The organism is Natronosalvus halobius (assembly GCF_024138145.1).
Lineage (GTDB): Archaea > Halobacteriota > Halobacteria > Halobacteriales > Natrialbaceae > Natronosalvus > Natronosalvus halobius.
The window spans coordinates 3,275,890-3,502,877 of the sequence record NZ_CP099997.1 but is presented as its reverse complement, the minus strand read 5'-3'; the positions used below and the strand labels follow the sequence as shown (position 1 = coordinate 3,502,877).

At 64.5% G+C, this 226,988-nt stretch carries 211 protein-coding genes, 1 tRNA gene and 1 pseudogene (2 of these 213 only partly in view); 97 read left to right on the top strand and 116 right to left on the bottom strand.

Annotated elements, in window-relative coordinates; genetic code table 11:
- A protein-coding gene (locus tag NGM15_RS16920) for a transcription initiation factor IIB (RefSeq protein WP_253433578.1) crosses the window boundary here: on the top strand, positions 1–747 show its 3' portion. Its footprint begins 207 nt before the window's first position; the window shows 747 of its 954 coding nt (coding positions 208–954); its start codon lies off the left edge, out of view; the stop codon is at positions 745–747.
- A gap of 103 nt (positions 748–850) precedes the next feature.
- Here NGM15_RS16920 and NGM15_RS16915 read toward each other — a convergent pair whose 3' ends face one another.
- On the bottom strand, positions 851–1,027 hold the full coding sequence (locus NGM15_RS16915; protein WP_253433575.1) for a hypothetical protein: 177 nt from the start codon (positions 1,025–1,027) through the stop codon (positions 851–853).
- A 198-nt stretch (positions 1,028–1,225) separates the two neighbouring features.
- On the opposite strand from NGM15_RS16915, the gene NGM15_RS16910 reads away from it, so the two are divergent.
- On the top strand, positions 1,226–3,172 hold the full coding sequence (locus NGM15_RS16910; RefSeq protein WP_425494487.1) for a DEAD/DEAH box helicase: 1,947 nt from the start codon (positions 1,226–1,228) through the stop codon (positions 3,170–3,172).
- Between the two features lie 44 nt (positions 3,173–3,216).
- Here NGM15_RS16910 and NGM15_RS16905 read toward each other — a convergent pair whose 3' ends face one another.
- Both NGM15_RS16905 and NGM15_RS16900 read right to left on the bottom strand, forming a co-directional pair.
- Positions 3,217–3,585, bottom strand: coding sequence for a hypothetical protein (locus tag NGM15_RS16905; RefSeq protein WP_253433573.1), 369 nt, complete (start codon positions 3,583–3,585; stop codon positions 3,217–3,219).
- A 211-nt stretch (positions 3,586–3,796) separates the two neighbouring features.
- Positions 3,797–4,054 (bottom strand): hypothetical protein, encoded by a 258-nt coding sequence (locus tag NGM15_RS16900; protein WP_253433570.1) that lies wholly within the window; start codon positions 4,052–4,054, stop codon positions 3,797–3,799.
- A 189-nt stretch (positions 4,055–4,243) separates the two neighbouring features.
- Here NGM15_RS16900 and NGM15_RS16895 point away from each other — a divergent pair, with 189 nt between their 5' ends.
- Positions 4,244–6,085 (top strand): ATP-binding protein, encoded by a 1,842-nt coding sequence (locus NGM15_RS16895; protein ID WP_253433567.1) that lies wholly within the window; start codon positions 4,244–4,246, stop codon positions 6,083–6,085.
- A 126-nt stretch (positions 6,086–6,211) separates the two neighbouring features.
- Positions 6,212–7,366 carry a phosphotransferase family protein gene (locus NGM15_RS16890; RefSeq protein WP_253433565.1) on the top strand — a complete coding sequence of 385 codons (1,155 nt, stop codon included), beginning with the start codon at positions 6,212–6,214 and terminating at the stop codon, positions 7,364–7,366.
- 120 nt (positions 7,367–7,486) lie between these two features.
- On the opposite strand, the gene NGM15_RS16885 is transcribed toward NGM15_RS16890, so the two are convergent.
- The 7 genes from NGM15_RS16885 to metG all read right to left on the bottom strand — a co-directional run bounded on the left by NGM15_RS16885 (position 7,487) and on the right by metG (position 16,079).
- Positions 7,487–9,220: a spermidine synthase gene (locus NGM15_RS16885; protein WP_253433562.1), complete on the bottom strand. Its 1,734-nt coding sequence runs from the start codon at positions 9,218–9,220 to the stop codon at positions 7,487–7,489.
- 53 nt (positions 9,221–9,273) lie between these two features.
- Entirely contained in the window at positions 9,274–10,494 is a 1,221-nt protein-coding gene (locus tag NGM15_RS16880; protein ID WP_253433559.1) for a hypothetical protein, read from the bottom strand.
- A gap of 21 nt (positions 10,495–10,515) precedes the next feature.
- The gene (locus NGM15_RS16875; protein ID WP_253433556.1) at positions 10,516–11,268 is read right to left on the bottom strand and encodes a hypothetical protein; all 753 of its coding nucleotides are present in this window, start codon (positions 11,266–11,268) and stop codon (positions 10,516–10,518) included.
- A gap of 105 nt (positions 11,269–11,373) precedes the next feature.
- A complete protein-coding gene (locus tag NGM15_RS16870) occupies positions 11,374–11,880 on the bottom strand; it encodes a hypothetical protein (protein ID WP_253433553.1) in 507 nt (168 codons plus the stop codon).
- A complete protein-coding gene (locus NGM15_RS16865) occupies positions 11,877–13,007 on the bottom strand; it encodes a DNA primase (protein WP_253433550.1) in 1,131 nt (376 codons plus the stop codon). Before NGM15_RS16865 ends, NGM15_RS16870 begins: the two co-directional genes overlap by 4 nt.
- A gap of 263 nt (positions 13,008–13,270) precedes the next feature.
- On the bottom strand, positions 13,271–13,723 hold the full coding sequence (locus tag NGM15_RS16860) for a response regulator (protein ID WP_253433547.1): 453 nt from the start codon (positions 13,721–13,723) through the stop codon (positions 13,271–13,273).
- 184 nt (positions 13,724–13,907) lie between these two features.
- Entirely contained in the window at positions 13,908–16,079 is a 2,172-nt protein-coding gene (gene metG / locus NGM15_RS16855) for a methionine--tRNA ligase (RefSeq protein WP_253433545.1), read from the bottom strand.
- A 371-nt stretch (positions 16,080–16,450) separates the two neighbouring features.
- On the opposite strand from metG, the gene NGM15_RS16850 reads away from it, so the two are divergent.
- Entirely contained in the window at positions 16,451–17,782 is a 1,332-nt protein-coding gene (locus tag NGM15_RS16850; RefSeq protein ID WP_253433543.1) for a sodium-dependent transporter, read from the top strand.
- Positions 17,783–17,872: 90 nt separating this feature from the next.
- Here the strand turns inward: NGM15_RS16850 and NGM15_RS16845 are convergent, their stop codons facing one another.
- A complete protein-coding gene (locus NGM15_RS16845; RefSeq protein ID WP_253433540.1) occupies positions 17,873–19,258 on the bottom strand; it encodes an MATE family efflux transporter in 1,386 nt (461 codons plus the stop codon).
- A gap of 207 nt (positions 19,259–19,465) precedes the next feature.
- Positions 19,466–20,551, bottom strand: a complete 1,086-nt coding sequence (gene mfnA / locus NGM15_RS16840) for a tyrosine decarboxylase MfnA (RefSeq protein WP_253433537.1) — start codon at positions 20,549–20,551, stop codon at positions 19,466–19,468.
- A gap of 450 nt (positions 20,552–21,001) precedes the next feature.
- Between mfnA and NGM15_RS16835 the strand changes: the two genes are divergently transcribed.
- From NGM15_RS16835 to NGM15_RS16805, 7 genes are all read left to right on the top strand, one after another.
- Positions 21,002–21,952, top strand: a complete 951-nt coding sequence (locus NGM15_RS16835; protein WP_253433534.1) for a hypothetical protein — start codon at positions 21,002–21,004, stop codon at positions 21,950–21,952.
- A gap of 541 nt (positions 21,953–22,493) precedes the next feature.
- Entirely contained in the window at positions 22,494–24,566 is a 2,073-nt protein-coding gene (locus NGM15_RS16830) for a right-handed parallel beta-helix repeat-containing protein (protein ID WP_253433532.1), read from the top strand.
- Positions 24,567–24,686: 120 nt separating this feature from the next.
- On the top strand, positions 24,687–25,442 hold the full coding sequence (locus tag NGM15_RS16825) for an ABC transporter ATP-binding protein (RefSeq protein WP_253433529.1): 756 nt from the start codon (positions 24,687–24,689) through the stop codon (positions 25,440–25,442).
- On the top strand, positions 25,439–26,674 hold the full coding sequence (locus NGM15_RS16820; RefSeq protein WP_253433526.1) for an ABC transporter permease: 1,236 nt from the start codon (positions 25,439–25,441) through the stop codon (positions 26,672–26,674). Before NGM15_RS16825 ends, NGM15_RS16820 begins: the two co-directional genes overlap by 4 nt.
- Before the next feature lie 29 nt (positions 26,675–26,703).
- Entirely contained in the window at positions 26,704–27,336 is a 633-nt protein-coding gene (locus NGM15_RS16815) for a phosphoribosyltransferase (RefSeq protein ID WP_253433523.1), read from the top strand.
- A 183-nt stretch (positions 27,337–27,519) separates the two neighbouring features.
- The gene (locus tag NGM15_RS16810; protein WP_253433521.1) at positions 27,520–28,491 is read left to right on the top strand and encodes a phosphotransferase family protein; all 972 of its coding nucleotides are present in this window, start codon (positions 27,520–27,522) and stop codon (positions 28,489–28,491) included.
- A gap of 112 nt (positions 28,492–28,603) precedes the next feature.
- Positions 28,604–29,350, top strand: a complete 747-nt coding sequence (locus tag NGM15_RS16805) for a hypothetical protein (protein ID WP_253433518.1) — start codon at positions 28,604–28,606, stop codon at positions 29,348–29,350.
- A gap of 127 nt (positions 29,351–29,477) precedes the next feature.
- Here the strand turns inward: NGM15_RS16805 and NGM15_RS16800 are convergent, their stop codons facing one another.
- Both NGM15_RS16800 and NGM15_RS16795 read right to left on the bottom strand, forming a co-directional pair.
- Positions 29,478–29,942, bottom strand: a complete 465-nt coding sequence (locus NGM15_RS16800; RefSeq protein ID WP_253433515.1) for a methyltransferase family protein — start codon at positions 29,940–29,942, stop codon at positions 29,478–29,480.
- Positions 29,943–30,134: 192 nt separating this feature from the next.
- Positions 30,135–30,269 (bottom strand): hypothetical protein, encoded by a 135-nt coding sequence (locus NGM15_RS16795; RefSeq protein ID WP_311136453.1) that lies wholly within the window; start codon positions 30,267–30,269, stop codon positions 30,135–30,137.
- A 197-nt stretch (positions 30,270–30,466) separates the two neighbouring features.
- Between NGM15_RS16795 and NGM15_RS16790 the strand changes: the two genes are divergently transcribed.
- Positions 30,467–31,852 (top strand): phosphohexomutase domain-containing protein, encoded by a 1,386-nt coding sequence (locus NGM15_RS16790; RefSeq protein WP_253433512.1) that lies wholly within the window; start codon positions 30,467–30,469, stop codon positions 31,850–31,852.
- Positions 31,853–31,995: 143 nt separating this feature from the next.
- Here NGM15_RS16790 and NGM15_RS16785 read toward each other — a convergent pair whose 3' ends face one another.
- A complete protein-coding gene (locus NGM15_RS16785; protein WP_253433509.1) occupies positions 31,996–32,343 on the bottom strand; it encodes a winged helix-turn-helix domain-containing protein in 348 nt (115 codons plus the stop codon).
- 126 nt (positions 32,344–32,469) lie between these two features.
- On the opposite strand from NGM15_RS16785, the gene cdd reads away from it, so the two are divergent.
- The gene (cdd, locus tag NGM15_RS16780) at positions 32,470–32,862 is read left to right on the top strand and encodes a cytidine deaminase (RefSeq protein WP_253433506.1); all 393 of its coding nucleotides are present in this window, start codon (positions 32,470–32,472) and stop codon (positions 32,860–32,862) included.
- A 152-nt stretch (positions 32,863–33,014) separates the two neighbouring features.
- Here cdd and NGM15_RS16775 read toward each other — a convergent pair whose 3' ends face one another.
- Positions 33,015–33,725: a phosphoribosyltransferase family protein gene (locus NGM15_RS16775; protein WP_253433503.1), complete on the bottom strand. Its 711-nt coding sequence runs from the start codon at positions 33,723–33,725 to the stop codon at positions 33,015–33,017.
- 228 nt (positions 33,726–33,953) lie between these two features.
- Positions 33,954–35,912, bottom strand: a complete 1,959-nt coding sequence (thrS, locus tag NGM15_RS16770) for a threonine--tRNA ligase (protein WP_253433500.1) — start codon at positions 35,910–35,912, stop codon at positions 33,954–33,956.
- 379 nt (positions 35,913–36,291) lie between these two features.
- Between thrS and mutS the strand changes: the two genes are divergently transcribed.
- The gene (gene mutS / locus NGM15_RS16765; protein WP_253433499.1) at positions 36,292–38,988 is read left to right on the top strand and encodes a DNA mismatch repair protein MutS; all 2,697 of its coding nucleotides are present in this window, start codon (positions 36,292–36,294) and stop codon (positions 38,986–38,988) included.
- Between the two features lie 72 nt (positions 38,989–39,060).
- Here mutS and NGM15_RS16760 read toward each other — a convergent pair whose 3' ends face one another.
- From NGM15_RS16760 to NGM15_RS16745, 4 genes are all read right to left on the bottom strand, one after another.
- The gene (locus tag NGM15_RS16760; RefSeq protein WP_253433496.1) at positions 39,061–40,842 is read right to left on the bottom strand and encodes a PAS domain S-box protein; all 1,782 of its coding nucleotides are present in this window, start codon (positions 40,840–40,842) and stop codon (positions 39,061–39,063) included.
- 103 nt (positions 40,843–40,945) lie between these two features.
- Positions 40,946–41,797, bottom strand: coding sequence for an ABC transporter permease subunit (locus NGM15_RS16755; RefSeq protein ID WP_253433493.1), 852 nt, complete (start codon positions 41,795–41,797; stop codon positions 40,946–40,948).
- Positions 41,794–42,714, bottom strand: coding sequence for an ABC transporter ATP-binding protein (locus NGM15_RS16750; protein WP_253438171.1), 921 nt, complete (start codon positions 42,712–42,714; stop codon positions 41,794–41,796). The genes NGM15_RS16755 and NGM15_RS16750 overlap by 4 nt, the downstream gene beginning before the upstream one ends.
- Before the next feature lie 210 nt (positions 42,715–42,924).
- The gene (locus NGM15_RS16745) at positions 42,925–43,848 is read right to left on the bottom strand and encodes an ArsR/SmtB family transcription factor (RefSeq protein WP_253433491.1); all 924 of its coding nucleotides are present in this window, start codon (positions 43,846–43,848) and stop codon (positions 42,925–42,927) included.
- Between the two features lie 96 nt (positions 43,849–43,944).
- Here NGM15_RS16745 and NGM15_RS16740 point away from each other — a divergent pair, with 96 nt between their 5' ends.
- From NGM15_RS16740 to msrB, 4 genes are all read left to right on the top strand, one after another.
- On the top strand, positions 43,945–44,832 hold the full coding sequence (locus tag NGM15_RS16740) for a dihydrodipicolinate synthase family protein (protein ID WP_253433488.1): 888 nt from the start codon (positions 43,945–43,947) through the stop codon (positions 44,830–44,832).
- A gap of 3 nt (positions 44,833–44,835) precedes the next feature.
- Positions 44,836–47,115, top strand: coding sequence for a DNA mismatch repair endonuclease MutL (mutL, locus tag NGM15_RS16735; RefSeq protein WP_253433486.1), 2,280 nt, complete (start codon positions 44,836–44,838; stop codon positions 47,113–47,115).
- A 141-nt stretch (positions 47,116–47,256) separates the two neighbouring features.
- Positions 47,257–47,418 carry a hypothetical protein gene (locus tag NGM15_RS16730; RefSeq protein ID WP_253433483.1) on the top strand — a complete coding sequence of 54 codons (162 nt, stop codon included), beginning with the start codon at positions 47,257–47,259 and terminating at the stop codon, positions 47,416–47,418.
- 61 nt (positions 47,419–47,479) lie between these two features.
- A complete protein-coding gene (msrB, locus tag NGM15_RS16725; RefSeq protein ID WP_253433482.1) occupies positions 47,480–47,881 on the top strand; it encodes a peptide-methionine (R)-S-oxide reductase MsrB in 402 nt (133 codons plus the stop codon).
- Between the two features lie 135 nt (positions 47,882–48,016).
- Here the strand turns inward: msrB and NGM15_RS16720 are convergent, their stop codons facing one another.
- Complete coding sequence (locus NGM15_RS16720; protein WP_253433479.1) at positions 48,017–49,021, bottom strand: glutathione S-transferase family protein; 1,005 nt, start codon at positions 49,019–49,021, stop codon at positions 48,017–48,019.
- Positions 49,022–49,134: 113 nt separating this feature from the next.
- A complete protein-coding gene (locus NGM15_RS16715) occupies positions 49,135–50,073 on the bottom strand; it encodes a calcium/sodium antiporter (RefSeq protein ID WP_253433477.1) in 939 nt (312 codons plus the stop codon).
- A gap of 103 nt (positions 50,074–50,176) precedes the next feature.
- On the opposite strand from NGM15_RS16715, the gene NGM15_RS16710 reads away from it, so the two are divergent.
- Positions 50,177–51,355: a DNA methyltransferase gene (locus NGM15_RS16710; protein ID WP_253433474.1), complete on the top strand. Its 1,179-nt coding sequence runs from the start codon at positions 50,177–50,179 to the stop codon at positions 51,353–51,355.
- 156 nt (positions 51,356–51,511) lie between these two features.
- Here NGM15_RS16710 and NGM15_RS16705 read toward each other — a convergent pair whose 3' ends face one another.
- A complete protein-coding gene (locus tag NGM15_RS16705; protein WP_253433472.1) occupies positions 51,512–52,171 on the bottom strand; it encodes a potassium channel family protein in 660 nt (219 codons plus the stop codon).
- A gap of 233 nt (positions 52,172–52,404) precedes the next feature.
- Here NGM15_RS16705 and NGM15_RS16700 point away from each other — a divergent pair, with 233 nt between their 5' ends.
- The 5 genes from NGM15_RS16700 to NGM15_RS16680 all read left to right on the top strand — a co-directional run bounded on the left by NGM15_RS16700 (position 52,405) and on the right by NGM15_RS16680 (position 57,730).
- Entirely contained in the window at positions 52,405–53,817 is a 1,413-nt protein-coding gene (locus NGM15_RS16700) for an NCS2 family permease (RefSeq protein WP_253433469.1), read from the top strand.
- A gap of 76 nt (positions 53,818–53,893) precedes the next feature.
- Positions 53,894–54,148, top strand: coding sequence for a glutathione S-transferase N-terminal domain-containing protein (locus tag NGM15_RS16695; RefSeq protein WP_253433466.1), 255 nt, complete (start codon positions 53,894–53,896; stop codon positions 54,146–54,148).
- Between the two features lie 156 nt (positions 54,149–54,304).
- Entirely contained in the window at positions 54,305–56,401 is a 2,097-nt protein-coding gene (locus NGM15_RS16690; protein ID WP_253433463.1) for a PAS domain-containing protein, read from the top strand.
- 31 nt (positions 56,402–56,432) lie between these two features.
- Entirely contained in the window at positions 56,433–57,074 is a 642-nt protein-coding gene (locus NGM15_RS16685; protein ID WP_253433460.1) for a response regulator, read from the top strand.
- Entirely contained in the window at positions 57,071–57,730 is a 660-nt protein-coding gene (locus tag NGM15_RS16680) for a DUF7504 family protein (protein WP_253433458.1), read from the top strand. Before NGM15_RS16685 ends, NGM15_RS16680 begins: the two co-directional genes overlap by 4 nt.
- A gap of 55 nt (positions 57,731–57,785) precedes the next feature.
- Here NGM15_RS16680 and NGM15_RS16675 read toward each other — a convergent pair whose 3' ends face one another.
- Positions 57,786–58,754, bottom strand: coding sequence for a transcriptional regulator (locus NGM15_RS16675; RefSeq protein WP_253433454.1), 969 nt, complete (start codon positions 58,752–58,754; stop codon positions 57,786–57,788).
- A gap of 215 nt (positions 58,755–58,969) precedes the next feature.
- Between NGM15_RS16675 and NGM15_RS16670 the strand changes: the two genes are divergently transcribed.
- Positions 58,970–60,310 carry a tRNA(Ile)(2)-agmatinylcytidine synthase gene (locus NGM15_RS16670; RefSeq protein ID WP_253433451.1) on the top strand — a complete coding sequence of 447 codons (1,341 nt, stop codon included), beginning with the start codon at positions 58,970–58,972 and terminating at the stop codon, positions 60,308–60,310.
- A gap of 74 nt (positions 60,311–60,384) precedes the next feature.
- On the opposite strand, the gene NGM15_RS16665 is transcribed toward NGM15_RS16670, so the two are convergent.
- A complete protein-coding gene (locus tag NGM15_RS16665; RefSeq protein WP_253433448.1) occupies positions 60,385–60,588 on the bottom strand; it encodes a VNG_1110C family protein in 204 nt (67 codons plus the stop codon).
- Between the two features lie 176 nt (positions 60,589–60,764).
- On the opposite strand from NGM15_RS16665, the gene NGM15_RS16660 reads away from it, so the two are divergent.
- Complete coding sequence (locus tag NGM15_RS16660) at positions 60,765–61,874, top strand: OBG GTPase family GTP-binding protein (protein WP_253433445.1); 1,110 nt, start codon at positions 60,765–60,767, stop codon at positions 61,872–61,874.
- Positions 61,875–61,971: 97 nt separating this feature from the next.
- Here the strand turns inward: NGM15_RS16660 and NGM15_RS16655 are convergent, their stop codons facing one another.
- Positions 61,972–62,202, bottom strand: a complete 231-nt coding sequence (locus NGM15_RS16655) for a DUF8151 family protein (RefSeq protein WP_253433443.1) — start codon at positions 62,200–62,202, stop codon at positions 61,972–61,974.
- A 26-nt stretch (positions 62,203–62,228) separates the two neighbouring features.
- Positions 62,229–63,125 (bottom strand): DUF8155 domain-containing protein, encoded by an 897-nt coding sequence (locus tag NGM15_RS16650; protein ID WP_253433441.1) that lies wholly within the window; start codon positions 63,123–63,125, stop codon positions 62,229–62,231.
- Between the two features lie 54 nt (positions 63,126–63,179).
- Between NGM15_RS16650 and NGM15_RS16645 the strand changes: the two genes are divergently transcribed.
- On the top strand, positions 63,180–63,890 hold the full coding sequence (locus NGM15_RS16645; protein WP_253433438.1) for a lipoate--protein ligase family protein: 711 nt from the start codon (positions 63,180–63,182) through the stop codon (positions 63,888–63,890).
- Here NGM15_RS16645 and NGM15_RS16640 read toward each other — a convergent pair.
- From NGM15_RS16640 to NGM15_RS16625, 4 genes are all read right to left on the bottom strand, one after another.
- Positions 63,887–64,591 carry an energy-coupling factor transporter transmembrane component T family protein gene (locus tag NGM15_RS16640; protein ID WP_253433435.1) on the bottom strand — a complete coding sequence of 235 codons (705 nt, stop codon included), beginning with the start codon at positions 64,589–64,591 and terminating at the stop codon, positions 63,887–63,889. The two genes, NGM15_RS16645 and NGM15_RS16640, sit on opposite strands and share 4 nt — an antisense overlap.
- Before the next feature lie 6 nt (positions 64,592–64,597).
- Positions 64,598–65,326: an energy-coupling factor ABC transporter ATP-binding protein gene (locus tag NGM15_RS16635; RefSeq protein ID WP_253433432.1), complete on the bottom strand. Its 729-nt coding sequence runs from the start codon at positions 65,324–65,326 to the stop codon at positions 64,598–64,600.
- A 3-nt stretch (positions 65,327–65,329) separates the two neighbouring features.
- Positions 65,330–65,911 carry a biotin transporter BioY gene (locus tag NGM15_RS16630; protein ID WP_253433429.1) on the bottom strand — a complete coding sequence of 194 codons (582 nt, stop codon included), beginning with the start codon at positions 65,909–65,911 and terminating at the stop codon, positions 65,330–65,332.
- A gap of 272 nt (positions 65,912–66,183) precedes the next feature.
- Positions 66,184–66,480 carry a DUF7545 family protein gene (locus NGM15_RS16625; RefSeq protein ID WP_253433426.1) on the bottom strand — a complete coding sequence of 99 codons (297 nt, stop codon included), beginning with the start codon at positions 66,478–66,480 and terminating at the stop codon, positions 66,184–66,186.
- 69 nt (positions 66,481–66,549) lie between these two features.
- On the opposite strand from NGM15_RS16625, the gene NGM15_RS16620 reads away from it, so the two are divergent.
- Positions 66,550–66,693, top strand: a complete 144-nt coding sequence (locus NGM15_RS16620; RefSeq protein ID WP_253433423.1) for a DUF7557 family protein — start codon at positions 66,550–66,552, stop codon at positions 66,691–66,693.
- A gap of 45 nt (positions 66,694–66,738) precedes the next feature.
- Here the strand turns inward: NGM15_RS16620 and NGM15_RS16615 are convergent, their stop codons facing one another.
- From NGM15_RS16615 to NGM15_RS16585, 7 genes and pseudogenes are all read right to left on the bottom strand, one after another.
- Entirely contained in the window at positions 66,739–67,182 is a 444-nt protein-coding gene (locus NGM15_RS16615; RefSeq protein ID WP_253433421.1) for a DUF5799 family protein, read from the bottom strand.
- A gap of 52 nt (positions 67,183–67,234) precedes the next feature.
- Positions 67,235–67,606, bottom strand: a complete 372-nt coding sequence (locus tag NGM15_RS16610; RefSeq protein ID WP_253433418.1) for a tRNA-binding protein — start codon at positions 67,604–67,606, stop codon at positions 67,235–67,237.
- 176 nt (positions 67,607–67,782) lie between these two features.
- On the bottom strand, positions 67,783–69,042 hold the full coding sequence (locus NGM15_RS16605; protein ID WP_253433416.1) for an outer membrane protein assembly factor BamB family protein: 1,260 nt from the start codon (positions 69,040–69,042) through the stop codon (positions 67,783–67,785).
- A gap of 305 nt (positions 69,043–69,347) precedes the next feature.
- A pseudogene (thiD, locus tag NGM15_RS16600) lies at positions 69,348–70,130 on the bottom strand (bifunctional hydroxymethylpyrimidine kinase/phosphomethylpyrimidine kinase); the annotation flags it as partial.
- A complete protein-coding gene (locus NGM15_RS16595) occupies positions 70,127–71,224 on the bottom strand; it encodes an AIR synthase family protein (protein ID WP_253433413.1) in 1,098 nt (365 codons plus the stop codon). The pseudogene thiD and the gene NGM15_RS16595, both read right to left, overlap by 4 nt.
- Before the next feature lie 248 nt (positions 71,225–71,472).
- Positions 71,473–71,652 (bottom strand): hypothetical protein, encoded by a 180-nt coding sequence (locus tag NGM15_RS16590; RefSeq protein ID WP_253433410.1) that lies wholly within the window; start codon positions 71,650–71,652, stop codon positions 71,473–71,475.
- A 485-nt stretch (positions 71,653–72,137) separates the two neighbouring features.
- The gene (locus NGM15_RS16585; RefSeq protein WP_253433407.1) at positions 72,138–73,238 is read right to left on the bottom strand and encodes an AIR synthase family protein; all 1,101 of its coding nucleotides are present in this window, start codon (positions 73,236–73,238) and stop codon (positions 72,138–72,140) included.
- A gap of 177 nt (positions 73,239–73,415) precedes the next feature.
- Here NGM15_RS16585 and NGM15_RS16580 point away from each other — a divergent pair, with 177 nt between their 5' ends.
- The 3 genes from NGM15_RS16580 (at position 73,416) to ddfA (ending at position 78,055) form a co-directional block, all read left to right on the top strand.
- Positions 73,416–74,282, top strand: coding sequence for a dihydrodipicolinate synthase family protein (locus tag NGM15_RS16580; RefSeq protein ID WP_253433404.1), 867 nt, complete (start codon positions 73,416–73,418; stop codon positions 74,280–74,282).
- 108 nt (positions 74,283–74,390) lie between these two features.
- A complete protein-coding gene (locus NGM15_RS16575; RefSeq protein WP_253433402.1) occupies positions 74,391–77,615 on the top strand; it encodes a PAS domain-containing sensor histidine kinase in 3,225 nt (1,074 codons plus the stop codon).
- A 119-nt stretch (positions 77,616–77,734) separates the two neighbouring features.
- A complete protein-coding gene (gene ddfA, locus NGM15_RS16570; protein WP_253433399.1) occupies positions 77,735–78,055 on the top strand; it encodes a DdfA family disk-determining factor in 321 nt (106 codons plus the stop codon).
- Between the two features lie 56 nt (positions 78,056–78,111).
- Here ddfA and NGM15_RS16565 read toward each other — a convergent pair whose 3' ends face one another.
- Complete coding sequence (locus tag NGM15_RS16565; protein ID WP_253433396.1) at positions 78,112–78,807, bottom strand: helix-turn-helix domain-containing protein; 696 nt, start codon at positions 78,805–78,807, stop codon at positions 78,112–78,114.
- Positions 78,808–79,048: 241 nt separating this feature from the next.
- Between NGM15_RS16565 and NGM15_RS16560 the strand changes: the two genes are divergently transcribed.
- Together NGM15_RS16560 and NGM15_RS16555 are read left to right on the top strand one after the other, a co-directional pair.
- Positions 79,049–79,249 (top strand): hypothetical protein, encoded by a 201-nt coding sequence (locus tag NGM15_RS16560; protein WP_253433394.1) that lies wholly within the window; start codon positions 79,049–79,051, stop codon positions 79,247–79,249.
- Positions 79,242–79,715 carry a DUF7384 family protein gene (locus NGM15_RS16555; RefSeq protein WP_253433391.1) on the top strand — a complete coding sequence of 158 codons (474 nt, stop codon included), beginning with the start codon at positions 79,242–79,244 and terminating at the stop codon, positions 79,713–79,715. The genes NGM15_RS16560 and NGM15_RS16555 overlap by 8 nt, the downstream gene beginning before the upstream one ends.
- Before the next feature lie 70 nt (positions 79,716–79,785).
- On the opposite strand, the gene NGM15_RS16550 is transcribed toward NGM15_RS16555, so the two are convergent.
- Positions 79,786–80,799 carry a DUF3179 domain-containing protein gene (locus NGM15_RS16550; RefSeq protein WP_253433388.1) on the bottom strand — a complete coding sequence of 338 codons (1,014 nt, stop codon included), beginning with the start codon at positions 80,797–80,799 and terminating at the stop codon, positions 79,786–79,788.
- An 85-nt stretch (positions 80,800–80,884) separates the two neighbouring features.
- Between NGM15_RS16550 and NGM15_RS16545 the strand changes: the two genes are divergently transcribed.
- On the top strand, positions 80,885–81,334 hold the full coding sequence (locus NGM15_RS16545; RefSeq protein WP_253433385.1) for a universal stress protein: 450 nt from the start codon (positions 80,885–80,887) through the stop codon (positions 81,332–81,334).
- 6 nt (positions 81,335–81,340) lie between these two features.
- Here the strand turns inward: NGM15_RS16545 and NGM15_RS16540 are convergent, their stop codons facing one another.
- The 3 genes from NGM15_RS16540 to rocF form a co-directional block, all read right to left on the bottom strand.
- Complete coding sequence (locus tag NGM15_RS16540; protein ID WP_253433383.1) at positions 81,341–81,958, bottom strand: small multi-drug export protein; 618 nt, start codon at positions 81,956–81,958, stop codon at positions 81,341–81,343.
- 18 nt (positions 81,959–81,976) lie between these two features.
- The gene (locus NGM15_RS16535) at positions 81,977–83,131 is read right to left on the bottom strand and encodes an NAD(P)/FAD-dependent oxidoreductase (RefSeq protein WP_253433380.1); all 1,155 of its coding nucleotides are present in this window, start codon (positions 83,129–83,131) and stop codon (positions 81,977–81,979) included.
- 110 nt (positions 83,132–83,241) lie between these two features.
- Positions 83,242–84,162: an arginase gene (rocF, locus tag NGM15_RS16530; RefSeq protein WP_253433377.1), complete on the bottom strand. Its 921-nt coding sequence runs from the start codon at positions 84,160–84,162 to the stop codon at positions 83,242–83,244.
- A gap of 143 nt (positions 84,163–84,305) precedes the next feature.
- Between rocF and NGM15_RS16525 the strand changes: the two genes are divergently transcribed.
- Positions 84,306–84,995, top strand: a complete 690-nt coding sequence (locus tag NGM15_RS16525; RefSeq protein WP_253433374.1) for a metal-dependent transcriptional regulator — start codon at positions 84,306–84,308, stop codon at positions 84,993–84,995.
- Between the two features lie 124 nt (positions 84,996–85,119).
- The gene (locus NGM15_RS16520; RefSeq protein WP_253433371.1) at positions 85,120–85,653 is read left to right on the top strand and encodes an Rrf2 family transcriptional regulator; all 534 of its coding nucleotides are present in this window, start codon (positions 85,120–85,122) and stop codon (positions 85,651–85,653) included.
- A 211-nt stretch (positions 85,654–85,864) separates the two neighbouring features.
- Here NGM15_RS16520 and NGM15_RS16515 read toward each other — a convergent pair whose 3' ends face one another.
- On the bottom strand, positions 85,865–86,776 hold the full coding sequence (locus NGM15_RS16515; RefSeq protein ID WP_253433369.1) for a DNA-3-methyladenine glycosylase family protein: 912 nt from the start codon (positions 86,774–86,776) through the stop codon (positions 85,865–85,867).
- A 159-nt stretch (positions 86,777–86,935) separates the two neighbouring features.
- On the opposite strand from NGM15_RS16515, the gene NGM15_RS16510 reads away from it, so the two are divergent.
- The gene (locus NGM15_RS16510) at positions 86,936–87,523 is read left to right on the top strand and encodes a DUF555 domain-containing protein (protein WP_253433367.1); all 588 of its coding nucleotides are present in this window, start codon (positions 86,936–86,938) and stop codon (positions 87,521–87,523) included.
- 292 nt (positions 87,524–87,815) lie between these two features.
- Here the strand turns inward: NGM15_RS16510 and NGM15_RS16505 are convergent, their stop codons facing one another.
- The 4 genes from NGM15_RS16505 to NGM15_RS16490 form a co-directional block, all read right to left on the bottom strand.
- The gene (locus NGM15_RS16505) at positions 87,816–88,052 is read right to left on the bottom strand and encodes a UPF0058 family protein (RefSeq protein ID WP_253438168.1); all 237 of its coding nucleotides are present in this window, start codon (positions 88,050–88,052) and stop codon (positions 87,816–87,818) included.
- Between the two features lie 288 nt (positions 88,053–88,340).
- Positions 88,341–88,520, bottom strand: a complete 180-nt coding sequence (locus tag NGM15_RS16500) for a DUF7836 family putative zinc-binding protein (protein WP_253433364.1) — start codon at positions 88,518–88,520, stop codon at positions 88,341–88,343.
- A 96-nt stretch (positions 88,521–88,616) separates the two neighbouring features.
- Positions 88,617–89,582 (bottom strand): transcription initiation factor IIB, encoded by a 966-nt coding sequence (locus tag NGM15_RS16495; protein WP_253433362.1) that lies wholly within the window; start codon positions 89,580–89,582, stop codon positions 88,617–88,619.
- Between the two features lie 207 nt (positions 89,583–89,789).
- Positions 89,790–90,074: a DUF357 domain-containing protein gene (locus NGM15_RS16490; RefSeq protein ID WP_253433359.1), complete on the bottom strand. Its 285-nt coding sequence runs from the start codon at positions 90,072–90,074 to the stop codon at positions 89,790–89,792.
- 115 nt (positions 90,075–90,189) lie between these two features.
- Here NGM15_RS16490 and NGM15_RS16485 point away from each other — a divergent pair, with 115 nt between their 5' ends.
- Together NGM15_RS16485 and NGM15_RS16480 are read left to right on the top strand one after the other, a co-directional pair.
- Positions 90,190–91,599, top strand: a complete 1,410-nt coding sequence (locus NGM15_RS16485; protein ID WP_253433358.1) for a DUF389 domain-containing protein — start codon at positions 90,190–90,192, stop codon at positions 91,597–91,599.
- A 24-nt stretch (positions 91,600–91,623) separates the two neighbouring features.
- The gene (locus NGM15_RS16480; RefSeq protein WP_253433355.1) at positions 91,624–92,997 is read left to right on the top strand and encodes an FAD-dependent oxidoreductase; all 1,374 of its coding nucleotides are present in this window, start codon (positions 91,624–91,626) and stop codon (positions 92,995–92,997) included.
- A gap of 144 nt (positions 92,998–93,141) precedes the next feature.
- Here the strand turns inward: NGM15_RS16480 and NGM15_RS16475 are convergent, their stop codons facing one another.
- Positions 93,142–93,564 (bottom strand): thiol-disulfide oxidoreductase DCC family protein, encoded by a 423-nt coding sequence (locus NGM15_RS16475; protein WP_253433352.1) that lies wholly within the window; start codon positions 93,562–93,564, stop codon positions 93,142–93,144.
- 291 nt (positions 93,565–93,855) lie between these two features.
- Here NGM15_RS16475 and NGM15_RS16470 point away from each other — a divergent pair, with 291 nt between their 5' ends.
- A complete protein-coding gene (locus NGM15_RS16470) occupies positions 93,856–95,352 on the top strand; it encodes an HTTM domain-containing protein (protein ID WP_253433349.1) in 1,497 nt (498 codons plus the stop codon).
- Positions 95,353–96,463: 1,111 nt separating this feature from the next.
- On the opposite strand, the gene NGM15_RS16465 is transcribed toward NGM15_RS16470, so the two are convergent.
- Together NGM15_RS16465 and NGM15_RS16460 are read right to left on the bottom strand one after the other, a co-directional pair.
- The gene (locus NGM15_RS16465; RefSeq protein WP_253433347.1) at positions 96,464–98,986 is read right to left on the bottom strand and encodes a DUF7827 domain-containing protein; all 2,523 of its coding nucleotides are present in this window, start codon (positions 98,984–98,986) and stop codon (positions 96,464–96,466) included.
- A gap of 662 nt (positions 98,987–99,648) precedes the next feature.
- Positions 99,649–100,413, bottom strand: a complete 765-nt coding sequence (locus NGM15_RS16460; protein ID WP_253433344.1) for a VOC family protein — start codon at positions 100,411–100,413, stop codon at positions 99,649–99,651.
- A gap of 110 nt (positions 100,414–100,523) precedes the next feature.
- On the opposite strand from NGM15_RS16460, the gene rdgB reads away from it, so the two are divergent.
- The 8 genes from rdgB to NGM15_RS16420 all read left to right on the top strand — a co-directional run bounded on the left by rdgB (position 100,524) and on the right by NGM15_RS16420 (position 109,567).
- Complete coding sequence (gene rdgB / locus NGM15_RS16455) at positions 100,524–101,120, top strand: RdgB/HAM1 family non-canonical purine NTP pyrophosphatase (RefSeq protein ID WP_253433341.1); 597 nt, start codon at positions 100,524–100,526, stop codon at positions 101,118–101,120.
- A 343-nt stretch (positions 101,121–101,463) separates the two neighbouring features.
- Positions 101,464–102,474, top strand: a complete 1,011-nt coding sequence (locus tag NGM15_RS16450; protein WP_253433338.1) for an NAD-dependent epimerase/dehydratase family protein — start codon at positions 101,464–101,466, stop codon at positions 102,472–102,474.
- Positions 102,475–102,698: 224 nt separating this feature from the next.
- Positions 102,699–103,058: a hypothetical protein gene (locus NGM15_RS16445; RefSeq protein WP_253433336.1), complete on the top strand. Its 360-nt coding sequence runs from the start codon at positions 102,699–102,701 to the stop codon at positions 103,056–103,058.
- Between the two features lie 314 nt (positions 103,059–103,372).
- Complete coding sequence (locus tag NGM15_RS16440; protein ID WP_253433334.1) at positions 103,373–103,888, top strand: helix-turn-helix transcriptional regulator; 516 nt, start codon at positions 103,373–103,375, stop codon at positions 103,886–103,888.
- Between the two features lie 199 nt (positions 103,889–104,087).
- Positions 104,088–105,941: a DUF7282 domain-containing protein gene (locus NGM15_RS16435; RefSeq protein ID WP_253433331.1), complete on the top strand. Its 1,854-nt coding sequence runs from the start codon at positions 104,088–104,090 to the stop codon at positions 105,939–105,941.
- A 176-nt stretch (positions 105,942–106,117) separates the two neighbouring features.
- Positions 106,118–106,423: a MazG nucleotide pyrophosphohydrolase domain-containing protein gene (locus tag NGM15_RS16430; RefSeq protein ID WP_253433329.1), complete on the top strand. Its 306-nt coding sequence runs from the start codon at positions 106,118–106,120 to the stop codon at positions 106,421–106,423.
- Positions 106,424–106,604: 181 nt separating this feature from the next.
- On the top strand, positions 106,605–108,128 hold the full coding sequence (locus tag NGM15_RS16425; protein ID WP_253433326.1) for an MATE family efflux transporter: 1,524 nt from the start codon (positions 106,605–106,607) through the stop codon (positions 108,126–108,128).
- A 296-nt stretch (positions 108,129–108,424) separates the two neighbouring features.
- A complete protein-coding gene (locus NGM15_RS16420; protein ID WP_253433323.1) occupies positions 108,425–109,567 on the top strand; it encodes a tyrosine-type recombinase/integrase in 1,143 nt (380 codons plus the stop codon).
- A gap of 113 nt (positions 109,568–109,680) precedes the next feature.
- Here the strand turns inward: NGM15_RS16420 and NGM15_RS16415 are convergent, their stop codons facing one another.
- The 11 genes from NGM15_RS16415 to NGM15_RS16365 all read right to left on the bottom strand — a co-directional run bounded on the left by NGM15_RS16415 (position 109,681) and on the right by NGM15_RS16365 (position 120,768).
- Positions 109,681–110,760, bottom strand: coding sequence for a DUF354 domain-containing protein (locus tag NGM15_RS16415; protein ID WP_253433320.1), 1,080 nt, complete (start codon positions 110,758–110,760; stop codon positions 109,681–109,683).
- A complete protein-coding gene (locus NGM15_RS16410; RefSeq protein ID WP_253433317.1) occupies positions 110,757–112,043 on the bottom strand; it encodes a glycosyltransferase family 2 protein in 1,287 nt (428 codons plus the stop codon). The genes NGM15_RS16415 and NGM15_RS16410 overlap by 4 nt, the downstream gene beginning before the upstream one ends.
- 227 nt (positions 112,044–112,270) lie before the next feature.
- Positions 112,271–114,094, bottom strand: a complete 1,824-nt coding sequence (locus NGM15_RS16405) for a Na(+)/H(+) antiporter subunit D (RefSeq protein ID WP_253433314.1) — start codon at positions 114,092–114,094, stop codon at positions 112,271–112,273.
- Positions 114,091–116,022 carry a proton-conducting transporter transmembrane domain-containing protein gene (locus NGM15_RS16400; RefSeq protein ID WP_253433311.1) on the bottom strand — a complete coding sequence of 644 codons (1,932 nt, stop codon included), beginning with the start codon at positions 116,020–116,022 and terminating at the stop codon, positions 114,091–114,093. Before NGM15_RS16400 ends, NGM15_RS16405 begins: the two co-directional genes overlap by 4 nt.
- Complete coding sequence (locus tag NGM15_RS16395) at positions 116,022–117,638, bottom strand: monovalent cation/H+ antiporter subunit D family protein (RefSeq protein WP_253433308.1); 1,617 nt, start codon at positions 117,636–117,638, stop codon at positions 116,022–116,024. Before NGM15_RS16395 ends, NGM15_RS16400 begins: the two co-directional genes overlap by 1 nt.
- Positions 117,631–117,993: a cation:proton antiporter subunit C gene (locus NGM15_RS16390; RefSeq protein WP_253433305.1), complete on the bottom strand. Its 363-nt coding sequence runs from the start codon at positions 117,991–117,993 to the stop codon at positions 117,631–117,633. Before NGM15_RS16390 ends, NGM15_RS16395 begins: the two co-directional genes overlap by 8 nt.
- Entirely contained in the window at positions 117,986–118,486 is a 501-nt protein-coding gene (locus NGM15_RS16385) for an MnhB domain-containing protein (protein WP_253433303.1), read from the bottom strand. The genes NGM15_RS16390 and NGM15_RS16385 overlap by 8 nt, the downstream gene beginning before the upstream one ends.
- Entirely contained in the window at positions 118,486–119,025 is a 540-nt protein-coding gene (locus tag NGM15_RS16380; protein ID WP_253433301.1) for a DUF4040 domain-containing protein, read from the bottom strand. The genes NGM15_RS16385 and NGM15_RS16380 overlap by 1 nt, the downstream gene beginning before the upstream one ends.
- Positions 119,022–119,375, bottom strand: a complete 354-nt coding sequence (mnhG, locus tag NGM15_RS16375) for a monovalent cation/H(+) antiporter subunit G (RefSeq protein WP_253433298.1) — start codon at positions 119,373–119,375, stop codon at positions 119,022–119,024. Before mnhG ends, NGM15_RS16380 begins: the two co-directional genes overlap by 4 nt.
- The gene (locus tag NGM15_RS16370; RefSeq protein WP_253433295.1) at positions 119,372–119,653 is read right to left on the bottom strand and encodes a cation:proton antiporter; all 282 of its coding nucleotides are present in this window, start codon (positions 119,651–119,653) and stop codon (positions 119,372–119,374) included. The genes mnhG and NGM15_RS16370 overlap by 4 nt, the downstream gene beginning before the upstream one ends.
- Positions 119,650–120,768: a monovalent cation/H+ antiporter subunit E gene (locus tag NGM15_RS16365; RefSeq protein WP_253433292.1), complete on the bottom strand. Its 1,119-nt coding sequence runs from the start codon at positions 120,766–120,768 to the stop codon at positions 119,650–119,652. Before NGM15_RS16365 ends, NGM15_RS16370 begins: the two co-directional genes overlap by 4 nt.
- 276 nt (positions 120,769–121,044) lie before the next feature.
- Between NGM15_RS16365 and NGM15_RS16360 the strand changes: the two genes are divergently transcribed.
- Positions 121,045–122,109: a quinone-dependent dihydroorotate dehydrogenase gene (locus tag NGM15_RS16360; protein ID WP_253433290.1), complete on the top strand. Its 1,065-nt coding sequence runs from the start codon at positions 121,045–121,047 to the stop codon at positions 122,107–122,109.
- 36 nt (positions 122,110–122,145) lie between these two features.
- On the opposite strand, the gene NGM15_RS16355 is transcribed toward NGM15_RS16360, so the two are convergent.
- From NGM15_RS16355 to NGM15_RS16345, 3 genes are all read right to left on the bottom strand, one after another.
- On the bottom strand, positions 122,146–124,596 hold the full coding sequence (locus tag NGM15_RS16355; RefSeq protein ID WP_253433287.1) for a thermonuclease family protein: 2,451 nt from the start codon (positions 124,594–124,596) through the stop codon (positions 122,146–122,148).
- A gap of 239 nt (positions 124,597–124,835) precedes the next feature.
- Positions 124,836–125,249: a DoxX family protein gene (locus NGM15_RS16350; RefSeq protein ID WP_253433284.1), complete on the bottom strand. Its 414-nt coding sequence runs from the start codon at positions 125,247–125,249 to the stop codon at positions 124,836–124,838.
- Positions 125,250–125,428: 179 nt separating this feature from the next.
- Complete coding sequence (locus NGM15_RS16345) at positions 125,429–127,024, bottom strand: alkaline phosphatase family protein (RefSeq protein WP_253438165.1); 1,596 nt, start codon at positions 127,022–127,024, stop codon at positions 125,429–125,431.
- 317 nt (positions 127,025–127,341) lie between these two features.
- On the opposite strand from NGM15_RS16345, the gene NGM15_RS16340 reads away from it, so the two are divergent.
- Complete coding sequence (locus NGM15_RS16340; protein WP_253433281.1) at positions 127,342–128,319, top strand: polysaccharide deacetylase family protein; 978 nt, start codon at positions 127,342–127,344, stop codon at positions 128,317–128,319.
- Between the two features lie 184 nt (positions 128,320–128,503).
- On the opposite strand, the gene NGM15_RS16335 is transcribed toward NGM15_RS16340, so the two are convergent.
- Entirely contained in the window at positions 128,504–129,466 is a 963-nt protein-coding gene (locus NGM15_RS16335) for a glycosyltransferase (protein ID WP_253433279.1), read from the bottom strand.
- Positions 129,467–129,759: 293 nt separating this feature from the next.
- On the opposite strand from NGM15_RS16335, the gene NGM15_RS16330 reads away from it, so the two are divergent.
- Positions 129,760–129,963 (top strand): zinc ribbon domain-containing protein, encoded by a 204-nt coding sequence (locus NGM15_RS16330; RefSeq protein WP_253433276.1) that lies wholly within the window; start codon positions 129,760–129,762, stop codon positions 129,961–129,963.
- Positions 129,964–130,016: 53 nt separating this feature from the next.
- Positions 130,017–130,763, top strand: coding sequence for an Lrp/AsnC family transcriptional regulator (locus NGM15_RS16325; protein ID WP_253433274.1), 747 nt, complete (start codon positions 130,017–130,019; stop codon positions 130,761–130,763).
- 118 nt (positions 130,764–130,881) lie between these two features.
- Here the strand turns inward: NGM15_RS16325 and NGM15_RS16320 are convergent, their stop codons facing one another.
- The 5 genes from NGM15_RS16320 to NGM15_RS16300 all read right to left on the bottom strand — a co-directional run bounded on the left by NGM15_RS16320 (position 130,882) and on the right by NGM15_RS16300 (position 136,776).
- Positions 130,882–132,381 (bottom strand): alkaline phosphatase family protein, encoded by a 1,500-nt coding sequence (locus tag NGM15_RS16320; protein WP_253433271.1) that lies wholly within the window; start codon positions 132,379–132,381, stop codon positions 130,882–130,884.
- Positions 132,382–132,582: 201 nt separating this feature from the next.
- Positions 132,583–134,091: a nucleotide sugar dehydrogenase gene (locus tag NGM15_RS16315; protein WP_253433269.1), complete on the bottom strand. Its 1,509-nt coding sequence runs from the start codon at positions 134,089–134,091 to the stop codon at positions 132,583–132,585.
- Positions 134,088–135,074: a Gfo/Idh/MocA family protein gene (locus NGM15_RS16310; RefSeq protein WP_253433267.1), complete on the bottom strand. Its 987-nt coding sequence runs from the start codon at positions 135,072–135,074 to the stop codon at positions 134,088–134,090. The genes NGM15_RS16315 and NGM15_RS16310 overlap by 4 nt, the downstream gene beginning before the upstream one ends.
- Positions 135,071–136,183, bottom strand: a complete 1,113-nt coding sequence (locus tag NGM15_RS16305) for a DegT/DnrJ/EryC1/StrS family aminotransferase (protein ID WP_253433264.1) — start codon at positions 136,181–136,183, stop codon at positions 135,071–135,073. Before NGM15_RS16305 ends, NGM15_RS16310 begins: the two co-directional genes overlap by 4 nt.
- Positions 136,180–136,776 carry an acyltransferase gene (locus NGM15_RS16300; protein ID WP_253433261.1) on the bottom strand — a complete coding sequence of 199 codons (597 nt, stop codon included), beginning with the start codon at positions 136,774–136,776 and terminating at the stop codon, positions 136,180–136,182. Before NGM15_RS16300 ends, NGM15_RS16305 begins: the two co-directional genes overlap by 4 nt.
- A gap of 395 nt (positions 136,777–137,171) precedes the next feature.
- Between NGM15_RS16300 and NGM15_RS16295 the strand changes: the two genes are divergently transcribed.
- Positions 137,172–137,708: a DUF7344 domain-containing protein gene (locus NGM15_RS16295; RefSeq protein WP_253438162.1), complete on the top strand. Its 537-nt coding sequence runs from the start codon at positions 137,172–137,174 to the stop codon at positions 137,706–137,708.
- Between the two features lie 185 nt (positions 137,709–137,893).
- Here the strand turns inward: NGM15_RS16295 and NGM15_RS16290 are convergent, their stop codons facing one another.
- Positions 137,894–138,397: a DUF7344 domain-containing protein gene (locus tag NGM15_RS16290; protein WP_253433258.1), complete on the bottom strand. Its 504-nt coding sequence runs from the start codon at positions 138,395–138,397 to the stop codon at positions 137,894–137,896.
- A 200-nt stretch (positions 138,398–138,597) separates the two neighbouring features.
- Positions 138,598–138,789: a DUF7563 family protein gene (locus NGM15_RS16285; protein WP_253433255.1), complete on the bottom strand. Its 192-nt coding sequence runs from the start codon at positions 138,787–138,789 to the stop codon at positions 138,598–138,600.
- A 474-nt stretch (positions 138,790–139,263) separates the two neighbouring features.
- Here NGM15_RS16285 and NGM15_RS16280 point away from each other — a divergent pair, with 474 nt between their 5' ends.
- The 3 genes from NGM15_RS16280 (at position 139,264) to NGM15_RS16270 (ending at position 142,073) form a co-directional block, all read left to right on the top strand.
- The gene (locus NGM15_RS16280; RefSeq protein ID WP_253433252.1) at positions 139,264–139,641 is read left to right on the top strand and encodes a winged helix-turn-helix domain-containing protein; all 378 of its coding nucleotides are present in this window, start codon (positions 139,264–139,266) and stop codon (positions 139,639–139,641) included.
- A gap of 199 nt (positions 139,642–139,840) precedes the next feature.
- Positions 139,841–140,116, top strand: a complete 276-nt coding sequence (locus NGM15_RS16275; RefSeq protein ID WP_253433249.1) for a PadR family transcriptional regulator — start codon at positions 139,841–139,843, stop codon at positions 140,114–140,116.
- A 607-nt stretch (positions 140,117–140,723) separates the two neighbouring features.
- Positions 140,724–142,073: a DUF1616 domain-containing protein gene (locus NGM15_RS16270; protein WP_311136452.1), complete on the top strand. Its 1,350-nt coding sequence runs from the start codon at positions 140,724–140,726 to the stop codon at positions 142,071–142,073.
- A gap of 1,125 nt (positions 142,074–143,198) precedes the next feature.
- On the opposite strand, the gene allB is transcribed toward NGM15_RS16270, so the two are convergent.
- Positions 143,199–144,563 carry an allantoinase AllB gene (gene allB / locus NGM15_RS16265; protein ID WP_253433247.1) on the bottom strand — a complete coding sequence of 455 codons (1,365 nt, stop codon included), beginning with the start codon at positions 144,561–144,563 and terminating at the stop codon, positions 143,199–143,201.
- 357 nt (positions 144,564–144,920) lie between these two features.
- On the opposite strand from allB, the gene NGM15_RS16260 reads away from it, so the two are divergent.
- Together NGM15_RS16260 and NGM15_RS16255 are read left to right on the top strand one after the other, a co-directional pair.
- Positions 144,921–145,208: an amphi-Trp domain-containing protein gene (locus NGM15_RS16260; RefSeq protein ID WP_253432771.1), complete on the top strand. Its 288-nt coding sequence runs from the start codon at positions 144,921–144,923 to the stop codon at positions 145,206–145,208.
- Between the two features lie 248 nt (positions 145,209–145,456).
- Entirely contained in the window at positions 145,457–145,924 is a 468-nt protein-coding gene (locus NGM15_RS16255; protein ID WP_253433244.1) for a mechanosensitive ion channel domain-containing protein, read from the top strand.
- Here the strand turns inward: NGM15_RS16255 and NGM15_RS16250 are convergent.
- Positions 145,895–147,229, bottom strand: a complete 1,335-nt coding sequence (locus NGM15_RS16250; RefSeq protein ID WP_253433242.1) for a transposase — start codon at positions 147,227–147,229, stop codon at positions 145,895–145,897. The two genes, NGM15_RS16255 and NGM15_RS16250, sit on opposite strands and share 30 nt — an antisense overlap.
- 359 nt (positions 147,230–147,588) lie before the next feature.
- Positions 147,589–148,788, bottom strand: coding sequence for a redox-regulated ATPase YchF (locus tag NGM15_RS16245; RefSeq protein WP_253433240.1), 1,200 nt, complete (start codon positions 148,786–148,788; stop codon positions 147,589–147,591).
- Between the two features lie 140 nt (positions 148,789–148,928).
- On the opposite strand from NGM15_RS16245, the gene NGM15_RS16240 reads away from it, so the two are divergent.
- Positions 148,929–149,315 carry a DUF7987 family protein gene (locus NGM15_RS16240; protein ID WP_253433237.1) on the top strand — a complete coding sequence of 129 codons (387 nt, stop codon included), beginning with the start codon at positions 148,929–148,931 and terminating at the stop codon, positions 149,313–149,315.
- A 48-nt stretch (positions 149,316–149,363) separates the two neighbouring features.
- Here the strand turns inward: NGM15_RS16240 and NGM15_RS16235 are convergent, their stop codons facing one another.
- Positions 149,364–150,338 carry an ArsA family ATPase gene (locus NGM15_RS16235; protein WP_253433234.1) on the bottom strand — a complete coding sequence of 325 codons (975 nt, stop codon included), beginning with the start codon at positions 150,336–150,338 and terminating at the stop codon, positions 149,364–149,366.
- Positions 150,339–150,345: 7 nt separating this feature from the next.
- Entirely contained in the window at positions 150,346–150,642 is a 297-nt protein-coding gene (locus NGM15_RS16230; RefSeq protein WP_253433231.1) for a DUF7990 family protein, read from the bottom strand.
- Positions 150,643–150,740: 98 nt separating this feature from the next.
- Here NGM15_RS16230 and NGM15_RS16225 point away from each other — a divergent pair, with 98 nt between their 5' ends.
- On the top strand, positions 150,741–152,000 hold the full coding sequence (locus tag NGM15_RS16225) for a CobW family GTP-binding protein (protein WP_253433228.1): 1,260 nt from the start codon (positions 150,741–150,743) through the stop codon (positions 151,998–152,000).
- An 87-nt stretch (positions 152,001–152,087) separates the two neighbouring features.
- Here the strand turns inward: NGM15_RS16225 and NGM15_RS16220 are convergent, their stop codons facing one another.
- Entirely contained in the window at positions 152,088–152,411 is a 324-nt protein-coding gene (locus tag NGM15_RS16220) for a hypothetical protein (RefSeq protein ID WP_253433226.1), read from the bottom strand.
- 57 nt (positions 152,412–152,468) lie between these two features.
- Between NGM15_RS16220 and NGM15_RS16215 the strand changes: the two genes are divergently transcribed.
- Positions 152,469–152,714 carry a DUF8107 family protein gene (locus tag NGM15_RS16215; protein ID WP_253433223.1) on the top strand — a complete coding sequence of 82 codons (246 nt, stop codon included), beginning with the start codon at positions 152,469–152,471 and terminating at the stop codon, positions 152,712–152,714.
- Between the two features lie 51 nt (positions 152,715–152,765).
- Here NGM15_RS16215 and NGM15_RS16210 read toward each other — a convergent pair whose 3' ends face one another.
- Positions 152,766–152,993, bottom strand: a complete 228-nt coding sequence (locus tag NGM15_RS16210) for a DUF8007 family protein (protein ID WP_253433221.1) — start codon at positions 152,991–152,993, stop codon at positions 152,766–152,768.
- Positions 152,994–153,143: 150 nt separating this feature from the next.
- On the opposite strand from NGM15_RS16210, the gene NGM15_RS16205 reads away from it, so the two are divergent.
- Entirely contained in the window at positions 153,144–153,548 is a 405-nt protein-coding gene (locus NGM15_RS16205; RefSeq protein WP_253433219.1) for a cupin domain-containing protein, read from the top strand.
- Complete coding sequence (locus NGM15_RS16200) at positions 153,545–154,162, top strand: DUF8052 family protein (protein ID WP_253433216.1); 618 nt, start codon at positions 153,545–153,547, stop codon at positions 154,160–154,162. Before NGM15_RS16205 ends, NGM15_RS16200 begins: the two co-directional genes overlap by 4 nt.
- A 124-nt stretch (positions 154,163–154,286) precedes the next feature.
- Here the strand turns inward: NGM15_RS16200 and NGM15_RS16195 are convergent, their stop codons facing one another.
- The 3 genes from NGM15_RS16195 to NGM15_RS16185 all read right to left on the bottom strand — a co-directional run bounded on the left by NGM15_RS16195 (position 154,287) and on the right by NGM15_RS16185 (position 160,722).
- Complete coding sequence (locus tag NGM15_RS16195) at positions 154,287–156,143, bottom strand: carbon starvation CstA family protein (RefSeq protein WP_253433213.1); 1,857 nt, start codon at positions 156,141–156,143, stop codon at positions 154,287–154,289.
- A gap of 283 nt (positions 156,144–156,426) precedes the next feature.
- Positions 156,427–157,497 (bottom strand): pyridoxal-phosphate-dependent aminotransferase family protein, encoded by a 1,071-nt coding sequence (locus NGM15_RS16190; RefSeq protein WP_253433210.1) that lies wholly within the window; start codon positions 157,495–157,497, stop codon positions 156,427–156,429.
- A 135-nt stretch (positions 157,498–157,632) separates the two neighbouring features.
- Positions 157,633–160,722, bottom strand: a complete 3,090-nt coding sequence (locus tag NGM15_RS16185) for an oligosaccharyl transferase, archaeosortase A system-associated (RefSeq protein WP_253433207.1) — start codon at positions 160,720–160,722, stop codon at positions 157,633–157,635.
- Positions 160,723–160,880: 158 nt separating this feature from the next.
- Between NGM15_RS16185 and aglG the strand changes: the two genes are divergently transcribed.
- Positions 160,881–161,846 carry a glucosyl-dolichyl phosphate glucuronosyltransferase gene (gene aglG, locus NGM15_RS16180; protein WP_253433204.1) on the top strand — a complete coding sequence of 322 codons (966 nt, stop codon included), beginning with the start codon at positions 160,881–160,883 and terminating at the stop codon, positions 161,844–161,846.
- A gap of 42 nt (positions 161,847–161,888) precedes the next feature.
- Here aglG and NGM15_RS16175 read toward each other — a convergent pair whose 3' ends face one another.
- A complete protein-coding gene (locus NGM15_RS16175; protein WP_305882010.1) occupies positions 161,889–162,773 on the bottom strand; it encodes a glycosyltransferase family 2 protein in 885 nt (294 codons plus the stop codon).
- 174 nt (positions 162,774–162,947) lie between these two features.
- On the opposite strand from NGM15_RS16175, the gene aglF reads away from it, so the two are divergent.
- On the top strand, positions 162,948–163,691 hold the full coding sequence (gene aglF / locus NGM15_RS16170; protein WP_253433200.1) for a UTP--glucose-1-phosphate uridylyltransferase AglF: 744 nt from the start codon (positions 162,948–162,950) through the stop codon (positions 163,689–163,691).
- 96 nt (positions 163,692–163,787) lie between these two features.
- On the opposite strand, the gene NGM15_RS16165 is transcribed toward aglF, so the two are convergent.
- Positions 163,788–164,144 carry a cell division protein SepF gene (locus NGM15_RS16165; RefSeq protein WP_253433197.1) on the bottom strand — a complete coding sequence of 119 codons (357 nt, stop codon included), beginning with the start codon at positions 164,142–164,144 and terminating at the stop codon, positions 163,788–163,790.
- Between the two features lie 193 nt (positions 164,145–164,337).
- Here NGM15_RS16165 and NGM15_RS16160 point away from each other — a divergent pair, with 193 nt between their 5' ends.
- Both NGM15_RS16160 and NGM15_RS16155 read left to right on the top strand, forming a co-directional pair.
- Positions 164,338–165,864, top strand: a complete 1,527-nt coding sequence (locus NGM15_RS16160) for a S8 family peptidase (RefSeq protein ID WP_253433194.1) — start codon at positions 164,338–164,340, stop codon at positions 165,862–165,864.
- 95 nt (positions 165,865–165,959) lie between these two features.
- On the top strand, positions 165,960–166,673 hold the full coding sequence (locus NGM15_RS16155; RefSeq protein ID WP_253433192.1) for a DUF1028 domain-containing protein: 714 nt from the start codon (positions 165,960–165,962) through the stop codon (positions 166,671–166,673).
- Between the two features lie 124 nt (positions 166,674–166,797).
- Here the strand turns inward: NGM15_RS16155 and NGM15_RS16150 are convergent, their stop codons facing one another.
- Positions 166,798–167,277, bottom strand: coding sequence for an RNA-binding protein (locus NGM15_RS16150; RefSeq protein WP_253433189.1), 480 nt, complete (start codon positions 167,275–167,277; stop codon positions 166,798–166,800).
- Positions 167,278–167,418: 141 nt separating this feature from the next.
- Between NGM15_RS16150 and NGM15_RS16145 the strand changes: the two genes are divergently transcribed.
- Entirely contained in the window at positions 167,419–167,706 is a 288-nt protein-coding gene (locus tag NGM15_RS16145; RefSeq protein ID WP_253433186.1) for a DUF7562 family protein, read from the top strand.
- A 43-nt stretch (positions 167,707–167,749) separates the two neighbouring features.
- Here NGM15_RS16145 and NGM15_RS16140 read toward each other — a convergent pair whose 3' ends face one another.
- From NGM15_RS16140 to NGM15_RS16125, 4 genes are all read right to left on the bottom strand, one after another.
- The gene (locus NGM15_RS16140; RefSeq protein ID WP_253433183.1) at positions 167,750–168,565 is read right to left on the bottom strand and encodes an ABC transporter permease subunit; all 816 of its coding nucleotides are present in this window, start codon (positions 168,563–168,565) and stop codon (positions 167,750–167,752) included.
- On the bottom strand, positions 168,562–169,536 hold the full coding sequence (locus tag NGM15_RS16135; protein ID WP_253433181.1) for an ABC transporter ATP-binding protein: 975 nt from the start codon (positions 169,534–169,536) through the stop codon (positions 168,562–168,564). The genes NGM15_RS16140 and NGM15_RS16135 overlap by 4 nt, the downstream gene beginning before the upstream one ends.
- A 203-nt stretch (positions 169,537–169,739) precedes the next feature.
- Positions 169,740–170,201 (bottom strand): response regulator, encoded by a 462-nt coding sequence (locus NGM15_RS16130; RefSeq protein ID WP_253433178.1) that lies wholly within the window; start codon positions 170,199–170,201, stop codon positions 169,740–169,742.
- Between the two features lie 61 nt (positions 170,202–170,262).
- A complete protein-coding gene (locus tag NGM15_RS16125) occupies positions 170,263–171,750 on the bottom strand; it encodes a sensor histidine kinase (protein ID WP_253433176.1) in 1,488 nt (495 codons plus the stop codon).
- Positions 171,751–172,014: 264 nt separating this feature from the next.
- Between NGM15_RS16125 and NGM15_RS16120 the strand changes: the two genes are divergently transcribed.
- Entirely contained in the window at positions 172,015–173,313 is a 1,299-nt protein-coding gene (locus NGM15_RS16120) for an RNB domain-containing ribonuclease (RefSeq protein ID WP_253433173.1), read from the top strand.
- Positions 173,314–173,337: 24 nt separating this feature from the next.
- Here the strand turns inward: NGM15_RS16120 and NGM15_RS16115 are convergent, their stop codons facing one another.
- Both NGM15_RS16115 and NGM15_RS16110 read right to left on the bottom strand, forming a co-directional pair.
- Entirely contained in the window at positions 173,338–173,886 is a 549-nt protein-coding gene (locus tag NGM15_RS16115) for a GNAT family N-acetyltransferase (protein ID WP_253433170.1), read from the bottom strand.
- Positions 173,887–174,029: 143 nt separating this feature from the next.
- A complete protein-coding gene (locus tag NGM15_RS16110) occupies positions 174,030–175,316 on the bottom strand; it encodes an MFS transporter (protein WP_253433168.1) in 1,287 nt (428 codons plus the stop codon).
- Between the two features lie 254 nt (positions 175,317–175,570).
- Between NGM15_RS16110 and rtcA the strand changes: the two genes are divergently transcribed.
- From rtcA to NGM15_RS16090, 4 genes are all read left to right on the top strand, one after another.
- On the top strand, positions 175,571–176,701 hold the full coding sequence (gene rtcA / locus NGM15_RS16105; protein WP_253433165.1) for an RNA 3'-terminal phosphate cyclase: 1,131 nt from the start codon (positions 175,571–175,573) through the stop codon (positions 176,699–176,701).
- A 95-nt stretch (positions 176,702–176,796) separates the two neighbouring features.
- Complete coding sequence (gene kdgK1, locus NGM15_RS16100; RefSeq protein WP_253433162.1) at positions 176,797–177,750, top strand: bifunctional 2-dehydro-3-deoxygluconokinase/2-dehydro-3-deoxygalactonokinase; 954 nt, start codon at positions 176,797–176,799, stop codon at positions 177,748–177,750.
- 157 nt (positions 177,751–177,907) lie between these two features.
- Positions 177,908–179,077 (top strand): PGF-CTERM sorting domain-containing protein, encoded by a 1,170-nt coding sequence (locus NGM15_RS16095; protein WP_253433159.1) that lies wholly within the window; start codon positions 177,908–177,910, stop codon positions 179,075–179,077.
- A gap of 104 nt (positions 179,078–179,181) precedes the next feature.
- Complete coding sequence (locus NGM15_RS16090) at positions 179,182–180,600, top strand: dihydrolipoyl dehydrogenase family protein (protein WP_253433156.1); 1,419 nt, start codon at positions 179,182–179,184, stop codon at positions 180,598–180,600.
- Between the two features lie 108 nt (positions 180,601–180,708).
- Here NGM15_RS16090 and NGM15_RS16085 read toward each other — a convergent pair whose 3' ends face one another.
- The 5 genes from NGM15_RS16085 to NGM15_RS16065 form a co-directional block, all read right to left on the bottom strand.
- Positions 180,709–181,611, bottom strand: coding sequence for a serine/threonine-protein kinase RIO2 (locus NGM15_RS16085; RefSeq protein ID WP_253433154.1), 903 nt, complete (start codon positions 181,609–181,611; stop codon positions 180,709–180,711).
- 337 nt (positions 181,612–181,948) lie between these two features.
- The gene (locus NGM15_RS16080; RefSeq protein WP_253433151.1) at positions 181,949–184,795 is read right to left on the bottom strand and encodes a PAS domain-containing protein; all 2,847 of its coding nucleotides are present in this window, start codon (positions 184,793–184,795) and stop codon (positions 181,949–181,951) included.
- Between the two features lie 108 nt (positions 184,796–184,903).
- On the bottom strand, positions 184,904–185,941 hold the full coding sequence (locus tag NGM15_RS16075) for a metal ABC transporter permease (protein ID WP_253433148.1): 1,038 nt from the start codon (positions 185,939–185,941) through the stop codon (positions 184,904–184,906).
- The gene (locus NGM15_RS16070) at positions 185,938–186,723 is read right to left on the bottom strand and encodes a metal ABC transporter ATP-binding protein (RefSeq protein WP_253433145.1); all 786 of its coding nucleotides are present in this window, start codon (positions 186,721–186,723) and stop codon (positions 185,938–185,940) included. Before NGM15_RS16070 ends, NGM15_RS16075 begins: the two co-directional genes overlap by 4 nt.
- A gap of 5 nt (positions 186,724–186,728) precedes the next feature.
- A complete protein-coding gene (locus NGM15_RS16065; RefSeq protein ID WP_253433142.1) occupies positions 186,729–187,793 on the bottom strand; it encodes a metal ABC transporter substrate-binding protein in 1,065 nt (354 codons plus the stop codon).
- A gap of 167 nt (positions 187,794–187,960) precedes the next feature.
- On the opposite strand from NGM15_RS16065, the gene NGM15_RS16060 reads away from it, so the two are divergent.
- Positions 187,961–188,782, top strand: a complete 822-nt coding sequence (locus NGM15_RS16060; protein ID WP_253433139.1) for a lipoate--protein ligase family protein — start codon at positions 187,961–187,963, stop codon at positions 188,780–188,782.
- 114 nt (positions 188,783–188,896) lie between these two features.
- Here NGM15_RS16060 and NGM15_RS16055 read toward each other — a convergent pair whose 3' ends face one another.
- From NGM15_RS16055 to pcp, 3 genes are all read right to left on the bottom strand, one after another.
- Positions 188,897–189,190, bottom strand: a complete 294-nt coding sequence (locus NGM15_RS16055; protein WP_253433136.1) for a DUF5808 domain-containing protein — start codon at positions 189,188–189,190, stop codon at positions 188,897–188,899.
- A gap of 104 nt (positions 189,191–189,294) precedes the next feature.
- Entirely contained in the window at positions 189,295–190,467 is a 1,173-nt protein-coding gene (gene thrC / locus NGM15_RS16050) for a threonine synthase (RefSeq protein WP_425494486.1), read from the bottom strand.
- Positions 190,468–190,672: 205 nt separating this feature from the next.
- Complete coding sequence (gene pcp / locus NGM15_RS16045) at positions 190,673–191,314, bottom strand: pyroglutamyl-peptidase I (RefSeq protein WP_253433130.1); 642 nt, start codon at positions 191,312–191,314, stop codon at positions 190,673–190,675.
- Positions 191,315–191,493: 179 nt separating this feature from the next.
- Here pcp and NGM15_RS16040 point away from each other — a divergent pair, with 179 nt between their 5' ends.
- Positions 191,494–192,012 (top strand): DUF8050 family protein, encoded by a 519-nt coding sequence (locus NGM15_RS16040; RefSeq protein ID WP_253433128.1) that lies wholly within the window; start codon positions 191,494–191,496, stop codon positions 192,010–192,012.
- 170 nt (positions 192,013–192,182) lie between these two features.
- On the opposite strand, the gene NGM15_RS16035 is transcribed toward NGM15_RS16040, so the two are convergent.
- Positions 192,183–192,632, bottom strand: a complete 450-nt coding sequence (locus NGM15_RS16035) for a DUF5789 family protein (RefSeq protein ID WP_253433125.1) — start codon at positions 192,630–192,632, stop codon at positions 192,183–192,185.
- A gap of 126 nt (positions 192,633–192,758) precedes the next feature.
- Here NGM15_RS16035 and NGM15_RS16030 point away from each other — a divergent pair, with 126 nt between their 5' ends.
- Together NGM15_RS16030 and NGM15_RS16025 are read left to right on the top strand one after the other, a co-directional pair.
- Positions 192,759–193,424, top strand: coding sequence for an HAD family hydrolase (locus NGM15_RS16030; protein WP_253433122.1), 666 nt, complete (start codon positions 192,759–192,761; stop codon positions 193,422–193,424).
- Positions 193,425–193,555: 131 nt separating this feature from the next.
- Entirely contained in the window at positions 193,556–194,899 is a 1,344-nt protein-coding gene (locus NGM15_RS16025) for a PQQ-dependent sugar dehydrogenase (RefSeq protein ID WP_253433120.1), read from the top strand.
- 138 nt (positions 194,900–195,037) lie between these two features.
- Here NGM15_RS16025 and NGM15_RS16020 read toward each other — a convergent pair.
- Positions 195,038–195,111: transfer RNA gene (locus NGM15_RS16020), tRNA-Tyr, on the bottom strand.
- A gap of 124 nt (positions 195,112–195,235) precedes the next feature.
- On the opposite strand from NGM15_RS16020, the gene NGM15_RS16015 reads away from it, so the two are divergent.
- The 3 genes from NGM15_RS16015 to ftsZ all read left to right on the top strand — a co-directional run bounded on the left by NGM15_RS16015 (position 195,236) and on the right by ftsZ (position 197,495).
- Positions 195,236–195,856 carry a double zinc ribbon domain-containing protein gene (locus NGM15_RS16015; RefSeq protein ID WP_253433118.1) on the top strand — a complete coding sequence of 207 codons (621 nt, stop codon included), beginning with the start codon at positions 195,236–195,238 and terminating at the stop codon, positions 195,854–195,856.
- 215 nt (positions 195,857–196,071) lie between these two features.
- On the top strand, positions 196,072–196,251 hold the full coding sequence (locus tag NGM15_RS16010; protein ID WP_253433115.1) for a ribbon-helix-helix domain-containing protein: 180 nt from the start codon (positions 196,072–196,074) through the stop codon (positions 196,249–196,251).
- Between the two features lie 2 nt (positions 196,252–196,253).
- Positions 196,254–197,495: a cell division protein FtsZ gene (gene ftsZ, locus NGM15_RS16005; RefSeq protein WP_253433113.1), complete on the top strand. Its 1,242-nt coding sequence runs from the start codon at positions 196,254–196,256 to the stop codon at positions 197,493–197,495.
- A gap of 329 nt (positions 197,496–197,824) precedes the next feature.
- Here the strand turns inward: ftsZ and ncsA are convergent, their stop codons facing one another.
- On the bottom strand, positions 197,825–198,793 hold the full coding sequence (ncsA, locus tag NGM15_RS16000) for a tRNA 2-thiolation protein NcsA (RefSeq protein WP_253433110.1): 969 nt from the start codon (positions 198,791–198,793) through the stop codon (positions 197,825–197,827).
- Between the two features lie 106 nt (positions 198,794–198,899).
- Positions 198,900–199,721 (bottom strand): lysophospholipase, encoded by an 822-nt coding sequence (locus NGM15_RS15995; RefSeq protein WP_253433107.1) that lies wholly within the window; start codon positions 199,719–199,721, stop codon positions 198,900–198,902.
- 122 nt (positions 199,722–199,843) lie between these two features.
- On the opposite strand from NGM15_RS15995, the gene NGM15_RS15990 reads away from it, so the two are divergent.
- Positions 199,844–200,311 carry a DUF4442 domain-containing protein gene (locus tag NGM15_RS15990; RefSeq protein WP_253433104.1) on the top strand — a complete coding sequence of 156 codons (468 nt, stop codon included), beginning with the start codon at positions 199,844–199,846 and terminating at the stop codon, positions 200,309–200,311.
- Positions 200,312–200,406: 95 nt separating this feature from the next.
- Positions 200,407–201,060, top strand: a complete 654-nt coding sequence (locus tag NGM15_RS15985; RefSeq protein WP_253433101.1) for a DUF7095 family protein — start codon at positions 200,407–200,409, stop codon at positions 201,058–201,060.
- A gap of 141 nt (positions 201,061–201,201) precedes the next feature.
- On the opposite strand, the gene NGM15_RS15980 is transcribed toward NGM15_RS15985, so the two are convergent.
- A complete protein-coding gene (locus tag NGM15_RS15980; RefSeq protein WP_253433098.1) occupies positions 201,202–202,359 on the bottom strand; it encodes a Fic family protein in 1,158 nt (385 codons plus the stop codon).
- 238 nt (positions 202,360–202,597) lie between these two features.
- Between NGM15_RS15980 and larE the strand changes: the two genes are divergently transcribed.
- On the top strand, positions 202,598–203,509 hold the full coding sequence (larE, locus tag NGM15_RS15975; protein WP_253433095.1) for an ATP-dependent sacrificial sulfur transferase LarE: 912 nt from the start codon (positions 202,598–202,600) through the stop codon (positions 203,507–203,509).
- A 150-nt stretch (positions 203,510–203,659) separates the two neighbouring features.
- Positions 203,660–204,103: a hypothetical protein gene (locus tag NGM15_RS15970; protein WP_253433092.1), complete on the top strand. Its 444-nt coding sequence runs from the start codon at positions 203,660–203,662 to the stop codon at positions 204,101–204,103.
- Positions 204,104–204,172: 69 nt separating this feature from the next.
- On the opposite strand, the gene NGM15_RS15965 is transcribed toward NGM15_RS15970, so the two are convergent.
- A complete protein-coding gene (locus NGM15_RS15965) occupies positions 204,173–204,682 on the bottom strand; it encodes a TspO/MBR family protein (RefSeq protein WP_253438159.1) in 510 nt (169 codons plus the stop codon).
- 143 nt (positions 204,683–204,825) lie between these two features.
- Between NGM15_RS15965 and NGM15_RS15960 the strand changes: the two genes are divergently transcribed.
- The 4 genes from NGM15_RS15960 to map all read left to right on the top strand — a co-directional run bounded on the left by NGM15_RS15960 (position 204,826) and on the right by map (position 209,837).
- Positions 204,826–207,366 carry a DEAD/DEAH box helicase gene (locus tag NGM15_RS15960; RefSeq protein ID WP_253433089.1) on the top strand — a complete coding sequence of 847 codons (2,541 nt, stop codon included), beginning with the start codon at positions 204,826–204,828 and terminating at the stop codon, positions 207,364–207,366.
- A 175-nt stretch (positions 207,367–207,541) separates the two neighbouring features.
- Positions 207,542–208,501 carry a DUF368 domain-containing protein gene (locus tag NGM15_RS15955; RefSeq protein WP_253433087.1) on the top strand — a complete coding sequence of 320 codons (960 nt, stop codon included), beginning with the start codon at positions 207,542–207,544 and terminating at the stop codon, positions 208,499–208,501.
- A gap of 61 nt (positions 208,502–208,562) precedes the next feature.
- Entirely contained in the window at positions 208,563–208,775 is a 213-nt protein-coding gene (locus NGM15_RS15950; protein ID WP_253433085.1) for a hypothetical protein, read from the top strand.
- A 159-nt stretch (positions 208,776–208,934) separates the two neighbouring features.
- Positions 208,935–209,837 carry a type II methionyl aminopeptidase gene (map, locus tag NGM15_RS15945; RefSeq protein WP_253433082.1) on the top strand — a complete coding sequence of 301 codons (903 nt, stop codon included), beginning with the start codon at positions 208,935–208,937 and terminating at the stop codon, positions 209,835–209,837.
- Between the two features lie 129 nt (positions 209,838–209,966).
- On the opposite strand, the gene NGM15_RS15940 is transcribed toward map, so the two are convergent.
- Positions 209,967–210,167 (bottom strand): DUF7835 family putative zinc beta-ribbon protein, encoded by a 201-nt coding sequence (locus tag NGM15_RS15940; RefSeq protein WP_253433079.1) that lies wholly within the window; start codon positions 210,165–210,167, stop codon positions 209,967–209,969.
- A gap of 313 nt (positions 210,168–210,480) precedes the next feature.
- On the opposite strand from NGM15_RS15940, the gene NGM15_RS15935 reads away from it, so the two are divergent.
- Positions 210,481–211,026 (top strand): HIT family protein, encoded by a 546-nt coding sequence (locus NGM15_RS15935; protein ID WP_253433076.1) that lies wholly within the window; start codon positions 210,481–210,483, stop codon positions 211,024–211,026.
- Between the two features lie 28 nt (positions 211,027–211,054).
- Here NGM15_RS15935 and NGM15_RS15930 read toward each other — a convergent pair whose 3' ends face one another.
- The 3 genes from NGM15_RS15930 to NGM15_RS15920 all read right to left on the bottom strand — a co-directional run bounded on the left by NGM15_RS15930 (position 211,055) and on the right by NGM15_RS15920 (position 215,529).
- A complete protein-coding gene (locus tag NGM15_RS15930) occupies positions 211,055–212,659 on the bottom strand; it encodes an acetolactate synthase large subunit (RefSeq protein ID WP_253433074.1) in 1,605 nt (534 codons plus the stop codon).
- A 5-nt stretch (positions 212,660–212,664) separates the two neighbouring features.
- The gene (locus NGM15_RS15925; protein ID WP_253433071.1) at positions 212,665–214,062 is read right to left on the bottom strand and encodes an NAD-dependent succinate-semialdehyde dehydrogenase; all 1,398 of its coding nucleotides are present in this window, start codon (positions 214,060–214,062) and stop codon (positions 212,665–212,667) included.
- A 219-nt stretch (positions 214,063–214,281) separates the two neighbouring features.
- Complete coding sequence (locus NGM15_RS15920; RefSeq protein WP_253433069.1) at positions 214,282–215,529, bottom strand: tRNA (N(6)-L-threonylcarbamoyladenosine(37)-C(2))-methylthiotransferase; 1,248 nt, start codon at positions 215,527–215,529, stop codon at positions 214,282–214,284.
- Between the two features lie 139 nt (positions 215,530–215,668).
- Here NGM15_RS15920 and NGM15_RS15915 point away from each other — a divergent pair, with 139 nt between their 5' ends.
- On the top strand, positions 215,669–217,606 hold the full coding sequence (locus tag NGM15_RS15915; protein ID WP_253433066.1) for a YdgA family protein: 1,938 nt from the start codon (positions 215,669–215,671) through the stop codon (positions 217,604–217,606).
- A gap of 290 nt (positions 217,607–217,896) precedes the next feature.
- Here NGM15_RS15915 and NGM15_RS15910 read toward each other — a convergent pair whose 3' ends face one another.
- Both NGM15_RS15910 and NGM15_RS15905 read right to left on the bottom strand, forming a co-directional pair.
- The gene (locus NGM15_RS15910) at positions 217,897–218,508 is read right to left on the bottom strand and encodes a translation initiation factor IF-2 subunit beta (RefSeq protein ID WP_253433063.1); all 612 of its coding nucleotides are present in this window, start codon (positions 218,506–218,508) and stop codon (positions 217,897–217,899) included.
- 46 nt (positions 218,509–218,554) lie between these two features.
- Positions 218,555–219,301 (bottom strand): minichromosome maintenance protein MCM, encoded by a 747-nt coding sequence (locus tag NGM15_RS15905; protein WP_253433060.1) that lies wholly within the window; start codon positions 219,299–219,301, stop codon positions 218,555–218,557.
- A 180-nt stretch (positions 219,302–219,481) separates the two neighbouring features.
- On the opposite strand from NGM15_RS15905, the gene NGM15_RS15900 reads away from it, so the two are divergent.
- On the top strand, positions 219,482–220,726 hold the full coding sequence (locus tag NGM15_RS15900; protein WP_253433058.1) for an ornithine cyclodeaminase, nickel-pincer nucleotide-dependent: 1,245 nt from the start codon (positions 219,482–219,484) through the stop codon (positions 220,724–220,726).
- A 54-nt stretch (positions 220,727–220,780) separates the two neighbouring features.
- Here the strand turns inward: NGM15_RS15900 and NGM15_RS15895 are convergent, their stop codons facing one another.
- Positions 220,781–221,779 (bottom strand): hypothetical protein, encoded by a 999-nt coding sequence (locus NGM15_RS15895; protein ID WP_253433055.1) that lies wholly within the window; start codon positions 221,777–221,779, stop codon positions 220,781–220,783.
- 137 nt (positions 221,780–221,916) lie between these two features.
- On the opposite strand from NGM15_RS15895, the gene NGM15_RS15890 reads away from it, so the two are divergent.
- The gene (locus NGM15_RS15890; protein ID WP_253433052.1) at positions 221,917–222,876 is read left to right on the top strand and encodes a phytoene/squalene synthase family protein; all 960 of its coding nucleotides are present in this window, start codon (positions 221,917–221,919) and stop codon (positions 222,874–222,876) included.
- Positions 222,877–222,983: 107 nt separating this feature from the next.
- Here NGM15_RS15890 and NGM15_RS15885 read toward each other — a convergent pair whose 3' ends face one another.
- A complete protein-coding gene (locus tag NGM15_RS15885; protein ID WP_253433049.1) occupies positions 222,984–223,241 on the bottom strand; it encodes a hypothetical protein in 258 nt (85 codons plus the stop codon).
- A gap of 329 nt (positions 223,242–223,570) precedes the next feature.
- Between NGM15_RS15885 and NGM15_RS15880 the strand changes: the two genes are divergently transcribed.
- Complete coding sequence (locus NGM15_RS15880; protein ID WP_253433046.1) at positions 223,571–223,864, top strand: acylphosphatase; 294 nt, start codon at positions 223,571–223,573, stop codon at positions 223,862–223,864.
- Positions 223,865–223,867: 3 nt separating this feature from the next.
- On the opposite strand, the gene NGM15_RS15875 is transcribed toward NGM15_RS15880, so the two are convergent.
- On the bottom strand, positions 223,868–224,377 hold the full coding sequence (locus NGM15_RS15875) for a hypothetical protein (RefSeq protein WP_253433043.1): 510 nt from the start codon (positions 224,375–224,377) through the stop codon (positions 223,868–223,870).
- A gap of 200 nt (positions 224,378–224,577) precedes the next feature.
- Here NGM15_RS15875 and NGM15_RS15870 point away from each other — a divergent pair, with 200 nt between their 5' ends.
- The 3 genes from NGM15_RS15870 to NGM15_RS15860 form a co-directional block, all read left to right on the top strand.
- Entirely contained in the window at positions 224,578–226,005 is a 1,428-nt protein-coding gene (locus NGM15_RS15870) for an NAD(P)H-hydrate dehydratase (RefSeq protein ID WP_253433040.1), read from the top strand.
- Complete coding sequence (locus tag NGM15_RS15865; RefSeq protein WP_253433037.1) at positions 225,998–226,615, top strand: cyclic pyranopterin monophosphate synthase MoaC; 618 nt, start codon at positions 225,998–226,000, stop codon at positions 226,613–226,615. The genes NGM15_RS15870 and NGM15_RS15865 overlap by 8 nt, the downstream gene beginning before the upstream one ends.
- Before the next feature lie 184 nt (positions 226,616–226,799).
- Positions 226,800–226,988: the 5' end (the start) of a polysaccharide deacetylase family protein gene (locus NGM15_RS15860; RefSeq protein ID WP_253433034.1), read on the top strand. The gene runs 1,098 nt beyond the window's last position; 189 of the gene's 1,287 nt are visible here — the first part of the coding sequence; its start codon is at positions 226,800–226,802; the stop codon falls past the right edge of the window.

The following is a 226,988-nucleotide window of genomic DNA, read 5'->3' as shown; positions in this document are numbered from 1 at the left end:
TCTCGAGTGGGCGCGCCGCTCACCCAGTCGATGCACGACCGGGGACTCACGACCACCATCGACTGGCGCAATCGGGACGCGAACGGCCACACGATGTCGGCCGACAAGCACGGACAGCTCCACCGGCTTCGCGTCTGGCAAGAACGCATCCGCACGAAGAACGCCGGCGAGCGCAACCTCAAGTACGCCCTCTCGGAGATCGACCGCATGGTGAGCGCCCTCGGCCTCCCCAACTCGGTCAAAGAGACCGCGAGCGTCATCTACCGGCGGGCACTCGACCGGGACCTCATCCGCGGACGATCCATCGAGGGGGTCGCCACCTCGGCGCTGTACACCGCCTGCCGAGAGGAGGGAATTCCACGGAGTCTCGAGGAGGTAACGGCCGTCTCGCGGGTCGATCAGCGCGAGATCGGACGGACCTATCGCTACATCGCCGACGAACTGAACATCAACCTCGAGCCGACGAATCCGCGCCAGTTCGTCCCCAGGTTCTGCTCGGAACTCGGCGTTGGCAAGGACGTCGAGTCGAAGGCGGTCGAGATCATCGACGCGACAACCGAGCAGGGGCTGCACTCGGGGAAGTCACCGACCGGGTTCGCTGCCGCCGCCATCTACGCTGCCGGACTCCTGTGTAACGAAACGATCCCCCAGCGAGCGGTCGCGGAGACGGCCCAGACGACCGTCGTCACCGTCAGGAACCGCTACCGGGAGCAACTCGACGCGATCGATCAGAGCGTCGAAGCGTAGTCGTCGCGGCCGCGACGGTACATCGAACCTGCATTGTTCCAGTTCTGAATTAACTGCGAGACAGAACGATCACGAGTTTTCGTCGGCGCGACCACGTTCCATTTCACATGATCGAGCGTTCCTCCCCGCTGTAGACATCCTCGTCGAGCAGCGCGTGGAGGGACTCGTACGGGACGAACGCGACGAACGCGTCGTCCTCGTCGAACAACTCGAGGCCCGTGTCTGTGTGTTCGTAGCGCGCACAGATGATCTGGCCTTCGGGCAGGATAGCGCGATACATGATTTGAATACGCCAGCATGCGGTAAAGCCGTTTGGCTCGAGCGCTGAAACACCACAATCATTATGTCGCCATGTGCCAAAATTTGCGCTGGCGCATACCACCAACACCACCACCTACCGCTGTGCGCCCGGCTGCCACTGCAGCCGTTTTGTGCGGATACGGACCACCCTGGCCTCGAGCGACGGCGCTCGAGCGAAATCGGTTTATCGCCGAGTCCGGTAGCCTACCCAGTGACCGACGACGCCGACGACGCCGACGACTCCGCCAGCGGGGATGGAGTGACGGAATCCGACGACTCCCGCCCACCTCTCTCGCTCTCGGCGTTCCACGACGCCTGCCAGCGGGCCGGCCGCCCGCTGCTCACCGCGTCCGAACTCGCCAGATACCTCGAGCGACCCCACAGCGAGGTGACCGACGACCTCGAGGCCCTCGCTGAGCGGGGCAACCTGGAGCGCCTCGCAGTATCGCGCGACCCCGTGGTCTGGTTCCCGGCCGAACTCGAGGACCTGACCGAACGCGAGCGGGTGGTCGTCTTCCCGAAGCGCCGTGAGATTATCGTCGACCGCCCCGATCAGTTCACCCGCGCACAGCTCTCCCAGTTCGCTCACCTCGCGGACGCCAATGGAGAAAGTGGCTACCGGTACGTCGTCCGCTCGGAGGACGTCTGGCAGGCCCCGCACGACTCGTTTTCCGGCCTACAGCGAACGATGCGCCAGGCTCTCGGCCAACGGTCAGACGCGCTCGAGTCCTGGGTCGAGAGCCAGTGGGATCGCGCTCGCCAGTTTCGGCTCGTTACCCACCCCGATGGCTACACCGTGCTCGAGGCCCAGAGTGCGGAGATCATGGGCAACGTCGCTCGTCAGAAACTCGACGAGGAACACGTCCACGCACCGATTTCGGACACCGAGGACTGGGTCCGCGAGGGTTCGGAGGCGGCCATCAAACGGATCCTCTACGAGGCGGGCTACCCCGTCCAGGACGACCGTGACCTCGAGTCAGGGGACGCCCTCGATGTCGGCCTCGAGGTCTCCTTGCGGGAGTACCAGCGAACCTGGGTGGACCGTTTTCTCGAGGCCGGATCGGGGGTCTACGTCGGCCCGCCGGGCAGCGGCAAGACGATCGCCGCGATCGCCACGATGGAGGAAGTCGGCGGCGAGACCCTCGTGCTGGTCCCGAGTCGCGACCTCGCTCGTCAGTGGGCCGAAACGGTGCTCGACGTCACGAGTCTGGAACCCGAGCAAGTTGGCCAGTACCACGGCGGCCGCAAAGAGATTCGTCCCATTACGATCGCGACCTACCAGATCGCCGGCATGGACCGCCACCGATCGCTCTTCGACGACCGCGAGTGGGGGCTGGTGGTGTTCGACGAGTGCCAGCACGTCCCCTCGGACGTCTACCGCCGGAGCACGCATCTCCAGTCGCGCCACCGTCTTGGCCTCTCGGCCTCGCCGCTCCGGGAGGACGACCGCGCCGCGGACATCTTTACCCTGATCGGGCCGCCGATCGGTACCGACTGGGAGGCGCTGTTCGAGGCAGGCTTCGTCGCCGAGCCCGAACTCGAGATCCGGTACGTGCCCTGGGGCGACGACGAGCATCGAAATGCGTACGGGTCGGCGGAGGGGCGAGAGCGCTACCAGCTGGCGGCGACGAATCCCGGCAAGGTTGCGGAGGTTCGCTACCTTTTAGCATCACACCCCGACGCCCGTGCGCTCGTCTTCGTCGATTACCTCGATCAGGGCCGAGACCTCGCGGCGGCGCTCGACGCGCCCTTCCTCAGCGGCGAGACGGCCCACATCGAGCGCCAGCGACTCCTGGACTCGTTCCGTCACGACGAGATCGACACGCTCGTGCTCTCGCGGGTCGGCGACGAGGGGATCGACCTGCCGAGCGCGGATCTGGCCATCGTCGCGTCGGGACTCGGTGGCTCGCGGCGACAGGGGACCCAGCGGGCGGGGCGAACGATGCGTCCCGCTGGGGGTGCGCTGATGTACGTTCTGGCGACCCGCGGAACGCGAGAGGAGGAGTTCGCCCGTCGCCAGCTACAGCACCTCGGCCGGCAGGGGCTGACGGTTCGCGAGGAGACGGTCGAGCGGGACCTCGAGACTCACGAGAGACCCTCGAGCGACCCCGATGAGGATTCGTAAAATCGTAGAACCGTAGAACCGTAACCGCCGAACCCGAGTTCGAACTAGGCTCGAGGTACCACCTGCATGTCGACCTCTTCCTCAGCGTCCGCCTCGAGGTCGGCTTCCGCCTCGAGTTCGACGTCGACCTCGACGGTCGCCACCTCCTGGACGGTCACGCCGACGCCCTCGTTCAACTCGCGTCTCACGACGGCCAGGTCCTCGCCGCGGTCGCCCACGAGGACGAGTCGGGTTTCGAGGGTGACGGTCGTGTCGTTCAGGCCGGGCTCGAGACCGCGGACGGTCGCGTCGTCGACGCGCTCGACGGTCGCGACTCGTTCGACGATTCGTGCGCCTGCGGTGACGAGGTCGCCGGTCGCGTTCACGGGAACGCGCACGGCGAGTGTCGCCACGATGGTCTGGTATCGTGCCATAGTCCCCCGCCGAGAGTCGAACTCGGGGGCGGTCGCACGTGCCCGGGAATCGGGAACGCTGACGACCGCGCGGTGTCCACAACCGGGGGAAACCACGCGGTCCAGGCTCGCCGGCAGAACGGATGGGATCGACGGACCGACCCCCGACCTCGAGCGAGAGGGAACGAGAGAGTCGGTAACGCGTACAAACCGTCCGGCCGGGAGAATGGACCTACGCGGCGCGGACGGAGATTCCGTCGAGATTCGACGAAATCGGGGTCGGGTGACCGAGTGCCCGTCCACGACCCTTCAGTCCGGCAACGCCGGAATCCATGGAGACGCCATAGCGTCCGGAGACGCCGGTGACGCCCCAGCCAGCGACGTCGACACACCGACCGGCAGTGCCGGCGATGTCGTCGACGTCGGTGGCGATCCCCGCGTTGCCACTCGTTGGGGCGAACGCGGGAATCGGGTGGGTCGTGGTGGTCATAGTCGGTCGCGATCTGTGTCGATCGGCTATCCGACACATCCGGGGGGAGTGACATAATCGTTTCCCAGGGTTGTGAATCGTTCACACCCATCGAGCACGGTGAGTGTCACCCGAGGCGAACCTTCAAGGGAACCCGAGGGCAGTGTGAACTATGCAGCGTTCGCGCAGGCGAGACGGGGTGAGTAGACGGTGAGCGAGACGCGGGAGGTGACGGTCGGCGAGGCGGCCGACGGTACCAACGTGACGCTCCCCGTCGTCGAGTTGCTGACCGGTCGCGGGTTCGTCACCGGAAAGTCCGGATCGGGGAAGTCGAACACGGCGTCGGTGATCGCCGAGGAACTCCTCGAGGCCGGCTTCCCGCTCCTGATCGTCGACACCGACGGCGAGTACTACGGCCTGAAAGAGGAGTACGAGATGCTCCACGCGGGCGCCGACGAGGAGTGCGACATCCAGATCGGCCCCGAACACGCCGAGCAGATGGCCTCGCTGGCGCTCGAGGAGAACGTCCCCGTCATCCTGGACGTCTCTGGCTACCTGGACGAGGAGGAGGCCGACGAACTCCTGCGAGAGACCGCCCGACAGCTGTTCGTCAAGGAGAAGAAACTGAAAAAGCCGTTCCTGCTGGTAGTCGAGGAGGTCCACGAGTACATCCCCGAGGGCGGTGGCATGGGCGAAACCGGTCGGTTGCTCATCAAGATCGGCAAACGCGGACGCAAACACGGCCTCGGCATTCTGGGGATCAGCCAGCGCCCCGCCGACGTCAAGAAGGACTTCATCACGCAGGCGAACTGGCTCGTCTGGCACCGACTCACCTGGGAGAACGACACCAACGTCGTCGGGAGGATCATCGACTCGAAGTACGCCGAACTGGTCTCGGAACTCGAGGACGGCCAGGCGTTCGTCCAGACCGACTGGATGGATGCGGGCGTCCGCAAGATCCAGTTCCGGCGCAAGCGAACCTTCGACGCTGGGGCGACCCCCGGCCTGGACGACTTCGAGCGTCCCGAACTCAAGTCCGTCTCCGACGCGCTCGTCGACGACCTCCAGACCATCTCCGAGCGCAAGGATCGCGAGGAAGACCGCATCGACGAACTCGAGAAGCGCCTCGACAGGAAGGAGACCAGGATCGAGACCCTCGAGGACGAACTCTCCTCGGCGCGGGACGTCTCCGAAGCCGCTCGACAGATGGCCGACGCGCTCTCCCAGGCCGAACCCGTCCAGACGACGTTTCCGGAGACGGGCGGCGACATGCGCCGACTGCACGACGAACTGGTCGACCTGGAGGATCGCATCGAGGAACTCGAGACCGAGCGGAACGAACTCGAGGAGGAGAACGACGACCTCCGCGAGCGACTCGCGGCACGCGAGCGGGAACTCGAGAACAGAGCCGGCGACCTCGAGGGCCTCGAGGCCGAGAACGAGGAACTTCGCGAACGCTGTCGCGAACTCGAGTTGTGGCTCGAGCCCACGGATTCGGGTGACGAGCAAGTGGCGAACGGCGACGACGGAACGGCGGTCGACGTCGATGGGAACGCAGACGAGAAGGGGCAGGCGAAGGCGGAGGAGAGCGAAGAGACGCCAATTCTCCACGCCGACGGCGACGACCTCACGTTCGGCTACACGCCCGTCGACGACGCGAGCGAGGACGACATCCTGGAGACCGGCGCGGCGGACGACCCCGCGACGGGACCGATCGACCTCGACATGATGATCCCCGACGAGCGCGACACCATCGAGGACCTGCTGGACCTCGAGGAGATTTCGACCCGCGTCACGGCGGCCTGCGACGACTCCCGGTGTGACGAGCCGACCGCCCGACGCGTTATCGAGACGGTCGCCATCGACGGGCCGCTCTCGACGACCGCGACGGCGGAGTCGGTCGGCCGCTCGCCCGTCGCCGTCCAGAGCCTCCTCTCGGAGCTCCGAACCCGCGACGTCGTCGACCGCCGGGCGGACGGCACCTACGTCCTGGAGCCGGGATTGCTCGATGCGCTCGATAGAGAGGCCAAGCTCGAAGCGGACACCGAGTGAGCAGCGCCGTCTACAGGTCCAGCGGTTGCGGAGCCCATAGAGCTATAGAAAGTATAGTTTTGAGGTGCTTGAGAATCACAATCATACAACCGGGCGTATTTTTAAAACACGAAGTGTGATCCTCGTATGAACGACAGCGACGGGGACGTTAGCGGCGACGGCGACGGGGACTTCGGTGTCAACGTGGATCTCGACGGGCACGTGGACCCCGACCGTCTCGAGTCCTCGCTCGCCGCCGAACTGGGGACGAGGGTGATCGAACTCGAGGTCGTCGACGACGGACTCAATCTGATTCTCGAGGTTTCGACCGACGACGCCAGCGGCCCGTACATGCTGCGTAAGCCGAACAAGTTGCGAGACGCGAGCTACATGAACGACCTTCGGCGGGAGTACGCGATCATGGAGCGCCTTCACGAAACCGCGGTACCGGCGCCGACCCCCGTTCTGTACGGCGACGACGAATCGATCTTCGGCGACCCGTACTACCTGATGACCGCACTCGAAGGCGAACCAATACCCCTCGGTGAGAACCTTCCCGAGCGCTTTCGGACGCCCCGGTCGCGAGAGCGGGTGGCTGCGAGACTCGTCGAGGCGCTCGCTGACATCCACGCGGCCGACCCAGAACCGTTCGCGGACAGCTGCCACCGTCTGACGCCGCGAGCCCGCGTCGACCGCGCCACGGTACGACTCCAGGAGACGACCCAGGTGACGGGGCACGAGGTTCCGGCGCTCCAGTCGGTCGCCGAGTGGCTCCGAGAAAACGCGCCGACGGAGACGAGGACGACGCTCGTCCACGGCGACTTTAGACCGGGGAACGTGCTCTTCTCCGGCACGGATCGAGCCGAAATCACCGGCGTCCTGGACTGGGAAACAGCCGCGCTTGGCGACCCGCTGACCGACCTCGGTTACCTGCTGCTCCGGTGGCGAGATGCGAACGACTGGCGACCGTCGCTCGAGGCGCTCGAGACGCGACACGGGGACGAACACGAGGACGCCCTCCGGCAGTTGCGGGAGCAAAACGAGCGTGGCCTCAGTCCGTTCACGGCGAAACCCGGGAGCCCCACTCGACGGGACCTGGTCGCTCGCTACGAGGCGGCGACGGGGTTCGCGTTCGAACACGAGCGATTTTACCGCGCACTGGCGGCGTTTTCGCTCGCGGTCGTGTGGGAGGACCTCCATCGCGACCGACTCGAGGCCGGGGACCCGTCCGACTGGAAGCCATACGTCGAGTACGTGTCGCTGATCGCGGACGGCATCGTCGGCGGCGAGTTCCCGCTGTAGCGGGTCGGCGCTCTCGCATACTCGAGAACGCGCCGGTGTCACCGGCTTTCGGGTTGTGGTTACTGGTTCGGCTGTGATCACAGTGGTGATCTCGACCGCGAATTTGGCCGTAACGATCGATCACGACGCTCGTACGAGCGGCGCCAGACTCGAGGAATTCCCGTCAGCATCGGCTTCGTTCGAGTTCGTGCCGCCAGTGTCGTTCGTTTCGTCGGTGTCGTCACTCGAGTCCGAACTCGCACTCGAACCCGATTCCGATTCCGATCCCGATCCCGATCCCGATCCCGAACTCGCCCCAGACGTCCCCTCGTCGGACGTCTCCTCGATCACGTACTGCTGACCGAGCATTGGATCGAGCAACTCGTTGACCGCCGCCCGGTCGTCAGTGAGCACCGGCACGTCGTCGGTGTCCGGTTCGGCCATGTAGTTCTCGATCTCCCTCGAGAGGTCGATCGGGAGGTCGGCGTTCCGGTTTCGCGTCTGGAGGTCGGCTTCCGAGTAACGCGTGTCGTTCTTGGTCGCGATCACCTGGATGTTCTGGACCGCTCCGGTATCGGACGTGCGGAAGCTGTACACTTGCGGGAAGACCTCGTTCATGGTCGCGTACTCCGCCCGGTAGAACTCCGAGGCCGGCCCGCTGGGCGCGGAGATGACGTTCGAGATGAGAACGCCGTCCTCGCTCAAATGCTCGTCGACCACTTGCATGAACTCGACGGTCGTCAACTCGAAGGGCACCTGGTCGCGCTTGAACGCGTCCAGGACGATCACGTCGTAGGTCTCGTCGCTGTTCTGGAGGAACGATCGCCCGTCGACGGTGTGGGCCTGGAGGTCCGCTGACTGCTCGAGGCCGAAGTAGGTCTCGGCAGTAGCGGTCACCTCCTCGTCGATTTCGACGACATCGACGTCGACGTCGTACTGTCGTTCGAAGTCCTGCGGTCCGGTGTAGCCACCGCCCCCGATGAATAGCACCCGGTCGACCGACTCTGGATCGTCGGCCATGAGCATCGGCAGGTGGAAGTATCGCGTGTACTCGAAGACGTGACGGTCGGGGTCGTTCAGGTCCCGTGCGCTGTGGCGCGTTCCGTCGAGGTACAGCGTCCGGACGTCGCCATTGTCGACCACCTCGAGTTGCTGATGGGCCGTCTGGGTCTGGTAGACGACGTCGCCGCGGGGATCGAGGCCGATGGAGCTACTGGTCGCGGCGCCGACCAGCAGGAGCGAGACGACGGCGACGACGGCGAGCGTTCGCCTCGACGGCCGCGGGAGCGATACGGCGACCGCAGTGGCGACGAGGACGAACCCGAACACGAGGCTGATCTGCGTGATCGAGAGCGACGGAATGAGTACGTACGTCGTCATCCCGGACCCGATGATGCTCCCGATGGTGCCGAGCGCGTAGACGTGCCCAGAGGCCTCGCCGATACCCTCCTTGGCTGAGAGCTCCGCCGCGTAGGGGCTAATGAACCCGAGGAGGTACGTCGGCGGCCCGAAGAGGATGATGATCGACGGGAGCGAGGCGTACCGGGGCGAGAGCGGAATGGCCGCCGTCGAGTACAGCAACATATCGCTCGTGTAGATGATGATCGCGATGTAGATTGCCGTGGCGAACAGCAACCACTGCATCTGGCTGTTCGAGGCTCGTTCCGCCGCTCGCCCGCCCTGCCAGTAACCCAGGCTCAAACCAGCCAAAAAGACCGTCAGCAGGCCGCCGACCGTGTAGATATGACTCCCAAACTGCGGTGCGACGATGCGCAGCGCGAGGATCTCGAGACCCATACTGACGACGCCGGAGACGAAGACAGCGAGTTCGGGTTTCGAGAATTTCGTCGACTCGAGCGCCCGTGAAACGTCCATTAGCCGCCCAAAGTGGACCCACCGACGTGTACCTGTTGGATCGATCGACGGGCTCAGTTTCGTTTCGGCATCGTCGAGTGACGGGTTGTCGCCTTCATGTCCGAACGTTTCGACGGCGAGCGGGCGACGGTCGAGTACATCGTTCCGCGCCTGCGGCCGCCGCTCGAGTCGCCGAGGCGAGTGTCGTCTCCGGTGTCCAGGAGGCCGTCGTCTTCGTCTTCGTCTTCAACTTCTTCGGCCGTCTCGTCGGCCTCCTCTTCTTCAACGCCGTCCCCCTCGTCGGTATCGTCTCCATTCGCCTCCTCGTCCTCGGGATCTGCTTCGTCCTTGGCATCCGCCTCCTCGTCGTCACCGAGACCCGCCGCCTCGAGCCCTGCCTTCAGGGATTCGACCTCGTCACCGAACCCGCCGACTGCATCCTTGAGCGCGGACGAAATGGAGTCCTCGAGGTCGCCGTCGCCGCCAGTCTCGTCGTCCTCGTCAATCTCGTCGGCCTCGTCAATCTCGTCGGTAGCTCCCGCTGGTTCGCTCTCGGACTCCTCGCTCTCGGACTCCTCACTTTCGTCCATCTCGTCTTCGTCCATCTCGTCTTCGTCCATCTCGTCTTCGTCCATCTCGTCTTCGTCCATCTCGTCTTCGTCCATCTCGTCTTCGTCCATCTCGTCTTCGTCTACAGCCGCTTCACCCTCCCCTTCGTCGGATTCCGCGGTATCTTCGCTCGCATCGGTGTCGGCCCCGCTAGCCTCCTCGTCATCCGTCTCGACTGCGACGCTCTTCGTGAGGAGGCCGTACAGATCCAGCACCGTCTCCTCGAGCGAGTCCGCATCGTCCAGGTCGGAATCTGTATCCGAATCCGAATTGGGATCGGGGTCGGCGAGCGAGGCCAATCGTTGGAGGGCTCGCAACGTGGCGACCTGGCCGGGATCGCCGTTCGCAATCGCCTCGGGAAGCGACGACGGGGTGGAGCCGTCGGGGAGTGTATCCAGGCCGACGCGCTCGAGCAGCGACTGGACGTCGCCCTCCTCGACGAGTTCGTGTGCTTCCTCCGCGAGCGACGGTAGGTCGGTAGACGTAATCGGCTCCGGAAGGCCGTCCTGGGCGCCGTCTTCGAGGTCAGCGGTCAGTTCGAGCGGTCGAACCTCGTCATCGCCGTCACCATCGTCCTCCTCGTCCACATCGCTTTCGTCCGCCGTCTCTCGGATGCCGAGGTCGTCGAGCGCCGCTCGAGCATCGGTCAATAGCGTCGTGATACGGTCGTCGGTTTCTGTCGTCATGAGTGGTACGCTCCGTTCCGGTCAGGTCTCCTCCTCGAGCACGGCGTCGACGATTTGCTCGCGCATCTCCGCGCCTTTGAGGTTTGCCTTCACGTCGACGTCCTTCGCGACCGACTGGAGGTCCCGATAGGAGAGCATCTCCAGGACGTCCTCGAGAGTTTCCCGGCGCAGATCTTCGAGGGTGTCGAGGGAGGGTGGACCGTTCTCGACGATCGCTTCGGTGTCCGTTTCGGTTTCGCTATCCTCGTCTGTTTCTGTCTCGCCGCCCTCGTCCGATTCCGTTTCCGTTTCCATTTCCGTTTCTGTTTCTCCTTCTTCGTCCGAATCGGGTTCTCCTTCCCCGGTCGTAGAGTCGTCGGATTCGTCCGCCCCCTCACCCTCGCCGGACTCCTCCAGCTCGTCGCCGGGAACGCTCTCCCCTTCTGCGTCGCCTCCCACTTCACCGGCGGCAACCCGCTCGGCCAGCCCCTCCTGGCCGAACTCCTCGAGCCAGGCGGCGATCGCGTTCCGGAGCGACACGACGAGTTCCTCGAGGAACGAACGGAGGCTCAGGCCCTCCTCCATCGCGTCGGTAGCCGTCTCCTGGATCGCCCTGCCGAAGCGTTCGCCGATCGAGCGACCGAACCGCTCGCCGATTCGGGCGCCGGCGGCGGCGCCGATTTCGCCGGCCTCGACCTCGTCACCGATACCGTCTCCGTTGATGACTGACTCGATGTCGACGTAGTCGAGAGCTTCCTCGACGACGATCTCCTGCAGTGTGGGGTCGTCGCTCATTTAGATCCCTCCGTGGCCGACGCGACGGCTATCGGTCCGCTTCTTTCGTTGTCGCACTTCGAGTGGCAGTTGCCCTCGAGTCGTCCGTCGAGCGCGGAAGGGGCGTCACGACTCGTCATTTTCGTCAGTGTCGTCGGCTTCGTCCTCGTTGTCTTCGCTATCCTCGCTACTCTCGCCGTCTTCGTTGCCCTCGGTTTCTTCGCCGTCATCGCTGTCTTCGCCGCCCTCACTGCTCTCTTCACCCTCTTCCTCACCCGTCGACTCCTCGTCGGATTCGCCATCTTCGCCATCGTCCTCGCCGTTCTCACCGTCGGCCGCCTCGTCCGATTCGCTCTCGTCTTCGGCTGACTCGTCACCGTCATCTGTCTCCTCGGATTCCTCCTCGTCGCTCTCGAGGATCGAATCCACGATGACGTCACCGAGCAGTCGGCCAACCTCCTTGCCGACCGTCCTGCCGACCGTCGCACCGATGAGCCCGCCTAACTCGGGCCCGATCGGTTCCTCCGAGTCGAACTCGTCCTCGAGGGAGGTACCCTCGAGCAGCGATTCGAAGTCGATGCCGTCGATGATCTCGTCCACGTCGACGCGTTGGGTCAGTGTGTCGTCGGTCATGCAGTTGCCTCCGCTTCCTGCTCCTGGTCCTGCTCCTGTTCCTGGTCTTGACTCCCCTCTTCGTCATCCGATTCCTCGGCGCTCTCGTCACCGTCGCCTTCCGATGCGGCTTCCATCCGTTCGATCACCTGCTCGAGAACCGTCTGGACGATCGTCGCGAGCACCTGCTCGATCGGCAGCGAAGAGATGACTCGCTCGAGCGGGTTGCGAAGCGTGTCGACGATCGAACGGCCGAGGCCGCGGAACCAGTCGGCGATCGAGGAGAGGACACCGCCCTCGCTTTCCTCGCTGTCTTCGGCTTCCTCGTCACCGTCGTCCTCACCCTCGCCCTCGCCCGAACCGATTCCGGGCAGAAGTCCGCCGAGTCGGTCCCGAAGCCCGCCCAGGAGACCGGTCGCGGCGCTCTTGAGACCACCAGGGATCTTCCCGAGAGCGTTCGAGATGCTCTCGAGCGGCGACCCCAGGCCATCGAGGAGGCCGGTTACCGACGACAGCAGGTTACCGAGCAAGTTGTTGTCGCCCGGTCGGGCCGAGACGTCGAGGGTCACTTCGTTCAGGTTCACCTCGAGACCGAGGACGTCCAGAAAGAGGCCGTCCAGGTCGAGGTGAGCGACGCCGGTGGCGTCCTCGCTCTCGTAGACCTCCTCGGCGTCGCGGTCGTGTTCTTCGCCGGGTTCCTCGCTCTCGTCGTCCGCTTCTTCCTCGTCCCCGGCTTCCTCTTCTTCGTCTGCTTCTTCGCCGTCCTCGCTCTCCTCGCCGTCTTCGCTCTCGTCGTCACCCTCCTCAGCTTCGTCGCCTCCACCGTCATCGTTCTCGGACGCTTCGTCGTCAGCCGAACCGTCCTGATCCTCGGATTCGTCGGGTTCTCCGTCGTCAGTTGCTTCGTCGGCGCTTTCGGACTCGTCCGTCGCGTCACTCGAGTCCTCGCCGTCTTCGGAATCTGCGGCTCCGTCGTCGGACCCGGAAGAGTCGTCTGCCTCTGCTTCGCCGCCGTCCGGTAGGAGCGTCCTGGGTTCGTCACCCTCCTCGGCGACGGTGACGGCCGACGGATCACGGCCGACATCACCCCTCGAAGTCTCGCGCTCGCCGGACGGCCTGTCATCTCGACTGTGTTTCTGGGCGACCATGATAGTATCCGTGAGGATATACAATGATCTCGCCCGTGTCATTTGGCCTTGCGTGTGCTATCCGCCGACGAGCGACGAACGTTGAAGACGAGCAACGAGGACGTGCGACGAGAACGAGGACGTGCGTCGAGAACGAGGACGTGCGTCGAGAACGAGGACGTGCGTCGAGAACGAGGACGTGCGACGAACGATGAGGACGAGCGGTGGACGGAACCTCGAGTGGTGAAGCATCCAACAGCGACACCAGGAGAGCGACCTCGGCCCTAGCTGGTCGGTTCCTGCACGATCGCGAACCAGAAGTCCTCGATCGAGCGGACGAACTGGAAGAAGTCGTCCGGGGCAACCGGTTTCTGGATGTAGTGGTCCGCGTCGACGTCCTGGGACTTGACGATGTCCTCTTCGGCGTCCGACCCCGTGAGGACGACGACCGGAATTTCGGCGAGCACCGGCTCGTCGTTCAGTTCCGAGAGGATCTCCATTCCACTTTTCCCCGGCAACTGCGGCTCGAGCAAGATGAGGTCCGGGCAGGAGTTCGATTCGTACTCCCCCCGCTGATAGAGGAAATCGAGCGCGTCTTCGCCGTTGGTCACTGTGTACAGACGGTTCGCGAGTTTCGCCTCGTGCAACGATTCTGTGAAGAGTCGCGTATCGCCCGGGTTCGGTTCGACCAGCAGGATCGTAATTGGCTCTTCCGTCCCGGCTTCCTTCGCACTCATTGCGGAGGGTAAACGTCGAGACGGTATAACCGCCTCGTTACTCGAGTACGCCCACCCGATTCTGGTCTCGAGCAGGTGAGCTGGTTCAGCAAGCGCCCGATTCTGTCGTCAGCACTCCGCACTTCCTGTATCCTGCAAAAATACGAACGCTCAGGTCGGGTCGGTTCCCCTCGAGGCAGTGAACCTACCGGATCTTCTCGCCGAGTGTGGCGTCGCCGTGGGTCGTCAGCAGGTCCGCCTCCTCGCCAGCCGCGAGGATCATACCGTTCGACTCGACGCCGAACAGTTCGGCGGGTTCCATGTTCGCCAGCAGGACGCACTTCGTCCCCGGCAGCGACTCGAGGTCGTGGAGTCGCTTGATCCCGGCGACGATCTGGCGGGTCTCGAAGCCGATGTCGACCTCGAGGCGAGCCAGGTCGTCGGCGCCCTCGATACCCTCAGCGGCCTCGATCCGGCCGACGCGGATGTCCAGGTCCTGGAAGTCCTCGAAGCCGATTCGATCCTCGAGCAGGGGTTCGAGGTCGTCGGTGTCAGCGTTTGCGTCCGCTTCCGTGGCGTCTGCGTCGCTCATATCACCGTTGTCACCCTCACTCGCCACGTCACTTTCGGTTGTGGATTCCTCACCTTCGTCCGCATCCGGGTCTTCAGCAGCCGCCGCAATCTTCTCCTCGAGCGTCGTCTCGAGTTCGTCGACGCGCTCGTCCTCGATCTTCTCGAAGAGTTCGCTGGGTTCCCCGAAGGTCCGCGGCGGCGCCTCGAGGGCGTCCTCGAGGTGGGCGTCCGCGACGGCGCCGTCCTCGCCGAGTTGTTCCCAGAGCGCCTGAGCCTTGCCGGGGGCGATCGGTTCGAGCAGGACGCCGACGGCCTTCGCGATCTGGACGCAGTCGCGGATGACCTGAGCCTGCTCGGGGTCGCCGTCCTCGAGCTTCCAGGGCTCGTTGCGCTGGATGTACTCGTTGCCGAACTGGGCGAGTCGGGTCGCCGCGAGGCCGACGTTGCGGAGGGAGTAGTCGTTGACCGCCTCGCGGAGCTCGCCGATGGCGCCCTCGATGCGCTCTTCGACTTCCCCGGATACGTCTGCCTCGGGCGTCCCCTCGAAATTTCGCTGGGCGAATAGCAGCGAGCGGTACCAGAAGTTGCCGATGGTACCCACGAGCTCGCCGTTGACCTTCTCCTGGAAGGCCGTCCAGGTGAAGTCGATGTCCTGCTGGAGCCCGCCGGTCGTCGTCAGGTAGTACCGCAGGAGGTCGGGGTGAAAGCCCTCCTCGAGGTACTCCCTGGCCCAGATCGCACGGTTCCGGCTGGTCGAGAGTCCCTTGCCGTCGATGGTGATGAAGCCCGTCGCGGCCACCGCTCGCGGGGCGTTGTAGCCGGACCCCTCGAGCATCGCCGGCCAGAAGACGGTGTGGTGCTGGATGATGTCTCGACCGATGACGTGGACGATCTCCCCGTCGTCTTTCCACACGCGCTCCCAGTCGTACTCGTCGCTCCCGACGCGTTCCGTGTACTGCTTCGTACTCGAGATGTACTCGATCGGTGCGTCGACCCAGACGTAGAGGACGATGTCCTCGACGTCGCCGTCGCCGTCGCCGTCACCGTTTTCGGTATCCGTCTCCGGATAGTCGATCCCCCACTCCATGTCACGGGTGAGACACCAGTCCTGGAGCCCCTCCTCGATCCACTGGCGAGGCTGGTTGCGGGCGTTGTCGGTGCCCTCGAGGCCGTCCAGGAACTCCGTCAGGTAGTCGGCGAACTCCGAGACACGGAAGAACTTGTGGGTGCGCTCGCGGTACTCCGCCGGGTTCCCCGTGCGGACGCTCGTCGGGTTCTCGATCTCGCCCGGCTCGAGGTGGCGCTGACAGCCCTCGTCGCACTCGTCGCCGCGGGCCTTCGCGCCGCAGTAGGGGCAGGTGCCCTCGACGTAGCGATCGGGCAGGTAGTCGTCGGCTTTCGGGTCGTAGGCGACGAGCACCTCGTCTTCGTAGACGTAGCCTTCCTCGTCTAACGTGCGAACGATCTCCTGGGTGAGTTCGACGTTCGTCTCGTCGTGGGTGTGGCCGTAGTTGTCGAAGTCGACGTCGAACTTCGGGAACGTCTCCAGGTACCGTTCGTGAAATCGCAGGGCGAACTCCTCTGGGTCGACGCCCTCCTTTTCGGCGGTGACGGCGATCGGCGTGCCGTGCATATCCGACCCGCTGACGTAGGCCGTCTCCTGGCCCAGCGTCTCGAGAGCGCGGTTGAACGCGTCGGCGCCGATGTACCCACGGAGGTGGCCGATGTGCAGGTCGCCGTTGGCGTAGGGCAACCCGCAGGTCACCACCGCGGGGCGGTCCGTCGGGAAGTCGTCGTGGCTCATACTCGTCACCACTCGCCCGCGGGCGTAAAACCCGCCGGTTTTCGCCGCGCGAAGTGGGCAATTCCTGCCGACTCGAGCAGTCGTCGAGGCAGTACCCGCGACCCGTGTCGGCCCGGTCTCGAGTCCTCTGAGGATCGGGTCCGCTCGAGGGACGATTCCGCGGCGGCCCCGCAACAACCCCGCGACGACTCCGCGACGACCCCGCGACGACTCCGCGACGACTCCGCGACGACCGGCGGCGTTGTCGTCGGTGATCGGCGCCCGCACCAATCAATATCCGTTCATATCAAAATTCAATAGATAGTATATCAACAGACTGCGCCGATGGCAGTTCAATAGGTATTTAATCAATTACCTGGAAACGCACACCCATGGTACGTGATACCTGGGCAACGCGGGCGGGTTTCATCCTCGCCGCTGTCGGCAGTGCAGTGGGACTTGGAAACATCTGGCGATTCCCCTTCCTGGCCGGAGAATCGGGCGGGGCCGTGTTCGTCGTCGTTTACCTCGCTCTCGTCGCGCTCATCGGCCTCCCCGTGATGCTCGTCGAGTTCGTCATCGGGCGACGATCCGAACGGAACCCGGTCGGTGCGTTCAGACGCCTCGGCCACCCGTCCTGGAAGTTCGCGGGAGCCATCGGCGCGGTAGCGGGGTTCATCATCCTCTCGTACTACAGCGTCGTCGGCGGGTGGGTGCTCCAGTACATCGTAGCTAGCTTTTCGGGCGGGTACACCGGTGACACGCAGGCGTTCTTCTTCGAAACGGCCTCCGGTACGAACGCCATCGTCTACCACGCCATATTCATGGCGCTCGTCGCCGGCATCGTCTCTCTCGGGGTTCGAGACGGCCTCGAGCGGGCGGCCAAGCTAATGGTGCCGAGCGTCATCGTGCTCCTCGTGATCCTCGCGGTCTACGCCGCCACGCTGCCCGACACCGGCGCAGGATACGAGTTCTACCTCTCCCCGGACGTCGACGCATTCGCCACCAACGCCATCGACATCCTGCCCGCCGCGGCCGGGCAGGCGTTCTTCACGCTGTCACTCGGGATGGGCGTGATGATTACCTACGCCTCCTATCTCGGCGAAGATCGAAATCTGCTCAACGACTCGCTCATCATCGTCGCCATCGACACGTCCATCGCGATCCTGGCAGGATTGGTGACATTCCCCTTCCTGGCTTCACAGGGCGTCGACCTCGAGCAGGGGGGCGGCGGGGCTGGCGCCGTCTTCATCAGTCTCGCGGCCGCGTTCGAGACCATGCCAATGGGACATCTCGTGGGCGGCGTCTTCTTCATCATGCTGGCGGTCGCCGCGCTCACCAGCGCGTTCAGCATTCTCGAAATGGTGGTCTCGTTCGTGGTAGATACCTTCGACGTCGCACGCCTCCCGGCGACGCTGGGGCTGGCGGCGATCATCTTCGTCATCGGCCTGCCAACGGCGATGGACCTGAACTACCTCGACGCGTACGACCTGTTCGCGAACAACATCCTGCTGATCGCCGGCGGGCTCGTGCTCTCGCTGTTCATCGGCTGGGTGTACGCCCCCGACGCCCTCGAAGAACTCGGCCAGGGACGGGGCGGCAACGACGGGTTCGACACGTACTGGATCAACGTCGTCCGGTACGTCGTGCCAATCGTCCTCCTCATCACGGTGGCGCTCGCGATCCAGGAGTACGTCGAGTTCCTTCAGGGAACCTTCTTCTGACGATCGGAGCGACGTCGTTTTTTCCGGAGTCCGGTTCGTACGTGAGTCCTGGCTCGAGACGCCGCCGATCAGCCGTTCGGTTTTCTCCACTCAGTCGTCGCTGCCGCCGCACGTCTCGGTCCGTTCGACCATCATCGAGGCGGCGAGTCCGGTCCAGTTGCCCCAGTGGAACCCGGCCAGGGTCACCGCTGCCCAGCAGACGTAGGACAGCACGATGCCGACGTAGATGCCGGGGAGCCCGTACTCGAGGGTGACCCCGAGCAGGTACGACCCGCCGAGCATGAACACGACCGTGCCGCTGAGGCGGGCGTAGAACGGCGTCCGCGTGTCGCCGGCCCCGCGCAGAGAGCCAGCGATGGGGAAGAAGATCCCAAAGAACAGCATCGAGACGGCGAACACGCGCGTGAATTCGACGGCGTAACTCGCGGTCACCGGGTCGCGCGTGAACACCCACACGAGTGGGCGCGCAGCCGCGAACAGCAGAATGCCCGAAATTCCGAGGGTCACGATTCCGAGAGCCAGAATCGATCGGGCGGCGTGGCGCGCCGCTGTCGGCTTGCCCTCGCCGAGCGTCTGCCCGACGATGATGCTCGAGACGGTCGAAATCGAGCGATAGAGTGGACCCGTAAATTGTTGGTAGATGCGACGACCGATGTGGTAGGCCGCGTTTGCCTCGGTGCCAAACAGGAGGATCAGGGCATTGAACGGGAAATTCGCGAGCGAGGTGCTCATCCCCTCGGCGACGTTCGGCAGGCTGACGGCTAGGAGCTGGCGGGTGATGGTGAGGTCCCGCGGTCGAGCGAGCGAAACCGGCGTCCAGGGACTCGCGATGGCTGCGACGACTGCGCCGGCCTCGACGGTTCGACTGGCCGCCGTGGCGACGGCCACGCCGACGATTCCCATGTCGGGGGCGATCCAGACGCCGAGTCCGAGCGCGATCGTCAATACGACGTTGAGGCCGTTCGCCCCGCCGTTGACGACCATCGGCGTCCGCGTGTCGCCCGCGCCCTGTAACGCGTTCGCCCCGACGAGTCCGACGATGCGCATCGGCGCGGCAGCGAAGACAATCGCCAGGTAGAGCCCGCCGAGACGGACGACCGCCGACTCCGCCCCGAGCACGGCGATGAGCCAGTGACTGGCGACCAGTCCGACGACGGCGAGCGGAACGCCACAGAGGACACCGATGAGCAGCGCCTGGGTGATCGCCCGGTCGCGCGTTCGTTCCGCGCCGCGCCCCGTGTCCTGGCTCGAGAGCGCGATGGCGCCGGTTCCGAGGCCGAGTCCTATTCGGAGCGGCAGTTGCCCGTAGAGGTCCGCGAGGCCGACCGCGGCCACCGCCGCGGGCGAAAACAGGCCGGTGACGATGACGTCGACGGTTCGCATCAGGGTCGTCAGCGTCTGCTGAACGGCGACGGGCCAGCCCAGGCGCAGCGCTCGTCGCCAGACTTGCCGAACGCTCTCGTCGACCTGGAGCATTACCTTCACGAACGAGCCGTCGGCGCTTAACTGCCCGCGGTCGCGGCGAAACGGTCGGTCGGTCTGCCATCCGTTCTCTCCGGAGTGCACCACCCCCGAGCCAGCTGACCTGTGGTTTGTCCGGGGAAAAGGAGTTTGAGTCGGCTCGCCACCTGTGCGACCGATTCCGTCACGAGTGTGCCGAGCGCGCAGTCGAACCGATCCGGCTCAGTCGGAACTCGAGACTGGTACCGTCGCCTGCGACGTCAGTTCGGCCAGGTCCGCGAGGAACGCCTCGAGCATCTTGCGCGTGACGTGAGGCATACACACCACACGAAGTTCGCCCGACCCGGTCCGAGAAATTCGCCAGCCTGCCTCGCGAAGCGCGTCGAACGTCGGCGTCGAAACGTCTGCCGCGACGAGCGGGAGCGTCGGTTCGACGACGTCGTAGCCGAGCGCCTCGAGTTCGTCGGCCAGCCACTCGGCGTTCGCCTGCGAACGCTCGTACTGGGCGGCGTACCCGCCAGGCCACAGTTCCTCGAGGGTGGCGACCGTACTGGCGACGCCGGCCCCCGACCGCGTGCCGGTGAGCGTCGCCTGCGAGGTCGTCTCCAGGTAGGGCGTGTCGACGGCGAGTTCGTCGAGCAGAGTCTCGTCCTGGACGAGGAGGCCGCCTGCGGGGACGGCCGCCTGGCCCATTTTGTGCGGGTCGATGGTCATCGTGTCGGCGCTCGCGTGCGCGAAGTTCCACTTGTAGTCCGTGAAGGGAAGGACGAAACCGCCCCACGCGGCGTCGACGTGGAAGAGTGCGTCGACTGTCCGGGCGATCACGCCGAGTTCCGGGATGGGATCGACGCGCCCGTACTCCGTCGACCCGGCGACGCCGACAACCAGGGCAGTCTCTTCGTCGACGGCCTGGCGAACGGCCTCGAGGTCGGCCCGGTGGTCGTCGTCGGTCGGGACGACGCGGAGGTCGACCTCGAGCACGTTTGCGGCTTTCCGGAAACTGAAGTGGGCGGACTCGGACATCACGACGTTCGGACGGTCACCGTCGGCGCGCTCTCGAGCGATTCTAACGGCCTGGAGGTTCGCCTCGGTTCCGCCGCTGGCGATGTATCCCGACGCGTTGGCGAGTCCGGCGACGTCGCCGAGGCGGGAGACGGCCTCGCGCTCGAGTTCCGAAACCTGCGGATAGGTGCCGGGGTCGCCGGGATTGGTCGCGAGAAAGCGGACGGCAGCCTCGCGAGCGACCGGGTGTGGCTCAGTGCACATAGAGGAGAGCACCCGGTCGAACGACTGCGGCTCGGCTCGCATACGTCTACGGAGGAGGGTCGGCGGTTTAGTGATTGTTGTTCTTGTTCGTGTGCGCGAGGCGATGTCGAGGCGAGTGTGAGGTGGTACGAGGCGAGAGTGAGTTGGTCTGAGGCGAGTATGAGATGGTTCGTCGGCTGGTCACCGACGGAGGGAAGCGCCAAAATCGAAAATCCCGAACTGTTTCACCGGGTAATTCTCGAGTACGTACGAACGGTTCGGACGGGAAGCGGCGGTATCGAGACGCTATCGTCGACGCACGTGGTCGAAATCGGCGGTAACGAGCCATTATTCGCGTGCCTGTCCCATGGCCGGTTGCCTATGAAACTCTTCGAACCACGAATAATCGTTCAAAAATACGTGAATGAATGCAACAGTTCGAATTAAACTACGTAAATTTAATGAGTGTGATAAGAAAAAGTTTATGTGCGAAAGGCAGGGTTACGCAAGTGCATGGCGCAGAAGTCCCCCACTACCGACGTTGAATCTTCGACTACCCTTCGAAACTCGCTGGTAAGCCGACGTTCCTACGTTCGATCGGTCGCGACGGCCGCCGTCGCGGCGGGCGTCTTCGGTGGCGTTGCTGACGCCGCGGCGGCGGAGAGCGACTACGAAACGGTGACCCTCGACCCTGGCGAGGACCACCAGGTCAACGTCGGAGATGGCGAGACGCTCGAGAACGTCCTGTTCGACTGTACGGCCGAGGGGGCGCGCGTGACTATCGCGGCCCACGCGACCGACTGGACGATCCGCAACGTCGGTATCGAGGGTGAGTTCGACGTCGGAAGCCCCGACGCAGCCTTCGGGATTTCCGACCAGGGTGGCAATACCTCGACCATCGAAAACGTGTACGTCGCCGACGGCGCGATTCACGGCTCGGAAGCCACCGACGAGACCGCCTTCTGGGTGTCTCCTGAGCACAACGGCCACATCGATTTCAAGAACGTCAACGTCCAGAACTTCCCGGACAACGGCATCTACGCCTCCGCACCGGCCGGCAAGGGTGGCGGCACGATCCACATCGACGAGTGCTACGCCGCGAACAACTACGTGGCGAACTTCCGAATCGGGTCGGCGGGCAGCGCCGTCACAAACTCGAGCGTCCACGTCGAGCGCGACGGCTACGGCGGCCGCGGCATCTGGGTGTGGGCGCCGGGCGAGTGTGAGATCGACAACTGCCAGCTCGAACTCAACGGCCACAACTACGCCATCGATGCGGGAGCGAACGGCAGCGGGACGTCGGTGACGGTGACCGACACCGACTACAGTACGGACTTCCACGGCGGCGTCAACGAGACCGCCGGTTCGAGCGTCGACCTGGGGGGCGACGTGGGGAACGACCCCGAGCCGACGATCCCCGATGGCGTCCCCAAGACGGCCGAGGACGCGGCGAGCGGGAACTGAGTCGCCCTGTTTTGGCGACGTAGCGGCCCTCCACATCGTCGCCGCCACGGCCCTTCTTTTGCGTTTCAACGTCTTCGACGACAACCGCCACTCCAGCGCTTATCCGAGCGCTGCTCGAGCACCTACCTCGAGCATTGCTCCAGCACTTTACCTCGAGCACCGCTTCGACGACTCACTTCCCGCTCCAGTGTCCCCTTCGAGCGACGCGGAACTCGCCCGTACGCGCCAAAAGTATCTCCACGCGCAATAGATCACTGGAACGATCCGTCGTAACCCAGGATTACGCTCGAGGCATCGTTCGCTCGTTCACCGGTGGGCGACGGTCACGATAGCTAGGCAATCGGCTCTTTTGGCCGTCAGTACGGCTTTCGGACGGTAAGACGCAATTACTGCCGTCCGTTGCGTCGATGTTCGTATTAATTATTGTGATGGTTCTATCTTACTTTCGGAGAGGTATGTTCCGATCCCTGTTATTCTCTGTAAATTCAATCGATTCTATCTACGGAAGATTTAAACCAGTATCCTCGCATTACCCGAATGCATGGCACGCGACTCTTCGGTACGGAACGACGATTCGGCTGCGGGACACGACGGGAAGGTCTCGCGAGACGGTAATACCACGTTACTCGATCGACGAAGCTATCTCAAGCTCGCGTCCGCGAGCGCGGTGGCGGGTCCGGCACTCGCCGCCGCAACCGGTAACGCCGCAGCGGCCGACTACGACGTGATCACCGTCCCTGCGGGACAGCGGGAGGTAATTCGCGTCGAGTCGAACGAGACGCTCGAGAATACACTCGTCGACGTCACTGCCGACGGGGCAACGGTGACCATCGCCGCCCACGGCACGAACTGGACGATCCGAAACGTCGGGATCGAGGGTCGTGTCACGAGCGAGAACGCCGTCTTCGGCGTCTCCGATCGCCAGGGTGGCACCTCCAGAATCGAGAACGTCTACCTGGGCGACGGCGCCACGGACGGCCACCGCCACGGTGTCGGCCTGTGGGTCGCCCCCCAGCACAATGGCCACATCGAGATCGACCGCGTGAACATCTCCGAGATGGGCGACAACTCGTTTTACTGCTCCGCGCCAGGGTACAACGGCGCCGGCGGGACGGTCGACATCTCGAACTGTTACTCCCGAGACTCCTGGGTCTCACACTTCCGACTCGGCGAGGGATCGGTCACGAACTGCACGGCCGTGAACACGAGCGCGCACAAGGACGGTCGCGGCATCTGGGCCTGGGCACCTGGCGAAGTCACCGTCCAGGACTGCAACCTCGCGATGAACGGCCGTCACTACTCGGTCGTCGTCGGCGCCAACGGCGGTTCTTCCACCGTTCAGATGGTGAATACCCAGTACGACACCGGCTACAACAGCGGCTTCAGGCGTGCGAGCGGCGCGATCGACCTCGAGTCGGGCAACGGCACCTCGCCCGAGGACGTCGTTCCCGAGGGCTGTCCGACCAGCGCAGAGGAGGCGGCTTCGGGAAACGCAAGCGGCAGTGAGAGCCGTATCGAATCCGCAACCGACCGGCGCGACTCGGCGGAGTCGGCAGACCTCCCCAACGTCATCGTCTTCGACGGGCGCGACGCGTCCACGGCGACGACTGACTACGCGTTCACCGTGACCGGCGACCTGGAATCGTCCACGGACGAAGGGGCGACGATCGACGAGGAATCGACGGTCGACGGGTCGAGCGCCGAGGGCGTCGTCGCGAACTACCTCGACGCCTACCGCTTCGACGGCGAACTCGAAACTCTCCGACTCGACGGCGACGCTGCCGTTCGCGTCAACGGCGTCGAGATCGATCCCAGCGAGTTCGACGACCGTCTCGAGAACGTACTCCTCGTCGAGGGCACGGACGCGGACGTCACCCGCTACGAGTTCGTCGTCGACGGCGAGATCGTCCCTTCGAATTACGAAGGGGCGACGATCGACGATACCGACACAATTGAAGACGGCCACGTCCACGGAACTGTCGCCAACTGGAAGGACGCGTTCCGCTTCGACGGCGACCTCGAGCAACTGACCGTCGACGGTCCCGGTACCGTTTCCCTCAACGGTGAGGACGTCGATCCAGGCGAGTACGGCGAGGACCTGCCGAACGTCCTCGAGATCGAGGGTACCGGCGAACCGGCGAGTTACGAGGTCACGGTCGAGGGAACGATCGCGTACGAGGGCGACGACGACGAGGTAACGGTCCGCTCGGGGACGGCCGTCCAGAGTTCGATCCTGGACGGCAGCCAGCGCTACCAGTTCTCCGGCGCAGTCACCGACGTGACCTTCACCGACGGAGTGGCGGCGGTTCGGCTCAACGACGATGCGGTCGATCCCGACGAGACGGGCGACGACGAACTCCTCCCGCACGTGTTCGTCGTCGACGGGACGAACGCCGACGGGCCGTCGACGTACTCCCTCCAGGTGGACGGTCGCATCCGCAAGGCCGACTATCGAAACGCCTCCATCGACGAGGGCGACCTGCTCGAGGATAGTACTGTTCGCGGCGCTGTCAGTAACTGGCTCGACGCCTACTGGTTCGACGGCGACCTCGAGGACTTCACGCTGCTCGGCGACGCCGAGGTCGACGTCGTGTACAACGCTCGGGATCAGTAATCCGGTTCGGCGATTCGGCGAGCATCCCCGACGCGACGCGGTTCGAACGAGGCGGGGGCCCCTCTGGTTCTGCGGAGACAGATCAATAGTATAATACGTCGTAGATGACAAACCACAGGCATGTCGACACCCGAAACGCCCGTCGACCAGGACTCCGGTCCGGTCGTCGCCGCGACCGACGTACGTCGGACGTACCATCTGGGCGAACCCGTCCACGCCCTCGACGGCGTCTCCCTCACGCTCCCCCGGGGGTCGTTCACGGCCGTCATGGGCCCGAGCGGGTCGGGGAAGAGTACGCTGATGAACCTCCTCGGTTGCCTGGACACGCCGGACGAGGGGACCGTCGAAATCGACGGGACGTCCGTCGCGGACCTCGCCGGAACCGAGCGCGCACGACTTCGAGGCACCGAGATCGGGTTCGTCTTCCAGACGTTCAACCTCATGCCCCGGCTGACCGCCGCCGAGAACGTCACCCTCCCGATGGTGTTTCACGACGCTATCGACGAGACCCGGCGGGACCGTGCGCGCTCGCTGCTCGAGCGGGTCGGCCTCGGTGATCGGCTCGATCACGCGCCGAACGAGTTATCGGGGGGCCAGCGCCAGCGGGTCGCCATCGCCCGCGCGCTCGCGAACGAACCCTCGCTCGTCCTCGCGGACGAACCGACCGGGAACCTCGACACCGAGACGGGGACCGAGATCATGGCCCTCTTTCGCGACCTCCACGAGGCCGGCCGGACAATACTCATGGTGACCCACGAACGATCGGTCGCCGAGCACGCCGACAGGATCGTCCACCTCGTCGACGGCCGAATCGACGAGGTCGAGGACCTCGATGGCCAGCGGTCCGGCACCGATGACGAGGAGGGAGATCGATGAACCTCCGTGAGAGCTTCCGCATCAGTTGGCGGTCGATAGCCGGGCACAAACTTCGCTCGACGCTGACCACTCTCGGCGTCATCATCGGCATCGCCTCGGTCATCACGTTCATGATCCTCGGGGGTGCGTTCACCGACGACATCCTCGGGGACGTCGGCGAGGAGAATGCGCCGGTCATGCAGGTCCAGACCCAGACCTCGCCGGAGGCAGGCACCGGCATCATGATCGTCGACTCACCGATCTACACCGAAACCGACATCGAGACCATCGAGTCCATGGACGACATCGCCTACGTCGCGCCGCTCGGGGACCTTTCGGCCGTCCAGCTAACCCGCGGGGACGACCGCGTCACCGGCGGTTTCACGGCCATCGCGACCAGCGGGGAGCGATTCGAGGACGACGACCTGTACACGCTCACCGAGGGCAAAACCTTCACAGGGGGCGACGAGGCCGTCGTCAACACCGGTGCCGCGCAACTGTTCGAGGAGAACGTGACGACCGGTGACGAACTGACGGTCGCACTCGAGGACGGCTCGCGGACCACCGTCACCGTCGTTGGCGTCGTCGACGAGGATCTCACGGGACAACCCGTTCAGCCGGCAGTCTACCTGCCCCTCGAGTCCCACTACAACGTCACAGTCGAGACGCCCCGCGGAACGACAGAGCGGGCCTATCCGACTCTCGAGGTTCGGGCGAGCGGGCTCGAGACCGTCGACCCGGTCCAGGACGACGTCGTCGAGTACTTCGAGAGCGACTCGGACGCACGAGAACTCAAGAACGACGGCGACCGGATCGAGGTGCAGACGATCCAGGACGCGATCGATCAGGTGACCGGCATCATCGACCAGCTCACGGTCTTCATCGGCGGCATCGCCGCCATCTCGCTGGTCGTCGGCTCGATCGGCATCGCCAACATCATGATCGTCAGCGTAACCGAACGAACCCGTGAGATTGGGATCATGAAGGCGGTCGGTGCCCGAAAGCGCGACATCGTTCAACTGTTCCTCGTCGAGTCGGTGATTCTCGGCGCCGTCGGCGCGGTCTTTGGCGTCGCCCTCGGCGTCGGGGTCGGCTACCTGGCCGTCTCGGCGCTCGGGTGGCCGATGGTGTACCCGCTCGAGTGGATCGCCATCGCGGTCGCGGTCGGCGTCGGCGTCGGCGTGCTGTCCGGGCTCTACCCCGCCTGGCGGGCGGCCAGGGTCGATCCGATCGAGGCGCTCCGCCGCGAATAACAAAGTCCCTCGAGCCCGTACCTGTATCCATGTTCGCGGACAGAGCCGACGCCGGAAACCAGCTCGCCACCGCACTCGAGCGACGGGGTATCGAGGCCGACGTCGTCCTCGGCATTCCGCGTGGAGCCCTTCCCATCGCTCGGCCGGTAGCCGACGCGCTCGAGGCCGACCTCGACGTCGTCGTCGCGCGAAAGATGGGCGCGCCGTCGAACCCCGAACTCGCCATCGGAGCCGTCGCGAGCGACGGCGCAGTCTGGCTCAACGACTCGCTCGTCGAGTACCTCTCGGTCTCCCGCGATTACCTCGAGGACGTGCGCGAGCGGGAAGCCGAAAACGCGGCGAAGAAGGCGGCACGCTATCGCGACGAGGGCGAGGCGGGAACGCTCCCTGACCTCGAGGGATCGCGCGTCGTCGTGGTCGACGACGGGGTAGCGACGGGGGCGACGGCCATCGCCTGCCTGCGCCAGGTACGCGAGGCGGGTGCAGCCCACGTCACCCTCGCCGTTCCCGTCGGCTCGCCGGATTCGATTTCCAGGCTCGAAGACGAAGCCGACGCGGTCGTCGCACTCCAGACACCGGCAAGCTTTCGCGCGGTCGGTCAGTTCTACCGCCGGTTCGATCAGGTGAGCGACGAGGAGGCGGTGGCGTATCTGGATCGGTAGCGACCCGGTCGTCACTCGAGTTGCGGGACGAAAACCGAGACCAAATACGGGAACAAGACGTTACGGGAGCGAGGAGAGCTAATTGCTCGTTCCCGAATACCACGTAAATATCCATAGGTCTTGCGGAAACAGTGAACGGTACCGTCAGCCCTTCTTCCGTACGGAAACGAGGAAGTACCACAGATGGAACTCCCGCAGCACGGACGCGACCTGCTCGAGTCGACTGCGACGGACTACCAGGTGCTCGACGAGATTCACGCCGTCGCACCCCACGTCGTCTACGAAGTCAGCGTCGACGGCCGGCGAGCGGTGGTGAAAGTCGATCGCGGCCCCCGCGCGAACGCTGCGGTCGAGGGTCGCGTGCTCCGGTACGTGAGCCGGGAAACCGACGTCCCCGTTCCGAAGGTTATCGCCGTCGGAGCCGGTGGATTCGTCGCCGCCTACCGGGACGACGCTCCCGAGGATCCCCCAGCGACGCGTCGACTCGAGCGGGAGTGGCTCCGTGTCGCCGGTCGATCCCTCGCGCGACTCCACGAGGAGGCGACGTTCGACCGCCCCGGGCTTCTGACGACCGACGGCGACCCGGCCGACCCGAACGTCGGTCTCGAGGTTGATTCCCCGGCAGACGCCACCTGGAGCGACGCGCTCGACGACCTCCTCGGGGTGTACGAAGACGCACTCTCGAACACCGAGTACGTGGGCGTGGTCGCCGACGCTCGAGCGTTCCTCGCGCGTCACGCGTCGCGGTTCGACGATGCTGACCGCCGACAGTCGTCATTGCTCCACGGCTGGTTCACCCCCGAACACGTCTCCGTTCGCGGCGCCGATCCGTCGTGCGTCATCGACTTCGAACACGCGCTGGTCGGCGACGGGGAGTGGGACTACTGGCGGGCGGCGATTCCGCTATTTCACGGCCCCCAGTGGAAGGGGGCCGAGGACGCGGAAGCCGTCTTCCGGGACGGATACGAGTCGGTGCGCCCCCTCTCGAACGGGTTCGAGGCACGAGCGCCAGCCTACTGTGCGTTCGTGGCGGCGTCCCACCTCGACTCCCTGTCCACCCAGCGCGGCATCGACGAGGGCACCCGCGAGATGGCGACGTTTCTCGAGACGGAGATCACGGAGACGCTCAGCGAACTCGAGCGTCGCTTCGCGTGATTCGGAGGGGGCCCCGCATCCGACCACACGAGCTGAAATCGACTTTCACGCGGTGAAATATTTCACGAGATAGCTACAGGTCTTCGCGGCGCGTAGCACGAAGCGAGGCACCATGAGTGAATCAGATCGAAATACAGGAACGAATGAAGAGATAGCCAGCCGAGGGGTTACAGACACGAGTACGAGAGTGGCAGGAGCGTGGCTTGCGATCGGGTCCCTTCTCTTCGTCGTGAGCCTCGTCCTCCATCCGCCGCCCTCCCCTGACATGGGTGAGTTTATGGCGACCATCGCCGACGGGCCCGCTCTGTGGGTGGCAGCCCACTGGGCGGCTGCAATGGCCCTCACCCTCTTCGTAGTGGCAGGGCTGATCACGCTGACGGCCCGATCGCGCCTCACCCAGAACTGGTGGACGACGACTGCGTGGGCCGTACTGGTCGTAGGCTCACTATGGGTCACGACGACCGCCGTGGCAGAGGCCACCGTGATCACCCAGGCCGCGGTGGCCGGCGACACAGCGACGTTCGAGGCGTGGCAGCTCTTCGCCGAAGGAAAAGCCATCGGATTCGGCTTCCTGGCAGCGGCTATCGCCGTGATCGCCGGCAACGAAGCCCGGAGTGCCCAATCAGTGACGTCCGTTTGGGCATCGTGGATTGGTGCCGTTGCGGGGGTCGCGGCCTTCGTGGGGTTCGTCGTTCTGGGACTGCTGCTCGGAATCGCCCTGGGCGGTCTCGTCTGGGTGGTGTCCACGATCGTCATGAGCCTGTGGACCCTCTGGTTCGGTGTCGCCCTGGTGCGATCTGGCGATTCCCGGGTCCAACTCGCGGACGTTGAGACCGGCAGGCAGGAGGTGGTTCGATGATATCGACTGGATCAGGACGGGGAACACTGCCATCGAGCACGCGTTCAGTTCCTCCGTCCGCTCAGGCGGCTAGAGAAACATTTAGCCAGCCGATAGCGGGTGGTTGTATCGACGACGCGTTCCTCGTCTAGAGATATCGACGAACGTCGCGCCGGTAGGCGCGATACGCGTCTTCGAATTCACGTTCCAGCGAACGTTCCTCGCGTCGGACGACCAGGTGAACGGTAGACAGCACGACTGGGAGTACGACGAGCAGCCACGCGGTGTTCAGAAGCAATGCGATCCCCAGATACAACGCCGTCCACCCGACGTACATCGGGTTGCGACTGAACGCGTACGGTCCGGTCGTCACGAGCACCGCGGGCCTCTCACCGCCCAGTTCCGACCCGCCAACCGTTCGTACCGCCCACCCGATGATCAGCAGGCCAATCCCGGTCAATCCCCAGCCTGCGGACCGCGCGAGTCGCTGGTTCCCGAGCAACCGCAACGGCTTCAGTACGTGGACGACCGTCCCTACGAGTAGCCCGGCAACGTGCGATTCCGGGACAGGGACGTTCGACCATCGCCATCTCCCCCTTTGCCCCCTACTCATGCCTTTAAACAGGGCGCCAGACTACAAGTAGAGAGTCTCGATAAACGCAGACACTCGATACTACGAGGAGATTTTCTACCGGGGCCTGCGTTGTGTCTCGCCAGGAAGCAGTTACGCAGCCGAGGGGATAGTGCGCGGTCGCTAGTTACGCGTCAGGGACGAACTCCAGGACGTGCCAGACGACCACATTTTTCACCTCGACCTCAGCCCGTTCAGGTCGTCGCCGATGACGGTGCCAATCTCGCCGACGATCGGTTCCCGATCAATCGACTGGACGTTCTGGTCGCACTGGACGTTCTGGTCGCACTGGACGATTCGGACGGTCATTCCCTGCCAGCGTTCGGTGGCTGACGAACTTTCGTCGGATTACGTGAGAGTCCATCGGTGACGTCAAAATTCGTGGTGCCTGCAGTCGCGCCGACCGGGAGAGGGTGCTGGCTCCCGGGTTTGTAGCGCTGTCGACGCCGGCCAACGAAACGCCCCGAGACGGTGTCGCTAAGTACCTCCTCGAGCAACACACCCGCATGACCCTCTTTGGAACCGCAGGTATTCGCGGCCCCGTCGCCGACACGGTGACGCCGTCGCTCGCGCTCGCCGTCGGCCAGGCCGCTGGCTCGCCAGGTGACTCCTTCGTCGTCGGTCGGGACGGCCGAGAGACCGGTCCCGCGCTGGCCGCAGCGCTCGAGGCCGGCCTCGAGAGCGCCGGATCGAACGTCGAACGCGTCGGCCAGGTGCCGACGCCCGCGCTCGCGTTCGCCTCGCAGGGGCGTCGCGGCGTCATGGTCACCGCGAGTCACAACCCGCCCGCCGACAACGGGATCAAACTGTTCGTCGACGGCGTCGAGTACGACCGCGAGGCCGAGAAGGCGATCGAATCGGTCGTCGAAACGCCCGACCTCGCCCCGTGGGACGAGTGGGGAAAACCGCGACGCGGCGACGTCCTCGAGCAGTACCGGCAGGCTGTGGTGAACTATGTCCAGGAGCGGTTTCCCGACGAGGACGACCGCCCACTCGCGGGACTGTCGGTCGCCGTCGACTGCGGCAACGGCGTCGGCGCGCTGGCGACTCCGCAGGTACTCGACGTCCTCGGCGCAGACGTGGTAGCGATCAACGCGACGGTCGACGGTCACTTCCCCGCCCGGGAGAGCAAGCCTACCGCGGCGACGCTGACGGACTTTTCGGCGTTCCTGGCCGAGGGCTCGTTCCACCTGGGGCTCGCCCACGACGGAGATGCCGACCGGCTCGTCGTCCTGAACGGCGACGGCGAAGTCGTCCACGAGGACACGGTCCTGGCGGTCGTCGCCGCCCACTACGCCGAAACGAGTGGTGCGGACGACCCAGTCGTCGTCACGACGCCCAACGCCTCCGCCAGAATCGACGAGTGCGTTCGAGAAGCCGGCGGCCGCGTCGAGCGAGTTCGGCTGGGATCGCTCCACGAGGGAATCGCCCGGGTCGAGGCAGCAGCGGCCGGAGATGACACCGCAGCGGACACCGAGGTCGTCTTCGCCGCCGAACCCTGGAAACACATCCACACCGCCTCTGGTGGCTGGATCGACGGCGTCACCAGCGCGGCCGTCGTCGGCGCGCTCACCCTCGAGGCCGGATCGCTCGAGGCCCTGCGCGACCCCGTCACCGAACGACCCTACCGCAAGGTCTCGGTCGACTGCCCGGAGTCTGCGAAAAGCCCCGCGATGGCGACACTCGAGTCGACGCTGCCGGCGGCGTTCGACGAGGTGACGGTCGACACCGACTACGGGGTCCGCCTCGAGTTCCCCGATGCCTCGTGGCTGCTGGTTCGCCCGAGCGGGACCGAGCCCTACGTTCGCCTGTACGCCGAGAGCGACGACGTCGACGCGCTCGTCTCGGACGCACGTGACGTAATCGAGTCGGCGGTGGCCGACCAGAGATGACCCTATCGTGGGGTGGCCGCCAGAGCGGTCCGGAAGAACGGTCAGCCAAAGCGAAAAAAGCTGAGCGAAAAGAGCAGAGTGAAAAGTGGCAGAGTGAAAAGTGGCAGAGCGAAAAGAGCAGAGTGAAAAACGGAGGGTCGAGTCTACAGATCGCAGTGCAGCGGCAATCCGCCGCGTACACACGTGATCCGAATCGGGTCATCGTAGCTCACAGAGACGTGATCGGCCGCGCGAACGTACCTCGCTGGATCGGTCCGACTCACCGAGCGTAACAGCCCGGCGTCCTCGAGTCGGGAGACCGTTCGGTAGGTCGTGCTGAGCGGAAGCTCGAGTGCCTCTGTGAACTCGCTGACGGTCGTCGGGCCGTCCGCGTAGCGATACAGCTCGCGGGCGGTGTCCTCGGAGAGGAGGGAGACGATTTGCTCGGGGTTGCAGCCACCCTCCCCGTCGCTGATACCGCACGGATGTCCGTCGGATGCGATCTGGCCCATACGTAATCGTCACCCCGTGAACACATACCTCCTGCCAGTGGCTCCCACTCGGTGGGAATCGATGGCAGCCGTTCGGGTCTCGACGAAACGCTTTGATACCTCCCCGCCGAATCGTGGGCCACAGCCATGGATTCACTCATCGAGGCCGCCCGCGATGTCCAGTCTCGAGCCCACGTTCCCTATTCCAAGTACCCCGTCGGCGCAGCGATCGAGACCGCCGACGGCGAGGTCTTCGTCGGTTGTAACCTCGAGAACGCGAACTACAGCAACAGCCTCCACGCCGAGGAGGTCGCCATCGCCGAAGCCGTCAAGAACGGCCATCGCGACTTTGCCCGACTCGCCGTCAGTTCGGGTCGGCGCGACGGTGTTACCCCCTGTGGAATGTGCCGCCAGACGCTCGCGGAGTTCGCCGACGACGACCTCGTCGTCTGCTGTGACGAGGGCGACGACGACCCGCCGAGTGAGTACACCCTCGGGGAACTCCTGCCGAATACGATCACCGAAGAGATGCTCGAGTGAGGCGAGTGAGGTGAAAGCGTGGGTCGAGTGAGGGGGAAGCAAGATAGAGAGCGAAAGGAGGGCGAAGGGAGAGGGTGAGAGCGGGGGAGAGCGAGAAGGTGAGAGCGGGAGAGAGCGAGAGTGCGAAGAGAGAACGAGAACGAAAACCAACCTTAAACCGTCGTCAACGACCCGACCGGCGCCTCCGTGCGACCCTCTGCGCGCTCGATGCCGTCGCTTCCAGCAGCGATGAGCGCGAAGACCCCGGCGACCTCCGCCTCTGCCGTTTCGACGATGTCCAGGAGCAGTTCCTGGGTCTCGCCGGATCGGATCAGGTCGTCGACGACCAGGACGGAGTCGTCGCGATCGATCGCGGCCGCCGGCAGGTAGTAGGTGAGCTCGATGCCCGACTCGAGGCGTTCACGGGCCTCGAAGAAGTCCTCGACGGCGGTTTCCTTGCGTTTTTTCGCGTACGCACACCGGGTTCCGTAGTAGCTGGCGAGCGAGGCGGCCAGCGTGATGCCGTCGGTGGCGGCCGTCAACACGACGTCGGGGCGCTCGAAGTCGAACGCGTCGGCCACGACGGGTGCGGCGAGGTCGAGAAACGGCTGGTCGAAGACAGCCCCGGAGTTGTCGACGTACCCTTCCGAGTCGACCTGGATGCGGGCCTCGAGTTCGGCCGCTAGCGCCTCGCGGCCGACCTCCTCGACCACCTCGCTGGCGCGTTCGGTTCCGGGGAGGACGTGCCCGTTGACGTAGCGATTGAGGTCGCCCGCCGGCAGGCCGGTCGCCTCGGCGAGTTCGTCGTACGTCCGGGTTTCCTTGAGCATTCGCAACACGTCGACCGCTCGTAGCTGGAGCGCGGCTTTTTCGGCTCGGTTCATGCGTGTAAGCACGATTCCACAAGTATGTATATTTCGATCGGCGAGCTCCTGCTACACCACCACAAACGTGGACCACAGGCGATCGCCGCACGCAAACGGAGGGCGCTCGAGGTCCGGGACTCGAGGGTCGAGGCTTGACCCAGAGTGAGTCGAGAGCGGAGCGAGAACGAGTACGAGAATACGGGCGAAAGCGAGTCCGAAACGCCGCCGCAAGCGAAAAAACGAGTCCTACTCCGCAAGGAAGTCCGGTTCGGAGCGCTTCTCGTCGCGCTCGGCCTCGAGATGGGCCCGGAACTCGTCGATCTCGACGTCGTACTCCTGGTCCTCGAAGCGGTCACGGACCGAGATGTTCCCGGCTTCTTCCTCGTTGTCGCCGACGATGATCTGGTAGGGGACGCGGTCGTCGTGGGCCGCTCGGATCTTGCGCTCGAGCGTGCTATCCCGGTGGTCGACCTCCGTGCGGAAGTCGCCGAACTCGTTGGCGACACGGTGGGCGTAGCCGAGATTGTCGTCGGAGATGGGCAGCACACGAACCTGCTCGGGGGCGAGCCAGAACGGGAAGTTCCCCTCGTAGTGCTCGATGAGCATCATGAAGAAGCGCTCGTAGCTGCCGTAGAGCGCCCGGTGGATCATGACCGGCTCGTGCGCCTCGTTGTCCTCGCCGACGTAGTCGAGGTCGAAGCGCTCTGGCATGTTGAAGTCCAGCTGAACCGTCGGGCCGTCCCAGTGGCGGCCGATGGCGTCCTCGAAGGCGTAGTCGATCTTCGGGCCGTAGAACGCGCCGTCGCCGGCCTCGAGGTCGTAGTCCACGTTTCGCTTCTCGAGGACCGACTCGAGCTGGGCCTCCGCTTTGTCCCAGATCTCGTCGCCCCCCACGGACTTCTCGGGACGCGTCGCGAGTGCGACCTCGTACTCGAGGTCGAACGTCGAGAGCACCTCGTCGATGACGTCCATGATGGCCTCGACCTCGCGCTCGATCTGGTCGGGGCGGACGAACAGGTGGCCGTCGTCGATCGTGAACGCCCAGACCCGCGAGAGGCCGGAGAGTTCGCCGCGCTGTTCCTTCCGGTAGACCTTCCCGTTCTCGGCGTATCGGATCGGCAGGTCTCGGTAGCTCCAGGAGTGGTCCTGGAAGATGGCGGCGTGGCCAGGACAGTTCATCGGTTTGAGGCCGAACTCGTCGTCGCCCACGTCGAAGATGAACATGTCGTCCTCGTAGTTCTCGTAGTGGCCGGACTTGTGCCAGAGGTCCGTCTTGAACACGTGGGGGGTCTCGACGTAGTCGTAGCCTGCCGACTCGTTCAGGTCCTCGACGAAGCCCTCGAGTTCTCGGAGGATCGTCTTCCCCGGCGGATGGTAGAGGGGGAGTCCGGGCCCCGTGACGTCCTGGATCGAGAACAGGTCCATCTCGTTGCCGATCTTACGGTGGTCGCGCTCTCTGGCCTCCTCGCGGCGTTCGAGGTAGTCCTCCAGGTCGCTCTCGTCCTCGAAGGCCGTGCCGTAGATCCGGGTCTGCATCGGGTTTTTCTCGTCGCCGCGCCAGTAGGCGCCCGCGATCTCGAGCAGTTTGACGACGCCGATCTCGCCCGTCGACTCGAGGTGCGGGCCGGCACAGAGGTCTTCCCACTCGCCCTGGCTGTAGAAGGTGACCTGTTCGCCCTCCTCGGCTAACTCCTCGAGCAACTCGAGTTTGTACGGTTCGTCGGCCAGTCGCTCCTCGGCCTCCGCGACCGGGACTTCCTCGCGCTCGATGTCGTAATCGGCCTCGATGATGTCCTCGATCTCGGCCTCGAGTGCCGAGAAGTCGCTCTCGTCGACCTCGAGGTCGTCGAAGTCGTAGTAAAAGCCCTCCTCCGTCGGCGGGCCGATGGCGAGTTTCACGTCGTCGAAGTGGCGCTCGACGGCCTGGGCCAGGCAGTGGGCCGCGGAGTGACGGAGTACGTCGAGGTACTCGTCGGACTGATCGGTGACGATCTCGAGTCGCGCCTCGTCGTAAACGGGGGCCTCCTTGGCGACGAGTTCGCCGTCGAGTTTGCCGGCGACCGTGTCGCGACCGAGGCCGGGGCCGATCTCGTAGGCGCAGTCCTGGACGGTGGCGTCGGGAGCGACCTCGAGTTCGGAGCCGTCGGGGAGGACGACGTTGATCGATTGCGGTGCGGATTCGGATTCAGGTTCGGGTTCTGACATTGGTGGGTTGTGGGTGTTGGGGTGGGTGTCGATGTTGTGGTAGCTGTGAGTGTCGCTATCGGGTGACTACAGACAGGTGGTGTCCTCGCTCGAGTCGCTCGGACGGGGTGTTGGAACGTTGGTACGCGTGACCGCGTCCAGACTCGTACCACCGGGCGTCGCACCGAGCGTCGTGCGTACCGCTCGCTGAGGCGTTCGTGTCGACACAACGAGCGGCAGGTGGGAATTAGAAACGGGCGGCCGGCCCTGTAAAGTAGACACCTACCATCGTACCTCTGGATATCCCCGAACGGAATAAAAACGTTTTGATGGTGTGCGGATCGCTCGAGTCCTTCCCCAACCCGGAGGACTTTACTCGTCGGAACACGCTCGAGCCAGTATGACCGAGGCGACGGGGATCGTCGGCGAGTTTTTCTCTCTGAAAGCCGACACCGACGCGGACGTGCTGGCGATGCAGTGTGGTGACTTCTACGAATTCTTCGGCGACGACGCCGAACTCGTCGGGGAGGAACTCGAACTCAAGGTGACCTCCAAATCGTCCCAGGGCCAGTCGTACCCGATGGCGGGCGTGCCGCTGGCCGACCTCACGCCCTACCTGAAGGCCCTCGTCGAGCGCGGTTACCGGGTTGCGGTGGCCGACCAGTACGAGACCGACGACGGTCACGCCCGCGAGGTCGTTCGCGTGGTGACGCCCGGGACGTTCGTCGAGAAGAGCGACGCCGACGCGCAGTACCTCGCGGCGGTGGTTGCGGATCAGGGCTCGGGTTCGAACTCAGGTTCGGGATCTGGGTCGCCAGCTGGCTCGAGTTCAAGCGGCGAAACCGCGTACGGGCTCGCCTTCGCAGACGTCACGACGGGCAGATTCCTCGTCGCCGGTGCCGAGGACGTCGACGAGGCGATGACCGAACTCTACCGCTTCGCCCCCGTCGAGGTCCTGCCCGGCCCCGACGTTCGGACCAACGATGAGTTCCTCGCCCAGCTTCGCGACCGACTCGAGGCCCGCCTCACCCTCCACGAGACGGAGGCGTTCGCCCCCAAGCGAGCGACCCACCGCGTGCGCGATCACTTCGGAAGCGAGACCGTCGACCGACTCGACCTCCCCGAATCCGCGCTCGCCGCCGCGGGCGCCGTTCTCGCCTACGTCGAGGAGACCGGCGCGGGCGTGCTCGCGTCGATGACCCGCCTCCAGACCCACCGCGGGGACGACCACGTCACCCTCGACGTAACCACCCAGCGTAACCTCGAGCTGACCGAGACAATGCACGGCGACCGCGACGGCTCCCTGTTCGCGACCATCGACCACACGAAGACCAGCGCTGGGGGGCGGTTACTCAAGGAGTGGCTCCAGCGCCCCCGGCGCTCGCTCGACGTGCTCGAGGAGCGCCAGGCGAGCGTCGGCGCCCTCGCCACCGCCGCGCTCGCCCGCGACGAACTCCAGGACGTGCTCGGCGGGGCCTACGACCTCGAGCGCCTGGCCTCGCGAGCGACCCACGGAAGCGCGGACGCGCGGGACCTGCTGGCGGTGCGAGATACCCTCGCGCTGGTTCCCGAGGTGGTCGAGATTGTCGAGTCGACGCCCAACCTGGTCGACTCGCCGCTGTCGACCATCGTCGACCGTGTCGACCGCGAGCGCGCCGCTGACCTTCGCAAAGCGCTGGCGGACGCACTGGCCGAGGAACCGCCGTCGACGGTCCGTCAGGGCGAGTTGTTGACGAAGGGCTACCACGACGACCTCGACGAGCTCATCGAACGCCACGACGAACTCAATCGATGGCTCGACACGCTCGCCGACCGCGAGAAGCGCCAGCACGGGCTCAGCCACGTCACCGTCGACCGGAACAAGACCGACGGCTATTACATCCAAGTCGGACGGTCGGCGGCCGACGGCGTCCCGGATCACTACGAGGAGATCAAACAGCTCAAGAACTCCAAGCGGTTTACCACTACCGAACTCGAGGACAAAGAACGCGAGATACTCCGGATCGAAGAACAGCGCGGCGACCTCGAGTACGAACTGTTTCAGAAACTACGTCAGGACGTCGCGGAGCGAGCAGCCCTCCTCCAGGACGTCGGTCGCACCCTCGCGACGGTCGACGCGCTCTCGAGTCTGGCGAGCCACGCCGCCGAAAATGGGTGGGTTCGACCCGCTCTCCACCGGGGGCAGGACCTCGAAATTTCTCAGGGCCGCCACCCCGTCGTCGAACAGACGACCGAGTTCGTCCCGAACGATGTCGCGATGGACTCCGACCGCGGCTTTCTGGTGGTGACCGGTCCCAACATGTCCGGCAAGTCGACGTACATGCGCCAGGTCGCCTGCATCGTCCTATTAGCTCAGATCGGCAGTTTCGTCCCCGCACGGGAGGCCAGGATCGGACTGGTCGACGGCATCTTCACCCGCGTCGGCGCTCTCGACGAGCTAGCACAAGGGCGCTCGACGTTCATGGTCGAGATGAGCGAACTCTCGAACATCCTGCACGCGGCGACCGACGAGTCGCTCGTCATCCTGGACGAGGTGGGGCGGGGAACCGCCACCTACGACGGCATCTCCATCGCCTGGGCGGCCACCGAGTACCTCCACAACGAGATCCGGGCGAAGACGCTCTTCGCGACCCACTACCACGAACTCACGGGGCTGGCCGACCACCTGCCCCGCGTGGCGAACGTCCACGTCGCGGCCGACGAGCGCGACGGCGACGTGACCTTCCTGCGGACCGTCCGCGACGGGCCGACCGATCGCTCCTACGGGATCCACGTCGCGGACCTCGCGGGCGTCCCCGTTCCCGTCGTCGACCGCGCCCGCGACGTCCTGGAGCGCCTGCGCGAGGAGAAGGCAATCGAAGCGAAGGGTGGAAACTCGAGCGATCCCGTCCAGACGGTGTTCGACGTCTCGAGTGGGAGTTTTCGAGGACCGGCGAACGCCGACGGGGGCGACCCCGAGCCAACAGGGCCGACGGTCGATCCAGCGGTCGAAGCCGTCCTCGAGGCCCTCGAATCGATCGACGTGAACAGTACGTCCCCTGTCGAGCTGATGGCGACTGTCCAGGAGTGGAAACGGCGACTCGAGAACGAGGGGTGAGGGCGGGCCAGCACGAGGATGGGACGTCTCGTGCGCTCGGCCGGTTCACCACGTCTGGAGCACTCGCTCGATCTAGCCCGTCTCGACGTTCGAAACGTTGAAACGGGCGCCACCGGCCGACGATTCGACAAGTTGTCGCTCCCACCCGTGTAAACCGACGATGCGGTCGACGATCGACAGACCGTACCCGGTCCCCTCCGATGACGTCGAGTACCCCGACTCGAAGACGCTCTCTCGTTCCCCGTCAGGGATCCCCCGGCCGTCGTCCGCGACGTAGAACCCGTTCTCGAGCCCGCCAACCGTCACGGTAACTGGACCACCGCCGTGCTCGACCGCGTTACGAAAGAGGTTCTCGAGGAGCTGGCGAAGCTGCTGTCGGTTCGCTCGTACCGCAGGCGCCGAGTTCGTGGTGAGCGTCGCGGCATCCGTCTGTACCGTAGCCCAGCACGCCTCGGCGAGATCGGTCAGGTCGACCACTTCGAGATCCATGGCCGCATCACCCTCGTGAGCGAGCGTGAGTAAATCGTCGACCAGAGCGTTCATGCGCTCGAGTGCGGCGTCCAGATCGGTCAGGTGGTCGCTCTCGCAATCCGCCGCGAGCAACTCGAGTCGGCCCTGAGCTACCTGTAACGGGTTGCGGAGGTCGTGTGAGACGACGCTGGCGAACCGGTCCAGTCGTTCGTTCTGCCGGAGCAGTTCGTGCTCTCTGGCCTTCTGGTCCGAGATATCCCGATCCATCGCGACGAATCGGTCCTTTCCATCCAGATTTAGTCGGATCAAGTGGACTTCGACCGGAAACGTCGTCCCGTCTCGGCGCTGGAGTTCCGCCTCGAACCGGCGGGGGTCGTTCGTCGGGAGCTCCGTCCAGAAGGCCCGCGCCCGATCGGGTTCGACAGTCGTGTCGATCTCCCAGACCGGCAGGCCGACGAGGTCGGCCGCCGCGTATCCCAGTGCTTCGGCGAATCGCTCGTTCACGTCACAGATCCTGCCCTCGGCGTCGTGGATCGCGATCATGTCCGGTGAGTGCTCGAACAGCGCCTCGAGTCGGGCGCGACTCGAGCGAAGTTGCTGCTCGCGGCGTTTCTGTGCCGTAATGTTTCGGACGAATCCGACGATTCGCTCGGGTTGGCCGTTCGAATCGAGGATGGGTTTGCTGTCGGCTCGAACCCAGCGTCGTTCACCGTCGACCACGACCCGGTACTCGATCGTCTCGGAGCGTCCCTCGGAGACGATCTGCATCACCTCCCGAACGCGGCCCCGGTCGTCGGGGTGAATCCGCTCGAGAAATCGTTTCGGGTCGGCCTCGAGCGCCTCGATCGAATCGCCCCAGAGGTCCTCGTATGCGGAGTTGACGAACAGAAGTTCGGTCCAGTCTGCGGAGAACATATAGAGGACGTCGTCGGCTTTCGCCGCGATTTGTGTGAGTTTCGTCTGCGATTCCCTGGTTGCTCGCTTCGCGCGAGACTGCTCGACGGCGTTTCGAATCCGGTTCGCCAGCACGGTGTACTGGCTCGTTCCGCGCTCCTTTTGCAGGTAGTCTGTGACACCGGCGGAAATGGCGTCGCTGGCGATCTCCTCGCTCCCCTTCCCCGTGTAGAGGATGAAGGGGAGCTCCGGGTGGTCGCGTCGGAGCTGTTCGAGAAAGTCGATTCCGTTCGTGTGGGGCATGTCGTAGTCGGAGACCACGCAATCGATTCGCGTCTCCGCGAGCAACTGGAGTCCGTCCGTTGGGTTCGACGCGGTAACGACGTCGATCTGCGGGTCGGTTCGCTCCAGAAACGTCGACGCTAGATCGGCAAAGTGCGGGTCGTCGTCGACGTGAAGAACCGAAATGGTCTCTGACGAATCGTTCATAGCAGAAGACACAAACTACGAGGATATAGGTGCAAGGGCCGAACGGGGGAGAAATCGGCGAGTCGATCTCTAGACGCGGTCCGGGCCACTCATCCGGGCCCGATCAGAGGTCCGTCCCGTCGAATCGATAGTAACCGATCGCCAACGGAACGACTACCCAGAACGCGAGCACGGCGAACCCGACCGTCGGCGTCGCGTAGGCCGCGTCGAAGCCAGCGGCCTGTGTCTGGGCGTTGGCCTCGTCGGCGACACCCGGCAGCAGCGCGACGAGTGCCGAGAAGTACGCTGAAGACGGCGGTATCTGGGTCGCGAGGAACATCCAGTCGGGCATCTGCTGGGGAAGCGAGAAGCCGTTCGCGACGTAGACGAGCGCCAGCGGCACCACGTCCCAGGCCAGTTCGAACACGACGAAGAAGCCGAGGGCGAGCGTCGTCGCTCGTGACGTCGACGACGTGGTCGCCGAGAGGCCGACGATGATCGCCGCGTAGACGCCGGCGAAGACCACCGCGGCCAGCACGAACGTCACCAGCGGGACGATTTCGATCGTTCCGAGCAGCAGGGAGCCGAATCCGAGTCCGATGAGCAATCCAACGCCGAGCGTGGCCGCGATTACGGCGGCCCGGCCGATCACCTTGCCGAGGAACACGTCTCGCCGGGTGACCGGGAGCGCGAGCAGGAGCTTGATACTGCCCAGTTCGCGCTCCCCAGCGACGGACTTGTAACAGACGACGATCGCTGCCAGTGCGACAAACAGGCTGGTGATCCCCGCCAGGAAGAACACCAGCCCGGAGAACGAGACCTCGCCGGCCGCGCCGAACGCCTCGGGGAGTTCGACGTAGGCGTACGTCGTGAGCAGCGAGAACAGCACGAACGTAGCGAGCAGCGCCCACAGCGCCCGCGACTGCACGGCGTCCTGGAAGTCCTTCCTGGCGACGGCAGCCCACCTCGTGTTCATGCACGCACCTCCTGGTCTTCGGTCGTGTACCGCACGAACAGGTCCTCGAGCGAGGATTCGTCGACGGAGAAGTCTCCGACGTCCGCGCCGGCGTCGTCGAGCGTGTTCAGCACGTCGAACTTCGATCCGCCGGACAGGATCACCCGGAGCCGGCCCTCCTCGAGCGCGACGTCGGTGACGCCCTCGAGCCCGGCGACGGTCTCGAGGAGCGCGTCGTCGACGCTCGAGACCGAAATCGATAGTGTCGTCGCCGTCTCGGTCGCGTCGCGCAACCCCTCGACAGTGTCGACCGCGACCAGTCGGCCGCGATTGATGATGGCGACGCGGTCGCAGATGGCCTCGACCTGCTCCATGATGTGGCTCGAGAAGAAGATGGTCGTCCCGCGCTCGTTCTCCCGGCGGATGATCTCGCGCATCTCCCTGGCGCCGTTGGGGTCGAGGCCGGTGGAGGGTTCGTCGAGGATCAACAGGTCAGGATCGCCGACCAGCGCCATCGCGAGGACGAGTCGCTGGCGCATTCCCTTCGAGTAGCCACCCGCTTTGCGGTCGGCCGCCTCGGCGATCCCCACGCGCTCGAGCAGGGCGTCGACGTCCTCATCGACCGCCTTCAACTCGACGACGAACTCGAGGTGCCGGCGGCCCGTCAGGCGGTCGTAGACGTGATAGCCGTCGGGGAGGACGCCGGTCCGCTGGCGAACGGCGAGGCTCTCTTCTTGCGCGTCGTGGCCGAGCACCGTCGCGGTGCCGCCGGTTGGTCGCGTGAAATCGAGCAAGATGTCGATGGTCGTCGATTTTCCGGCCCCATTCGGGCCCAGGAAGCCGAAGATTTCGCCCTCCTGGACCGTCAGGTCGAAGTCGTCGACGGCCAGGACGTCGCCGAAGCGTTTCGTCAGTCCGTCGAGTTCGATTGCGGCCACGCTAGTCCCCTCCGCCGAACGGCAGTCGTCGGCCACGATCGTGTGTAATAGCGCTCATCACGTACGCCTTCGCTCGAGACGTGAAAAGTATTGTTATAGTTCTTACATATTGACAACGATGCTACTCAAATACGTTTGAGCAAGGATAAGTGCAGGACTCGTCATCGCTGCGGTGTGTTTTCGAGCCTCGCATTCGAATCGTCTTCCCGCTCATTTGTTCGCTTCCATACCAATCTCCGAGGGTTTTGCGACTGGCGTAACCTCGAGGTCGTCATCCATCTCGAGAACGAGCATCTCATCGTCATACGAGAGTTCGAATCGGGCCTCGAGTGGCGACATCGACCGAACGTCGGTCGTCCACTCCCCGGACGTGAAGGAGCCGAACAGTTCCCAGAGTGGCGTCTCGAGAACCGAGATGCCGTGTCGGTGGAGGAACGCTGCGGTTTCGGGATGGAGCGCGACGAACACCTCTATCGGCAGGTGGATCATCGTGCGACACTCGCGACAGGTGTGGGCGACCGTGTGCACGACCAGACCATCGCGCTCGTGGGAGTCGACGGCAGCGTCGACGACGCCGTTACACTCCGGACAGACGCCGCCGTCGACCGCGACGGCCGTACTCCAGATGCCGCATCCGAAACTCTCGGCGATTTCGGACGGCGATCGGTGTGCCGCCTGGCTGCGCGGAAAGGCATCCGCCAGGAGTGTCGAGTCACAGGCCGCACACCGGACGACGAAGCGCTCCTCGAGGGAGTCTGCGACGAGTGCGGCTTCTCGGCAAAACGGGCACACGCCGTCGACGTCGACGGCCTCGAACGTCGGCGGCGCCTCGTACAGGCCCGACAGAATCGCGCGAACGACCTTGTCGCCGGCGTACGTGAGTCGGTATCCACCGTCCGTCTCGGCGACGAATCGTCCGACGAGGGTCGTGAGGTGGTAGGAGAACTGGGACGTGCTGTCGACGTCGACCGCGTCATACAGGTCAGTGAACGACATGACGTGTCCGTTTTCCTGCACCTCCCACTCGCGGTCTGCCAGCGCGATCAGGATTTCGAGGCGGCGGTCGTTCGCGAGTGAGTCGATCGCGTCGCTCGCCGACGGCGAAACGCGGTCCTCGCTGTCCGTGGGAGTCATCGCAGGACCGTTCGTCCCCACCGCCTAACAAGCATTCGCACCGGGAACGGGTCCGGCCGTCGATACCCTTTTGCGTCCGCTCAGAAACAACCATACATGACTTTCCAGCAGGCGCTCGAGGGCGTCACGTGCCCCATCGTGACGCCGTTCGACGAATCAGGATCGGTCGACGAGGAATCGCTGGGCTCGCTCGTCGACGCGCTCCTCGAGGGCGGCATTGATGGGCTCTTTCCCTGCGGGACGACCGGCGAGTTCGCGAGCCTCTCGCCCGACGAACGGCGTCGGGTCGTCGAGGTCACAGTGGAGCGAGCAAACGGCGAGGTACCGGTCCTCGCCGGTGCCGCTGCGACGAGCGTCGCCGAGACGGTCGATTACGCCGAATCGGCCGCCGAGGTCGGCGCCGACATCGCGGTTGTCGTCCCGCCGTACTTCCACACAGCGAACGATCCCGCTGGCGACTGCCGATTCTTCGAGGCGGTGGCCGACCGGTCGCCACTCCCTCTCGTGCTCTACAACATCCCGTCGTGTACGGGTCAGCCCATCGCCCTCGAGACGCTCGAGGCTGTCGCCAGCCACGAGAACGTCGTCGGCCTGAAAGACTCGAGCGGCGACTTCGAGTACTTCCTGGCGGCGATGCGCCGAACGCCCGAGGAATTTCTGTGTCTCCAGGGGTTCGACACGCTGCTCGTCCCCTCTCTCCGAATGGGCGCCGACGGGGGCGTGAACGCGCTCTCGAACGTCGCCCCGGAGGCGTACGCCGAGGTACTCGAGACCGCCGAAACCGAGCGCGGAGAGGCGCTCCAGGCGTCGATCTCGGGACTGTTCGAGGCGTGTGGAACCTATGGATTCGCTCCCGCGACCAAAGCCGCCCTCGGCCACCGCGGGTGGCTCCCGTCCGACGCGGTTCGCCCGCCGCTGGTCACCGTTCCCGAGGCAGGACGAGAGACGATCACCGACCGTGCCGACACGCTGCTCGAGGGCTGAATCATGACCGACGACACAATCGACACCCCATCTGACGACCCAACCGACGACGCGGACGACCGAGCAAACAGTCGAGCAACGGACGAGCGAGCAGCGGACGAGACGACCATCCACCAACTCGACGAGCACACCGTCGCCCGGATCGCCGCCGGAGAGGTCGTCGAACGGCCCGCCAGCGCGGTCAAGGAACTGGTCGAGAACGCCCTCGACGCCGACGCCACGCGCATCGACGTCGAGATTGAGGCGGGCGGCACCGAATTCATCCGGGTCAGCGACGACGGCCGCGGGATGACCGAGACGGACGTCCGCCGGGCGGTTCGCCAGCACACGACGAGCAAGATCACGGGCCTCGAGGACCTCGAGCGTGGCGTCGAAAGCCTGGGCTTCCGCGGCGAGGCGCTCCACACCATCGGTTCGGTGTCGAAGCTGACGATTCGGACCCGGCCTCGAGCCGACGGACTCAGCAGCGAATCCCCGACGGGAACCGAACTCGTCTACGAGGGCGGCGACGTCGTTGCCGTCGAGCCGACCGGCTGTCCGGAGGGAACCACCGTCGTCGTCGAAGACCTCTTCTACAACACCCCCGCCCGACGGAAGTTCCTCAAGACCACCGCGACCGAGTTCGCCCACGTCAACCAGATCGTCACCCGCTACGCCCTCGCCAATCCGGACGTGGCGCTCTCGCTCACCCACGACGGGCGGGAGGTGTTCGCCACGACGGGCCAGGACGATCTGCAGGCCGCCATCCTCTCGGTCTACGGCCGGGAGGTCGCCCGCTCGATGATCGACGTCGAGGCCGACGGCGACGACCTCCCGATCGGCCCGCTCGAGTCGGTCTCGGGAACCGTCTCGCACCCGGAGACGAACCGGGCCAGCCGGGACTACCTCGCGACCTACGTCAACGGCCGAGCGGTCACCTCCGAGGCCATTCGCGAGGGGATCATGAACGCCTACGGCGGCCAACTCGGCGGGGACCGCTACCCCTTCGTCGTGCTCTTCCTCGAGGTCCCCGGCGACGCCGTCGACGTGAACGTCCACCCCAGAAAGCGCGAGGTTCGCTTCGACGACGACGATGCCGTCCGCCGTGCGGTCGAGTCAGCCGTCCAGGACGCGCTGCTCGAGTACGGGTTGCTCCGTTCGCGGGCGCCCCGAGGACGCTCGGCGCCCGACGAGGCGGCGGTCGAACCGGACGCTGGGTACGAAGACGGAACGCTCGCGGGGGCGGCTGACGAACCCGAGGCGGGCGGTTCGAGTGGTTCAGGACCGTCGAATCAGTCGGTCTCGGGCGATGCCGTCGGCTCGCGTTCGCTCGATTCGAATGCCGACTCGAGCGAGGCACCCGCAACGCAGGCAGATGGCTCGAAGACGACCGAGTCACCCGAGGCCGAAGGGTCGTTAGACGCGACACGAACGAACGCCTCGGGTCGGGCAGATACGGCGTCGTCAACTCCTTCGTCCGACCTGGAGGCGAGCCGTTCCGATCCTTCGATCGCATCCGAACCGACGAATCGAACGGCGAGCACGACGGATTCGAGCGATGCGACAGACGTGACGGGCGCGACAGATGCAGGAGACCGATCCCGACACGCCGCCTCGGGCGACCCGTCGCACTCGATCACCCCGTCGACCGACCAGCAGACGCTGGCGGGCGGGACGGCCACCGACGCCCTCGAGTACGACTCTCTGCCCTCACTTCGGGTACTCGGTCAGCTGAAGGACACCTACGTCGTCTGTGAGACCCCCGAGGGCCTCGTCCTGGTCGACCAGCACGCCGCCGACGAGCGGGTCAACTACGAGCGCCTCCAGCGAGCGTTCGCCGACGATCCGACGACCCAGGCGCTCGCCTCGCCCGTCGAACTCGAGCTCACTGCTGTAGAGGCCGAGGCCTTCGAGCACTACCGGGACGCGCTCGCACGCCTGGGTTTTTCCGCCAACCGGATCGACGACCGCACGGTCGCCGTCACCACCGTTCCCGCCGTCCTCGAGAAGACCCTCGAGCCGGCCCAGCTCCGGGACGTCCTCGGCTCGTTCCTCGACGGCGACCGCGAGGCGGGCGCCGAGACGATCGACGCGCTGGCCGACGACTTCCTCGCCGACCTGGCCTGCTATCCGTCGATCACCGGCAACACCTCCCTCTCGGAGGGGTCCGTCCTGGACCTGCTCGAGGCGCTGGACGACTGTGAGAACCCCTACGCCTGTCCCCACGGGCGTCCCGTCCTCGTACAGTTCGAGTACGACGACCTCGAGGACCGATTCGAGCGGGACTATCCAGGTCACGCCTGATTCGGTCGCGATAGAGAGCGTTTTCTGCATCACTATGAGTTTTATAGTATAATCCGACGATAGCCGGCGGACCAATCACGAGCGAAGAGAGTCACTCGAGGTCGTGAAAACGCCTATGCTATCATCTGGCATAGCTCGAGTATGGCGATGCAATCCCCCTCCGGTCGACACTCGCGCTGTCTGAACTGCGGCTTCGAAGCGCCCGGCGGCGACGACGCGTGGGTTCGCCTCGAGGTACCTGGTCTCGGGCGGATGACTCAGTGTCCGGAGTGTGAGAGCACGAACGTGATGACGGGGCGGTAGTCCACTTCGCCTACCGCCTCGCCGCAGACAGACTCTTGAGTCCGACGCCCTTACTAAACCTATGAGCCAGGAATCCGACGAGCGAACGCTGACCGACGAGGAGTGGCGCGAGCGCCTGACCGACGAGGAGTACCGCGTTCTCCGGGAGGCCGGGACCGAGCGCCCGTTCTCCGGCGAGTACGTCGACCACGAGGAGGACGGCTCCTACTCGTGTGCAGGCTGTGAAGCCACGCTCTTCGAGTCGGACACGAAGTACCACTCGGGGTGTGGCTGGCCGAGTTTCTACGACGCCGACGACGACGTGATCGAGACGCGCGTCGACACCAGCCACGGCATGCACCGCACCGAAGTCCTGTGTGCCAACTGCGGTGGCCACCTCGGTCACATCTTCGAGGACGGTCCCGAACCCACGGGGAAGCGCTACTGCATCAACTCGGCGGCGCTCGAGTTCGAGGACGAGTAAGCGACCGATTGATCCACTGTTTTCATCCACCCGAGGCGCTCGCCGCCTCGAGTACGAGTACGAGTCGGTAAAAGAGATAGCAGAGGCACGACCACCGGAACGCCATACAGCGTTGGCGGAGAGGGAGATCGTTCCCTAGCGCTCGAGCGACGACGCCAGCGCCGCGGGTGGCTCTCCAGACAGCGCGTCCCGGTCGTGTGGCGCCTCGAACTCGAGGTCGGGGCCGCGGGCGACGATGCCGTGCGGGTTCACGTCCGGGTGGGTCGTGTAGTAGTGTTCCTTGATGTGGTCCATCTCGACCGTCTCTGCGACACCGGGCGTTTGGTAGAGGTCGCGCAGGTACGGCCAGAGGTTGTCGAACTCGCGGATGAATTTGACGTTGCACATGAAGTGCGTGTGGTAGACCTGGTCGAATCGCACGAGCGTCGTGAACAGGCAGACGTCGGCCTCGGTCAGGCGGTCACCGGCGAGGTAGCGCTGCTCGGCGAGCACGTCGTCCCAGTGTGCGAGCGCCTCGAAGAGGTCGTCGACGGCCGCCTCGTACGGCTCCTGCTTCGTCGCGAACCCGGCCCGGTAGACGCCGTTGTTGATCGGCTCGTAGATCGCCTCGATGATCTCGTCGACGTCCTCGCGGTAGCCCTCGGGATAGAGATCGACGTCCCTGGTCGCCAGGTCGTCGAACTCGGTATCGAGCATACGGATGATCTCTGCGGACTCGTTGTTGACGATGGTGTCTTCCTTCGTGTCCCAGAGCACCGGCACCGTGACCCGACAGGTCGTGTCCGGGTCGGCACGCCCGTAGAGTTCCCGGAGGAAGTCCGCTCCGTGGACGTGATCGACGGTACACCCGTCTTTCTCGGGCGTGAACTGCCAGCCATCCTGGTCGCGGTAGGGGTCGACGACCGAGACGGAGATGGCATCCTCGAGCCCCTTCAGCGACCGCACCAGGAGCGTCCGGTGAGCCCACGGGCACGCGTAGGAGACGTAGAGGTGGTAACGTCCGGCTGCCGGCTGGAAGCGGGCGTCCGGGTCGTCCTGGATCTCGTCGCGGAACGTCGTCGTCTGGCGCTCGAAGGCTCCCTCCTCGGTGGTGGTCTCGGACGCATCGGTTCGCCACTCGCCGTCGACGAGCATGTTCATGGTCGAATAGAGGGGGCGCTCGCACAAAGGCCCTCGCTAACACTAATGTCACCTCGAGCGACGACGACAAACGAGTGGCTCGAGGAGCCATCGAGCCTCGAGTCGAAGCCCCCTCAACCCGCCGCCAGCACCCAGAAGCCCGCCACCGAGAGCACAAGCGCGACACCCTCGAGACGGGTCAGCCGACGGCCGGTCCCCAGGAGGACGGCCGAAACGGCGGTCAACGCGGCGAGCCACCACAACCCCGAGCGAACACTCGCGCCGACGACCAGCGGCGCGGCCACCGCGGAGACGCCGAGCACGCCCAGCAGGTTGAATACGTTCGACCCGATGACGTTCCCGGCCGCGAGGCCGACCTCGGCGCGCCGCGCCGCGACGACGGACGCTGCCGCCTCGGGGAGAGAAGTTCCCCCTGCGACCACCGTCACGCCGATGAGCCACTCCGAGACGCCTCCGGCGCGGGCGAGTTCGACAGCGCCCTGGACGAGCAACCGGCCGCCGAGACCGACCAGGACCAGACCGACGACGAGGACGAGCGCGTCGACTCCAGGGTGGCGGTTCGTTCCCGAGCGTTCAGGTTCGACGGCGCCGGTGTCGGAATCGCGTGCCGAGCGGGCGAGCCAGGCCAGGTAGGCGACCAGACACGCGAGGAGAAAGATCCCTTCCGTGCGCGAGACGTGCAGATTTACCAGAACCGCGATCCCGACCCCGGTCGCCGCCGCCATCGCGACGGCGTCCCGCCGAACGAGGGTGTCGGCGACGCGAAACGGACTAATGATCGCTAGTGCGCCCAGAATCGCGCCCAGATTGAACGCGTTCGATCCGACCACGTTGCCGACCGCGATGGCGCCGCGGCCCTCGAGAGCCGCCTCGACGCCCACAACGATCTCGGGTGCCGACGTCCCGAAGGCGACGACGGTTAGACCGACGATCAGCGGCGGGATGCCCGCGGTTCGAGCGAGTCGGGAAGCCGCGGTGACGAGCCACCGCGCGCCCAGCCAGAGCGCGACCAGACCGACGAGGGTCGACGCCGCAGGTCCGAGCAAAGACACGGGTGACCTTCCACTGCCGACCGGATAAGTGTCGGCGTCGACACTGGTCCGACACCGATCCGCGAGCGAAAGCGCTTATGCCCGACCGGTGAGGACTCGGGGTATGGCTGACGACGGCGACGCAGGCGGCGAGAACGGGCACCGCCAGAGCCGCCTGTTCACCGACGACGACGGCGACTTCGACGCCGAGCGGGCGCGTGAGGAGTCCCTCCCCGTCGAGGACGGCGACGTGGTCAACACCGACGAACTGGCCGACCACCAGACCTACCTCGATGGACGGGGGATCTACGACGAGCGAAACCGACTCAACGACCTCACTGGCCGAGAGTGGAAGTTCGCCACGAAGTCGGTGATTCCCGAAGCCTATCCGCCGGACCTCCAGCACGACCTGCGGAGCGAGCACGGGGGGCAGAAACCCCCGCGGCTCTGTGCGGACCTCGTCGGTCGGTTCAGCAAGGCCGGCGAGACCGTCCTCGATCCGTTCGCGGGCGTCGGGGGCACCCTCCTGGGTGCGAGCCTCTGCGAACACGAGGGAACCGGCCTGCGGGAGGCAATCGGCTTCGAGCGAAACCCCCGGTGGATCGAGGTCTACGAGACGGCCCTCGAGCGGGAAAACGAGGAGCGCCGGGAACGCGGTGAGGCGCCGCTGGCTGCCCAGGACGTCCACGAGGGCGACTGTGCAGACCTGGTCCAGGACCTCTCCGAGAACTCGGTCGATTTGCTCCTGGCCGACGTTCCCTACTGGGATATGGACGAGCGCGAGCAGACGCGAAACCGGCGGGCGACTCGCGAGAGTAAGTTGGGGGCGTTCGACGCTGACGGTGTCGATGATGGCGACGGTGGTAGCGACGGCAATGGCGACGGCTGTAATGACGGCGACGGCAATGGCGACAATGCCGGCCGCCGTGAGAGTGAGCGCGAGAAGGTGAGTGAAAGTGAGAGCGACAGCACGAACGACACCACGACACCACACGCCGACTCGAGCGACCAGTCGAAAGCCGACTGGCTCGCCGAGATGGGCGATCGTTTCGCCCAGTTCGCAAGGGTCGTCAAACCCGGCCGGTACGCCGTCGTCTTCATCGGCGACATGTACCGCGAGCAATCCTACGCGTTCCTGGCCGCCGACCTCGCTCGAGCGATCCAGGACGCGGCGCCGATGACGCTCGCGGCCAACCTGATCTGGTACGATCCGTCGAAGGATCTCCACGTCTACGGCTACCCGTTCTCGTTCGTGCCGTCGATGGTCCACCAGAACGTGCTCGTGTTTCGGGTCGACGAGTGAGTAGCGAACGCGTCTGACCGCCGTCACACGGCCGTCTGACTCAGCTTTATGCCCGGTCAGTGAGTAGGTACGTTCGAGGCACGCACCACCCTGACGGTATCAGTTCCCATCCTTCCCCGGTGTGTGCCTGCACGTACCCCCTCTTTCGGCGTCGACTCAGGTTTCAGCCAGCAACGTCGACCGAACCTGCTCGATGGCGTCCGTCTCGGTGATCACCGCTACCTCGTCACCAGCGGCCAGCGCCGTCCCCGGGAGCGGAATCGTCAGCGACTCCGTCTCCCGTCCGTGGGCGTAGATGCGCGAGCCTTCGGGTAACTCGAGTTCGCTGAGTCGCTTGCCGACCGCCGGTGACCCTTCGGCGATCTCGAGAACGGTCAGGTGCAGGTTCTGGGCCAAGTCCGCGACGACGTTGAAGTCGCCACCGAGGAGCGCGGTCTTCGCGCCGGCGGCACCGAGTCGCTCGGGGTAGATGATCTCGTCGACGTCCGCGGCGTACTTCTCGTAGATGTCCTCCCGGTAGTCCTCGTCGATCCGCAAGACGGTCCGACAGCCGTAGTGTTTGCCGACCATACACGCCGCGAAGTTGACGTTCAGGTCGGGCGTCATCGCGCCGATTGCGTCCGCCGTCTCGATGCCCGCCTCGAGCAGCGCATCCTCGTCGGCACCGTCCCCCTGCACGCCGTCGAACCCCTCACCGTCGGCGCGCTCGAGGCGTTTCTGGTCGTTGTCCAGGATGACGACGTCGTGGCCCTCCTCCGCGAGAATGCGGGCCGTTCGCGCGCCAACGCGACCGTACCCGACGATGATGAACTTCATGCGAGAGAGGTACGCGGGCAGGGGTGAAATATGTTGGTCCGTGACACGGACCACGTCCGGTCGGGCGAGTGTATCGGTCCAGCGATAGAACCGACCCTCGAATTCAAATTCGATGACAGGTAGGGGCCAGGATGGCCTTTGAGCCGGCTCGAGTATGCAAGTATGCGTATAGGTGGTCACATCGAGACGGGAAGGTTTAAGCGACCCCCCTCACCTATGCTCGAACGTCCAACATGGGGGCAACCGACACGCTCGCGGAGTACTTCGACTTCCGGGCACACGACACGGACCTGCGGACCGAATCGATCGCGGGGCTCACGACGTTCCTCGCGATGTCGTACATCATCCTCGTCAACCCGTTCATTCTGGCGCAGGCGATCGACATCCCCGGCTATGGCTTCACCGCCACCGTACAGATGATCGCCATTGGGACGATCATCGCCTCGGCGGTCGCCATCTTCGTGATGGCGTTCTACGCGAACCGGCCGTTCGGCCTCGCGCCCGGGATGGGACTGAACGTCTTCTTCGCGTACACGGTCGTCATCGGGATGGGAATTCACTGGACGACTGCGCTCGCGGCCGTGTTCGTCGAGGGAATACTCTTCATCGCGATCACGGCGATCGGCGCTCGCGAGTACGTCATCCGACTGTTTCCCGAACCGGTGAAGTTCGCCGTCGGTGCCGGGATCGGGATCTTCCTGCTCTTCATCGGCTTGCTCGAGATGTCGATCGTCGTCCCCGACCCCGACACGGCGGTCACGCTCGGCGGGCTCGCGACGAATCCCGCCGCCTTACTCGGCCTGTTCGGCCTGCTGATCACGTTCGTCCTCTGGGCACGCGGCATCACGGGTTCGATCATCGTCGGGATTCTCGGAACGACCGTACTCGGCTGGCTGACGTATTTCTCGGGTCTCGCTGGTAACGAAGTCCTGCCGGGAGCGCTCGTCGCCGAGGACGGAGGACTCTCGTTCGCCGTCGTCACGTCTCCGCAGTACGACATCTCACCTCTGCTCTTTGCGTTCGTCGACGGATTGCGTGACGTCGATCCGCTCACGTTCACGCTGGTCGTCTTCACGTTCTTCTTCGTCGACTTCTTCGACACCGCCGGGACACTCATCGGCGTCTCTCAGTTCGGCGGCTTCCTCGACGAAGACGGCAACCTACCCGATATCGACAAGCCGCTGATGGCCGACGCTGTCGGCACCACCGTCGGGGCGATGGTGGGCACCTCGACGGTAACGACGTACATCGAGTCCTCGACCGGCGTCGAGGAGGGCGGACGCACGGGCATGACCGCGCTCGTCGTCGGGCTCCTCTTCCTCGCTGCGCTAGTTCTCATTCCGCTCATCGCCATGATTCCCGCCTACGCCTCCTTCATCGCCCTGGTGGTCGTCGGCATCATCATGCTCGAGGGCGTCCTGGACGTCGAGTGGCAGGACCCTGCCTGGGCGGTTTCGGCCGGTCTAACGATCACGATCATGCCGCTGACGTACTCCATCGCGAACGGCCTCGCTGCCGGGATCATCGTGTACCCGATCATCAAGGCCGCCACCGGCGAACTCGAGGACGTGCGTCTCGGCCAGTGGCTGATGGCGCTGGCGCTCGTGGGCTACTTCTACGTCTACACGAGTGGAATGCTCGGCTGATCGTTCGCGAACGGCAGAACGTCGGCAGACTGCCGCAACCACGTCTTTCTTCTCGCTCGAGCCCCGTTTTTCAGACATGACAGACATTACCTTCTACGAACTGCCCGGCTGTCCGTTCTGTGCGAAAGTCCGAACCAAACTCGAGGACCTCGACCTGGAGTACGACACCGTCCAGGTTCCGGCTGCTCGCAACGAGCGCACCGAGGTCGAGGCCGTCAGCGGGCAGACCGGCGTCCCGATCATCGTCGACGAGGCTCACGGCGTCGAGGGAATGGCCGAGAGTAGCGACATCGTCGCGTATCTCGAAGAAACCTACGGCGCCGAGGCGTAGGCCGACGACTCGACGACGACAGTCGGCATCGCTCATCTCGTGACGAAAAACCGATCCGGAAGCGAACGGAGAAGCATCACCACGTCACCACGTCATGCATGTCAAATTATTTTTATTCATATATATGGTGAGGCGGTACGAAATGCCGCTACTTCGATGTCCGAATCCTCTCTCTATACGCGAGTGTTCGAGGAACTCACCGAGGGCGTCGCGATAATCGATCCCCGGACCGAACGATTCGAGGACGTCAATCGAGCGTACGCCGACGTGCTCGGGTACGAACCGTCCGAACTCGAGGGTGCGTCCTTCGTCGAGGTGATCAGTGACGGTGGTCCCTCGGACGGGGATACCCTGTCGATGATCCTCGAGACACCCCGAACGGACGAATCTCACCAGTTCGAGTACGTCCTGGAAACCGACGAGGGGACCGAGCGCCGCGTCGAACTGACGCTCACGCTACTCGACGTCGACGGCGGTCGCCGGTGGATGTCGACCATCCGCGAACGTGGGTCCGAAGGAACGCAATCCCGAACGCTCGACACGACTGTTCAGCGGCTCAACATCGCTCTGGCCGGAACGAACACGGGCGTCTGGGAGTGGAATATGGAAACCGACGAGGTGACCTGGACCGAATCGATGGAACGACTGTTCGGACTCGAGCCCGGCACGTTCGAAGGAACCTTCGAGGCGTTCGCCGAGCGCGTCCACCCCGACGACCGCCCTGCTGTCAAGTCGGCTATCGAGACGGCCATCGAGCAGGACGACGTGTTCCAGCTCGAATACCGAATCCTCCGTGACGACGGCGAGCAGCGCTGGGGATACGCACGGGCCGAAACGTACGGATTCGAGGACGGCAACGGTCGAATGGTGGGAATCGTCACCGACATCACGAAGCGCAAGGAACAGGAGCGACGACTCCACCGACGGGACCTGCAGTACAGGAAACTCGTCAACCGTCTTCCGGAGGCCTACTATACGTTCGATAGCGACTGGACACTGACGTACTGCAACGAGGTGCTGGCCGAACGACTCGAAACGACCGTCGACGAACTGATTGGAACGTCTATCTGGGAGACGTTACCCGGCACGCGAGGATCGATCCTCGAGGAGACCTTCCAGGAAGCGAAGGAGCGTCAGGAGGTAACGTCCTGTGAATTCTACGTCGAAGACTACGAGTACTGGATCGAGGCGCAGGCGTATCCTTACGAGGACGGGGTCGCGGTCATCTCGGCCGACATCACCGACCAGAAGGAGAGATTTGGGATGGTGCTGGACTCCATGCCACTCATTTTCTACCGGATCGATAGCGAGGGAGTTTTCCAGGAATCTCGCGGCAAAGGACTGACGATGCTGGGTCTCGAGCCCGGCGCCGTCGCCGGCGAATCCGTGTTCGACGTGTACGCGGCCAACCCGGAAATCACCGAGGCGGTCGAACGGACGCTCGAAGGCGAAGAGGTGTCTCTCACGTTCGAAGTCGAAAACCACTACTTCCAGAGCCAGTTCAGACCGATCGTCGAGAACGGCGACGTAACCGAACTCATCGGCGTCTCGATGGACATCACCGAATTGGAACGCCAGCGCGAGCAAATGGAGTTCTTCAACTCGATCCTCCGTCACGACGTGTTGAACGGAATGACCATCATCAAGACGCGTGGTGAACTCCTGGCCGAGCAACTCGAGGGTGAGCACGGGCAATATGCGCGGACGATCGTCGACTGGTGTGACGCCACGACGGCGGTCACGAAGCGCGTCCAGCGCGTCATCGAGACGCTCACGACGCCGGACGAGGAGAGCCAGGTCGTACCGGTCGATGCGGCCGCGATGCTTCGTCGGAAGCTAGATGAACTGCAAAACGCGCACCCCGAGATCGTCTTCGTCGGCGATTTCGACTCGGACGTGTCCGTTCGTGCCGACGAGTTGCTGTCCGACGTCCTCGGCAACCTCCTGGCGAACAGCATCGAACACAACGACACGGACGACCTCCGGGTCGAGGTGACGGTCGAAACCGACGGCGACGGCGTCACGATACGGATCGACGATAACGGGGTTGGAATCGACGACGAGCGCAAAGAAAGCGTGTTCCGTCGCGGTACGACCTCCCACGTCAAAGAGACGGGGTCAGGCTTCGGGCTGTTCTTCGTCGACGTCATGGTCGACAAGTACGGCGGCGAGGTCAGGGTGACGGACAGCGACTCCGGCGGCGCCTGCTTCGTTCTCGAACTCCCGAAAGCGAACGGAGGGGGAAAAACGTGATACGTTCGCTCTCCGTACCGAGGGCAAGGAAATGACGGACGCAGACGCTCCGGTCGTCCTCATCGTCGAAGACGAACCGGACGTGGCCGAGAGTTACGAACTCTGGCTCGCGGGTCGGTACGAAATCAGGCGCGCACACGACGGCGAGGACGCGCTCGATGTCGTCGACGACACGGTGGACGTGGTTCTCCTGGACCGGATGATGCCGAAGCTATCCGGCGAACAGGTCCTGCGCGAGATCCGCGAACGCGGAATCGATTGTCGCGTCGCGATGGTGACGGCAGTCGAACCCGACTTCGACGTCGTCGAGATGGGGTTCGACGCGTACATCACCAAACCGCCGGAGCGAGCAGACCTGATCGGAACGATCGACCAATTGCTCGAGCGGGCGACCCTCGATGGAGCGTTACAGGAGTATCACTCGCTGCTGGCCCGGAAAGGCGCCCTCGAGTCCGAAAAACCGCTCGCCGAGCTAGAAGCGAGCGACGAGTACCGGAACCTTCTCGACCGCATCGACGCGAAACAGGCCGAGATAGACGGAGGGCTCGGGGACATGAGCTCCGATATCGACTTCGTCAGTGCGATCCGTGAACTGGCCGACGACGCTGAAGGCGGCGACCAGGACGGTTCAGATGCAGTCAACCGGATCACCGACGGCGAAGAGGAACGATGACCGACGGGTACGACATCGCAGGAGTACTCCCCGACGGGTTGCTCGAGGAGGTCGCGCCGGGGACGAACGTCGCGGTCATCGGGCCGTCGATGAGCGGGAAACGCGAGCTAGCGCTTCGTCTGCTCGCGACCGGTTACGAAGCGGGTGACGGCATTCTGTGCATTACAACAGGTAACGCAGAACGACTGTTCAGCAACCTCGATCGACACGTCGCGTCGCTGGATCGAAAGCAGGTCGGCGTCATCAACTGCGGTGGGGGTACCACCCGACCGACGATCGAGGAGATGACGGAGTCAGTCTCCTCACCAGCCGACCTGACCGGGATCAGCATCGGGACGGCCAAACTATTCAACCGATTTCACGAACGAGGCGTTTCGGACATCAGGTACGGCCTCATCTCCGTTTCGTCCATCCTCCAGCACCTCGATAGCAACACCGTGTTCAAGTTCCTGTACGTCTTTGCCAACCGAGTAAACGACACGAACGGCCTCGGGATCTACACGCTCAACGACGACACACACGACACACAGATCATCAACACGGTCCGGGGCCAGTTCGACGGGGTCATCGAACTACAGGAAACAGGTGCCGGCAACTGGGAGTGTCGCGTTCGCGGGTTCGGCCGAAAATCGACCGCCTGGACAGCGTTCGAGTAGCGTCGTCGGCAGAAATACAGGGGCTACAAACCCGAGTTCGGATTTAGATTCGGATTCAGGCCGCTTCTTCTCGCTTCGCCCGCTCACGAATCACCTTCCTGAGTTCCGCGGCGTCGTCCAGGCCTTCGAGTTCCTCACGCTCGACTAACGCCGTCCCGTCGACGTTCTCTTGCTTCGCACGGTCGACGACGTAGACCGACTGAGTGTGGGTAACCTGGCCGATGGAACTCATGATCCGGGCGCGTTTCTCCGCCGCCTTGGTAAACTGAGAGTGGCCGGTGAGGACGACGTCCTCGTCGTCGGCCTCGTCCTGGCTGACGGCCTTGAACGGCGAGCGCAGCGTCGGGTGGACCCGGTAGCCCGCCCGCGTGAGGACCGCGACGACCTCCTCGTCGTCGGGGTCGGCGTCTGGCTCTTCGGGCGTCGCGTCGCGCTCGCGAACGTCCTCCGTGCCCTCCAGGACGTCGACCGGGCTGGTCAGGGGCGCGTCGAAGAGATCCTCGAGCGCCATCGCGACCTCGATGGAGGCGTTCATGCCGTCCTCGTACTTCGAGACCGTCCGGCGGGAGACGCCGAGTTCGTTCGCCAGCTGGCCCAGGCTCCACTCGCGAGATTCGCGCTCGTCGGCCAGCAAGTCGCCGTCGATGTTGACGTAGAGACCGCCTGGGGCGGCGTAGATCAGCGGCGGGACGCCCTCTACGAACAGGCTGTAGGCCGTGTCGGGGCTGAATACCGGGACGCCGTGGCGGAAGTAGACCACGTCGGGTTTGAGGTCCTCGTCGCGACTGCGCAGGCCGATGACCAGCGGCGTCGCCTCGAGGTAGGTGCCGAGTCGGCGCATCTCGTGGCCGGTTGCCTGGTTAAAGGCATCGACGTTGCCGAGGATCTTCACGAGGATCAGGTCCTCGCCGCGGCGGGCCGCGATGTCGAAGCTCTTCGGGCGAATTGCACACCGGTCGCTCACCGTAAAGCCCGCGTCCTCGAGCATCGCGGTGACGTTGCCGACCAGTGCGGATCGGGACATAGGGAAAGGTAAGTCACTCCTGGTATATGAGCGTTTCCCCGATGGCGCCGTGCTGTCCGGTCTTTTTGGGTTTCGGCCGGATCGTCGCCACTCCTCGAGATTCGAGTACCCGGTTTTATAACAGACGAACTGACACGATCGATCGGGATCGGCCTGGTGGACTCGTAGAACCGCGAGGCGAAACCGGTTAACGACTCGCGGTCCAACGAGCACCGATGACCGTCGTCGGCCTCGACGATACGGACTCCCGCGAGCGCGGAATGTGTACGACCTACGTCGCGACCGAAGTGGCGAGCCGCCTGGCTGAACAGACGGACGCGACCGTCGAGCGCCTGCTCCTGGTCCGCCTCAACCCTGCCGTCGAACACAAGACTCGCGGGAACGCCGCCCTCGCGATCCACCTCGGCCACGACCAGGAGTGCGATCCAGAGACGGCCTTCGAGGTCGCCCGGGCGACGCTCGAGGATCTCGCGGAGACCGCGGACGATCGAACGAATCCAGGACTGGTCGTCGCCGGCCACGCTCCCGACGAGGTTCCCGACGGCGTGAGCGCGTTCACGCTGTCGGCGATCCGCGACCACCTGTCGATTGCCGAGGCCACGACGCTGGCCGATGACCACGGCTATCGCCGATGGGGGGCGGGCAACGGCCGCGGACAGATCGGCGCGCTGGCGGCGGTCGGCGCCTGGGTCGCCCTCGAGGAGCGGGACTGGACCCACGAGTATATCTCGTATCGGGAACCGGAACGGTGGGGAACGCCGCGAACGGTCGACGAGGAGAGCGTCTTCGCGGCCGCCGAGGAAGGGTATCCGACCGTATGGGACACCGTCGACCGGGCCGAGGGCGAGACGGTCTGCGTACCGCACACGCCGGGGCCGATCCTGCACGGGATCCGCGGCGACGACCCGGAAGCCGTCCGGACCGTCTCCAGATCCATCGGGAGCGAACCGGTCGCCCGAACCCAGCGGTTCGTGACCAACCAGGGAACCGATGTCCACCTCAAGGACGGGTCGACCCTCGAGTCGCTCGCGGCAGTCCGAGACGGGCGGGCCTACCGCCTCGAAGGCCGGGTCGCCGGCGAGCCCGAAACGCGACAGGGTGGGCACGTCTTCTTCAAGCTAGTCGACCCAGCCAACGGCGATATTTCGCCCGCCTCGAGCGTAGAGGCGACCGAGACGCTCACCTGCGCCGCCTTCGAGCCCACCAAACGCTTTCGCGACCGGGTTCGCGCCCTGCGGGTCGGCGACCGGCTCACCGTCTGTGGCGAGGTTGCCCGTGGTACTCTGAAGCTCGAGAAGTTCGCGGTTCGTGACCTCGTCGAAACCGAGCGCGTGACGCCGACCTGCGAGTCCTGTGGCCGACGGATGAAGAGCGCCGGTCGGGGCCAGGGATACCGGTGTCGCGACTGCGGGACGGCGGCGGAGACGAAGGTCGACCGACCCCTCGAGCGCGACCTCGATGTCGGGTGGTACGAGGTGCCTCCGTGTGCGCGACGCCACGTCGCGAAACCGCTGGTCAGAGGGGGGTTCGACGGGCCGACGCACCCGGAGCGGTGATCGCGACCGTAATCGTGGCCGTCACCGTGGTCGTGATCGTAATCGTAGTCGTAATCGTGACCGCAGTCAGGGAGTCAGGGGAGACTGACGCCCTGGCGTACCAGGAACTGACTCGCTTCCTTGATCTCGACCGGGCTGCCGATGATCCGGCAGTACCGATCGCCTTCGGGGAAAATCGTTATCGTAAACTCCTCGTCGAGTTGTGCCTCGAGGCCAGCGAGGGCTTCCTGCGGGAGGACAATTTGCGTGCTGTCGCGCAAACTCGACGGATCTGGCATTCGTTCGGCTAAACGATGCGTTGCCGGTCGTTTATGTGTGTCGAAGTGTCCGTCGCACCGAATCGAAAATCGGTGGCCCAGGCGTCCCGGTTCGCGTCTCCGCAGTCTCGACCGCAACGCGACGCCTGCACGAGGTCGAAAGGGTTTTTCGCCACGCGCGGGTGAGGCTAGATAGAATGGGGCTCGAGGAGGACATCCAGGCAATCGAGGACGAAATCGCCAACACGCCCTACAACAAGTCGACCGAGGCACACATCGGTCGGCTGAAATCGAAGCTCGCCGAGAAGAAAGAGAAGCTCCAGAACCAGTCTTCGGCGGGCGGCGGCACGGGCTACTCCGTCGAGAAGACCGGCGACGCGACGGTCGGCCTCGTCGGGTTTCCGAGCGTCGGCAAGTCCTCACTGTTGAACTCGCTAACCAACGCCGAGAGCGAGACCGGCGAGTACGAGTTCACCACCCTCGATGTCAATCCCGGAATGTGCAAACACCGCGGTGCGAACATCCAGCTCCTCGACGTGCCCGGTCTGATCGAAGGCGCGGCGACCGGGAAAGGCGACGGCAAGCAAGTGCTCTCGGTCGTCCGAAACGCCGACCTCATCCTCTTCGTCCTCTCGGTGTTCGAAATCGAGCAGTACGAGCGCCTCCAGGAGGAGCTGTACAACATCAACATCCGGGTCGACAAGAAACCGCCCCGGGTGACCGTCCGGCCGAAGATCAAAGACGGCATCAAGATCACCTCCAGCGCCGACCAGGACCTGGACGAGGCCACGATCAAGGAGGTCCTGCGCGACCAGGGCTACGTCAACGCCGACCTCAACCTCGGAGAGAAAGTCGACATCGACCGCCTGATCGACGGCCTGATGGAAAACCGGGAGTACATCCCGTCGATCACCTGCGTCAACAAGGTCGACCTGATCACCCCGGAGTACAAGGAGACCGTCGACGAGCAACTCCGCGAGCGCGGCCTCGACCCCGGTGAGGTCACGTTCATCAGCGCCGAAGAAGAGAGGGGACTCGACGCGCTCAAGGATCGCATGTGGAACAACCTCGACCTGATCCGGGTCTACATGGACAAACCAGGACGAGGGGTCGACTACGAGGAACCGCTCGTCATCCCGGCAGGGTCGACCATCGAGGATGCCGTCGACAAACTCGGCGGCGAGTTCGAGGAGCGATTCCGGTTCGCGCGGGTGTCGGGTCCCAGCGCGACCCACGACAAACAGCAGGTGGGCGACCAGCACGTCCTGGAGGACGAGGACGTGTTGAAGCTGATTTTGCGCCGGTAGCGGCGTTGTCTGATCGGTAGGGTTTTCGGACCAGGGATCGGCGACGAGAACGCCGTCGCTCGTCAGTCGACGATCGATCGGCGAAGCAAGAGGCGACTCAGATCACTCGAACCAGCAGTTTCTGGTAGCCGATGCCGTAGAGACCGGCGTACAGCAGGACGAATCCGAGCACTCCCGCCCAGACGGCCACGGACAGTTCACCGGCGCCGAGATTCTGGACGCTCAGCAGCTCCGCGGCGGCCCCGGCCACCGTCAAGGCGGCCGCGATCAGTGAGTAAAGTAGCAGCGTCGCCATTTCGAGGACGACATCCGTATTCAGTGCAGCCATTACCGGCCATCAGTATCTCGAGCGACCTAACCCTTTCTGTTGGCGCCGAAACTACCATTTCGGATCTCGACTGCGACCTGGGAGCCCACGACGAGGTCCTGGTCCGGACAGATGAGCTTCGCGCCGAAGTCGGCGTCGCGCGCACAGAAGAACGAGAGTCCGGTAATCGGCGTGCCGTCGACGGTTACCGTGAGGCGATCCCAGTCGACGGTTCGACCGCCGTCGTCGAGTGTGCCGAGTCGGATTCCACCGAGTCGAACATCGGACTTGGCAGCGGAGCCGAGGACGCCTCCACCCTCGTAGTGGGGCATCCCACCGTCCAGGACGCCGCCGTCGTCCGCCGCGATGCCGACGAACGCCGCTCCAGGAGACGGATGCGCCGGGGCGTCGAGCACGGCGTACGTCTCGCCGACGTCGACCACCGTTCCGGCGCCGTCCCACGCGAGCGGCCGAACCTCCAGGTCGAGCGCCAGCGGGAGCGATCCCGACGCCCGGTCGAGGTTCTGGTCTGGTCGGCGAAAGCCGACGTGGAGGTGGTTGTCGACCCAGGGGGCGAAGAAGCCGGCCCGGACGAGCCGACCCAGCGACTCGCCCGCCTCGACCGTCTCGCCCGCCTCGACGGACGGGTCGACGTGGAGGATTCTGGCGATCAATCCAGCGAACGGCTCGTCGCACTCGAGGAGGATCAGATGGTCGTGATCGGCCGCGTACGGTTTCGAAGGCGCTCGGACGGTTCGCGTCTCGAGGACGGTCCCCGAGACGGGGCTCGGCGCCGCGGTCGTCCGGCCGTCCTGGAGCGTCCCGGGATAGAGGTCGATCGCACAGCCCCGGTTGTGGGCGGGGTACGGCGAATTGTACAGCGAGAAGCGAGCGTAGCGCTCGAGCACCGACGGGCCCAGCGCGACCGGTCCCGGCGTGTCCATCGACCGCAAATCGGAGTCGCGGGAATTTAGATAGTTCGACTCCACGCTCCGGGTATGCCAGCGACTCCGCCGGTTTGCGTCCTCCGGGGCCGGAAGCCGACCATCGACGCCGACCGTGCGGCGAGCGAACGGCTCCTGGAGATCGCCGCCGCGGGACGACCGGCGGTTCGCGTCTGGACGCCCCACAAACAGGTCGCGTTCGGCCGCCGCGACGCCCGCCGCGAGGGGTACGAACGGGCCCGCGAGGCCGCCGACGAACGCGGGTTCCCACCGGTCGAGCGCAACGTCGGCGGTCGAGCGGTCGCCTACGACGGCGTTCAGGTGATGGCGTTCGCCCGCGCCGAACCCGTCGCGGACTTTCGGCGAGGGACCGACGAGCGCTACGAACGGCTCACGGCCGATGTCGAATCGGCCCTCGCAGCCCTCGGCGTCGAACCGATTCGCGGCGAGCCCGACGACTCCTTCTGTCCGGGGGCCCACTCCCTCTCGCTCGAGGCGGGCGGGACGCGTCGCAAGGTCGTCGGCATCGCCCAGCGAGTGACGAGCGACGCCGCCCTCGTCTCGGGCATTCTGCTCGTCGAGGCAAGCAACGAAATCCGAGACGTCCTCGAGGCCGTCTACGACGCGCTCGAGGTGGCGTTCGATCCGAAATCAGTGGGTGGTGTCACAGACGGCTCGGCCGTCTCTCCCGAACGGGTGCGGCGCGTCCTCGAGTCGGCACTCGTCGGCGAGCGGGAACGCATTCTCGAGGAACTCGACGCCTAGAGGAACGCCGATACCGTTAGCGCGACGGCAAGCCCGAACGCTGGCACGTCGAGTCGTGTGAGCGCGAGTTCCGGGAGCGTCGGGTTCCAGGCGAAACACCGCGCCTGCATTGCGATCGCCAGTCGGTCGGCCCGGAGGAACGCTCGCTCGAGGGCCGTCACCCCGAGGTGGGTTACCCGCTCGAGCAAGCCCCGTTCGGTCCCCAGTCGAGCCGCAGAGGCGTCCCGGATTGACCGCAGATCGGCCCGGAGCACGGGGAGAAACCGAAAGACGAGCGCGACGCCCATTCCCAGCACCTGGCCGGGTTTCCCCGGAATCGTTCGCTGGATAGCCGCCCGAGAGGCGCGAACCGGCGTCGAGCGCACGTAGGCGGCGCTGACGAGGACGATCAACAGGACGCGGTAGCTCGCAAGCATCGGCTCGATCGCGTCGCCAGGCTCGAGCCAGGGCGGGCCGAGAGAGAGCGCAGCGACGACCGGGGCCGCGAGCAGAAACGGCAGCGCGAACCGGTAGGCGACGAGCGCACGAAGCGGCGAAACGTCCGCAGACCACAGGAACCCCACCGCGAGGACGGTGAGTGCCGCGAGCAGTCGCGGCGAGAGGTGAGCCAGCGCCGCGACGGAGAACCCGATCTGGACGGCGAGTTTCGACCGCGGATCGAGGCGGTGGGCGAGCGTGTCGTCGGGTTCGTAACCGAGCATCGATCGTCAGTCCCCGACTCGCGAACCGCTGCCGGGCGCGCGAACGGCAAATGATTCGCCCTCGAGAGAATCGCGAGCGTCGGCCGGTGGTTTATCGATCGCGATCGCGCCGTTTCGCATAACGATCACCCGGTCGGCCAGTTCGAGGACGTCCCGCAGGTCGTGGGTTGCGAGGACGATTCCGGTTCCCTGCCGGGAGAGGGCAGCCAGGCGCTCGAGGACGGCCCGCCGGGCAGGGTCGTCGAGGCCGGTGAACGGTTCATCCAGGACGAGGTGGGTCGGCTCCATCGCGAGCGCGCCCGCGATGGCGACGCGGGACTGTTCGCCCCCAGAGAGAGTGTGGATTCGGCCGGCCTCGCGACCCTCGAGTCGGACGGCTTCGAGCGCGTCCGCTACACGGCGATCGATTTCGGCCCGCTCCAGGCCGAGGTTCTCGGGTCCGAACGCGACGTCCGCGCCGACCGTGGCGGCGACGAACTGGTCTCGTGGGTGCTGGAAGACCATTCCCACGGCCGTGCGGGCGGCCACGAGGTCGTCGGTGACCGGCGTGCCATCGACGAGGACCGTCCCCGTCGTCGGCGTCAGCAGACCGTTGCAGTGACGCAGGAGCGTCGTCTTCCCGCTCCCGTTCGCCCCCGCGAGGACGACAAACTCGTCGCTCCCGATCTCGAGCGAGATGGACTCGAGGACGGTGACGCCCTCGATCTCGTAGCGAACGTCGCGAAATTCGATCATCGACTAGGCGACGGGAATCCGTTCGCTCCGAACGATCGCGATCGCGGCGGCGAGTTTTACGAGGTCGAGGGGAACGTAGTACGCCATGCCGATGATGGCCGCCTCGGCCAACGAGAGGCTCTGGACCCAGGCGAGCCACGGGACGCCGAGGCCGTAGATGATACCGAGGCCAACCAGCAGCGCCGCGGCGAGCGTCGTTTTCTGTATCGTCGCGGGGTCTCGAACCCGCCAGCCCTGGTGGACGAGGAGGCCGATAACGAACGCCGCGATCGGGTACGACCAGAGGTATCCCCCGGTGTAGCCGAACAGGTGACCGACGCCGCCTACGCCCCCTGCGAAGACGGGAACGCCGATCGCACCGGCGGCGAGGTACAGCACCATCGAGACGGCGCCCCAGACGGGCCCGAGCACCAGTCCTGCGAGGAAGACGAACAACACCTGGAGCGTGAACGGGACCGGCGAAACCGGCAGTGGAATCGATACGTAGGCGCTCGCGCCGATCAACACCGCTAACAGGGCAGCTCGAGCGAACGAACGCACGACGTCGCCGCCGACGAGGTCGACGTTTTCGGTTGACGTAGCCATACCTCGAGTCACTCGTAAACCCGATTTAATTCTTCGGTTTACGTCCGTCGTCATACGAGTACCGTCTCCGAATCTCGGTCCCTCGAGACTCGAGCCGTCGGCAGAATCGCCGGTGACGTAGCTCGAGGCGGCAACACGGCTCGAGGCGGCAACACGGCTCGAGGCGGCAACACGGCTCGAGGTGGCAACACGGCTCGAGGTGGCAACACGGCTCGAGAGTAGTGTCGAAAACGCGAAAATCGGCTCGAGGCCGCCCGAGCTCGAGCGCCGCCTCAGTGGTGGTGGCCCGTCGCTTCCGCGAACGAGACGCCGAAGCGCTCCTCGAAGAGGTCCATGACGCGCTCCTCCTGGGCCTCGAGGTCCTCGCCTGGATCCTCGCCGTGGTGGACGAGGTGGTGGGCGCGGCTCGCGAACGAGAGCAGGGTGATGTCCGCGACGGTCTCGGCCTCACCCTGACCCTCCTCCGCGAGGAGGTCGACCAGGCCGGTCGGGAGCGTGACCTCGTCGGTGTCGGCGTCTCCGTCGTCGGCTTCGATCGAAAACGTGGTCGTCTCGATGTCGTCTGTCATCGACTGTCCCTTGGCGGGCAACCTTAAAGGTACTGTGCCTTTATTGCCGTCGGCATCGAACCGTCGACCATGCCCCAGGTCGAACTCGACGAGAAAACCATCGAGCGGCTGGATGCTCTGCGGATCGAAGACGAGTCCTACGACGAACTCGTGATCGAACTGATCAACATCTACGAGTCGAGTGAGCGAACGCTGTTTCACGCGGGCGATTGATTCGACGGAGCGACGCGCGCACCGAGGCGAGCCACTCGAGCGGCGTCACTCCGCCGCAGTCGCACAGATCCCCTCCCAGCGGCCGTTTTCCTCGAGGCGGGCCTGCAGTTTCTCGGCGTACTCCTGGGTGAGCGCCTCGGCAGCCTCGCGTTCGGCGTCGTGAGAGCTTTCACCGCCCATCCCGAGGGCGCCCTTGATCGAATCGAGCACGCCCCCGCCCGAGTCGTTGCTACCCCCTGGGGCACCGCCCATCGCGCCGACCTGAGAGCGGACGTTCTCGAGTTCCGGCAGGATCTGGTCGATCTTGTCGGTATTGGCGACCATGCGCGCGGTTTCGAGGTCTTCTGGGTTCTCGATTTCGAACTCGGTCGCGGTCATAATTAGGCTCCACTCCTGGCTCGAAAAGCGCGAGCTCTGGACCCGCGTCGAGAACTCCCGGTCGACGGTCATGCGCTCGCTGACGATCCGGTCGGTCCACTCGGTTCCCATGCGTGACAATTAGGCGACGACAGTATCAGGGTTTCCCTCCGCCGCTCGAGGGTCAGTAGAGGACGCCGCCAAGTGGCACGTCCGCGTCAACTTCGGAGTCGGGGGTCACGAGCACGGGGTATCCCTCGTCGCTCGGAACGCCTACGGTGAGAACCTCGGATTTGAACCCGGCGATGCGAACGCTCCCGAGGTTCGTCGCACAGAGAACCCGGCGACCGATCAGTTCCTTAGGATCGTAGTGGTAGTCGTGCTGGCCGGCCGATCGAACGAAATCGTCACCGGTGTCTGAATCGGAATCGGAATCGGAACCGGAACCGATGTCGATCCACAGTTTCGTCATGTGCGGCTTTCGCGCCTCGGGAAACGACTCCGCACGGACGATCTCTCCGATACGAATCTCGACGTCGAACGGACTCTCCGGCATCGTCTCGAGATAGGAGCGCCAGACAGAAATACGTCAGCGGTTCGCTCGAGGCAAAGAGTGAAGCCGGAGTCAAAATCGAGGTCAGTACCGAGGGATTCGTTGACAAGTCGGGGGCCAGGATCGAGGAAATCGATGACGAGTCGGGTCTGGAGGTGCAAAACGGGTGTTCGAAGTCGTCAGCAGCCGTCGTCGGGCGCACCCTCCCTGAACGCGACCAGGTCTCCCTCGTGATCGACGTACAGCGTGTCGCCGCTGATCGCCCGAACGTACCCGATAGGGGCATCGTCCTTCGAAATAGCCCACTTCTCGGTTCCGTCGTCCTTGTCCAGGGCGGCGAGTTCCTGGTCGTAGTCGCCCGTATCCCCTTCGGCACGTCCGAAGTAGACGTAGACGGTCTCGCCGCTGATAACGGCCTGTCCGGCGTTGTATTCACAGGGGACCTCCCACTCGTGCTCGCAATCCTCGAGAGAACCGCCGTAGAGGTTGAAGATGTCACCGGTGGTGTACATGTCCTCGCCGATTGAGACCTCGTGGTCCGTCTCCGACGTGATCAGGCCTCTCACTTCGCCCGTCTGCGGATCGTGTACGCCCTGCTCGAGGTCCGACCACCAGTCGACGACGACCGCGCTCTCGTTCGCGTGGATCGGGCTTTCGACGTCCTGATAGACTTCCTCCTTTCGCCAGACTTCGTCCCCAGTTTGGGGCTCCAGTGCGAGGACGGTTCGTTGGGTCGCGGCGTAGACGACGCCGTTCGCCGCGGCGGGGGCCCTGGAGAACTCGAACGACCCGTCCGGGCTGGCGGGTGACTCGAGTGCGACCGACTCCCGTTCCCACCGAATCGAGCCGTCGTCGACCTCGAGGGCGTAGAGGGTTCCATCGACGACGACGAACGCGGCGTCGTAGGCCACTGCGTGCCGGGTAACCGAGTCCGCCGGATCGAAGGATGCCTCCCAGCGGACGGCGCCGTCGGATCGGTCGAGCGCCACGACGCCCTCGTCGGTGGTCAGACAGACCACTCCGCCGGCGACCGCGGGGTCGTGCGCGAGGACATCCGTGTTCTCCCAGACGAGTGTCCCGTCCTCGGCGTCCAGTGCAACGACGCCGTCGGCGGTCGAAGTGTACACCGTGTCGTCGGCGACGGCGACCGAGCCGTCGTGGTCGACCGACCAGACAGGGGCGAGTGCGTCTCCATCGAAGTCGTGTCCGTCGGCGATGCACCTGGTCTGTCCCGCGTCGCCGCGGTAGGATGCCCAGTCTTCGTTCATATCGGAGTTCGGTTGGCGAGTCGAGTCCGGAAGCTTCGCGTCGAGTGATCCGTCGACATTGGAGGGGTCGTCACCGTCGTCGGCGTCTCCCGCCCCGGACGAGGCGAGTCCGACGCCGGTCGACAGTACTGCACCAGTTGCGAGGAAGGAACGGCGTTGCCATTTTCCCATACCGTCGAACGGTCGAATCATCTCATTACTATCGACGTACTATCCTACAGTTGTGTAGTGAGCAACTGTTCAAGCTAATCTAATGACTGGTTAAACAAACGATCGCCGGTGATTTGGTACGACACACGCTGGCGGCAGTCAGCCCGAACACTCGACGTGACTCGACGACGAGAACCGTCTATCGGACGTTGGACGTTGAACGTTGGACGTTGAACGTCGGGCGTCGCCCCCCCCCCCCACCCATTCCCCCAGTTCAATCTCCTCGACCACGTCACCTTCAGGACTCACTCGAGTAACGCAGTCGGATTCACCGCGCCCGCTCCGCGACCCACGTCGGCGTAGCTAGTCAGCGCAGCCTCGACGAATTCGATCCCGTCCTGGACGGCCACCTCGAGGCTCTCGCCCCGAGCCAGGTTCGACGCGATTGCGGCAGAGAGCGTACACCCCGAGCCATGGGTCGCCTCCGTGTCGATTCGCGGGTGGTCGATCGCCGTGATCCCGTCGTCGGTACAGAGGAGGTCCCGAACCGTCTCACCGGGGACGTGGCCACCCTTCACCAGTACGGCGTCGGTGCCAGTCTCGAGGAGCGCCCGTCCGGCTTCACGCGCTGCGTCGTGACTATCGACATCGATCCCCGTCAACACGCTCGCCTCGTCGGCGTTAGGCGTGACGAGCGTCGCCTGGGCGAACAGCTCTCGGTAAGCGGACTCCGCATCCGCGTCGAGCAACCGGTCGCCCGAGGTGGCGACCATCACCGGATCCACGACGAGTGGCGCCTCGAGGTCGCTCGCGTGCTCGGTCACCAGGTCGACGACGTCGGCGGTCGCGAGCATTCCTGTCTTCACCGCGCGAACGTCGAAGTCGTCCAGCACCGCCCAAATCTGGGCGTCGATCTCCTCGAGCGGGAGGACGTAACTCGACTCGACACCGCGGGTATGTTGGGCGGTGACGGCGGTGATCGCGCTCGTGCCGAAGACGCCGTGAGCGGCCATCGTCTTCAGGTCGGCCTGGATGCCGGCGCCGCCGCCAGAGTCGCTGCCCGCGATAGTGAGGGCGACGGGCAACGTCTCGGGCGAAGGGGCGATCATCGGTCGTCGCCTCCGTTCGCGTCCCCGTCTCCCGATCCGTTCTCGCCTCGTTCTCTCGATTCGTCCCCGCTCGAGGCTTCCCCGGCCAATCGTTCGAAGGTTCCCCAGAACGGGTCCGTCCCGGGGTGGTCGATCGTCTCGCCGTCGACGACCACACCCTCGCCGTCCGTGACCTCGCCGACGACCGCCGCCGGGATTCCCTCGACTTCGAGCGCCTCGAGCACGTCGTCGACACCATCCGGAGCGACCGTCGCGAGCAGCGTCCCTTCGCTGATCGAAATCCAGGGGTCGACGCCGACGGCTTCGCAGGTCTCGCGGACGCCGGGCATGATCGGCACGCGGTCGCGGTCGATCCGCATCCCGACGCCCGCCGACCGGGCCATCTCGAACAGGCCGCCGTAGACGCCACCCTCGGTCGCGTCGTGCATTGCTGTGACGGCGTCGCCACCGACCTCTGCCGCGAGCATCGCCTCCTGGATGGGGCTCATGTCGTAGTAGCGGTCTTTCGCGGCCTCGAGCGCGTCGGGGTCCATCCGCTCTGCGAGCAGGGACTCGTACTGAATTGCCAGCAAGCCGGTCGTCTCGATGGCCGGCCCCTTCGTCACCAGGACGTGGTCGCCCGGTCGAGCGCCGTCAGGGCGAATCAGTTCGTCGTGGTCCCCGACGGCGACGACGGTCGCGCCCCCGACCATCGGGTAGTTGCACCCGGCGTAGCGAGCAGTGTGGCCCGTGACGACCGAGACGCCCAGGTCGCGCGCCTCCCGGTCGAACGTCTCCCAGACGGTCTCGAACTGCTCGTCGGTGATCTCCGGCGGGAGATTGAAGTCGACGCTCAGGTACGCGGGCTCGAGCCCCGAGACGGCCACGTCGCTGAAGAGGATGTGGAAGGCGAACCACGCCGCCCGCTCGAAGCCCAGCGAGGGCATGAGGAAGACGGGATCGGTCGCCATCGCCACGGCGGTGCCGCCGACATCGACGACGCCGAAGTCGACGCCGTGTTGCGGTGCGAGTCGCACGTCCTCGCGCTCGGCACCCAGGTTCGGGTAGAGGTACTGATCGAAGAATTCCCGGTCGGCCTTGCCGAGTTCGTCCATACGTGTGGTATTCGTCGGTTGTACAAATGGATGTTGCTCGCTCGAGTTCGCAGCCAGATCACGTCGAAAAATGAGATTCGAGCGCTACCTATCGCGTATGGACTCGCTGATGTCGCATTCAGGCTGGAACGGACCAATACAGCGATGAACGAAACGCCAGAATGTCTATCAAGTACAGATAGTGTTCGATGAGTCGTGCTGAATACACAGCGCAAGGTCCTACGTACCAGTGGTCAGTTCAAACGAAGTTACTCAGCCGGTTCGTTCACGTCGGTCGATTGATCGACGCTAGCTTTCCGGCGCAGCCACTCCAGGACGGCCCCGGCGCCGAGGAGACCGCCACCGCCCGTGAAGCCGGGCATCTCGTCGTCCTCGCTCACTTCGTTCGAGACGTTGTTCGATCCAGTGTCGTCGTCCCCGGCGCTCAAGCTGTTGCCGTTTTCATTGTCTCCGCCGGCTTCGTTGCTCTCGTTACCAGCGTCGCCGCCCTCTTTTGCTTCGCACTCGTAATCGGATTTCTCGTCGTTACCGCCACCTTCGCATGGACCGTCGATTGCGCCTTGGCATACGAACCGGCACGTGCCTCCCGTATTTTATTATCCGAGTGATAGTCCTTGAATCGATAGAATTTCCGTTCGTACAACTGTTTCAGATCGAAAACGTTCAAGTACTCACGGAGTTTCGAGATGAGTCGATACCACTCCTCGTGAGGATCTCCGCCGTTCAGGTCGCTCCTCCACACGATAGCTCATTCAAATGTGGTGAGTGGAAATTAACGAGGGCCGTGTGAGATACACCTTCTGTATTCAGAAACCGGGTTTGGAAATTTGAAGATAGATTGGCAGATTCTCCGATTACACCTTCCCTGTACTGAGCAATCACCACCTATTTTCGAGATTCGGGTTCGAGCAGTCTACTCGCCTGTGAGGCGTTCGAACGCTCCCCACGAGGAGTCGACGCCGGGGTGCTCGAGCACGGCGCCATCGACGCGGGCTTCGGGAGCGACGCCGGCCTCCTGGACGTGCCCGATTTCAGCGACGGTCGTTCCACGACTCTCGAGCGCGTCGACCACCGCCGAAACGTCCCCTGGATCGACCGCGATCACGAGTGAGCCACAGCTGGTCGCCCGCCAGGGGTCCATCTCGAGGGCGTCACAGACAGCGCGGACGGCCGGCCGGATCGGAACCGCCGACCGATCGACCTCGAAACGAGTCCCCGACCCCTCCGACATCTCGACGAGTGCGCCCGCGAGGCCACCCTCGGTCACGTCGTGCATCGCGTGGACCGGAGCGCTCGCCGCCGCAGCCAGCGCGTCGCGAACCGCGAAGCTATCGTCGAGGCAGTCCCGGGCATCCTGGAGGAGGGCTTCGGAGACGTCGATCCGGTCGCCGAAGAGGGTGCTCAGGAGGGCGACTGCCTCGACGGCCGGCCCAGTGGTGAGCAAGAGTGCGTCGCCGGGACGGGCGCCGTCGGGGCGGACGACGTCCTCGCGGTCGCCGACGCCGAGCACCGTCGCACCGCCGACCCACGAGTAGGAGATGCCGGCGTAACGGGCGGTGTGGCCCGCCGTGATTGCGATTCCGAGGTCGACGCACTCCTCGTGGATCGCCTCCCAGACGGTCGCGAACTGCTCGTCGGTCATTTCGGGGGGCAAGGTGAACGATATCGAGAGGTGCGACGGCGAGATTCCGCTGACCGCAACGTCCGTGAGCACGATGTCCAGGGCGAACCTGGCGGCGCGCTCGAGGCCCAGATCCGGAAGAATCGACACCGGATCGGTCGCTACCACGACGGCTCGACCACCGACGTCGAGCACGCCGAAGTCGACGCCGTGGGTGGGTCCGAGCACGACGTCGTCGCGGTCGGCGCCGAGCCGGGGCGCGATCTGTCGCTCGAACACCGTCCGGTCGATCTTGCCGAGCGCGGGTTCGCGCGAGGGGTCGGTCACGGTCGGGCGTTCTCGAGGCGGGCGCTTAGGCCTGCTGATCGCTCGTTCGAGTGGTTCTCGATCCATCGATTACTATATTACCTATATCTATTCGGTATGATTTCAATAGTAAGGAAAAATACGCACTCGAGTCCCAACGACACCGCAGAGACACGCTCGAGGCTCGACGAGGTGGACGACTGCGGCATGGTCGTCGGCGTTCGAACGGCCACAGCTATTAGCCGCCACCACCGAACGACCGCCATGCACGGAACTGGCGTGCCGCTGGTAACGCCGATCGCCGACGACGGACGCGTCGATCACGAGCGCCTCGAGGCCCTCGTGGACTGGTTCGCGAGCGCGGGCATCGACTTCTTCGTCCCCTGTGGGTCGACGGGTGAGGCGCCGCTGTTGACCGCCGACGAACGAACGCAGGTCGTCGAAACGGTGGCCGGCGCGACCGAGAAACCCGTCCTGGCGGGCACCGGCCACGAGGGATACGAACCGACGCTCGAGGCGACCGAGGACGCAGCCACGGCGGGTGCCGACGCTGCTCTCGTCGTGACGCCGTCGTACTACGGCAGCGACGACGCCGCGCTCGGGCGCTACTACCGCGACCTGGCCGAGGAATCGCCGATTCCCATCTACCTCTACAGCGTTCCGAAATTCACCGACTATCCGCTCTCGCCGCGGCTCGTCGAGTCGCTCGCGACCCACGAGAATATCGCCGGAATCAAGGACTCGAGCGGGAGCCTCGAGTCGATCCAGCGCCTCGTCCGGTTCACCGCCGACGCCGACTTCTCGGTCCTCGTCGGCCACGGGAGCGTCTACGCCCACGCGCTCGACGCCGGCGCCGACGGCGGGGTGCTGGCGGTCGCGAACGCCGTTCCCGATCTGGCGAGCGAGATCTTCGAGACCCATCGGAACGACGACGACGCCGCGCGCGACCTGAACGCCGACATCGTGGAACTCAACCGGACACTTACGGCTCGCTACGGCGTTCCCGGCATCAAGGCAGTCCTCGCCTACCGCGGCCTCGAAGTCGGGCCCCCACGCCGACCGCTCGAGCCGGTAAACGAGGACGTCGCGGACGAGATCACAGCGGTGCTCCAGGATGCTCTCGATGCCTGACGGTCGTTCGTCGCGCCCGCTCTCGACGCTCGAATTTCGTTCGCCACAGGCTGCCTTCATGGGGGAGCATGCCAGAGATTTTATCCCATCGAGCGTTCATTACGACGTATGAGCGACCGGTCGATAGGCACACGAACGACCTTCTGGGAGGGAGTAGCCGACGACGTGGCACGGGACCGATACCGGACGCTCGTCGACACGGTCGACGACGGGCTCTACCAGCTCGACGCCGACGGCCGCTTCGAGGCCGTCAACGAAGCGATCGTCGAGACCACGGGATTCGCCCGTGAGGAACTCGTCGGTGAGCACATCTCGGTGCTCCTCGAGGCCGAGGACGTCGCTCGGGGGAAACGAGAAATCAGGAGACAACTCGACGAGGGAACCGACGACGCGTCGACGATGGAATTTTCGATCCGGACTGCCGGCGGCGGCGCGGTTCCCTGCGACGTCCGAATGACGGTGCTAATCGAAGACGGCGCGTTCGCCGGAACGATCGGCGTCGCGCGGGACGTCTCCGAACGCGAACGCCACCGCGAACGCGCCGAATCCGCCCGAGAGACCTACCGGTCGATCACGAGCGTCCTGGACGACGCCGAGATCGGCGTCATCGTCCTGGACGACGAGTTCACCGTCGCGTGGGCCGACGAAACGATCGAGGAGTACTTCGGACTCTCGCGAGCGGAACTCGTCGGTCACGACAAACGGAACATCGTCGGCGACGTCAGCCAGCGGGTCGCCGACTCCGAGACGTTCGCAGAACGCGTCCTCGCGAGCTACGAGGACAACGACACCGTCGAGCGCTTCGAGTGTCGCGTCACCGAAGACGAAGAGCGGACCGGTCGCTGGCTCGAACACTGGAGCAAGCCGATCGAGACGGGCCAGTACGCCGGCGGTCGGGTCGAACTCTACTCCGACATCACCGAACAGAAGCGCTCGGAGGGCGCCCTCCTCGAGAGCGAGGCCGAGTTTGCCTCACTGGTCGACGCCGTTGAGGAGTACGCTATCTTCCGACTCGATCCCGAGGGCCGCGTCGTCTCCTGGAACGAGGGTGCCTCGAAGATCAAGGGCTACGACCGCGAGGAGATCGTCGGCGAGCACTTCTCGAGGTTCTACACGGCCGACGACAGAGCCGAGCGCGTCCCCGAACGAAACCTCGCTACTGCCCTCAAGCGGGGGTCGGTCGAGGACGAGGGATGGCGCGTCAGGTGCGACGGCACGACGTTCTGGGCCAACGTCACCATCACGGCGATCTTCGACGGCGACGGTACCCACCGGGGGTTCCTCAAAGTCACTCGCGACATGACCGATCGGCGCGAGCACGAACAGCAACTCCAACACGAGCGCGATCTGATAAACCGGGTCCTGGAGACGAGTCCGGTCGGGATCATGGTCGCGAATCCAGACGGGACGACCATGCGGGCGAACGACCGGCTGGCGGAGATCTTCGACCGATCGGTGGATACGATGGAAGCCTACAGCGCCGGTCAGCGGGACATGTACGATGCGACCGGCGAGTACATCCCACTCGAGGACCGGCCGATCAGCCGGGCGCTCGAAACCGGCGAGGCGGTGACGGGCACGGAGATCTGGATCGAAGACGCCGAGGGCCAGCCCCGGTGGCTCTCGATCAACGCCGCGCCCGTCACGCGAGACGACGGTACCGTTCGCCACGTCGTCGCCGCGGTAACGGACATCACGCAGCTGAAGGTACAGGCCGAACGCATCGAGCGACAGCGCGACGACTTACGAACCGAACTCGACGACCTGTTCGAGCGGATCGACGACGCCTTCTACGCGGTCGACACCGACTGGCACGTCATCTACGCCAACGAGGCGTTCGCAGACCTGGTTGACGTCTCGGGGCCGGAACTGCTCGGCACGCCGATCTGGGACGCCCTCCCCGAGCTCGAGGCAACCGCGTGTTCCGACGCGGCCCGCGAGGCGAAGCGAACCAGGACCACGGTCGAGTGCGAAGCGTACTACGAGCCAGCCGACGCCTGGCTCCAGGTAACGGTCTATCCCTCCGAGACCGGCCAGTCGGTCTACCTCGCGGACATCACCGAACGCGTCCGATCGCGAAATCGACTGCAACGCCGCGCCGTCCAGCAGGCGGTCATCGCCGACCTGGGGCAGTTCGCCATCGAGACGAACGACATCGACGACCTCATGCACGAGGCGACACGGCAGGTCGCCGACGCGCTCGAGGCCGACTACAGCAAGGTCCTGGATCTCGATTCCGTCGCCGACGAGTTGCGACTCCGACAGGGTGTCGGCTGGCAGGCGGGAATCGTCGGCACGGCAGCAGTCTCCGCGACCGACAACTCCCAGGCCGGGTACACGCTCGTCTCGGAGGAACCCGTCGTGGTCGACGACCTCGAGTCAGAGACCCGATTCCGGGGGCCCGACCTGCTGACCGAACACGACGTCTCCAGTGGCATCAGCACCATCATCGGCTCTGCCGACGATCCGTGGGGCATCCTCGGCGTCCACGACACCGACCACCGATCGTTCACCGACGAGGACGTGAACTTCGTCCAGAGCGTCGCCAACATTCTCGCGGAAACGATCGAGCGCACCGAGTACCGGACGGAACTCGAGAGAACGATCGACCGCCTCGAGGACTCGAACGAACGCCTCGAGCAGTTCGCCTACGCCGCCAGCCACGACCTCCAGGAGCCCCTGCGAATGGTCTCGAGTTACCTGCAACTGATCGAGCGCCGATACGGTGACGACCTCGACGAGGACGGCGAGGAATTCCTGGAATTCGCCGTCGATGGTGCCGAACGAATGCGCGAGATGATCGACGGCTTGCTCCAGTACTCGCGGATCGACACCCAGGGAGCCCCGCTCGAACCGGTCGACGCCGGCGAGGCTCTCGAGGAGGCGCTCGCCAACCTCGAGGTGCGAGTCGCGGAGACCGACGCGGTGATCACCGCCGATCCGATGCCGCGGGTCCGGGCCGATGGTAGTCAACTCAGACAGGTCTTTCAGAACCTGATTGCCAACGCGCTCACCTACGCCGGCGACGCCCCACCGCGCGTGCACATCTCGGCCGAGTGCGACGAATCGGACTGGGTCATCTCGGTGCGAGACGAGGGCATTGGCATCGATCCCCAGGAGACGGACCAAATCTTCGACGTCTTCAACCGCGCTCACTCACGCGAGGAAGACACCGGCACCGGGATCGGCCTGGCGATCTGCCAGCGCGTCCTGGAGCGTCACGGAGGCACAATCTGGGTCGACTCCGAACCGGGCGAGGGTGCGACATTCTCGTTTGCCCTTCCGGCCGCGGCCGACGGCGGTGGCGGCGGCGACGGCGACGACGATGAGTGAGAGAAAACCGGATCCGGTGGCTCGTTTCGGATCCGTTCGGGGCCCTCGAGATGTAGGGGCCGAAACTAAGACGTCGCCCCTCATCGTGCCTGATAGTCGATAATCACTTCTGTCCTCCAATGTCCTCAAACCACTCACCCGACGACAGGATTGGGTACGATCCGGAGACCGACACGTACACCGTCTTCCACGACTGGGCGAGCGAGGAATCACCCTCGGAAGAGGTGGTCGAGGCGGTCGCCGCCGCCACCGGGTCGACACCGGAATCCATCCCCCCGCTCTACGAGGTCGTCGACCCCGAGGCGCTCGATCAACTGTTCGCACCGACCGGCCACGGAGTATCACTGCGAACGGGCGTCATCGAGTTCCGGTTTCACGGGTGTGACGTGACCATCGCTACCAGCGGCCGGACGACCGTCACAGTTTCTGAGAGCGATTGACGTCGTGGTCTGTCGCGTTCAGTCACGTTCCGTCGTGTTCGGTCACGTCCCCAGCCTCACGACCCGCTGAAAAGCATCGTGAGCAGCTTTCGCTCGGCGGTGTGGATGTGCTCTGAGAACGTTGCGGAGGTAATGTCGAGGCGCTCGGCTACCTCCTCGCCGGTACACGTTCGCGGCCAGTCGTAGTAGCCCGCGTCGTAGGCGACCTCGAGCACCTCGTGCTGACGGTCGGTGAGCTGGGCCTCCAGGACCTGCTCGAACGACGATTCCGTAAAGAGCGGCGTAATGGATCCCGTTTCGCGCTTGGAGACGAGCGAGGCGCCGGCGGTCTCCTCGAGAAACGTCTCGATGACGTTACCAGCGTCGTACGGCGACGGTATTTCGGCGACGATCCGTCCTTCGCCGTCGACGCCACGAACCTCTCTGGGGAGCGCTCCGCACGTCGCCAGGGTCACGGCGGGACAGTCGACGGACACCAGAAATTCGAACAACCCACCGCGGTCGTACGATTCGAGAAGCGAAACGCTCATCGAGGCGTGGTTCGCCGCGAGGTCGCGGATTCGACTCGTCTCGGCCCCCGTGACGGTGAAGTACTCCGCGAACCGGCCGTCGTCCCGCGGAAGCAGTTTCGCTAACTCGATTTCACAGCCATCGATGGTCGATGCCGCGACGAACGGATACGAATCGTCAGATACAGAAAACGTAACTTCGACGGCGGAGGCACTCCGTTTCGCGTTAGGGGACCGGCGCATTTTTCTCACGGAAAATCACACATAGGTGAATCAATATTCTACCCCCTATATAATTTGGTTGCTACCTGGACGAAATCGCTGCCTGACTCGACTTGCCTCCCACCACGGGCTCGACTTGCCTCCCACCACGGGCTCGACTTGCCTCCCACCGCGAACTCGACGCCACTCTCGAACAAACGCGACCATCGACTGACCGGCCGCCGCTCGAGTACTTTTGAGGATCGAACCCCAACCTCGAGTGATGACCGAACGCTGGCAAACGCTGTTCGACCGGGGCGAGTCGTTCACGGGTGATCTCGAGACGATTCAAAACGAGCTAGCGAGACGGCGCGAGTCGGCCGACGACGACCCCAATCCAGGTTCAGGATCGAAGCCGGAACCAGCGTCGAAATCGGAACCGAAACCTGCGCCCGAATCGACCCCGGAGGACGAAGATGCCTGACCAGCCGAACCCGGCGCGCGTCGTCGCCGACGCGGACGTACTCGCGGCGGACCTCCTCGTCGGCGGGGCAGCCAGGGACGCCCTCGACCACGTACGTCGCCACTCCTGGATCGACCTGGTCGCGAGCGACGAACTTCTCGCAGCGACCGAATCGCTCGTGACCGCGCTGGCCGACGCCGACCTCGCGCGAGCCCACCGTGACCGACTCGAGCGTGAGCGCGTCCGCGTCGAGCACCCGTCCGAGGATCACCCGGCACTCGCCTCGGCCTACCGGGGGAACGCCGCACACCTCCTCTCGTTCGACGAGCGCCTGGGGTCGGCGAAAGCGGGCATGACCTTACAGCCGCGGGTCGCCGTGAGCGTGCGGTCGCCTGACGCGTTCGCGACGGTGTTCGACGCCGAGAGCCTGTACGAGGCCGTCGAGGGAGGCACCTATCCAGGACCGGATCTGGACCCTCGAGCGTGAGGTAACGCGACGTTCGTCACCGAGCGGCGCGTTCACCGGCACCGGCGCCAGGGGTGCACTCGCTGCCGACTCACCGATCGACGAGCGATTCCTGCCCGTGATCGTCACACCAGGCGAACGCGAACAATCGCTTCGCAGGGACGGCTTCGAGGCGGCGCCCGTCCTCACTCTCGCCGGTGACGGGGTCCCAGGTCGTGCCGTCGCCGACGAGCGGCGAGCTGCCGGTTGCGTCTACGTCTACGTCCACATCCACGTCTACCGCTCGCCCGAACTCGAGGGCGAAATCGGGCGCCTCGAACGCGTGGATGCCGGCCTCGCCAGCCAGGACGACGACCTCGCTCTCGCCGACCGACGCCGTCAGGACGCCACCCGCCTCGCGAACCCACGGGACGGGGATTCCGAGCGCGTCGCCGGCGCGCTCGATGCCGAGGACGACCGCTTTGGGCTCGAGGTCAGTTCGGTTCCAGGTCCGGCCGCCGTCACTGTCGCCGTCACCGTCGCCACGAAGGCCAGCGAGGCCGACTTCGTCGCTCGCGAAGTACCCCGCGTACGGTCGTTCGTCGTAGTCGACCGGCGCCGGATCGTCGTTCTCGCTCGCGGCTTCGCTTTCGGCGTCGGGGACGGGCTGGAGGACTCGGCCGTCGGGGTAGCGCTCGGAAAAACGCTCGACCGTCGTCAGTGAGGACGCCCGCGGAGACAGTCGTGCCTCCTCGAGAGAGCCGTCGATGCAGACGCCCGAGGATTGTTTCCACTCGGAGTCAGTTTCTCGATCGTAGAGGACCAGGTCGTCGTCGGCGAGCTTTCCGCTCACGCCGAACGTAAGGCGACGACCGTCGACGACGGCGTCGTAGACGACGGCACTGGCACAGAGCGGACACCAGGTGACGGCCACCGGGGCGCCCGAAACCTCGTCGTTGACCACCTCGTGGTAGTCGAGAATCCGGAGCGGGTACGCCCGCGCGGAGCCGTCCTCGGTTTCGAGGACGACGGCTTCGTCGGAAGCCGGTCCCCGGTGGTCCGGGCCGAACCGGGGATCGTCGATGCTGGGGATCGCGTCTCGGGGAATAACCTGTCTGACGTTCATACGAGGCCCTCGTCCGGATACGAGAAAAATCCAGGGCTCGATCCAGGAGGTGAATCTTCTTTCCGATCGGCGACCAAGGCCAGGTATGTACGAGTCGATTCTCGTCGCCACCGACGGCAGCGACACGGCCGAGCGAGCGGTCGATCACGCCGTCTTCCTCGCCGAGACGCTCGCGGTCCCGCTGTTCGCCATCTCGGTGCTCGAGGACCGAACGGCCTACGATTCGGGAATCGTCGACCCCGAGGAGGTTCGCGAGCGACAGCGATCCCGTGCTGACGACGCCCTGGAGCGAGTCGAGGCGGCGGCGGGCGAGTCCGGCGTCCACGTCACGACCGCTCGGAAACGAGGGACGCCCCACGAGGAGGTTCTCGACTACGCCGACGAGCAGGGCTGTTCGATGATCGTCGTGGGTGCGCAAGGTCGATCGGCGTTTCGCGAAGCCCTGCTGGGGAGTACGGTCGACGCGCTGGTTCGCCTGTCCTCGAAGCCGGTTCTCGTCGTCGGTGACGACGGGCCAGACCGAGTGAGTCCGTAGAAGCGACTAGAAGGCGCCCTCGATCGCGGACCGTCCGACGACACTGGCGATCGTGATGAGGACCGTCCAGAGGGCGATGCTGGCGGTCATCCACGCGAGCGTGTCCCGGCCACGAGCGCCTAGCGAAAGCGCGAGGACGGCCGCCAGGTGGACCCCGGTCGTGACGGGCGAGAGAAGCGCCAGCCCTGGCAGACCGTAGCGGTTCCAGATGCGGACCGCCCGTTTTCGGCGCTTAGAGGGTTCACTCGAGCGACGGCCCTCGAGCCACGCCATGACCCGGTCGGCCGCCAGAACGATGCCGTAGATCGGGAGGACGTTGCCGGCAAACGCCACGATGGCGACTCCGACCGGATCGAGATCGAGGGCGACACCGAGCGGGATCACCACCAGGATCTCGAGCAGGGGAGTCGCCGCGAGCGCGAAGACGAGGGCGTACTGCCAGGGGCCACTGGCGGCGTCGAGGAGGTTTCGAGCCCACCCCTCGACGCTGGCGAGTTGCGCCTGGGCCAGTCCTGGAACCAGGACCGGGTCAGGAACGGCATCCGAAACCGGAACCGATCCATCGGCAAGGCTACTGAGGGCGCCCTCGAGCGAAGACAAGACGTCGAAAACGATCGGGTCCACGGGACACTCAGGCCTCGATCAGAGCACGGACCAGGCCTTGCGGGCCCGGTTCCAGGAGGTCAGATCGGCGATCCAGCGGGCGGCGATGAGCTTCTTGAGGTTCTTCGCGGGGAAGCCACCGAAGGTGTCGACGGGGAGTCTCTTGACGCCGTGGGCGACGGCCTCGTCGCCGACGGAAACGACCGTCCCCTTGTCGTCGTACTCCCAGGTCTCGAGCGGGCGGTTGTCGATTGCGCGGGCGATGTTCTCGCCGACGACCTCCGCGGCTTGCCAGGCGGCCTGCGCGGTCGGTGGGGCGGGCTGGCTGCCCTGGTCGACGATTGCCGAGTCGCCGATGGCGAACACGCGCTCGTCGGAGGTCCGGAAATTCGCCTTCGCGTTGACGCGGTTGTGCTGGTTCTCGAGGTCGGTCCCGTCGAGGGCTTGGCGCCCCGTGATGCCGCCAGTCCAGACGAACACGTCGTACTCGAGGGGGTCGCCCTCGTCGAAGTGGATGACGCCGTCTTCGGCCTCGGTGATCGGGTCGTCGGTGTGGATCGTGACGCCGGCTTCCTCGAGCAGGTCGCGCAGGGCCTGCTGGATCTCGGGATCGTTCCCGGGGAAGATTTCGTCGAGGGCCTCGACCAGGTGGATATCGAGGGGCGCGCGGTTCTCGTCGCGGAATGCCGCGATCTCACCGGCGGTCTGGATGCCCGAGAGACCGGCGCCGCCAATGACGACCTGGGCCGGTTCCCCGCGGGTCGCGTCGCGACTCGCCTCGGTGATCCGCTCGTTGATCTCGAGGGCGTCGTCGAGGCTCTTGAGCGTCAGCGAGTGCTCCGCGAGGCCGGGAATGCCGTAGTAGGCGGTGCTGCTACCCAGTGCGACCAGCACGTAGTCGTACTCGACGTCCTTTCCGTCCTCGAGTTCGACGATGCGTTCCTCGGTGTCGAGGCCGGTGACGGTGTCGGTGATGAACCGGGTCTTGGGGTCGGCGATGTCGGCGACCGGGATGGTGATGTCCGAGCGAACCGAGGGATCTCGAACCACGCGATGGGACTCGTGCAACACGAGGTGGTAGTCGGTGTCGGAGATCCAGGTCAGTCGAGCGGTCTCGTCGAGTTCCGATTGGAGCGACTTGATCGCACCGGCGCCGGCGTAGCCGGAGCCGAGCACGACGACGTTCTCGGTCATATACGCCAACCTCCGTAGCACACCGATACAAAGGTGTTGAAACCCGGATAGGCGTGCGCACCGTTCCCATGCAGCAGAACCCGTCGGAAATACTCAAGTATTCGATATAGTTACAGAATCCGCTTCCCAAAGACGCTCGCCGCCAGTTCGGCGGCCAGTTCGGCCGTCTCGTTTTGCTCGTCCAGGATCGGGTTGACCTCGACGACGTCCATCGACCGGAGGATTCCCTCGTCCTGGTCGCGCTCGTAGACGGTCTCGAGCGCCGAGTGGGCCTCCCGGTAGGTGACGCCGCCGCGAACGGGGGTCCCGACGCCGGGGGCTACGTTGGGATCGAGCCAGTCCAGGTCGAGGCTGACGTGGACGCCGTCGGTGCCCGCCGTCGCCACGTCCAGGGCGTCCTCGACGGCCGCTGCAATGCCCCGATCGTCAATGTCGGCCATGGTGAACGCGGTCAACTCGCTTTCGCGAACGAGTTCGCGCTCGCGCTCGTCGATGCTCCGGAGACCGACGTAGGCGACCGATTCCTCGCGGACCCGCGGGGCGTGAGCCCACTCGAGTCCGTCGAACATGCCGTGACCGAGCGTCGCCGCGAGGGGCATTCCGTGGACGTTCCCGCTCGGGGACGTCGCGGGCGTATTGAGGTCGGCGTGGGCGTCGAACCAGACGACGCCGAGGTCGGCGTCCCTGGCGGCGCCGCCCATCGATCCGATGGCGATGGAGTGGTCGCCGCCGAGGACCAGCGGGAACGCGCCGGTCTCCAGGGTCGCCGCGACGGAACTGGCGACGCGCGTGGTCACGTCCTCGACCTCGCGGAGGAACTTGGCATTGCCCTCGACCGGCTGGTTCGCGTCGGGGTCGCGTTCCTCGGCACGGGGCATCGGGAGGTCGCCCTGGTCGAGGCACTCGACGCCGGCGTTCGCGAGTTGGTCGGCGAGGCCCGCGTACCTGATCGCGGAGGTTCCCATGTCGACGCCGCGTCGATCAGCCCCGTAGTCCATCGGTGCACCAATTACGTGGACAGCTCGATCCATACCGCGAGGTTCTCCATCTGACGTTTAGAGTGATCCGATTTCGGATTCGGGTACCCAATTCCGCGAGGTCGGCGAAGCGGGGCCGGTCGCGATCGAATTCGATCGTCGGAACCTTTAGGAATAGACGCGCCTAAATTCGGACGATGATGCTGAGTGACGTCATGGAAGACTACCTCAAGGCAATCTACCAGCTCCAGGAGGGACGCGACGAGCGGGTCAAGACCTCCGCCATTGCCGAGGCGCTCGATGTCACTTCGCCAACCGTCACCAGCATGCTCTCGAAGCTCGAGGAGCGCGGCCTCGTCGACCGCGAGAAGTACCGCGGGGTGGTCCTCACCCCGGAAGGCGAGACCGTCGCCCTCGAGGTGATCCGCCACCACCGCCTGCTCGAGGCCTACCTGACCGAACACCTCGACTACGACTGGTCGGAGGTCCACGCGGAGGCCGACCGCCTCGAGCACCACATCAGCGAGGATTTCGAGGCCAGGGTCGCCGCTGCACTGGACGATCCCGACGTCGACCCTCACGGTGCCCCCATTCCGAGCGCCGAGCTCGAGGCACCGGAGACGCCGACCGGCGACGCCATCTCGGCGTTCGAGGCGGGCGACCGCGTCGTCGTCCGGGAAGTCGCCGATCACGACCCTGAGATTCTCTCGTATCTGGCCGAACACGGCGTCGAACCCGGGGTCGAACTCGAGATCGTCGAGGTCGCCCCCTTCGGGATGGTGACCGCGCGGCCGCTCGAGTCAGCGGATACCGAAACCCAGGTCTCGCTCCCACAGGAGGTGGCCCGCCACGTCCGCGTCGCGACGCCGGTGGACGCCCAGTCGTAAGTGCGGCGACGAATCGACGGACAGGAAGCGGAATTGATTACTACGGTCGTGAAGAAAATCGAGATAGCGATCGAAACCGTACCTGACCATCGGATTTAAGCAAATCAATTACGAAGGATTCACCATGTCATCAATCGAGCTTACCCCGAGCCAAAAGAAAATTTTGCGAGCGCTTACGAATCTTCACTCCGAGGACGAGGATGCCATTAAAGGTGAGGACATCGCCGAGCAGGTCGACCGCAATCCCGGCACCATCCGCAATCAGATGCAGAGCCTGAAGGCCCTCCAGCTGGTCGAGGGCGTCCCCGGCCCAAAAGGCGGCTACAAACCGACCGCAGCCGCCTTCGAGGCCCTCGAGATCCAGCAGATGGACGAGCCAGCGGCCGTCCCGCTCACCCACGAGGGCACCCCCATCGAGGGCATCATCGTCGAGGAAATCGACCTCTCGAGCGTCCACCACCCGGAACTCTGCCGGGCCGAGATCCACGTCCAGGGCTCGACCGGCGACATCCACGAGGGCGACAGCGTCACCGTCGGGCCGACGCCGCTGTCGAAACTGGTCATCGAGGGAGTACTCGATGGGAAAGACGACACGAACAACATCCTTATTCTGCGAATCGAGGACATGATCGCGCCGGCAGAGGAGCCAGCCCACTAAAGATCAGCACCGCGTCTTCGACCCCCGCTGTGACTCTCGGGCCACGTACGTACTCTCGAGTTACGTTCGTACACTCGAGTCACGTTCGTACACTCGAGTTACGTTCGTACACTCGTCAGCGCCTCGAGACGACATCGCCACCGCTCATATCGCGCGTCGTCGCCAGCTCGAGGGGCCGCACGAATCGACGGGTCGAATTTCTCGCGAACCGCTACGCGTCGACCGCACCCGTTCGCAGGTGATGGAAGAGGTACGTCTGGGCGTACCCGGCGTACTGACCGCCGAGTCGCTCGCGAATCGCTCGAGACGTCTCGCCGTACGATCCGCGGTCGCAATCGGGGTAGTACTCCGCGATCGCACTCCTGATCCACGTGTCGAGGGGGACGGCCTCGTCGAACCCCAGCGAGAAGAGCAGGACGCAGTCGGCCACCTTGTCGCCGACACCGACGAACCGCGTGAGGTGCTCGCGGGCAGCCTCGTACTCGAGATCGCGGGCATCCTCGGGGTGGCCCTCGCCGTTCGCAACCATCTCGGCCGTGCGCTGGACGTAGGGGGCGCGATACCCCAGACGCAGGTCCCGGAGGTCGGCTTCGGTGGCGGTCGCGAGCTGTTCGGGCGTCGGGAAGGCGTAGACGGTCTCACCGGCGAGCGCGTGGGCGTCGCCGTACTCCCTCGCGAGCGTCGAGACCATGCCGTGGATGCGCCCGACGCGCATCTGCGCCGAGCAGATGAACGAGATCAGGGTCCCGAAGGGTGGGTCGTCGACCAGTCGCATCCCGTCGTGGGCCGCGTACGCCGCCTGGATCAACGGATCATCGGGCGCGTCCGCGGCGATCGCCTCGAGGTCGTCCTCGAGACGCACTAGCTCGCGGACGAGCGGGTCGGCGTCGGCCGTCGACTGCCACTCCAGGTCGCCGCCAGGGCCATCGGGCTGGCGCAACCGAATCGGGACGTCGTCGACGACGGTCCGGTACCACGCCTCGGGCGCTCGACGGTCCGTGTACATCTCGCCATCGCTACGCGTCCAGAGGTAGCTCTGCCCGCTCTCGAGGGTGAGGTACAGATCGAACCCGCCCGAGAGGTCCTCGACGGCAATCGTATCGCTGACAGTGGCTGTCGCCATCGCTCTCGTCGTGGCCTTCGTGGGTGCGGCTATGGGCCTTCTGATTTCGGCCCGGTTCGAACATCGAGAGCGAGAACGAGAGTGGAAGCGGGAGCAGGAGCGACGCCCGTGGCCCACTACGGGCGAACCTTCATACCGAATGCGATACAATAGCTCACTATGCATTGCAGGGTTGTCGTCGAAGCGGCCGTGCCGGTGTTCGACGTCGAGACGGAGGACGAGGCAATCCGTATCGCCATCTCGAAAACGGGCGAGATGCTGAACCCTGACCTGAACTACGTCGAGATCAACATGGGCGAGCGCACCTCTCCAGGAGGCGAAGAACTGCCGCCTGCGTTCATCGCCGCCGACGAGGCCCTCGTGGCCCTCGAACTCGAGATGACCGTTTTCAACGTCGAACGGGAGGAACACGCCTCTCGCATCGCCCGCAAGGAGATTGGCCAGCGACTCGAGAACATTCCCCTGGAGGTGCTCTCGGTGATGGTGCTCGAAGAGGACGACGAGGGCGACGACAACGACGCGAACAACGATAGCGACGAGGACGGCGATAGCGACGAGGACGGCGATAGCGACGAAGACAACGACAGCCACGCGAACAACGACAGCAACGACAGCGACGACGAACCGTCGACCGACGAATCGGCCCGAGACGACGAAGACGAGACTCCCAGCGAAGACGCGGCTAACGAGCACGCCTCCGAAACAGACGACGACGTCCTCCCCGAGTTCGAAGACTTGCTCGAGTGACGATCGCCAACCAGATGCAGTAGTCGACTAGCCGTCCCACGAATACTGAGCAGCGTGTATCTCGAGCGAGAGCAGCACAGTCCGTCGCTCGAGAGCTTCGAAGTACGGATTCGGGGGTCTGAAGAACGGATTCGTGGGTCTGAAGAACGGATTCGTGGAGTGGAACACGAAGCGGGGCGGAGTAGTGAGAGTTGAAGTCGAAGTCGAAATCGAAGTCGAAGTCGAAATAAAGCGTCAGAGAGAGCCAGTCTCTCCAGTCGGTGGTGTCGTAGACCAGGGTATCGCAGGAAACTCAGTCGGCCGTGGCTGCGACTGCTTCCGCCTCCCCCTCTCGCATCGGTTGCGTAATTCCCCCAGCCAGCGCAAAAACAGCAGCTTTGTGATCGGTTTTCGATTTGTGAATCGATGTCGGCCGAATCCCAAGAGACTCGTACTCGTCGAGCGAAACCGAACAGTCCTCCCAGTTGGCACAGTGGTTCGATACTTCGGCAAGAAGGCCGTGAAGGTGAATGAGCTCTTGTTTCTTCATAACCATGCAATCATACCCACTGCAGGGTTATATTATTATCTTGAGTCTCGTTAACACGCTCCAGGTGGCGATTGAACGAAATTTCGCCGTTCAAGACCATCTCGAGGGGAAATCGGTCGTCAAAAATCACTCGGAAGGATGGGCCTAACGAGATTTTGAACGGCGTAATCTCCCGTTTCTGACGGAATTCAATAAGGTTTCCCGCGGACACAAATTGGTTTACCCCTTCGAGACGCGGTGCGCTGTCCAGGTGGGATCGAAAAAGGATTCGCGATCGGGCCGCCGTAGTTATCCGAGTTGTTTCAACGTTCGCAGATCGCGATCCGTTCGAGTAAATTCGGCCATTCGCCGGGAGGCGTGGCAGTTAGGACAGTGAAACATCGAGGTGGAGTCGGGCAATTCCGTCGGCGTCAGTTGCCACTCTTTGACGCATTCAGGGCAGACGAGTTGGACGGTCGTTTCGACCATGCTATGGCAATACACACCCACCGTCAAAAACGTTACCGCGCAGTTGAAACGACGAGTCGATCGACACCGAACCGACGGATGCGCTGTCGACCGACCTTAGACCGTCATCGTGTCGCTGGCCTCGAGCAACTCCTTGTACCGATTTCGAATGGTCACTTCGGAGATGCTCGCGACCTCGCTGACGTCGTTCTGGGTGACCTTCTCGTTGGTCAGCAAGGCCGCGGCGTAGACCGACGCGGCCGCGAGGCCGACCGGCGACTTGCCGCTGTGGACGCCCTGCTTGCGAGCCGATTCGAGCAGGTCGCGCGCCCGGCGCTCGGTCTCGTCCGAGAGGTCCAGGTCGCTGATGAACCGCGGGACGTAGCTCTCGGGGTCGGCCGGCTTGATCTCGAGGTTGAGCTGGCGGACGATGTATCGGTAGGTCCGGGTCAGCTCCATCCGGTCGACGCGGCTGACGGCGGCGATCTCGTCGAGGCTGCGCGGCGTCCCGGCCTGTCGCGCGGCGGCGTACAGCGACGAGGTGGCGACACCCTCGATCGAGCGTCCTGGGAGTAGGTCCTCGTCGAGCGCTCGCCGGTAGATCACGCTGGCGGTCTCACGGACGTTCTCCGGGAGACCGAGCGCGCTGGCCATGCGGTCGATCTCGCCGAGGGCTTGCTTGAGGTTGCGCTCCTTGCTGTCGCGGGTGCGAAAGCGCTCGTTCCAGGTACGCAGGCGCTGCATCTTCTGACGCTGACGGCTCGAGAGCGAGCGCCCGTAGGCGTCTTTGTCCTGCCAGCCGATGTTAGTGGACAGGCCCTGGTCGTGCATCATCTTGGTCGTCGGCGCGCCGACGCGGGACTTCTTGTCCTTCTCGGCGGAGTCGAACGCGCGCCACTCTGGCCCGCGATCGATCTCGTCTTCCTCGACGACCAGGCCACACTCCGAACACACCGTCTCGGCGTGTTCGCTGTCCGAGATTAGTCGGCCGCCGCACTCGGGGCACTGCTCGTCCTCGCTGGCTCGCGGTTCTTGTTCCCGCTGTGTCTCGCCACTGTAGGTTCGAATTGTCGTATCTGTCATGGTGTATCGACTCGGTTACTCGAAGCTCCCGGGTGGGGGGAACCAGAAGAAAACCCGGACGCTCCAGCTAACACAGGGTAAGGGCGAAAGGCATATAAAGCTTTTGCCTTCTTTATAAAGAGTCACGCGAGTAGTTATGTACGTTTCGGTTAGTACATGATCGTTCGTTGCCTATCGGGCGTTCAGGCGCTGGAATCGCCGGCGCCCTCAGACGGTGAAGAGGTGACCCTCGGTCGGCACGTCGAACAATCCGATCCGAGCCCCGGCATCGAGCCAGGCGTGTCCGTAGGAGAACGCCGCGAGCGCGTTCACCAGGTCGTCTTCATCCCGAAAGTGGCGGCCGTCCTCGAGGTACGACCGGGCCATCTCGTCACACTCCGCAGCAGCCTCGGCCATCGGCGACCCCTCCGGCGGCGCGACGGTCGCCGCCTCGAGCGCTTCCGCCAGCAAAGTTCCGTACCGATCGGTCTTCTCCTCGAGATCAGCGGCCATACGCGGTTGTCGGCCGGAACGGTCGTAAACGCATCGTCATCGATCCAGGACGGTCCACTCACAGCGATTGTCAGGACGATAAAGACGTAACTAGGGGGCTGTGGTAATGCCGGCGATGCGATTGATACAGGCGCTCGTCCCCTCCGCCGTCCGGGACGACGTGCTGTTCGCGCTCGACACCGAGGGAATCGATTACGTGACCCTCCGGGAGAACACTGACGGGGAAGACAACGTCATCGTCCAATTTCCGCTGCCGACGCAGGCCGTCGAGGAGGTCCTCGAGACGCTCGAAGACGCCGGTGTCGACGACAAGTTCATCGTCGTCAGTTCGATCGAGACGGCGCGCACGCCGGGCCTCGAGTCCCTCGAGGAGCGCTTCGTCAGCGGGAGTGAGTCCGACGACAGCATCTTCTACGAGGAGATTCGAACGCGGGCGCTGAACATGACGCCGAATCGCCTCACCTACTACGCGATGACGCTCCTGAGCGCGATCGTAGCGACGGCCGGTCTCCTGCTCGATTCGCCGGCCATCGTCGTGGGGTCGATGGTCATCGCCCCGCAGGTGAGTGCCGCGCTGACTGGTACCGTCGGGATGGTGCTCAACGACCGCGGCATGATCGTCGACGGCATCTCCTCGCTCGTCGGCGGACTGGTGGCCGCGATGGCCGGGGCCTTCGCGTTCGCCTGGCTCCTTCGCTCAGGCGGGATCGTCCCCTCTACCATCGAGATCACGGCCATCCACCAGGTGAGCACCCGCATCTCTCCCGACCTCCTCTCGCTGATCATCGGCATCTGTGCCGGTGCTGCGGGCGCGTTCGGTCTGGCGACCGCCCTGCCCGTCTCGCTGGTCGGCGTCATGATCGCCGCAGCGCTCATCCCCGCCGCGGCGGCCGTCGGCATCGGCCTGGCCTGGAACGCGCCCCTGGTCGCGGCCGGGGCGTTCGTCCTGCTCACGATCAACGCCGCGTCCATCGTCCTCTCCGGCCTCGCCGTCTTCTGGTACCTCGGCTACCGGCCCGGCGACTGGGTTCCGGGGGATCTAGGTCAGAACCTGACCCGCGACCGCCTCGGCGCGATCGTTCCCGCCGTGCTCGTCCTCTCGCTAGTCTGTCTGCTCGCCGGCGGCGTCCTCTTTCACCACGTCTCCTTCGAGAACGACGTCAACGAGGAGGTTCGGACCGCCCTGGACGACCCCGAGTACGATCGGCTCGAGCTGGTCGACCTCCGAACGGAGTTCGTCGGGGGCGACCTGGCCTCGTCGTACGAGGTGACCGCCGTGGTTCGTCGCCCCGACGGCGTCGCCTATCCGGACCTCGTCCCCACGCTCGAAGACGCCCTCGAGGATCGGACGGGTCGCCAGATCGAGGTGACCGTCGAGTACGTCGATCGGGACACCGGAACGGACCGTGGTGACGCTCGCCTCGACTCGGCGAGTCGACACGCGGTCGATCGCGGAATGCTAGGAATGCGGGGAATGCCAGGAATGCGGGGAATGCCAGGAACGCCAGGAACGCAAGGCGTTTAGGTCGCCTGTGCGTACTACGGATACATGAGCGACGCCCCTCGAGTCGAAATTTACACCAAAGAGAACTGCCCGTACTGCGAGAAGGCGAAGAACCTCTTCGACGCCAAAGAGGTCGAGTACGAGACGTACAACGTCACGGGCGACGAGGACCTGTTCGAGGAGATGGTCGACCGCGCCGAGGGCCGCAAGACCGCCCCCGAGGTATTCGTGAACGACGAACTGATCGGCGGCTGGGACGAGACCAGCGCCCTCGACGAAACCGGCGAACTCGACGAGATGCTCGGCATCGCCCGCGATGACGACTGCGAGGTCGTCGAGCACCGTCGCCTGCTCATCGCCGGAACGGGCATCGCTGGCCTGACGGCTGCCATCTACGCTGGGCGCTCGAACAACGAGCCCCTGGTCATCGAGGGCGACGAACCCGGCGGCCAGCTCACCCTGACGACCGACGTGGCGAACTACCCGGGCTTCCCCGAGGGGATCAGCGGCCCGGAACTCGTGAACAACATGAAGGAACAGGCCCGCCAGTTCGGCGCCGAACTGAAAAACGGCATCGTCGAAAACGTCGAGCGGCTCGAGGATCCTTCCGTCGTGGAGGACGTCGAGGACGCCACCGAGGACTCCTTCTGCGTCGACCTCACCAACGGCGACCGCTACACCGCCGACGCCGTCATCGTCGCCTCCGGCGCCAGCGCCCGCACCCTCGGCATCCCCGGCGAGGACGAACTCATGGGCTACGGCCTCTCGACGTGTGCGACCTGCGACGGCGCCTTCTTCCGCGACGAGGACATGCTCGTCGTCGGCGGCGGTGACGCGGCCATGGAGGAAGCCTCGTTCCTCACGAAGTTCGCCGACACGGTCTACCTGGCCCACCGCCGCGAGGAATTCCGCGCAGAAGATTACTGGATCGACCGCGTCCACGAGCACGTCCAGGACGGCAACATCGAGATCATGAAGAACACCGAGTTGGTCGAGATCCACGGCTCCCAGGAGGAGGGGGTCGACCACGTCACCCTCGTTCGCAACGAGAAGGGGCACCCGACCGACCGCCTCGACGACCCCGAAACCGAGGAGTTCGACTTCGACGTCGGTGCCGTCTTCTTCGCTATCGGCCACACGCCCAACACCGACTACCTCGAGGGACTCGGCATCGAGACCGACGAAGAGGGATATCTCGAGACGAACGGCGGCGACGGCGGCGGCCAGACCGAAACCGCCGTCCCCGGCATCTTCGGTGCCGGCGACGTCGTCGACTACCACTACCAGCAGGCCGTCACCGCCGCTGGCATGGGGTCGAAGGCCGCCATCGACGCCGACGAGTACCTGGAGGACCTCGAGCGAGAGCGCGAGGAGGCCGTGCTCGGGGAGAGCGAGGAAGTTCCCGCTGCTGACGACTAACGGCTGTCGGCTAACAACTAACAGTTGGCGACTGCTGGGTGCAGTTGACGACTGACGGCTAACGGCTGACGGCTAACGACCTACAACTGACGGCCGACAACTGTCGACCCACACTGACGGCCGACGTCTATTCTCAGGATTCGCTCACTCGAGGAACCGCGACTGCACATCCCCCGTCGGCATCATACACTGCTCTTTCTTCCCGAACCAGCGATAGCGCCGGTTCGCAACGAAGTCGTACGCCCAGTCCCGAACTGGGCGCGGGACGAACCGAAACGGCGACAGCAGGGCGTAGATCCCGCCGAGACGTCTCGCGGTGCGGATGATCGCCCCTGACTTGACGTAGCTCTCGTCACCCTCGACCAGGACGACCGACTCGAGTTCGTCGGTCGGGAGGCCGTGCTCGGCACACAGCGCTTTGCCCACATCGGACTGGAGGGATGCGAAGTAGAACTGCTCCTCCGTATCGCGGGGCACGACGAACTGGACGAAGCCGTTGCAGAGGTTGCAGACGCCGTCGAAGAGGAGAATGGGGGCATCTGCGGGAACCTCGAGATCGACGCTCATTGGTCGATTTTCGGTCGGTGTCTAATTCAGCGTTCCGGTGATGGTACCTGGTCTCGATGTGCCTTAGCTCGAGATTCTCGCGGATGTGCGAACGCGCGCGTTTGCAGTTAGAGTACGCGCCAGAAGTTTCTCGAGTACGCTGCCAGGAGTTTCCTCGAAACCACGCCGATCGAAACTGAGCGAGAAAGGAGACAACAAACTTATGCGTCATTGCGCGTGACACCACGGAAACGATCGAACTGAACGATGTCCTCGCAACCCACCTCCAGTCTGGACCGGCTGTCAGCCGCTATGGATCGATTCGCCGCCGCCCTCCAGCGACGGTTCGAGATAGACCTCCGGGCGCTCGCCGCGTTTCGAATCGCGCTCGGGCTACTCATCATCCTCGACCTGTTGAATCGGACTCGAGACTTTCACGACTTTCACACTGATGCGGGTATTCTCCCAATAAAGGCGCTCTATTCGGATTATTCGGACGTGTACTCGTTACACGCACTCTCGGGCGAAGCCTGGGTGCAGGCGCTCCTCTTCCTCATCGCAGGTGCGTTCGCGCTCGCGATGATTTTTGGTTATCGAACCCGTTTCGTAACGATCGTCTCCTGGCTCTTGCTCATGTCGTTGCACATCCGAAACCCGATGGTGCTCAATGGTGGCGACGCCCTCTTGCGTCTGTTGGTGTTCTGGGGAATCTTCCTCCCGCTCGGTGAGCGCTGGTCGATCGATGCCCGTGAAGTCGACCGATCACGGTCGACGGTCGCCAGCGAAGCGACGATGGCCGTGCTCTTGCAGGTCTTCCTGATGTACGCCACGAACGCGATCCACAAATATCGAAGCGATACGTGGATGGACGGCGAAGCGGTCCTGTATATCTTTCAGGCGGATCATCTGACGATTCTATTCGGCAACGTGCTCGCAGACCAGTTCATGCTGCTCAGGCTGTTCACGTACGCCTGGCTCGTCTGCATCTTCGCCTCCCCGCTGTTGATCCTCCTCACCGGGTATCCTCGCGCCGCGCTGGCCACGGCGTTCGCTGGCATGCACGTCGGAATGTTCCTCACGCTACGCATCGACCTGTTTCCCCTGATCTCGCTCGCCGGTTTGTTGTTGTTTTATCCCCCGGTGGTCTGGGACAGGGTAGACGCTCTCGCCGACCGCTTCGGTATCGCGTCACCACTGCGAGGTCGACTCGAGTGGCTGCAACGAACGGTGCCGAGACTGCCGTCACCGTCCGTCTCGAACCCCTCGATCCCGAAGATTGCCTCCCTCGGACGCGGCGTATTCCTCTCCGTGGTCCCCGCAGTGTTCTTGCTTCTCATCCTGTTTTCGAACGCCGCCGCCGTCGATTACACCGAGGTCCCAGACCCCGGCGAAGAGATACTCGATACCACGAAAACCGATCAAAGCTGGCGGATGTTCGCACCCGAACCGACGTCCAACGCTCGGTGGCTCGTCGCTCCCGGCGAACTCGAGAACGGATCCGAAGTCGACGCCCTGAACGGCGGGGAAGTCACCTGGGACCGACCACCGAGCGTCGAACAAACGTACGAAAGCTCGCGCTGGCGAAAGTACCTCCTGAATATGCGCTACGCCAGCAACGAGAACCACCGTTCGTACAGTGCCAATTACCTCTGTGAACGCTGGAACGCCGAGCACGAGACCAACATCGAGTCCGTTACCATCTATGGACTGACGGATCTCGCCGAGCCGTACGACGACGAGCAGGACATAGCCCGATTCAAACTCATCGAGTACGACTGTTCGGGCGACTTCGTCCAGGACTCTGCGTAGCACGATTGAAACGACTCGATCGGAGTGTCCACACGAGTACGGCGGTTGTTCGAGAATACCGCGCCCGGAACGATTCCGTACGATCGTCACGCTCGAATAGTTCGCTGGCGATCCGTGTACTTCGCGTCTCCGGCCTCCAGGACAGTACCGTCGACCGTGCGCAAGATACCTCCAGTCCTGGATACCGGATACGGGTCTGCGAACCGGACGAAGCGCTCGAGACGTCGAACGTGGCGTAGGGGTCAGGCGGTAGGGATCCAGGAGTCGGGAGATGAACGTGATCGTCTTCTGGGGAAGGACGAGTATCGAGCGTCGTGAGCTATCGAAACCGCCGGAAACCTCGGGGGCGATGACGTATGTGCGGTGGGACTCGGGGACGATGACGTATGTGCGGTGAGGCTCGGGGGCGAGCCACACGAGTGCAGTACGACTGCCGCGAAACGAATCCCCAGTATCGACGACTCGAGAGGAAGATGGTATAGACATATAGCAACCGATAGACGACGTATCGGTCGAGGATCGGTCGATTGTTCACGCGGTAGCCCGCAGACGCCTCGAAGGCACGCCGCTCGAGACTACTCGGTGCTCGTGGTCTCGCGAGGCAAGTGCGGTCTGGGCGACGGCCCATGCTCACCGTCTCTCTGCTCTATAGAGCGATGCACTCCAGGAGCCAGAGGAAAAGCGTAGATCGTGGTTCACTCGGCAGGGGCACGCTAAGAGGGAGACACCCCTGACGACTGCTCGAAATGGGTCGGTTATCGAGAAGCAAGCGGGTCTCGACCCGTGGGTGATTGGGGATATGAGAGTGGAGAAATAGAGTACGGAGTGACGTTCAACGAACGCAGCCAGGAGAGTCCACATCTCATGGGTGCCAATTCGTGGGGCTCGACTGGTCGTCGGTCGCGTGACCCAGCGCCGTCGTCCGATGCACAGCTGTGGCGTCGGAAACGGTTCGGTTGGTCGAGCGTGACTCGGGGGATTCAGTGGACACAGCGGCGTTCGGGGTGTGTCGTCAGTACTGGGGTTCGAGAACGAACGCTGTCGCTGGCCGGTGTAGCGTTCGATAAAATGAAAATCGCGGGACCGGAACTGCTCCGGTTAGTTCAGCTGCTTAGTCCTGGCGGCGGAGTGCCAGCATCGCAGCGCCGAGGAGTGCGGCGAGAGCGACAGCGACGCCGAAGCCGGGCGTACCGTCATCGCCTTCGTCGGACTCGTCGGATTCGTCGGACTCGTCGGATTCGTCGGACTCGTCAGACTCGTCGGATTCGTCCGCGTCGGACTCGTCGGACTCGTCAGATTCGTCGGACTCGTCGGATTCGTCAGATTCGTCGGACTCGTCGGATTCGTCAGATTCGTCGGACTCGTCGGATTCGTCGGACTCGTCGGATTCATCGGACTCGTCAGATTCGTCGGAATCGTCGGAGGCGTCGACCGTGAGGGTGCCCTCGTCGATGACATTGTCACCAACGACGAGCGACCACTCGTAGTCTCCAGCGGAGGCCTTCTCGTCCGTACCTTCGAGCGTGACGGATTCGCCAGCGCCGACGGTCTCTTCAGAGTCAATGACGTTCTTCTCGTCGAAGACGAGCTGAACGGTGGTCGTGCCTTCGGCGTCACCGTTGTTCTCGAGATCAACGGAGAACTCGAGGACCTCACCTTCGACAGCGTTCTCAGGGAGGGTTGCGGTTGCCTTCCAGTCAGCGCCGGACTCTTCGTCAGAGTCGTCTTCGCCTTCGACGAGGACTGCATTGACCTGGGTGTCGTCTTCAGAGATCCCGTACGGGGTGCCCGAGATACGAGGCGTGACGGTGAATTCGTCACCAACATCTCGCTCGCTGAGGTCGAACGTAGCTTCGATCGATCCGTCGTCAGCGACAGTGCCGCTACCGCGGACGATCGTCTCGGTGAAGCGGAGTCGGAAGTCGACATCCTGACCGGGTGCGACGTTCGTCTCCGCGTTGATCACGGCCTCGTTACTCTGGCCGACCTGCAGACGATCGTCGTCGTCGAAGTCGCCCACAATCTCGAGGGACGGTGCGACGGCGTTCAGAGTCTGGCTAACGGATTCTTCGTCGTCTGCGCTGTCGACGTAGGCGTTGCCTTCGTCAACAGTGAAGGAGACGTCAACTTCGTATTCGTCACCCTCTGCGTTGAGCTCGTCACCGAGCTCCTCACTGTTGAAGACTACGAAGAACTGGTTGTTCTCCTCGTCAATGATGAGCTCGTGGCTCAGGTCATTAATGTCGACAGTTGGGGCATTGCCGTATGCCGTTTCCTCGGTGCTCTGGAGCGTCATGTTGACGCCGTACGCACCGAAGTTGGTGGTGTCGTTGAAGTATCCGTACAGACCGGATGCTTCGACCTGAACGATGACGTTGTCACCGTTCGCGACCTGATCGGTCGCAAGAGCTTCTTCGTCGATGTTGTCTGCCGTGACATCATCGGCGTCGAGGGCGGTGACCCACGTGTGCAGATCGTCAGTGGAGCGCTCCGTGAGCTGGATGAAGCCAATGTCGACGGCTTCGTTCTGAAGAGTCGTCGAAGCGACTTCCATCTCGAACTCACTCGGGATGAGGTGCTCATCGCCAAGCGAGCTTTCATTCTCTACGCTGCTGATTTCAGTTCCTTCAACACCTGTGATGACTTCGTCAGCGTCAGCGTGACCAGCCAGGTAGGTGTTGAACTGGATCGTCGCGATGTCGTCATCACCAGTCTCGTCGATGGTGAAGTTAGCGCTGTACGCGCCGTGCTCGTCCTCGAGCGTGACGTATGCGCTGTCTTCGTCGGTCTCGGAGAGATCGACGGTGAACTCGACGACGTCACCGACTTCCTGCTCGTAGTAGTCCTCGCCGAAGGATGCAGTAAAGTCCTGCTCTTCGACGACGGACAGATCGGCAGTAGCTTCAGCCGTGGTGTCAGTAACGCTCACGGTGAACGTGTAATCACCGAGATCGAAGTCGCTGAAGTCACTGGTGAGGTCGTCCTCGTTTTCGACATTTTCGATGAGGATGTAATCACCTTCATCATCCGCGTAATGAACATTCTCGAAGGCCGCTTCGAGGGCTTCAGCGCTGACGGCGTTGCCATCAGCATCTTCGGCACTCACTTGGACGGTCACAGCGGAATCTCGTGGGACGTCGCTGTCGTCGGAGTACGTGAGGTTGACGTCATCGGTAGATCCAACTTCGACAGCAGACGGGTTGAACTCGGCACTAATGGCCTGTTCGTTGACCCAGAATGGACCGTAGGTTTCGTCGCTACCAGTGTCTTCCAGGTAATATGGTTCACCATCGGCGTAACTGTCTTCGTCGACAGTGAACGTGATACTACCATCGTCGTTTAGACGGACGGTGGTAACAGTGTCGCCATCGTCACCTGGGACACCTTCCTTCACACGAACAGCTCCTTCGAAGCCGTTCGTGCCATTAGTTACGTTTACAGTCTGTCCAATATAGACATCACTGTCTTCCAATTCGTCGTTGTCGACGTCGAATTCGACGTCGTGGTCCGTACTGTCGTTGTGCGCCGCGGTCGCGGAGCCCGCGAGGGCAGCGCCACCGATCGCAACAACGGAGAGGACCATCAGCGTAGCCATGAGGACTGCGCTGAATTTATCCTTGTAATTGCCTGTCATTGTTATCGTTGTATTCTGTTACGGCAACAGTATCGTTCCTGCCAATCGCACATTACCGTGCGTGAGGCCATACTTACTACTGTCACCCTGGGTAGGGGTATTAGATACCGAAGAGCCATTGTTATAAATGCTTTGTGGTGGTCTCGAGGTGTGCCAACCCTACACAATCACCCTGAGACCCCGCTTAGACCGGTATTAGCGCCGAACACGGTCGACCTGCAACTCGAAAACACATATAAAGCCCAGTAACTGTCACGGATCGGTGAGGGTCACAGTTAAGCGCAGGACGGCCGCCAACACTGGTTCCCAGACCGAACAATCCACCGGCAGTGAGTGTCCAGGACTACCGAGAGGATGGATTATTCGAGCGATTGTAAGACCGGATTACCGGTCGTCGATCCAACCGGTCCCGGGAGTTGTGAACGCGACGAAGTCACAACGATTCGTCGTCTTCGTCCAGGACGAATCGTCGCGCAGCGTGGTCATCAGGAGCCAGGTCTCGAAGGCCGGATCACTCGAGGGATGTACTACTCGAATCGCTCGAACCGGACGAACCATTCGAGCCACACGGAGCCGTGATACTACGGCATCGATCTGACCGGCTGATTCGAAAACGAGAAAGAGAAAAAGAGCGTTCGTGACCGTCGATCGCTACCGGAAACTCAGTCTCGAGTCACGATCTCGATCTCGTGACCATCCTGGTCCTTCGTGAACGCGTAACGGTCGTCACACGACTCCGGATCCCGGTAGTCCTCGCTCTCGCGCTCGAGCAACTCGTCCCAGGCCTCGTCTAGGTCGTCCACGGAAACTGCAAGGTGCCCCCAGGCGTCACCCATGTCGTAGCTCCGGCCGTCGTAGTTGTAGGTGAGTTCGACAGTCATCTCCTCCGGAGCTGCACCCTCCCGCTGGACGAAGTAGTTCGCGAAGGTGTCGGACTCCCAGCGACTGATCTCGTCGTACTCGAACTTTCGGGTCCAGTACCCCAGCGCCTCGTCGGCGTCCTGGACGCGGATCATCGTGTGGTCGAGGCTCCACTTCGCCCCGTAGTCGCGCTTGACGATCTCGATCTCGTGACCGTCCGGGTCCTTCACGAACGCGTAACGGTTCCCGCAGGATTCGGGATCGCGGTAGTCCTCGACGCCCTCGTCCATCAGCTGCTGGTAGCTCGACTCGAGTTCGTCCTCGGGGACCCGGACGGCGATGTGGCCCCAGGCGTCGCCCAGTTCGTAGCTCCGGTCGTCGTGGTTGTACGTCAGCTCCAGGACCGCGCCGTCCTCGTGGTCGTCCTCGGGACCGAGGTAGACGTTGGTGAAGGTGTCGGCCTCCCAGCGTCCCTTCTCCTCGTAGTCGAAGTGGGTGCCGTACCACTCCAGGCTCTCCTCCAGGTCTTCGACGCGCAACATGACGTGATCGAGCGTAGCGTCCATGCCCAGAAACTCGGTCGCCGGGAGGAAAAGGCTAGCGGAGGCGGCGACCGGCGGAGGGAGAGAACGGAGAAATCGACGGCGCTTTCCCGTTCCCGTGCGCGCCCACGCGTATGGACACCCTGTATTTCGCCACCGGTAACGCGGGCAAACTCGAGGAGGCCCGCGAGTACCTCGACGGACAGGCGGCCCTCGAGCAGGTCGAGTACGACTACACCGAGATCCAGAGCGACGACCTGGGCGAGATCGCCGCGACAGGCGCTCGGGAGACCTACGATACGATGACGACCGAGGGAGCCGACGACAGCGAGAGCGACGTCGACGGGAGCGACGTCGACGGCGTCCTGGTCGACGACACCGGCCTGTTCGTCGACGCCCTCGGCGGCTTCCCGGGACCGTACTCGGCCTACGTCGAGACGACCGTCGGCGTCGAACGCGTCTGGCGACTGCTCGAGGCCGAGGACGAAGCCAATCGTCGCGCACACTTCCGCACGGTCATGGCCTACGCCGATGCCGAGGGCGTCGAGACGTTCGAGGGGTCGGTCGCCGGGACCATCGTTGCCCCCCGCGGGGAGGCGGGCTTTGGCTACGATCCGATCTTCGAGTACAACGGGCAGACGTTCGCGGAGATGACGGCCGCGGAGAAGAACGCCATCTCCCACCGCGGACGAGCGCTGGCGGCGTTCACGGACTGGTACGCGGATCGGTAGCGCCGTTTCGGAACGCTTGTCTCGAAACGATCGACGACCGTTTCGGAGCGCCCGTTTCGGCACGGCCGTTTCGAACAACCGTCCCGGAACACCCGTTTCGGAGCGCCTGTCTCCGAGCGCCCGTCTCGAAACGCCCGTCTCGAGTCGTTCGAGGCGGCCTCGGACACCGTTCGCGAATTTCGAGACGACCCACTCGAAACCCGAACGCCGTGGTCGGCACGGATGGCCGCCGACGGGTCGAAACGTTGGGCCCCATCTCCTGAGCGCCTCGCCACCCGTAGGAATCGGATACGACAGGGTACGCCACCTATACTAAACCGCCGACGACTGGTTGGCCTCCCCGATGGAGCACCACCCACTCGCCGATCGTCGCGTCCTCGTCACCGGCGGCGCCGGCTTCATCGGCAGCCACCTCGTCGACGCCCTGGCCCCCCACGCCGAGGTTCGCGTCCTGGACAACTTCGTCAACGGGACTCGCGAGCACGTCCACGACGACGCGACCGTGATCGAGGGCGACCTCCGCGATCCGATCGCTCTCCAGCGGGCAGCCAGGAACGTCGACGTCATCTTTCACGAGGGCGCCATCGTCAGCGTCACCGAGAGCGTCGACGATCCCCGGCACACGAACGACGTCAACCTCGAGGGAACCCTGGGCGTGCTCGAGCAGGCCCGCCTCCAGGACGCCCGGGTCGTCCTGGCCTCGAGCGCGGCGATCTACGGCCACCCAGAGAGCGTCCCGGTCGCAGAGACGGACGCCTTGCGGCCGACCTCGCCGTACGGGATCCAGAAGCTCGCTCTGGATCACTACGCACGCGCGTACAACCAGTTATACGGGCTCGAGACCGTCGCCCTGCGCTACTTCAACGCCTACGGTCCCCGCCAGCAGGGGCCCTACAGCGGCGTGATCGCGACGTTCCTGGAGCAGGCTCGCGCCGGCGAGCCGATCACCATCGAGGGCGACGGTGAGCAGACGCGCGACTTCGTCCACGTCTCGGACGTCGTCCAGGCGAACCTCCTGGCGGCGACGACCGACGCGGTCGGGCGGGCGTACAACGTCGGAACGGGTACGCGGACGTCGATTCGAAACCTCGCCGAGACGATCCAGGACGTCACTGATTCGGACTCGGACATCGTCCACATCGAATCCCGCCCGGGCGACGTCCGCCACAGCGTCGCGTCCGTGGCGCGGGCGAGCGACGAGCTGGACTTCACGGCACGAATCGACCTCGAGGCGGGGCTCGAACGCCTCGTCGAAGCGGAGACGGACACTCGAGCGTCGCAACGGGCAGAGGGCCGACCGACGAACGAAGTCGGTGGCGAGCGGGGGACGGCCGGCAGCCGGCAGGATGCGTAGACGTGCAGGGCGCGCAAGAAGTGGAGGCCGACATCGCCCGCGATTCGGGCCAGGTTTTGTTTTCTGACTCGGTGACCATCATGGAAGCTGTAACGTACGGCGACGAGAATCCGACGAAGCGGCCACGTGAGAGCGACCCGAGACAGCCACAGCTTCTTGGGAGTCACTTTCGTGTGCGTGTAGGCCGCCGATAACTAACGAGGGAGCGACCCTACTCCCTGGGTATGGCTACAATCGACAGCATCATCGTGTTCGCCGTGAGCTTGCTCATCGGAGCCCTCGGAATCTACGTCGGGGCCAAAGTCATCGTCGACACGGAGGATTACACCTACGCCCTGGTCACGGCCCTCATCGGAGCGATCGTCTGGGGGATAGTCGGGTTCTTCCTCGGCTGGATTCCCCTCCTGGGCCCAGCGATCGTCCTCGTCGCGTATCTCACGGTGATCAACGCTCGCTATCCAGGCGGCTGGATTCAGGCGGCGGCGATCACGCTCGTGGCGTGGTTGAGCGTGCTCATCGTGCTCTACATCCTCGCGTTCCTCGGCGTGACGACGTTCGACGCCGCGGGGGTCCCGGGCGTCTGAGCCGAGTCTGCCGGGTCGAGTGGTCGTCGAGTCGTCGGTTTCGTTGTCGTCGAACCGTCGAGCTGTCAACCACTCACCACCCCGGCTACTCAACTCCTCGCCTCCTCGATCACACCGCTCGATGGACGTCACACGCCGGCTCTCCCCCCGCCGGACGCGAGTATCGAGCCGACCTCTCGAGTCACCTGAGTGTCGCCGAATACAATATCACTTGTACTCTTATAAAAACTACTTTAGCGCCGCGCGTCGATGATTGCTGACAGACCCCCACAGAACGGCGTTTCGACCAGTTTCAACCGGTTTACACTCGTCGCATGAATCCAGCCACCATCTACAACCCGGTCGTATTCGTCCCGGCCGAGTGGTCGACCTTCGAGTGGTCGATCACCGGTATCGGTGTCGAGACACGTGCACAGGTGTTCGCGCTCCAGACACACCTCCAGGCCCAGACCCAGGGCGGCGAGGAGTCCCACCTGGCCGCAATCGTGGGCATCCTGGCGCTGGCGTTTCTGGGCGGTGGCCTGGTTCTCCGGAAACGACTCGAGGCCGGGACCGAAGCGGAGTCGAGGGATTCGACCGAGGGCGAGTCGATGCTCACCGATCGCGAGCGGGTGTGCTCGCTGATCCAGCGAAACGGCGGGCGGATGAAGCAGTCGGCGATCGTCGACTCCGTCGACTGGTCGAAGGCGAAGGTGAGTCGCCTCCTGGCCGACCTCGAGGACGACGGCGAGATCACGAAGTTGCGGATCGGTCGCGAGAACCTCGTGTGTATTCGCGGGAACGAGCCCACCGCGACCCGCTCGAGTGAGCCACCGCGCGATCCACAGTAGGTATCGAATAGGTATCGAGTAGGTGTCGAGTACACGACGCGGTGTCCGACGTAAACCCCAACGAAATGCCTCATTTCTGCCGCGGGCGCCGGTTGGAACGACGTCGGTAAGGAGCAGTTTGTCGTTTCCCGTCGAAAGCGTTGGACCGGTTTATGCCCGCCTTCGACAAGTTTCGAACGCCTTTACGGCACGAGATGACATGAGCACACGAAAACACGTAGTCGTCGTACTCGTCGCCCTCATGATGCTGACGAGTGGTGTTGCCCTGGTGGGGGCGGCATCCGCATCAGCAGGGGCGAGCCTGTCAGTACAGGACGACGAGGCGAACGACACATCGAACGATACATCGAACGACACAGACGAGGCGGACGACGAAACGGCACAACCGTCCGCGAGCGTAACGTTCAGTGACCAGACCACCGACGGAACCTCCGTCGTCGTCGACGAGGTGACGATGGAGGAGGGCGGCTTCGTGACGATCCACGATAGCTCGCTGCTCGTCGGCAACGCTCTCGAGAGCGTCCTCGGAACCTCCGAGTACCTCGAGGCGGGCACGCACGAAGACGTCGAGATCCACCTCGACACCACGCTCGAGGAGAGCGAGACGCTGATCGCGATGCCCCACCTCGATACGAACGACAACGAGACGTACGACTTCGTCGAGACCGAGGGCGAAGACGACGGTCCCTACCTCACCGAAGACGGTGAGCCGGTGACCGACGAGGCTGCAGTGACCCTCGAGTCGGCGGAAGAACCGGCTGACGACGCCGATGACGCCGATGACTCGGAAACCGATACCGAGACGGACGACGACGCAGCCGAGAAGCCGTCTGATTGCCCCGTCGAGGAGGATGACGGCGACGACGCCGAAGCCGAACCACCGGCCGACGACGCTGACGAAGAACCGGCCGACGACGCTGACGAAGAACCGGCCGACGACGCTGACGAAGAACCGGCCGACGACGCTGACGACGCTCCCGTCATGGAGCCCGACGCTGACGCCGTCGAAGACGGCGTAACGATCATCAACGCGAACTTCTCCTCGGTGACGATCGAGCAAGTCACGATCGAAAACGTCTACATCCTCGTCCTCGACGACGAGGAGGCACTCGACCGGCTCGCGGAGATGCTGGGAGACGAAGAGAACGTGACCGTCGTCGACGGTGAAGACGAGATGGATGGCGTCGACGACAACGAGACCGACGACTACGACGACAACGAAACCGACGTCGGTGACGATCACGAAACTGACGACAACGAAACCGATGCCGGTGACGGTGTCGACGACGACGAATCCGACATCGGTGACGACAACGAGACCGACGTCGGCGATGACGACGACATGGACGACAACGAGACGGATACCGGCGTCGACGACAACGAATCCGACATCGGTGACGACGAAACCGACGACGCAGACGACAACGAGACCGACGTCGGCGATGACGACGAAACCGACGTCGACGATGACGACGACGCAGACGACAACGAAACCGATGCAGGTGTCGGTGATGGCGACGACATGGACGATAACGAGACAGATACCGGCGTCGACGACAACGACACCGACGTCGGCGACGACGACATGGAATCGTTCACCGTCGAAAATCTCGACGCACCGGAGAACGCGACCGTCGGTGACACCATCACGGTCAATGCGACCGTCACCAACCCCAACGACGAGGAAGCCACCCAGGACGTCGAGTTCAGGGTCGACGGCGACCTCATCGAGTCACAATCGGTGACGCTCGACGGTGACGAGAGCGATACGGTCGAGTTCGAGGTCGAAACCGGCGAGCTGGAAGCCGGCGAGTACGTCCACATGATCCTCACTGACGAGTTCGGCGAGGTGGCCTTCCTCGAGTTGACCGAGGAAGACGAGATGGACGACACCGAGACCGATGCGGACGACGCGGACGATAACGAAACCGACGCTGACGACAACGACACTGACGAGACTGACGACTACGACGATAACGAGACCGACGACAACGAAACCGACGACACGGATACGGACTCCCGTATTCCGATCGGTGTCATCGGACTGGTCTAAGCACGACCGGACGTCGAGTCGCTATTTTTCAGCCGTCCATCGCCAGACCCGTGAACGTGCGTCCGCTCGAGAAACTGACGAGTTATTAACGAACGACCGACGGAGCAAATCGAGCGACTCGCTCGAGTAGTCACGAAACCGACGCTTTTTTCGATCGATCGGCTCACGTCTCAGTCATGGACGCCCAGGACGACGTCGCGGCGTTTCTCGAACGACACGACCTCGAGACGGATCCGGCCTACCGCACCCTCGACCTCACCTCGGAGGTCGGCGAGGTGGCGAAGGAACTCAACGAGTCGACGGCGTACGGGGCCAACCCCGAGACCGCTGCCATCGAACGGGACGAACTCGGGGACGCACTCTTCGCCCTGCTCGCGCTCTGTACCGAAGTCGGCGTCGACGCCGGGGCCGCTCTCGAAGAATCGCTCGCAAAGTACGAACGGCGACTCGAGACGACCGGGAGCGTTGGTTCCGGAACGTGACGGCCGACCAGTCGAGCGTACTGGTGGGTCGGGAAAGGGGTTAGGGTCGAGGGTTGGAGGTGGGATCAAGGGTTAGGCATGCGAACGCCACCCGTGACAGATGGTTTCGAATCGAAACCGGTCGACCATGCCGCGTCGGGAAGTGCTTTTAAGCGGAGGCTTTTAGGCTCGCGTGATTCCGGTGGTCCGTCGCGTCCCAAACCCGTTTCGATTGCTGATTCTCTGGATCGGCTTCGCCCTCGCGCGAGTGGGGCTGATCGAGCGCGAACGGGCCCGGCGGACGACCGACCTCGCGTGGCCGCGCATCGTCACCGGCATCGCCCGCATGTCGAAGAGCGCCGTCGACGTCGCGATGGTCGGCCTCGCCATCGGCTCGTCGGCTATCGCCGGCGTCGGGTTCGCCGGCCCGTTCTGGGGGCTCGCGTTTTCGGTCGGCGGCGGGGTCGCCGGCGGCACCATCGCGCTCGTTTCCCAGCGCTACGGTGCCGAGGCCTACGACCAGCTCGGACAGGCCGTTCGCTCGAGCGCCTTCCTCGTGGTCGTCGTCTCGCTCCCGATCACGGTCACCTTCTGGCTGTTCGCCGAGTCATTCATCGGACTGATCACGTCCAACCCGGACGCGATTCGGTACGGGTCCGACTACCTCCAGGTCGTCGCCCTCGGCATCCCCTTCGCGGGACTCAACCTCATCGGAAGCCGCGTGTTCGTCGGCATGGACGACGCCTGGACCCCGATGGTCGTCCGGGCCGGCGGCGCCGTCGCCAACATCGGGATCAACGCCGTGTTGATCTTCGGCCTGGACATGGGCGTCGTCGGCGCCGCCCTCGGGACCGTCCTCTCGAACATCGTCGTCACCGCGGTCTTCGCGGCTGGCCTGACCGCCGGTCGACTGCCCGGGGCGAGGGCGTTCCCCGTCCGGGTCGATCCCGTCGGCAGTTACGTGGACGCCCCGACGCTGCGGGACCTGGTCACCATCGGTCTCCCCGTGTTCGGTACCAACCTCGTCTGGACCCTCGCCGAGTTCCCCATGCTCGCCATCGTCGACGTCTTCGGCGAGGACACCGTCGCCGCCTACGTCATCGCTCGACGCATCTGGGGCGTCATGAACACCCCCGGCTGGGGCTTCGGGCTGGCTTCCTCGAGTCTGGTCGGCCAGGAACTCGGCACCGGCGACGAGGGGACGGCCGAACAGTACGGCCGCGAGATCATCCGCTTCGCCGTCGCCGTCTACGCGGTCTCTGCGTTCCTGGTCTTCGTCTTCGCCGAGCAGATCACGTTGCTGTTTAGCAACGATCCGACGGATCCCGCGATTCCGATCGCCGTCTCGCTCGTCCACGCCGCCTGCGTGGCCGTCGTGCTTCGCGGCGTGTCCGGCGGTGCCTCCGGTCCGCTCAACGCGAGCGGTGACACCCGCTGGCCGTTCTACAGCCAGTTCCTCGCGATGTTCGGCTTCGCGATCCCGCTCGCGTACCTCGGCGCGAACGGCCTCGAGCTTCCGCCGCTCGACGCCGCCGTCCCCCTCTTCGATGCCACGGTCGCGGTCCCCGGCGTCTCGATACCCGCGATCGGGCTGATGGGGCTGTACCTCGCGTTCGTCGCCGAGACGGCCGTTCCCGCGGCGATCAACTACTACCGGTTCTCGACGGGAAAGTGGAAGCGAATCAGCCGATCGTACCGTCCGGAGACGCCAACGGCGGACGACTGACGGCCGCAGCAGCAACTTTCTTTCCGTTTCTGAAGACCGTAACGCAGATGTACGAGGCTCGAGTAGGATACGACGAGAATGACCGTCGAGTTTCGCTCGGCAGGCAGGTGCCTCGTGGAGGCCGCGCCGACCGTCGCGTCTCCTGTTTCACCGTTCCGACCTCGGTCCCGGACCCGGTCACAGTCTCGTTTCTCGAGCGCTCGACGTCACACCCGGAGTGAGGGGCGTGTAGAACCCGACGAGCGTGAGGAACGCGACCGATACGATGAACCCAACGGACGTGAGGTGAGCGCCACGTGAGCGAGGTCCGCGTTCGCGTCGCCGACGCCGTCGACGCCTACCTCCAGCGAAAGGCTGTCGGCAACCCGGACGGACCTGGCGCCGGCACCTACGCCTCGAACGCCGAGTCCGTCCTCCGTCGATGGGCGGAGTGGCTCGAACGCGAACACGACGTCGCCTCGTTGTTCGACCTCGACGTCGCCCACATGCGCGCCTACGCCGAGGAACTCGACGACAGAACGCGCCGGGGCGACTACACCGCCTCGACGGCCGGCACCTACTTCGCCGTCGTCAGGGCCTTCCTCTCCTGGTGCGTCCGCGGCGGCATCCTCGAGACCAATCCCGCGGCGACCGACGACGCCGAGGGGGCCCTCCCGGTCGACGACGGCGCCGACGTCAGCGACCGATCCTGGACACGCGATCAGCGCGACGCGCTTGAGGCGTTCGTCCGTGAGCGATCGCTCGAGGCCGAAGACGCCTCCAGGACCGAGCGCCTCGCCCGACTGCGCGAGTACGCGATGGTCGCCGTGCTGGCTCACTCGGGCGTCCGCGGCGCCGAACTCTTCAGGGTTCCCGAGGACGACCGCCGCACTGGGGCGACCTGGGCCGATGTCGACTTCTACTCCGGGACCATCCGCGTCCTGGGGCGATCACAGCGCCTCGAGGACGTCCCGTTGCCGGCCTCCGCGCGAACGCCGCTCCGGCGTTACCGCGTCGTCCAGGATCCGCCCTCGAACGAGTGGCCGCTGTTCCCGACGCGACACGCCCCCTCGGTCTCCCGGCGGGTGCGGACGGTCCTCGAGGACAGAGGGTTCGAAGACGACGAGATCGAATCGCTCTGTGAGAAGCACACGTCCGCGGAACTCTCGCGACGGTTCGCTATCGCGCCGCCGGCGATCACCACCGAGGGCGCGCGCTCGATTCTGAAGCGGCTGTGTACGGCCGCCGAGATCGACGTCGGTGGAGACTACCTGACCCCGCGGGGAGCCCGAACGGGGTTAGGCGAGCGGACCTATCCAGGCGAGCAAGCCTCGGTGGAGACGGCCCTCCGCCAGCAGTCGTCGGAGCAGTCGATCGCCGTCGTCGAGGATCGACTCGAGTTGGGCCGCGGCGGTGCGGATGGGGTGACGGGTGGAGACGGGGACGCGGACGAATCCTGATCGCGGGGGCGCGGACGAACTCTAATCGGCGGAAATCGTACGAGTCCTGATCGACGGAAACCGTACACGAACCCTGACCGAAAAGGAAAAACGCCCGTGTCGAGGTCCCGCGATCAGTCCGCCGAAACGGCCCGCTGCTCGACCGTTTCCACCGCCGCCCCACCCTGCTCACAGAGCAACTCCGTGACGTACGCCGCGACGTCGATTTTGTCCTCGAACAACCGTTCCCGACGCGCCCGCCAGCGCGTCCTCGTCTCGGGGTCCTGGACGATCTCCCGAACCAGGTCGAGTCCCTTCTCCTCGTCGGGCGTCGACCGGAGGAGGTCGTAGGTCTCCTCGAGTTCGACGAAGTTGGTCATGTCCGTCTCGCGAGCGGCGAACGACTGGATGCGAACGGTCGGCGTCCCGAGCAATGCCGACTCGGTCGCCATCGTCGCCGAGTCTCCCGCGTAGCAGTCGGCGAAGTAGAGCAGGTCGTGGATCAGCGTCGGCGCCACCGGCAGCTGGTAGGTCTCGAGGTCCGACGGAAGCGGGTCCGTGCTCGTGATGTAGACGTCGCCGTACTCCGAGAGCATCGAGACGAGACGGCGTTTGCCCTCGAGCGAGAGGCCGCCCTCGCCGACGTCGTGGAGCGCGTCCCACCGGCGAAACCGGAGGACGAAGTAGGTGGCGTCGGGGTCGACACCGTGGGCGACCAGCGCGTCCGGGTTGGGTTCGAAGGAATCCGGGTGGAGGTAGGCGAGTTCGTGGAAGCCGTCGTAGCGGACGTGGTTCGCGCCGTAGTCCTCGTCGTAGTTGCGCGGGGTGGCGACAACGTGGGCGAACGGCGTCGTGATCCGGTGGGAGGTCGTCCCCTCGTTGTCGACGAAGACGACGCTCCGGGCGCCGACGAGCGGGGCGACGTGAGAGACCGCCACGCCACCAATGGCGGTCATCACGTCCGGGTCGATTTTCCGGGCCCGCCGGAGCAGGCGGAGTTCGTAGGCCAGTTGCACCTTCGCGAGTTCCGACAGCGAGTCCTGGGGGCCCGTCAGCACCTCGTGGGGGATGCCGTAGGCGTTGAGCAGCGGCACCGCCAGGTCGTTCTCGCGAGCGAAGACGAACACTTCGTGGCCTCGCGCCTCAAGTTCGTCGATGACGTGACGGTAGAAGTGGACGTGGGCGGGGTGCTGGATGGTGACGATTGCCTTCATCGGTCGCTCACCACCGTCACCGTGCCGACGTTGGCCTCGTGGTCGAGCGTCATCGCGAACGCGAGACACATCGCCCCGAGGAAGGCGTAGAGGACGGTCCAGCCGATGCGACCGGTTCGTGTCTCGGCACGGGCGCGGTTGGCCGCCGCCCACCCGAACGCCGCCGTCGCCAGCAGCCAGCCCGCGACGCCGAGCCCGTAGAGCACCACCAGCGGGTGGAACTCACGGACGACGTACCGTCGGCCGAGCCGGCGCAAGAAGCCCGCCAGGAGGAGCTTCGAGAGCCGCGGCACGAAGGTCCGGTACTCGATGTGACTCCGTTCGTCGCCGTAGACCGCCGGCATCGACACGTCCGCGATCCGGTAGCCGGCCGTGTTGAGTTCGACGAGCAGGTCGTTCGCGAAGCCGTACTCCTCGTAGAGGGCGTCCAGGTCGACGGCCTCGAGCGCTCCCCTCGAGATGGCCGTGTAACCGTTCTGGGGATCCATCATCTCCCAGTAGCCACTGGCAACCTTCGTCAGGACGGTCAGGGTGACGTTGCCGAAGAGCCGCCAGTTCGACATCGACTCCCGGTGGTCTCGCCCCGCGAGGCGGTTACCCTTGGCGTAGTCGGCCTGGCCCTCGACGATGGGATCGAGCAGCCGGTGGAGCTGATCGGGATCCATCTGGGCGTCGCCGGCCATGACCGCGGTGACGTCCATCCCGTCCTGGAGAGCACGGCGGTAACCGGTCTTGATCGCGCCGCCGACGCCACGGTTTCGCTCGTGGCGAATGGGGACGACCGTCGTCGAGGCGTCCTCGCTGGCCTCCTCGTCTCGCTGACTCGATCGGTCGGCGTCCTCGAGGGGGGCGTCGGACTGCTGTGCATGGTCGTCGGTCGGGCGATCGAGTTCACGTTCTCGCTCGATACTGCCCAGGTCCGTCTCTGGCAGGCGGTCCGTCTCGGCATCGGTGCTGGAGGCGACGCTCGAGCCGCCGTCGGGAGCCGTCCGATCGGATCGGTTGGACTTGCCGGATCGCTCGGATCCGCTGGAACGGTCGGCCCGACCCCCTCCATCGCTCGAGGCCTGGACGGCGCTCGAGGAACCGTTTCCATCCGTCACCAGTTGTGGGGTCGCCCGCTCGGCGTAGCGCGTGATCTCCTCCCAGGTGCCGTCCGTCGAGCGGTCGTCGACGACGTACACCCGGTCGACGAACGCGGGCATCGTCTCGATCACTCGGCCGACGAACCCCTCCTCGTTGTAGGCGGGCACCACGACGCCGACGCTGTGTGCTCGGTACACGGTACTCACCTCCGCAGTACCGACGACGTGCTCGGAGGGCGAGCGTCGGATCCGCGGAGAGCCGAAAGCGGGACGTAGGTAGCAGTGCGTCTCATCTACGACTGTGATTCGTCCGTCCGCCCATTGTTATGCGACGCTTGCGGAACCTGTAGTCTCGAGCTATCGCGATGGGCGTTCCGGCGAGCCTCGAGCGTCGTCGGTGGCCGATCGGAATCGACTGACTCCGGTCAGAGTACGAGCGCGAGGACGACGGTCAGGACGAGCGTAATGAGAAGAACGCTCGTCCCAATAGTCACCCGCAGCGAGAGCGTCGAGGGTCGGCCGCCGTCAGTTCGTCCCGTCTCCTCGAGGTCGACGAGCCACGATGGCAGGCCTCGCGTCGCCCGCTCGACGGCGAGTACGGGGTTGTTTCCGACCCAGTAGCCCGACCGTACGAGCGAGACGGCGGCCCGGTCGACGGCAGCGAACAGTTCGGTGACGGCGAGGGTCGACCACCGCCCGACGGCGTAGCCGACGGGGTAGACCACCGTCGCGGGGTCCGCGAGGTCGAGTTTCGAGAGCGGCTTGCGGACGAGCGCGAAGCCGACGACCGAGATGCCCAGGAGCAGGGCTGAATCAATCAGGTGGCTCTCGCTGTAGGGGTCGAGGTGGCTCTCGCCGCCCGGATACTCGAAGGCCGTCCCCTCGATCAGCGGCAGGAAGTCGACGAAGCCTTGCCACCAGACGCCCAGGAGGAGACACGCGCCGCCGACCGACAGCATGGCGACGGTCTGTCCTGGACGCGCGTCGGCCACCTGGACGTCGCTCTCCCCGTGGAGGAAGGCGTAGTAGCCGAGTTTGATGAACGAGAGGAACGTCCCGATGGCGCCGAGCCAGAGCAGGTAGTAAAGCGCCTGGTACTCGGGCGCGCCGTAGTAGCCCGGATCGGCCGCGTCGAGGATCATCCCCTTGCTGATGTAGCCGTTGAACCCGGGAACGGCGGTGATCGAGAGCGCGCCGAGACCGAACGCGGCGGCGGTCAGGGGCATCTCGCGCCAGAGACCGCCGAGTTTGTACAGGTCCTCCTCGCCGGTCCGGTAGATGATGACGCCGACGGCCATGAACAGCAGGCTCTTGTAGAGGACGTTGTTGAACAGGTGGCCCATCGCGCCGGCGACGGCCAGGTTCGAGGCGATGCCGATGCCGGCGACCATGTAGCCGACCTGGGCCTGGATGTGGTACGACAGCAGCGCGCGCATGTCGTGCTGGAGCAGCGCGAAGGTGGCGCCGTAGACGGCCATCAGCCCGCCCATGTACGCCAGCGCGAGATCGCCGTCGCCGGGGAACGCCCGGTAGAGCACGTACGCGCTCGTCTTCGTGGTGAATACCGAGAGGAACACCGACGCGGCGATGTGCGGACGTGGGTAGGTGTCCGGGAGCCAGGTGTGCAGGCCGACGAAGCCGACGTTGACGCCGATGCCGACCATCGCCAGGACCGTCGGGATGCCGCCCGCGATACCGCCCTCGTAGGCGAACGTCCCTGTCTGGGCGTAGTGGGCGGTGACGGCGAACAGCACCAGTACGCCGCCGATGCCGTGGAACAGCGCGTAGCGAAAGCCCGCGCGGACGGCGTCGTCGCCGTGGAGCCACACCAGCAGGGTGCTGGTCATCGCCATGAGTTCCCACATGAAGACGAGCGCGAGCCAGTCACCCGCGAACGCTGCGCCGAGACAGGAGGCGACGTAGAACAGCGCCAACCCCAGGAGTCGACGGCTGGCCTCGCACGAGTAGGCGTAGACGACGGCCATGCCCCCGAGGAAGCCGATCCCGGTCCCGATCATCCGGCTGAAGTCGTCGACGAAGAACGGCTGGACGTCGGCGAACCCGAGGAACGTCGTCGTCAGGTGCTGGCCCTCCGGAACGAGCAGGGAGACGGCGAGGACGCCGAACAGCGAGAGCGCGCCGACGGCGTAGCCGAGGGCACGGGGAAGGATGAGCGCGAGCAGCGCCGCCACCAGGACGAGCAGTGGCGGGTAGGCGTAGACGAGCGTCTCGACGCTGGTGGCAGTCATCCGAGGATCACCTCCCCGGTGACGTTCTCGACGATGGTTCCCGCCAGCTCGAGGAAGATCGCGTAGTCGGGAATCACGCCGAGGACGACAGCGCCGGTGGCGATCACGGTGATGGGGACGAGCATGAGCCACGTGCTCTCGGTGAGCGGGGTGTGGCGTGCCCAGCCGTCGGCGGGCGGGCCGCCGTGGTGGCCGTGGCCGTGGTCGCTATCGATGGGAACGGGCTCCCCGCGGGGCCCGCGACGCGTCCCGGCCCCGAACGGGACGTCGGCGTCGCTCGGGTTCGCGTCGACGGCGTGGCTCGCGTGGCCGTCGACTTCAGCGTCGGTCTCGCCCTCGTGTTCGGGTTCGCCCTCGAGGCCCCCGGCGTCCGCATCGACCTCGTGATTGCGCCCGCCATCGGGTCGGATGGGGTCAGCCACGCGCCCGGTGTAGGACCGAAACTGTCCGCCCATCGGGAACTCGACGAGCGGCTTCGCGTCGTGGCGGTCCTCGCGCTCGAAGAACGCGGTGTAGACGATGGGCCAGAAGTACGCGACGTTGAGCACGCCCGAGAGCAGGAGGGTGGCCGCGAACAGCCAGCCCCAGCCGTCCAGGTAGATCCACTCCGACCCCTCGAGTCGGACCGAGCCGATCAGCATGTAGAACTTGCTGACGAAGCCGGCGACCAGCGGCATGCCGGCCATTCCGGCCGCACCGATGGTGAACGCCGACAGGGTGAGCGGCATCCGCTTGCCGATACCGGCCATCTCGCTGATGTAGTCGGTGTGGGTCTCGACGTGGATCGCCCCGGCGCAGAAGAACAGCGTAAGCTTTCCGAAGGCGTGGGCCGGGATGTGAAACAGAGCGCCGAAGATCGTCCACGGATGGAGCAAGGAGAGCCCGAGGACGATGTACGATAGCTGGGCCGTCGTCGAGTAGGCCAGCCGTCGCTTGAGGTGATCCTTCCGCATGGCGATGATACTCGCCGCGGTCAGCGTGAACGCGGCCATGATCGCCACGGGAATGTTGAGTCCTACCTCGCCGACGCCAGGCACTGAAAGGGGCAGGTCCCGGATGGTCTCGGGGCCGTACACCTCCAGGATGACCCTGGCGACGCCGAAGGCGCCGGACTTGACGACGGCGACGGCGTGGAGCAGGCCGGAGACAGGCGTCGGCGCGACCATCGCGTCGGCGAGCCAGGAGTGAAGCGGCATGACCGCGGCCTTGACGCCGAAGCCGGCAATCAGGAGGTAGAAGGCGGCCTGGGCCATCGCGGGATCGGCCGCAGCGGCGTCAGCGAGCGCCGACATGCCGCCGGACTCGAAGGCGACCGTGGGGTCGCCGACGCCCGCGGTGAGCCAGTACACTAGTACTGTACCTGCGAGCAGGAGGACGCCGCCGCCGAAGAACGTGTAGAAGAGGTACTTCCGGCCGGCGATCCGGGCCTCGTCGTCCTCGTTGTGCGCGACCAGTGGGTAGGTCACGAGCGAGAGGAGTTCGTAGAACACGAAGATAGTGACCAGATTGCCGGCAAACGCGATGCCGACAGCCGTCGAGAGACTGGCCGCGAAGGCGGCGAAGAACCTCGTCTGGGCGTGTTCGTCCAGCCCGCGCATGTAGCCCGCGGCGTAGAACGAGGTGAAGATCCACAGGAAGCTCGCGAGCAGCGCGAAGAAGAGACCCAGCGGGTCGGCCCGCAGGGTGAAGTCGATCCCCGAGACGAACGTGTAGCCCGTCGCCTCGCTGAGGCGCCACTGGTAGACGGTCCCGTCCATCACGCCGGGGAGCATGCTCGCGACGATGGCGAACTTCGAGAGCGCGGCCAGGACGGACCAGCCCTCGCGGACGTTCGGATGGCGATACGAGGCGATGATCAGGGCGACGGTGACCGCCGAGACGAGGACGGCCGCCAGCGGTCGCGGGTCGGTAACGGCGTGTTCTACCATCAGGAAGACACCTCCAGGACGCTCTCCAGGAACGGCTCGAGCACGTCGACGAATAGTTCACCGGCGAACCCGAGCGCGACGGCGAGGACGGCGGCGAGAACGAGTACCGCGAGGGTACCGAGCGGGACCGACTTCTGGGTCGTGATCCCGGTGCGTTCGAGGCCAGGTTCGCTGGGATCGGATCCGGTATCGGTGCTAGTACTGGCGCCAGATCCCGGTCGTCCTCCGTCGGTCGCTGCCGGGGTGTCGTGTGCCGGTTCGACCGCCGAATCGAGGGGTGGGGTGACGTACATGGTCTCGAGCAACCGGGCGACGTAGGCGAGAGTAAGCATGGTGCTAAAGAGGATGACGGCGGCGACGGGCCAGGCCTGGGCCTCGACGGCGCCGAGGGCGATGTACCACTTGCCGACGAAGCCGATCGAGGGTGGGATGCCGACGAGCGAGAGCAAGAGGATGGCTATCGCCCCGGCGACGAACGGCTGTCGACCGGCGAGGCCGGCGTACTCGTCGACCGTTCGGGCGCCGTGAGCGATGGCGATCCAGCCGACGGCAACGAACAGGCCGGCCTTCGTCAGGCCGTGGCCGACGAGGTGGATCAGCGCACCCGAGAGCGCCTGTTCGGTGAGCACGCCGTAAGCGGCGACGATCAGGCCGAACTGCGACACCGAGGAGTACGCGAGCATTCGCGTGACGTCGCGCTGGATCACCGCGAGGGTGCTCCCGGCGACGACGCTGAGACAGCCGATGGTCACGACGACCGCCGACGCGTTGGGCGTCGAGGCGATAAATTCGGGGCCGTAGACCCCGAAGAGGACGCGCCCGAGAGCGTACGCCGAGGCTGTCGAGACGAGCGAGGCGATCACCGCCGTCACGCCGTCGGGGGCGTGCTGGTAGGCATCTGGCTGCCAGCTATGGAGGGGCCACTGGGCGACCTTGATCGCGAAGCCGACGACAATGAACGCCAGCCCCGCGCGAGCGAGGGTGACGTTCTGTCCTTCGAGCGCCGGAATCGTCGCGGCCAGGTCGGCCATGTTGAGCGTCCCCGTTCCCATGAACAGGAGGCCGACGCCCATGAGGTACAGCGAGGCCGCGACCGTCCCCAGGATCAGGTACTTCAGGGCGGCGACCGCCGACTCGGGGCCGTCGCCGCTGGCGACCAGCGCGTAGGTCGCGAGGCTCGTGATCTCGAGGAAGACGAACAGGTTGAACACGTCGCCGGTGAGCGTGATGCCCAGCAGGCCGCCGACGAGCAGCAGGTAGGCCGTGTAGAACGTGTTCCCCCGCGGGCCGTTCGTCCGGGTGTGAAGGAGGACGGCGAACGCCGTTCCGGTGATCAGGAGGGCGATCAGGGTCGAGAGCGGATCCGCGACGAGTTCGATCCCCATCGGGACATCGAAGTTGCCGAGGACGTGAATCCGGGCGACCTCGCGGTTCGTCCCCTCGGCGACGAAGACGTCCGACGCCAGCGCGAGAGCGGCGGCGAACAACCCCGCCGTCGTGATCGTCGCGACCGGCCAGCCGACGCGGTCGTATCGGAGGCCGAGCGCGATCGGCGCCAGCGACAGCAGGATCGGCGCGACGATCAGCAAGACGACGAGCGTCTCGAGACTACTCATCGGTGCGCACCTCCCGGAGGGTGTCCTCCCGAAGCGTCCCGTACTCGCCGTGAATGCGGACGATGAGCGCGAGGCCGACCGCCGTCAACGCGACGCCGACGACGATGGCGGTGAGCACGATCACCTGCGGGAGCGGGCTCGCGAGCGGTGCGTCCGTGCCCGTGTGGAGAATTGGCGCCCGCCCGCCCTCGACGTAGGCCGTGGCGACGAAGAACAGAAAGATCGCCGACTGAAACAGATTGACGCCAATCAGCTTCTTCACGAGGTTCTGGCTGGCGATGGTCATGTAGAGCCCGATGCCGAGCACGACGAACACCAGGCCGTAGATGTAGTGGCTTGCAAGTAACTCAATCATCGGTGGATCCCTCCGTCTCGTCGTCGAGTCCGTTGGTCCCAAAGCCGGCCGCCGTCGCGAAGAACAGCGTGACGATCACGCCCGAGACGATCAGGGCGATGCCGCCGACCTCGATGGCCTCCATTCCCCACTTGCCGGCGATGCCGATCGTCTCGAAGCGCTCGTACTCGAGGAACGCCCCGTCCAGGACGATGGTCGCGAGGCCGATCCCGACGAAGACGGCGACGCCTCCGGTCACGAGGGCGACGATGGCGCTGTTTGTGAGCCACTGCCGGGTCGGCTCGATGCCGAACGCGAAGGCGATCATGAGGATCGTGACGCCGACGATGGCGCCGCCCTGGAAGCTCCCGCCGGGCGTGTCCGCTCCGTGGAGGGCCATGAACAGGCCGTAGGTGAGCGTAAACGGGGCGATGATCCTGACCGCCACGAGGATCACCTGGCTCTCGGTGTAGGTGTCCTCGAACCCGCCGTTGACGGGTTCTCGATCGCTCATCAGACGAACACCTCCCGTTTCAGGACGAGCAGGGTGGCGATTCCCGCCGCGAAGACGACGACCGCCTCCCCGAACGTGTCGAAGCCACGGTAGGCCGCCAGGACGGCCGTTACCGCGTTTTCGACTCCCGTGTCATCGTAGGCCGACTCGAGGTACGCCTGGGTCACCTCGGCGTTCGCCCAGATGGGCGCCTCCTGGGAGCCGACGGCGTACATTTCGGGCAGGACTGCCGTCACGAGCACGAGGACGAACGCCCCGACGACGACGAGTGAGGGTACGTGAATCGACTCGAAGCGGTCCTCGGTCGTCGGGCGGGCCGTCCGGGCGATGGTGAGCAACAGGAGCACCGTCGTCACGCCGGCACCGATGGCGGCCTCGGTCATGGCCACGTCGGGCGCCAGCAGGAAGGCGTAGAGAATCGCCATCCCCAGGCTGTAAGCGCCGAAGACGACGATGACCGAGAGGACGTCCCGGAACAGCGCGGTCGCGACGGCCGACAGCAAGACGAACACCGCGAGGGTGTAGGCGACGGCGCTCATCGCGAGTCACCTCCCGTGTCGTCGCGGGTGTCCTCGCGGGCGTCGTCGGCGGTCCACGGGTCGATACCGACGTCGGAGGCTGATCGCGCGATGGCGTGGGCGGCCGTCGGGTTCGTGACGAACACGAAGAACAGCAGGAGGACGGTGTACGCCGTCGCGTGTTGCCACCCGAGCGCCAGCGCGACTGCCGCGAGCGTGAAGCCCGCGCCGAGGGTGTCCGTCTGGGAGGCCGTGTGCGCGCGCGTGTAGACGTCTGGAAGGCGGATGACGCCAACCGCGGAGACGAGCGTGAAGAACACGCCCGCACCGACGAGGCCGACGATGGCCCAGAAGCGGATCGTTTCGATCACAGTACCCCACCTCGCTCGACGGTGAACTTCGAGATGGCGATTGCCATCAGGAAGTTCAACAGGGCGTAGATCAGCGCGATGTCGAGGTACCACGGCTGCTCGAGTGCCACCGAGAGCAGGGCGAGGATGACGACCGTGTTCGTCCCGAGGACGTTGACCGCGAGGAGACGGTCCTGGGTCGTCGGGCCGGCGACCGCCCGGTAGAACATGACGATGGCGAGCACGACGAACACCGCGGCAGCGACGAGGAAGATCTCGCTGAGGTCGGTCGGCATCATCGTTCGTCACCTCTTTCGGTGGGCGAATCAACGTCAGCGTCCGTGTCAGCGTTATCCGCGTCCGCGTCGGCGACGCGAGCGGGCTCCGGATAGACGACCTCGGCATCCCCCCGTTCTCGAGGCGACGCGATGGCCGCGGACTGTCGGCCGTGGAAGACGAACCGAATTGCTCGCTCGAGACCGCCGTCGAAGAGGTCCGCCTGCGCGGCGGGGATCAGCGTGTGAACGACCAGCGACTGGTCGTTCGCCCGAACGGTCAGCGTCCCTGGCGTGAGCGTGATGCTGTTGGCCAACGCGAGCAGTGGCAGGCCGCTCTTGACGCGGGCGTCGACGCGCGTCATCGTCGGCTCGATCGGCATCGAGGGCCGAAGGATGGTGATCGAGACGGCCACGTTGGCCTTGATGATCTCGAAGAGGAGGTACGGAACGTAGAGGAGAAAGCGAATCAACAGCACGGGGCCGCGCTTGATCGACGGTTCGCGGATGAACGTGACCTGCGAGAGCGTCAGCGAGACGATGCCGGCGACGGCGACGCCGGTGACGAGGTCGAACCAGTAGGTCGGGTCGCCGAGGACAAGGTAGAACACGAACGAGATGCCGAAGAGGCCGAAGAAGCGACGCCAGCCGCCGGTACTGACGAATCGTGCGTGCTGGGCCGGTCGGTCGACCGGCGCTTCGTCGAAGGGCAGATCGATTCGCGCGAGTTCGCGCTCCAGCGGCTGCAGCAGCGGCGCGGTCGCCCCGGGCTGGTACTCCGGATCCAGGACGAGTCGATCGAGGTGGTGCGTCTCGGCGTAGGCCGCGAACGCGTTGGCGTAGTCCTTCGGGCCGAAGAGGTACTCGTCGGCGCCGATGATGGCCGTCTCGACGGTGACGGTCACCTCGACGTCATCGGTGTCCTCGCCGACCCACGTCGCTGCCCGCTCGAGCAAGCGCTCGGCGGCCTCGAGTTCCGCGCGCTCCTCGGGGACGTCAGCCTCGAAGGGGACGGCGACCACGAGGTGACAGACGAGTTCCTCGGGGTCGGACTCGAGGCTCGACTGGACCGCGTAGGCAACCGTCTGGCGGACGGTAGACGACTCAGAGAGCGGGACGAGCAGGCGGTCAGCCGCCACGGCGGTTCCCTCCGATCGAACGCCCGTGCGGGCGACCCGCTCGAGTCGCCCTGGTTTCAGCCCCTGATCCGGCCCCGAAGACGACGCTCGAGCGCGTACGATATTCGTTACTCATGGCGCTGTTGTCTGATAGTCGACTCAAGCGGTAGCCGGAGGAAAACTATTTCGTTATCCGCCAGATAGCACGGGGAATTTTTCGGGTTCCGGAACGCGTTTCCAGGATTGTGGTTTCGAGTCTTTTAGGTGTTTTCCCACTAAAGTAGGAGTCGATACTCGATGACGCTGTACTCGCGGCTCCGGCCGCTGGCGTTCGCGTTGCCGCCCGAAACGGCTCACGACGCCGGGAAGACGCTCCTCCGGGCAGCCCAGTCGACGCGACCGTCCAGGTGGGCCCTGGAGTCGGCCTACCGGTACGAACACCCCGCCCTGGAGGTCGACTGCCTGGGGTCGACGTTCCCCAACCCCGTCGGCGTGGCCGCGGGCTTCGACAAGAACGCCGAGTGCACGCACGCCCTGACCGCCCTCGGATTCGGTTTCGTCGAAATTGGCACCGTGACGCCGTACGCCCAGACCGGCAACGAACGCCCACGCCTGTTCCGCCTCCAGGAGGACGAGGCGATGGTCAACCGAATGGGATTCAACGGCGACGGGATGGATCGAGTCCGAAAACGGCTAGAAGCTGACGGCACGCCTCGGATTCCCCTCGGCGTCAACGTCGGGAAGATGAACATCTCGAGCGAGCGCGAGGCGATCGAGGATTACCGCCGCGTGTTTACCAGACTGGCACCGTTCGCCGACTACGTCGTCGTCAACGTCTCCTGTCCGAACACGCCCGACGAGTTCGACGAGAGTTCGCCCGAGCACATCGAGGCCATCTTCGAGACCCTCCACGCCGAGAACGACGCCGACGTCCCCCTCCTGGTGAAGATCGGTCCCGATTCGCCGGAGGAGTCGGTCCTCGAGTTGCTCGAAATTGTCGAGGCCCAGGGGGTCGACGGAATCGTCGCGACGAACACGACGACCGGGCGCGACGGACTGCACTCGCCCGAGCGCGATGAGTGGGGCGGGCTGAGCGGTGCTCCGCTGCGGGACCGATCGACGGACGTCGTTCGCCTCCTGGCGTCGAACACCGACGTGCCCATTATCGGCGTCGGCGGCGTCGACTCCGCCGAGCGCGCCTACGAGAAGATCCGCGCCGGGGCCTCGTTGGTGCAACTCTACACCGGTTTCGTCTACAACGGGCCGTCGACGGCCCAGGAGATCAATCGTGGGCTCCTCGAATTGCTCCGCGAGGACGGGTTTTCGTCGGTCGAAGACGCGATTGGTGCCGACCTCGAGTGACGCCGGTCATCGTGAACGGGTCACTCTAGAGGCCGACTAGTCCACGACGAATTCGGCGTCCACGGAGAGGTAGTCCTCCCCGTCGAGCGTCTCGTTGGTGACGTACTCTCCTGAATCGGGATTGGTCACACCGTCGATCTCGACACGAACCTCGCCCTCGACCGACGTATTGTAGACGCCGTTGAGGTCGAAGGTCGCCGCGCTTCCACCGTACTCGTCGGAGTTGACGGCGATCTCGTCGACCGTGCCGTCGCCGTATCGATCCATGTAGACGGTCACGTCGTCGTTCGTGAGGCCATCCAGACTGGTTCCGTCGGGGTAATCGACCGCGATGGCGTCCACCTCGCCGTCGAAGTCACCCGAGGGGTCTGCGAGCGTCCAGGTGTGATAGGACTCGGCGCCGGCCGTGTTCGGATCGGCCTCGAGGACGTCGGATCGAACGTCGCTCTGGGCGGTGAACGACCGCACGGAACCGTAGGCCGTGTAGCCGTGGTTCGATTCGACGACGGCACGGAACTCGTACTCCCGACCAGCCTCGAGACCGTCGATCTCTTCGCCGAAGGATCCCGTTTCCTCGAGTAAGCGGGAGGGAGTGGTGTTCACGAAGTCGCCCGCCGGCCCCCACTCGAAGTACACTTCGCCCCAGTCCGCGCCGTCGAGGTCCTCGAGCGTTCCGTTCAGCGTCGCCGACGCGTCGCCGACGCGAGTGGCCGAATCTGTCGCGGCCCGCAACTCGGTGACGTTGTACTCGACGTCGATCGAGAGGTAATCGTCGCCCTCGAGCGTCTCCGCCGCGACGTACTCGCCCGACTTTGGATTCGTGACGCCGGCGACCTCGACGCGAACCTCGCCCTCGACCGAGGTATTGTACCGACCGTCGAGGTCGAAGGTAGCGGTGCTCCCAGCGTAGGAATCGGCGTTGACCGGAATCTCGTCGACCGTCCCGTCGCTGTCTCGGTCCAGGTAGACGGTCACGTCGTCGTTCGTGAGGCCGTCCAGACTGGTCCCGTCGGGGTAGTCGACGGTGATCGTATCGAGCTCGCCGGCGAACTCGTCGGCGGGGTCAGCGAGCGTCCACTCGTGATCCGCGTCGGCGCCGGGATCGTTTGGCGACGCACGCAAGACATCCGTTCGAACACCTTTGCCGCTCTCGTAAGCCGACCAGAGGTCGAAGTCGGTCGTGTTCAGCTGCCCCGTTTGGAGGAGTTTTCGACTATCGCCGGCGTAGTTCGTGTCGTCGCGAACGTCGTCGTAGTTGAGCCGGAGATCCGATCCGAGGCCCGCAGCGAGGTCGTCGAGGTTGGCTCGCTCCCCAGCGGTCTCGCTGCCGCTGCCCAGCAGGAGGACGACGCCACCCTGGTCGACGAACTCCTGTACCTCCGCGATTTCCGCCCCGGTCCACGCCTCCGGGCTACAGGAAGCGACGAGCGCGCGAGCATCCGACAGGCTGTACCCACGTCCGTTCCCGTAGGCGTTGATGCTGTGGAGTTCGATACCGAGCCCTTCGAGGTGGCGCTGGTAGTACGCAGTGTCCTCCGCCGAAACCGCGTTGTCCTGCTCGAAGGTTCGGTGGCCGCCGTCGACCAGCACCGGCCCGGAGGGATCGTCGCTGTCGTGGAGGTGGTCGATCAGGTTCGTGACGAACGTGAAGTGGTTCAGGTCGGCCGACTCGCCCTCCCAGCGTTCGTTGATCGTACAGCCGCCGAAGTACGCGAGGTTGTGCGATTCGTCGACGCCGACCATCGGAATCGAGTCGTAGTCGACGGTGCTCGCGGTGGTGTTCTCCTGGACGGCGGTGTCCTCCGCCCAGACCGGTACTCGCGAGTCAGGGACGGGGCCGTCCGTCGTCCTGACGCTCGAGGTGTGCGGGTGAAACGTTGCCGCGACGTCGTCGTTTCGCCACTCCGAGACGTACCCGTCGTCGGCGACCCAGAGCCCGCGCCCGGCCGCCCGGGCGGCCTCCTGGGCCTCGAGGTACTCGTCCGTGTTCGTCAGGCTTGCAGCGTACACTCGGGCATACCCCTCCTCGAGGGTGAGTTTGTTGTAAACCGTGTACGTCCCGTCGCCGTCCCGATCGTACCTTATCTTCGCGAGGAGACGGCCGAATTGGTCGATCTCCTCGGAGGCGCAGTCGACTTGGACCTGGCACGCCGAGCCCGCAGGGAGCTCCGCCTCGGCGAAGTTAGTCGCCTCGTTGCCCCAGTGCTCGAGGTGCGCCTCGTCCTCGATGAACTCCCACTCCTCGATCATCTCGTAACTCGTGTTGCCGGTTTTCTCGGGCGTGTCGTGCCCGAGTGTGCGGACGTTGTACTCCTTGCCGGTTTCGTAGACGTAGACGTCGAAGGTGTCGCCGTCGACGACGCGTGTGATCTCGGCGTCGTACCAGACGCCACAGTCGAGGGCGGAATCTGCGGCCTGCGTGGGTTGGGTCGCAGCCAATCCCGCGAGCGTGCTCGTGACAGTTTTAATGAAGGTGCGCCGTTTCACTGTGTAACACGACAGTGATTGTCTGACGGCCAAGCATCAATATTCCGCCATATAATACTGTGTTGTTACGTATCGTTCTTATTTAATCCGCATACAGTCACTCCTGAATTACTTCTAGAGCAGCGTAAGAATAGGTGTCATTTACCCATCAGTATGGTGCTGCTCGAGTTCGGCGGACGTGCTCGGAACGGGATCGACCAGCTCATCCGATGAACGTCGTACCCGTCGCTCTCGAGTGCCTAGAGCCCGATGTTCAGCGCATAGGGCCAGGCGGCATTGCTGACCGCGAGGAACGCGAGGGCCGCACCGGCGCCGTAGACGTTCTTGAGAAACGCCGTCATCTCGTTCTGGGCCTCTTCGCCCTCGGCGTTCCAGAAGTCGTGCATCTTCAGCGCCGAGACGACGAGGAATACCGCGAGCGCGCCGGCTCCGATAGCGGGGAACACGCCCGCGACGAGCGAGAGCCCGCCGAGGACGAGGAGGACTCCGCTCAGCACAACGGATGCTTTCGGTGCTGGCAGGCCCTTGAACTCCGCGTAGCCGGCCATCCCCTCGACGTCGAGGAAGTGGTTGAATCCCATGAACGCGAGGACGCCACCGAAGATCACGCGCGCGAGCAGGAACGCCACGTCGGCGCCGGCAGACTCGAACATCAGGCGCTCACCTCGAGGTCGCGGGCGGTCGTGGGGCGGTTCGATCCGTAGTTGCAAACTGGTTTCATTGCGTTACCAGGTACGAATTGGAACCTATATATCGGTTCCCGGACATGCATGCAACCGGGTTACGGTGACGTTACCGACGTTGCGTTCCGAGGACTCGATTCCGAGATCGGTCACTCCATGTAGCCGAGGCCCTTCAATCGGTCCTCGACGCCCGAAAAGTCATCGTTGACGCTCTCTTGGTCACGCTCGCTCGAAACATCCTGGCGGGCGACCTTGGTTCCGGTCGGTTCGGCGTCCGGGCGGAACGCGTCGAAGAGAACCCGCCCGTCGGCATTCGTGGGGACGGGCTTGCCGATGCCGTGGAGCAGCGTGGGGGCGACGTCGACGACCCGTGCACCCCGCAGCGTCGCCCCGGGTTCTATCGAGGGGCCGCGACAGAGCATGATTCCCTCGGGGCGGTGGCTCGCGGCGGTCGGCGACGGGTCGCCAAACGGTTCGTCGGTGACGCCGTTGCGCCCCTCGTAGCGGTTCGTCCCGTTGACGATGAGGTTCGGCGAGTCGGGATCCGTCGGGAAGAGGTCGTCGCCGTCGTAGACGACGAAGACGCGCTCGCCCGCGTCGTCGGTGATCGATTCGAAGAGGTCGGTGAGTTCGGCCTTGAGCGCCGGGATCTCCCGCGGCGAGACGACGCCGTGGTCGAACCGATCCGAGTCGTTGACGTAGAGGTTGCCAGCGTCGTGGACGAACGCGACGGTTCGCTCGTAGTCCACGTCGTAGAGGGCGTGCTGGCCGGGGATCTGCTCGGCGACGGAGTCGAGCAACCGGCGCGGCACCTTCGAGACCAGGAACTCCTCGGAGATTCCGACCCGGTTTAGCGCACTCGAGACGCGTTCCCGGGAGATACCCAGGCTCGCGAGCGCCCCCCGGGTCCCGTCGTCTTCCTCCTCGAAGAGGTACCCCTCCCGCTCCAGGAAGTGGTTCGGGTAGGCGAGTTCGTCGATGGGGCCGAACCCGTGGTCGGAGACCACGTAGAGGTCGGCGTCGTGCTTGTCGGTGTAGTCCATCACCTCGCCGAGAATGTCGTCGAGCGCACGGTACTGCTCCAGGATGCGGTCTTCGTCCCAGATGAGATGCTGGAAGCGGTCGGGCGCGGTATAGACGAAGAAGAACAGCTCCCAGTCGTCCCGACGCTCCATCAGCAATCGCATCAGTTCCCGGCGCTTCCGGAGGATGTCCGAGACCGCAACCTCGAACTCGTCGAGGCGGTCGGCGTAGTCGGGGTAGTTGAGACTGATCTGGTAGTCGGGAATCCGGTCGACGATTTCGTCGGCGAGTTCCGGCGGATGGGTGAAGTCGTGCTCGAGCGAGGGCGTCATCATCCCCGTGACCACCTCACCGTCGATCTCGGTCGCCGGATACGTCATCGGGACGTTGCCGACGACCGCGGGGCCGAGTTGCTCCCACAGCGGCGGCTGCTTGCAGTCCCGGCTGGTGTACATCTGGTGTGAGTACGATGAAGAGAGCTGCTGGAACCCGTAAATCCCGTGTTTATCGGGCCACACTCCGGTTGCGATCGAGGGCCACGCCAGCGGCGTCGTCGCCGGCCGCGTGCTGTCGAGCGGGCCGGACGCTCCCTCCTCGCGCAGTCGGGCGAAGTTCGGGAGCGCGCCCTCGTCGGTCCAGCGTTCGATCAAGTTCCAGGGGACGCCGTCGAGCCCGAGAACGAACGCTCGCTCGGACGCCGTCGTCGATGTAGATCCGCTCATGATGATACTCAAGGCGTCGGTGACGCCTGCTGTCGGTGACATGGCGTACTGACGCCTTTGTTATCCAGCGACTGCCGTCGGGAAACCACCACGAACGGAACACAGTCGCTCGCTCGAGACGGTTCACTCGATGGGTACTACCGCGGGATTCGGTGGGAAGCACACCTGAGGTGGTCGTTCCAACCCGTCCGAGCGCAAGCGACCACAGCGCGGCGGCAGGCCGCCCATAACAAAACCGTTACGAGAGAATCCACCAGGCATGTTCGCTCCCGTCGACGCTCCGAGTCGCGACCGCGAGCGGGTGGCAGGTGATCGTCGTGGGTAGCGTCGTCGTCTCGGTCGACGCCGAACTCGGCTGGGGATTTCTCGACCTCCACCCGCCGCCGGCCCACCGCATCGAGCACTGCCGACGCGGCTGGCACGCCCTTTGTGAGGCCTTCGAAGCCTACGACGTCCCCGCCACGTGGGCCGTCGTCGGCCACCTCATGCTCGAAGACTGCGACGGCCGCCACGTCGACCACCCCGCCCCGGCAGGCTGGTTCGAGCGCGAGCGGACCGACTGGAAGGATCGCCCCGACCTCCGGTTCGGTCCCGACCTGGTCCGTTCCGTGCTCGAGTCGCCGGTCGACCACGAGTTCGCGAGCCACTCGTTCTCCCACATCCTCTTCGGCGCGCCGAGCACCGATCGGGATCTGGCCCGCGCCGAGTTCGAACGGGCGCTCGAACTGGCCGACGAGTGGGGCCTCGAGTGCTCGTCGTTCGTCTACCCGCGAAACGACGTCGGCCACCGGGCGGCGCTCGCCGAGGCCGGCTTCACCGCCTACCGGGGCCGAACGCCGACGCCGGAGGGATTCCGGGCAGTCCTGGAGACCGGCCTGGGCGGGCGCTCGGTGCTGGTCGAACCGACGGTCGAGGAGCACGGCCTGGTGAACGTGCCGGCCTCGCTGTTTTGCTTCGGGTTCGAGGGCGTCTCCAGGACGGTCGCCGAGTCCGTCTGGGCCGATCCGATGGTCGTGACGGCCCGCCGGGCGATCGACCAGGCCGTCGCGGCCGACGACGACCGACTCTGTCACCTCTGGCTCCACCCGAACAACCTCACGACTGATCGCGACGACGAGCGGATGCGGGCGATCCTCGCCTATATCGACCGGCAGCGTCGAGAGACCGACCTCACCGTGGAGACGATGGACGAGGTCGCCGCTCGAGTCAGCGAGTCGACTGAGGACGCCGCCGAACGCGAGAACGCGGACGGACTCGAGACGAGCGTCACGCAGGCGGTCGGTGGCGACGACTAATCCAGGTTCGCGAGCGAAAGCGGGAACTCTTCGAGACCGTGACGCGGCTGGCCTGTCGATGATAGTCAGGATATAACTATAGAAACGATAGTTTTAGATTCCGGTAGGGACCGCTTACGCGTCCACGATCGCCTGCGCTCGGGACCGTGCTACCGGCACGCGCTCGAGACTACGCGACCCGCGCTCAGGACCGCGTCACTCGCGTTCGCCGCTGGTCTATTCGCTCGAGACCCGTCACCGACTCGTAGACCTCGAGGATGGCGTCGGTCGTGTGCTCCAGGCTCACCTCGCGGGCGGCCTTCCGGCCGTTCGACCGGGCGCCCGACTCGAGGATCGTGGTCAGGCCGTCGACCAGGACGGCGTCCGCGTCGGCCACGCACGAGGGAGAGACGTCCTCGAGGCGCTCGCGGACGTCGCCGACGTCGACGGCGACCACCGGGAGGTCACAGGCCATCGCTTCCTTGACGGCATTGGGCGAGCCCTCGCTGTGGGAGGTCACCAGGAGGGCGTCGGCGGCGTTCATGTAGTGGGGCATCTCGTCGTGGTCGACGCCCGAAATCGTTCGCAGGGAGACGGGGCGTTCGAGTCGGTCGGCCGCTCGGTCGACGATCCGTTTCGCCCGCGGATAGTTCTTCACCGACCGGTCGGGCGCGTAGGGGAACAGGACCGTGTGCTCGTCGGTGGGCCAGCCGACGCGGTCCCGAGCGGCCGCCTGTGACCCCGGCCGGAAGGTTTCGAGGTCGACGCCGTCAGGGATCACGCGACATTCTCGACCGAGCGCGTCGGCCATCGCCTCGGACATGACGATTACCTCGTCACAGAAGGGTGCACAGAAGCGACTCACGGGTGCGACGGGACCGTGGACGTCCGATCCCCAGAGCGAGCAGACGACCGGCACGCGTCGCTGGGCGAGCGCCATTGGGGCCGTGAGCCCGTAGTGGGCGTGGATCAGGTCGTATTCGCGATCCAGTTCGCGACGCACCGTCCGAAAGAACCGGAGGTACTCGCGCGGCCCGCGAGCGTTCTCACCGGTCGCGTCGCCGGCGACCGACAGCGTCTCGAATCGAACGCCGCGTCGTTCGAGGGCAGCCTGTTGCTGGTTCAGAAACGGCGCATCCGCGGCGTTCGTCAGCGTGAGTACGTCCATTCGACCGAGAGGCCACCGGGAATGCGCTTTGTTAGGAACGGCCTTCGCCTCGAGGGGGCCGCCCGCCTGGATCGAGTCGCTCCCGATTTCGGGCCCGGCCGGACGCGACTCGAGACAGGTCCGTCGACCCCGAGCGTCGAGCAGGGTCCGTCAGACGTGGGTCACACTCGAGCCGGTTGACGAACTCGAGTCCGCCAATATTTCGGTTCCAGCAACGGCATATATATACCACCTATCGATAGTCGACGAAACGCTTATACTGGTGAACATAGAAGCGGCTGTCAGGACGATCAATGTCACTCTCCGATATATTTACTGGACTCCTGCCGGGGACGGACGCCGAGCCGGAGTCACCCGACGCGCCACGCGGCGCCCACGTGGACGGGCCGACGACGGTCGTCTACGAGTGTCGAAACTGTGGGACGACGGTCGATCCGAAGACGAGTCGGTGTCCCCACTGCGACCACGACGAGATCGTCGAGTACCCCATCGACTGACGCTCGCGGGATCGAAACACAGTCTCCTTAATACTGTCGCGTGAACGGACCGTATGGACATTCGTCTGGACGAGGTCAACAGGCGCATCATCCACGCCCTCATGGAGGACGCGCGGTCCATCTCGGCGCCGATGATCGCCGACGAGGTGGGCGTTTCCGCGGCGACGATCCGCAATCGAATCAGTCAACTCGAGGAGGCGGGCGTGATCGAGGGATACCACGCCAACGTCGACTTCGAGCGCGGCGACGGGCGACTGCGAAACCTCTACCTCTGTAACGCCCCGGTCGACGACCGCGAGCGCATGGCCCACCAGGTACGGCTGATTCCCGGCGTGATCAACGTCCGCGAGCTCATGACCGGCCGGCGAAACCTCCACGTGCTCGCCGTCGGCACGGACACGAACGACCTGCGCCGAATCGCCCGCGAGATCGCCTCCCTCGGGATCGACATCGAGGACGAGGACTTACTCCAGGCCGAACACTATCAGGCCTACCGCCCCTTCGGCCCCGACGACCGGACGCCACAGCCCCTCTCCGATTACATCAGTCTGACCGGCGGCGCCGAGGTCGTCGAGGTGACCGTCGCCAAATCGGCTCCCATTGCGGGGCTCTCCCTCGAGCGCGCCGCCAGAGAGGGCGTTCTCGCCGACGACGTGCTCGTGATCGCTATCGAGCGCGACGACGCCGTGTTGACCCCTCGTGGCGACACCGAAATCGAACCCGACGACCTCCTGACGCTGCTCTCCCGGGAGGGCGTGACCGAGGACGCGCTCGAGGCGTTCGAACCGGGCGACCGGTAGTTCGACTGCCAGGGAGACCTCGGCCTCGAGCGAGACCAGTCCCCTTCCAGGCGTCGACTGGTGCGTAAAACCGGATGAACGCTATTGTGTCACCCATCAATTCAGGCCTGGAACGCCACTATCGGTAATCGAACTCCTCGAGGCGCTCCCCCAGGAGCGTGTCGTCGAACGTGGGATCGTCGCAGGCCGTGCCGTGAGCAACGTTCGCGTACGTGCCGTAGCCGACGGGAGCGGTCGTCAGCGCCGACGGATCGCGCCCGGTCATCAGATTGGGAACCGGGCGGCCCAGCGTCGCCATCACCAGCGGCGCGACGTCCGCGGCGGTGAGGCAGGCCGGTTCCGCGGACTCCTGGATCGTCGGCCCGGCCGCGAAGAACGTCCCGACATCCGTTCGCGTCACGCCCTCGGATCGCGTGAACCGCCGTTCCGCGGGAGCGGCCGACACCGTGCAGTCCGTCCCCGCCGTGGAGACGAGCACGTCGGGTGCCTCGCGGGCGAACGGCCCCCCGTAGAGGTGCTCGCGTCGACAGGCGAACTCGAAGGCTGGGTTCCCGTTCGGGTCCGCGAGGCCGGCCAGCGCCTCGAGCACTCGCGAGCGGGTCTCCTCGTACGTCGAGTTGACGACCCGACCGTAGCGTTCCCGCCCGGCGACGTTGAGGCGGACACCCGCGCCGGTCGCACTCGGGAAGAACGCCTCCGAGGTCGCCCATCGGTACCCGTCGCCGTCCCGACGGCTCCCGTTCTCGTCGCCGCCGAACGAGCCCCTGACGACGCCCAGTATCGACTCGAGGGCCCCCGGCAATCGCCACCCCCTGTCCCACGCGCTCCGCTCGAGCAGGTCGTGATCGGCGAGCCCCTCGTTGACGTGGACGCGGTATCCTCGCGAGCGCTCGACGCCGAGCGGCGAACACCCGATAACGGTCGATTCCTCGGGAGCAATCTCGAGGACGTCCAGGACGAGTCGGTCCGCGGCCCGGCACGCAGCCTCGAGAGCGCGGTCGCCGGCGTCAGCGTCGACGGCCCCGAGGAGGTCCGGATCGGCGATCGGAACGTGGACGAGCGCCAGCTCCCAGGACTCGCCGTCGAGCAGGTCGCAGGCGAGGCGACGTCTCGTCTCGAGGAGCGTCGGCACATCGGCCGGATCCTCGAGGTCCTGGAGCGTCCACGGTGAATCGGGTGAACCGGACGGGAGTCTCGCGTCCGCGGGGGCATCCGGTGTACGGCCGTCGACCGATCGCGCGGGGCGCCGTCCAGGAACCACGACACCGGTCACCGGTCCCGGTGGATCGGTCATCGGCAATCCACAGGCCACCGTGGAGGCTCCCTCGCCGGTGAGGTACGCCCAGAGGGGCGGCCGGCGAACGTCGACCGCGGAGGCTGGCCGGCGGTCGCCGTCGGGGTAGTTCGCGCGGACGACGTCGTCGAAGACGCCGTGGTAACTCGGATCGGTCCCCGTCAGGACCGACGTCCAGGCGCTCGCCGGACTGGCCGGAACGGTCGATTCGAGCGACCCCGAAACGCCGCGGGTTCGGAGGTCGGAAACGGTCGGCATCGCGTCGGCGAAGCGCTCGATGTGTCGGTTCGTCACGCCCTCGAACGCGAAAACGACGGTCTTCACGGCGACCTCTGCCGATCCCTCGAGATCGAGGCCGCGTGCCGGCCGTCAGCTCGCTCGAGCGCGAACAGTTCGTTCATGAACGCACGGACGACTATCGGTGGTTTCGTTATTCTGCGACTTCCAGCGGGTCGGGACCGGCTACGATCGCTCGCGGTCGGCTAACCGGTACCTGTGGACCTTTCGATCGACGAAAAGCGCGGGCTACCGCCCGGTCGCGTCGAACGCCGCCGGACGGCCGATCGTCGAGGTGCCAGTATCGGTCGGCACGTCGCCGTCGACGACCGTCGGTCGGCCATCGCGCGCACCACCGAGCGTGACGACGCGGTGGTCCGTGCCCGACAGCGAGAGCACATCCCGGCCGTCCAGGACCACCATCCGCTCGAGGTTGGCCCACGGAATCCGCTCGAAGTCGTCCTGGGGCGTCACGAGAATCGCCGCGTCGAACGCCGGGCCCGATGCCAGGTCCTGGACGTCGATCGCTCGAGCGCCAAACTCGGCCGGGTCGACTAGCGGGTCACAACCCCAGACCTCGGCGCCGCGCTCGCGGAGGGACTCGACGACGCCGATGGCGGGGGAGGCGCGCGTCTCCTCGACGCCCGGTCGGTAGGTGAACCCGAGGACGAGGACCGTCGCGTCCTCGAGGCTGCTGTCGGGTTCCTCCCCGTGGCTATCGCGTTCGTTTTCGCTTTCGTCCGTACCCGCATCCGTGCCTGTACCGTCGAGCGCAGCCTCGAGCATCGACACCGTGCGCGCGGGCATCTCGCGGTTGATCTCGCGGCCCAGTTCGACCATCGAGAGCGGGGCGTCGGTCTGGGCGAGCAGAAAGTGTGGATAGTAGGGGATGCAGTGACCGCCGACACCCGGACCCGGGTCGTGCAGGTGACACATCGGAATGTGGTTGGCCGTCTCGATCGCCTCGCGCACCGAGATCCCGAGGTCGTCGGCGGTGCCCGCGAACTGGTTCGCCAGCGCGATGTTGACGTCGCGGTAGACCCCCTCGAACACCTTGACGGCTTCCGCCGTCGTCGCGTCCGAGACCAGGTGGACCGCGTTGTCCGAGAGTTCGTCGTAGACCAGCGCAGCCGCCCGCCCGCTCGCCTCGTCGACGCCGCCGACGACCTTCGGGTACTGCCCGCGGATGTCCCGCAGAGCCGTCCCCGAGGCGGTTCGTTCGGGGCAGAACGCGACGCCGAAGGTACCGGGCTCGAGGCCGCTTCGCTCCGCCAGAAACGGGGCGACGACGTCCCGACAGGTGCCCGGTGGCAAGGTCGATTCCGCGATCACGAGGTCGCCTGGCTCGAGGCCGCTGGCGACGTCGTCCAGGACCGCCTCGATAATCGAGAGGTCCGGTTCGTCGGCTTCGGTGATCAGCGTCGGGACGATGATCACGTGGACGCGCGCCTCGCTGGCGGCGGCAGCCCCGTCGGTCGTCGCCCGTAGTCGACCCTGCGAGACCTGCTCGGCCACCAGGTCGTCGAGACCAGGTTCGCCGCCGACGTGGCTTCGGCCGGCGTTCACCGACTCGACGACGTCCGGATCGACGTCAACACCGGTCACCGCGCCTGTCACCTCGGCGAAGACTGCGGCGAGCGGGAGGCCCATCTTGCCGAGACCGTAGACCGCGACCGGGACCGACCCGTTCGTCAGCGCCCGTCGCTTCGCGGCCTCGGTATCTCCCGAACCGTACAGGGGCGTCGTCGCCCGACTCATCGAGCAACCACCTCCTGATCCTCGTCGGCGACGAATCGGTCGATTCGCTCGACCATCTCGAGGGCGGCGACGCCGTCTTCGCCGGTGACCACCGGCTCGCCACCGGTTCGCACGGCGTCGACGAACGACGCGAGTTCGCGCTTGAGCGGTTCCCCGTTCTCGACGCGCGGGCGCTCGACGACGCTCTCGTGGCGGTGGCGGTTCGTCCCCTCGTCGGTGACGTACTCGGGGTAGGAATCCCGGTGGATCAGCACCGACTGCTGGAGGTAGTCGACCTCGACGAGGCACTCGCTGGCGGTCACCGTGAGCCGTCGCACCTTCTTCTGGGTGCGGCGACTCGCCGTCAGCGAGACGATCACGTCGTCGGCCATCATCGTCGCCGTCGCGTACTGGCCATCGTCGGTGCTCGTCGCCGAGACTACCTCGGGACGGGACTCGAGCAGCGAGCCGACGACGTCGATGTCGTGGATCATCAGGTCGAGGACGACGCCGTCGGTCGCCGTGCGGTCGACCGGCGGGCCGAGACGCTCGGCCTCGACGGCGATCACGTCCAGGTCGGCGATGACCGACTCGAGGGTGTCGACGGCCGGGTTGAACCGCTCGACGTGGCCGACCTGCAGGACGAGGCCGGCCTCCTCGGCCTTCCGCGCGAGGGCGCGGCCCTGATCGACGGTTTCGGCGATCGGCTTCTCGACCAGCACGTGCACGCCGGCTTCGAGACACGCCGAGACCGTCTCGTAATGGGCGTGAGTCGGCACCGCGACGGTGACGACGTCACAGTTCGCGAGCAGGTCGTCCATCGGTACGGCGGCGGTGCCGTAGCGAGCGGCGACCGTCTCCGCGAGCGCCTCGTCCAGGTCGCTGACGCCGACGAGGTCGACGTCCCGGCACTCGCTGTAGACGCGCGCGTGGTTCTCTCCCATCGAACCGACGCCGATGACGCCGGCCCGTACCGTCTCGGTCGAAGTAGTCTGTCGAGTCATTGTGAGTCGTAGTAGTCAGTTATCGCCTCGACCACCCGCTCGCGGTCGGCGGGCTCGAGGTTCGGGTGCACGGGCAGCGACAGCACGCGCTCGGCGGCCCGTTCGGCGTTCGGCAGCGTCGCGGCCGCCGTGCTCACCGTCTCGTAGGCCGGCTGGCGGTGGATCGGCGTCGGGTAGTAGACGCCCGTCCCGATACCGCGCTCATCGAGCCAGTCGGCCAGATCGTCCCGGTCGTCCGCCGCGACGGTGTACTGGTGGTAGACGTGGGTTATCCCGTCGGGAACGGTCGGCGTCTGCACTGAAACGTCGGCCAGCTCGTCGTCGTAGTACGCCGCGTTCGCCCGCCTCGCCTCGGTGAAGTCCGGCAGGCGCTCGAGTTGCGCCCGGCCGATGGCGGCGGCGAGGCTGGTCATGCGGTGGTTCCCGCCGAGGGAGACGTGGTCGTAGCCGCGGGTTCCGGTCACGTCCCGGCCGTGGTTGACGTAGCTCGCAGCGGCGTTCGCCACGTCTTCGCTGTCGGTCGTGATCATGCCGCCCTCGCCGGTCGTCATGTTCTTCGTCGGGTAAAACGAGAAGCAAGCGGCGTCCCCGAGGCTGCCGACGCGCTCGCCGTCGATGGCCGCGCCGTGGGCCTGGCAGGCGTCCTCCAGGACGAACAGGTCGTGCGCCTCACCGATCTCGCGAAGCGGACCCATCGCCGCAGGCAGGCCGTAGAGGTGGACCGGCAGGATGCCGACAACGTCCTCGCGCTCGCGCACGACCGCCTCGACGGCGTCGGGGTCGATCGTGTACGTCTCGGGATCGATGTCGGCGAAGACCGGCGTCGCTCCAGTCAGCCTGATCGCGTTCGCGCTGGCGACGAACGAGAACGGCGAGGTGACGACGGCGTCGCCCGCCTCGACGCCCAGCGCCTCGAGGGCGGTGACGAGCGCCGTGGTTCCGTTCGTCGTCGCGATGCCGTGATCGGCGCCACAGTAGCGGGCGAACTCGGACTCGAACCGGCGGACTTCGGGGCCATCGGCGAGCTGGCCGCTCTCCAGGATCGCGTGAACCCGATCGTAGACCGCCTCGCCCAGGTCGGGGTCGGCGATGGAGATGTCGCCACTCATGCGATTCGGTTCGGCCCCTCGAGGGGTGCCGGGAGGGCTCTCGATTTCGCCGGCGCGCCGATTGCGAGCGTGTCCGGGGGGACGTCCTCGGTCACCAGCGCCCCCGCCCCGACGAACGCGTTCTCGCCAATCGTGACACCGGGGAGGATGGTCGCGTTCGCGCCGATCGAGGCGCCGTCCTGGACGGTCGGTCCCTCGAGGTCGACCTCGGTCCGGATGGGGTACTGGTCGTTCGTGAGGACGGCACCGGGGCCGACGAACACGTTGTCGCCAATGGTCGTGTCAGTCGGGACGTAGACGGCCGACTGAATGCTCACGTGCGATCCGATGTCGGTTCGCCCGTCGACGATCGTCTTCGTTCCCAGGAGGACGTCGTGGCCGATCGTCGTCTCCTCGCGGACGAGCACGTCGTGGCCCGTCGTGAAGTCGTTCCCGACGACGACGTCACCGTAGACGATCGATCCCCGACGGATTGTCGCATCGTCACCCAGCGTGGTCGGCTCGAACGCGTCGTCGACTCCGTAGCCGACGACCGCTCCATCGTCGATCGAACACCGGTCGCCCGCCGTGTAGGTCGCGTTGGTTACCGCCACGGCCGGTCACCCCGCGTCGTCGATGCCGTTCGGTCGTCCGTTCGTCGATATCGGTGAGTGTACATAGAGATCGATACCCGGTTGGGTAATCACGTAGGATCATCCGGTAATCGGGCTTTGTTATCCCCGGCCTGAGCGCGGGTAGCGCGCCACTACGAGCGACCAGGCGTCGGCTCGAGACCGGAGCGACGACCGGCCTTTCGGCGACGAGCGGGTGGTATCTACGTTCACGCGTGCGTGACCGTTCGAAATTGGTGAGAAACACCGGATCAGATCGGTACAAGCCGATTTCGAGACGGTAGCCGCGAGATAGTAAAGTGTCACTCGGTGGCACCTGAGTGCGTGAGTCTCTCGACGACGTGTATCTGGGAGCGGTTTCGAGGACATCGATGACCATGACCGATGGCACGCTTACACAGGCGGAGCTGTTCGACGTGTTCAGCAACGCCAGACGACGACAGACGGTACAGTACCTCAAACGCCATCACGGAGCCTGCGATCTGGCACCGCTGGTCGAACAGGTCGCCGCCTGGGAAAACGACACGACGACCGACGATGTGACGCGCGCCCAGCGTCGGCGCGTGTACATCTCGCTCTACCAGACCCACCTGCCGATGCTCGAAGACCACGGCATCGTCGACTGGGATCCCGACGCCCATCGCATCGAGTTGTTGCCGAACGAGGAGACGTTCGAGCCGTACCTGGACCGCGACCTCGAGAACCAGCGGCCCTGGCACTGGTACTACGCGTCGGTCTCGGTCGTCGGTGCCGCCGTCGCCGTCCTGGCCGGGCTTTCCGTCGGTACCCTGACGCCCGGACTCCTCCCGTTCGTCGCACTGGGCCTCTGCGTTCTCGTTCTGGTCCTCGCAATCACCCATCGCGCGTCCAGTCGATCCAAATTCAGCCTTCCGTTCGCGACCAGGCGATTCTGATTCACCGATCGCCGGCTATCGGTAATCGCTTTCTCCGTCGCGGTTGGGCCCGACCGACGGCCGTTGAAATACGCTGGAGAGAGATGGCTCTCCAGACTGTCGGGAACACGTCGTTCGAGAGTCGAAGCGCCTCGTGATCACGGCGGTACCATCAGCGAGAGGGGTTTTTCGCCCCATCCGTGTTCTCAACTCAACAGTCGATACAGGCTGCTCGCCGCCACTGCGAGCAAGACCAGCACGCTCGAGAGCACGGGATCGATACTCGAGACGAGGGGTGCCTCGAGGCCGGCCACCGCGATCAGAACCAGACCGAAGACGCCCACCAGGAGGTGGCCGACCAGGACGGATCGGTTCGTCGACTGATCGCCGTCGACGTAGCCGTAGACCGTCTCGAAGTTCGGCCCCGGCGTGATCGTCTTCGCCGTGGAATCGTACTCGATGACGCCATCTTCCTCGAGCTGGGGCAGGTGGGTCTGCTGTAGAGAGACGTAGACGCTCTTGTAGAGATTGTTCGGAACGGAACTCCCGTCGGTTTCCCTCGAAGCAATCTCTGAAGCGACGTCGGAAACGTCGAGTCGGCCGTGTTCGTCCGCGAGCAACTGAACGATCGCTCGCCGTCGATCGTTACCGAGAATGTGAAAGACATCGCTCTCGGCGAGCGATCCCGTTCGGCTCTGCTGTACCGACATGATTCAGCTGCCTCGACAGCGGATATCGCTGGAAGACATTCCACCACCTACCATCGTACTGCCTCTCAATTCGCGTACTGCACCCTTCAATCTGATGTAAAATGTGCTAGACGATATCGACGAACGAAACCGCCCGGAACTGACACGTATCGACGATCGCATCGCCGTGTCGTGGAGAAATCGCTCGGTCGAGAGCCGAGTTAACGAGAAGGAAGATGGCCGCCTGATTGCATCTCGCGATAGGTCGTACACGCCGGGCAGCCGTGTACGACGTCGCCGTTGTCGCCGAAGACGCGAGCGAACTGCTGAGTCACGTGCGTGCCGCAGTTCTCACACCGCGTGCCTGTCGCCGACGATTCGTTCGGAGTCCAGTTGAGTCGAGTCGTTGTCATGGATTGGAAAGGGGGATTCGATGCGGTCGTCCTGGCTGTACCCACACCCGAACGGGGGAACGTTCGAGCAGTACTCCAAGCGACGTGTTCAGATCCGAATAAAGGAGGCCGACTGTTCAGTCCGGGCAAGGCGATGAGAACGTGTTAATTCGCTGTTTTCGCGACGTCTGGGCCACTGTGGCCAATATTGAAGGGGTTCACCGACCGACGGCCTCCGGCCGGATTTAGCCGGGTTCGCTCGAATTCACGGTCCAGGAAGCCGGGACTGGGAACCGAAATTCGAGCTTTCCATCGGGAAATTCCAGCTTTCGAGACGGAACGGGCGCCCTTCGCTGGATAAGGCTGTCCGTTATAAAATACTAGTCCTCCTTACGGGTTAGATGGTTAGAACGTACCGATGGCCTGTCACTGTCGACAGTTGACGTCGGTACTGCCCCACGACCCGATTACAGTCTGACAACGGAGATGCCACACATGTCCACTCACGTAAACAACACGGCGGCGGAATCGACAGTCAACCCGGCGGCCCAGCTCGACGTTCTCGGCGACGAGTGTGCGCGAACGATCCTCATCGCTGCCAGCGAAGGGCCACGGACGGCGAAAGAGCTGACAGAACGAACCGACTGCTCGTCGGCGACAATCTATCGACGGATCAACAACCTCCTCGAGAGCGAGTTGCTGACGGAGTGCATCCGATTCGAACCGGACGGAACGCATACGACGGCCTACGAGTCGACCGTCGACCGCGTCCAGGTCGAGATCGGCGAGACGGGCATCACGGTTTCGACCGCGTCGGGCCACAAGGGGGAATCCGAGACGAGCGTGCAGACGCGACGTGGCGGTAATCGGTAAATTCGCGACCCGGTATCGCGATCAGATCGGGAGAACACGACGGGGTGGCGCTCTAGGAAGCGGGCGATCCGAGTTCGCGCACGTAAGGCGAACGTAGCTGGGGAACAATATTGATCGTTGATACGAGCGAGAGCGAGCAACGGCTGTATGATGCGGATAACAAATATCCAATCAACGGAACGGTCCATGTGATTGAGCAATGCACGACCTGACTGGATTCCAGCGAGACCTGCTATACGTGATCGCCGGCGCGGACCGTCCGTCCGGCCAGACCGTCAAAGAGGAAGTCGAACAGTACTACAGCTCCGAAATCAACCACGGGCGGCTATACCCGAACCTCGATACGCTCGTCAACAAGGAGCTGGTCGAAAAGGGACAACTCGACAGGCGAACGAACTATTACGCGATTACTGACGAGGGACTCGATCGGATCAACGAGCGCCGCGACTGGGAGGCCCAGTACGTCGACGTCTAGGGGACGGCGGCCGTCAACGACCGACGTCTAGCGATACGATTGGCGTCACCCGTCGACGTCGGGCGCGAGCGGCGAACGGCGCCCAGAACGATCCTCGGCATCATTTTCCGGTCGTCGGCCAGTGGTAAGCGACGAGTGACGAGTGACGAGCGACGAGCAACGAGTGATGAGTGACGAGTGATGAGTGACGAGTGACGAGTGACGAGCGACGAGTGACGTGTAACGAGGAACGGGTGACGTGATCACCGTCGACGGGTAGCGTCCCCGTCGAACGGACACGTGAATGAGGCCGCTCGAGGCGTCAAAACGAGGCCCCTCTCGAGATCCTCACGCACCCGACTCCGCCCCGGGGTCACCGCTGCCGAGCGCAATCGCGCCGCCCACTCGCTCCAGGTCGAACGCTCTGGTCGTGCTCTGGTCGACGGCCGACGGTCGACAGTCAACAATCAGACGACCGGCAGCCGCAACCACGCTTCACGGCGGAATCGAACGGCGGACACCGACTCCAGGATGGTAATCCAGCCATAACAAAGGCCGGCTACCACGAGCAATTCACTGATTCGAGTATGTCCGGTGTCCCTGACCGACTCCTGTGGAGGCGGAATCGATGAGTCTCACCACGAAGACCCAGAACACCGTCGGGGCGGTCGGTCGCTATCCAACCGACCTCGCGTTCGTCACGCTCGCGACGATCCTCGCGTACGTGCTCGTCACGAACCTGTCGCCGGGAAGCGGCCTCCGCCTGCTGTCCGCGCTGGCGTTCGTCTCGTTCCTGCCGGGCTACGCGCTCGTCTCGATGCTCTTCCCGGTTCGGGCCAGGGCACGGGGTCCGGGACCACAGGCGGCCGCCGAGGCCCGTCCAGGCGGTATCGACGCCGTCGAACGGCTGGCGCTCGGCCTGGGACTTTCGATCGCGGTCGTCCCGATCGTCGTGCTGGCACTCCCACTGACGCACTGGGGCCTCACAGTCAGTTCGACCGTCGGCGCGCTCGCGGCAGTGACCGTCCTGGTCGCCCAGTTCGCGGTGATCCGCCGGCTCCGCGTCCCGCCCGCGGACCGCTTTACGGTGTCGCTGGCCGGCCTGCGAAACCGCTTCTCGAGCGCGAACGAAACCGGAGCGACCCGTGCCTCGTCGCTCTTGCTCGGCCTCGCAGTCGTCGCCGCCGTCGGCGTGTTGCTGTACTCGTTCACGGCGCCGATGGCCGCCGGGGGATTCACCCAGCTTGCCATCTACACGGCCCAGGACGACGGCGATCTCGAGGCTGAGATGCCCGACACGGTCGCCCCCGGGGATCCGATCCCGATTACCTTCCAGATCCACAACGAGGAGGGCCGGGAGATGGAGTACACCGTGGTGATGCAAGAGCAGGTGGTCGCTGACGGCGAGGTCGTCGATCGGGTGACCCACCAGGAGGTGTCGGCTATCAGCCAGTCCGAAGACGGCGGACAGATCACCGCCGAGCGGTCGGTGACGCCGACCGCGGCGGACGGTGAGACGGTTCGCATCGCCGTGATGCTCTTCGAGGGAGACGCCCCCGAGACGGCCACGATGGAGGATGCCATGGAGTACACGTACTTCTGGGTCACGGTGGAGACGCCGCCGGACGCACCCGGATCAGGGGGCGCAGACGACGGCGGCGAGGAATCGGGTGCCGACGCGGACGGCGCCGAAGGTGGCGACGATGACGATACTGTCAGCGAAGACGATGCTGGCGAGGACGGCGACGACGGCGACACGGACGAGGGCGATGAATCCGAGTCCGACGAAGACTCGAGCGAGGGTGGAGACGAAAGTGAAGACGATGAAGGAGACGAGGACGAAAGTGACGAGAGCGACGACGAGGAAGAAAGCGATGACGATGATGACGAGACTGAAGATGAAGATGACGATGTTGCGGATGACGGTGAAGAAGACGGTGGCGAGGACGAAGAGGATGACGAAGAAGACGAGGAGTGAGACACTATCGGCGTGACGGCGCAGCCCCACACGCCCCTGCGTAGTCGGTTAAGAGAGTAGCTTACACCGACTCGACATCGCCGATCCCGCAGAGCGCGCGTCTCGAATCGAGAAACACTTTGCCTCGACGTTGCCGCCCCTAAGTAGCCCCGAATCAATACGCCAGGTATGACTGCTGTCTACCCCGCAGAGTGGCTTCGAGAACAGTACTAGCTGTGTTCAAGATGGTTCATAATTGGGATATACGTCCGGAAGATGTGTGTAGAGAGTGTTTTAGAGAGCATCTAGGAAGAGGCGCACTGCAGGATTGTAAGATCGATATCGCCACGAGAAATGCGCTTGATTGTGCGAACGTTGGGTAGAGGGGCCTCAAGGCCATTTATAGGTGCCTGGGAGAATAACAGGGTAAATCAGATCGGCAGATGAGCACGGTACGTCTCAACGTCGTCGTCCGATCATCCGAGATTGTTCTCAGTGCACTCTCCCTGAATAACGGATCGAGGCGCTCTAAGAGGGCAGTTTACAAGTCTTGTGTTGAAGATCTATCTATACAACCGTCTAAGCAGATAAATTGTCCTAAAATCGATAGCAGGAACCCGATTATGAACTTCTGGATAGCATAACATGGGAGGTGTTTACTTACTCAACGTGGCAGGCCAAATCCCTTCGGAGAGGGCTTCATACCGTCGAATTCGAATCGGGATAGCGAGGTCGAGCCACCATTTCGACCCATCGTCTATCGATCCCTGCTCAGCACTGAAAACGCCATACGGAAACCGATTATGAACTCTTTGAGAGCGTAATTTTATCGCTCTTCACATCCCCTCGCGTTGTTCTTCTCTCTTCCGTTCAAGCCTGACGCCGCTCTGTGCGTCATCTCGAGCAAAAACTTCCCACGCACGTCTCCTTCTTCCTAGTTTCGTTCTCAAACCTCCCCGCCACACATCTTCCGGACGTTACAGTGATTATGATCATGGAAGCTCTGTTAGAATCCTCGATGAAGGACTGGTTGTAACCACTTCCCCAGAGGGGAAACAGGTAGTTAAACGAGCGTCTGTTCGCCTTTGTCGACCACTGAATCACCCTCGGGCCAATACGCGTTCTGCGCTGAACCCCTTGACCGCTTCAGTTCGGCTCGACTCGAGCCCCGTGCCCGGGTTCCCCGACGACCTCGCCGTCGTCGTAGACGACCTCGCCGCGGACGACCGTCGTCACCGCCTTCCCGGTAAAAGTCTCGCCCTCGAACGGCGTCACGCAGTTCTTCGAGTGTAACTCGGAGGCGTCCTCGAGCGTCCACTCGAAGTCGGGGTCGACGACCGTAATATCGGCGTCCGTGCCCACCTGCAGCGATCCCTTCTGTGGGTACAACCCCCAGACCTGGGCGGGGCGCGCCGCGTGGTGGTAGGCCCACTCCTCGAGCGTGAGCCGTCCCTGCTCGACGAACGAGAGCAGTGCGGGGACCTCGGTCTCGAGGCCGACGAATCCAGAGATGGCGTCCCAGGTGTTCCCGAAGGGGTCGCCGACTAGTTTCTCCTCGGGGGTGTGGGGCGCGTGGTCGGTAGCGACGCAGTCGATGGCGCCGGTCTGGAAGGCCGTCCAAAGCCGTTCGCGCTGGTCGGCGTCCCGGATCGGTGGCTGGATCCGGGCGACGTTGCCCTTCTCCTCGAGGACCGACTCGGTGAACCAGAGGTAGTGCGGGCAAGTTTCGGCGGTCACGTCGATCCCACGCTCTTTCCCGCGGGCGACCGCCTCCGCACCCGACCCCGAGGAGACGTGGAACATGTGGATCTTCGCGCCGGTTTCCTCGGCGAAGGTGAGCATGCGCTCGATGGCCTCCTGCTCGGCGATAACGGGTCGAGAGTGAGCGTGGTCGATCGGCCGATTCTTCCCCGCCTCCTGGAATTGGCGTGTATAGTGGTCGATGATCTCGCCGTTCTCCTCGTGGAAGCCGAGTCGCTTCCCCGTCTCTCGAATGCGCTCCATCGCCTCCAGGATCTCGCCGTCGTTCGGCGGCGGGACGTCGCCGACGGTCGAGCCCAGGAAGATTTTGTACCCCAGCGCGCCCGCCTCGTCCAGGGCAGGGATGTGGTCGAGGTTCTTGGAGGTGACGACGACGTAGCTCCCGAAGTCGACGTGGGCGCTCGCGTCGCCGCGCTCGAGTTTCAACTCGAGGTGCTCGGGCCGGTCGATGACGGGGTCGGTGTTGGGCATGCCGACGACGGTCGTGACGCCGCCTGCGGCGGCCGCCCGGGTAGCCGACTCCCAGTCTTCCTTGTACTCGAGGCCAGGTTCGCGGTTGTGGATGTGGCAATCGACGACGCCGGGGGCGATGACGTTTCCCTCGGCGTCGAGCGTTTTTCGAGCACTCGGAAGCTGATCGCTACGACCGACGGCGACGATCGTGTCGTCCTGGACGGCGATACCCGAATTCGGGCTCCGGCCCGCAGGCGTGAGGACGGTTCCGTTGTGAATAACGAGATCCACGGTCATGGCTCGAGGTTCCGAAGCCGCGGGGAAATAGCTTCTGTTCGGGCGGGTTCCGTCGGCCATTTTCGACGAGCGGTGGCTCGAAGGTGACGAGTTCGAGTGGCCGAGATTGGGTACGAATCGCGTTGGAGAGATTCGAAGGCGCGGTCGAGACGGCCGACGGGAAAATCGGCCGTTCCATCGAAGCTCGATATTACTATAGAAAATAAATTTATGTTGAAACTCTTGGCTTGAAGTAAGTTTCAGAAGACGTGCTGAATACAGAGCGCGAATGTCGCATGAGATTTGGCTCGATTGTGCCGGTGGTGGTCGTTCAGTACAGGGGATTCATTTATCGGTGCAGGCAGCGTATCCTTCATTATGCCTGAAGAAGTCCTGTTCAAATCAGAGAGTGACCAGACCCGAGAAGACATCGCCTCGTATCTCCGCAGTGTCGCTGATAAGCTCGAACAAGGGGATACAATCACACTCAAATCCGGTTCCGAGTCCGTGACAATGGAACCGCCATCACGCCCGACGTTTGAGGTCAAAGCCGAACGCGAAGGGCCAACGGACGGCCCCGGAGAATTGAGTATCGAGTTCGAACTCGAATGGGACGAGAACGGCAATGAGGGGGACGGCGGGAGCGGTCAGTTAGAAATCGAGTGACTAGTTCGCAGCCGTATGTAGCGGTTGGTTCCGGTTTGAGTGCGTGAAATAAATAGCGCCACCGTACTGCATCCATCCTCTGTATCGGTCACAGCGTTTCTGGCAGAATTAGAGTAGTTCAGCCAACTGTGCTGAATTCACAGCGCGAGTCTTGTACAATGGCCAGAAAAACGGCATGACCTGATTACGCGTGATAGCATTGAGCAGCCAGCAAGTGTGTTTTTATTCGCATACCCTAACCGTAGGGCATGATCGGACAGACCTCTCTACCAGAATGGGTGACAGATTTACTGTCAGCATACTACCAGGTGTTGTCAGAATTGTTTTGGTTCCTCGTGGGCCTCGGGATCGTCTATTTCATCGGCCGGATCGTTCTTATTCCTCTTGTCACTGGAATTGTCAGATCGCGTAATCGCAATAACCCCACGATCGAGACTGCAACGAAGACGTACCTTCGGGTGGTTCTGATCGGGTTTGCGATCCTGACGGGCATAATTGCCGCTGGATACGGAAGGGTGTTTTCCGAATCGGCGGTCATCATTGCAGCCATCACGTTTGCCCTCGGTATCGCCGGGCAGCACGTGTTCAGTTCGCTGATCAGCGGGATGTTTCTCGTCGCTGATCCCGACTTTAACGTTGGCGATTGGGTGAAGTACCACGGGTCGGGTGACCCGTGGCGTCTGTGTCTAATCCACCGTGGACGCAACAGTCTTTAATTCCTCTCGCGCTTGGCGGTTGCCTCGCGTCGACGATCCGTGTCGGTGAACACCCGAAGCAAAAATTGCTCCGTGAGAGTCGGCCTCTTCACACAGGCCCGATGCCGCCCGTCTCACCTTCCGCACGCGCGGAAGGGTGTCGAGAGACGGCACATTTTCATCCTGTTCGTCAAACCATTCTTGCGCCACACAAACTGCTGCCTTCCTATCCGCATGGTCTTGGAACCCGCATTCCTTACACTTGAATCGCTTCTTGTACCGATTCGCTCGCTCTGAGTGCAAACACTTCGTCCGTGGACACCGCTGGCTCGTGTACTCGGGGTCAACTTCATCCGAAGGAATGGCTTCCCAGGCGGCTTTGTACGTCACCATATCACGAAGTGCGGCGAACGGGAGGCTGTGTAAGCGCCGGTTCATTCGCGTGCCGTAGTCGATGGAATCTCGCATGTCTTTGAGGTCTTCAAAGACGATTACCGGGTCATTGAATTGCGAAACCCACTGAGTCACGTCACGCGATACTTTGTGGAGGTGGTCGTGAACGAAGTCGCGTTCTTTCGTCCGAACCACGGTTTCGAACGCAGTCTGCCCAACCTTCTGCATCCGCTTGCGCTTCGTGAAGTATTCGTGGCGAAGACGCTTGATGTCTGGATACTCAAGAACGAGTGAATCGAGTACGTCTCCGTCTCGGGCCATCGCGGCGAGTCCAACGCAGTCTTCGTTGATGTCTACGCCAACCACTGTGCCAGCCTCTTTAGGCGCCCGAACCATGCGCTGTTTGTGCGTGACGGTGACGTGGAGTCGCCACTCGTTGTGTTTCTGAACGAGTTCTGCAACTCCCACCCGCCACGCATCCGAGGAAAGTGCGTTCTTCACGCGGTTGAGGTGACCGGGACTACCGCGAAGCACGCCCTTGACGTAGTTGTATGGCTTATAACTGACACGGAATCGTACGTTTCCTGAGTCGTCCACGGTGAGTGCGTATCCTTCGTCGTGGTTCATTCGCATTGGATACAGCTCGTGAATGTAGGGGAACGGTCGGCCCCAGCCATCGTCTTTGTGGTCGATGTACGTTTCAATCTCCGTGAGTGCTTTCTGTACGAGGAGTTGCGTGGTGTTTTTGACGTGGGTGGCGGTGTCCACTACCGTGTCGTGGATGTCGTTCCAGTCCCAGCCTTCACGGTCGAGACGGTTGACCTCGTTTCTGATTCGTCGTGCTTCGAGACAGCCTTCTAGCAAGTTGTCAGAACTACCCTCGTGGATGGTTAATCCAAAGGAGAGCGTCTGGGTTAGTTCTGAATCTTGCATTATCAGTTACTTGTCTTATGTACTAGTAAATGGATTGATTGAGGGCTGTTGGCATTCACCTACGGGTCGAGTGACCCGTGGTACTCTGCCTTGCAATCTATAGAGGATCCGAATAACAAGGACATCTTGACGATTCGCTCGGACTTCCGTCGATTAGTAAAACGACACTTCGATGAGGAAGAGATCGCGCTCGCTCCGCCTTCTGAACAGTTGCTCTCGGGTGAAGTTACCGTGACAGGTCGAAAGAGCGAGTCACCAGCCTCAAACGGCGTTTGAAACGGGCTATCAGAGCCAAAATAGAGTCTAATGTGATACCCGAACCAGACCGAAGTCAACTCGAGACGCGTGCAGTTCGAGAGTCAGTTCGTCGTCACGATCTCGATCACGTCCCGAGATTCGACGGGGTAGTCCTTGCCTAACTGTCGGTTGCTCCGGCAGTCGATGGCGTAGAGGAAGCCGTCGCCGATGTCCGAGTGGAGGCTGTACGCAAAGTCCTCGGCGGTCGACTCGGGCGGGATCAGGAAGCAGTCGGGCAGCACCTCGCCGCGCTCGTTCCCTAGGCCGTTGGCACCGCCGGGGAACACCGGCGTCACGCCGAGCACGTCGAACAGGGCCGTCTCGAGGGCCGCCTGGACACCCGTCGCACCGTAGGATTGGAGGAAGTCACGAATCTGTTCGAGGCCTTCCTTCTGGCTCTCGGAGATGTCGCCCGTGATCTCGAAGCCGTCGTCACCTGGCTGGTAGTCGACGACACCGGCCTTGTCTGCCGACTTGAGCGCCTTCTCGGCGTGGGCGCTACAGGGAACGATGGTCAGGTGCTCGTACTCGGGGTCGCTCGTGATATCGTCGTAGTTGGCCTGGGCTGCGGGGGTGTCCATCTTGTTCGCCGCGATCACCATCGGCTTCGTCGCCTTGCGAATCTCGCGGGCGAGTTCGAGTTTGTCCTCGTCGTCCCACGCTTCGGGGTCGAAGCCGATGTCGACGCGCCGGATGAGGAGTTTGAGCTCGTCCTCGTTCGTCTTGAACGCGCTCATCTGCTCGGCCAGATCCTCCTCGATGGCGTCGTCCTCGGTGACGTAGCCCGACGAATATCGGTTTATTCCTTTTTCGAGCACGCCTAGATACCACTGATCGAGTTCGGTCTCGAGGAAGTCGATGTCCTCGCGCGGGTCGTGACCCTCGGTGGGTTCGCCCTCGAGGTTCGTCTCGCCAGCGAAGTCGACGACGTGGACGAGTACGTCGGTCTCGTTGAGGTCAGTCAAAAATTGATTCCCGAGGCCTTTGCCCTCGTGGGCGCCGGGAATGAGGCCGGCGACGTCGACGAGTTTCGTGGGGACGAAGCGGGTTCCGTGTTCGCAGTAGCCGACGTTGGGGGTGCACTCCTCGTCGAACTCGGGAGCGGCGCACTCGACGCGGACGTAGGCCTCGCCGACGCTGGGGTCGATGGTGGTGAACGGGTAGGCCCCCTCGGGGACGTCGTTCATCGTGGCGGCGTTGAAGAAGGAGGACTTGCCGACTGAGGGTTTGCCGACGAGTCCGATCCGGTAACTGCTGGTCATTACGGGTCGTGCGCACGGCCCGGCTAAACGGCTTTTGCTCTCGCGGCCGTGTGAAATGACGGGGCATGCCACGGTCTCGGATCGAGGGTTCGAGCGACCGCGCCGGTACGTATTTTGTCCTCCAGTGTCACGTTGGGAACGTGAACGCTCCGCCGTCCGGAACGGACGCCAATCGCTTTTTCGACGGGCGAGGCGGTCCGGTAGCGCTCGGACTGTCGTACGTCGCGGTCGGCATCGCGCTATTCTACGCGCTGGCGACGGACTCCATCGAACTGGTGACGGCTGTTCTCGTTGGCGTGCTCGGATTGCTACTCCTCTCGCTGTACATCGTCGTCAGACGGGAAGGGCTGGTCACTGCCGAAAACAGGCTTATCGGTACCTTCGTTCTGGTCGCGATGGGACTGCTGTACGGGCTCTACGAGTTTACCAGTCTCTCGTCGGAAGCCGTCTTTGGAATCGTCTTTGTAGTCGGCGTCATCGTCCCTCATCTGCTCCTCGAGTACACCGACTACGGAACGTCGAGGTGACGGAACGTCGAGGTGACCCTATCGAGCGGTCTCGAACCCCACGCGAGATCAAACGTGCGTCGGCGGTTCGACCGCCGTCTCGATGTCGAGTTCGCCGGCGACGTCCTCCAGGAGACTCCCTTTGACCTCCGCGGTGCGCCAGCCGATTTCGGCCACCAGCGGCGGCCCGAATGTTTCGCGGATGGTCTCGAGATGCGCGCGCTCGGTGTCGACGCGCTCACGGAGGTACCGGGCGCCGCGGCCGTTCTCGTCGTCGTCGGGTTTGGGCGTGAGTTTGTTGGCGACGAGGCCGCGGACGGGGAGGTCCTTCGCCTCGAGGTCGGCGATCGAACGCTTGGTCTCGTTCAGCGAGAGTTCATCGGGGTTCAAGACGAGGAAGAAGGCAGCGTCGTCACCGAGGGTGTCTCCGGCGAACCGGAAGAACTCCTTTCGCTCCTGGAGGCGCGCGAGGACGGGGTCGCCGTCCATCACGCGCCGGGGTTCGTTGTTCCCGATGGCGGCCTTTTCGAAGAGGTCGATGCTCGTCCGACGTTTGTACATCAGCCGGTCGATCCAGCCCTCGAGCAGCTCCGGCAGGCCGAGCAGGCGAAGCGTACTGCCGGAGGGAGCGGTGTCGAAGACGACTCGATCGTACCCCTCGGAATTGCGCATAACCTCGATGAACCGGTCGAACAGCGCCGACTCGTAGGCCCCGGGCGTCCCGTGAGCCATCTCGAGTTGGCGATTGATCTCGTTGACCATCGCCGCCGAGACCTGCTCGGAGAGGTCACGCCGGATGTCGTCGAGGTGGCGCGTGACCTCCTCCTCGGGGTCGAGTTGCATCGCCTCGAGGCCGTCGACGCCCTCGACGGGCGTCGGATCGTCGTCGAAGGGCTGGTCGAACACGTCGGTGACCGAGTGGGCCGGGTCGGTCGAGACGACGAGCGTCCGCAGTCCGTCGCGAGCACAGCGCAGGCCGTAGGCACAGGAGACGGTGGTCTTGCCGACCCCGCCTTTGCCGCCGAAGAAAACGAAGGGTTCCATGGGTCGATCAGAAGTGATACTGCTGGCCTTTGCGCTCGATGAGCATGTCGCGATCCCACAGCCGGCGTTCCCAGGCCTCGAACTCGGTCTCGAGGTACGGCAGGAGTTCGGCGGTGTAGTACGACACGGGCGAGGGGATGCCGAACGCGTCGGGGAAACACGCGAGCAGGAACACGTCCTCGATGTCCTCGGCTTCCTTCTCGATCTTCTCGTAGGCCGGATGCGTGATCATCCCGTGGTAGAGCCCACGGAGCCACTCCTCGAGCGTTTCTCGAAAGCGTTCGATGCGATCGGCCAGGTCCATGCCCTGATATGCGAGGCCGGCGGCTAAAAGGTATCGTGGGTAGCAGGTATCGGCACCTCGAGGAACGATTTGAAGGCGATGCGCTCCCAGTGGCCGGTATGGACGAACAGGGACAGATTCCGGTCACGATTCTCTCCGGAAGCCTGGGGGCGGGAAAGACGACGCTGCTCAATCACCTGCTGACGACCGCCGAGGACCGGTCGCTCGCGGTGCTGGTCAACGACATGGGCGAGGTCAACGTCGACGCCGAACTGATCGCCGAGGGCTCCGAACTCGACCTCGAGGACGGCGTCGCTGAACTCTCGAACGGCTGTATCTGCTGTGAACTCCAGGACGACCTCGAGACCGCGGTCGTCCGCCTGGCCCGCGATCGCGATTTCGACCACCTGGTCGTCGAATCCTCGGGCATCTCCGAGCCCGCGCCCGTCGCGCGACTGTTCACCACCGAGTCCCGCGTCGCCGCGCTGTACGCGGTCGACACGCTCGTGACCGTCCTGGACACGCCCGCGTTCCTCGAGTCCTTCGCCGGGGACGAGGTCCCGGAGCGTCGGGGGACCGAGGACGACCGGCCGCTCTCGGATTTGCTGGTCGAACAGGTCGAGGTCTCGAACCTGGTTTTGCTCAACAAGGCGGATCTCTGTAGCGAGGCCGAACTCGAGCACGCCGCCGACCTCGTTCGGGCGCTTCAGCCCGACGCGGAGACGATCCGGACAGAGTTCTCGGCGGTGGATCCCGGTCGCCTCCTCGGCCGGGAATTGTTCGATCCAGACCGACTCGTTGACCTGCCGGGCTGGAAACGCGCGCTCGAGGAGGGTGCTACTCACAGAGGTAACGCGTCTCACGATCACGGCGAACCGCACGACGACGATGGAGAGCCCGCTCACGGCCACGACCACCGCCACCCCGACGAAGTCTACGGCGTCTCATCGTTTGTCTTCCGCCGCCGCCGCCCCTTCCACCCCGAGCGGTTCGCCGCGTTCCTCGAGACGCTCCCGCCGGAAATCGTCCGCTCGAAGGGAACCACCTGGCTCGCCGGCAACGAGATGCGGGTGACGGTCGCCCAGGCCGGCCCCTCGATCAGGGCCACCGCCCAGGGCCCCTGGATCGCCAGCCTCCCCGCCGTCGAACGCGACATGCTCCGGTCGAACCGGCCCAACCTGGAGTGGCACGACGACCACGGCGACCGACGGACGGAACTCGTCTTCATCGGTACCGACTACGACGAAGCGGCGCTCCGGGACGCGCTGTCGGAGGCGCTCGTGACCGACGAGGAGTGGGACCGCGACCTCGAGGGAGTCGAGGGAGAGGGACCGTTTCCTGGCGTCCAGGGAGAGGAAGTCGTACTTCGAGAGCCCTGAACGGGGATCGGTCGGATGCTCCCGTTTCAGGTTCGACCACGACGCTCGAGCGGGGTGTACTGATCGATTCGAGACGCCGAGACGAATCTAGCGGACCAGCGGAATCGCCAGGCCGACGACGACCACCAGAAGCACGAGCATGAGGTAATACAGGCGCTCGACGCGCATTTCTGACGGGACGACGCCGACGAACTCCGGTCGGACGGTCCAGACCTGCCGGTAGTACGCGCCGACGGTGAACACGAACGAGAGCGCGATAGAACCGGCAGCCGAATACTCGAGGCCGACGCCGATCGCCTGGCCGTACAGCGGTCCAAACGAGAGGACGAGCATGACGGCGAGGCCCGCGACGACGAAAAACGGGACGGGGTCGACCGGCGTTCCCTCGCGGTTTCGAAGTCGGAATCGCATGCGGTGTGGACACCTTCGAGCGACAAAAACTAAGTGCCAGAGCATCCGTGGTTCGGTATGACTGATCCGGAGGAGGTCGAGGGCCGGACCGACAGCGACGCCGAAGGGTTCGACGAGGCTGCGTCCTCCTCGCGGGGCGACCCGCGAGTCCTCCTCGCGATGAACGCCGTCCTGTCGACGTTGTTCGCCACGACCGTCGTTTGGGGGCTCGCGTTCGCCGGCTTCCTCGAGTTTACGCTGGTGAACGTCGCGACGGCGATAATTCTGCTGTTTACGGTGACCTACGCGGTAACGATGACGTGACCTGGACGCGACTGTGCTGACGACTCGCCCCTTCGGGAACGACTGTTGAAGCTACCGACCGTAGATGAACCTTCGTGCAGCGTCGTCGAGTCGAGTCGAAATTCCCTCGAGCCAGGCGGCCGGTGAAACGCGGCGAACCGACGACTCCTCGACCTCGATGGCCCCGCGGGCGTACGGATCGCGAGCGGCCCGCTCCCCGTCGGAACGGTCCGCCTCGGTCGCGTCGACGACCGTCGACATGGCGCACCGGCCGCAGGATTCGGTGGGTTTCTCTCCCATGTGTCTCGTTCGCAATATAGCGGTTCCAGGGGCAAAAACGTACCGCCGTCCGCAGTAGTAAGCGTACTGCCGTCCTCACTGTGGGCTTGAATCGTCGAACCCCTCAGGATCACCGACGCCTATTTGCTCCCCCGCTCGATACGGAGTGGTATGGGATATCGTATCGTCGATCCGGAGGCCGTCGACCCGGCGCCTGATCGACCGAGCGAGTGTCGAAAGCTGTCCGAACCGGGTGGGCTCGAGACGATGGCGATCAATCGATTTCACGCTGCGCCGGGCGAGGAACTGCCGCTGGCGTACCACTATCACGAAACCCAGCAGGAGGCCTTTTACGTCCTCGAGGGCGACCTCGCCGTCGAGACGCCCGAAGAGACGTACGAGGTGCCGGAGGAACGTCTGTTCGTCGTCGATCCAGGACACCCCCAGCGCGCGTATAACCCGGCGGGCGCCGATGGGCCGGTGACCGTCCTGGCAATTGGTGCGCCGGCGGCTGACAGTGACGCTCGCGTCTACGATCGTGATCCTGAACCCGAACCCAAATACGAGGACGCATGAGCGACAGCGAACAGTTCCCCGAGGCCGAGGAGCTCCCCGCCGAGATCCGTGAGGCCGTCCCGGACTGGGACGACGAGTACTTCGATCGGGTCTCCGACCGACTGATGTACAGCTACGACCTCGAGAAGGATCGACACGCTGCCGGCGAGCGGTGGGACCTCTACGGCGAGTTGCGCGTGCTCAATCAGAAGCAGTTCTTCCACCCATCGCTGAAGTACGCCGATCACGAGGCCCGAGAGTACCTCTTCGCCCGCCGCGAGCCGCACCCGACGGTCACCGAACTCGAGCGGTTGGTCGACCTGGGCCACGACGTGGCTGACGAGCAGATCGTCGCCAGCGAGGAGCACTTCGGGACGGACGTGAGTTTCGTGCTCGTCGCCGACGAGTTGCCGGACGCGGTCCGCGAGTTCGTCTCGGGCTTTCGCGACCGAACGTTGTTGAAGTTCGGCTACTACGGCCACTACGACGTCAATCTCGTCGTCGCTGCTCCCGACCAGGAGGACCACGTTGCCAGCGAGGTCGCCGACGTCGCCGAGGCGTTCGCACTCTGGGACGACGTCACTGAACCCGAAGAGGGTGTCTTCTCGCGGTTCGCGAAGCGATTCTGGCGGTAGGCGAGGCAAAACGCCGGACCGGCCGGTAGCGATTCTGGCGATAATTCAGCGGACGAGGGACCATCCGGTAGCGATTTTCGAGAGGGCAGAAAGCAGGGACCGCAGGGGGTAGTTGTTTCTCGATTCAGTCGTCGCCTGGTTCCGCCGCAGGACCGCGACCCGTCCGCGCACTCGAGATGTTCCCGTACCCGATGCGCATCAGCGAGAGCGCCAGGTAGATGAGCACGAGGGCGAGTACCATCTGGACGAACGCGGAAGCGGTCGCGAGGGTTCCATCTGCACCGCCTTGTAGCAGGTTCACGTACAAGTTCTCGTAGAGTGCCAACCAGGTGAGCCCGAGGGTGGTAATGACGACCATGATGGCCATCGGGACACCGGTGCTGACGAGTTGCTTGGAGCGGTCCCAGTTGGCCAGCCAGACCGTCCCAGTGAGCAGGGCCAGCGCAGCGAGCAGCTGGTTGGCACCGCCGAACAGCCCCCACAGTGTGTTCCACTGACCGGAAATGATGAGCACGTACGCGATGCTGATCTGGATGACGGGATTCGTGTATCGACCGCGAGCGAACGAGCCGACACCGCCGGAGAAGCCGGTGTCGGTACCGCTTCCGACCATGCCGACGATTTCCTCCATCATGTATCGGCCGAGGCGAGCGGCCGTGTCGGTGGACGTGAGCAGGAAGCTCACGAGCACGAGCGCCATGAACGGGGCGCCGAATGCAGGGTCGATACCGAAACTCGTGAGGATGATTCCCCCGCCGGTTGCGAAGTTCGGGAGCGCGCCGCCAATACCGCCACCTGATGCTTCCGATGCCAGCCCAGCAACTGCCAGCGTCGACAGCGCCGTCGCGGCGAGCAGACCCTCACCGAGCATGCCGCCGTAGCCGATGAGCCGTGCGTCGCTCTCCTTGTTGAGTTGCTTAGCCGTCGTTCCCGAGGAAACGAGCGAGTGGAAGCCGCTGATGGTCCCGCACGCGATCGTGATGAACAACAGCGGGAATAGTGGGTAGGGCGAGACGGCGTCGACACCCAGGAATCCCTCGAACGCGCCGATGCTGCTGTCGACCACGAGCGGCTGGGAGGCCGTCCCGAAGACCGTTCCGATGATGATGGCGAGCAGCGCCCCGCCGACCCCCGCGTACAGCAGGAACGACGAGAGGTAGTCACGCGGCTGGAGCAACGTCCAGACTGGGAGCGCACTGGCGACCGCAGCGTACACGAGGATGACCGGGACCCACGCAGCGCTGTTTCCGTTTAGCGCGGGGGTGCCGGCACCGGGCATCCACGAACCCGTTCCCTCGAGCAGAACGATGGTTCCCTCAGGGTGGGCACCCTCCGCCAGCTCGAAGATCGCGAGCGGGTACTGGATCCCGACCCAGACGCCCGCGAATACGCCTGCGACAAACAGAATTGTCCCGGGAATGAACGGGGCGTTCATCTGGTAGAGATACACCCCGAACACCAGTGCGAGCCCGATGTACACCAGGCTCGCGGTAGCCGCCTGCGGAAACGCGTTCAGGACGATACCCACGACGAGCGCGAACACCGCCACCACCAGGATGATGGTGAGGAACGCGAACCAGAGCAACATGTCCTTGCCCCGTTCGCCAACGTACTCGCCGATGATGTAGCCAATCGACTTCCCCTCGTGTCGCATCGACCCGGACAACGAGATGAAGTCGTGAACGGCACCCATTAGGGGATTCCCGATAGCGACCCACGCGAGCGCGGGCGCCCAACCCCAGATGGCGCCCGCCGTGATCGGACCGACGATTGGCGCACCACCGGCGATGCTCGAGAAGTGATGGCCCAACAACACCGGTTTCTTCGATGGGACGTACTCCTGGCCGTCCTCGTACTTGTGTGCCGGTGTGGTTCGACTCGAGTCGAGTTCAACGAACTGTGCGAGGTACCTCGAGTACCCCACGTACCCCACTGTAAACGTTACCAATACCGCGGCAACGATCCAAATTACCTGTGTCATGACAAGCCCACCCACACAGAGTGTGGGCGATACTCTTAATACTTGGTTATATTCACACCCTCGATAGTGAAGTTATTATATCCGGGTGGTTATTCGTTTCGAGAATGTGGCAGTCAAGCGACGGTTACGGCGTCGATTCAATAGATATCGTGGTGATCGGTACTTCTAATGCGTGTCACGCGCGAAACAGGCTTTGATACGAAAACCTACCTCGTGGCAATCGATCCAGGAGCGGCCTCACCCGGTAACTGGAGAACTCACTGAATGTACGCGCTGTCACGTGTCACTCGAGCGCGGCCTCGAGCGCATCCATCGTTCGGTCGACCCGATCGATCTGGGCGTTGTTGCCCATGTGCCCGATCCTGAGGATATCGTCCTCGAGATCTCCCAGACCCGTCGAGAGGACGATACCGTGTTCCTCGCGAATCTGCGCCTGGAGGTCCGTCGCGCGCCCCTCGAGGTCGAGCGCCGTGACCGTCGGCGACGCGAGCGAGTCGTCGGGATACACCTCGAGGCCAAGGTCGTCGGCCCGCTCACGACACCGCTCGGCGGCCGCCTCGTGACGCGCGTAGACGGAGTCGAGACCCTCCTCGAGCAGCAGATCTGTCGCCGCGTCGAGCGCCTGCAGGTTGGCCGTGAGGTGGGTGTAGGGAAACCACTCGTCCTGGATCACGGTCTTCCAGGGCTCGAGACTCGCGTAGAACGAACGCGTTTCGACGGATTCGATCCGCGCCCAGGCGCGGTCGCTCACCGCACAGACGGTCAGTCCTGGCGGCGCGCTGAAACACTTCTGGGTCGCCCCCAGGACGACGTCGATGCGGTCGGTCGGCACCGGTGTTCCCCCGAGCGAGGAAACGGCGTCGACGACGCTGATCACGTCGTGTTCGGCGAGGAGGTCGAGCATCGGTTCGAGGTCGTTGAGCACGCCGGTGGGCGTCTCGCAGTGGACCATCGTCGCGACGGCGTAGTCGCCGGTTTCGAGTTCCCGTTCGACCGCGTCGACGTCGATCGGTTCCCGCCAGTCGCCGCCGCAGACGGTCGCCTTACCGTCGTAGAGGTCGACGAAGTCCGCAAAGCCCTCGCCGTAGAGCCCGTTGGCGATACAGAGTACCTCGTCACCAGAATCGACCAGCGAAGCGACCGCGGCCTCGAGCCCCAGTATGCCCTCACCGCCGAGGATGGCGACGTCGCCGTCGCCGTAGATCGGGTCGAGTTTCTCGGTGAGGTCGCGATAGAAGTCGACGAACTCGGGTTCGACGTCGGGGTTCCGGCTCGGTTCGGCCATGCGCTCGCGGACGCGTTCGGGGACCTCCGTGGGCCCGGGCGTCATTCGAAGCAGATCGTGATCGTCCATGTCTCACTGCTCGATGCGCGTCACAAAAGCGTCGGCGGTCGACGGTGGTCGACGTTCCGGCAACGCCTGCCTCTCAAGGCGATGTTCGTCCCGAGTCGACAGCGCGGCCTCACTTCGAGTAGAATCGTGCCCGGATCAGTCCGCCCGCGGCGGCGCCACCGGATCGATCAGGGTAGGAGCGTCCGGCGTGTCGTTCGTTTCGTTCGTCGCGTTTTCGTCGTCCGAACCCGTACCCGTCGTGTTCTCATCTTCTGAATCCGTCTCCGTCTCGTTGCCGTCGTCCGTGACGTTCTCCGATCCGTTCTCGTCAGATCCGTCGTCGGCTTCGTCATCGGCGATTTCGTCATCGTCAGTCTCATTCTCTCCGTCACTCACGTTCTCGTCCTCACCTTCGGGTGGTTGCGCCTCTGCATCCGGGTCTGGCACGACCTCGCCGTCACCCTCCTCGAGCGTCACCTCGAGGTCTTCACCATCCACGACGGCCGTCTCGGGAACCGCCGTGGTCCCCAGGTACTGGCGCTCGATCTCCCCGTCTTCGGGCGTGCCGACGAAGATTTCGTACTCGTCGTCGATCGCCTCGACTGCACTGTCCGTGTAGCCATCTTCCGGTCCGAGCTCGTCGTTCGTCGCATACGGCACCGTCAGCTCGAACGTGCCGTCGTCGCTCACGTTGGCCTGCTGCGTGTAGGTGAACGTTCGTCCTGGCTCCGTCTCGAGTTCGACCTGCGCGTAGACGCGGTCGGATTCGGCGACCTCGCCGTCGACCGAACCGGTAATCGTCGCCCCCTCGACGCGCTCGAAAGTCTTGACGTCCGAGACCAGATACGCGTTGTAGGCGTAGGCGGGATAGTACCGGCCGCCAAGTTCGACCGCATACCCGTTGAACGCCGTCGGGCGGTTCAACGCTCGGGCCTCCTCGAGCCTGGCGGAAACGTCGTCCGGTTGCGCTCCGAAGAACGTTCCCGAGCGCGTCGTCACCGGGTACAGCCCGTTCGGCGTCTGCAGCAACTGCGTCCCGACGACCGAGTACGAACTCGATTCGTGGACCAGACGGTAGTGGTCCATTCCCTCCGCATCGTGGAGGTACAGCGAGGCGAGCATCGTGTCGTGGTAGGCCTCGCTCGTCGTCGGAACGTCGAACTCCTGGCCGCTGAGATTTGCCGTTTCCTGGGTCTGGAACCGACTGTACGCCGGGTCAGTCCACTGGGTGATCGCACTGAACTTCCCGCCAGCCATCTCGTCGTCGATCATGACGTACCGCATCTCGCCCTCGTCGACACTGTCGGCGTTCTCGAGTTCCGCGGTGATCGCTTCTTCCGGCTGATTCACCACCGGAACGTCCGCGGCGATACCGTCCAGGATGGCCTCGCCGTGAGACTCCTCCTCGGCCAGCAGGTACCACGAGGACGACCGGGCGTTCTGCTGGAACGGGTTCGAGTGCGGGATGCGCTCGCCGTTGGTCGTGATCAGGTGGCCGTAGTCCCACCAGGACATCACCCCGTAGGCGCCACCCGGGTAGTCGAAGTCGCCGTCGGCGGGACGGTCGTAGGTCCCGTAGTATTCGAGTTCGCTCTGGTTGCCCGCACCAGCCCAGTTCCCGGGTTCGGGTGTACTCTCGAGGAGCCACTGGGTCGACTCGTCCCAGGTCATCGCGTTGCCGTTCGGGCCGACGTTATCACCGCGCTCCCAGGTGGTAGCGCCGTCGGCCGCAATCGGCGGGAGCAGGGGCATGAACAGCATCATGACGACGAGGACGATCGCAATCACCTGATAGGTCTCGACGTCGCGAATCGAGTCGGCCGTTCGATGGAAATCCAGGCTGAGGAGGCGAGCGATGTCCGCGACGAAGACTGCGTTGACGACTGCGACCGCGATCGCGAGGTAGTAGGAGAACCGGGTCTGAGTGGCTGCCATGCTGATCAGGAACAGCGACCAGACGATCACGAGAGTGTACTCGGCGCGCCACTCGCGACCGAACAGCGGGCGGAGCACGAGGAACGCGAGTCCGCCGAGCATCGTGAAGAACGCGGCCCCGAACTCGTTGAAGGCGTACTGGGTGAAGTCGTCCGGGGGCTGGGCCTCCGAAATCGTCAGGTCTGTAGCGCTTTCCCCGAAGGGGAGGAGGCGACGGGAAAGGTTGCTCGTGATCGTCCCGAAAATATCTGGTAGGACGACGGCCATCAGCAGGAACGCGAGTCCAACCAGGCCGAGAACGGCGACCGGATAGTACTGGCGTTCCAGGGAGCGGCCGTCCCACAATCTAGCGAACCAGGCCATGAACGCGGAACCCACCGCGACAGCAGCGGCAACGAGCGGTTGAATGTAACTGAAACTCGTCGGACTCGAACCCGGTTCCTCGAGCAGTACGAGCGTAAATATCGCCGTCAAGCCCATGCTAATTACGCCCACGAATGCGAGGTGGTCCGGCGAGGCACCTCGTAGATACTGAAGACAGAGAGCAACCAGGAAGAACACGCCAAAGATCCCAGTGAGGACGACACCCGCAGGCCAAATCCAGATGTAGAGCGATAACGCCACGCCGGCCGCCACGCTGTACAACGTCGGCCGTCGAAGCGCATCCCAGTCGCGTGCCTCGACGAGTTCCCAGATCGGGCGGTCCTGTTCGGCACTCCGAACCGCAACCATCATTGCGAGTACAGCGATGGCCATGAACAGGACCTCACCGATGTGGTGGTCGAGCTGGCCCGCAGCGGATCGATAGAAGAACGATCCTGGAGTGAGCGCGAGTAAGACCACCGAGACGAGCCCACCGATCGTCCCACCGAGACGACGACCCATGTAGAAGACCGGGATGGCGACGAGCGCAGCCATGAGCGGAATCGCGACGATAGATACGGTGTACAGCGTCTGCGTCGACGGATCGCCGAGACCGACGACCATCGCCGCCGTGACGATGAGCTGGTCGAAGAGCGTCCCGAACTGGCCGACGTAATTACCCGTTGGATACCCCGTCCAGACTTCGAACGGCATCGTTCGCGGATAATTTTCGGCCGTCCACTGAATAGCTCGCCAGTGATACCACGAGTCGACGCCGGACAATCGGGGCTGCCCGTTTCGCATCGCCACGGAATCGTACGACCGGAGGCGAGTCCACAGCATAAAGGCCATCACGACCGCCAGAAGCGGTACGTGATACCATCGTCTCGCGATCCGGAGCGGCGAGGACCTGGTTTCGGTATCGACACGTTCAGTCTCCGTACTCATTAACGTGCACGAGACGGAAGCCAAGAATAAGCCTTGTCATATTCTCGCACCGTCCGATGTTTCGGACCTCGACGGCCATCGCCGATGTAGTCAGCGGCTCGAGACGAGTGTTTCGCGAAGAAAAAGGCTTATTCTCCAATCCACGAAACGTGTTTCCAATGAACGATCAGGTCTCCGTCGTGATCTGTACGTACGCGATGGAGCGCTACGAGGTGTTCTCCGAGTGCGTCGAGAGCGTCCTCGAACAAACCTACCAGCCGCTCGAGGTCGTGATCGTCGTCGACGGGAACGAGACCGTGTTCGACCGCGTGCAGGAGGATTTCGGAGGTCTCGAGAACGTCGTCCTCCACTGTAACGACGAGAACCAGGGCATCTCCTACAGTCGGACGAAAGGTGCGAAGATCGCGACCGGCGACGTGGTTGCGTTCATCGACGACGACGCCGTAGCCGAACCCAACTGGATCGACGAACTGGCCCGCGTCTACGAGGAGACCGACGCGATCGCGGTCGGGGGCCACGCGAAGCCCGACTGGGTGACCGAGAAGCCCGACTTCTTCCCCGCGGAGTTCTACTGGCTCGTCGGCTGCGACGAACGTGGGATGGGCGAGCACATGGAGGAGTTGCGAAACACCTACGGCTCGAACATCTCCTTTCGACGTGACGTGTTCCTGAACGTCGGAGGCTACGACGAGAACACGGGCAGAAAGGGTGATCGACACATCCAGGCTCACGAGGCACCCGTGTGTATTCGGATGGCCAACCGGTACGGCAAGGGCGTGATCTACAACACCGATGCGGTGGTGAACCACAAGTTGTTCGACTACCGCGGGGAGTTCCGGTGGCTGGTGTTCCGGTCGTTCTGGCAGGGCTACTCGAAGCGAATCATGGATCTACTGTTGCCCGAGGCATCCGGAGACAAGAACGATTATTTGAAGCAACTCATGCTCGAGTTCGTTCCGGATCGAATCGGGAACCTGGTTCGTGAGCCCTCGAGCGCGAAGGCGAAACAGCTCGTGACGATCTTTATCTTCACTGCAGCCGTCGGTTTCGGCTATCTGTACGGGCTGCTCGAGGTCGATCGGTCGGAGTTGGTTGCCGGTCGTGACGCGGTAACGGATACCTGATGGCCCCGTTTTCAACCGTTGTAGCTACTCTCGAAAATCTGCTTACGTCTCGAGTCGTGGAACGCCCTCGAGCTCCCCGCGCCGATCCTCGGTGAGGTACTCCTCGAAATATCCCAGTCCGCGGACGGCAGTAAACAGTCTCGAGAGCGTGCCGAAGGCGAGTCGGTCTTTCGTGGGGAGATCGCGATCGGGGCGTTTGATCCCGCTTGGTCGGGGCGGGATCCCCGGCGTGCCGAAGCGGTCGGAGTGAAAGCGTTGTAGCTGACAGAGCCCACGGCCGACGCGGAGATCCTTCTTGACGTGGGCGCGGAGGCTGTTCCTGGTCGGGTGGTACATCGTGGCGTCGTCAGCGAAGTGAAGGTCGTAGCCAGCGTCGTAGACTCGATTGCCGAACTCCTTGTCGCCGCCGGAGACGAGCCGATGATCGAAGAGGCCGACGTTCTCGAAGACGTCGCGGCGGACGAACAGACAACAGGTTGGGGCAAAGTGCTGGTGTTCGAGGTACTGTTGGATGGGGAAGCCGGTGTGATGGTCATAGCGGGCCGAGAGAGGCGGGTTTTCTGGAAGGGTGAGTTCAACGTTGCAACCCATGTAGTCGGCGTCCTGGGCTTGGAAGATCTGGAGGGCGGACTCGAGCCAGTCCTCGGGGACGGTCATATCCGCGTCGACGAACGCAAGAACGTTGCTCTCGGTGGCTCGAATACCGGTATTACGGGCCGCGTACGACGACTGGACGGACGTTTCACGGAGGCCAGTCACGGAGCCGATACCGGCATATTCGTCGATCACGGAGGGCGTCCGATCGGTAGAATCGTTGTCGACGACGACGATCGACGCGTTCGACTCCGTAACCTGGGGCACGAGCGAATCCAGAGTCGAACGTAAGCCGATCGGGTCGTTGTATACCGGGACGATAATCGAGACCAACTCATCACTGGTTTGGGCCACCATGCTTCGATACCTGTCCACCTCAAAGGGAATCGTGACTAAAAAAAACTCTGAAACAGGAGGCACCCTCGAACGTTCGTATCGGGGAATTCACGGGCTCTCCCCCTCTGCAACCTCCAAACTTATATGTGCGCGGACAGGATCCGTTTTCCCATGCAAGCAGTGGTCCTCGCAGCCGGCAAAGGCACCCGGTTACAGCCCCTCACAGACGACAAGCCCAAGGCCCTCGTAGAAGTCGACGGCACGCCCCTCGTCCAGGACGTATTCGACAACCTCCTCGAGATCGGCGTCACCGAGCTAATCGTCGTCGTCGGCCACATGAAAGAACAGATTATCGAGCGCTACGGGGACGCCTACGACGGCGTCCCAATCACGTACGCCCACCAGCGCGAACAGTTGGGCCTCGCTCACGCTATCCTCCAGGCCGAACCGCACGTCGACGACGACTTCGTTCTGATGCTCGGGGATAACGTCTTCCGGAGCAACCTCGGGGACGTGATCAACCGCCAGCGAGAAGATCGCGCCGACGCGGCCTTCCTCGTCGAGGAGGTACCCTACGAGGAGGCCTCGAGGTACGGCGTCCTGGACACGAACGAGTACGGCGAGGTCGTCGAGGTGATGGAGAAACCGGACGATCCGCCGTCGAATCTGGTGATGACGGGCTTTTACACGTTTACACCGGCGATCTTCCACGCCTGCCACCTCGTCCAGCCCTCCGACCGGGGCGAGTACGAACTCCCCGACGCGATCGACCTGCTGATCCAGTCGGGGCGCACTATCGACGCAATTCGGATGGACGGTTGGCGGATCGACGTGGGCTATCCCGAGGATCGCGATCTTGCGGCAGAGCGACTCGAGAGTGAAGCCGACGGTTCGGCGGCTACGGAGAGCCGGTAAATCAGGCATTTGCGGTGAGTTTGACCTCGAGTCGAGCTACGTGACTCGAGTAGTCACTCACGACGTTATCTCGAGAAGCGAAAACGACCTGGATCCTTACCGGCCCAGTTTCTCCCGTCCGATCCGAATCCCGGTCGGGGTGATGATGAGCTGGTCGTCACCTTTCTGGACGATGTCGCCGTCGACCTCGCGGGCGACCTGCCGGAGTTCGTCGACGATGTGTTCAGTCGTGCTGTCCTTGGTGCGTAGACGGGTGATGTCGGCGATGACGATGTCGCCGTCGTAGACGGCGTCCTTGATGTCGATGGCGTCGACCTGCCCCCCGATTTCGGCGATGTGGACGGACATACCGGCGTCCCCGGTCGACGGTGTGACGTCGTCGAGGTCGAGTTCGACGTACTCGTCGGCGGTGCGCGTCTGCCCGCTGCCGAGGATCTTGCTCATTAATCCCATAGCGTCAATGGTCCCGCGCTGGAGTATAGTTCTTACGTCAGACGCTGTCTCGCGACTTCACGGTCCTCCCCGATTCGGTAACAGCAATACCAACTTGTCGCAATTCACCGAATTGTTATTCGACTATCAAGTAGAGTTTATTTTTCGAATTATTATAAGAACTTTTATAAGCTAAGGTATGGTGAGTGTAACCGTGGTTGATAATACCATGTCACGGGAACACGTTTCACGACGAACGCTACTGCGAGGAGTCGGAGCCGGAGTCGCCGCGACGGCACTGGCCGGACAGGTATCCGGACAGGGCGACGAATACATCGTCGGACTGCGAGCCAACAGCGGATTCGATGTCGCCAGCGAGCGAGCCAACAGCGTTCGGCTCGAACTCGAGTTCGGCGACGTCGGCAAAGCCATCTCGGGACGGTTCTCCGAGCAGGCTATCGAAGCGCTCGAGAACAATCCGGACGTTCGCTACATCGAGCAAAACGGTCGGATGCACGCCCTCGAGCAGACGACGCCGTACGGCATCGACCTGGTAGACGCCGACGTGGCGATCGACAACGGCGAAACCGGCGCCGGCGCGAACATCGCGATTATCGACACCGGAATCGACGCCCAGCACGAGACGCTCTCGGAGAACCTCGGCGACGGCTGGGCCGCGGGCGACGCGGAGTGTGACACCGGATGCGGCGGTGGTCCCTTCGGCGGCGGCAACGACATCAGCGAGTGCCTGGAGGTCTGGGACGACGACAACGATCACGGGAGCCACTGTGCGGGGACGGCCGCTGCGGCCGACAACGGGCTGGGCGTCATCGGCGTCGCCCCGGACGCCACCCTGCACGCGGTCAAGGTACTGGACTGTTCGGGCGGTGGCTCGTACGACAGCATCGCCGCGGGTATCGAGTGGGCCGCCGACCACAGCCAGATCGACGTGTTGAGCATGAGCCTCGGCGGTAGCGACTCGAGCGTCGTTCGCGACGCCTGTCAGTACGCCGACCAGCAGGGGAAGGTCATCGTCGCGGCGGCCGGAAACGACGGACCCTGTTCCGACTGCGTCGGCTACCCCGCCGCGTACGACGAGGTCGTCGCCGTCTCCGCGACCGATTCCAACGACGACCTCGCGGACTTCTCCTCGACCGGACCGGAGGTCGAGATTGCCGCTCCCGGCGTCGACGTCCTCTCGTCGATCCCGCGCAGCGACTACGCCCAGTTCTCCGGGACTTCGATGGCCTGCCCTCACGTCGCCGGCGCGGCCGCGACCCTGATCGGTGCCGGCGAGGACCCCGCAAACGTCCGCCAATTGCTGACGGACGGTGCCGAGGACGTCGGCCTGGCCAGCAACGAGCAAGGCGCGGGTCGGCTGAACGTCGCGAACTCGCTCGGACTCGATGGTGGTGACGGCGGCGACGATGGCGACGGCGGCGACGGCGGTGATGGTGACACCGCACCCGCCATCGACCAGTTCGCCGTCTCCACAAGCTCGAGCGGTCCCTGGTCGCGCGCCAGCGTCACCTGGTCCGTCTCGGACGCCGACGGCGATCTCGCGAGCGTTACGACGGAACTCCTCTCGGGCACCAGCGTCCTGGACAGTCAGACGACGAGTGTCAGCGGTTCGAGCGCCTCGGGCGAGGACGACCTGCGGACGCGTGACAGTCCCGACAGCGTCCGGGTGACTGTGACGGACGCCGCGGGCAACGAAACGAGCGACAGCCAGGCGTACTGATAACTGATACTCCGGGTCTGTCGAGGCCACATTTGGCCTCGCAAACTGCCGGGAGACGCCCCTTTTTGCCGGCGGAGTACGTGCCCCCGGACGACATGACGTTCAGCATCTGCGTCCACGAGACGTACGAGGACGACGACGGCGAGGAACACGACCGCTTCGGCGTCGCGGTGACAACCCGGCTTCCCGGCGTCGGTACCCTCTGCCCGTTCGTCAGCGAGAACGGGGCCGTCGCCACCCAGAGCCTGGTGAACATCGACCTCGGTCGGCGGGGAATCCAGTACGTCGACGACGGACTCGCCGTCGAGGACGCCCTCGAGGCCCTGCTCAACGCGGACGAGGGGGCCTCGAACCGCCAGCTCCACGGCGTCGACCGCGACGGCGAGTTCACGTTCTCGGGGGAGGACTGCAAGGACTGGTACGGACACACGGGCGGCGATGGCTACACGGTCGCCGGCAACCTCCTGACCGGGGAGTCCGTGATCGAGGCGACCGCAGCGGCCTACGCGGACTCGAGGGACGACGACGCCCCGCTCGCCGAACGCCTGATCGACGCCCTCGCCGCCGGTCACGCCGAAGGAGGCGACAAGCGCGAGGAACTACGCGTCCAGAGTGCGGCCGTCCGCGTCGCGACGACCGAGGAGCGCGAACTCGAACCGTTCTACGACGACCTCCGAGTCGACGCGACCCTCGAACCGATCGCGGACCTCCAGGAGACCTTTGACCTGGCTCGAGAGGGGTACGAAACGACGCTCGAGAAGTACGGCGACGCCTACGAGGAAGACGACATCGACGCGGGCGAGGAGTGAGTCGTTTCTCGAGAGAGAGTACCGTCGCTCGAGGGTTGGAAGTACCTTGCCTCGAGCGTTTAGACCACCATGACTCGAGGATTGGGAGTACGTAAGCAGCCCGCAAACGCGAATAGACCGAGCGCTACCCAGAAAACGAGTAGAGGTCGTCGCCAACGTGGTGCAGCGAGTCGACGACCTTCCCCTCGTCGCCAACCATTTCCGTCCCCGAGATGCGAGCGCGCCCGATCGCCAGCACCTTGCCGTGGGACTCCTCGGCGATCAACACGAGGTCCCCCTCAGAGATTTCGGCGTCGGCTTCGGTGATTCCCGGGCGCATCACGTCCGCGCCGTCGGAGACGAACGAGACTGCGCCCGCGTCGACGGTCACGATCCGGTAGTCGGGGTCGTAGGCGTTCGCCCCGCGAACGGTCAGGAACGGCTCGTCGTCGAAGTAAGCGATTTCCGGAGCGCCGTCGACCAGGACGACCTCCCAGTCGCTGTCTTCGAACTCGACGCGCTCGTAGGTGTCGCCCGCGAGCGTGACGCCGAGACGGTTGGACACGGCCGTATCGATCTCAGAGATGGCATCGCTGCGGAGGTGGTGTCGCGATTTGACCTGCATACGCGCCACCACGGCGACGTCGGCTATAAAACGCCCGTTCGAAGGTAGGTCGACCACGACGTTGCCGTCTCTCGGTCGCCGCACGTGACCGTCACGCCCACCGTGAGAATTGCTAAGTAGGCGCACGCTGATAGCCGACGTATGTGGCTCTCCCGGTGGCGAACGGAGACGGTAACCTGCATCGCCTGCGGCGAGACGGTCCCGCGATCCGAGGCCCGCGAGTACGACAAGTACGGCAACCGCTGGGAACGCGAGGGCAAAACGTTCGAGTACTTCTGTAAACCCTGCGACGGCGACCTCTGTCGGTACGGCCGCGAGGGTCTCGAGGCCCAGCTCACCGACCTGGAGGCCGGCGAGCACTCCCAGGAGGCGTTTTTGCGGCGGTATGTGTGTTCGCTCGAGGAGCGCCGGCGGGTTGAGGAGCGGTGATCGCGGGCCACGCAGACGGTCACAGGTCGGTGTGCGTGGACCGCTAGAGGTCCGTCCGGTCGAACTGCAGATACCCCGCCAGCGGTGCGAGTATCGCCCAGGCGAGCAAGACCGCCACGCCGAACGCCGTTGGCGCGTCCTCGCCGGCCCGGTCGAACACGTAGGCGTCGAGCACCCGTTCGTAGGCCACGCTCGGGGAGAGCGTCGCCACGTAGGGGCGCCACCACGGGAGTTCGTCGGGGAACTCGAGCCCCGAGACCAGGTAAACGACGCCGTCGGGGACCACCCGCCAGACGAAGACGAACAGCATGAACACGCCGAAGGCACAGACGGCGGCCCAGGAAGGCGATCGGAGCAGTCCCGAAAGGCCGATGCCGATGGCGACGTAGGCCAGTCCCAGACCGGCGGTGGCGAGCGTGAATCCGGCCAGCGCCGTTAGCGGAATCGTCGCGCCGAACCCAAAGAGAATCGCGACCGCGATGACGACACCGAGGAGTAACGGCGCGAGGAACACCAGGTACCGCCCCACCAGCGACCCGATTACGACGTCGCGTCGGTCGTGGGGCATCCCCAGTAGGAGGGTTAACTGGCCGCCGTCGCGTCGCTTGACGATGGCCTCGTACGAGAGCATCAGCCCGGCGGCCGGAATCAACACGATACAGAGCAACGAGAGTATCGTGACGAACTCGATCGGTTCGGGCGCCGAGAGGTATTCGTGAACGCGAGCGCGTCGCACGTTACGCACGTGAATGTAGCCGAAAACCCCGAAGATGAGCCCGAAGAGCGCCGCCATCGCGTACAACTGATAGTTTCGAATCGCGTCGCCGAACTCCTTGCTCGCGAGCAGTCGCCAGTTCATCGGTCTCCCTCCGTGTAGGAGACGAACAGTTCCTCGAGGGACGTCTCAGCGGTCGAAAAGTCGGTTATCGTCGCTCCCTGCTCACGAATCGTGTCCAGGACGTCGAGTTTCGCCTCCGTCGTACAGGCGACCACGAGCGCATCGCCGTCCCGGCGCACCGAGGAGACGCCCGCGAGGGAGTCGACGGCCGCGACGACCGGTTCGAAGGTGACGCCAGCACCAATTCCGGAGACACCCTCGCCGGCGGCTAGTTTCTCGCTCCGTTCGTCCCTTTCGAGATCGAGTTCGACGACGAGTTCGCCATCGCTCTCGTTGGCCGAACGGAGCCCATCGATAGTGTCGACGGCGATCAGCGAGCCCTGCCGGAGGATGCCGACCCGGTCGGCGACGGCCTCGACCTGCTCTAAGATGTGACTCGAGAAGAAGACCGTCGCCCCCCGATCACGCTCCTCGCGAACGATCTGGCGCATCAGTCGGACGCCGTGGGGGTCGAGCCCGGTCGAGGGCTCGTCCAGGATCAGGAGTTCGGGGTCGCCGACCAGCGCCATCGCCAGGCCCAGCCGCTGGGTCATCCCCTTCGAGTAGCCGATGGCCTTGCGGTCGGCCGCGTGGGCCACGTCCACGCGCTCGAGCAGGACGTCGGGGTCGTCGTCGGCGTCGTTGGCCGCGATGGCGTACTCGAGGTGCTGGCGGCCGGTCATCGTCTCGAAGGGAGCGTACCCCTCTGGAAGGATGCCGGTCCGCTCTCGCACCGAGACCGGGTCACTCGTCACGTCGTGACCGAGCACTTCGACCCGCCCGCTCGAGGGGTGGGTGTAGCGCATGAGGATGTCGATGGTCGTCGACTTGCCGGCCCCGTTCGGGCCCAGAAAGCCGAAGACCTCGCCGGACTCGACCGCGAGGTCGATGCCGGCCAGCGCGGTGACGTCGCCGTAGCGTTTCGCGACGTCCTGGAGGGCAATCGTCGTCATCGCCGAATACTCTCTGCTGATAACATATAAATTCCAACGTGTTACTCGTGAACTGGTCGATCGGCTCGAGAGAGCCGGAAGACGGTCGTTTCTGTACGTGGCATATTACTATAAACATTGTAGTTGGACGTGAGGGGTCGTAGTCGGTGCTCGAGCGTGGCAAGTACAAACAGTCAGGTAGGCGAACGTTTACTCGGCGTGGCTCACGAGGGCCGGTCGATGTCGGCGAACTCCCCCGAAGGGAGCGACCCGGGAGAGGCCAGCGAATCTCCGATCGTTTTGACGAGCGAGATGAACTCGTGCGGGTCCACCGGTTTGACGAAGTACCCGTCCGCTCCAAGCTGATAGGTCTCCAGAACGTGGTCGTCTGACTGGGATCCCGAGAGAACGAGTATCGGCGTCGGACGAAAGTCGGGGTCGTCGGTAATCCGCTCGAGCACCGCGTTTCCGGTCAGTTTCGGCACGTTCAGATCCAACAGCACGAGGTCCGGTTTCGCCGCGGATTCGAAGCCGTTCCGTCGATAGAGGTAGTCGAGTGCTTCCGCCCCGTCGGTGACGACGGTCAGCGAACGGGAGACGTCGCTCTCGTCGAATCCGTTCTCGATGAGCCGAACGTCGCCGGGGTTGTCCTCGATTACCAGGATGTCGAACGGTTCCTCGGTCATTGCTGAAATCCTGTGAGCTTGTGAATTTGGAACTACTGAGCCTGTAAACCTGTGAACGGAGCTACGCCGCCGCGGGAAGAGTGAAGTAAAACGTCGTGCCGTCGTCCGGTTCCGAGTCGACCCAGATGTCACCGCCGTGGTGATCGACGATCTTTCGACACAGTGAGAGACCAATACCGGTCCCCTGGAACTCGTCGTTCGAGTGGAGTCGGTTGAAAATATCGAAGATCTGGTCGACGTACTCCGGATCGATACCGATTCCGTCGTCGGTGACCGAGAAGACACAGCGGTCACCCCGTTTCTCGCCGGTGATCTCGATCCGGGGCACCTCGTCGCCACTGTACTTGATCGCGTTCGAGACCAGGTTCGAGAACAGTTGCTCGAGCTGGTGGACTTCGCCGCAGACCGCGGGTAACGCCTCGACGTCGACTGCAGCGTCGGTCTCGTCGATCTGCACCTGCAGATCGGTCAGCACGTCGTCGACGACGTCGTCGCACTCGACCCGCTCGAAGTCCGCCTCGTCCATGTCGATTCGCGAGTACGCGAGCAACCCGTTGACCATCTCCCGCATCCGGTCGGAGCCGTCCACGGCGAAGTCGATGTACTCCTGTGCCTCCTCGTCCAGGTCGTCCGCGTAGCGAGAGTCGAGCAACTGGAGATAGCTCGAGATCATCCGCAGCGGCTCCTGTAAGTCGTGCGATGCGACGTACGCGAACCGTTTGAGTCGCTCGTTGGATTCCTCCAGTTCCGCGACTGTCTCGTTGAGTTCGGACCGCGCTCTGGCGCGGTCGACCAGCGTGTTCAGCATTCGCTCGACGTCGCGGGTGGGTTCGTCGGGTTCGAAGAACTCCTCCGGCGGCGTGTAGTAGAAGTTGTGACAGACGGTATCTTCGTACACCAGGTGCGGGTGTGTTCGAACGACGTCGACGAGCGTCTCCGGTGGGATGCGCTCGCAATCGTAGTGACAGAGCGCGATGCAGTCCTCGCCGCGAAAGAGGTCGTTGACGCGGCTCTCGTAGGCCATGAAGTCCTCGAGGGTCGCGTACTCGTCCAGGATGAAGTTCGTGTTCGCGGTGACGCGAAGCGCCGGGTACTCCTCCTTCGCTTCCTCGATCGCGTCGGCGTACACCTCGAGCATGTCGTCGGGATCGAAGCGCCCGGACCGCAGATAGGTCTCTTCGAGCGTGTGAAACGTCAGCTGGCCCGACTCGAGGGCCGCGTCCACGTCGACGTCGCCGCCGCGGAGTTCCGCGAGGATAGCGGACTTCGGGAGGTCGTCGATGACGTACATGACCCGCTCACCGCGCTCGATACCCTGTCGAATAAACGGGGTAACGGTGGCGAACCGTTCCTCGCGGGTCCGGTAGAACAGCGCGATGTGCTCGCAGGTTTCGAGGTCGTCGAGCCCGTCGAGCGGTTCGACCGTCCCGTGAAACGCTGGGCTCGACCGAAGCGCCTCCAGTCCGCTTTCCAGGGTCAGCGAATCGACGGTGGCGGGTTTCCCCGTCCGCAATTCCTGCTGACGGCTTCGATCTGCCTTCTGACTCATCGTCATGTACCTCGATGCCTATCGGTAAGTAGCCTTTGACTGTTCTCGGGTTTCCGGCGAAAAGAGAGCAACATACGACGTAATATGCGTTGTCACCCACTTGAAACTCCCGGAGTGAATCGAGAACTGGAGCGAACCAAGTACTGATCGGTACCGGTAGTCCTGGACGCGTTCAGTTCCTCGACGACGTCGGCTCGCGGCTGCCGCGAACCACCACGCACGCGTCCCGACACGACTTTGGCACTCCTGTTCGTAGCCGAGGGTATGAGCGACGACGCACAGGCCGCAGCCGGCACGGCCGAGGGGCAAGGTCCCGTCCAGATCTCCGAGGACCTGGCCCGCCACCTCGAGAACAAGCGCGAGGACCTCTTCGAGAAGTTCGAGATTCGCGACGAGTTCCCCGCGAGCGTCCTCGAGGAGGCCAAGGAGTTGACCGAGGATCCACAGGCAGACATCGACGCGGAACTCGAGCACCGGCGCGACCTCCGCGAGATGACGACGTGGACGACCGACCCCATCGACGCCCAGGACTTCGACGACGCGCTCTCGATCGAAGAGCGCGAGGACGAGTACGTCCTCTGGGTCCACATCGCGGACGTAACCCACTACGTCCACCCCGAATCCGAGATGTGGAACGAGGCGGTCGAGCGCGGCAACACGGTCTACCTGCCCGCCTACACCATCCACATGCTGCCGCCGGTGCTGGCTGAGTCGGTCTGCTCGCTCGTCCCCAACGAGGAGCGACTGGCCCACACCGTCGAGATGCACCTCGACAAGGAGACCCTGAGCTACGAGTCGATCGACATCTACAAGTCCGTCATCGAGTCGGACGAACGGCTCACCTACTCTCAGGCCGAGAACCGACTCGAGGATCCCGACGCGCCGTTGCACGAGGAAAACAAACTCGTCTACGAGGTCGCCAACGAGATGCACGAGATCCGCAAGGAGGACGGCTCCCTCGTCCTGAACCCCAGCCGTGACCGCGCCCACACCATCATCGAGGAGTGCATGCTCAAGGCCAACAAGGCCGTCACGCACGAACTCATGTGGTCGCGCGGCGTCGAGGCCATGTACCGCGTCCACCCCCAGCCGACGCCCGACGAGTGGTCGAAGGCCCTTCAGGAGATCCAGGACCTCGACGGCGTCTCCATCCCCGGCGACACCTGGGACGAACCCCGCAAAGCAGTTAATGCGACCCTCGAGACCGCGCCGGGTCGCCAGCTCGACAAGATCCAGTGGGCGGTGATGAAGGTGATGCCCCGCGCGAAGTACATGAACGACCCGTTCGGCGGCCACCACGCGCTCAACTTCGAGATTTACGGCCACTTCACGAGCCCCATCCGCCGCCTCTCGGACCTGATCAACCACTGGATCGTTTACCAGAACGACGTCCCGGAGAACCTCGTCGCCCTCTGTGATCGCGCCAGCGACAAGCAGAAGGCCGCCGAGACCTGCGAGCGCGAGTACAAGGGGTTCCTCCAGGAGGTCGGCCTCGATCCGATGGCAGTGAACAACCGCGGGCTCGAGATCGTCGAAGAGGACGAGGCAGACAAGACGCTCTAAATCGCGGAAAACGCGGTTACGAACTCACAGCGAGCGCTCGAGCAGCGACACCCGATACGTCTCGCCCTCGAGTTCTTCGACCATCTCGGCGACGGGTTCGTACCCTCGACCCTCGTAAAAGTCGATCGCACGCTCGTTCTTCGCGAACACTTCGAGGCGAATCCGGCTGTAGCCGTCGTCTTCGAGCGCTCGTTCTCCGCGCTCACAGAGCACCGTTCCCAGCCCCCGTCCCCAGTGGCTCGAGTGAACGTAGAGGCGAGCGAGGTGGCCGACGGTGGGTTCGTCCGGCCACTGACCGACGTGGACGAAGCCGGCGAGTTCGTCGGTTCGATCCGCCTCGCCGTTAGTCGAGTCGGGGGCGACGAACAGGTGGCTGTCCCCCGTCTCGATCGACTCGCGAAGTCCCTCGAGCGCGTACCACTCGTCGGTCACCGTCTCGACGGTGTCGGGGCCGAGGAGGTCGTCGTACGCGGCGTGCCAGCTCTCGCGGGCGACGGCCCGGATCACACGGGCGTCTTCGAGGCGTGCGGGTCGGACGAAGTGAGTAGATCGGTGGCGGCTCGAGTCGGTCACGATGGCTTGTCAGAGGGCAAAGACGAAAAATTGTGTGGCTAGTAGCGTTCCAGGCCGAACAGATGGGTGAAACCGATAGCGATAGCGTTCATCCGGTTTCACGCAACGGTCGACGCCTGGAAAGGTACTAATCGCTCGGGCCGTCAGACGCTCGACCCGTCCGCCGCGTACCGGTACAACCAGAGTGTACACGCGAGCGCGACGACGGCCGCAGCGGTCGCGATCACGAACGCCATCCGGTAGCCGGTCGCGGTGTAGACGCGAACGCCGGCCTCGAGTTCGCCCGTCCAGTAGGTGTCCAGGGCGAACCCCATCGCCGTCGGGAGCACGGCAGCGCCGAAGAAGGCCGCGCCGTTGATCACGCTGGTCGAGATGCCGCTCGCGCTCGCGTCGTGGCGGTCTTTCACCAGCGGATACCCGAGGACGAACGCGCCGAGCAGGACGCCCGCGACGAAGAAGACGACGCCGACGACGGCGATCGGCGGTCGCCCCAGCGCGGCGACGAGACCGAGCGAAGCCACGTAGAGGACGGCGCCGACGACCATCAACTCGACGCGGCGCTCGAGGCGGTCGGACACCCAGCCGATCGATGGCGGGCCGACGATCATGCCGACGCCGCCGGCGAGGGTGTAGAGCGAGGCGTGGGTCACGGAGACGTCGTAGGTTTGAACGACGTACGGGACGCCCCAGAGGCCGAACAGCGTCAGGTTGAGCCCGGAGGTGCAGAAGAGCATGATGCTGGCGACCCAGGTGACCCGATCGGATAGCACGGTACGGACGTGGCGGACGACGGCGGCCGTCGAGAGCGTCGGCTGGCCGGGCACGCCCTCGATGGGCTCGAAGCCGGCCCGTTCGGGTGTGTCCCGAACGACCACGTAGACGACGACACTGAATGCGACGCCGAAGACCCCGAGCGCGCCGACGGTCGTCCGCCAGCCCGCCGATTCCGCGGCGATCGCGAGCGGCGTGGTCGCGAGGACGCCGCCGACGCCCGAAACCGCGAAGCTGAGGCCGCTGAGGGTGGCGAACTCGTCGGCCCGGAACCAGCTGGCACAGAACCGGAGGATGCAGACGAAGATCACGCTCGCCCCGAGGCCGACGAGTCCGCGGGCGATCAGCGCCCCCGCGTAGCTGGTGGCCAGCGCGAACCAGATCGCGCCGACGTTCATCACGAGCCCGCCCGCAGCCGCCGTTCGTCGCGGGCCGATTCGATCGGCCAGGATCCCCGTCGGCAATTGCATGAGCGCGTAGATCCAGAAGAAGATCGCGTGGAGGGTTCCCAGTTGGGCGCCCGTAGTCCGAAAGCCGGCCATCAGTTCCTCGGCGAGGACGGCCGTCGACAGCCGGTAGACGTTCACGAGCAAGAAGACGACGCCGAGGGTCCCCCAGAGGATCCATCGGCGAGTGAGTGGGTCGCGCCAGCCTCGCATGCCTCTTCTCTCTCGACTCAAGCGACCTAACGGTTCAGGTTCCGGAAGCTTTCATCGCGAACGGGGCTCGAGAGAGATTCGCGGCTTCACCAGCGTGCACCGGTACCGTTGTTCCATTCGACCCAGTCGCTCGCGTTCGTCTGGACCTATCGTGTCCATCTCACTCGAGCGAGTCCCACGGATGCGCCGTGGCACACCACGCGACCTGGCACACCACGAGAAGACCTTTCCACGCCGCACTCGACCACGCAGGTATGCACACCCTCGACGGGCACGACGCCGGCGGCCAGTTCCTCCGGCGGGCGCTCACCCTCTCGGCGCTCACCGGCGAGTCCGTTCGTCTCGAGCACGTCCGCGGCGACCGGCCGAATCCGGGGCTCGCCAATCAGCACCTGGCCGTCCTGGAGACGATGGCGGCGATCACCGACGCCGAGGTCTCGGGGGCCGAACTCGAGTCCGAGACGGTCGAGTTCGACCCCCGTACGGGAACGGGCGGCGACGGCGCAGTCGAAATTTCGGGCGGGGAATACGCCGTCGACGTCGGTACCGCCGGTAGCCTCACGCTCCTCTTCGACGCGGTGCTTCCCCTGGCCACCCGTCTCGAGTCGCCGCTCACCCTGACCGCCACGGGCGGGACGGATGTCACCTGGTCACCGCCCGTGGACTACCTGCGCTACGTCAAACTCCCGCTTCTCCGGCGACACGGCCTGCAGGCCGCCCTCGATGTGGACCGTCGCGGCTTCTATCCCGTGGGCGGCGGCCGACTGCGACTTCACCTCGCTCCCTCGCGATTCGAACTGCTCGATTTCGAGACCCGGGGCGACCTCGCGGGCGTGCGCGTCTACTCCACCGAAGCCGCCGCACTGGCTGACGCCGACGTCGCACAACGGCAGGCTGAGGGTGCCCTCGAGCGGTTGCGAAACCGGATCGGTGCGGATGGTGCGAATGTCGAGGTCCGCGAGCGCGTCGAGACGACGGCCGAGAGCGCCTGTCCAGGTTCGGTGATCGTGCTGGGTCTCGAGTTCGAGTTCGCCGACGACTCGCCGGCGACCACGTTGACATCCCATTCCCGAGCTGGCTTTTCCTCACTCGGCGAACCCGGCAAACCGGCCGAACGCGTCGGGGAGGAAGCCGCCAATGCCGCCGTCACGTTCCTCGAGGGGAACGGAAGCGTCGACGCCCACCTCGCCGATCAGCTCCTCGACTTCCTCGTTCTCGGCGGCGGCCGCCTGCGGATTCCCGCCGTAACCGAGCACGTCGAGACGAGCCTGCGACTGCTCGAGGCGTTTGGCTCCGACTCCGACTCCGACTTCGATCTCGACCTCGAGCGCTGGAAGAACGACGACGGGTCGACCCTCCTGGTCGCCGGTTCGGAACTCGAGTGAGATGCCACCAACGACACAACTTATAGCACGCCCCTCCGTTTTGCGACCATGAGCCAGCGATTCACCGCCGACCGACCGACCCGGGAGGGAGACGCGTGAGCGACCTCGTCACCTTCGGCGAGACGATGCTCCGCCTCTCGCCGCCCGGGCACGAACGCCTCGAGACCGCGAGCGAGTTCGAGGTCCGCGCGGCGGGCGCCGAGAGCAACGTCGCCGTCGCCGCCGAGCGACTCGGCGCCGTCTCCACCTGGACCTCGAAGCTTCCCGATTCGCCGCTGGGCCGACGCGTCGTCGGCGAACTCCAGCAGTACGGCATCGACACCGACGTCGTCTGGAGCGACGAGGGCCGCCAGGGGACGTACTACCTCGAACACGGGGGCAAGCCCCGCGGGACAAACGTCGTCTACGACCGATCGGAGGCCGCGGTCACGACCGCCAAGCCCCAGGAGTTCGACATCGACCTCATCCGGGACGCTCGCGTCTTCTTCACGTCGGGCATCACCCCTGCGCTGTCGCCGACGCTCCGGGAGACCACGGCACAGCTCCTGAAGGCAGCGCGACAGAACGACACGACCACCGCCTTTGACTTCAACTACCGGCGGAAACTCTGGTCGCCCGAGGAGGCGCGAGACACCCTGACGAAACTGTTCCCCGGGATCGACGTGCTCGTGATCGCGGCCCGCGACGCCCGCACCGTACTCGGGTACGAGGGCGACCCCCGTCAGCTCGCCCACAAGCTCGGCTCCCAGTTCGACTTCCGGACGGTCGTCGTCACCCGCGGCGACCAGGGCGCGCTCGCCTGGCACGACAACGTCGTCCACGACCACGACGCCTACGAGACCGAGACGCACGACCCCATCGGCACCGGCGACGCCTTTACGGGCGCGTTCATCGCTCGCCGGCTTTCCGGCGACGACGTCGGTCGGGCACTCGAGTACGCCGCCGCGACGGCCGCCCTGAAGCGGACGATTCCGGGCGACGCCGCCCTCGTCACGAAAGCGGAGGTCGACGCGGTCGTCGCCGACAGCGCCGAGTCGATCTCTCGCTGACACCCTCTCTCCCGCCCGCACCGTTGAACGTCGTGAATCGAGGATCGAGCATCGTGAATCGAGCCTCCTGGACGCACTCGAGGTGATTTTCGACCCCGTTCGATTGGACGGCTCTGTCAGAACCCCTTTTATGGTGCGGGCGAACGGATCAGATGAAATGAATCGAAATGCAGTCGTAACCGTCCTCATCACGGCGATGCTCGCTATCAGTCTCGTCGCCGCAGCCGGGGTCGGTGCGAGTTCGACCGAATCGAGTGCGACCACCCAAAGCGAGACGTACGCGGGAAGCCATCTCGAGTTCGAGGCTTCGGGGAGCGCGCTGACGAACTACGCTGTCGGCGGCGAGACCGTGTTCTCCTCGGTCGCCGTCGACTCTCAAAGCAACGCCGGCGTCGGCGGCGGCGCCGGTATCGACCTCGGGACCGTCGTGAGCCTCGAGGGCGCCGGCCTCTCGGTAAGCGCCGAGTCACAGACGAAAACGCGAATCGAATCCGAGAGCGGCGCAACGTTGTCGGCACACGACAACGAACGCGGGATTCTCGTCGTCCGGGCCGGTGGCGACGCCCAGGTCGTCGAAGCACAGCTCGGCGAGAACGTCCAGGCCAGCGCCGAGGGCGACGGCGAGCGCGTCTTCGTCGAGGGCGACGAGCGCAACGGCGTCTTCCTCGTGATCGGCGACGGCGACGTGACTGTCAACGAGGAGGGCAACGTCGCGGCCAGCCTCGAGGGCGAGTCGACGCTCGTCTTCCGGTCCTACGCGGACGGCGAGCGCACCGACGAGACGAAGTCCCAGGAGCAACTCATCGCCGACGGCTCGGCCGCCGCCGAGGTCTACGTCGAGCAACGAGACGGCGAAACCGTCGCCGACGCGGTCACCTACGGCGAAGACCTGACGCTCGAGGCCAAACAGGAGGGCGAACGCCGCGTCGACGTCACCGTCGACCGCGCCATCGAGGAGGGGACGATCGTCATGACGACGGTCGAGGAAGAGACCGTCGGGACGCTCGAAGACCTCGAGGTTCGCGTCGACGGCGAGGCTGCCGCCCAGGCGTCCTCCCACTCCGAACTCGAGAGTGCAATCGGTGGCGAAGAATCCGCGTACATGGTGAGCCAGCACGCCGAGGCTGAGGCCACGGCAACCGTCTACGTCGCGTTCAACCACTTCTCGGAGCGAACCGCGTCGATCGACGGCTCGGGTGCCGACGATGGCAGCAGCGACGACGACACTGGCTCGAGCGCCGAAAGCGACGGTCTCCCCGGGTTCGGGGCTCTCGGCGCACTCCTCGGGCTCCTCGGGACGGGTGTCGTAGCCAGGCTTCGACGCTAGACTCGACTTCGTGCCCGTTCTCGAAAACGTCCTTTCTTGTCGCCAGTGAGCCCTCCACGCACGACCGCACGAACGCCTATTGGGGAAGCCACCGTTTCGCCGATATGGACAGTCTCCATGTCGCGATCGTCGGCGCTTACGGGAGCGCAGGCGTCGCCGCCGCCGACGAGTTGCTCGAGCGCGTCGGGGAATCGGAAACCGACCTCGAACTGACGTTGATCGACGACGGCGACCCCGGCGGCGGTCTCTGCATTCTCCGGGGTTGCATGCCCTCGAAGGACGTCCTCTCGGCTGCCCAGCACCGCTACCAGGCGCGACACGATGGCCGACTCGAGGGCGCGCCGGCAGTCGACCCCGAGGCGGTCGTCGCCCAGAAGGACGAGCACGTCCACGGGTTCGCCGAACATCGACGAAATCACGTCCACGACCTCGCCGACCGTGACGACGTCGAATTTCTCCACGAGCGCGCCAGGTTCGTCGACGACCGTACGCTCGCCGTCGGCGACCGCACGATCGAACCCGACTACGTCGTGGTCGCGACTGGCTCGACGCTCAACGTTCCCGACACGCCCGGCATCGAAGACGTCGACTACTGCTCGAGCGCGGACGTCCTCGACGCGACGTCGTTTCCCGACTCGGGGATCGTGATGGGCTTTGGCTACATCGGCCTCGAACTCGCTCCTTATCTCAGCGAGGTCGGCGGCGTCGACCTCACCGTGATCGAACACGACGACCGGCCGCTCGAGGAGTTTGAGGACGCATACGGCGACGCGATCCTCGACATCTACCGCGACCAGTTCGACGTCGAGATTCTGACGAACACCGACGAGAAGCGCCTCGAGCCGACGACTGACGGCGGCGTTCGGCTCACGGTCGATCGCAACGGCACCGAGGACGTCCTGGAGGCCGATCAACTCTACGTCTTCACCGGTCGTCGTCCGAACGTCGACGGTCTCGGGCTCGAGCATACGCCCCTGGAACCGGAGCAGGGCTGGGTCACGCCGACGATGCAGGCCGCCGAGGACGAGCGCACGTTCGTCGTCGGGGACGCCAACGGCCGCGAACCGATTCTCCACGTCGCCAAGGAACAGGGCTTCGCCGCCGGAAAGAACGTTCTGCGCCACGCTCGAAGCGACGACCCCGAGCCCTACACGAACGTTCCCCACCACGTCATCTTTTCGGGCCTGGGCACCTATCCGGTGGCTCGCGTCGGCCACACCCCGGACACCGCCGCGGATTCGGCGATGGACGCGGTCGTGGTCTCGAGGGAGGCGTCCGACGACGGCGTCTTCAAGACCAAGAACCACCCGGAGGGCGTCGCCACGCTGGTCGTCAGTGCTCGCGACGGGACCGTACTCGGTTACCAGGGACTGCACCTCCACGCCGACGTGATGGCCAAAACGATGCAGGTCATCGTCGAGATGGGTCTCGACGTCCGTGAGATTCCGGACCGGGCGTACCACCCGACCACGCCAGAGATTCTGGACGGCCTGTTTCGAGAGGCAGCAGCAGAACTCGAGTAGGCGGTTTTCGGGCTCGAACGGATTTGAGGGCGTCTTCAGAGCATCTGTGACGGGGATGCTCTTCGATCGACGCCCCAATTACCTATAGCATCATAGAGTATATGGGCCCTACACAGACAACGAATCGAACTCTCCGGCAGCGATCTCGGCAGCGATCGCGTTGCTCTCGAGGTCCTCGGGGACGACTGACGGGTACTTTCGCCGGAAGTACCCCACCAGGTTCGCGAGGTCGCGATCCAGGAACTCGCGGGCGTGTTCGTGATCGGTCGGCACCGCCTGTGGCCAGTCGAAGATCGTCACCCCCTCCTCGGCGACGAACACGTTGTACTCGCTCATGTCCGCGTGAACGTACCCCGCCTCGTACGCGCGTGAGAGTTCTCGCAAGAGTAACTCGAGCACCCCCAGCACCTGGTTGTCCTCGAACCGGGTTCGCGAGAGCTCTACCCCCGGCATCTTCTCCATCACGATGGCGTGTCGGTTCTGGTCGATCGGTTGGGGAACCGAGACATCGGGATACAGCGTCTCGAGGGCGTCGAACTCCCGTTCGGCGGCTTTTCGAGCAGTGTAGAGCCAGGAGACGTGCTGATTCTCCGAGGTGTAATCGCGCTCGCGGTTGACCTCCCGGAAGTTGGTATAGCCCTCCCGGTGGTACTTCAGGGCCAGCGGTTTGTAGGATTTGACCTCGTAGACGTCGCTCTCCTTGCCGACGCCCAGTGGGGCGCCGAACTCCGAGATCGTATCCCGCTCGACCAGCGCCCGGAGGGCCAGGGCGTCGTAGCCCTCGAATTGGAGGGTGTACCCCTCGTACTGGATCGTCTTTTTCTCTACCAGCCCGCGCTTGAGACAGCGCTCGAGGCGGTAGTCCACATTCTCAGGGGTGAGCCCCGAGAAGTTCGACAGCTTCTCGCGCTGGACCCACTCCGAGAAGCGCATTCCCTGCTCGATTCCCGAGAGGAGATAGAAGTCCTCGGCCTCGAGTTCTGCCAACAGCTCGGCGACGTTCCGCACCATGGGCGCCGTAGCCGCCGTGGACGTAAAAGTGCTCACAACCGCTCGAGCGGCCCGGGTGCCACGTGATAAACTGTATGTAGCTGTATGAAATCCCGTTTCACCCAGTGATCTTGGCTCGTCGAGTGGCTCGCGGCGGAGCGCCCTGGTCACCGGATCTCGGCGTTCGAGAGCCGGTGTGGATCGAGAAGACCATGATTCAGCGAGCAGGAGCGGAAATTCGACCGAACGGCTGATCACCGGAATCGCGCGAGAGAGGATCCGTCGGGAGAGAGGATCCGTCGCGAGAGTGTAAATCTCGTCGCGAAAGAAGGATTCGTCTCGAGAAAGGGACGTCCGATCAGTCCTGGACGGCGCCGTCCGCCGCTGGGAGCGTAAAGGAGAACGTCGCACCCTCTTCGGGGGCCGATTCGACCCGAATCGTCCCGCCGTGGCGCTCGACGATCCGTCGACAGAGCGCGAGTCCAATCCCCGTTCCGGCGTGTTCCTCCTGACTGTGGAGGCGCTGGAACACCTCGAAGATCCGGTCGGTGTCGTCGGGGTCGATGCCGATTCCCTGGTCGCGAACTGACACCTCCCAGACGTCACCGGTCCGCTCGACAGCGACGTGCACGCGGGGCGGTTCGTCGCCGCTGTACTCGATCGCGTTGCTCAGCAGGTTCTGGAACACCTGGCGCAACTGGGTCGGATCGCCCTCGATGCGGGGGAGGGAGTCCGCCGTGACGTCGGCTCCGCTCTCCTCGATGGGGAACCGGAGGTCGGCTCGCGCCTCCGAAAGAACCGTCTCGAGGTCGACGGGCTCGAACGCGTTCCCCTGGGTTTCCACTCTCGAGTACTCGAGGAGCCCATCGATCATCTCGCGCATGCGTTCGGCCCCGTCGACGGCGAATTCCAGGAACTCCTCGCCGTCTTCGTCGAGGTCGTCGCCGTATCGGCGCTCGATTAGCTGCAGGTAACTGGAGACCATCCGCAGGGGTTCCTGCAGGTCGTGGCTGGCCGCGTAGGCAAACTGCTCGAGGCGTTCGTTCGACGCCTCGAGTTTTCGCTCGTACGTTCGGCGCTCGGTGATGTCCTGGGACATTCCGAGGGCTGCGAAGACGTCCCCGCTCTCGTCGCGAATCGGGACCGTCTGGAGCTGGTAGACTTGCTCGCCGAGTTCGATTTCGAAAGAGCTGGGCTCCCCCTCGAGCGCGGCCTCGTATCGCGGCACGAGTTCGTCCTTGAGCGGCGTGGGGAGGACGTCCTCGACCGGTGCTCCGAATCCGGACCCGACCGCGACGTCCGCCCCGTCGAGCGGCGTGCCACCAATCGTCTGGTAGCGGAGGTGCTCGTCAACGAGCGCGACGGCGCCGTTCGGGAAATGTTCGACGAGCGTGCGGTAGCGCCGTTCGGACTCCTCGAGCTGGCGCTCGCGCTCTTTCCGTTCGGTGGCGTCCCGGAAGTAGACCGAAAGGCCTGTCTCCGACGGATAGACGTGTATGTCTAGCCACGCGTCTAGCGGGTCGGGGTAGTGGAACTCGAACGAGGTCGGTTCCTGTGTCTCCATCGCCCGTTCGTACTCGTCGCGAAGACGCGTGTTCGTGACCCAGTCGAAGACCTCCCAGACGTGCTCGCCGACCAGTCCCTGATCCTCGAAGTCGATTAACTCTTCAGCGCGCTCGTTGACGTGCGTGAACCGCCACTCGTCGTCGAGCGCGTAGAACGCGTCGGTGATTCGACCGAGGATTTCGCTCAGTTCGGTCTCGAGTTCCGACTTCCGTCGTTCCAGCTGGTGTTCTCGATCCTTGAGGTCGGTGATGTCCTCGCCGGCGACGATGGTTCGTTCGACGTTCCCATCGGGATCGAGCACCGGCGCGGCGTTCACGTGCAGGTGGATGCGATCGCCGTCAGGCATTTCGACGACGACTTCGTCGTTGCGAACCGGTTCGCCGGTCGCTGCAGCGCGCGCGGACGGCGTTTCGGTCGAGTCGATCGGGTTCCCATCAGGATCGTAGAGTCTCCACCGACCGGCGCCGGCGGGATCGTCGAGGAATTCCTGTTCGGAAACGTCGAGGATTTCCTGGGCTCGCCGGTTCGCCATCACCGTCTCCCCGTCGGCGTTCCAGACGCCGATGGGGATCGGCACCGTCCGCAGGAGTTGCTCGGTCTGGTCGCGCTCGCGACGGAGTTGCTGTTCGCGTTCGTGCTGCTCGGTGACGTCCTCGACGGAGAAGACGACTCGGTCGTCGTCGCCGTCGTCGATCGGTGCGGCGTTGATCGATACCCACCGCCGACCGCGTGCCGGCGAGTCGATCTGGCACTGGTAGCCAAAAACTGGCTCGCCGGTTTCGACGACCTGCATCAAGGGCCAGTCCTCGAACGGGATCTGCTCGCCGGCGGCATCGTAGACGTCCCACGTCTCGTGGTCGTGGTCGTAGTCGTGGTCGGTGAACGACGACGCCTCGGCACTGAGCCAGTCCAGGACTCGCCTGTTCGCCCGGGTGAAGTCGCCGTCGGGCGTGCTCACGAGAATCCCGACCGGGACGGTCTCGAGCACTTGGGCGGTGAAGTCGCGTTCCCGTTGCAGCCGTTGTTCGTAGTCTCGACGCTCGGTCATGTCGCGAGTGACCTTGGTGAATCCACGAAGCGTCCCCTCGTCGTGAAGTGCCGTAATGGTGACGTTGGCCCAGAAGAGAGAGCCGTCCTCGCGAACGCGCCAGCCCTCGTCCTGGACGCGGCCCTCGGTGGTCGCCCGCTCGAGGTTTCGCTCGGGAACGCTGGCGGCAGTGTCGTCGTCGGTGTAGAACGCGGAGAAGTGCTCGCCGACGATATCGGCTTCGTCGTAGCCCTTGATCCGTTCCGCCCCGTCGTTCCAGCTGGCGACGGTGCCATCGGGGTCGAGCATGAAGATGGCGTAATCCTCAACGGCGGTGACGAAGGCGCTGAACTTCTCTCGATCCGTTCGCCCATCGGAACGCTCAGCGTCGCTCGAGCGCCACCAGACTCGAGTTGACTCATCGATTCGCTTCGACCGGAGTGTGCCTCGTTCGACGAGTTCAGACAGGGTTCGACGGGCAGACTCCAGGGAGCACTCCAGCTCGTCGGCGACTTCGGTGGCCGAAATCGGCATCGAGGGCTCCTCAAGCCGCGAAAACACGCGTTGGACGTCCGCTCGAGTGCAGTTCGGAGCCGAACCTGGCGATTCCATTACGCCAAGACCTAGAGCCAGGTGTATAAACCTATAGTGGTCGAGCGACCGGGCGAAACCGCTCGAGGTGGCCCACCTGGGAGCGTTCCGGGTTCAGCGATCGAGCCGTCACTCGAGCGAGGCCCCGTCGCCGTCGATCGCGTCGACGTCCGTCACCGACTCCTCGCGGTGGGTTCCGGTGAAGAGCTTGCCGAGGCCGACACAGCCGACGTAGATGGCGACGGCGACCAGCACGACGACGCCGCCGGCGGTCGCCTCGGCGTAGTACGCGACCCCGATACCGATGACGACGGCGAGTTCGGCGAGAACGACCGACGCCAGCAGCGCCTGTGAGAAGCTTCGTGCGACCTGCGAGGCGCCGGCGACGGGGACGACCAGCATCGCTGCCACGAGGATGACGCCCATGATCTGCATCGCGCCGACGACGACCAGCGCGGTAAGCATCACCATCACGCGATTGTACCAGCGCACGGGAATCCCCGCGACCTCGGCGGCCACTTCGTCGAAGGTGACGTACAGCAGTTGATTGCGGGTGAGCGCGACCGTGCCGACGACGACGGCGAACAACACGAGCAGGAGGACCGCGTTTTCGGCCGACACCGTCGAGAGGTTCCCGAAGAGGTACTGGTCGATCGACACGGTGAGCCCGCCCGCGTTGAGGCTGATGAGCACCGTCCCGAGGGCGAACCCCGTCGAGAGGACAATCGCCATCGAGACGTCGTTGTAGGCGTCGGTGTACTCTGAGATGAGTTCGATGAACAACGCGGCGATCACCGCGACGACGATGGCCGTCAGGTACGGCGACACCGAGAACGACAGGGTCGCGTTGACGAACAGGCCGACCGCGACGCCCGCAAACGCGGTGTGTGCGAGGGCATCGCCGATGAGCGCGAGCTGGCGGTGGACCAGGAAGGTGCCGATGAGCGGGGCCATCACGCCGATGCAGAGGCCGACCAGGATCGCCCGGTGCATGAACGCGTACTCGGGGTGAATCATCTCGAGCCCCGTAACGTAGTACAGCTGGGACAGGAGCCAGTACCACGCCTCGAGCAGCCAGTACAGCGGTTCGAGGGCGACGTCGACGGGCCCCGATTGCAGCGAGTTGAGAGGGCTCGACTGCAACGGGCCGGCGGCCAGTCCACTCATCGGCGGTCACCCACGATGGCCGCTGCCGCCCCGAACGCCCGGCCGAGCGCGTCGCTCTCGACGAACGCCTCCGCCGTCCCGTCGAAGTACACCTCGCGGTTGAGACAGACGATCCGGTCGGCGTGGGCGGTCACCGCGCCCAGGTCGTGTTCGATCAGGAGGACGGTGATCCCCGAATCGTTGAGCGATTCGAGCAGGTCGTAGAACGCCTCGACCGATTCGGCGTCGACGCCGACGGTCGGCTCGTCCAGGACGAGCAGGTCCGCCTCGCCCGCGAGCGCCCGCGCGATGAACGCTCGCTGGCGCTGGCCCCCGGAGAGGTTCGTGATCCGCCGGTCGGCGAACGCGTGCATTCCGACCGTCTCGAGGGCGCGGTCGACGATTGCCCAGTCCGCCTCGTCCAGGCGACCGAAGCGAACGTGAGGGAACCGGCCCATCTTCACGACCTCGCGAACCGTGATCGGCATCTCCGTCGAGGCGCTCGCCCGCTGGGCGACGTAGCCGACTCGAGCGCCGTCGTCGAAGCGGTGGGCGGGTTCGTCGAACAGGCGTGCGGTGCCCCGGTCCGGCTGGAGTAATCCGAGTGCGAGTCGCATGAGCGTCGACTTCCCGGAGCCGTTCGGGCCGACGATGGCAACGTACTCGCCGGGGTCGACGCGAAGCGAGACGTCCTCGACGACCGGCGTCGACGCGTATCCGAAGTCGACGTCAGCGAGTTCGATGACGGGCGCCTCCACGCCGACAGCGTTCGTAGAGGGTTCCTGGGTGGGTGTCGTGTGCATTGCTCTCACTCGAAGTTTCGCCACTCGTCGGCCCAGCCGTCCGGTCCGGCCTCGTCCGGCGGTTCGTTGCCGAGAACGACGTTGAACGTGGGCATGTTGATGTTGTACGCGATCTCTTCGTACCCCCAGCCCGCGTCGACCCACTCCTCGTAGACGCCGGCGTACGGCGTCACGGGGAAGTAGGCCTCGACGGGCGTCTCCGCGAGCAACTGCTCGGCCGGTTTGCGCGTCTCGAAGACCGCGGCACCGATGTACTCGATGTCGTTCTCCTCGATGGTCTTCTTGGCCGCGACGATGTCGCTCGGGGCGACGTTCCCGCTCGCGGCGAGGTTCGTGACCAGCGGCCGCATCTCGACGCCGTAGCGAACGCCGACGTACTGGAACGCGTTGTGGGCCGCGAGCTGGACCACGTCCCGCGAAGCCGTCTCGAAGATTCGCTCGTAGTCCGCGTCGATCCGATCCAGGACGTCAGCCTTGTACGCCTCGGCGTTCGCCAGGAGCGTCTCCTCGTGGTCGGGGGCGACCTCGATCAGGCCGTCGGCGATATTGTCGACGGAGCGCTTCGCTCGCTGGGGATCGAGCCAGAAGTGCGGATCCAGACCCCGTCCGTCGCCGACGCCCTCCTCTTCCGGGTCCAGGCTGGCCGCCAGCGAGACCAGTTCGATGCCCTCGCGGGCATTGATCAACGCCGTGTCGACCCCGTCGTCCTCCAGCGTCTGAATCGCCCGGTCGGCCCAGGGCTGGAAGTCGGCGCCGACGTGGATGAACGCGTCCGCCTCGATGATGTCGCGCGTGATGCTTGCGTCCGGTTCCCAGCCGTGGCCGTGGAGGCCGGTCGGAACCAGGTTCGTCACCTGGACAGGCGTATTCTCCGCCACCTTGCGCCCGAAGTCGTAGAAGCTGAAAAACGACGCCGCGACGACCGGCGACCCGTCCTCGTTCCCCGACGGACTCCCTCTGACGCCCGCGAGACAGCCCGCAGTTCCGGTGACGAGGGCGCCAGCGCCGCTCGCGAGTGCCTGACGACGGGAAATCGAGGGTCCGTCCGACGACCGTAATCGCTCGCTCATTGTCGGGACGTAGTACCTACAAACTATAAAATAGTTACTACCGAACTCGATTTTTAGACGGATCTAAACCGGGTGCTTGTGTAGGGATTCGTCGGTGGTCGACAGCCGACGGTCGACAGTGATCGCACGTCGGAATCCATTTCTCGGTGGCCGACGAGCACACGGGTATGACCGACCTCGTCGACCGCGAGTGGCGCCTGATCAGGGACGACCCCAGGGACGGAGCGACCCAGATGTCCCTCGAAGAAATCGCCGCGCGAACGGCGCTCGAGGACGACCTGCGTACCGTTCGGGTCTACGACTGGGAACCCAGCACGCTCTCGCTGGGCTACCAGCAGGAACCCGACACCGTCGACTGGGATTTCTGCGAGGAACACGGAATCGACGTCACCCGACGGCAGACCGGCGGCGGCGGCATCTACCACGACGCCGTCGCGGACATCTCCTACACCATCGTCGCCCCGGCCGCGGAAGTCCCCGGCGACCTGATGGACTGTTACGCCATGTTCTGTGAACCCATCCTGGAGGCGTTCTCGCGGATGGGCGTCGACGCCGACTTCGCGGAGTCGAAACAGGAGGCCATCTACCGCCCATCGTGTTATCTCCGGGACATCCACCCCGCTCACGACGTGGTGGCCCCCGCGAGCGAGTCCGAGACGAAGAAAATCAGCGGCAACGCCCAGTACCGCCAGCGCGACGTCGTCATCCAGCACGGCTCGCTGAGTTTCGACATCGAGCCTGAAACCCACGTCGGCGTCTTCGCCGCGGACGTCGAGCCGGAGACGTTTACGGACCGCGTCACGAGCATCCGCGAACAGGCGGGAATCGACCGCGAGGAGGCCGTCGACTACCTCGCCAACGCGCTCGGTGGGTGGTGTGACGCCGAGGAGGGCGAGTGGCGGGCCGCGGAACTCGAGGCTGCGGCCGACCTGGCCGAGCGGAAGTTCGGCGCCGAAGGCTGGGTTCGCGACCGCGCACTCGAGGCCTGAGCCGACGCGCGATTCGAGGGTCGAGCACCGGAGCTTTCGACATTCGAGCACCGAATCTGACGCTCGAACTCGCGGCTCGAACGAACGGAAACGGTCGAGAAGTGCTAAGACCGCTCAGTCGTCGCTCTCGTCGTCGACGATCACTTCGACCGGATCGATCGCCGACTCCGAATCCGACTCCGAATCCGACGACGGCGACTGTTCCTGCCAGAGCAACGCGCCCGCGATGACGACGACGATCCAGGAGCGCCAGTTGGCCAGGTTGAGCGTGTAGCCGACGCCGAAGGGCTTCTCGACGAGCATTCCCTCACCGGGTTGCCAGTACGACGAGAGCATTCGGCCGAAACTCGGTCGCTCGAAGTTGTACGGGACACCGAAAATCTCACCGGAGGTCGGTTTGTCTGCCATACCCGGGCGTACACCGTCCGGTAATAAGAGTATTATGTACGCTTGCTCTCTCGCGGCCTGCCTCCACAGCGCCGTCACACGCTCGGATCGGCGTCGCCAGTACCTCACTCGGAGTCGAGCGACGACTCGAGGTCCTCCCGGTCGACGACTGGCGCCGACGGAAGCTCGCCCTCGCCGCCGTAGCCGCGCCCGGTCAGTACACAGGCGACCGTCTCGTCCGGGCCGACGTCTCCGCGCTCGGTCAGTCGGCGAAGCCCCGCTACCGTAGTTGCCGAGGCGGGTTCGACGCGCACACCAGCGTCGCGAGCGAGGCGGTCCTGGGCCTCGAGGATCGCGTCGTCGTCGACCGAGAGGGCGGCGCCGTCGGTGTCGCGAACGGCCGCAAGCGCACGGGTCCCGCTTGGCGGGTCGGCGTTGGCGATGGAATAGGCGACAGTCTCTTTCACGCCCGAAGCGGGATCGACGCGCTCTCGATCTGACCGATACGCCGCCGCGATCGGATCGCAGGCCGCCGCCTGGATCAGGTACAATCGCGGCAGCGACTCGAGTAATCCGCCGGCGCGTAACTCCAGGAGCCCCTTCCAGACCGCGCTCGCGTTGCCGCCGCTGCTGACCGGGAGGACGATGGCGTCCAGCGAGGGAACGGTCTCCAGGAGGTCGAACGCGAGCGTCTTCTGGCCCGCGACCCGGAGCGGAACGTCGGAGTTGAGGAACTGGATTCCGTGCCTTCGCCCGAGTTCGAGGGCGTCGTAATACAGTCGGCCGTAGTCACCATGGACGCGGACGATTTGCGGGTCGAACCGGGCGATGGCCCGGATTCGCTCCTCGGCGATGTCCGCAGGGACCAGGACGGTGCAGTCGATCCCGGCGGCCGCCGCGTGTGCCGCCACACTCGACGCCATGTTGCCGTGGGAGACGGTCCCGACGCGATCGATTCCGGCCTCGAGGGTGGCCGCGACGCCGACAGCGCTTCCTCGATCCTTGAAGCTCCCCGTCGGGTTTCGTCCCTCGTCGGCGAGCCAGACGTTCGCTCCAGCGTAGCTTTCGAGGGAGCGGCTTCGCCAGACCGCCGCACCGCCGGCCTCGAGGTCGCCCGTCGGCTGGCTCGCCGGGAGCACAGCGTCGTACCGCCAGATCGATCGCCCGCTCGAGCCAGCGTCCGAGGGACAGCTCTCGAGTGGCTCGATGGGCCGCCACAGCGGTTCACCACAGTCACACCGGGCTCGAGGGGTCTCGAACGTTCGTTCGCAGGCGTAGCAGACGCGCATCGGAGGCATTATCGGCCGTTCGGCCTGGAGGACGAAGACTTCCCGGGACGGCGCCATTAGCAGTCGGACGAAATCGGCGTCCATTGCCCTCGTTCGTCGCCCACGCTCACCGTCTGAGCGTCCAGGAGTGCCTCGAGAGGTGAACCCGCGAGCGGAAGATGTGGCGCAGATATACGCTGGGTCGCTATATCAAATGTGTAGCAGCGGGTGCGGTTCACTCCTCGAGTGCCGTCTCGAGACCGATCCCGAGTGCCGTCTTCAATTCGACCTCAATCCCGCGTCGCATCGTCTCGAGCGCCATGCTCGGCTGCGTGGTCTCGCGGGTGGCTGCCTGCTCGTGACTCAGCGGGACGTGGACGAACCCCGACCGGGTCTCGAGGTCGTTCGTCTCGACGTATCGACGCGTCGCGTAGAGGATATCGTTACAGAGGTGGGTGCCCGCCGACGTCGACAGCGTCGTCGGAACGCCGGCCTCGCGCATGGCCGTTTGCATCTCACGAACCGGGAGCGTCGAGAAGTACGCGTCCGGTCCCCCGACGTCGACCGGGTCGTCCAGGACCGAGCGGTGGTCGTTGTCCGGCGTCCCCGCGGTGTCACGGAGGTTGATACCCACGCGCTCGAGCGAGAGCGCGGGTCTGCCGGCGGCCAGACCGAGCGAGACGACCAGCGTCGGGTCGTGGCGCTCGATGTGTTCGACGAGCGCGGGACGCGCCCGGTCGAAGGCTACCGGGAGTTCGCGCCCGACAAGGGTTGCTCCCGCCACTCGGGTGCCGTCGAGCGCTGTGGCTAGTTGGCGCGCCGGATTCGTTTCGAACTCGCCGAACGGTTCGTAGCCCGTCACGAGGATCGTCGACATGCGCCACTCGTACAGGCACGACGTGATGAGTTCTCCGGTCGCGAGCGGTCGCCACGCTTTTTTCGCCGCGCCACGGACGCTCGAGCGTGCTGAGACGAACGATCACGGGCGGGAAACGTCGGGCGTACGGCCGTTCTGAACGTGCTAGTAGGCGCGGGGTTGCCGAGGTGGCCGGTAACGTGGCGTCCGTCGACGAGTCGGACGAGGTGAACAGGTCGGGCGAAGCAGGCGACAACACGAGTCAGAAATCGGAGACGGATGGCCAGAATCGCCGCAATCGAATCGTCCGCTGGCTCGCCCTGCTGTCCCTCGGTGTCGTTCCCTGGGTCGTCATCCAAACCAGCGGGACGACGCTGCTCTTTCCCTGGGGAACGGTCGTCCTCGAGACCGGGCACGTCACCCTCCTGCCGACGTTTCTCGACCAACCAGGACCGACGCCCTCGTTCCTCCGCTACTGGCCGCTCGGGAGTCTCGCCTACGCGCTCGCGCTCTGCTGGGCCGGCGCTCGAGCCGTCGGCTTTCCCGCCGACCGGCGGGTCACGGCCGGCCTGATCGCACTCGTCGGCGTCGCCGCCGTCGGACTGGCCGCCGGGTTCGGAGTCGACCCCAATCGAACCGCCTACCCGCTCGCGACGATCCACGCCCCCCTGGTCGCCGGCTGGCTGTGGCTCTCGAGGATGCCGAGAGGCGACGAGTAGACACGTCCTGAGACGGTTGCGGGTCCGGGAGCCGCGACGCTCGTCGCTCGAAACACTCAAAATGGATGACGGTGGACGGTGGCGTCGTCTCGGTCTTCGGCGAACGAGACGGTATGAACGAGACGGAGTGGCCGACGAGACGGGGTGGCCGACGGGCCCTACTCGACCAATCAGAGACCACTGCCTCCGCTCTCGCTCGGCGACCCCTGTTCCGCCTCATCCAGCGACTCGAGGTCGCGCTCCGGGTTCGCCTCTGTTCGCCCGCCCGCCTCGCCGGTAAGCTGCCCGAAAATCGCCTCTCTGGCCTCCTCGGGCGTGTCGTAGGTCTCGCCGGCCAACCGATCGAAGACGCTCCCCATCGTCTCGGTCTCGTTGGGCAGGTCGATCGGTTCACTTCCGTACTCGGCCGCGATTTCCTCGCTCGAGACGGGATACTCGAGGTCGCCCAGGTGCGTTTCGACGGTCTCCAGGACGTCCTCGGTCGACTCGGCCCGGGACGACTGGCGCTCTCGCGCGCGCTCCTGGACGCGTTCGGGATCGGGGTCGGGATCAGGACCGGGGTCGGGGTCGCCCTGGCCGGAACCCGCACTCGAATCGGCATCTGGTGGCTGGTCACTCATGGTCGCCGCTACCACGAGCGGCGGAAAAAGCGGTCGGCTGGCGACTGCGGGGGTAGCCGGACGGCAGCGAATCGCGCGTCTCGGGAGACCGAAACGATCAGGTGATTCCAGTGAACACGTTCGCGAGTGACAGCCTACGACGCAGTCATCTTCGACAGTGACGGCGTGCTCGTGCACCCGCCGACCGACGACGTCCAGGCGGAGGCCACGACGGCCGCGTTCGAAGCGATGGGCGTCGAAACCGTCGACCGAGCGATCGTCGACGAACTCTGTGACGGCGTCCCCGCCGAGCGGGTCCGGGAACTCTGTCGCCGGTACGACCTCGAGCCGGAGCCGTTCTGGCGGACGTGGGAGGATCACGACGAACGATCCCAGTTTCACCGGTTCAGGGACGGAACGCGCGGACCGTACGACGACATCGAAGCGGTCGAGACACTCGACCATCCCTGTGGGATCGTCAGCAACAATCACCACACTACGATCGAGTTCGTCCTCGAGTACTTCGACCTCGAGCACCTGTTCGAGACGTATTACGGCCGGGAGAAGACCCTCGAGAGCCTGGCGTTGCAAAAGCCGAACGGACACTACCTCGAGCGGGCGCTGGCCGACCTCGACGTCGAGGCCGACCGTGCGCTCTACGTCGGAGACAGCGAGAGCGACGTACTCGCCGCCCACCGGGCGGGAATGGACTCGGTGTTCGTTCGACGAGACCACTGTCGGGACGTCGAACTTTCGGAGGGCGCCACCTACGAAGTGGCAGGCCTGGACGCGATTCCGCAGATCGTGCGGTAGGCGGTCGGGTTCGGGAGTTCGCCGAGTAGCCCGATTTGTCGGATCGCGTCTACCCGTCGGAATTCATCCTCGAGGTCGTGACACCTTCACCCTCACCGGAGCTATTTATCTCGAGGCCAAACGGTCACGAAATGTTTGATCGGCCGAGTCGACTCTCCCGTCGCCATCTGCTCACTGCAACTGCGGCCGCTAGCACCGCGCTCGTCGGTTGTTCGATGCCCGACAGCGCCGACGAGTCACGACCGGATGAAGATGAAGGCGGGGAGCGAGAGCACGACGGGGACGAAACCGTCGAAACCGGGCCCTCGAACGATTCTGGCGACGAATCACCCCAATCGCCGCTCGAGGCCGACGTCGACCCCAAGCCGCTGCTCGTCGACCTCGAAGTCCCCTGGGAGATCGCGTTTACGCCCACCGACGAGGTCTTCGTCTCCGAACGCGCGGGACGATTGCTGCGCCTGGACGCGGAGACGCTGCTCGAGACAGCCGACGATCCGATACGGGTGGGCGACGTTCCCGACGAGCAACGACAGGAGTGGCCAGGCGAGTCGATCCAGGGGATCGCCATCCACCCATCGTACCCGAATCCTGCGTACGTCTACCTGTATTACAACGTGGGCGGGGCAAACCGCGTCGGTCGATTCGACGCCGAATCGAGCGATCCAGAGGCGACCCACGAGGTGCTCCTGGAGGGCATCGCCGGGGACCACACAATCGGCGGCGAGATCACGTTCGGTCCCGACGGAGCGCTCTGGGTCACGGCCGGGACCGCCGAGAAAACGCCTGCACAGGACCCCGGGAGCCTCGGCGGGACGGTCCTCAGGCTGACGGCGGACGGCGAGCCTTCACCGGACAATCCCGACATCGACGGCGCCGACCCCCGGGTGTTCTCCTACGGACACCGCAACCCGCAGGGAATCGCCTGGCTCGCCGACGACACGCCCGTTTGCGTCGACCACGGGCCGAACGGCCGCGACGAGGTGACCGTCCTCCGGCCCGGCGCGAACTACGGCTGGCCGGACGTCCAGGGCGGTCCCGACGACCCCGAGTACGAGTCCTACGACGCCCACGAGGACGTCGCGCCGCCGCTCGTCAACACCGGGCCGGACGACACGTGGGCACCCAGCGCGTGCGTTCGGTACACTGGTGACGCCATCCCCGAGTGGCGCGACCGCCTCCTGGTCGGGACGCTACAGCGCCAGTCTCTCGCCGTCCTCTCGCTCCGGTCGTCCGACGCGGACGCCGAGGGTCCGTTCCAGGACGACGACGCACAGCGGTTTGACGCCCCCTGGCTCGACGACGCCTACACCGTAACCGCCCATCACCTTCTCGAGAACGAATTCGGACGAGTCCGGACCGTCACGCAGGCCCCGGACGGGAGCGTCCTCCTCGGGACCTCGAACCGCGACGGGATGGCCCACGAGCCGTTCCCGCTCGAGCGCGACGATGCAATCGTGCAGCTTCGGCCGTCCTAATCGTCGTAAACGTTCATCTGAAAAACGTAGCTCCTGGATACGGAGGAGAGCACTCGAGCAGTCATTTTCGGGAGCAACGTCTCGACGTGGTATCGAAATCGCTCCTGTCGGTCGAACGTGATCCGCTCGACGAAGAAGTCCGCTCTCCCCGATTTGAACGGGGGGCAAGTCGATCTACAGTCGACTGCTCTACCAGGCTGAGCTAAGAGCGGTCACTCGTACGTAGCAGACGAAGGCGGTATAAGGGTTATTATTCGCGGCGTGTGAGACACGCGTCGGACGCGTGGGAAGTTTCATATAGGATGAGTTATAATATGGTCGGTAACTGAATCGACCATGGGAAAGATCACGTTCCGCGCGGACGACGACCTCGTCGCCGAACTCGAGGCCTTCGATGCCTCGAAGAGCGAGGTCATGCGCGAGGCACTCCGAGCGTTCCTGGACGAGCAGCCGACAGACGGTGTCGACGCCCGTCCGACCGACGACGCTCGCGCCGACGCTCCGGACGACAGCCTCGACGCCTTGCTCGAGGAACGGATCGACTCCCTACTCGAGCGGCGATTGTCCGCTCGTCAGTCGTCGAGCGGCCAGGACGTCAACGTCTCCATCGCGCTCGAGGGCGTCGAGGCGACGCGTGCACGCGAGACCGAATTCACTCCCGCTCCAGCAATGGATGAGGAGACGCGCGCGGCCGACCACACAGGCACCTCGAACGGCTCGACGCGAGATCAGCCGGCGCGTTCGGTCGAGGACCGTCCCGCTCGAGGCGCGAGCGCATGTGGCCAGTGTGGAACGGGACTCGAGTCCGAACACGTCTTCTGCCCCAACTGCGGGGAGAAGGCAACCCACCGCGTCTTCTGTGACTGCGGGGACGAGGTGCGATCGGACTGGGCGTTCTGCCCGAGCTGTGGCCGTCGAACGCCGGCAGCGGACGTGCTCGAGTCGAATCAGTCGTGACCGTCATACAAGCAACACTGTTGTAAGACATGGACGGTCACCGTCGCCGATAGTTTTAATACCCACCAGCCTGTTGGCTACAGTCGCGTAAGACGGTTGTCTTACAGCGGGTGGAAGTCACCCGGGAATCGCCCGAATGCGGCCGATTCGACGTGTAAGACACGCCGCGTCTGACAGGGGCGCGCACCGTCTTACCCAATACGGGGAATACAATAATGGAGCGTGTGACACTGCGAATTCCGAAACAGCAGATCGAAGAAGTCGAACAGCTGGTCGAGACGGGGGAGTTTCCAAACCGGAGTGAAGCTATCCGTTCGGCCGTCCGAGAAATGATCAACGACCAGTACGAGGGTCGCCACGAACAGCCGGGTAAACGCGGCTGGGCGAAGGTGTAACGATGCAGGACATCGTGCAAGACGCCCTCGAAAACGCGGAGGAAGAGGCCAAGAACATGGACGGGTCCCTCGATGACGACGAGTTCGGGGAGCCCCGGATCGTCATCATCGGGTGCGGTGGAGCCGGTAACAATACGATCAACCGGCTGTACAACATCGGTGTCGAAGGCGCGGAGACCATCGCGATCAACACCGACAAACAGCACCTGAAGATGATCGAGGCCGACACCAAAATCCTCGTGGGCAAGTCGCTCACGAACGGACTGGGTGCCGGCGGCGACCCCTCGATGGGCGAGCGTGCCACCGAGATGGCCCAGGGTACGATCAAGGAGGTCCTCGGAGACGCGGACCTCGTCTTCGTCACGGCCGGCATGGGTGGCGGTACCGGCACCGGTGCCGCACCCGTCGCCTCGAAGATCGCCAAAGAACAGGGCGCCATCGTCGTCGGGATGGTCTCGACGCCGTTCAACGTCGAACGCGCCCGCACGGTCAAGGCCGAGGAAGGCCTCGAGAAGCTGCGCGAGCAGGCCGACTCGATCATCGTCCTGGACAACAACCGGCTGCTCGATTACGTCCCGAATCTGCCGATCGGGAAGGCGTTCTCGGTGATGGACCAGATCATCGCCGAGACCGTCAAAGGCATCTCCGAGACGATCACCCAGCCGAGCCTGATCAACCTGGACTACGCGGACATGTCCACGATCATGAATCAGGGCGGCGTCGCGGTGATGCTCGTGGGGGAGACCCAGGACAAGAACAAGACCGAGGAGGTCGTCCGCGACGCGATGAACCATCCGCTATTGGACGTCGACTATCGCGGCGCCTCCGGCGGACTGGTCCACATTACCGGCGGCCCCGACCTCACGCTGAAGGAGGCCGAGGGGATCGCCGACAACATCACCGAGCGCCTCGAGGCCTCGGCGAACGTGATCTGGGGCGCCCGGATCCAGGAGAGCTACAAGGGCAAGGTGCGGGTCATGGCGATCATGACCGGCGTCCAGAGCGCGCAGGTGCTCGGCCCGAGTACGCAGAAACAGGCCGACAAATCCCGCGCCAGCCTGGAGGGCGTGACCGAGGCGGACTTCGACGCGAGTCAGAACGTCTCGCAGACACAGGAGCGGGGTTCGGGCGGGCGTCGCTCGAGTTCGCGCTCCCACTCGGGCTCGAGTTCGAGTTTCGGTGCCCAGAGCGACGGCGGCCGCGACCAGGTCGAGCGGAACAACGGCGTCGACGTCATCCGCTAACACGGCGTTCAACTGTTCGATCGTTCGAGCCGAAACGACACTGCAATCGCGACGACACACCAACGCGATCGCGATCACCAATCACGACACATCGGTCGGCCGCCTGCGGCGGCATTGACACACCGCCGCCGCGGGACACCACACCAGACACACCACTCTGGCCGACCGACGCTTTCACGCCCTCGAGTGGCGACGCTCGGCGTGACACTATCTACACGGCAAGCGATCCGCGAGCACCGCTAGCCGCTCTCGAGACGCCATTAACGAGAGTGAAAACGGGAACTGCCGAGTACGACGACGTAATACGTCGAGAGCGTTCTCGAAAGAACTCAAACGGCGTGGATCGACTCGAGCAGCGAGCACTTCCGACAGATCGCCCGTGTCGTCGTCGACCCGCACTCGGTACACGCCTGGAGGTCGGCGTCGTCGCCGTCTTCGTCGTAGCGATCCGCGACGATGCCGGCGAGTTCCTCGTAGCCCGAGAGGATGGAGTGGCGCGTTCCGGGGTGATTTTCCTCGAGATCGTAGAGGAGTCGCTGGATCTCGCCGCGGTAGGCCTCGCTCGAGTGGGGGCACTCGGTGATGTGGGCAGGAAGATCCCGGAGGTGAGCGTAGAGGGCGACCTCTTTCTCGGGGACGTCACGGAGGGGTTTGGCCCGGGGAACGAAGTTGTCCTGGTCACGGCGTTCGTCGAGCGGGCCGAGACTCGCGTCGAAGTGCTTGGCGATCTGGGAGACGTCGCCCTCCAGGAAGTTCATCAGGGCCGTCTGGGCCTCGTCGTCGAGGTTGTGGCCGGTGAGCATCAGGTCGGCGCCGAAGCGGTCGGCGTACTTCTCGAGGAGGTCGCGTCGGAAGACGCCGCAGTAGGCGCAAGCGGCCATGTTTTCGGGGTCGTCCTCGACGACGTGATCCATGCGGACGTCGAACTCCTCTTCGTAGCTCACAACCTCGTGGCGAATGTCGAGATCCTCGGTCAGCTCGAGACAGGCCGCCAGACTCTCGTCGCGGTAGCCCTCGATTCCTTCGTGGATCGTGAGACAGACGAGTTCGATCCGGGGGTCTTCGGCGAAGGTCTCCGAGAGGATCTGAGTCAGGACGACGCTGTCTTTCCCGCCCGAGAGGCCGATTACCCACGTCTGGGGGTTCTCGGGACTAGCGTCTCGCGGGACCAGGTCGTCGCGGCGAATCCGACGCCGAACCCGCTTGTCGACGGACTCGAGGAAGTGGGCTTCACAGAGGTGCGCCCCCGAGTAGGCGGCGTGCATCACCGCCTCGCCGTCGCACCGGTTGCAGTTCATCGACTCGAGGTAGCGGGTTCGGGGGGAAACGCGTTTCGCTCCTCGCCGACTGTAACTGGTCGCTCTTCCCTGGTTGAAACTGGTCGCTCTTCGCTGACTGCAATGTCTAGTTGGTCGCGTCGACGGCGTCGGCTTCGTCGTCGGCGTCGGTACCAGAATCGCCACCAGCGTCGGCGTCGACGGCGTCGCCACGGTCGTCCGACGCTTCGAGCGTGTAGATCCCGTGGGCCGCTTCGATCGCGTCGGCTCCACCCTCGAGCGCAGTCAACAGGAGGCCGACGTACTGGTCGCGGACACTCGAGGAGAACAGCTCGTGACCGCCGTCGTAGAGGACCACGTGTTCGGGTGGCACCCGCTCGCCGATGGGCTGGTGGTCGATAATAGGGTCTTTGAGCGAACAGAAGACGACGGCGTCGTGGTCGATCGCCAGGAGGTCGTCCTGGGCGCGCCGCGTCTCCCGGACGAACGACGGCGAGACCCACTTCGGGCTCGTTGCGAGCTGGTGGTCCGTCGCGAGGTCACCGATGGCCGACCTGCCGGCCTCGCCACGCGGGAGAAACGGGGCGCTCGTCGGTATCTGGGAGACGAGGTCGAGGACCGGGCCGGGAACCCGCTCGTTGTACCCCCACCACGGACTCAGGTAGACGTGGTTGTCCGCGCCGTCGAGCGCCTGGGCGACGAGCGAGCCCGCGCTGTGGGCGAGGAGCTGGTACTCCTCGAGGTCGACGACGTACTCGGCGACGGGCTCGAGCCAGTCGGCTTTGAAGTCCTCGATGTTGGTGGGCAACTCGAACGCGTGGACGCGGTAACCGGCGTTGGCGAGCGTCCCGACGAGCCAGCTGACGTTCTCGTGAGTCCAGCGATTCCCGAAGCCCATGACGAAGACGAGGTCCTCCTCACCCTCGTCGTTGAAGATTCGATGGCGCATCTCGCCTGTCCATTCGTCGGGAAGTGACAAAAGCATACGCTGTCCGCAACGAGCGCAGAGGGACATCGAGACGAGAAACCGAAGCCGCTACGTCGGCTCCCCCAAGACCGAATACGCACGCAATGCCCGAATCCCTCCGGACGAAACTCGCGCGCTATCGCTTCAACCTCTTTCCGGCCTACCGACTCGCCGGCGGCCGGGTTCGGTACATCGCGAGCGACTGGCAGGAGGTCCGCGTCTCGATCCCGCGTAGCTGGCGGACGAAGAACGTCTTTGGGACGACCTTCGGCGGGAGCATCTACGCCGCGATCGATCCGATCTACGCGATGATGCTCGTCCAGGCACTCGAGGACTCCTACGTCGTCTGGGACAGAAGGGCCACCATCGAGTTCGAGAAGCCGGCCAAAGAGACGCTGTACGCCAGGTTCCGGCTCTCGGACGCGGAACTCGAGGAAATCGAGTCGATCCTCGAGACCGAGTCCTCGACGACCCGGACCTACGCGGTCGACATCGTTGCCGCGGACGGCACCCGTCACGCGAGAGCCGAGAAGGAAGTGTACGTCGGGACCGACGAGTCCAAACGAGCGTAAACAGACGTTTGCGGGGCGAGCGAACGAGTTCGCTGTTCGCTGATCGGCGCAGGTCGAGGAAAACCGTTTTGCCCGACTCGACCCAACCTCGAACTATGAGCGGATTCAGCCGGGACGACGCCGTCGACAGGGTGGAGGCGATCCTCGAGACCGTCGACTCGGAACCACTGCCAGTTCCCGTCCGCGAGGTGTGGATTTACGGCGACCTAGCGCTCGGCCTCGACCCCGTCGACCGTCTGGACGTCTACCTGACGAAGGACGTACTGATGCGCGACGAACCCGAGGCAGAAGCCGAGTTCGAGGAGAGCCACGGCGTCAGGGGCGTCGGCAAATCGGTTCGGGCCGAGTGGGCCCGCGCCCATCCGGAGTACCTCCGGGCCAACGCGAACGGCCACGCCGCCCCCGAGAAGTGTCTCGCCGCCCAGTTGCTCGCCGACGACGAACCAGTCCACCTCGAGGTCTGCAACGCCCGGTTCGAGGACAACGTGACCCAGCGCCTGCGCGGCGCGCGTTTGCGCGAGGACTACACCCAGCTGCTCGACCCGCGAGGCGTCTGTCTCTGGTCCGACGGGGTTCACAGCGACGACGCCCTCGAGAAGGTGCGAAACAGCGAACTAGCGTTTCCCACGCTGTCGGGCGCGCTCGAGATGCTCGGGATGGACGACGCGGAGGCCCGGGAGGCCGCGGAGGCGGTCCACGCCTGGCGGGACGAGCAGGCAGGGGCGACGGTTCGCGGTGATGTCTTATGACTCACCACAGGTAGCATCGTCGTGCATCCCAGCTACCCACCCGAGGTTTGACTGGAGAATCGAAGTGATTCGAAGCTCGTTGTATCGCCGAAACGAGTCTCGTGTTCAGTCGTCTGCACGGTGTTCGATTCGTCGGTTCGGCTAGTGATTCGGTGTTCCCTCGAGGATGTCGAAGACGTCGACTGCTTTGTACTCCTGGTTTCGCTGATTCCCGGTCGTCTCGACGAGAACACCCTCGGATACTAACTCCTCGATGGCGTTGTATGCGGTTTGGCGACTGACGTCGAACCGATTCTGGACCTCGCTAGCCGTGAAGTATGGCATGTCGAATACACCTCGCGCGAGGCGATGACTCGCTTTTTGGTGCGGGTACCGTCGTTCGTAGTCATGTTGAAGCTCCATCAGGTTCACCGTCCGCTGATACGAGTTCCGAGCCTGTACTTCGATACCCTCGATAAAGAACGCGATCCAGTCACGCCACTCCCCGTTTTCACTCACGGCGCGCATCCGTTCGACGTATTGTTGTTTGTTACGATTGAAGTAGGCGCTCGGGTAGAGGTATGGCTCGTCCAGGTAGCCATCAGCACAGAGTTGCAACACGATGAGGATACGGCCAAGCCGTCCGTTCCCGTCCTCACAGGGATGGATCGTCTCGAACTGGTAGTGCGTAATTGCGAGGTCGACGAGTGGGTGATGTTGGCCGCCCATCTGAATGTACGCCTCGAGAGAGTCCATAAGACCAGGAACGTCCTGGTGCGGCGGCGGAACGAACGGTGGCTTGCCAGAACGTGGGGCAGGGAGGTGAACATCTGTGGTTCGCCATTCCCCGACTGCTTCGTCTTCATTGCGGACGTTTTCGAGGAGCGACTCGTGGAGTGACTGGAGGAGTTCGAGCGTTATCGAATCGCCGTGTTTGATTGCGTTGAACCCGTCCCGAAGTGCACGTTCGGCATTCAGAACTTCCTGGAGGTCTTTGCTCGTGTCGACGTTTGTGCCTGCACTGGTACGCGTGTGGTAGGCGTAGACCTCGTCCACGTCGACGTCAGCACCCTCTATCTCAGCGGTTTCGACGGCTTCGAGTCGGACGAGAGACGTGTAGAGGACCGGTGCAAAGTCGACGGTTGGACTGATCCCGTCGAGGCGACCGAGTTGAAAGGACGCGTCTGCGAGAAGGTTCGTGAGTTCGTCGTCAACAGGAACCGCTGTGGAAAAGGGGAGTTTCTCCGGGATATAGTACGGGTGTGGATGCGACTCGCGATAATAGCCCGGCGCATTCGCCGGAAGTTCTCGAGTCGGCATTTGAGTATACCACGATTCGACCCCTGTTAATCATATCGCTTTTAACCTAGTTTGACTACTGCCATCGCGAGACGGCCTTGTTCAAAATTCGACGCCGGAATTGTGAACGCGACGTTTATCCAGCGGGCGAGCGTGAATAGCAGTTCGAATCGAAGAAAACAACCAGTAGCCGAAAATCGTGTAACCGCACCTCCGTTCGTGACAACGCGCTTTTGGCCCTCGGGGCCAAACGAGGGCTATGACCCTCGACCTCGAGGCAAAACGCGCGGCCGCCGTCGACGACCTCGGTACCCACGACGGCGTCCTGGTCGCCTTCTCCGGCGGCGTCGACTCGAGCACGGTCGCGGCTCTCGCCCACGAGGCCCTCGGCGAGGACGCGGTCGCCTGCACGGCGAAGAGCGAGACTCTCCCCGAATCGGAGCTCCAGGACGCGAAACGCGTCGCCGACGAAATCGGCATCCGCCACGAAGTCGTCGAGTTCTCAGAACTCGACAGCGACGCCTTCGTCGCGAACGACGAGGACCGGTGTTACCACTGTCGAACGATGCGCCTGGGGAAGATGCTCGAGAAGGCCCGCGAACTCGGTATCGAGACGGTCTGTGACGGGACCAACGCGGACGACCCCGGCGCCGGCCACCGACCTGGCCTGCGCGCCGTCGAGGAACTCGAGGTCCACTCACCGCTGCTCGCCCACGACCTCTCGAAGTCGGAAGTCAGGGAACTGGCCGACGCCTACGGTCTCTCCGTGGCGGACAAGCCGTCGATGGCCTGTCTCTCCTCGCGAATTCCGACGGGGCTGTCGGTCACCGAGGACCGCCTCTCGCGGATCGAGCGCGCCGAGGCGCTGGTCCACCAGTGGGGATTCGAGGGCTTTCGCGTGCGCGACCACGACGGCCTCGCTCGCATCGAAATCGATCCGGACGAACTCGAGGACGCCCTCGACTCGGCGTTCGTCGAGTCGATCCGCGACCCCCTGCTCGAACTCGGATTCGATCACGTCACCCTCGACCTCCACGGCTATCGGACGGGGAGTGTGAGTCCTGCCGCGGACAGCCCGGCGGAACCCGACGCCGCGGCGAACGCCGCCGACGGCGAACCGCTGGTGGAGGACGTGTTCGCGGCGGAGTATCCGCGGGCGAACGACCGATAGTCCAAATCGACTCGTTACTCCCGGACATACGTACACAAATTTCCCCTTCTACGCCAGTAGCACCAGACATGCGTCGGAAGGTAGGACGTTAGTCCGGTAATATTGCTCGAGTCGATACGGACGTGGTAGTTCCCGTCGTTTCAGTGGACGATGACCGAAGAGGAACTCGAGGACCCGCCAGTGGGCTGGCGCGTCGAGACCCACAGACGGTACACGGCAGCGACGAGCGACCACGAGATGGCCTACGTCACGTACCGCCACGAATCGGAGGACCTGCGCGCGCGGGTCGCTCCCGCCTCCATCGACGGCGACGACCAGCCGGGGTACACGATCACCACGACGACCTATCCCGAACTCGCGTCGTCCGATGGTCCCGCCGGTGAGGGCCTCGAGTCCACATCGCGGACGATTCGCTCCGTCTTTCGCTTCCCCAGGTGCGACGAACTTGCCCGTCGGTTCATGTCGCTCTTCGAGGCGGCGTACGACGGCCCGGCGACCTTCGAACGCGCGCTCGCGTACGCCAGCGATCGGGTGCGGGCGTCCGAGGCCCACGACGCGCCCGTCGACACGGGCGGTAAATCGACTCGAAACTGACTCGACAGGAAATGGATAACCAGGTTGGAGGCGATAGATCGCACTCCGGTGATCTCGAGTCTCGGCCCCTCAGGCGTTCAGCCGCCAGATACCGTAGTTCAGAGCGGCGGCAAACGTCACCCAGGCGAGGTACGGAACCAGCAACGCGGCTGCACGCCGGTCGACCCGTCGAAACGCCTCGATGGTCACGACGAGGAGAACCCAGAGGATGACGATGACGGCGAGCGCCGCCGCGACCTCCTCGAGCTGGAAGAACACCGGCGTCCAGGAAACGTTGAACGCCATCTGAACGGCGAACAGTCCGAGAGCCAGCCGTCGGCCGTCCCTCGAGGACCGCCACACCAGCCACAGAGCGAGCCCCATCAGGGTGAAGAGGAGGGTCCAGACGACCGGGAACGCGAGTTCGGGCGGGTAATAAGTGGGTTTCTCGAGGCTCTCGAACCAGGCGCTGTCGGGGCCGCCGAGCACCGCGGGGAGCCCGCCGACGACGTTGACGCCAATTACGAACGCCAGGGCCTCGAGGACGTCGCCTCGCGAGAGCGATCGGAGGGAGATTCCGCCGCGATGGGTGCCGTCCATCGTTCCCGTTTCATCCATACCTGATCACACGCCCGCCAGGCAGTTAGAAGAGGTGCGTCGATAAAGAGCGAGTCAGGAACCTCCTCGTTCACTTTCACCGCGGTACGAGAACCCTTAACCGATCCCGCCCCGAATCGGGGGCAATGGCCGCGACGGACGAGGGAACGCCCTCCATCGACCACCCGCTGCTCGAACCGGACTTCCTCGAGCGGCGTCTCTACCAGCTAAAACTCGCCGGCACCGCGGCGAACGACCACACCCTCGTCTGTCTGCCCACCGGACTCGGCAAGACGACGGTGAGCCTGCTCGTGACCGCCCGACGCCTCGACGAGGCCGGTGGCAAGTCCCTGATGCTCGCGCCGACGAAACCCCTCGTCCAGCAACACGCCGACTTCTACCGCGAAGCCCTCCAGATCCCCGACGAGGAGATCGTCGTCTTCACCGGTGACGTCAGTCCCGACGACCGCGCGGCGCTATGGGACGACGCGACCGTGATCATGGCGACGCCGCAGGTGATCGAGAACGACCTCGTGGGCTCTCGCATCTCCCTCGCGGACGTTACTCACTGCACCTTCGACGAGTGCCACCGCGCCACCGGCGACTACGCCTACAACTACATCGCCGAGCGCTACCACGCCGACGCCACGGACCCGCTCGTCACGGGGATGAGCGCCTCCCCAGGCGGCGACGAGGAGGCCATCCTGGAGGTGTGCTCGAATCTCGGACTGCGAGAGGTCGAGGTGATGACCGAGGACGACGCCGACGTCGCGGAGTTTACCCACGACACCGACGTCGAGTGGGAACGCATTCAGCTTCCCGACGACGTCATCGAAATCAGGGACGCCCTGAACGAGGTGATCACGGAACGTCTCGAGAAGCTCAAAGAACTGGGGGTCGCCAGGTCGACCCAGCCCGACCAGTCCCAGAAGGACCTCAACCGAATGCGCGCGGAGTTACAGAAACTGATCAACAACGACCAGTCGGAGGGGTTCAAGGGAATGTCCGTCCACGCGGAGGTGATGAAACTTCGTCAGGCCGTCACCCTCGTGGAGACCCAGAGCGTCGAGGCGCTGCGGCGGTACTTCGAGCGCCAGCGCAACCAGGCCCGCAGCTCCGGCGCCTCGAAGGCGAGCCAGCGGCTGGTGAGCGATCCCCGGGTGCGAGAGGCGATGCGACGAGCCGAGTCCTACGACGAACTCCACCCCAAGTATCGCAAGACGCGGATGCTGCTCGCGGAGACGCTGGGGCTTGAAGGCGGCGAGCGCGTCATCATCTTCACCGAATCCAGGGACACGGCCGAGGCGCTGACCGAGTTCCTGGACACGAGTTTCGACGCGAAGCGCTTCGTCGGCCAGGGCGACCGCGAGGGCAGCGACGGGATGACCCAGAAGCAACAACAGGAGGTCCTGGACGACTTCCGAGCCGGCGAGTTCGAGGTCCTGGTTTCGACGTCGGTCGCCGAGGAGGGGCTGGACGTCCCCGAGGTCGACCTCGTGCTCTTTTACGAACCCGTCCCGACCGCGATCCGGTCGATCCAGCGCAAGGGTCGGACCGGCCGCCAGGCGGAGGGACGCGTCGTCGTCCTGATGGCCGAAGACACCCGTGACGAGGCCTACTTCTGGATCTCGAGGCGTCGCGAGAAGGAAATGGAGAGCGAACTTCGGGAACTCAAGGGGATGGCGAACGACCTCGAGTCCGAACTCGACGACGCTCAGCAGTCCCTCGAGGCGTTCGACACCGGGGCGTCCGCGGGCTCGCGCGGGGAAAAATCTGCACCGAAGAGCGACACCTCGAGTGGGAGTCAGGAAGTGAGCAGCCAACCTGGACTGCAGGATTTCGTTGGCGAGGCGACCGACTCGAGTGACGGGAGCGATGAAGGCGACGAGGGCGACAAGGGCGACAAGGGCGAAGCGGTGGACGGGGACGCCACCGGCGAGACTGACGCAGTCGACGAAGAAGCCGCGACGGTCGAAACTCACGAACCCAGCGCCGAGGGCGACGCGGTCGAAATCGTCGCCGACCAGCGCGAGATGGACGCCAACATCGCCCGCGAACTTTCGAGGCGCGAGGAAATCGAAATCCGTCTGGAGACGCTCGACGTCGGCGACTACGTCTGCTCGGACCGCGTGGTGGTCGAGCGAAAGTCGGTGGCTGACTTCGTCGACTCGCTCGTCGGGGGCGACCGTTCGGTGTTCGAGCAGGTGGGCGCGATGGCCCGTCACTACTCCCGCCCGGTCGTCATCGTCGAGGGCGAGGGCCTGTACGAACAGCGCGACGTCCACCCGAACGCGATTCGAGGAGCGCTCTCCAGTCTGGCGGTCGACTTCGGGGCGAGCATACTCCGGAGCGAGAGCGAGGACGATACGACGGAGTTGCTCGCGACGATCGCCAAGCGAGAACAACAGCTCTCGAACCGCGAGGTGTCCGTCCACGGGGAGAAGGGCGCAAAGACCCTGAGCGAGCAACAGGAGTACGTCGTCTCCTCGATCGCCGACGTCGGTCCGGTGACTGCTCGCTCGCTGCTCGAGACCTTCGGGACCGTCGAGGCGGTGATGATCGCGAGCGAGGACGAGTTGCGGGAGGCAGACGGCGTCGGCGAAGTAACCGCCGAACGTTTGCGCGAGGTAATCGGGAGCGACTATACGGGAACCGGAAGTGCAGCGAGTTCGAGCGCCAACGAGTGACGGCCGTCGACGCTCGAGTCCGAGTGGCCGATCGCAGCCCGCAGGAACCGTGGCGAGTAGAACCGTTTTAGGGGCTCCCCGCGGTACGAACCTGTAATGGACGCCAAACGGCCCCGCGAATCGTCAGCCTCGACGACCGTCCGGCGAGCGCCACGCGCCCTCGAGGTGACGCGGCGTGGGCTATAGCGTCGACGAGCGCCTCGTCGAGCGCCTGTCGATGTTCCGAATCTACGCCTACGGGCTCTGCATGGGAACGGCGGACGCCCTCCCTGGCGTCTCCGGCGGAACGATCGCCCTCCTCCTCGGGTTCTACGGTCGGTTGATCGCGGCGATCACGTCGATCACCCCAAGTCGTATCTGGACCGTGCTCAACGGCGTTCGTCCGGGAAACCGCAACTCGGCCAGGGAGGCGCTCCTCGAGATGGACGTCGGCTTCCTCCTCCCGCTCGGCATCGGCGCAGTAACTGCCGTCGCGCTCATCGCCAGCGCGGTGGCGTCGCTCGCGGAATCGCATCCCGTCGCCCTCTTTGGTTTCTTCACGGGGCTCATCGGGGCATCCGCGATCGTCCTCTACCGTGAGCTCCGGGTTCGGACGCGGACGGACGTACTCGCGGCCATCGCGGGCGCGTCGCTCGCATTGCTCATCGCAGCGAACGTCCTCGAGTTGCCGGGAAGCGGTGCGATCACCATCGTCTTCGCCGGTGCCCTCGCCATCAGCGCGATGATCCTGCCGGGCGTCTCCGGGTCGCTCATCCTGATTCTGCTCGGCCAGTACGTCTTCCTCTCGGGCGAACTGAGCGCGTTTCTCTCGGGAATCGCCGGTCTCGTCGGTGGGGGTTCGCTCGAGGCCGTCATCGCTCCTGGAACCACGGTGGTTCTATTCGTCGCTGGCGGGCTGGTCGGCCTGCTGAGCGTCGCGCGCATCGTCCGAGCGGCGCTCGACCGACACCGAAACACGACGCTACTGTTTCTGGTGAGCCTCATCGCCGGCTCGACGCCCGCCCCGCTGCACAACATCGGCGAGACGCATACCTGGACGGCCGATACGATCGTGCTGGCCGCCGTCTGGACCCTCGTCGGGGCACTCGCGCTCTTCGCGCTCGACCGACTCGTGGGCGGCTTCGACCCGGAGTAATTCCGCGATAGCTTGCACATCCCGGCACGCGAAGTAACCCGCCTCGAAAGATAGAGAGGGTATGGTACTCAAACGACTCCTCGGCTCGAAAGCGGCTCGATCGCTGACAGTCCTCTCGGTCGCCGCGGAGGCGAAACGGGCGTTCAAGAACGGCCGCCGAATCAGGGCGGCAGGACTGCTCGTCCTCGCCGCACTCGCCTGGAAGTGGACGATGCTCGGGATGCTCGCCCAGGGCGTGCTTAAACTGGTCCGGGGCGGGCGAACCCCGGCCTAGTGCGCCGTCGATCGGATCGGGGCGGTGACCGACGTACGACGAGATCGAATCGGGACGGTATAACCGGCGTGAGACGAAATTGGATCGGGCCCAATCGGTGACGGACTCGCGCCGAGACGTGACGCAATCTCTTTTTATCGACCCGCACAAGCACACGGCATGAGCGACAGCGCGGTCGACCTCGAGGCCGAACAGTACGAGAAGCATCGCGAAGCCGGGGCGATCCTCGCCCAGGTCCGTCAGGAAGCCGCCGACCGCGTCGAAGTCGGCGTGAGCCACCTCGAGGTCGCCGAGTACGCCGAAGACCGTATCAGGGAACTCGGCGGACAGCCAGCCTTCCCCGTCAACATCTCCATCGACGAGGAGGCGGCCCACCGCACGCCGACCATCGACGACGAGTCGACCTTCGGCGAGGAGATGATCAACCTCGACATCGGCGTCCACATCGACGGCTGGCTCGCCGACACCGCCATCACGGTCGACCTCTCCGGGAATCCCGAACTCGCGGAGGCCTCAGAGCAGGCCCTCGAGGCCGCCCTCGACCTCGTCGAACCCGGCGTGAACACCGGCGACATCGGCGCCGAAATCGAGGAAGTCATCGACGGCTACGGCTACAACCCCGTGGTCAACCTCACCGGTCACGGCCTGGGTCACTGGGAACAACACACCAGCCCAAACATCCCCAACCGGGCTGTCTCCCAGGGGACGACCCTCGAGGTGGGTGACGTCGTCGCCATCGAACCGTTCGCGACCGACGGTGGCGGGAAGGTGACCGAGGGCTCGAGCGAGGAGATTTACTCGCTCGAGCGAGAGGCGTCGGTTCGCAATCGACAGGCGCGAGACGCGCTCGCACAGATCACCGAGGAATTCCGAACCCTGCCGTTTGCGACCCGCTGGCTCGAGACCGACCGCCCCGAGATGGCGCTTCGTCGGCTCAAGCGCCAGAACGTGGTCCACGGCTACCCCGTGCTCAAGGAGGACGAGGGCTGTCTGGTCAGTCAGAAAGAACACACCGTCATCGTCACCGAAAACGGGTGTGAAGTCACGACGGCCGATCAGTGAACTGCCTCGGGGTCGAGCCCCGAGACACTCGCCTCGAACCGCCTGTTGACCGACCGGTAAGCGGTCGTACGCAGAACACAACGAGAGGGAAAAGGAAATGGGGACCAGGGGGTCACCGGACGCCAGTGTTTAGGCGTTGTTCATCCGTTGGCTCGAGCGCGTTCCACAGCGCTGGCACTCGGTGACGCGGTAGGGTTCGCGGGAAAACTGCGCGTTCTCTTTTTTGAGGCTCTCGGTGCGGATCTGCACGTTGACTTCGTGTAGCGTGTCCAGGTCGCAGTCCTTGCAGTACTCGGTCAATCCGTTGAATGAGTTGTCAGTCGTTGCCATTGAGAGGTTCTTCCGTTAGATAAGTATTAAAGCCCGGTTTCATTTCGGAATCTGAGTCGAGAAAACCGCAAGCAGGGGATTATACAGACCATAATAAGGGCCGAGACCGTTTTATACAGTTCAAACTCATTGCTTATCGATTATTTCACGAATTCCTGAAATTCGTGACAGAAGTGTAAGTTTGGATTACCGATAGAACCCGTGAGAACGGCCAACACGTCACAATAGCGGAATCGAGCCGTTTGTCCTCGCATTGCTCACCGCTCGCCCCTCCTCTCGACACCTCTTTCAGTTCGTCTCGAGTGGAACCCGTATGGACCGGATCTTTGCGCCGTGGCGAATAGAGTGGATCAGGCGCGAGGAGCAAAATCCGAACGTCGACGAGTGCGTCTTCTGTGAACTTCCCGAGTGGGAAGACGAACGGGAAAACCGCCTCGTCGCCCGGAGCGACCACGCCTTCGTATTGCTGAACAACGCCCCGTACAACCCCGGGCACGTCATGGTGATCCCCCACCGCCACACTGGCGACTATACCGAACTCACGGACGAAGAACTGCTCGACCATGCTCGCCTGAAACAGCGCACGTTCGACGCCCTCGAGAGTGCCCTGGAGCCGGACGGATTCAACGCTGGGCTGAACCTGGGTGAGGGAGCGGGCGGCTCGATCGGCGACCACCTGCACACTCACGTCGTCCCGCGGTGGCAGGGCGACACTAACTTCATGCCCGTCTTGAGCGATACCACGGTCATCGTCGAGGCACTCGAGGAGACGTACGCCCTCGTCCACGAAGCCTTCGCCGTCCAGGAAGGGGCACGTGTCCTGGACGACTCGAGTGCGGTTCGATTTGCGTTCGAATAGCCGCCTCGAGCGATTCCGCAGGCGACGATCACCCGCTCGAGCCCGGACGTAACGCGTCCAGACGCACCTCGATCAGGGTCAGGTCGTCAGAGGGGACCGCTTCCGCGAACGCCCGATCGATCTCGTCCCACGTCTCGGGGCCACGGGCGTCGATCCCGAAGCTCTCGGCGAAAGCGACGAAGTCGGGATTGGAGAGCGTCGTTCCGGTGGACTCTCCTCGATGGTCGACCTGTTGTGCGGAGATGAGTCCGTAATCGTCGTCGGTGAACACGACGATGGTGAACGCACAGCCGAGGCGCGTCGCGGTCTCGATCTCTGCCGCGTTCATCAGAAAGCCGCCGTCGCCAGTCGCGGCGACTACGTTCGCGTCCACGGTGAGATCGGCCGCGAGTGCGCCCGGTACGGCAATACCCATGCTCGCCAGACCGTTGGAGATGACGCAGGTATTGGGCTCGTAGGTCGGGTAATTCTGTGCAATCGCGAGCTTGTGGTTCCCCACGTCCGAGACCAGTACGTCTTCGTCGGCCATCGCCTCGCGAAGCAGGGGAAGTGTACTCCTGACGGTGACGGGGTCGTCCGCCTCCGGCGCCGCGGAAACGTGCTCGATGATCCGGTCGTGTCGGTCGGCACACCACAGCGAGCAGGCGCCCGCAGAAAGGTGCTCGCCGATCGCCTCGAGGGACGCACCGACGTCGGCGACGATCTCCACCTCGGGGTTGTAGTGGCGGTACACCTCGGCTGGTTCGTGATCGACGTGGACGACCGCCGTTTCGAGGTCGGGGTTCCACGCTGCCGGGTCGTGTTCGGCGATGTCGTACCCGACGGCAACGACGCAGTCGGCCAGTTCGATGGCACGGGCAGCCTCCTCGTCCGGGCCGGAGTCGAGCGTCAGGAGCGACGCTGGTTCGCGGTCGGAGATCGCTCCCTTCCCCATGTACGTCGCGACGACTGGAATGTCGAGACGATCGACGAACGCGCGCAGTCGGTCGGACGCACGGGTCCGCACCGCACCGTTACCAGCGAGGAGGATCGGGCGCTCGGCCGCCTCGATCGTCCGGGCCGCTCGTGCCGCCGATTCCGTATCCGGGTCGGGTCGACGAACCTGATCGTGCTGGGGGATCGGACTGGCGTCGATGAATTCGCCGGCGACGTCCTCGGGGAACTCGAGGTGGGTTGCTCCCGGTTTCTCATACTCGGCGAGTTTGAACGCCTTGCGGATAGATTCGGGGACGATCTCCGGGGCAGTCAGCTGAGCGTTCCACTTGACGATCGGCTCGAAGATGTCGACCACCTCGAGCGCCTGATGACTCTCCTTGTGGAGCCGTTCCAGACCGCCCTGGCCAGTGATCGCGACGACCGGACTCTTGTCCAGGTGAGCGTCCGCGACCCCGGTGACGAGGTTGGTCGCGCCTGGCCCGAGTGTCGAGAGGCAGACGCCCGCCTCGCCGGTTAATCGGCCGTGTACGTCGGCCATGAACGCCGCGCCCTGTTCGTGGCGGGTCGGGACGAACGTTATCGACGACTCCCGGAGCGAGAACAGGAGGTCCTCGATTTCTTCACCGGGAAGCCCGAAGACGTGCTCGACGCCCTCTGCCTCGAGACAGGCCACGAGCAGGTCGGATGCGGTGGACACGGGACTCACTCCGTGGGAACCGCATCGTCTTCGTCACCAGGCGACTGGACCCACACGGTCTTTCGATTGACGAACTCGTGGATCCCTTCCTTCCCGAGTTCCCGGCCGTATCCCGACGCTTTCACGCCGCCGAAGGGCACCCGCGGATCGGATTTGACGAGTTCGTTGACAAACACGCAGCCGGCATCGATCTCGCGAGCGAGTCCTTCGCCGCGCTCTAGGTCGTTCGTCCATACCGAGGCGCCGAGTCCGTAGTGGATGTCGTTGGCCATCTCGATCGCGTCGGCCTCGTCCTCGGCGCGGAACACCGCCGCGACCGGGCCGAACACCTCCTCGGTCGCTGCGGGACTGTCCGCGGGCGGTTCCACGAGCACCGTCGGCGGGTAGTACCAGCCCTCGCGGTCCATCGGGTCGCCGCCACACGCGAGGTCGGCACCGGCGTCGACGCTCGCTTCGACCTGCTCTTGGAGGTCCTCCACGAGGTCCTCGCGGGCCTGCGGGCCAACCTGGGTGTCCGAGTCCGTCGGGTCACCCACCTCGAGGGCCTCCATCTCCTGGACGAACCGGTCGAGGAAGTCCTCGAAGACGGCGTCGACGACGATGAACCGCTTGGCGGCGATACAGGACTGACCGGAGTTAATCGTTCGGGCAGCGACGCCGGTTTCGGCCGCCGCGTCGAGGTCGGCGTCATCGCACACGACGAACGGGTCGCTCCCGCCGAGTTCGAGGACGTGCTTTTTCAACTCGCTCCCGGCCTGTTCGGCGACAATGCGTCCCGCGCCCTCGCTCCCCGTGAGCGTCAGTGCGTCGAGACGGTCGTCCCGGATCACGTCCTCCATCTTCTCGGAGTCTACCAGCAGCGTCGAGAAGACGCCCTCCGGGTAACCAGCCTCCCGGAAGACGTCCTCGATCGCCAGCGCGCACCCCGGTACGTTCGAGGCGTGCTTGAGCAGACCGACGTTGCCCGCCGTGAGGTGGGGCGCGGCGAATCGGAACACCTGCCAGAACGGGAAGTTCCAGGGCATCACCGCGAGCACCGCTCCGAGCGGTTCGTAGGAGACGAACGTCCGTGCGTTGGGTTCGCTCCCGATAACCCGATCCGCGAGGAACTCGCCCGCCCGTTCGGCGTAGTACTCACAGACCCAGGCACACTTCTCGACTTCCGCCCGGGACTCCGAGATCGGTTTCCCCATCTCGTGGGTGATCAACTCGGCGTACTGGTCTTCACGATCACGCAGGATCTCGGCTGCACGCTCGAGTAACTGCTGTCGATCGGTGATGGGCGTCTCCGCCCAGGCGTCTATAGCGTCCGCCGACTCCTCGAGGATGGAGTCGACGTCGTCCGCAGTGTGATCATCGTACGTTTCGACCACCTCGCCCGTCGCCGGATTGATGCTGTCCATTGTCGTGTCTCCGACCGCGTCGCACGGTCTGGTACCCTACCAGCCCGAGGACCAAAGAGCCCCACCTGGTGACTGTTCGCTCGAAAAATCCCAAAATCGGTGAAACAATTGATCGCGTCATCGGCTGCCGAAACGGGCACCGCAGCTGTCGAGGCTCTCGAGAAGACGGTTAAGGGTCTCTTGAGAAGACGATTAAGGGGTTGAGTCCCAAACCCGCGCTCAGACCGGCTCGGCGAACGCGTACACGGTGTTCGCGCTCGTCACCTCGAGGTCGACGAACTGCCCGGGCTCGAGGCCGTACTCGCCGGCGTTGCGGACGATGAGCTGGCGGTACGCGGAATCGCGACACTTCACGGAGTCGCCCGTCCCCTCCTCGACGACCAGGACGTCCTCGCGAGTGTCGCCGACCATCCCTTCGTAGGCGGCGCCGACGATCTCGAGTTTGAGTTCGGACATCGTCTTCGAGCGCTCCTTCTTGATCGTGCCGCCGAGGCCCTTCATCTCCGCGGCGTCGGTGCCGGGTCGCTTCGAGAACCGGGTGACGTTGATCTTCTCGGGCTGGGTCTCCCGCAGGAGGGCCATCGACTGCTCGTGATCGTGGTCGGTCTCGGTCGGGAAGCCGACGATGAAGTCCGTCGAGAGCGTCCAGTAGCCGAGCGCCTCCTCGAACGTTTCGACGACCTCGAGGTACTCGCTGACCTGGTGCTGGCGGCGCATGTCCCCGAGGACGTCGTCGCTACCCGACTGTACGGGCGCGTGCAGGAAGTCGTAGAGTTCGTCGTTCGACGCGAAGACGTCGGCGAGTTCCTCGCGAATGCCGTGGACACCCTTCGGGTTGGCCATCCCGACGCGCACGCGAAAGTCTCCGTCGATGGCACAGATTCGCTCGAGGAGTTCGTGCAGTTTGCGTTCGCCGGTGTCCCAGCCGTAGACGCCGGTGTCCTGGCCGGTGATCCGGATCTCTTTCGCCCCCGCGTGGACGAGCGCGCGCGCCTTCTCGACGTTCTCCTCGATCGGCGGCGACTCGATTTTCCCCGTCGCGTGCTTCGTGATGCAGTACGAGCAGTCGGACATACAGCCGCGCGCGATGGGGAGGATACCGATAACGCCGTCAAGGATCGGCTCGGCGTCGGGCGTCGTCGTGGGACACTCGCCGTTGGTGACCGCGGTCGGAACCTCGTCCCAGTGGAGGACCTGCGCATCGAGGGTGGCGAACTCCTCGCCCTGGGCGAGGGCCATACAGCCGGTGACGAACAGGTCGGCGGTCTCCTCGCTCAGTTCCGTGGCTCGCTCGAGCATGTTTCGCTCGGTCTTCTCGACGACGGTACAGGTGTTGAGGATGGCAACGTCGGCCGTCTCCGGGTCGTCGACGCGATAGTGGCCCGCATCACGGAGGCGCCGCTCGATCTCGCGGCTCTCGCCGCGATTGGACGTACAGCCGTAGGTCTCGATGTGATAGCGGGCCACGGGTGTTACTCGCGAATGGGGCGTCAGCGGCCAAAAGCCCGACGAATCATCGTCGGTCTTCGCTGGCAAATATTGTTATCTGCTAACAAGCGGACACAGAAACTATTATGCGTATGAAGTGTCCACCTTACCAGTAGGTATGATGCGCAAGAAACAAATTGGTGCACTAGTGCTGTCGCTCTTTCTCGTTGCGAGTCTGGGAGCGACGGCGATCGCGGCGACGCAGTCTACAGGCGCGTCGACGCAGGAAGAATTCGACGCAAACCCCGACGAAGCAGACGAGGTTTACGTCTCCGAGAACGGCGACGCCGTGCTCGTCTACGAGGAGACCTCGGACGACCCCGACGCGGAGGCCGTCTCTGGCACGTTCGGTATCGAGACCCAGACGGGGCTCATGCACGCCCTCTACGGCGCCGACTTCACCGAGATGGACGAGAACGTCAGCGAGGAACTCGGCATGGTCGGGGACGCGTCGTTCCGAATGTCCCCCGAGTCGGTCACGAGTTCGGCCGACCTCACGTTCCGAGACGTCGACGCCTACGACGAGTTCAGCGCCGACGTCAACCTCGAACAGTCTCGAACCACCTACGCGGCGAACGCCAACCTCGCGATGGTAATCAACGAGAGTAACTACGTCGAAGCGGAGGAATCGGTCGACATCTCCGCACAGACCAGAACCACCGCGACGACGTTCGAGTCCTCGGGGACGATGACCGTCGACAGCGGAACCCCCGCTGGAGAGGGTGACTTCACCATCGACATGACGCTTACCCAGAGCGACGACCAGTACGACCTCTCAGTGAGCGAAACGCGAGCGCTCAGCGACTACGAGCAGGACAACTGGGCCACCGAGGAGGACGCACGCGCCGCCCTCGACCGCCAGTTCCAGTCCGTCGCGATGAACTTCGGCGGGGATTACGACCTCACGCTCGAGTCCTACAGCTACGACGACAACGGCGAGTCGGCGACAGTCGACCTCGAGTATTCGGTTACCTTCACCGGCATCAACGACCAGGTTGCCGACATGATCGCGATGGAACTCCAGAACGATCCCGAACTCGACCTCGACGAAACCGAGGCACGAGCGATCGCCGACCGCCTCGCCGAGTTGCACATCGAGCAACTCCAGTTCTCCGCCGAGCAGGACGGCTCGACGGTCGTCATCGACTGGAATACCGAGATCCACAACTACGACCAGGTCGTCCTGGGCGTCATCGAAATCGCCGAGTCCCTCGACGACGTCGACGACGAACTCGCCGACCAGTTCGACGAGGCCCGGCAGATGATCGAGGCTCAGAAGGAAGCGGACCTCGTACAGACGTCCGAGTTCGAACTCTCGATGACCCAGGCGCCCAACGAGACGAGCATGGAGTTCAGTTCCTCGGCCGACGCCGAGAACTGGGGCGACTACGTCGACGAACTCGAGGAACGCGATGTCGAGCAGTTCATCGCGGAGACCTCGCTTTCCTTCGAGGCCGAGACGGTCGACGGCGACATCAACATCGTCTACGACTACGCTGCCAAAGACGACGCTCTGCTCGAGCGCATCCTCGACGAGTACGAGCAAATGGCAGAACAGGATCCGATGATCGGCGAGGAAGTCACCGCCGCCATCGAGAACTTCCGCGCTGCCGAGTTCGAGACGGCCAGGGCGACGATGTCCATCACCGAGGAGGAGGCCGAGTTCGAGACGGCCACCGCCTTCGGCAACATGACCGAACTCGAGGGCGTCCCCTTCGAGACCGAGGACGGCCTCACGGTCACGGCGGTCCACGGCGAGACCGAGAACGCGACGACGACGATGTACGTCACCGTCGAAGGATTCGTCGGCGAGGACGCCGACGAGGCCGAAGTTCGTGAACAACGCCAGGTCGGCGAGGACACGACCGTCAACCTGCCGGGTGAGTGGGATCGCGAGTTCCCCTCGATCAATGAAGACGAGGTCCGCTCGTTCCTCGAGGAAGGTGAGGACGACGACTCACTGCTCCCGATTTCGACGACCGCTGCCGCCGCAGCAGGCGTCGCCGGCGTCGTCGTCGTCGGTGGTCTGTTCGTGGCCTACCGGCGGTTCTACTGAACAGGGAGTCGATTCTCGTTTTTGCTGGTAATTCAACGTTCACGACCGCTTCGTGTCTCTCGAGCAGGAGCGGGCGACACCGACTAGGCGCTGCGAACGAGTCCCCGTCTTCGACGACAACGCTTCCGAGTGGACTGACGTCTCGGCGCGCAGTTCTCGCGTCAAATAGGCCGGTCCGCCACGTCCCACATCGGTATCGACTGACAAGTTCTCCCACCAGGTACTGTCGACTCAAGGCTCGTGTCCAATTACAAAGAGTAGCATCCAACCGAACCGAGCGAACTCGAGGGTCAGTCGAGGCGGGCGAACGCCAGGTTGCCCGAGATGTTCTTGATGTAGATTTCGACGACGTCGCCCTCGCTCGCGCCAGGAACGAAGATCGTGTACTCGCCTTTCTCGGCGACTCCGTCGCCCTTGCGACCCGTACCGGTGATCTCGACCGTGTAGGTCTGGCCTTCCTCGACGGCCTCGCGCTGGGTCTGTTGCTGGGCGCTCGAGGAGCGCTTCGTGACCGGGCGGAACGCCCCACAGGCGTCACACCGGAGCATCGGGGTACGGTCCTCGCGGACGAGTCGCGTGTCGGGCAGGCCACACTCCGAACAGCGGACGTACTCCTCGACGTAGGCATCGATCGCGGCGCCGAAGTCCTGGCCGGAGAACGAACCGTTGTACCGACCGCGACCATCGGCCAGTTTCCCGTTCGTCCCGAGTTCGCGCTGGACGAATCGGTGCAAGTGGTCGGTCTCCCGCGAGAGGACGTCCGCGATCTCACCGAGGTTGGTAAACCGGGTGAAGGCACCGTCCTTCTGGGTCTGGGCGTCGGGAATCTGCAGTCGGTTGTCGTCCCCGCCGATGTCGGGGACGTTCTCCATCGCGCGCTCGAGGCTCGCTTCGTAATCCATAGTCGAGCCAAGTGGCCCGCGACGTAAATCCGTTCTGCTCTTGCGTTCAGGGCGCTGGCACCGGGTTTTCGTTTCCGGGGTCGGCACTCACGGCCTCGAGTTCGAGGGTGCCGGTCGTCGTCTCGCCGTCGAGTCGCGCTCTGGGGATGGCGACGAGTTCGACTTCCTCGCCGATCGAGAAAGCGTCGACGAGGTCGTGTTCGAGTTCGACGGCGAGCGTCCGGTGGTCGTCGCTGATGGCGATGGTCTGGGCGTCGACGCAGGTAGCCCGATCCGGTTCCAGCGTGAACGGCCCGTTCGCGTTGCAGTGGTGACAGCGCCCCGGACGACGCAGAAACCGTCCCGGTTGGCGAACCGAGACGAGTTCCTCGCAGTGGTCACAGCGGAAGCCGGCAACGGCGACCCGCGGACCGGGTGCGTCCACGTCGGCGACGGTCCCCTCGACGGTCACGAGCCGATTGAGGTGTTCCGTGCCGAGATCCGACAGCGAGTGGCGGACGCTCGTCGGCGCCCCGGTCACCCGTAGGTAGACCCGATCGTCCGGGTAAATCCGTCCCTCCCGTGCCCCGAGTTCCTCGGCGAACTCTCCGAGGGCCGCCCGTCCGGCCTCGAGAGTCCGGTCGGGTTGCTCGAGCAGCGGCGCCGAAAAGCGGTAGTCGGTCCCGCAGCGGTCGAACGGGACGGTGAGTGACCGGCGGTCGGGAAACTGCTCCAGGAGCGCTCTGACCTCGTCGGCTGCGGGTCGAAACACGTACGTTCGCCACTTGTCGACCAGTTCGCGATCCGAGACCATACGCGACCATCACTCTCGCGTGACTTTGGTAGTCGTCGACTACAACCTCCAGGACGGCGAGGAACGAGCGCTCGGGTCGGCGGTGAGAGGTCCGCAAATCGGCTCGCGGGTCACGCCGACCTTCGAGTGAGTGATAGAGTGATACACAGATTCACGGTCCCCCGGAACCAAGCCCGACCGATGACCGTCAGTCGTACCGTCGAACTCGAGGGGCACATCATCGACTCCGGGACGATGGCCCGGTGTTTCGGGGCCGTGATGGACCTCGGCGGCGAGTTCGACGTCGAGGCGTTCGAAGTTGGGCGACACAAACACGCGGAGTCCTATTGCCGGATGGCCGTCAGCGCCGAAAGCGAGGCGGATCTCCGGGCGATCCTCCACGAACTCAACCAGAACGGCGCGACCGTCGCCGATCCGCGCGACGCGACGCTCGAGGCGGCGCCCGCCGACCAGGTGGTGCCGATCGACTTCTACTCGACGACGAACCACCCGACCGAGGTCCGCGTCGACGGCGAGTGGATCTCCGTCGAGAACGTCGAGATGGATTGCGCGTTGGTCGTCTCCCGCGCCGAGGACGAGGCCGACGAGGTGCGCGTGCGGACGCGCGTCCTCAACGCCATCGAGGAAAGCGACCTCGTCGTCACGGGGGAAACCGGCATTCGCGTCGAACCGCCCGAACGGCCCCGCGGGAAGGGGAGCGCGTTCGGCTTCATGCAGGGTGGCGTCTCGAGCGAGCGGCCCTCGAAGTCGCTGATCGAGGAAATCGCCGACGAGATGCGCGACGTGGCCGAGAGCGACGGCACCGTCCTGGTCGTCTGTGGACCCGCCATCGTCCACGCCGGGGGGCGGGAGGCCCTCGCCGACCTGGTCCGCGAGGGATACGTCGACGCGCTGAGCGCGGGCAACGGATTCGCGGTCCACGACCTGGAGCGCGACCTGTACGGAACCTCTCTCGGCGTCGACACGGAGACACTCGAGCACCCACGGAAGGGCCACAAGCACCACATCTACACGATCAGCGAGATTGGCCGCGCCGGGGGGATCGAGGCGGCCGTCGACGCAGGTATCGTCGACAGCGGCGTCATGTACGAGTGCGTGACTAACGACGTCCCCTACGTGCTCGCGGGGTCGATCCGGGACGACGGCCCGCTCCCGGACACGATTACGGACTCAATCGAGGCCCAGGACGCGATCCGCGAGCAGGCCCAGCAGGCCGACCTCGTCCTGATGCTCTCGACGCTGTTGCACTCGGTAGCCGTTGGCAACTGCCTGCCGTCGACGACGAAGACCGTCTGTGTCGACATCAACCCCGCGACCGTCACCCAGTTGCTCGACCGTGGGAGCGCCCAGGCGATCGGGATGGTCACCGACATCGGGACGTTCTTGCCGATGCTGGCCGAGGAGTTGGTCGAGGACGAGGTGTAGACACGCTGGGCGAACGCCAGTCACCAGTGCTATTTGGTGGGCACTTTGCTCGAGCTAGTCGTCAGTACTATTTTCAGGAGCGTCGTCGCCGTTCCCTTCAGCCGGTTCGTCTTCGGCGTCGCCGCGCTCGAGCCTGTCTTCCCGATCGGGAGCCTCCTCTCGCGCCGTCTCGACCCAGTCGGGTTCCTCGAGGTCCGTCTCGTTGATGTCCGTCGTGGTAGTCACTTGCTGGACGGTGATCGTCTGTCCTTCGAGTTCCCCCTCGTCGAGCCGCGCTGCATACGGCATGTCCTCGAAGCGCATCGTTCCCTCGATGGCAGTATAGACGATGACGCCCTCGCTGTCAACGTAGGCCTCGAACTGGAACTCGTCCTCGAGGTAGTTGCTGTCCCGTGGCGTCTCCGAGTGAAGCCGGTAGTAGCGGTCGCCGTCGTCCTGGAGTCGCTCCACGGAGACGTTCTCGGCGAAGCTGATCATGGATTGTTGCGCGCCGTAGTAGCCGATGAATCCGGACCGAATTCGGTGGTAGCGCGTCGACCCGTTCGCGTACTCGAACGCCCCGACCTGTTCGTAATCGGGAGACTGGGTGACCCACTGTTCTGCCGCCGTTAGCCCGTCGAGGGGGAAGGGGAAGTGCGATGGTGGGTACTGCGTCGAGACCTGGCCTTCGAACTGTTCACTGACGTGGAAGGTGCCCGCTACGGGGTCGGCCGCCAGCGAAGCGCGATTGTCGATCAGCGTCGTCCCGTTCTCGAGGGTGAGTACGTTTCGACTGTGCTGGCGATAGGTCGTTCCCCGGGTCGCCTCGGAGTGTGCTCGTAATACCTGTCCGGCGTCGACCCATCCGGACTCGTTGTTCGGGGTTCCAGGCGGGGTCGCCTCGTCGTCGAACTCGGTCTCGGTCTCGATTTCCTCGGGATCCAGCGGCTCGTCGACACCGTAGGCCTCCCGATCGGGACTCGAGTCCTCGAACGGGCTCGCAGCGAAGCCGTTACACCCGGCGAGAGCGATCAGGGCGACCACAAAGATGATCTGGAGGGCGCGTCGCGTCACAGTATCGTCGTTACTGGCCAGCCCACAAATACTTTCTCGAGCGAAACTTAACCTAGTGAGGGATTCCCTTTTTGTACGCTTCTGCCGGACAGTATAGTATCGGATCGGTGTCGAATCGGTCGACGAAGGGGATTCACATGGATCGAGAACACGTACACGCCGGCAAGGAAATTCAGCGACGAACCGGAAAGACGTTCTATCTCGCGACGCGCTTCCTGCCGCGGCGCGTCCGGGAACCGACGCACGTCCTCTACGGCTTCTTCCGGATCGCCGACGAGGTCGTCGACGACGCCTCGGGCGTTCCATCCGAGAAGCAAGCCGCCCGCCTCGAGACCCTTCGGGCACAGGCACTGGGCGAACAGCGCACCGACGACCCGGTCCTCATCGCCTTCAACGACCTTCGAGAACGATACGGGATCAGCGACGCCGAGGTCGACGAGTTCGTCGAGGCGATGAAATCCGACATCCACACCGGTCGGTACGACACCTACGCCGACCTCGAGGCGTACATGCGCGGGTCGGCGGCCGCCGTCGGCGTGATGATGACGGCGATCATGGACCCCGAGGATCCCGAGGCGGCGCTCCCCTACGCGATCAAACTCGGTGAAGCGTTCCAGATGACGAACTTCCTTCGAGACGTCCGCGAGGACGTGCTCGAACGCGACCGCATCTACCTGCCCCTCGAGACGCTCGCGGCCCACGGGGTCACCGAGCAGCAGGTCGAGCGCCTCGAGATGACCGACTCGTTCGCGACGGCGATGGCCGAAGAACTCCGGCGAACGGAGTCGCTGTACCGGGAGGGCGTCACGGGCATCCAGCATCTCCCCGAGGACTGCCAGCTTCCGGTTCTGCTCGCGGCCGTGCTGTACGCCGAACACCACGCACTCATCCGCGCCCGAGGGTACGACGTACTGAACACCGAGCCGTCGCTGTCGACGTCACGAAAACTGTGGTGTGTCCTGAAGACGCGCTGGCACTGGCACTGGAACCGCGACCCGGAAGCCGTCTTCCGGCGGGTGTCGGCCGTCCCCGGACGCGAGACGGGAAAGGCCGGCGAACCGGATCCACGTCCCGAAGACGGAATTCCGACCCGGTGACGTTGCGGGTCAGCGGTCGTCGCTGAGGGTGGCGTTCGGCGTCATTGCCGATGATGGCATCGGTCGTCGCTGAGGGTGGCGTTCGCAATCGTTGCGGGAGACGGCGTTCAGCGGTCGTTCTCGCGATAATCCGACCGTCCGGTGAGCCCCCAGTAGGCCTGCGACAGTATCGTGATAGTGAAGATGATCCCTAGAATTACCGCAACGCCCAACGCGGCCTCCTCGCCAACGAACGTAGAGACTAACACCCAGGCGAGCGTGACGAAGATCACCGACCCAACGACGAGTTCGACGATGTCGCGCGCGGTCGCACGGCTACTCGAGACGTCGAGGTACTCGGTTTCGAACCGGTCGATGATACCCATGGGTCGATTTCGACGTTCACTCAGAAATAGTTGGTCGAACCGTCCTGGATGGATCGGCGTGCACACTTGCGAGGACGGCGACCGACCACCCGTGGCGAGTCGGCGACTCCAGAGAGCGGTCCCCTGACCTGTGTTCACGCGACCCAAACAATTTTGGAAGAACCCACATGTAGCTGTTCGTTGACCACTGTAGTACGCGGGTCACCCTACCCGGGCGTTGACGTTCGTCCGTCGGGTGTCCCGCGAGTCACCCCTCGCCTCCCCCCCCCCCTTTCCAACAAGCCCCTTTCGGGAGTGCCTTTTTGCTCGTCGCGAGCCACTGCTCGCGTATGACGAACGAACGCCCCGACGACGGCATGCGAGCCCACGTCTTCGTTTCCGGGACGGTGCAGGGCGTCTACTATCGAGCGACGACCAGAGAGACGGCTCGAGAGGCAGGCGTCGACGGCTGGGTCACAAACCTCGACGACGGCCGCGTCGAGGCGGTCTTCGAGGGCCCCGAGGTGGCCGTCGAGTCGATGGTCGAGTGGTGTCACGAGGGCAGTCCGGCGGCCGACGTCAGCGACGTCGACGTCGAGTACGAAGAGCCACAGGGCGAGACCGGGTTCGAGATTCGGTACTGACGATCACGCATCCCCGTCGCCCGACTCGAGTTCGGCGAGCCAGGGCGGGCGCTCGGTGTGAGCCCACGTCGCCCAGGGGGCCTTCTCGGCTGCGTAGTACGCCCGGTAGGCGGCGACGGGATCGCCGGGCCGTCTGTACGCTTCGGGCATCGCCTGTGGTCGCGGGGTCGGCTCCGCGCTCGGGAAGTCGATCAGGTCGGGATCGATTCGGTCGACAACGGTCCAGCTGGCGTGGTCCTCATGCTTTTCGTAGCGCTCGCGAAACTCCGCGTTGAGCGCCCGGGCGTGCTCGCGGAGACGACGCCAGTTGGCTGCCGACTCGGTCGCCCACCGCGTGACCGGGTGGTTCGCGTGCGTCGAGGCGTAGAGGAACTCGTCGTCGCCGTCGTAGCCGTTCTCGTGAGCCGCCGTGCACAGTACCTGCGCGGCCTCGAGCAACAGCTTGTTGACGTGCTCGTCGCAGTGATAGCGAGCCGCCAGGCGCGGGTCCTCGTCGAGCCAGAAGACGTTCACGGGAGACGGTAGGGCTCGAGGGACCTAAGCGTCTCGCAGGTCGCGTCACGCCTCCTCCATCGACCCGATGACTCGCCGCTTGAAGCCCATTCCCTCCGGCGACCGGCGGTTCATCAGCCGAACCCCGCTTTCTCCGGCGACCGACGACTCCTCACCCGAACCCCGCAATCTTCAACGGGCAGGCCGGCGAAGGCTCGAGCATGATCACTGGCGAACGGATGGCCGCCGTCGACGAGAACGCCGCCGCGCTGGGCGTCCCACGCCGACAGCTCATGGAATCCAGTGGAAACGCCGTCGCTCGAGCCGTCGAGCGCGTCGCCGACCCCGGCGCACGGGTCGTCGTGGTCGCCGGCCGCGGGAACAACGGCGGGGACGCCCTCGTGTCCGTCCGCTTCCTCGATGACTACGACGTGACGTCCCTGTTGCTCGGCCGCCCGGAGGCCATCGGCACCGACATCGCGCGAGCGAACTGGGAGGCGCTCGAGCGAGGCGAGTACGATATCGAGCCAGTCACCGACTCCCGGTCGTTTTCCCTCCCCGAGTGCGACGTGGTCGTCGACGCGATGCTCGGGACCGGGATCAGCGGCGACCTCCGGGAACCTGCAGCTTCGGCCGCCCGGGCGATCAACACGGCCGACGCGACGGTGGTAAGCGTCGATGTCCCCTCCGGGTTCGACGCCGACGCGGGCGAGCACGCCGACAACGGCGTCGTGGCCGACCACGTCGTCACCTTTCACGACACCAAACCGGGACTCGAAGCCCTCGAGGCGACGCTCCAGGTCGCCAACATCGGCATCCCGAGAGCTGCGGAGCGATTCGCGGGCCCCGGCGACGTCGGCCTCGCTCGACCCGCCGAGCGAACAGGTCGGGCGTTCGTCATCGGCGGCGGCCCCTACACAGGCGCGCCGGCGCTCGCCGCCCAGGCCGCGCTCCGGGCGGGCATGGAACTCGCGTTCGTCGCCGCGCCCGACACGGTCGCCGGAGAGATCCAGGGGTACGCTGAGGACCTGATCGTCCAGCCCTACGAGGGCGAGGTGCTAACGCCCGACCAGGTCGAAGGACTCGTCGAGACGGCCGAGCGCCACGACGACGTGGTCGTCCTGGGGCCCGGCCTGGGCACCGCCGATGAGACTCTCGAGGCCGCACGGCAATTTCTCGAGACCTACACCGGCCCAGCCGTCGTCGACGCGGACGCCCTCGAGGTCGTCCCTGGTCTCGAGACCGAGGCGACGCTGGTCTGTACGCCCAACCGGCGCGAACTCGCGGGGATGGGCGGGCCCGAGGCCGACGACCTCCGGGTGGTCACGGACGAGATCGAGACCTTCGCGGCGGAGTTGGACCACGTCGTCCTTGCGAAGGGGGCGACGGACGTCATCTCCGACGGCGAGACGACCCGCATCAGCCGCGCTGGGACGCCAGCGATGGCCGTCGGCGGGACCGGCGACCTCCTGTCGGGGATCGTCGCGGGGTTGCTCGAACACGCCGACCCCTTCACAGCGGCGACGGCCGCCGCATACGTCAACGGCCGTGCCGGCGAGCACGTCGCGGATCGCCACGACCTCGGCCTGGTCGCGTCGGACCTGCTCGAGGCAATTCCGGCGGCGATATGGGGTGAGGACGATGAGTGAGGATCGATCGAACACCGTGGACGCCGACCAGCACGAATCGACGGCGAGCGACCTCACCCACACGACCGACGACGGCGATGTCCAGATGGTCGACGTGGGAGCCAAACCCGATACCCGACGCCGGGCCGTCGCCGTCGGCGAGATCCGGCTTCGGGAATCGACGCTCGAGGCGATCCGCGCGGACGAGGTGGGCAAGGGCGACGTGCTCGCGACCGCGCGCGTCGGGGCGATTCAGGCCGTCAAACACACCTGGGAGACGATCCCGATGTGTCACCAGATTCCGATCACGAACGTCGACACGGCGTTTCGGTTCCTCCAGGATGGTGCGGACGAGAGCGCGGGATCGCCCGGGGAAGACAGCGTAGACGAGGGAGACGGCCCGACTGACGACGAAACGGTGTCGGGTCGGCTCGAACTCGAGGTCGCCGTCGAGACGACGGGAAAAACCGGCTGCGAGATGGAGGCCCTCGAAGGCGTGACCACGGGGTTGAACGTCGTCTGGGACATGGTCAAGGCCGTCGAAAAGGACGAACACGGCCAGTACCCTGCCACGCGAATCGAGCACGTTCGCGTACTCGAAAAGGAGAAGCGCTCGTCGGACATCGAGTAGGGATTCGGCACGCGACCGGCCGTCGGTAACGGTCGCCTACCCACATTATTGGGCGATTTCGCCGGATAGAGCCTCCGTTCGAGCGGCCGGGTTCGCCACGAAACCGTTCGGAAGTGGTGACCTACGGGGACGCCAACCGGTTCATAACAATCCCCGTCCCCCGTCGTACCCCTTTTCGGCGACAATGAAGCGACGTACCTATCTCGCAACGGCAGGCGCACTGACCCTCGGCGGTTGTATGGGCTTTGGTGAGACCGACGAACCGCGAGGAAACGACAGCAACTCGAGCGACCCGGACGGCAACGGCGACGGGAACGGCGATGGTAACGGCAACGGGAATGGCGACGGCAACGGCGACGACAACGGAGAGGGG

Coding starts and splice junctions, on each gene's coding strand:
- NGM15_RS16915 (WP_253433575.1), bottom strand. CDS start 1,027: ATGTATCGCGCTATCCTGCCCGAAGGCCAGATCATCTGTGCGCGCTAC.
- NGM15_RS16905 (WP_253433573.1), bottom strand. CDS start 3,585: ATGGCACGATACCAGACCATCGTGGCGACACTCGCCGTGCGCGTTCCC.
- NGM15_RS16900 (WP_253433570.1), bottom strand. CDS start 4,054: ATGACCACCACGACCCACCCGATTCCCGCGTTCGCCCCAACGAGTGGC.
- NGM15_RS16890 (WP_253433565.1), top strand. CDS start 6,212: ATGAACGACAGCGACGGGGACGTTAGCGGCGACGGCGACGGGGACTTC.
- NGM15_RS16885 (WP_253433562.1), bottom strand. CDS start 9,220: ATGGACGTTTCACGGGCGCTCGAGTCGACGAAATTCTCGAAACCCGAA.
- NGM15_RS16880 (WP_253433559.1), bottom strand. CDS start 10,494: ATGACGACAGAAACCGACGACCGTATCACGACGCTATTGACCGATGCT.
- NGM15_RS16875 (WP_253433556.1), bottom strand. CDS start 11,268: ATGAGCGACGACCCCACACTGCAGGAGATCGTCGTCGAGGAAGCTCTC.
- NGM15_RS16870 (WP_253433553.1), bottom strand. CDS start 11,880: ATGACCGACGACACACTGACCCAACGCGTCGACGTGGACGAGATCATC.
- NGM15_RS16865 (WP_253433550.1), bottom strand. CDS start 13,007: ATGGTCGCCCAGAAACACAGTCGAGATGACAGGCCGTCCGGCGAGCGC.
- NGM15_RS16860 (WP_253433547.1), bottom strand. CDS start 13,723: ATGAGTGCGAAGGAAGCCGGGACGGAAGAGCCAATTACGATCCTGCTG.
- metG (WP_253433545.1), bottom strand. CDS start 16,079: ATGAGCCACGACGACTTCCCGACGGACCGCCCCGCGGTGGTGACCTGC.
- NGM15_RS16850 (WP_253433543.1), top strand. CDS start 16,451: ATGGTACGTGATACCTGGGCAACGCGGGCGGGTTTCATCCTCGCCGCT.
- NGM15_RS16845 (WP_253433540.1), bottom strand. CDS start 19,258: ATGCTCCAGGTCGACGAGAGCGTTCGGCAAGTCTGGCGACGAGCGCTG.
- mfnA (WP_253433537.1), bottom strand. CDS start 20,551: ATGCGAGCCGAGCCGCAGTCGTTCGACCGGGTGCTCTCCTCTATGTGC.
- NGM15_RS16835 (WP_253433534.1), top strand. CDS start 21,002: ATGGCGCAGAAGTCCCCCACTACCGACGTTGAATCTTCGACTACCCTT.
- NGM15_RS16830 (WP_253433532.1), top strand. CDS start 22,494: ATGGCACGCGACTCTTCGGTACGGAACGACGATTCGGCTGCGGGACAC.
- NGM15_RS16825 (WP_253433529.1), top strand. CDS start 24,687: ATGTCGACACCCGAAACGCCCGTCGACCAGGACTCCGGTCCGGTCGTC.
- NGM15_RS16820 (WP_253433526.1), top strand. CDS start 25,439: ATGAACCTCCGTGAGAGCTTCCGCATCAGTTGGCGGTCGATAGCCGGG.
- NGM15_RS16815 (WP_253433523.1), top strand. CDS start 26,704: ATGTTCGCGGACAGAGCCGACGCCGGAAACCAGCTCGCCACCGCACTC.
- NGM15_RS16810 (WP_253433521.1), top strand. CDS start 27,520: ATGGAACTCCCGCAGCACGGACGCGACCTGCTCGAGTCGACTGCGACG.
- NGM15_RS16805 (WP_253433518.1), top strand. CDS start 28,604: ATGAGTGAATCAGATCGAAATACAGGAACGAATGAAGAGATAGCCAGC.
- NGM15_RS16800 (WP_253433515.1), bottom strand. CDS start 29,942: ATGAGTAGGGGGCAAAGGGGGAGATGGCGATGGTCGAACGTCCCTGTC.
- NGM15_RS16795 (WP_311136453.1), bottom strand. CDS start 30,269: ATGACCGTCCGAATCGTCCAGTGCGACCAGAACGTCCAGTGCGACCAG.
- NGM15_RS16790 (WP_253433512.1), top strand. CDS start 30,467: ATGACCCTCTTTGGAACCGCAGGTATTCGCGGCCCCGTCGCCGACACG.
- NGM15_RS16785 (WP_253433509.1), bottom strand. CDS start 32,343: ATGGGCCAGATCGCATCCGACGGACATCCGTGCGGTATCAGCGACGGG.
- cdd (WP_253433506.1), top strand. CDS start 32,470: ATGGATTCACTCATCGAGGCCGCCCGCGATGTCCAGTCTCGAGCCCAC.
- NGM15_RS16775 (WP_253433503.1), bottom strand. CDS start 33,725: ATGAACCGAGCCGAAAAAGCCGCGCTCCAGCTACGAGCGGTCGACGTG.
- thrS (WP_253433500.1), bottom strand. CDS start 35,912: ATGTCAGAACCCGAACCTGAATCCGAATCCGCACCGCAATCGATCAAC.
- mutS (WP_253433499.1), top strand. CDS start 36,292: ATGACCGAGGCGACGGGGATCGTCGGCGAGTTTTTCTCTCTGAAAGCC.
- NGM15_RS16760 (WP_253433496.1), bottom strand. CDS start 40,842: ATGAACGATTCGTCAGAGACCATTTCGGTTCTTCACGTCGACGACGAC.
- NGM15_RS16755 (WP_253433493.1), bottom strand. CDS start 41,797: ATGAACACGAGGTGGGCTGCCGTCGCCAGGAAGGACTTCCAGGACGCC.
- NGM15_RS16745 (WP_253433491.1), bottom strand. CDS start 43,848: ATGACTCCCACGGACAGCGAGGACCGCGTTTCGCCGTCGGCGAGCGAC.
- NGM15_RS16740 (WP_253433488.1), top strand. CDS start 43,945: ATGACTTTCCAGCAGGCGCTCGAGGGCGTCACGTGCCCCATCGTGACG.
- mutL (WP_253433486.1), top strand. CDS start 44,836: ATGACCGACGACACAATCGACACCCCATCTGACGACCCAACCGACGAC.
- NGM15_RS16730 (WP_253433483.1), top strand. CDS start 47,257: ATGGCGATGCAATCCCCCTCCGGTCGACACTCGCGCTGTCTGAACTGC.
- msrB (WP_253433482.1), top strand. CDS start 47,480: ATGAGCCAGGAATCCGACGAGCGAACGCTGACCGACGAGGAGTGGCGC.
- NGM15_RS16720 (WP_253433479.1), bottom strand. CDS start 49,021: ATGAACATGCTCGTCGACGGCGAGTGGCGAACCGATGCGTCCGAGACC.
- NGM15_RS16710 (WP_253433474.1), top strand. CDS start 50,177: ATGGCTGACGACGGCGACGCAGGCGGCGAGAACGGGCACCGCCAGAGC.
- NGM15_RS16705 (WP_253433472.1), bottom strand. CDS start 52,171: ATGAAGTTCATCATCGTCGGGTACGGTCGCGTTGGCGCGCGAACGGCC.
- NGM15_RS16700 (WP_253433469.1), top strand. CDS start 52,405: ATGGGGGCAACCGACACGCTCGCGGAGTACTTCGACTTCCGGGCACAC.
- NGM15_RS16695 (WP_253433466.1), top strand. CDS start 53,894: ATGACAGACATTACCTTCTACGAACTGCCCGGCTGTCCGTTCTGTGCG.
- NGM15_RS16690 (WP_253433463.1), top strand. CDS start 54,305: ATGTCCGAATCCTCTCTCTATACGCGAGTGTTCGAGGAACTCACCGAG.
- NGM15_RS16685 (WP_253433460.1), top strand. CDS start 56,433: ATGACGGACGCAGACGCTCCGGTCGTCCTCATCGTCGAAGACGAACCG.
- NGM15_RS16680 (WP_253433458.1), top strand. CDS start 57,071: ATGACCGACGGGTACGACATCGCAGGAGTACTCCCCGACGGGTTGCTC.
- NGM15_RS16675 (WP_253433454.1), bottom strand. CDS start 58,754: ATGTCCCGATCCGCACTGGTCGGCAACGTCACCGCGATGCTCGAGGAC.
- NGM15_RS16670 (WP_253433451.1), top strand. CDS start 58,970: ATGACCGTCGTCGGCCTCGACGATACGGACTCCCGCGAGCGCGGAATG.
- NGM15_RS16665 (WP_253433448.1), bottom strand. CDS start 60,588: ATGCCAGATCCGTCGAGTTTGCGCGACAGCACGCAAATTGTCCTCCCG.
- NGM15_RS16660 (WP_253433445.1), top strand. CDS start 60,765: ATGGGGCTCGAGGAGGACATCCAGGCAATCGAGGACGAAATCGCCAAC.
- NGM15_RS16655 (WP_253433443.1), bottom strand. CDS start 62,202: ATGGCTGCACTGAATACGGATGTCGTCCTCGAAATGGCGACGCTGCTA.
- NGM15_RS16650 (WP_253433441.1), bottom strand. CDS start 63,125: ATGGACACGCCGGGACCGGTCGCGCTGGGCCCGTCGGTGCTCGAGCGC.
- NGM15_RS16645 (WP_253433438.1), top strand. CDS start 63,180: ATGCCAGCGACTCCGCCGGTTTGCGTCCTCCGGGGCCGGAAGCCGACC.
- NGM15_RS16640 (WP_253433435.1), bottom strand. CDS start 64,591: ATGCTCGGTTACGAACCCGACGACACGCTCGCCCACCGCCTCGATCCG.
- NGM15_RS16635 (WP_253433432.1), bottom strand. CDS start 65,326: ATGATCGAATTTCGCGACGTTCGCTACGAGATCGAGGGCGTCACCGTC.
- NGM15_RS16630 (WP_253433429.1), bottom strand. CDS start 65,911: ATGGCTACGTCAACCGAAAACGTCGACCTCGTCGGCGGCGACGTCGTG.
- NGM15_RS16625 (WP_253433426.1), bottom strand. CDS start 66,480: ATGACAGACGACATCGAGACGACCACGTTTTCGATCGAAGCCGACGAC.
- NGM15_RS16620 (WP_253433423.1), top strand. CDS start 66,550: ATGCCCCAGGTCGAACTCGACGAGAAAACCATCGAGCGGCTGGATGCT.
- NGM15_RS16615 (WP_253433421.1), bottom strand. CDS start 67,182: ATGGGAACCGAGTGGACCGACCGGATCGTCAGCGAGCGCATGACCGTC.
- NGM15_RS16610 (WP_253433418.1), bottom strand. CDS start 67,606: ATGCCGGAGAGTCCGTTCGACGTCGAGATTCGTATCGGAGAGATCGTC.
- NGM15_RS16605 (WP_253433416.1), bottom strand. CDS start 69,042: ATGGGAAAATGGCAACGCCGTTCCTTCCTCGCAACTGGTGCAGTACTG.
- NGM15_RS16595 (WP_253433413.1), bottom strand. CDS start 71,224: ATGGACGAACTCGGCAAGGCCGACCGGGAATTCTTCGATCAGTACCTC.
- NGM15_RS16585 (WP_253433407.1), bottom strand. CDS start 73,238: ATGGATCGAGAACCACTCGAACGAGCGATCAGCAGGCCTAAGCGCCCG.
- NGM15_RS16580 (WP_253433404.1), top strand. CDS start 73,416: ATGCACGGAACTGGCGTGCCGCTGGTAACGCCGATCGCCGACGACGGA.
- NGM15_RS16575 (WP_253433402.1), top strand. CDS start 74,391: ATGAGCGACCGGTCGATAGGCACACGAACGACCTTCTGGGAGGGAGTA.
- ddfA (WP_253433399.1), top strand. CDS start 77,735: ATGTCCTCAAACCACTCACCCGACGACAGGATTGGGTACGATCCGGAG.
- NGM15_RS16565 (WP_253433396.1), bottom strand. CDS start 78,807: ATGCGCCGGTCCCCTAACGCGAAACGGAGTGCCTCCGCCGTCGAAGTT.
- NGM15_RS16560 (WP_253433394.1), top strand. CDS start 79,049: ATGACCGAACGCTGGCAAACGCTGTTCGACCGGGGCGAGTCGTTCACG.
- NGM15_RS16555 (WP_253433391.1), top strand. CDS start 79,242: ATGCCTGACCAGCCGAACCCGGCGCGCGTCGTCGCCGACGCGGACGTA.
- NGM15_RS16550 (WP_253433388.1), bottom strand. CDS start 80,799: ATGAACGTCAGACAGGTTATTCCCCGAGACGCGATCCCCAGCATCGAC.
- NGM15_RS16545 (WP_253433385.1), top strand. CDS start 80,885: ATGTACGAGTCGATTCTCGTCGCCACCGACGGCAGCGACACGGCCGAG.
- NGM15_RS16535 (WP_253433380.1), bottom strand. CDS start 83,131: ATGACCGAGAACGTCGTCGTGCTCGGCTCCGGCTACGCCGGCGCCGGT.
- rocF (WP_253433377.1), bottom strand. CDS start 84,162: ATGGATCGAGCTGTCCACGTAATTGGTGCACCGATGGACTACGGGGCT.
- NGM15_RS16525 (WP_253433374.1), top strand. CDS start 84,306: ATGATGCTGAGTGACGTCATGGAAGACTACCTCAAGGCAATCTACCAG.
- NGM15_RS16520 (WP_253433371.1), top strand. CDS start 85,120: ATGTCATCAATCGAGCTTACCCCGAGCCAAAAGAAAATTTTGCGAGCG.
- NGM15_RS16515 (WP_253433369.1), bottom strand. CDS start 86,776: ATGGCGACAGCCACTGTCAGCGATACGATTGCCGTCGAGGACCTCTCG.
- NGM15_RS16510 (WP_253433367.1), top strand. CDS start 86,936: ATGCATTGCAGGGTTGTCGTCGAAGCGGCCGTGCCGGTGTTCGACGTC.
- NGM15_RS16505 (WP_253438168.1), bottom strand. CDS start 88,052: ATGAAGAAACAAGAGCTCATTCACCTTCACGGCCTTCTTGCCGAAGTA.
- NGM15_RS16500 (WP_253433364.1), bottom strand. CDS start 88,520: ATGGTCGAAACGACCGTCCAACTCGTCTGCCCTGAATGCGTCAAAGAG.
- NGM15_RS16495 (WP_253433362.1), bottom strand. CDS start 89,582: ATGACAGATACGACAATTCGAACCTACAGTGGCGAGACACAGCGGGAA.
- NGM15_RS16490 (WP_253433359.1), bottom strand. CDS start 90,074: ATGGCCGCTGATCTCGAGGAGAAGACCGATCGGTACGGAACTTTGCTG.
- NGM15_RS16485 (WP_253433358.1), top strand. CDS start 90,190: ATGCGATTGATACAGGCGCTCGTCCCCTCCGCCGTCCGGGACGACGTG.
- NGM15_RS16480 (WP_253433355.1), top strand. CDS start 91,624: ATGAGCGACGCCCCTCGAGTCGAAATTTACACCAAAGAGAACTGCCCG.
- NGM15_RS16475 (WP_253433352.1), bottom strand. CDS start 93,564: ATGAGCGTCGATCTCGAGGTTCCCGCAGATGCCCCCATTCTCCTCTTC.
- NGM15_RS16470 (WP_253433349.1), top strand. CDS start 93,856: ATGGATCGATTCGCCGCCGCCCTCCAGCGACGGTTCGAGATAGACCTC.
- NGM15_RS16465 (WP_253433347.1), bottom strand. CDS start 98,986: ATGACAGGCAATTACAAGGATAAATTCAGCGCAGTCCTCATGGCTACG.
- NGM15_RS16460 (WP_253433344.1), bottom strand. CDS start 100,413: ATGGACGCTACGCTCGATCACGTCATGTTGCGCGTCGAAGACCTGGAG.
- rdgB (WP_253433341.1), top strand. CDS start 100,524: ATGGACACCCTGTATTTCGCCACCGGTAACGCGGGCAAACTCGAGGAG.
- NGM15_RS16450 (WP_253433338.1), top strand. CDS start 101,464: ATGGAGCACCACCCACTCGCCGATCGTCGCGTCCTCGTCACCGGCGGC.
- NGM15_RS16445 (WP_253433336.1), top strand. CDS start 102,699: ATGGCTACAATCGACAGCATCATCGTGTTCGCCGTGAGCTTGCTCATC.
- NGM15_RS16440 (WP_253433334.1), top strand. CDS start 103,373: ATGAATCCAGCCACCATCTACAACCCGGTCGTATTCGTCCCGGCCGAG.
- NGM15_RS16435 (WP_253433331.1), top strand. CDS start 104,088: ATGAGCACACGAAAACACGTAGTCGTCGTACTCGTCGCCCTCATGATG.
- NGM15_RS16430 (WP_253433329.1), top strand. CDS start 106,118: ATGGACGCCCAGGACGACGTCGCGGCGTTTCTCGAACGACACGACCTC.
- NGM15_RS16415 (WP_253433320.1), bottom strand. CDS start 110,760: ATGAAGGCAATCGTCACCATCCAGCACCCCGCCCACGTCCACTTCTAC.
- NGM15_RS16405 (WP_253433314.1), bottom strand. CDS start 114,094: ATGACTGCCACCAGCGTCGAGACGCTCGTCTACGCCTACCCGCCACTG.
- NGM15_RS16400 (WP_253433311.1), bottom strand. CDS start 116,022: ATGGTAGAACACGCCGTTACCGACCCGCGACCGCTGGCGGCCGTCCTC.
- NGM15_RS16395 (WP_253433308.1), bottom strand. CDS start 117,638: ATGAGTAGTCTCGAGACGCTCGTCGTCTTGCTGATCGTCGCGCCGATC.
- NGM15_RS16390 (WP_253433305.1), bottom strand. CDS start 117,993: ATGATTGAGTTACTTGCAAGCCACTACATCTACGGCCTGGTGTTCGTC.
- NGM15_RS16385 (WP_253433303.1), bottom strand. CDS start 118,486: ATGAGCGATCGAGAACCCGTCAACGGCGGGTTCGAGGACACCTACACC.
- NGM15_RS16380 (WP_253433301.1), bottom strand. CDS start 119,025: ATGAGCGCCGTCGCCTACACCCTCGCGGTGTTCGTCTTGCTGTCGGCC.
- NGM15_RS16370 (WP_253433295.1), bottom strand. CDS start 119,653: ATGATGCCGACCGACCTCAGCGAGATCTTCCTCGTCGCTGCCGCGGTG.
- NGM15_RS16360 (WP_253433290.1), top strand. CDS start 121,045: ATGACGCTGTACTCGCGGCTCCGGCCGCTGGCGTTCGCGTTGCCGCCC.
- NGM15_RS16350 (WP_253433284.1), bottom strand. CDS start 125,249: ATGTTCGAGTCTGCCGGCGCCGACGTGGCGTTCCTGCTCGCGCGCGTG.
- NGM15_RS16345 (WP_253438165.1), bottom strand. CDS start 127,024: ATGAGCGGATCTACATCGACGACGGCGTCCGAGCGAGCGTTCGTTCTC.
- NGM15_RS16335 (WP_253433279.1), bottom strand. CDS start 129,466: ATGGACGTACTCACGCTGACGAACGCCGCGGATGCGCCGTTTCTGAAC.
- NGM15_RS16330 (WP_253433276.1), top strand. CDS start 129,760: ATGTCACTCTCCGATATATTTACTGGACTCCTGCCGGGGACGGACGCC.
- NGM15_RS16325 (WP_253433274.1), top strand. CDS start 130,017: ATGGACATTCGTCTGGACGAGGTCAACAGGCGCATCATCCACGCCCTC.
- NGM15_RS16315 (WP_253433269.1), bottom strand. CDS start 134,091: ATGAGTCGGGCGACGACGCCCCTGTACGGTTCGGGAGATACCGAGGCC.
- NGM15_RS16310 (WP_253433267.1), bottom strand. CDS start 135,074: ATGACTCGACAGACTACTTCGACCGAGACGGTACGGGCCGGCGTCATC.
- NGM15_RS16305 (WP_253433264.1), bottom strand. CDS start 136,183: ATGAGTGGCGACATCTCCATCGCCGACCCCGACCTGGGCGAGGCGGTC.
- NGM15_RS16295 (WP_253438162.1), top strand. CDS start 137,172: ATGACCGATGGCACGCTTACACAGGCGGAGCTGTTCGACGTGTTCAGC.
- NGM15_RS16290 (WP_253433258.1), bottom strand. CDS start 138,397: ATGTCGGTACAGCAGAGCCGAACGGGATCGCTCGCCGAGAGCGATGTC.
- NGM15_RS16285 (WP_253433255.1), bottom strand. CDS start 138,789: ATGACAACGACTCGACTCAACTGGACTCCGAACGAATCGTCGGCGACA.
- NGM15_RS16280 (WP_253433252.1), top strand. CDS start 139,264: ATGTCCACTCACGTAAACAACACGGCGGCGGAATCGACAGTCAACCCG.
- NGM15_RS16275 (WP_253433249.1), top strand. CDS start 139,841: ATGCACGACCTGACTGGATTCCAGCGAGACCTGCTATACGTGATCGCC.
- NGM15_RS16270 (WP_311136452.1), top strand. CDS start 140,724: ATGAGTCTCACCACGAAGACCCAGAACACCGTCGGGGCGGTCGGTCGC.
- allB (WP_253433247.1), bottom strand. CDS start 144,563: ATGACCGTGGATCTCGTTATTCACAACGGAACCGTCCTCACGCCTGCG.
- NGM15_RS16260 (WP_253432771.1), top strand. CDS start 144,921: ATGCCTGAAGAAGTCCTGTTCAAATCAGAGAGTGACCAGACCCGAGAA.
- NGM15_RS16255 (WP_253433244.1), top strand. CDS start 145,457: ATGATCGGACAGACCTCTCTACCAGAATGGGTGACAGATTTACTGTCA.
- NGM15_RS16250 (WP_253433242.1), bottom strand. CDS start 147,229: ATGCAAGATTCAGAACTAACCCAGACGCTCTCCTTTGGATTAACCATC.
- NGM15_RS16245 (WP_253433240.1), bottom strand. CDS start 148,788: ATGACCAGCAGTTACCGGATCGGACTCGTCGGCAAACCCTCAGTCGGC.
- NGM15_RS16235 (WP_253433234.1), bottom strand. CDS start 150,338: ATGGAACCCTTCGTTTTCTTCGGCGGCAAAGGCGGGGTCGGCAAGACC.
- NGM15_RS16230 (WP_253433231.1), bottom strand. CDS start 150,642: ATGGACCTGGCCGATCGCATCGAACGCTTTCGAGAAACGCTCGAGGAG.
- NGM15_RS16225 (WP_253433228.1), top strand. CDS start 150,741: ATGGACGAACAGGGACAGATTCCGGTCACGATTCTCTCCGGAAGCCTG.
- NGM15_RS16220 (WP_253433226.1), bottom strand. CDS start 152,411: ATGCGATTCCGACTTCGAAACCGCGAGGGAACGCCGGTCGACCCCGTC.
- NGM15_RS16215 (WP_253433223.1), top strand. CDS start 152,469: ATGACTGATCCGGAGGAGGTCGAGGGCCGGACCGACAGCGACGCCGAA.
- NGM15_RS16210 (WP_253433221.1), bottom strand. CDS start 152,993: ATGGGAGAGAAACCCACCGAATCCTGCGGCCGGTGCGCCATGTCGACG.
- NGM15_RS16205 (WP_253433219.1), top strand. CDS start 153,144: ATGGGATATCGTATCGTCGATCCGGAGGCCGTCGACCCGGCGCCTGAT.
- NGM15_RS16200 (WP_253433216.1), top strand. CDS start 153,545: ATGAGCGACAGCGAACAGTTCCCCGAGGCCGAGGAGCTCCCCGCCGAG.
- NGM15_RS16195 (WP_253433213.1), bottom strand. CDS start 156,143: ATGACACAGGTAATTTGGATCGTTGCCGCGGTATTGGTAACGTTTACA.
- NGM15_RS16190 (WP_253433210.1), bottom strand. CDS start 157,497: ATGGACGATCACGATCTGCTTCGAATGACGCCCGGGCCCACGGAGGTC.
- NGM15_RS16185 (WP_253433207.1), bottom strand. CDS start 160,722: ATGAGTACGGAGACTGAACGTGTCGATACCGAAACCAGGTCCTCGCCG.
- aglG (WP_253433204.1), top strand. CDS start 160,881: ATGAACGATCAGGTCTCCGTCGTGATCTGTACGTACGCGATGGAGCGC.
- aglF (WP_253433200.1), top strand. CDS start 162,948: ATGCAAGCAGTGGTCCTCGCAGCCGGCAAAGGCACCCGGTTACAGCCC.
- NGM15_RS16165 (WP_253433197.1), bottom strand. CDS start 164,144: ATGGGATTAATGAGCAAGATCCTCGGCAGCGGGCAGACGCGCACCGCC.
- NGM15_RS16155 (WP_253433192.1), top strand. CDS start 165,960: ATGACGTTCAGCATCTGCGTCCACGAGACGTACGAGGACGACGACGGC.
- NGM15_RS16150 (WP_253433189.1), bottom strand. CDS start 167,277: ATGCAGGTCAAATCGCGACACCACCTCCGCAGCGATGCCATCTCTGAG.
- NGM15_RS16145 (WP_253433186.1), top strand. CDS start 167,419: ATGTGGCTCTCCCGGTGGCGAACGGAGACGGTAACCTGCATCGCCTGC.
- NGM15_RS16140 (WP_253433183.1), bottom strand. CDS start 168,565: ATGAACTGGCGACTGCTCGCGAGCAAGGAGTTCGGCGACGCGATTCGA.
- NGM15_RS16135 (WP_253433181.1), bottom strand. CDS start 169,536: ATGACGACGATTGCCCTCCAGGACGTCGCGAAACGCTACGGCGACGTC.
- NGM15_RS16130 (WP_253433178.1), bottom strand. CDS start 170,201: ATGACCGAGGAACCGTTCGACATCCTGGTAATCGAGGACAACCCCGGC.
- NGM15_RS16125 (WP_253433176.1), bottom strand. CDS start 171,750: ATGAGTCAGAAGGCAGATCGAAGCCGTCAGCAGGAATTGCGGACGGGG.
- NGM15_RS16120 (WP_253433173.1), top strand. CDS start 172,015: ATGAGCGACGACGCACAGGCCGCAGCCGGCACGGCCGAGGGGCAAGGT.
- NGM15_RS16110 (WP_253433168.1), bottom strand. CDS start 175,316: ATGCGAGGCTGGCGCGACCCACTCACTCGCCGATGGATCCTCTGGGGG.
- rtcA (WP_253433165.1), top strand. CDS start 175,571: ATGCACACCCTCGACGGGCACGACGCCGGCGGCCAGTTCCTCCGGCGG.
- NGM15_RS16095 (WP_253433159.1), top strand. CDS start 177,908: ATGAATCGAAATGCAGTCGTAACCGTCCTCATCACGGCGATGCTCGCT.
- NGM15_RS16090 (WP_253433156.1), top strand. CDS start 179,182: ATGGACAGTCTCCATGTCGCGATCGTCGGCGCTTACGGGAGCGCAGGC.
- NGM15_RS16085 (WP_253433154.1), bottom strand. CDS start 181,611: ATGGTGCGGAACGTCGCCGAGCTGTTGGCAGAACTCGAGGCCGAGGAC.
- NGM15_RS16080 (WP_253433151.1), bottom strand. CDS start 184,795: ATGGAATCGCCAGGTTCGGCTCCGAACTGCACTCGAGCGGACGTCCAA.
- NGM15_RS16075 (WP_253433148.1), bottom strand. CDS start 185,941: ATGAGTGGACTGGCCGCCGGCCCGTTGCAGTCGAGCCCTCTCAACTCG.
- NGM15_RS16070 (WP_253433145.1), bottom strand. CDS start 186,723: ATGCACACGACACCCACCCAGGAACCCTCTACGAACGCTGTCGGCGTG.
- NGM15_RS16065 (WP_253433142.1), bottom strand. CDS start 187,793: ATGAGCGAGCGATTACGGTCGTCGGACGGACCCTCGATTTCCCGTCGT.
- NGM15_RS16060 (WP_253433139.1), top strand. CDS start 187,961: ATGACCGACCTCGTCGACCGCGAGTGGCGCCTGATCAGGGACGACCCC.
- NGM15_RS16055 (WP_253433136.1), bottom strand. CDS start 189,190: ATGGCAGACAAACCGACCTCCGGTGAGATTTTCGGTGTCCCGTACAAC.
- thrC (WP_425494486.1), bottom strand. CDS start 190,467: ATGCCTCCGATGCGCGTCTGCTACGCCTGCGAACGAACGTTCGAGACC.
- pcp (WP_253433130.1), bottom strand. CDS start 191,314: ATGTCGACGATCCTCGTGACGGGCTACGAACCGTTCGGCGAGTTCGAA.
- NGM15_RS16035 (WP_253433125.1), bottom strand. CDS start 192,632: ATGAGTGACCAGCCACCAGATGCCGATTCGAGTGCGGGTTCCGGCCAG.
- NGM15_RS16025 (WP_253433120.1), top strand. CDS start 193,556: ATGTTTGATCGGCCGAGTCGACTCTCCCGTCGCCATCTGCTCACTGCA.
- NGM15_RS16015 (WP_253433118.1), top strand. CDS start 195,236: ATGGGAAAGATCACGTTCCGCGCGGACGACGACCTCGTCGCCGAACTC.
- NGM15_RS16010 (WP_253433115.1), top strand. CDS start 196,072: ATGGAGCGTGTGACACTGCGAATTCCGAAACAGCAGATCGAAGAAGTC.
- ftsZ (WP_253433113.1), top strand. CDS start 196,254: ATGCAGGACATCGTGCAAGACGCCCTCGAAAACGCGGAGGAAGAGGCC.
- ncsA (WP_253433110.1), bottom strand. CDS start 198,793: ATGAACTGCAACCGGTGCGACGGCGAGGCGGTGATGCACGCCGCCTAC.
- NGM15_RS15995 (WP_253433107.1), bottom strand. CDS start 199,721: ATGCGCCATCGAATCTTCAACGACGAGGGTGAGGAGGACCTCGTCTTC.
- NGM15_RS15990 (WP_253433104.1), top strand. CDS start 199,844: ATGCCCGAATCCCTCCGGACGAAACTCGCGCGCTATCGCTTCAACCTC.
- NGM15_RS15985 (WP_253433101.1), top strand. CDS start 200,407: ATGAGCGGATTCAGCCGGGACGACGCCGTCGACAGGGTGGAGGCGATC.
- NGM15_RS15980 (WP_253433098.1), bottom strand. CDS start 202,359: ATGCCGACTCGAGAACTTCCGGCGAATGCGCCGGGCTATTATCGCGAG.
- larE (WP_253433095.1), top strand. CDS start 202,598: ATGACCCTCGACCTCGAGGCAAAACGCGCGGCCGCCGTCGACGACCTC.
- NGM15_RS15970 (WP_253433092.1), top strand. CDS start 203,660: ATGACCGAAGAGGAACTCGAGGACCCGCCAGTGGGCTGGCGCGTCGAG.
- NGM15_RS15965 (WP_253438159.1), bottom strand. CDS start 204,682: ATGGACGGCACCCATCGCGGCGGAATCTCCCTCCGATCGCTCTCGCGA.
- NGM15_RS15960 (WP_253433089.1), top strand. CDS start 204,826: ATGGCCGCGACGGACGAGGGAACGCCCTCCATCGACCACCCGCTGCTC.
- NGM15_RS15950 (WP_253433085.1), top strand. CDS start 208,563: ATGGTACTCAAACGACTCCTCGGCTCGAAAGCGGCTCGATCGCTGACA.
- map (WP_253433082.1), top strand. CDS start 208,935: ATGAGCGACAGCGCGGTCGACCTCGAGGCCGAACAGTACGAGAAGCAT.
- NGM15_RS15940 (WP_253433079.1), bottom strand. CDS start 210,167: ATGGCAACGACTGACAACTCATTCAACGGATTGACCGAGTACTGCAAG.
- NGM15_RS15935 (WP_253433076.1), top strand. CDS start 210,481: ATGGACCGGATCTTTGCGCCGTGGCGAATAGAGTGGATCAGGCGCGAG.
- NGM15_RS15925 (WP_253433071.1), bottom strand. CDS start 214,062: ATGGACAGCATCAATCCGGCGACGGGCGAGGTGGTCGAAACGTACGAT.
- NGM15_RS15915 (WP_253433066.1), top strand. CDS start 215,669: ATGATGCGCAAGAAACAAATTGGTGCACTAGTGCTGTCGCTCTTTCTC.
- NGM15_RS15910 (WP_253433063.1), bottom strand. CDS start 218,508: ATGGATTACGAAGCGAGCCTCGAGCGCGCGATGGAGAACGTCCCCGAC.
- NGM15_RS15905 (WP_253433060.1), bottom strand. CDS start 219,301: ATGGTCTCGGATCGCGAACTGGTCGACAAGTGGCGAACGTACGTGTTT.
- NGM15_RS15900 (WP_253433058.1), top strand. CDS start 219,482: ATGACCGTCAGTCGTACCGTCGAACTCGAGGGGCACATCATCGACTCC.
- NGM15_RS15890 (WP_253433052.1), top strand. CDS start 221,917: ATGGATCGAGAACACGTACACGCCGGCAAGGAAATTCAGCGACGAACC.
- NGM15_RS15885 (WP_253433049.1), bottom strand. CDS start 223,241: ATGGGTATCATCGACCGGTTCGAAACCGAGTACCTCGACGTCTCGAGT.
- NGM15_RS15880 (WP_253433046.1), top strand. CDS start 223,571: ATGACGAACGAACGCCCCGACGACGGCATGCGAGCCCACGTCTTCGTT.
- NGM15_RS15870 (WP_253433040.1), top strand. CDS start 224,578: ATGATCACTGGCGAACGGATGGCCGCCGTCGACGAGAACGCCGCCGCG.
- NGM15_RS15865 (WP_253433037.1), top strand. CDS start 225,998: ATGAGTGAGGATCGATCGAACACCGTGGACGCCGACCAGCACGAATCG.